This is a genomic window from Luteolibacter sp. LG18, from assembly GCF_036322585.1.
Classification (GTDB): domain Bacteria; phylum Verrucomicrobiota; class Verrucomicrobiia; order Verrucomicrobiales; family Akkermansiaceae; genus Luteolibacter.
Map to the genome: position 1 here is coordinate 1,724,383 of NZ_AP024600.1, position 230,686 is coordinate 1,955,068.

181 protein-coding genes and 3 tRNA genes (2 of these 184 running past the window's edge) are annotated in these 230,686 nt (G+C 63.4%); 127 read left to right on the forward strand and 57 right to left on the reverse strand.

Going from position 1 to position 230,686, the window contains the following annotated elements:
* The 3 genes from llg_RS07230 to llg_RS07240 all read right to left on the reverse strand — a co-directional run.
* Positions 1–545, reverse strand: partial view of a hypothetical protein gene (locus llg_RS07230; RefSeq protein ID WP_338289052.1) — the 5' portion only. It extends 229 nt beyond the left edge of the window; only the first 545 of its 774 coding nucleotides appear in the window; the start codon lies at positions 543–545; the stop codon falls past the left edge of the window.
* Between the two features lie 94 nt (positions 546–639).
* Complete coding sequence (locus tag llg_RS07235; protein ID WP_338289053.1) at positions 640–3,777, reverse strand: choice-of-anchor tandem repeat GloVer-containing protein; 3,138 nt, start codon at positions 3,775–3,777, stop codon at positions 640–642.
* A 139-nt stretch (positions 3,778–3,916) separates the two neighbouring features.
* Positions 3,917–4,279 (reverse strand): hypothetical protein, encoded by a 363-nt coding sequence (locus llg_RS07240; protein WP_338289054.1) that lies wholly within the window; start codon positions 4,277–4,279, stop codon positions 3,917–3,919.
* Between the two features lie 140 nt (positions 4,280–4,419).
* Between llg_RS07240 and llg_RS07245 the strand changes: the two genes are divergently transcribed.
* Both llg_RS07245 and llg_RS07250 read left to right on the forward strand, forming a co-directional pair.
* Positions 4,420–5,037 carry a hypothetical protein gene (locus llg_RS07245; protein ID WP_338289055.1) on the forward strand — a complete coding sequence of 206 codons (618 nt, stop codon included), beginning with the start codon at positions 4,420–4,422 and terminating at the stop codon, positions 5,035–5,037.
* A 66-nt stretch (positions 5,038–5,103) separates the two neighbouring features.
* Positions 5,104–7,245 carry a c-type cytochrome gene (locus llg_RS07250; RefSeq protein ID WP_338289057.1) on the forward strand — a complete coding sequence of 714 codons (2,142 nt, stop codon included), beginning with the start codon at positions 5,104–5,106 and terminating at the stop codon, positions 7,243–7,245.
* 201 nt (positions 7,246–7,446) lie between these two features.
* Here llg_RS07250 and llg_RS07255 read toward each other — a convergent pair whose 3' ends face one another.
* The 3 genes from llg_RS07255 to llg_RS07265 all read right to left on the reverse strand — a co-directional run bounded on the left by llg_RS07255 (position 7,447) and on the right by llg_RS07265 (position 9,718).
* Positions 7,447–7,953: a HEPN domain-containing protein gene (locus llg_RS07255; RefSeq protein ID WP_338289058.1), complete on the reverse strand. Its 507-nt coding sequence runs from the start codon at positions 7,951–7,953 to the stop codon at positions 7,447–7,449.
* A gap of 7 nt (positions 7,954–7,960) precedes the next feature.
* Complete coding sequence (locus tag llg_RS07260; protein ID WP_338289059.1) at positions 7,961–9,034, reverse strand: DUF262 domain-containing protein; 1,074 nt, start codon at positions 9,032–9,034, stop codon at positions 7,961–7,963.
* A gap of 531 nt (positions 9,035–9,565) precedes the next feature.
* A complete protein-coding gene (locus llg_RS07265; RefSeq protein WP_338289060.1) occupies positions 9,566–9,718 on the reverse strand; it encodes a hypothetical protein in 153 nt (50 codons plus the stop codon).
* A 180-nt stretch (positions 9,719–9,898) separates the two neighbouring features.
* On the opposite strand from llg_RS07265, the gene llg_RS07270 reads away from it, so the two are divergent.
* Complete coding sequence (locus llg_RS07270) at positions 9,899–10,522, forward strand: hypothetical protein (protein ID WP_338289061.1); 624 nt, start codon at positions 9,899–9,901, stop codon at positions 10,520–10,522.
* A gap of 72 nt (positions 10,523–10,594) precedes the next feature.
* On the opposite strand, the gene lepA is transcribed toward llg_RS07270, so the two are convergent.
* On the reverse strand, positions 10,595–12,394 hold the full coding sequence (gene lepA, locus llg_RS07275) for a translation elongation factor 4 (protein ID WP_338289062.1): 1,800 nt from the start codon (positions 12,392–12,394) through the stop codon (positions 10,595–10,597).
* Positions 12,395–12,549: 155 nt separating this feature from the next.
* On the opposite strand from lepA, the gene llg_RS07280 reads away from it, so the two are divergent.
* Positions 12,550–14,040 (forward strand): hypothetical protein, encoded by a 1,491-nt coding sequence (locus tag llg_RS07280; protein WP_338289063.1) that lies wholly within the window; start codon positions 12,550–12,552, stop codon positions 14,038–14,040.
* A 164-nt stretch (positions 14,041–14,204) separates the two neighbouring features.
* Here llg_RS07280 and llg_RS07285 read toward each other — a convergent pair whose 3' ends face one another.
* The 6 genes from llg_RS07285 to llg_RS07310 form a co-directional block, all read right to left on the reverse strand.
* Positions 14,205–15,053 (reverse strand): ABC transporter permease, encoded by an 849-nt coding sequence (locus tag llg_RS07285; protein WP_338289064.1) that lies wholly within the window; start codon positions 15,051–15,053, stop codon positions 14,205–14,207.
* A complete protein-coding gene (locus llg_RS07290) occupies positions 15,050–15,982 on the reverse strand; it encodes an ABC transporter ATP-binding protein (RefSeq protein ID WP_338289065.1) in 933 nt (310 codons plus the stop codon). The genes llg_RS07285 and llg_RS07290 overlap by 4 nt, the downstream gene beginning before the upstream one ends.
* 3 nt (positions 15,983–15,985) lie before the next feature.
* The gene (locus llg_RS07295) at positions 15,986–16,501 is read right to left on the reverse strand and encodes a prepilin-type N-terminal cleavage/methylation domain-containing protein (protein WP_338289066.1); all 516 of its coding nucleotides are present in this window, start codon (positions 16,499–16,501) and stop codon (positions 15,986–15,988) included.
* An 8-nt stretch (positions 16,502–16,509) separates the two neighbouring features.
* Complete coding sequence (locus llg_RS07300; protein WP_338289067.1) at positions 16,510–17,121, reverse strand: hypothetical protein; 612 nt, start codon at positions 17,119–17,121, stop codon at positions 16,510–16,512.
* Between the two features lie 50 nt (positions 17,122–17,171).
* Positions 17,172–18,776: a murein biosynthesis integral membrane protein MurJ gene (gene murJ / locus llg_RS07305; RefSeq protein WP_338289068.1), complete on the reverse strand. Its 1,605-nt coding sequence runs from the start codon at positions 18,774–18,776 to the stop codon at positions 17,172–17,174.
* Between the two features lie 105 nt (positions 18,777–18,881).
* On the reverse strand, positions 18,882–19,910 hold the full coding sequence (locus llg_RS07310; RefSeq protein WP_338289069.1) for an L-threonylcarbamoyladenylate synthase: 1,029 nt from the start codon (positions 19,908–19,910) through the stop codon (positions 18,882–18,884).
* A 243-nt stretch (positions 19,911–20,153) separates the two neighbouring features.
* Between llg_RS07310 and llg_RS07315 the strand changes: the two genes are divergently transcribed.
* From llg_RS07315 to llg_RS07325, 3 genes are all read left to right on the forward strand, one after another.
* Entirely contained in the window at positions 20,154–21,026 is an 873-nt protein-coding gene (locus llg_RS07315; RefSeq protein WP_338289070.1) for a hypothetical protein, read from the forward strand.
* Between the two features lie 89 nt (positions 21,027–21,115).
* Positions 21,116–21,727 (forward strand): N-acetylmuramoyl-L-alanine amidase, encoded by a 612-nt coding sequence (locus llg_RS07320; RefSeq protein ID WP_338289071.1) that lies wholly within the window; start codon positions 21,116–21,118, stop codon positions 21,725–21,727.
* Between the two features lie 13 nt (positions 21,728–21,740).
* Positions 21,741–23,249, forward strand: a complete 1,509-nt coding sequence (locus llg_RS07325) for an NAD(P)H-hydrate dehydratase (protein WP_338289072.1) — start codon at positions 21,741–21,743, stop codon at positions 23,247–23,249.
* Between the two features lie 8 nt (positions 23,250–23,257).
* Here llg_RS07325 and llg_RS07330 read toward each other — a convergent pair whose 3' ends face one another.
* Both llg_RS07330 and llg_RS07335 read right to left on the reverse strand, forming a co-directional pair.
* Positions 23,258–24,331, reverse strand: a complete 1,074-nt coding sequence (locus tag llg_RS07330) for a hypothetical protein (protein WP_338289073.1) — start codon at positions 24,329–24,331, stop codon at positions 23,258–23,260.
* 63 nt (positions 24,332–24,394) lie between these two features.
* The gene (locus llg_RS07335; protein ID WP_338289074.1) at positions 24,395–25,150 is read right to left on the reverse strand and encodes an HAD family hydrolase; all 756 of its coding nucleotides are present in this window, start codon (positions 25,148–25,150) and stop codon (positions 24,395–24,397) included.
* A gap of 66 nt (positions 25,151–25,216) precedes the next feature.
* Between llg_RS07335 and llg_RS07340 the strand changes: the two genes are divergently transcribed.
* Positions 25,217–26,500, forward strand: a complete 1,284-nt coding sequence (locus llg_RS07340; protein WP_338289075.1) for a peptidylprolyl isomerase — start codon at positions 25,217–25,219, stop codon at positions 26,498–26,500.
* Positions 26,501–26,579: 79 nt separating this feature from the next.
* On the opposite strand, the gene llg_RS07345 is transcribed toward llg_RS07340, so the two are convergent.
* A complete protein-coding gene (locus llg_RS07345; RefSeq protein ID WP_338289076.1) occupies positions 26,580–27,875 on the reverse strand; it encodes a DUF1501 domain-containing protein in 1,296 nt (431 codons plus the stop codon).
* Positions 27,876–27,915: 40 nt separating this feature from the next.
* Positions 27,916–29,529: a DUF1800 domain-containing protein gene (locus llg_RS07350; RefSeq protein WP_338289077.1), complete on the reverse strand. Its 1,614-nt coding sequence runs from the start codon at positions 29,527–29,529 to the stop codon at positions 27,916–27,918.
* 99 nt (positions 29,530–29,628) lie between these two features.
* Here llg_RS07350 and llg_RS07355 point away from each other — a divergent pair, with 99 nt between their 5' ends.
* Positions 29,629–32,091, forward strand: a complete 2,463-nt coding sequence (locus tag llg_RS07355) for a U32 family peptidase (RefSeq protein ID WP_338289078.1) — start codon at positions 29,629–29,631, stop codon at positions 32,089–32,091.
* A 127-nt stretch (positions 32,092–32,218) separates the two neighbouring features.
* On the opposite strand, the gene llg_RS07360 is transcribed toward llg_RS07355, so the two are convergent.
* The 3 genes from llg_RS07360 to llg_RS07370 all read right to left on the reverse strand — a co-directional run bounded on the left by llg_RS07360 (position 32,219) and on the right by llg_RS07370 (position 35,819).
* Positions 32,219–32,860, reverse strand: coding sequence for an HAD family phosphatase (locus llg_RS07360; RefSeq protein WP_338289079.1), 642 nt, complete (start codon positions 32,858–32,860; stop codon positions 32,219–32,221).
* A gap of 127 nt (positions 32,861–32,987) precedes the next feature.
* On the reverse strand, positions 32,988–34,778 hold the full coding sequence (gene sppA / locus llg_RS07365) for a signal peptide peptidase SppA (protein WP_338289080.1): 1,791 nt from the start codon (positions 34,776–34,778) through the stop codon (positions 32,988–32,990).
* Between the two features lie 138 nt (positions 34,779–34,916).
* Positions 34,917–35,819, reverse strand: coding sequence for a hypothetical protein (locus tag llg_RS07370; RefSeq protein WP_338289081.1), 903 nt, complete (start codon positions 35,817–35,819; stop codon positions 34,917–34,919).
* Positions 35,820–35,932: 113 nt separating this feature from the next.
* Between llg_RS07370 and ispG the strand changes: the two genes are divergently transcribed.
* The 3 genes from ispG to llg_RS07385 are packed head-to-tail and all read left to right on the forward strand — an operon-like array spanning position 35,933 to position 38,471.
* On the forward strand, positions 35,933–37,720 hold the full coding sequence (gene ispG, locus llg_RS07375) for a (E)-4-hydroxy-3-methylbut-2-enyl-diphosphate synthase (protein WP_338289082.1): 1,788 nt from the start codon (positions 35,933–35,935) through the stop codon (positions 37,718–37,720).
* Positions 37,721–37,740: 20 nt separating this feature from the next.
* Positions 37,741–38,019: an ATP-dependent Clp protease adapter ClpS gene (clpS, locus tag llg_RS07380; protein ID WP_338289083.1), complete on the forward strand. Its 279-nt coding sequence runs from the start codon at positions 37,741–37,743 to the stop codon at positions 38,017–38,019.
* Positions 38,016–38,471 carry a DUF2017 family protein gene (locus llg_RS07385; RefSeq protein WP_338289084.1) on the forward strand — a complete coding sequence of 152 codons (456 nt, stop codon included), beginning with the start codon at positions 38,016–38,018 and terminating at the stop codon, positions 38,469–38,471. The genes clpS and llg_RS07385 overlap by 4 nt, the downstream gene beginning before the upstream one ends.
* 106 nt (positions 38,472–38,577) lie before the next feature.
* Here the strand turns inward: llg_RS07385 and llg_RS07390 are convergent, their stop codons facing one another.
* From llg_RS07390 to llg_RS07400, 3 genes are read right to left on the reverse strand one after another with little or no spacing between them, the layout of a single operon-like run.
* Entirely contained in the window at positions 38,578–39,519 is a 942-nt protein-coding gene (locus llg_RS07390; RefSeq protein ID WP_338289085.1) for a glycosyltransferase family 9 protein, read from the reverse strand.
* Entirely contained in the window at positions 39,512–40,501 is a 990-nt protein-coding gene (locus llg_RS07395) for a hypothetical protein (RefSeq protein WP_338289086.1), read from the reverse strand. Before llg_RS07395 ends, llg_RS07390 begins: the two co-directional genes overlap by 8 nt.
* Positions 40,498–41,100 carry a hypothetical protein gene (locus llg_RS07400; RefSeq protein ID WP_338289087.1) on the reverse strand — a complete coding sequence of 201 codons (603 nt, stop codon included), beginning with the start codon at positions 41,098–41,100 and terminating at the stop codon, positions 40,498–40,500. The genes llg_RS07395 and llg_RS07400 overlap by 4 nt, the downstream gene beginning before the upstream one ends.
* A 142-nt stretch (positions 41,101–41,242) precedes the next feature.
* Between llg_RS07400 and llg_RS07405 the strand changes: the two genes are divergently transcribed.
* The 4 genes from llg_RS07405 (at position 41,243) to llg_RS07420 (ending at position 47,113) form a co-directional block, all read left to right on the forward strand.
* Complete coding sequence (locus llg_RS07405) at positions 41,243–42,031, forward strand: DUF1287 domain-containing protein (protein WP_338289088.1); 789 nt, start codon at positions 41,243–41,245, stop codon at positions 42,029–42,031.
* 176 nt (positions 42,032–42,207) lie between these two features.
* Positions 42,208–44,991, forward strand: a complete 2,784-nt coding sequence (gene alaS / locus llg_RS07410) for an alanine--tRNA ligase (RefSeq protein WP_338289089.1) — start codon at positions 42,208–42,210, stop codon at positions 44,989–44,991.
* Positions 44,992–45,141: 150 nt separating this feature from the next.
* Entirely contained in the window at positions 45,142–45,813 is a 672-nt protein-coding gene (locus llg_RS07415) for a transposase (protein WP_338289090.1), read from the forward strand.
* Between the two features lie 220 nt (positions 45,814–46,033).
* Entirely contained in the window at positions 46,034–47,113 is a 1,080-nt protein-coding gene (locus tag llg_RS07420; protein WP_338289091.1) for a sugar kinase, read from the forward strand.
* Between the two features lies 1 nt (position 47,114).
* Here the strand turns inward: llg_RS07420 and llg_RS07425 are convergent, their stop codons facing one another.
* Positions 47,115–49,139, reverse strand: coding sequence for a hypothetical protein (locus llg_RS07425; RefSeq protein WP_338289093.1), 2,025 nt, complete (start codon positions 49,137–49,139; stop codon positions 47,115–47,117).
* Positions 49,140–49,278: 139 nt separating this feature from the next.
* On the opposite strand from llg_RS07425, the gene llg_RS07430 reads away from it, so the two are divergent.
* Positions 49,279–50,250 (forward strand): metallophosphoesterase, encoded by a 972-nt coding sequence (locus llg_RS07430; protein WP_338289094.1) that lies wholly within the window; start codon positions 49,279–49,281, stop codon positions 50,248–50,250.
* A gap of 338 nt (positions 50,251–50,588) precedes the next feature.
* Here llg_RS07430 and llg_RS07435 read toward each other — a convergent pair whose 3' ends face one another.
* A complete protein-coding gene (locus tag llg_RS07435; protein ID WP_338289095.1) occupies positions 50,589–51,350 on the reverse strand; it encodes a hypothetical protein in 762 nt (253 codons plus the stop codon).
* 2 nt (positions 51,351–51,352) lie between these two features.
* A complete protein-coding gene (locus llg_RS07440; RefSeq protein WP_338289096.1) occupies positions 51,353–54,880 on the reverse strand; it encodes a hypothetical protein in 3,528 nt (1,175 codons plus the stop codon).
* Positions 54,881–55,060: 180 nt separating this feature from the next.
* Here llg_RS07440 and llg_RS07445 point away from each other — a divergent pair, with 180 nt between their 5' ends.
* The 6 genes from llg_RS07445 (at position 55,061) to llg_RS07470 (ending at position 64,221) form a co-directional block, all read left to right on the forward strand.
* The gene (locus llg_RS07445; RefSeq protein ID WP_338289097.1) at positions 55,061–56,047 is read left to right on the forward strand and encodes an alkaline phosphatase family protein; all 987 of its coding nucleotides are present in this window, start codon (positions 55,061–55,063) and stop codon (positions 56,045–56,047) included.
* Between the two features lie 75 nt (positions 56,048–56,122).
* Positions 56,123–57,142 (forward strand): alkaline phosphatase family protein, encoded by a 1,020-nt coding sequence (locus llg_RS07450; protein ID WP_338289098.1) that lies wholly within the window; start codon positions 56,123–56,125, stop codon positions 57,140–57,142.
* A 17-nt stretch (positions 57,143–57,159) separates the two neighbouring features.
* Complete coding sequence (locus tag llg_RS07455; RefSeq protein WP_338289099.1) at positions 57,160–58,302, forward strand: TIGR03364 family FAD-dependent oxidoreductase; 1,143 nt, start codon at positions 57,160–57,162, stop codon at positions 58,300–58,302.
* Positions 58,303–58,377: 75 nt separating this feature from the next.
* On the forward strand, positions 58,378–59,268 hold the full coding sequence (locus llg_RS07460) for an endonuclease/exonuclease/phosphatase family protein (RefSeq protein ID WP_338289100.1): 891 nt from the start codon (positions 58,378–58,380) through the stop codon (positions 59,266–59,268).
* Positions 59,269–59,301: 33 nt separating this feature from the next.
* The gene (locus tag llg_RS07465; RefSeq protein WP_338289101.1) at positions 59,302–60,222 is read left to right on the forward strand and encodes an HAD family hydrolase; all 921 of its coding nucleotides are present in this window, start codon (positions 59,302–59,304) and stop codon (positions 60,220–60,222) included.
* 114 nt (positions 60,223–60,336) lie between these two features.
* Positions 60,337–64,221: an autotransporter-associated beta strand repeat-containing protein gene (locus tag llg_RS07470; protein ID WP_338289102.1), complete on the forward strand. Its 3,885-nt coding sequence runs from the start codon at positions 60,337–60,339 to the stop codon at positions 64,219–64,221.
* A gap of 62 nt (positions 64,222–64,283) precedes the next feature.
* Here llg_RS07470 and llg_RS07475 read toward each other — a convergent pair whose 3' ends face one another.
* Both llg_RS07475 and llg_RS07480 read right to left on the reverse strand, forming a co-directional pair.
* A complete protein-coding gene (locus tag llg_RS07475; protein ID WP_338289103.1) occupies positions 64,284–65,636 on the reverse strand; it encodes an ATP-binding protein in 1,353 nt (450 codons plus the stop codon).
* Positions 65,633–66,271 (reverse strand): response regulator transcription factor, encoded by a 639-nt coding sequence (locus tag llg_RS07480; RefSeq protein ID WP_338289104.1) that lies wholly within the window; start codon positions 66,269–66,271, stop codon positions 65,633–65,635. The genes llg_RS07475 and llg_RS07480 overlap by 4 nt, the downstream gene beginning before the upstream one ends.
* A 176-nt stretch (positions 66,272–66,447) precedes the next feature.
* Here llg_RS07480 and llg_RS07485 point away from each other — a divergent pair, with 176 nt between their 5' ends.
* Entirely contained in the window at positions 66,448–67,251 is an 804-nt protein-coding gene (locus tag llg_RS07485) for a phosphatase PAP2 family protein (RefSeq protein ID WP_338289105.1), read from the forward strand.
* On the opposite strand, the gene llg_RS07490 is transcribed toward llg_RS07485, so the two are convergent.
* The gene (locus tag llg_RS07490) at positions 67,252–68,472 is read right to left on the reverse strand and encodes a XylR family transcriptional regulator (protein WP_338289106.1); all 1,221 of its coding nucleotides are present in this window, start codon (positions 68,470–68,472) and stop codon (positions 67,252–67,254) included.
* A gap of 240 nt (positions 68,473–68,712) precedes the next feature.
* On the opposite strand from llg_RS07490, the gene llg_RS07495 reads away from it, so the two are divergent.
* On the forward strand, positions 68,713–73,701 hold the full coding sequence (locus llg_RS07495) for an autotransporter-associated beta strand repeat-containing protein (protein WP_338289107.1): 4,989 nt from the start codon (positions 68,713–68,715) through the stop codon (positions 73,699–73,701).
* A 9-nt stretch (positions 73,702–73,710) separates the two neighbouring features.
* On the opposite strand, the gene llg_RS07500 is transcribed toward llg_RS07495, so the two are convergent.
* Complete coding sequence (locus llg_RS07500) at positions 73,711–74,904, reverse strand: XylR family transcriptional regulator (RefSeq protein ID WP_338289108.1); 1,194 nt, start codon at positions 74,902–74,904, stop codon at positions 73,711–73,713.
* A 190-nt stretch (positions 74,905–75,094) separates the two neighbouring features.
* Between llg_RS07500 and phnA the strand changes: the two genes are divergently transcribed.
* From phnA to llg_RS07520, 4 genes are read left to right on the forward strand one after another with little or no spacing between them, the layout of a single operon-like run.
* The gene (gene phnA / locus llg_RS07505) at positions 75,095–76,327 is read left to right on the forward strand and encodes a phosphonoacetate hydrolase (protein WP_338289109.1); all 1,233 of its coding nucleotides are present in this window, start codon (positions 75,095–75,097) and stop codon (positions 76,325–76,327) included.
* A 6-nt stretch (positions 76,328–76,333) separates the two neighbouring features.
* Positions 76,334–77,809, forward strand: a complete 1,476-nt coding sequence (locus tag llg_RS07510; protein ID WP_338289111.1) for an aldehyde dehydrogenase family protein — start codon at positions 76,334–76,336, stop codon at positions 77,807–77,809.
* Between the two features lie 46 nt (positions 77,810–77,855).
* A complete protein-coding gene (gene phnW, locus llg_RS07515; RefSeq protein ID WP_338289112.1) occupies positions 77,856–78,989 on the forward strand; it encodes a 2-aminoethylphosphonate--pyruvate transaminase in 1,134 nt (377 codons plus the stop codon).
* Positions 78,990–79,017: 28 nt separating this feature from the next.
* Positions 79,018–81,510 carry an FAD-dependent oxidoreductase gene (locus llg_RS07520; RefSeq protein WP_338289113.1) on the forward strand — a complete coding sequence of 831 codons (2,493 nt, stop codon included), beginning with the start codon at positions 79,018–79,020 and terminating at the stop codon, positions 81,508–81,510.
* Between the two features lie 113 nt (positions 81,511–81,623).
* On the opposite strand, the gene llg_RS07525 is transcribed toward llg_RS07520, so the two are convergent.
* The 5 genes from llg_RS07525 to llg_RS07545 form a co-directional block, all read right to left on the reverse strand.
* The gene (locus llg_RS07525) at positions 81,624–83,030 is read right to left on the reverse strand and encodes a M60 family metallopeptidase (RefSeq protein ID WP_338289115.1); all 1,407 of its coding nucleotides are present in this window, start codon (positions 83,028–83,030) and stop codon (positions 81,624–81,626) included.
* Positions 83,031–83,167: 137 nt separating this feature from the next.
* On the reverse strand, positions 83,168–83,890 hold the full coding sequence (locus llg_RS07530) for a DUF6209 family protein (protein WP_338289117.1): 723 nt from the start codon (positions 83,888–83,890) through the stop codon (positions 83,168–83,170).
* Between the two features lie 8 nt (positions 83,891–83,898).
* Complete coding sequence (locus llg_RS07535; protein WP_338289118.1) at positions 83,899–86,739, reverse strand: TIM-barrel domain-containing protein; 2,841 nt, start codon at positions 86,737–86,739, stop codon at positions 83,899–83,901.
* Positions 86,740–86,758: 19 nt separating this feature from the next.
* The gene (locus tag llg_RS07540) at positions 86,759–88,534 is read right to left on the reverse strand and encodes a hypothetical protein (protein ID WP_338289119.1); all 1,776 of its coding nucleotides are present in this window, start codon (positions 88,532–88,534) and stop codon (positions 86,759–86,761) included.
* A 344-nt stretch (positions 88,535–88,878) separates the two neighbouring features.
* Positions 88,879–89,745: a DUF6528 family protein gene (locus llg_RS07545; protein WP_338289120.1), complete on the reverse strand. Its 867-nt coding sequence runs from the start codon at positions 89,743–89,745 to the stop codon at positions 88,879–88,881.
* 176 nt (positions 89,746–89,921) lie between these two features.
* Here llg_RS07545 and llg_RS07550 point away from each other — a divergent pair, with 176 nt between their 5' ends.
* From llg_RS07550 to llg_RS07580, 7 genes are all read left to right on the forward strand, one after another.
* Positions 89,922–90,413 carry a DNA starvation/stationary phase protection protein gene (locus llg_RS07550; RefSeq protein ID WP_338289121.1) on the forward strand — a complete coding sequence of 164 codons (492 nt, stop codon included), beginning with the start codon at positions 89,922–89,924 and terminating at the stop codon, positions 90,411–90,413.
* 190 nt (positions 90,414–90,603) lie between these two features.
* Positions 90,604–91,983 carry a sigma-54 dependent transcriptional regulator gene (locus tag llg_RS07555; protein ID WP_338289122.1) on the forward strand — a complete coding sequence of 460 codons (1,380 nt, stop codon included), beginning with the start codon at positions 90,604–90,606 and terminating at the stop codon, positions 91,981–91,983.
* A 12-nt stretch (positions 91,984–91,995) separates the two neighbouring features.
* Positions 91,996–93,837, forward strand: a complete 1,842-nt coding sequence (locus llg_RS07560; protein WP_338289123.1) for an ATP-binding protein — start codon at positions 91,996–91,998, stop codon at positions 93,835–93,837.
* Complete coding sequence (locus llg_RS07565) at positions 93,830–94,429, forward strand: response regulator (protein WP_338289124.1); 600 nt, start codon at positions 93,830–93,832, stop codon at positions 94,427–94,429. The genes llg_RS07560 and llg_RS07565 overlap by 8 nt, the downstream gene beginning before the upstream one ends.
* 383 nt (positions 94,430–94,812) lie before the next feature.
* A complete protein-coding gene (locus tag llg_RS07570; protein ID WP_338289125.1) occupies positions 94,813–95,007 on the forward strand; it encodes a hypothetical protein in 195 nt (64 codons plus the stop codon).
* Positions 95,008–95,045: 38 nt separating this feature from the next.
* Positions 95,046–95,240, forward strand: a complete 195-nt coding sequence (locus tag llg_RS07575; RefSeq protein ID WP_338289126.1) for a CsbD family protein — start codon at positions 95,046–95,048, stop codon at positions 95,238–95,240.
* 182 nt (positions 95,241–95,422) lie between these two features.
* Entirely contained in the window at positions 95,423–95,779 is a 357-nt protein-coding gene (locus llg_RS07580; RefSeq protein ID WP_338289127.1) for a hypothetical protein, read from the forward strand.
* 9 nt (positions 95,780–95,788) lie between these two features.
* On the opposite strand, the gene llg_RS07585 is transcribed toward llg_RS07580, so the two are convergent.
* From llg_RS07585 to rpsB, 3 genes are all read right to left on the reverse strand, one after another.
* Positions 95,789–96,664 carry a hypothetical protein gene (locus tag llg_RS07585; protein ID WP_338289128.1) on the reverse strand — a complete coding sequence of 292 codons (876 nt, stop codon included), beginning with the start codon at positions 96,662–96,664 and terminating at the stop codon, positions 95,789–95,791.
* A gap of 149 nt (positions 96,665–96,813) precedes the next feature.
* On the reverse strand, positions 96,814–97,680 hold the full coding sequence (tsf, locus tag llg_RS07590) for a translation elongation factor Ts (protein WP_338289129.1): 867 nt from the start codon (positions 97,678–97,680) through the stop codon (positions 96,814–96,816).
* 83 nt (positions 97,681–97,763) lie between these two features.
* Complete coding sequence (gene rpsB / locus llg_RS07595) at positions 97,764–98,447, reverse strand: 30S ribosomal protein S2 (protein WP_338289130.1); 684 nt, start codon at positions 98,445–98,447, stop codon at positions 97,764–97,766.
* A gap of 250 nt (positions 98,448–98,697) precedes the next feature.
* Between rpsB and llg_RS07600 the strand changes: the two genes are divergently transcribed.
* Positions 98,698–99,810 carry a glycoside hydrolase N-terminal domain-containing protein gene (locus llg_RS07600; protein WP_338289131.1) on the forward strand — a complete coding sequence of 371 codons (1,113 nt, stop codon included), beginning with the start codon at positions 98,698–98,700 and terminating at the stop codon, positions 99,808–99,810.
* Position 99,811: 1 nt separating this feature from the next.
* Here the strand turns inward: llg_RS07600 and llg_RS07605 are convergent, their stop codons facing one another.
* Positions 99,812–100,720, reverse strand: a complete 909-nt coding sequence (locus llg_RS07605) for a DUF6786 family protein (protein WP_338289132.1) — start codon at positions 100,718–100,720, stop codon at positions 99,812–99,814.
* Between the two features lie 216 nt (positions 100,721–100,936).
* On the opposite strand from llg_RS07605, the gene llg_RS07610 reads away from it, so the two are divergent.
* A complete protein-coding gene (locus llg_RS07610; RefSeq protein WP_338289133.1) occupies positions 100,937–101,521 on the forward strand; it encodes a hypothetical protein in 585 nt (194 codons plus the stop codon).
* A gap of 65 nt (positions 101,522–101,586) precedes the next feature.
* Positions 101,587–103,389 (forward strand): NPCBM/NEW2 domain-containing protein, encoded by a 1,803-nt coding sequence (locus llg_RS07615; protein ID WP_338289134.1) that lies wholly within the window; start codon positions 101,587–101,589, stop codon positions 103,387–103,389.
* 177 nt (positions 103,390–103,566) lie between these two features.
* Here llg_RS07615 and llg_RS07620 read toward each other — a convergent pair whose 3' ends face one another.
* From llg_RS07620 to llg_RS07630, 3 genes are all read right to left on the reverse strand, one after another.
* Positions 103,567–106,764 (reverse strand): PVC-type heme-binding CxxCH protein, encoded by a 3,198-nt coding sequence (locus llg_RS07620; RefSeq protein WP_338289135.1) that lies wholly within the window; start codon positions 106,762–106,764, stop codon positions 103,567–103,569.
* Positions 106,765–106,864: 100 nt separating this feature from the next.
* Positions 106,865–107,875: a ThuA domain-containing protein gene (locus llg_RS07625; RefSeq protein WP_338289136.1), complete on the reverse strand. Its 1,011-nt coding sequence runs from the start codon at positions 107,873–107,875 to the stop codon at positions 106,865–106,867.
* A gap of 281 nt (positions 107,876–108,156) precedes the next feature.
* Positions 108,157–108,750 (reverse strand): hypothetical protein, encoded by a 594-nt coding sequence (locus llg_RS07630; protein WP_338289137.1) that lies wholly within the window; start codon positions 108,748–108,750, stop codon positions 108,157–108,159.
* Between the two features lie 90 nt (positions 108,751–108,840).
* Between llg_RS07630 and purE the strand changes: the two genes are divergently transcribed.
* A complete protein-coding gene (gene purE, locus llg_RS07635) occupies positions 108,841–109,347 on the forward strand; it encodes a 5-(carboxyamino)imidazole ribonucleotide mutase (protein WP_338289138.1) in 507 nt (168 codons plus the stop codon).
* Entirely contained in the window at positions 109,344–110,510 is a 1,167-nt protein-coding gene (locus tag llg_RS07640; RefSeq protein ID WP_338289139.1) for a 5-(carboxyamino)imidazole ribonucleotide synthase, read from the forward strand. Before purE ends, llg_RS07640 begins: the two co-directional genes overlap by 4 nt.
* Before the next feature lie 17 nt (positions 110,511–110,527).
* Here the strand turns inward: llg_RS07640 and llg_RS07645 are convergent, their stop codons facing one another.
* The 3 genes from llg_RS07645 to llg_RS07655 form a co-directional block, all read right to left on the reverse strand.
* Positions 110,528–110,986 (reverse strand): hypothetical protein, encoded by a 459-nt coding sequence (locus llg_RS07645; RefSeq protein ID WP_338289140.1) that lies wholly within the window; start codon positions 110,984–110,986, stop codon positions 110,528–110,530.
* A gap of 103 nt (positions 110,987–111,089) precedes the next feature.
* Entirely contained in the window at positions 111,090–111,887 is a 798-nt protein-coding gene (locus tag llg_RS07650) for an HAD hydrolase family protein (RefSeq protein WP_338289141.1), read from the reverse strand.
* Between the two features lie 48 nt (positions 111,888–111,935).
* Positions 111,936–113,198: an OmpA family protein gene (locus tag llg_RS07655; RefSeq protein ID WP_338289142.1), complete on the reverse strand. Its 1,263-nt coding sequence runs from the start codon at positions 113,196–113,198 to the stop codon at positions 111,936–111,938.
* Positions 113,199–113,305: 107 nt separating this feature from the next.
* Between llg_RS07655 and llg_RS07660 the strand changes: the two genes are divergently transcribed.
* From llg_RS07660 to llg_RS07675, 4 genes are all read left to right on the forward strand, one after another.
* Positions 113,306–113,584 (forward strand): hypothetical protein, encoded by a 279-nt coding sequence (locus llg_RS07660; RefSeq protein WP_338289144.1) that lies wholly within the window; start codon positions 113,306–113,308, stop codon positions 113,582–113,584.
* 56 nt (positions 113,585–113,640) lie between these two features.
* Positions 113,641–114,960 carry a homoserine dehydrogenase gene (locus tag llg_RS07665; protein WP_338289145.1) on the forward strand — a complete coding sequence of 440 codons (1,320 nt, stop codon included), beginning with the start codon at positions 113,641–113,643 and terminating at the stop codon, positions 114,958–114,960.
* Positions 114,961–115,097: 137 nt separating this feature from the next.
* The gene (locus llg_RS07670) at positions 115,098–117,350 is read left to right on the forward strand and encodes a carboxy terminal-processing peptidase (RefSeq protein WP_338289146.1); all 2,253 of its coding nucleotides are present in this window, start codon (positions 115,098–115,100) and stop codon (positions 117,348–117,350) included.
* A gap of 383 nt (positions 117,351–117,733) precedes the next feature.
* The gene (locus llg_RS07675; RefSeq protein WP_338289147.1) at positions 117,734–118,309 is read left to right on the forward strand and encodes a hypothetical protein; all 576 of its coding nucleotides are present in this window, start codon (positions 117,734–117,736) and stop codon (positions 118,307–118,309) included.
* Positions 118,310–118,374: 65 nt separating this feature from the next.
* Here the strand turns inward: llg_RS07675 and llg_RS07680 are convergent, their stop codons facing one another.
* Positions 118,375–118,584, reverse strand: coding sequence for a hypothetical protein (locus llg_RS07680; protein ID WP_338289148.1), 210 nt, complete (start codon positions 118,582–118,584; stop codon positions 118,375–118,377).
* Positions 118,585–118,592: 8 nt separating this feature from the next.
* Between llg_RS07680 and llg_RS07685 the strand changes: the two genes are divergently transcribed.
* From llg_RS07685 to llg_RS07715, 7 genes are all read left to right on the forward strand, one after another.
* Complete coding sequence (locus llg_RS07685) at positions 118,593–119,180, forward strand: GNAT family N-acetyltransferase (protein WP_338289149.1); 588 nt, start codon at positions 118,593–118,595, stop codon at positions 119,178–119,180.
* Positions 119,177–120,250, forward strand: coding sequence for a winged helix DNA-binding domain-containing protein (locus tag llg_RS07690; RefSeq protein ID WP_338289150.1), 1,074 nt, complete (start codon positions 119,177–119,179; stop codon positions 120,248–120,250). The genes llg_RS07685 and llg_RS07690 overlap by 4 nt, the downstream gene beginning before the upstream one ends.
* 122 nt (positions 120,251–120,372) lie before the next feature.
* On the forward strand, positions 120,373–123,606 hold the full coding sequence (locus llg_RS07695) for a DUF1800 family protein (RefSeq protein ID WP_338289151.1): 3,234 nt from the start codon (positions 120,373–120,375) through the stop codon (positions 123,604–123,606).
* Positions 123,607–123,622: 16 nt separating this feature from the next.
* Positions 123,623–125,191 carry a DUF1501 domain-containing protein gene (locus llg_RS07700; protein WP_338289152.1) on the forward strand — a complete coding sequence of 523 codons (1,569 nt, stop codon included), beginning with the start codon at positions 123,623–123,625 and terminating at the stop codon, positions 125,189–125,191.
* Positions 125,188–125,697, forward strand: coding sequence for a hypothetical protein (locus llg_RS07705; RefSeq protein ID WP_338289153.1), 510 nt, complete (start codon positions 125,188–125,190; stop codon positions 125,695–125,697). Before llg_RS07700 ends, llg_RS07705 begins: the two co-directional genes overlap by 4 nt.
* A gap of 265 nt (positions 125,698–125,962) precedes the next feature.
* Positions 125,963–126,742 carry a dienelactone hydrolase family protein gene (locus llg_RS07710; RefSeq protein WP_338289154.1) on the forward strand — a complete coding sequence of 260 codons (780 nt, stop codon included), beginning with the start codon at positions 125,963–125,965 and terminating at the stop codon, positions 126,740–126,742.
* Positions 126,743–126,868: 126 nt separating this feature from the next.
* A complete protein-coding gene (locus llg_RS07715) occupies positions 126,869–129,592 on the forward strand; it encodes a glycoside hydrolase N-terminal domain-containing protein (protein WP_338289155.1) in 2,724 nt (907 codons plus the stop codon).
* Positions 129,593–129,681: 89 nt separating this feature from the next.
* Here llg_RS07715 and ald read toward each other — a convergent pair whose 3' ends face one another.
* Positions 129,682–130,740 (reverse strand): alanine dehydrogenase, encoded by a 1,059-nt coding sequence (gene ald, locus llg_RS07720; protein ID WP_338289156.1) that lies wholly within the window; start codon positions 130,738–130,740, stop codon positions 129,682–129,684.
* 244 nt (positions 130,741–130,984) lie between these two features.
* On the opposite strand from ald, the gene llg_RS07725 reads away from it, so the two are divergent.
* Positions 130,985–133,537 (forward strand): alpha-N-acetylglucosaminidase, encoded by a 2,553-nt coding sequence (locus tag llg_RS07725; RefSeq protein WP_338289157.1) that lies wholly within the window; start codon positions 130,985–130,987, stop codon positions 133,535–133,537.
* A 189-nt stretch (positions 133,538–133,726) separates the two neighbouring features.
* Here the strand turns inward: llg_RS07725 and llg_RS07730 are convergent, their stop codons facing one another.
* The gene (locus llg_RS07730) at positions 133,727–135,226 is read right to left on the reverse strand and encodes a sulfatase (protein ID WP_338289159.1); all 1,500 of its coding nucleotides are present in this window, start codon (positions 135,224–135,226) and stop codon (positions 133,727–133,729) included.
* 63 nt (positions 135,227–135,289) lie between these two features.
* On the reverse strand, positions 135,290–136,450 hold the full coding sequence (locus llg_RS07735; protein WP_338289161.1) for a substrate-binding domain-containing protein: 1,161 nt from the start codon (positions 136,448–136,450) through the stop codon (positions 135,290–135,292).
* Between the two features lie 109 nt (positions 136,451–136,559).
* Between llg_RS07735 and llg_RS07740 the strand changes: the two genes are divergently transcribed.
* The 26 genes from llg_RS07740 (at position 136,560) to llg_RS07865 (ending at position 163,362) form a co-directional block, all read left to right on the forward strand.
* A complete protein-coding gene (locus llg_RS07740; RefSeq protein WP_338289162.1) occupies positions 136,560–138,038 on the forward strand; it encodes an arylsulfatase in 1,479 nt (492 codons plus the stop codon).
* Positions 138,039–138,127: 89 nt separating this feature from the next.
* On the forward strand, positions 138,128–139,489 hold the full coding sequence (locus llg_RS07745) for a hypothetical protein (RefSeq protein WP_338289163.1): 1,362 nt from the start codon (positions 138,128–138,130) through the stop codon (positions 139,487–139,489).
* Between the two features lie 56 nt (positions 139,490–139,545).
* Positions 139,546–139,622, forward strand: a tRNA-Arg gene (locus llg_RS07750).
* Between the two features lie 21 nt (positions 139,623–139,643).
* Positions 139,644–139,720, forward strand: a tRNA-Pro gene (locus llg_RS07755).
* Between the two features lie 224 nt (positions 139,721–139,944).
* Positions 139,945–141,354 (forward strand): hypothetical protein, encoded by a 1,410-nt coding sequence (locus tag llg_RS07760; protein WP_338289164.1) that lies wholly within the window; start codon positions 139,945–139,947, stop codon positions 141,352–141,354.
* Positions 141,355–141,391: 37 nt separating this feature from the next.
* Positions 141,392–141,898: a hypothetical protein gene (locus llg_RS07765; RefSeq protein WP_338289165.1), complete on the forward strand. Its 507-nt coding sequence runs from the start codon at positions 141,392–141,394 to the stop codon at positions 141,896–141,898.
* Between the two features lie 110 nt (positions 141,899–142,008).
* The gene (locus tag llg_RS07770) at positions 142,009–143,043 is read left to right on the forward strand and encodes a hypothetical protein (RefSeq protein WP_338289166.1); all 1,035 of its coding nucleotides are present in this window, start codon (positions 142,009–142,011) and stop codon (positions 143,041–143,043) included.
* A 311-nt stretch (positions 143,044–143,354) separates the two neighbouring features.
* Entirely contained in the window at positions 143,355–144,923 is a 1,569-nt protein-coding gene (locus tag llg_RS07775; protein ID WP_338289167.1) for a hypothetical protein, read from the forward strand.
* Between the two features lie 978 nt (positions 144,924–145,901).
* Entirely contained in the window at positions 145,902–148,580 is a 2,679-nt protein-coding gene (locus llg_RS07780; RefSeq protein ID WP_338289168.1) for a DNA methyltransferase, read from the forward strand.
* Positions 148,581–148,584: 4 nt separating this feature from the next.
* On the forward strand, positions 148,585–150,525 hold the full coding sequence (locus llg_RS07785) for a DEAD/DEAH box helicase family protein (protein WP_338289170.1): 1,941 nt from the start codon (positions 148,585–148,587) through the stop codon (positions 150,523–150,525).
* Positions 150,526–150,527: 2 nt separating this feature from the next.
* Positions 150,528–151,805 (forward strand): GIY-YIG nuclease family protein, encoded by a 1,278-nt coding sequence (locus llg_RS07790; RefSeq protein ID WP_338289171.1) that lies wholly within the window; start codon positions 150,528–150,530, stop codon positions 151,803–151,805.
* Between the two features lie 109 nt (positions 151,806–151,914).
* Positions 151,915–152,838 (forward strand): hypothetical protein, encoded by a 924-nt coding sequence (locus tag llg_RS07795; RefSeq protein WP_338289172.1) that lies wholly within the window; start codon positions 151,915–151,917, stop codon positions 152,836–152,838.
* Positions 152,839–152,924: 86 nt separating this feature from the next.
* On the forward strand, positions 152,925–153,812 hold the full coding sequence (locus tag llg_RS07800) for a DUF488 domain-containing protein (protein ID WP_338289174.1): 888 nt from the start codon (positions 152,925–152,927) through the stop codon (positions 153,810–153,812).
* Positions 153,813–153,905: 93 nt separating this feature from the next.
* Positions 153,906–154,727, forward strand: coding sequence for a hypothetical protein (locus llg_RS07805; protein WP_338289176.1), 822 nt, complete (start codon positions 153,906–153,908; stop codon positions 154,725–154,727).
* A 152-nt stretch (positions 154,728–154,879) separates the two neighbouring features.
* Positions 154,880–155,233 carry a hypothetical protein gene (locus llg_RS07810; protein ID WP_338289177.1) on the forward strand — a complete coding sequence of 118 codons (354 nt, stop codon included), beginning with the start codon at positions 154,880–154,882 and terminating at the stop codon, positions 155,231–155,233.
* A gap of 397 nt (positions 155,234–155,630) precedes the next feature.
* Complete coding sequence (locus tag llg_RS07815) at positions 155,631–156,155, forward strand: hypothetical protein (RefSeq protein WP_338289178.1); 525 nt, start codon at positions 155,631–155,633, stop codon at positions 156,153–156,155.
* The gene (locus llg_RS07820; RefSeq protein ID WP_338289179.1) at positions 156,152–156,979 is read left to right on the forward strand and encodes a PD-(D/E)XK nuclease family protein; all 828 of its coding nucleotides are present in this window, start codon (positions 156,152–156,154) and stop codon (positions 156,977–156,979) included. The genes llg_RS07815 and llg_RS07820 overlap by 4 nt, the downstream gene beginning before the upstream one ends.
* Positions 156,976–157,110 carry a hypothetical protein gene (locus tag llg_RS07825; RefSeq protein WP_338289180.1) on the forward strand — a complete coding sequence of 45 codons (135 nt, stop codon included), beginning with the start codon at positions 156,976–156,978 and terminating at the stop codon, positions 157,108–157,110. Before llg_RS07820 ends, llg_RS07825 begins: the two co-directional genes overlap by 4 nt.
* Positions 157,111–157,192: 82 nt before the next feature.
* Positions 157,193–157,339, forward strand: coding sequence for a hypothetical protein (locus llg_RS07830; protein ID WP_338289181.1), 147 nt, complete (start codon positions 157,193–157,195; stop codon positions 157,337–157,339).
* 116 nt (positions 157,340–157,455) lie between these two features.
* Entirely contained in the window at positions 157,456–158,235 is a 780-nt protein-coding gene (locus llg_RS07835) for a DUF932 domain-containing protein (protein ID WP_338289182.1), read from the forward strand.
* Positions 158,232–158,690 carry a JAB domain-containing protein gene (locus llg_RS07840; protein WP_338289183.1) on the forward strand — a complete coding sequence of 153 codons (459 nt, stop codon included), beginning with the start codon at positions 158,232–158,234 and terminating at the stop codon, positions 158,688–158,690. The genes llg_RS07835 and llg_RS07840 overlap by 4 nt, the downstream gene beginning before the upstream one ends.
* Positions 158,691–158,782: 92 nt before the next feature.
* On the forward strand, positions 158,783–159,211 hold the full coding sequence (locus llg_RS07845; protein ID WP_338289184.1) for a hypothetical protein: 429 nt from the start codon (positions 158,783–158,785) through the stop codon (positions 159,209–159,211).
* 91 nt (positions 159,212–159,302) lie between these two features.
* Positions 159,303–160,388: a WGR domain-containing protein gene (locus llg_RS07850; RefSeq protein WP_338289185.1), complete on the forward strand. Its 1,086-nt coding sequence runs from the start codon at positions 159,303–159,305 to the stop codon at positions 160,386–160,388.
* Between the two features lie 108 nt (positions 160,389–160,496).
* Positions 160,497–160,718: a hypothetical protein gene (locus llg_RS07855; protein WP_338289186.1), complete on the forward strand. Its 222-nt coding sequence runs from the start codon at positions 160,497–160,499 to the stop codon at positions 160,716–160,718.
* A 791-nt stretch (positions 160,719–161,509) separates the two neighbouring features.
* Positions 161,510–162,595: a DUF5131 family protein gene (locus llg_RS07860; protein ID WP_338289187.1), complete on the forward strand. Its 1,086-nt coding sequence runs from the start codon at positions 161,510–161,512 to the stop codon at positions 162,593–162,595.
* Entirely contained in the window at positions 162,592–163,362 is a 771-nt protein-coding gene (locus llg_RS07865; RefSeq protein WP_338289188.1) for a hypothetical protein, read from the forward strand. The genes llg_RS07860 and llg_RS07865 overlap by 4 nt, the downstream gene beginning before the upstream one ends.
* Positions 163,363–163,447: 85 nt before the next feature.
* Here llg_RS07865 and llg_RS07870 read toward each other — a convergent pair whose 3' ends face one another.
* Complete coding sequence (locus tag llg_RS07870) at positions 163,448–164,056, reverse strand: DUF4339 domain-containing protein (protein WP_338289189.1); 609 nt, start codon at positions 164,054–164,056, stop codon at positions 163,448–163,450.
* A 298-nt stretch (positions 164,057–164,354) separates the two neighbouring features.
* On the opposite strand from llg_RS07870, the gene llg_RS07875 reads away from it, so the two are divergent.
* The 3 genes from llg_RS07875 (at position 164,355) to llg_RS07885 (ending at position 173,870) form a co-directional block, all read left to right on the forward strand.
* On the forward strand, positions 164,355–164,630 hold the full coding sequence (locus llg_RS07875) for a helix-turn-helix transcriptional regulator (protein ID WP_338289191.1): 276 nt from the start codon (positions 164,355–164,357) through the stop codon (positions 164,628–164,630).
* Between the two features lie 206 nt (positions 164,631–164,836).
* On the forward strand, positions 164,837–173,539 hold the full coding sequence (locus tag llg_RS07880; RefSeq protein WP_338289193.1) for an RHS repeat-associated core domain-containing protein: 8,703 nt from the start codon (positions 164,837–164,839) through the stop codon (positions 173,537–173,539).
* A 7-nt stretch (positions 173,540–173,546) separates the two neighbouring features.
* The gene (locus tag llg_RS07885) at positions 173,547–173,870 is read left to right on the forward strand and encodes a hypothetical protein (RefSeq protein ID WP_338289194.1); all 324 of its coding nucleotides are present in this window, start codon (positions 173,547–173,549) and stop codon (positions 173,868–173,870) included.
* 245 nt (positions 173,871–174,115) lie between these two features.
* Here llg_RS07885 and llg_RS07890 read toward each other — a convergent pair whose 3' ends face one another.
* A complete protein-coding gene (locus llg_RS07890; protein WP_338289195.1) occupies positions 174,116–175,507 on the reverse strand; it encodes a hypothetical protein in 1,392 nt (463 codons plus the stop codon).
* 454 nt (positions 175,508–175,961) lie between these two features.
* On the opposite strand from llg_RS07890, the gene llg_RS07895 reads away from it, so the two are divergent.
* Entirely contained in the window at positions 175,962–176,333 is a 372-nt protein-coding gene (locus tag llg_RS07895; RefSeq protein WP_338289196.1) for a metallopeptidase family protein, read from the forward strand.
* A 34-nt stretch (positions 176,334–176,367) separates the two neighbouring features.
* Here llg_RS07895 and llg_RS07900 read toward each other — a convergent pair.
* Positions 176,368–176,442, reverse strand: a tRNA-Met gene (locus tag llg_RS07900).
* A 132-nt stretch (positions 176,443–176,574) separates the two neighbouring features.
* On the opposite strand from llg_RS07900, the gene llg_RS07905 reads away from it, so the two are divergent.
* The 6 genes from llg_RS07905 (at position 176,575) to hflC (ending at position 184,046) form a co-directional block, all read left to right on the forward strand.
* Positions 176,575–177,090 carry a peroxiredoxin gene (locus tag llg_RS07905; RefSeq protein WP_338289197.1) on the forward strand — a complete coding sequence of 172 codons (516 nt, stop codon included), beginning with the start codon at positions 176,575–176,577 and terminating at the stop codon, positions 177,088–177,090.
* A gap of 62 nt (positions 177,091–177,152) precedes the next feature.
* A complete protein-coding gene (locus tag llg_RS07910) occupies positions 177,153–178,520 on the forward strand; it encodes an MBL fold metallo-hydrolase (RefSeq protein ID WP_338289198.1) in 1,368 nt (455 codons plus the stop codon).
* Positions 178,521–178,545: 25 nt separating this feature from the next.
* Positions 178,546–180,015, forward strand: a complete 1,470-nt coding sequence (locus tag llg_RS07915; protein ID WP_338289199.1) for a leucyl aminopeptidase family protein — start codon at positions 178,546–178,548, stop codon at positions 180,013–180,015.
* Positions 180,016–180,077: 62 nt separating this feature from the next.
* Positions 180,078–181,991: a cation-translocating P-type ATPase gene (locus tag llg_RS07920; protein ID WP_338289201.1), complete on the forward strand. Its 1,914-nt coding sequence runs from the start codon at positions 180,078–180,080 to the stop codon at positions 181,989–181,991.
* 58 nt (positions 181,992–182,049) lie between these two features.
* Positions 182,050–183,051: an FtsH protease activity modulator HflK gene (gene hflK / locus llg_RS07925; protein WP_338289202.1), complete on the forward strand. Its 1,002-nt coding sequence runs from the start codon at positions 182,050–182,052 to the stop codon at positions 183,049–183,051.
* Between the two features lie 14 nt (positions 183,052–183,065).
* Complete coding sequence (gene hflC / locus llg_RS07930) at positions 183,066–184,046, forward strand: protease modulator HflC (RefSeq protein WP_338289203.1); 981 nt, start codon at positions 183,066–183,068, stop codon at positions 184,044–184,046.
* A gap of 19 nt (positions 184,047–184,065) precedes the next feature.
* Here hflC and purN read toward each other — a convergent pair whose 3' ends face one another.
* Positions 184,066–184,644 carry a phosphoribosylglycinamide formyltransferase gene (gene purN, locus llg_RS07935; RefSeq protein ID WP_338289204.1) on the reverse strand — a complete coding sequence of 193 codons (579 nt, stop codon included), beginning with the start codon at positions 184,642–184,644 and terminating at the stop codon, positions 184,066–184,068.
* Between the two features lie 353 nt (positions 184,645–184,997).
* Between purN and llg_RS07940 the strand changes: the two genes are divergently transcribed.
* The 4 genes from llg_RS07940 to llg_RS07955 all read left to right on the forward strand — a co-directional run bounded on the left by llg_RS07940 (position 184,998) and on the right by llg_RS07955 (position 190,357).
* Complete coding sequence (locus tag llg_RS07940) at positions 184,998–186,098, forward strand: aminopeptidase (protein ID WP_338289205.1); 1,101 nt, start codon at positions 184,998–185,000, stop codon at positions 186,096–186,098.
* A gap of 90 nt (positions 186,099–186,188) precedes the next feature.
* Positions 186,189–187,490, forward strand: a complete 1,302-nt coding sequence (locus llg_RS07945) for a DUF3142 domain-containing protein (RefSeq protein ID WP_338289206.1) — start codon at positions 186,189–186,191, stop codon at positions 187,488–187,490.
* Complete coding sequence (locus tag llg_RS07950) at positions 187,474–189,735, forward strand: hypothetical protein (RefSeq protein ID WP_338289207.1); 2,262 nt, start codon at positions 187,474–187,476, stop codon at positions 189,733–189,735. The genes llg_RS07945 and llg_RS07950 overlap by 17 nt, the downstream gene beginning before the upstream one ends.
* A gap of 13 nt (positions 189,736–189,748) precedes the next feature.
* On the forward strand, positions 189,749–190,357 hold the full coding sequence (locus tag llg_RS07955) for a DUF2238 domain-containing protein (protein WP_338289208.1): 609 nt from the start codon (positions 189,749–189,751) through the stop codon (positions 190,355–190,357).
* A gap of 4 nt (positions 190,358–190,361) precedes the next feature.
* Here llg_RS07955 and llg_RS07960 read toward each other — a convergent pair whose 3' ends face one another.
* Both llg_RS07960 and llg_RS07965 read right to left on the reverse strand, forming a co-directional pair.
* On the reverse strand, positions 190,362–191,654 hold the full coding sequence (locus llg_RS07960) for a hypothetical protein (RefSeq protein ID WP_338289209.1): 1,293 nt from the start codon (positions 191,652–191,654) through the stop codon (positions 190,362–190,364).
* Positions 191,655–191,742: 88 nt separating this feature from the next.
* On the reverse strand, positions 191,743–192,366 hold the full coding sequence (locus llg_RS07965; RefSeq protein ID WP_338289210.1) for a superoxide dismutase: 624 nt from the start codon (positions 192,364–192,366) through the stop codon (positions 191,743–191,745).
* Positions 192,367–192,475: 109 nt separating this feature from the next.
* Here llg_RS07965 and rmuC point away from each other — a divergent pair, with 109 nt between their 5' ends.
* Together rmuC and tnpA are read left to right on the forward strand one after the other, a co-directional pair.
* Positions 192,476–193,972, forward strand: a complete 1,497-nt coding sequence (gene rmuC, locus llg_RS07970; RefSeq protein WP_338289211.1) for a DNA recombination protein RmuC — start codon at positions 192,476–192,478, stop codon at positions 193,970–193,972.
* 70 nt (positions 193,973–194,042) lie between these two features.
* Positions 194,043–194,651: an IS200/IS605 family transposase gene (gene tnpA / locus llg_RS07975; protein ID WP_338289212.1), complete on the forward strand. Its 609-nt coding sequence runs from the start codon at positions 194,043–194,045 to the stop codon at positions 194,649–194,651.
* A gap of 140 nt (positions 194,652–194,791) precedes the next feature.
* Here tnpA and llg_RS07980 read toward each other — a convergent pair whose 3' ends face one another.
* Together llg_RS07980 and llg_RS07985 are read right to left on the reverse strand one after the other, a co-directional pair.
* Positions 194,792–195,817 (reverse strand): tRNA-dihydrouridine synthase, encoded by a 1,026-nt coding sequence (locus llg_RS07980; protein WP_338289213.1) that lies wholly within the window; start codon positions 195,815–195,817, stop codon positions 194,792–194,794.
* Between the two features lie 20 nt (positions 195,818–195,837).
* The gene (locus tag llg_RS07985; protein WP_338289214.1) at positions 195,838–196,440 is read right to left on the reverse strand and encodes a flavin reductase family protein; all 603 of its coding nucleotides are present in this window, start codon (positions 196,438–196,440) and stop codon (positions 195,838–195,840) included.
* Between the two features lie 108 nt (positions 196,441–196,548).
* Between llg_RS07985 and llg_RS07990 the strand changes: the two genes are divergently transcribed.
* From llg_RS07990 to llg_RS08140, 32 genes are all read left to right on the forward strand, one after another.
* On the forward strand, positions 196,549–197,064 hold the full coding sequence (locus tag llg_RS07990; protein ID WP_338289215.1) for a hypothetical protein: 516 nt from the start codon (positions 196,549–196,551) through the stop codon (positions 197,062–197,064).
* Complete coding sequence (locus tag llg_RS07995; RefSeq protein ID WP_338289217.1) at positions 197,061–197,603, forward strand: transcription termination/antitermination NusG family protein; 543 nt, start codon at positions 197,061–197,063, stop codon at positions 197,601–197,603. The genes llg_RS07990 and llg_RS07995 overlap by 4 nt, the downstream gene beginning before the upstream one ends.
* 250 nt (positions 197,604–197,853) lie before the next feature.
* Positions 197,854–198,825 (forward strand): UDP-glucuronic acid decarboxylase family protein, encoded by a 972-nt coding sequence (locus llg_RS08000; RefSeq protein WP_338289218.1) that lies wholly within the window; start codon positions 197,854–197,856, stop codon positions 198,823–198,825.
* A 7-nt stretch (positions 198,826–198,832) separates the two neighbouring features.
* Entirely contained in the window at positions 198,833–200,011 is a 1,179-nt protein-coding gene (gene glf, locus llg_RS08005; RefSeq protein WP_338289219.1) for a UDP-galactopyranose mutase, read from the forward strand.
* Complete coding sequence (locus llg_RS08010; RefSeq protein ID WP_338289220.1) at positions 200,008–201,324, forward strand: nucleotide sugar dehydrogenase; 1,317 nt, start codon at positions 200,008–200,010, stop codon at positions 201,322–201,324. The genes glf and llg_RS08010 overlap by 4 nt, the downstream gene beginning before the upstream one ends.
* Positions 201,325–201,331: 7 nt before the next feature.
* Positions 201,332–202,438, forward strand: coding sequence for a DegT/DnrJ/EryC1/StrS family aminotransferase (locus tag llg_RS08015; protein WP_338289221.1), 1,107 nt, complete (start codon positions 201,332–201,334; stop codon positions 202,436–202,438).
* Positions 202,439–202,462: 24 nt separating this feature from the next.
* Positions 202,463–203,575, forward strand: a complete 1,113-nt coding sequence (locus tag llg_RS08020) for a glycosyltransferase family 4 protein (protein ID WP_338289222.1) — start codon at positions 202,463–202,465, stop codon at positions 203,573–203,575.
* Between the two features lie 5 nt (positions 203,576–203,580).
* Positions 203,581–204,513 carry a GDP-L-fucose synthase gene (locus llg_RS08025; protein WP_338289223.1) on the forward strand — a complete coding sequence of 311 codons (933 nt, stop codon included), beginning with the start codon at positions 203,581–203,583 and terminating at the stop codon, positions 204,511–204,513.
* Positions 204,514–204,533: 20 nt separating this feature from the next.
* On the forward strand, positions 204,534–205,568 hold the full coding sequence (gene gmd, locus llg_RS08030; RefSeq protein ID WP_338289224.1) for a GDP-mannose 4,6-dehydratase: 1,035 nt from the start codon (positions 204,534–204,536) through the stop codon (positions 205,566–205,568).
* Between the two features lie 33 nt (positions 205,569–205,601).
* Positions 205,602–206,684, forward strand: coding sequence for an adenylyltransferase/cytidyltransferase family protein (locus llg_RS08035; RefSeq protein WP_338289225.1), 1,083 nt, complete (start codon positions 205,602–205,604; stop codon positions 206,682–206,684).
* A gap of 8 nt (positions 206,685–206,692) precedes the next feature.
* Positions 206,693–207,460 carry a WecB/TagA/CpsF family glycosyltransferase gene (locus tag llg_RS08040; RefSeq protein WP_338289226.1) on the forward strand — a complete coding sequence of 256 codons (768 nt, stop codon included), beginning with the start codon at positions 206,693–206,695 and terminating at the stop codon, positions 207,458–207,460.
* 15 nt (positions 207,461–207,475) lie between these two features.
* The gene (gene cysC / locus llg_RS08045) at positions 207,476–208,081 is read left to right on the forward strand and encodes an adenylyl-sulfate kinase (RefSeq protein WP_338289228.1); all 606 of its coding nucleotides are present in this window, start codon (positions 207,476–207,478) and stop codon (positions 208,079–208,081) included.
* 124 nt (positions 208,082–208,205) lie between these two features.
* The gene (cysD, locus tag llg_RS08050) at positions 208,206–209,111 is read left to right on the forward strand and encodes a sulfate adenylyltransferase subunit CysD (RefSeq protein ID WP_338289229.1); all 906 of its coding nucleotides are present in this window, start codon (positions 208,206–208,208) and stop codon (positions 209,109–209,111) included.
* 51 nt (positions 209,112–209,162) lie between these two features.
* Positions 209,163–210,407, forward strand: a complete 1,245-nt coding sequence (gene cysN / locus llg_RS08055) for a sulfate adenylyltransferase subunit CysN (protein WP_338289231.1) — start codon at positions 209,163–209,165, stop codon at positions 210,405–210,407.
* 93 nt (positions 210,408–210,500) lie between these two features.
* The gene (locus llg_RS08060) at positions 210,501–211,187 is read left to right on the forward strand and encodes a putative nucleotide-diphospho-sugar transferase (RefSeq protein ID WP_338289232.1); all 687 of its coding nucleotides are present in this window, start codon (positions 210,501–210,503) and stop codon (positions 211,185–211,187) included.
* Between the two features lie 84 nt (positions 211,188–211,271).
* Positions 211,272–212,039, forward strand: a complete 768-nt coding sequence (rfbF, locus tag llg_RS08065; protein ID WP_338289233.1) for a glucose-1-phosphate cytidylyltransferase — start codon at positions 211,272–211,274, stop codon at positions 212,037–212,039.
* Positions 212,040–212,066: 27 nt separating this feature from the next.
* Positions 212,067–213,179 (forward strand): CDP-glucose 4,6-dehydratase, encoded by a 1,113-nt coding sequence (rfbG, locus tag llg_RS08070; RefSeq protein ID WP_338289235.1) that lies wholly within the window; start codon positions 212,067–212,069, stop codon positions 213,177–213,179.
* A gap of 23 nt (positions 213,180–213,202) precedes the next feature.
* Positions 213,203–214,432, forward strand: a complete 1,230-nt coding sequence (locus llg_RS08075; RefSeq protein WP_338289236.1) for a class I SAM-dependent methyltransferase — start codon at positions 213,203–213,205, stop codon at positions 214,430–214,432.
* Between the two features lie 5 nt (positions 214,433–214,437).
* The gene (rfbC, locus tag llg_RS23020; protein WP_345789193.1) at positions 214,438–214,971 is read left to right on the forward strand and encodes a dTDP-4-dehydrorhamnose 3,5-epimerase; all 534 of its coding nucleotides are present in this window, start codon (positions 214,438–214,440) and stop codon (positions 214,969–214,971) included.
* On the forward strand, positions 214,968–215,852 hold the full coding sequence (locus llg_RS08080; protein ID WP_338289237.1) for an NAD-dependent epimerase/dehydratase family protein: 885 nt from the start codon (positions 214,968–214,970) through the stop codon (positions 215,850–215,852). Before rfbC ends, llg_RS08080 begins: the two co-directional genes overlap by 4 nt.
* A 60-nt stretch (positions 215,853–215,912) precedes the next feature.
* On the forward strand, positions 215,913–216,680 hold the full coding sequence (locus tag llg_RS08085) for a CmcI family methyltransferase (protein WP_338289238.1): 768 nt from the start codon (positions 215,913–215,915) through the stop codon (positions 216,678–216,680).
* Positions 216,662–218,227: a lipopolysaccharide biosynthesis protein gene (locus llg_RS08090; protein WP_338289239.1), complete on the forward strand. Its 1,566-nt coding sequence runs from the start codon at positions 216,662–216,664 to the stop codon at positions 218,225–218,227. Before llg_RS08085 ends, llg_RS08090 begins: the two co-directional genes overlap by 19 nt.
* On the forward strand, positions 218,224–219,207 hold the full coding sequence (locus tag llg_RS08095; protein WP_338289240.1) for a glycosyltransferase family 2 protein: 984 nt from the start codon (positions 218,224–218,226) through the stop codon (positions 219,205–219,207). Before llg_RS08090 ends, llg_RS08095 begins: the two co-directional genes overlap by 4 nt.
* Positions 219,208–219,353: 146 nt before the next feature.
* Positions 219,354–220,034, forward strand: a complete 681-nt coding sequence (locus llg_RS08100) for a class I SAM-dependent methyltransferase (protein ID WP_338289241.1) — start codon at positions 219,354–219,356, stop codon at positions 220,032–220,034.
* A 52-nt stretch (positions 220,035–220,086) separates the two neighbouring features.
* Positions 220,087–221,361: a glycosyltransferase gene (locus llg_RS08105; RefSeq protein WP_338289243.1), complete on the forward strand. Its 1,275-nt coding sequence runs from the start codon at positions 220,087–220,089 to the stop codon at positions 221,359–221,361.
* A gap of 46 nt (positions 221,362–221,407) precedes the next feature.
* Positions 221,408–222,961, forward strand: a complete 1,554-nt coding sequence (locus llg_RS08110) for a hypothetical protein (protein ID WP_338289244.1) — start codon at positions 221,408–221,410, stop codon at positions 222,959–222,961.
* A gap of 39 nt (positions 222,962–223,000) precedes the next feature.
* Positions 223,001–224,089 carry a glycosyltransferase family 4 protein gene (locus llg_RS08115; protein WP_338289245.1) on the forward strand — a complete coding sequence of 363 codons (1,089 nt, stop codon included), beginning with the start codon at positions 223,001–223,003 and terminating at the stop codon, positions 224,087–224,089.
* Between the two features lie 50 nt (positions 224,090–224,139).
* Positions 224,140–225,627 (forward strand): hypothetical protein, encoded by a 1,488-nt coding sequence (locus llg_RS08120; RefSeq protein WP_338289246.1) that lies wholly within the window; start codon positions 224,140–224,142, stop codon positions 225,625–225,627.
* Between the two features lie 58 nt (positions 225,628–225,685).
* Entirely contained in the window at positions 225,686–226,825 is a 1,140-nt protein-coding gene (locus tag llg_RS08125) for an acyltransferase (protein WP_338289247.1), read from the forward strand.
* Between the two features lie 154 nt (positions 226,826–226,979).
* Positions 226,980–229,022 (forward strand): hypothetical protein, encoded by a 2,043-nt coding sequence (locus llg_RS08130; RefSeq protein WP_338289248.1) that lies wholly within the window; start codon positions 226,980–226,982, stop codon positions 229,020–229,022.
* A 49-nt stretch (positions 229,023–229,071) separates the two neighbouring features.
* Entirely contained in the window at positions 229,072–230,613 is a 1,542-nt protein-coding gene (locus tag llg_RS08135) for an MBOAT family O-acyltransferase (protein ID WP_338289249.1), read from the forward strand.
* Between the two features lie 6 nt (positions 230,614–230,619).
* A protein-coding gene (locus llg_RS08140) for a hypothetical protein (RefSeq protein ID WP_338289250.1) crosses the window boundary here: on the forward strand, positions 230,620–230,686 show its 5' end (the start). 791 nt of this gene lie beyond the right edge of the window; 67 of the gene's 858 nt are visible here — the first part of the coding sequence; the start codon lies at positions 230,620–230,622; the stop codon falls past the right edge of the window.

A 230,686-nucleotide genomic window follows, 5' to 3' on the forward strand; every position in this document is an offset into this window, starting at 1 on the left:
GTGATCTCCCAGGTGCCCCAGTTCTTCGTCCCGTCCCGGTGCCGCTGCAGCAGTTCGTCGAGGGCGGCCCGGTTGCCGTTGACCGCGTAATCGTAGGCCAGCAGGAAAGGGGAGAGTTCTTCGTTGTCCCGTAGATCCTTCCGCTCCAGCAGATAGCGGAAGCGTGGGTTCTTTTCCGCCACCGCGCGCCCGAGCAGTCCCGCGAAGACGGAGGGGTTCAGATCCGGTTGTTCGGCATAGCGCACCAGTTCCTCGGGATCGAAGGGCGTCAGGAGCTTCCGGACGAACACATGCTCGTAGGACTCCGGAGCCCGCATCTTGGCCAATAGGGCCTCGTCGATGGCTTCCACCTTCCCGGTCTTCGCCGGGCGTGCCCGCCCGGTGGCAGGGGACTTCGACGGTTCCGTTTGCGGGGTGGGCGGGCGTGGCCCATCCGGGCGGGTGGGCTCTCCGGCGGCCTGCGGTTTCCCCATCACCCACCAGATCCCCAATCCGGCCACCAGCAGGGTGGCGAGCAAGACGGAGGCTCGGGATGAGAGGACCATGCGGACATCCCTATCAGGCTTGGAAGCTCCTGTCAGCCATCGCAAAAAATACGCCCCGTGACCTTGGTGGTCACGGGGCGTTTGGGAAGGGGATTTACCCGGCGGTCGAGTAGATCACCAGCTTCGGCAAGCGCGGGGCTTCCACGAACGCCTCGATGGTCATCGACGCCGGAGAGCTGGCGTCACGCGGGGTCTGGTTGGCCGTGCGCCAGGCCGTGTCGATGGTTTTGACCTTCGTGCCCGCTTTGAACATCCGGGAGAACTCCGCGAATGTGATCACTTCGTCGTGGTCCGTGTCCAATTGCGCGGCGAACGCGAGGCGCGTCTCGCGCAGCTCGGCGGCCTGCGAATAAGTCCGCTCGTTCGGCAGCGTGGCCGCGTGGAGCCACTCCCAGAAGTCGATCGTCGCACCGACCCCGGCACGCGCCATCCAGGTGTCGACCGTCAGCGACGGTGTGCCCGGCTTCCACATCTTCGCCAGCTCGGCCTTGGTGATCTCATTGTCCTCGCTGGCATCCACCGAGAGGAACAAGGCCGTCCGGTCCACCGCGGTGGAGAAGGTGCGGGCCGTGGTGCGGTTGGAGGCCGCGGCGGAGAACTCGCTGAAATCGAGGAATCCATCCACGTTCACATCGAGCAGCGCGAACGCCGTTTCCTTCGCCGGAGCCTTCACGTAGATCGGTTTCCACTCCGCGGCCGTCAGCTTGTCATCGCGGTTGCCATCGAGAGCGCAGAACAGGAACTCCTCCGGTCCCGCGCTGGCGTCGACGCCGCTGGCGACGAACGAGCCGATCTGGCCGTACTGGGCGGCCATGCCGGGGCATGCCGCTTTCACGCGGAAGTAGTAGGTCGTGCCCAGCGTCAGGCCGTCCAGGCGGACGTTCACCGCACCGCCGTCCTGCGTGTCCGGAATCGTGGTGACCGCCGCCTCCGCGGCACCGGCGAGCCCGGCGTCCGTGCCGTATTCGAAGGACACCGTCGTGGTCATCCCGTGCACCGCCACGCTGCCGTGGAGCACGGTGGCCGTGGCCGAAAGCACCTCCGCGTTGCCGGTGGTGGCCTCCGGGGCGAAGTCGAGCTTGTAGACCGTGCCGCCGCCGCCCGTGGACTCACCCTCGTCCACGCCGCCGAGGCGGGTGCTGCCATAGAACTGGCCGTCCGGCCCGATCGTCAGCGCGCCCGCCGGATCACTGCCATTGTAGAAGTCGAAGTCCACCAGCGTGGTCAGCGTGCCATCCAGCCCGCAGCGGAAGACCGTGCCGTTGCCGCCGTCTCCGCCCGCCGAGGTGGTGCCGTAGAGCCTCCCATCCGCGCCCTGGATCAGCTCGGTTTTGGGAGTCGAGCCATTCGTGCCATCGAAGGTGAAGATCGTGCTCAGCACGCCCTCCGGCGTGAGGCGGAAGATCGTGCCATACTGCCCGGGTCCCGTGTAGAGCTCGCCCGAGGTGGTGCCGTAGAAGTTCCCGTCGCTCGCCAGGATCAGACCGGCGGCGGGGTTGGCGCCATTGGAGCCATCGAAGGTCACCACGGTTTCCTGGGTGCCATTCGCCAGCACGCGGCAGATCGAGCCCCGGTAGGAGGGATACCAACCCGGATAGGCGAGATATGTGCTGCCATCAGCGCCGAAGCAGACCCGGCCCACGGACGAGCCAACCAGGGGGCCCGCCACTTTCGAGAGCTGGCCCGCTGTGGTCACGCGGAACAGGGTGCCCGTGAGACCCGTTGATACTCCGTAAAACCCACCATCGGCCCCCACCACGAGTTCGCCGGGGGGCTTGTATCCGGACACCGAGTCCAGGAAGGCCAGATTGGAGATCGAGCCATTCGTGTCCACCCGACAGAAGACTCCGCCGGTATGGTCATTGGAGACGATTCCATAGACCTTCCCATCCGCTCCGGTCGTCAGTCCGTGGCTCGGATTGGTGGAGAGGCCGGAAAGAGCGGTGTAGCCACCCTGCGGGGTGACGCGGAAAGCCAGGCCTCCGGCCTCGGCACCCAGGCCGGTGGTGACCCCGTAGAGATTGCCATCCGGTCCGGTGGCGAGGGAGCCTGCTGGATTCTGGGCCGCATGGAGGAATTTCACCTTCAGGCTCGTTTGGGCTCCGGTCGGGTTGAATTCGAACACCCCTCCGCCGAACCAGCTCACAGAGGTAGAAGTGGTGCCGCCTGCCGCCGTGCCCAGCAGCGTGCCGGACGGGCTCAGGATCATCCCGGAAGGACGGGAACCGGCGGAACCATCGAAGGTGTAGAGGTTTTCCATGCCTCCCGCCACGCTCGCGCGGAACAAGGTGTTCGGTGTCGTCCCCACGTAGGAGGTCACCCCGTAAAGGCTGCCGTTCGCTCCGATTGCGAGTACCGATCCCGGGATGGTTGAGAGGGCAAAAGGGGCGATGACCGACAGGGTTCCGGCTGGCGAGCATTGGTAGACGACGCCTGGAGCGAGACCGCCGCCGTTGGTGGTGCCGTAGAAATTCCCTGCCCCGTCCTGCACCAGCCCGTACTGGGCATAGCCATATTGCTCGATGGGGATCCTCGCGAAAACCGAAATGCCCCCCGCCGTTTCCACGCGGAAGATCGCGCCGAAGCCGCCCTGGGCATCGTTGCCGGTGGACGCCACGCCATACACGTTCCCGTCCGCCGCGGTCATCAGGTCGTCCGCCGGGAAGCGGGGATTGCCGAGCGTCGCGTGTTTGGTCAGCACCAGGTCCGGGCTGACCTTGAAAATGGTTCCCATGCCTTGGGCCGTGGTCCCATAGAGGTTGCCCGCGGCGTCCCGCGCCAGCCGTCCCTGGGGATTGGCCCCCACCGCCTCGGTGATGCTGATGGAGGTCAGCTCGCCGGATGGAGACAGGCGGAACACCGTGCCGAGGTTCGCGCTTCCTCCGGTGCGCGTCGTGCCCCACAGGTTCCCGTCCGGCGTCAGCAGCAGCCTGCCCAGCGGATTGGAGCCATTCGTGCCATTGAAGGAGGCCAGGACCGTCACCGTATTGTCAGCAGCCATCCGGAACACGGTGCCTCTCGCGTAGAGGCCGCCACTGACGGTCGTCCCGAAATAACTGCCGTCACCGGCCGGGATCAAGCCCCCCGCGGGGCCGGCCGGCTCGGAGTCAAAGGCATGCAGGGTTTTGAGGATGGGACCGGCGGCGGACACGGGCAAGGCTCCCGCCGCAAACACGGCACAGGCCGCCGCGACACCTTGGACCCCCCGCGGAAACACGGGTTTGGAGGACAAGATACGGTTCAAATTCGAAATCACGGCGCAATCCATCAGGGGTCATGAAGGCCCGCAAGGAGGATTGTGTGAATACGTATCTCCCGGCATATCCACGTTGCATCTTGCCCGTTGGCCAGGCCCGGTCGCCGCGAGGCTCTTACTTCTCCAACCCCGTTTGATACACGAACCACGAAACCTCCGGGCCGGTGAGCGTGCCACGCATCTTGTCCAGCTCCTCGGCGGGGCCGTGGAGTTCCAGCCGCACCATCGTGGAGAGCTCCAGCGCGCGGGTCAGCGGACCATCGACGTTCACGATGTGCGCCAGCGCGGCATCGCCGTCCACGTAGGCCTCGCGGCAGAACGCCAGGTCGCCGTTCAGCGTGAAGTTGTAATACAGGCAGGTCTCCTCGGTCGCCGTGCGCGCCTTGAAGTCCTCCAGGTTCGCGAGGAACTCGGCGGTCTTCCCGGCGTGGATCTGGAAATACGGATGGATGGTGACGGACTGGGCGTGGCTGCTCATGCGCTGCCTAACATCCGAAGCCCGGGCCGCCCGGCAAGCGGGAAATGCCCGCCCGCTTCTCCACGGCGCGGTCTTGCCACACCCAGGGGCCGCCGTCATCGTGCCGATAACCTCCGTTGAACGCGTCTATTTCCACCACGATGATCTCCAGTCTGCTTCGCCGGTTTGCCATCGTTGCCGGTCTCGCCGGAATGGTCTTTTCCTCCAGTTGTGCCTCCCGCCACGACCTAGGCCGGGTGATTTTCCAAGAGCCCGACTATGTGGTGAGGGAAGTCCGTGTCAGCGGCCGGCCGGTGCTCGCGAAACGCGGGGATGAGGTGACTTTGATGATCGTAGGGTTCAGCGAGCCGGGTGGCGGCACCTACAACATCGATCACCCGGTGGCGGGCAGGGTCTTGCAGCAAAAGCTCGACCGGGCGAAGTCCTACACGTTCCAAGTCTACACCACGGACCAGACCCGTTCGAAGAACGACCATATCCGGCATGCCATCCTGTCGAAGGTCGAGGATCGGGGCACCGTCATCCTCGATGCCTCGGTCTGCGACGTCCACCACTGTCCGATGACCTTCGGCGCGGCCGTCAACGTCGATTGGTGGCTGAAGTCCCGCCGGGAGCAACGCGGGCTCGAAACCTACCACAACCACGGTTACTCCCTTCCGAGTTGCTGCTCCGGCGGCCTGGTCCATGAGTGGACCTGGCACTGCCCGCGGTGCGCGAGGACGGTGGATGGGTTCAAATCGAAGTTCGAGCCGGGATAGGCGCCGCCCGGGTTGCATGAAAGGAACCGGGCGCGGCCGAGGTATTCCCGGCGATCTTTTTAGGTGATGAGACGGTTCAATGTGATGTCGGTGGGGATTCGTGCAGGCGTGGGATTGCTGGCCTGCACCCTGGGCGTGGGAGCTTCCGCCGAACCGCTCAACAGCCCGAACCTCCAAAAGGACGGCACCCTGCGGCCGCTCTCCGCGCAGGAGGGGCTGAAGCTCATCGAGGTGCCCGCGGGCTTCCAACTGGAGCTCGTGGCCTCCGAGCCGATGGTCCAGGAGCCGGTGTGTTTCGCCTTCGATCCGGATGGGGCGCTCTTCGTCTGCGAGTGGAACACCTACATGCAGGACCCGTACGCCACCGGCCAGTTCGAGCCGAAATGCCGCGTGGTGAAGCTGGTGGATACCGATGGCGACGGGAAATTCGACAAGCGCACCGTGTTCGCGGACTCGCTGTTGCTGCCCCGTTCCATCCTCGCCCTCCACGACCGCATCCTGGTGCGGATGTCCAATGACAACACGATCTGGGCCTTCTTCGATGACAACAAGGACGGCGTCGCCGACCGCAAGGAGGTCGCCCTCGCCGGTGGTCCCGTCGGCGGCAACATCGAGCACCAGGACGACAGCCTCGTCTGGAACGTGGATGGCCGGATCTACGAAACCTCGCGCGCGCTGCGCTTCAAGGAGGGCAAGCTCCAGGCCGTGAAAAACATCCCGCGCTACGGCCAGTGGGGCCTCGCGCATGACGATGTCGGCCGCCTCTATGGCAGCGGCAACAGCACGCCGGTCCAGGGTTGGCAGAGCCTCGGCGGCTATCCCAATGTCACGCCGCCGTCCGAGGACGCGGTCAAATACGCCAACTTCATCTGCGAGGTGGATGACGCCACCGATCCCGGCCACGACGTGACCGCCACCGGCGGCCAGACGATGCTGCGCACCGCCCAGTTCGGCCGCTACACCGGTTCCTACGTCATCCCGGATCCCGTGCGCCGCTGCGTGAAGATCGTCGCCTTCGAGGAGCGCAATGGCGTGCGCGTGGCCGTGCCGCATCCGGATTTCAAGGGCACGGAGTTCATCCGCAGCCCGGACACTTACTTCCGCCCGGTTTGGACCGATATCGGGCCGGATGGCGGCCTCTACATCGCGGACATGTCGCGCGGCATCGTCCAGGAGTCCCAGTGGTTCCCCACCGAGCGCACCCAGGACCCGAACCCGCGCTGGATCGCCCGCTACTACCGCGCGAAGGACTGGGGCATGCTCGGCGTCCACCAGCGCGGCCGCATCTACCGCCTCGTGCCGCAGGACAAGAAGCTCCTCGACCCGCGCCCGGCCCTTTCCGGGAAATCCAGCACCGAACTCGTCGGACTCCTCGGCCACCCCAATGGCTGGTGGCGCGATACGGCCCAGAAGCTCATCGTCTGCCGCGGCGACCAGTCCGCCGTGCCCGCGCTCCGCACCGCGCTCCAGGCTGCCAATCCGAACGCACGCTTGCTCGCCATGCGCTGCCTGCAAGGGCTCGACAGCCTCACGCCCGCGGAGGTCGCCACCGCGCTGAAGGACGCGGATGAAAACGTCCGCACCACCGCCATCGCCATCGCGGAAACGCTGGTCGCGCAGGCCCCCGAGCTGGAGGCCGCCCTCGTTCCGCTCACCGCCGATCCCTCCTCCACCGTCCTCGGCCAGCTTTACCTCACCTTGGGAAACATCCACACCCCCGTCGCCGCGAAGGCTCTCAAGGAACTGGTGGAGAAGAACCCGAAGAACGGTTCGCTCGCCCTGCTCCAAAAGGCGGGCCAGAAGCTTCCCAAGGAGCTGGAGCCCTACCGCGCCGGCCACACGATCTTCACCGGCTTCTGCAAGGAGTGCCACGGCGATGGCATCAACGGCCTGAAAACCGGCGACAGCCTCATGGCCCCCGTCTTCGCCAAGAACACCCGTATCAAGGACCCGTCCTATCTGGTCCACGTGCTGTTGAAGGGCCTGCAAGGTCCCCTCGGCACCGGCGAAACCTACGCCGCCGGCATGATGCCGCCCCTGGAAACCATGTACAAGGACGACCAGCTCGCCGCCGTCGCCAACTACATCGGCGTCCAATGGGCCGGCTGGAAAACGCCCGTCACCGCGGAAGACATCGCCAAGTGGCGGGCGGAGACGAAGGACAAGCAGACACCGTATACCTTTGAGGAGTTGAAGGGGCTGAAGTAAGGCGTCTTAAAATAAAAAGATCTGGCCTTAAGCTTTTAATTTGGGATGTCCCTATTCACCAAGTGGGCCAGCGGACCATTCTTTCTTCATCGCGACGTTATGTCATCGCGCAGGATGAATTGTAATAAATTAACTCTTTTTCGTGACGGTTCAGTTGGTGAGATAGAGCCTGCACGCCGATTTCCTTGTGATTTTGGCGGATCAATAGCGCAAAGATTGATCGAGGCAAGCCATTATCTCCTTTCCGCAAAGGTATGCCTTCTTTACCTCTGCATAACTTGCATTTGTGGGGAGCCTGCCTGCATGGGCAAATTCATTTCTCCAAGTTATTAGATTTCCGTAACTCGATATAAAGCTCACCCTGCGAGATGCAAGATTGGCTCTTTCTAATTTTTCAATTTTCTTTTTGAATCTAATAACATATTTATCTCCAAATTTTGCAAGATAATCTTCGCGAATGGTTTTTAAACCGATTTTTCCATTAATTCGGTCAAAAAACGAGGCGCAAAAGCATCCAAGTACTTTGTGTTTTTTGGCCGAGAAATCATTAAATATAGTTTTAATCGACAGCTCGAGAACTGTTACCGCGCTGACAGCAATGAATCCTGTATAACGAGATTGGATGAACGGGTCTCGAATCGCTGCTACCACCGTATCTAGATGGGCGATCAGATCATCGGTAAGTCTGAAATGGTCAGTATACGGCATATTCCAATCACTTGATCAAATGGTTTGAGGTTGCCTCGAAGCGCCTCTTAACAACTGACAAATCACTCGTGCTATAGAACGTGGTCTCACTAAATGTGGGGTCCTTTTTCAGGCGATCATATCTAGCTTGGAGGTCTATTGGGATTTTGCCTTTGAAGGACAAGAGAATTCCGAAAACTGAATCCAAAGCAGAAGAGTTTAGACGGCCTCGGATATGGAATGGTTTTGCACCTAGGCGAGCGACTATTAATTCAGCTATCTTAGGAAAATGCTCTTCAAAAGAAGCCACTTGCTTTGATGTGCCTTTTTTCTCTCGAGCCATAACTCGATTTAGAAATTCCTTCATAGGTTTTTCATAATCTTCAAAGAAATATGACAGGCCAAAGATTCTCAATATCAATTCTACGTCCTTTTGGTGTTTATCTAAATTATTCTTTCCAATGATGGAGCGCCAATTTTTATCAGCATTGAGCTTTCTTAATATCGAGACAAATTTTCCACGGAAAACGCAGTTCCGGATCTCCTGTGGTTTGAGCGGAGTTCCTCCAGTATTCAATCTTTCAAAAATATGATAAATGCTGGTTGGTTCTCCTAATGGGTTCAGTTGACGGATATTGATAGCTCTTAAGACTGCCCCTCGAAGTTTACGTTGACTAGATTCACTCAAATCTTCGAACCGTTTTTTATGAAAAGGACTTGATTCGTCTAAACCTTGCAATCTGAACACTTGTTTTTTCCCGTGGATATTTTCATCTCCGAAGTATCCATTCATGTAATAAACAACGCTTGTTATGCGCTGTTGGCCGTCGATAACTTGACTCTTGTTCTGCTCGTCGACGTAAAAGAATACTTGAGGGATGGGGAGTCCTATCAAAAACGATTCTATCAACAACGAAGACTGCTTAATGTTCCAAACAAAATTTCTTTGGAATTCCGGGATGAGAATTTCATCGTTTGACCACATCTCATATATGACACTCAAAGTGAGATCAGAAGGGTAAGAAGCTATGTCATATTTAATGCTGACTTCAGCGTCTTCTGTTTCTTCAAATACTTCGAGATCTTCATTTTCGTCATCCATATTTAAGTTTGGGAAAAATTGAGATTACCTGGGGAATTTTCGGACTATCTGCAGAATTGCGATATAGGGCATACATCTAGCAAATAGATAAATATATCGCGATTATATGGCGGGATTTTAAATATGGAAGCAAAATTTGACGAGCTTACACCCGGGAAATTTCTAATCTATCAAATACCCTAGGAAAGCGAGAATTCAGCAATGTAAGGTGAGTGCGAATTTCCTGCGCTTGAAGGGTTCAATTTAGACATCCTAGTGATGAGGCGTTCCTTGATTGCGGCTATGAAGTGGCCACCGAGATTGTTGAGCATCTTCCAAAGATCGCCCCAGGATGGCGAAGCAGTCGATCAGCAAGATACATGGGATGAAGAGAGACCGTACCAGCAGATACAGAATGTGTATTGACGGCGGCCGGGAGCAGACCGATGTCGATGAGGCACTTGTGACGGCAGGCACCGCGGATGGTGGCGATGCGGTCGGCGCGGGCGTTGTAGAGGAGATCGGCGGTTGGGCCGGTGACTCCGTTGACTTTCAGGCGGTGGTAGACTTCTTTTTCTTTTCGCCCCACAGAACCATATTCAGCCCCATGGGGTAGAGACGGTGTTCTTCGATTCCAGCATCGGGAATGATGTCGGTTTGGGATGCATCGTCCTGTTGTGCGCCGGGAGAGGTGTAGGGGTCCATGATTGATCCGGTTGGTTGTTAGCCGGGTCGCCGGAAAAATGGCAAATCGGAAAGGAAGGGAAGGACGGGCGGCTTGCTCCGTTTTGTCGTCAGGTGTCCGATCTTGCTTCGCCGGAATGACTGGAAAAGGATTGGCGTGACGCTTCCAGCATTGTTTCGATCTTCACTCATCCCACCACCATGGCTGCTTTCGGCTTCCGCCCGGTTCGTGCCCTTCTCGCCATCGCTATGACCATTGCGGCGACCCTGGCCTGCAGTTGTGCCCGCCACCCGCAATTGGTGCGGGTGATTTCCCAAAAACCGAATTATGAGGTGGAGGAGGTTCGCCTTATCGGACGGCCGATCTTGTCGGGCGAGAATTCACTTCAAGTCGGCGGCTCCAAGGTCTTTCCATACAAACGTGACCTGTCCTCCAACCTGACGACCGAGATTCTTAAACAGAAGCTCGATCCGAAGAAGTCCTACAGCTTTTATGTCTATACGACGGATCAGACCTTTCCCTCCTCGCCGTTCCTGAACAGGAGCGAGGCCCATCTTTCGAAGATCGAGGACGGTGGCAAGATGATCGCCGATGCCTCGATCTGCGAGGTCCACCACTGTCCGATGGAGTTCGTGGCGGAAGATTTCATCACATGGCAACTCCGTTCCAAGAAGGAGGAGCATCTGATGGACCAAGTGTACCGCCATCATGCTCTCACCACACCGGGCGACTGCGGGGTTGGTTACTATGACTGGACCTGGCGCTGCCCGAAATGTGCGGCAGCGGTGAAGGCTTTCAAATCGAAGTACCCAGTCTGGGAGTGAGCCGCTCTTTGATGGCGTGCCGATGAGATGAAGAACGGGACAGGAATGTCCCTACTCCCAGTTAGGGCAGAATCAATCCCCCGACTTCAGCACCTTGATGAAGGCGTCCTGGGGGATGTTGACCTTGCCGAACATCTTCATCTTCTTCTTACCTTCCTTCTGCTTCTCGAGGAGCTTGCGCTTGCGGGTGATGTCGCCGCCGTAGCACTTGGCGGTGACGTTCTTGCGCATGGCGCTGATGCTCTCGCGGGCGACGATCTTGCCGCCGACGGCGGCCTGGATGGCGACGACGAAGAGGTGGGCGGGAATGACTTCCTTGAGCTTGCCGGCGAGGACGCGGCCGTACGACTCGGCCTTGTCGCGGTGGACGATGGTGGAGAAGGCCTCGACCGGATCACCGGCGATGAGCATGTCCATCTTCACCATGTTGGCCGGGCGGTAGCCGGCGTGCTCGTAGTCCATCGAGCCGTAGCCGCGGGTCATGGACTTCAGCTTGTCGTTGAAGTCGACGAGGATTTCGCCGAGCGGGAGGACGCAGGAGAGCATGACGCGCATGTCGTCGATGGTCTCGGTGTTGGTGACCTCGCCGCGCTTTTCGAGGACGAGCTGCATCATGTCACCGATGTAGTCGCCGGGGACCATGATGTAGACGTTCACGACGGGCTCGCGGATCTCCTGGATGACCTGGGTTTCCGGGAAGAAGGTGGGATTGTCCACGATCAGCTCCGAGCCATCCGTGAGCGTGACCTGGTAGATCACGGACGGGTAGGTGGAGATCACGTCCATGTTGAACTCACGGCGCAGGCGCTCCTGGATGATCTCCATGTGGAGCAGGCCGAGGAAGCCGCAGCGGAAGCCGAAGCCGAGGGCGGTGGAGCTTTCCGAGCCGTAGGTGAAGGCGGCGTCGTTGATCTGGAGCTTGGCCATGGCGGCCTTGAGCGCCTCGTAGTCGGAGGATTCCACCGGGTAGATGCCCGAGAAGACCATCGGCTGGATCTCCTTGTAGCCGGGGAGCGGCTCCGGGCAGGGGTGGGTGTTGTCGGTGATGGTATCGCCGATCTTCGCCTCATCGGCGGATTTCATGTTGGCGATCACGTAGCCCACATCCCCGGCGACGAGCTGGGGGCGGGCGCTCATCTTCGGGGTGAAGACGCCCACTTCCTTGACCTCGTAGGTCTTGCCGGTGTGCATCAGCTTGATGCGTTGGCCCTTTTTCACGGAGCCGGAGAAGACGCGGACGTAGGAGACCACGCCGCGGTAGGTGTCGTAGATGGAATCGAAGACCGAGCAGCGCAGCAGCTTGTCCGGGTTCTCGACCGGGGCCGGGACGCGTGCGACGACGGCTTCGAGGATGTCGATGATGCCGATGCCGGCCTTCGCGGAGGCGGGGATGGCGTCCTCGCCGGGGATGGCGAGGATGTCCTCGAGCTGGCGGCGGCACTTCTCGACGTCGGCGGCGGGGAGGTCGATCTTGTTGAGGACCGGGATGATGACGAGGTTCTGGGCGTGGGCGAGGTGGAGGTTCGCCACGGTCTGGGCCTCCACGCCCTGGGCGGCGTCCACCATCAGGATCGCGCCCTCGCAGGCGGCCAGCGAGCGGGCAACCTCGTAGGAGAAGTCGACGTGACCGGGCGTGTCCAACAGGTTGAGCTTGTAGGTCTTGCCGTCCTTGGCCTTGTACTCCATCGCCACCGGGTGGGACTTGATGGTGATGCCCTTCTCGCGCTCCAGGTCCATGGCGTCGAGGAGCTGCTCCTTTTCGTCGCGCTGGGCCACGGTATTGGTCGCGCCCATGAGGCGGTCGGACAGCGTGGTCTTCCCGTGATCGATGTGGGCGATGATCGAGAAATTGCGTGTCAGGCTGGTAGGCATGGTGTTACGGGGACCGGGACAGGGCGGAAAAAGCGTGCGGGAGGGGCGGAAGAGAAGCACGAAATCGCTGAAAGGCACGCAAAATTACAGCCTGTATACCCGGACCGCCACGCCGCAGTGGCGGAATCGTCAAACCTTTGCTAGGAACAACAGAAGTGAGCCAGCGATTCCAGATTGAAGAACTTGTGGCGCAGGACGAGCACGGCGTCGTCTTCCATGCCACGGACAGCGAAACCGGCGGCGAGGTGGCGGTGCGGCGGATTTTCCCGTTCGGCGCGGACGGCGGCGGCCTCAATGAGGAGCAGCGCGCCACCTATGAGGCCAGCATCGGTAAATTCGCTGCCGTGAAGCACGCCGGGCTGCGCACGGTGGTCGGCGGCGGCTGCGATCCGGTCGATGGCATGCCGTTCCTCGCCACCGAGTGGGTCGAGGGGCCCACGCTGGCGCAGGCCATGGAGCGCGGCCCGATCGCCGCGGCGTCCGTGGTGGCGCTCATGGAGCGGGCCCTGGAGGTCTGCGTGGAGCTTTCCAAGGCCCTCCAGGAGGAGGAAACCGTGTGGATCGAAACCTCGCCCTCCGCGATCATCGTCAGCACGGAGGATGCCTCCCGCGGCTTCACCTTCTGGGTCGGGCCGCTGAAATGGCTCAACGAGGCCAATGGCAAGCGCGGCCTGGCCCCGCTGGCGAAGTTGCTGCGCACCGTGCTCGCCCAGCCGCACCCGGATGACGACCCGGGCGTGCTGGAGATCCTCCAGAATTTCAGCCGCTGGCTCGATAAATACTCCGAGCTCGCCGAGATCCCGCAGGCGCAGGAGTCGATGAAGGAATTCTTCGCCCCGCTGAGCGCCGGGGTGCCCCGTTCGGTGCCGCCCGGCCCGCGTCCGGTGATGGCCGCCCGCCCGGGTGCCACCACCCAGCCGGCCGCGCGTCCCGCCGCTCCCACCAATCGCGCCCCGGCCGTCCAGACCGCCGCACCGGTGGTGAAGCCGCCGGGCATGGCCAGCGCCGCCGAGCCCGAGCCGACCCAGATGGGCGGCTACCCGGTCCCGGTGCCGAAGAAAAAGTCGCTGATGCCGCTGGTGACCATCGCCGTGGCCGCCGTCTGCCTTTCCGCCGCGGGCTACCAGGTTTACCGCTTCCAGCAGGCGAAGAAGAGCAAGGCCGCGGCCACCTCGACCGCCGATGATCCCACGAAGGGCCTCTCGGACTCGATCGCCCGCGCCGTTGGCAATCCCGCCACCAAGCCCGCGGAAACCACCCCGCCTCCGGCCCCGAAACCCGAGGCCCAGAAACCGGCCCCGAAGCCCGCTCCGCCCAAACCTTCCCCGAAGCCCGAGGCCCCCAAACCGGCTCCGCCGAAACCGCCCGCCGCGGCGGCGATCCCCGGGAACAGCCCGATCCTCGGCACCTGGAAGTACTTCGATGCCGCCTCCAGCAAGGCCTGCACCCGCACCTTCAGCAATGAGGGCGGCGCTTCCTGGTGCTCCCTGAAGGCCGCCGGCACCGAGGTCTGGAAATGCAAGGTCACCAAGATCGCGGGCGACGACTTCATCGTCACCGATCCCAAGGGCACCGAGCTCCACCACGTCCTCGCCAAGGATGGCAAGACCCTCAAGATCGAGGGCAATTTCCAGGCTTCGAAGTGAGCGGGGCAACCGCTGAAAGGTAGGGCCGCATCGCCGGGGCGACCGGGTGGAACGGTTGCGTCCGCTGCCACGGGCGCGACCCATCCCTTGATCGGTTTGGGTGACCTCCTTTCCGCGAGCGGATCTCCACCGCCCGGTCATCTCGGCGAGATGACCCTACCACCTCACGTCTTGAAGTCCCGCGTCTGGAACGCCAGCCAGCCGATCACGAACAGGGTGGCGTTCAGGCCGAAGAGCAGGGTGTAGGACTCGGCGATCTTCGCCCAGTCGATGTGCTTCTCCAGCAGGAAGACCCACGCGCTCATCCGCCAGGTGATGAACCATTCCTCGTAGGGTTTGAAGAACTCGATGGCCTTCAGGATCATGTCCACGAAGAGGATCGAGAGCGTCACGATCGTCGCCGCCGCCGGCTTGATCTTGAAGCACGAGAACATGAAGGCGATCGAGGACAGGGTGATCATGCTCACGCCCAGGCCCACCGCGCCCAGCGCCAGCCGCGGCGCGCCTTCGTTCCAGGTCGGGAAGGCGGCAAAGACCTTCATGATCTGCTCCATCACCAGCAGCCCGCCCTCGCGGCCCACTGCCGCCACCGCCATCAGGTAACCGGCCAGGCCCACCGCCAGCACGAAGGTGAAGGTGTAGAAGGCCACCGCGAGGTATTTCACCAGCAGCACGCGGAAACGGCTCACCGGCCGGGAGAACACCAGCCGCAGGTTTCCATCCTCGCTTTCCTTCGCCACGATGTCTCCGCCCACCAGCGCGAAGAAGATCGAGCCGAGCGTGAACATGCTCAACAGGATCATCATGAAGGTCATCGAAAGCGAGCTGTAGTAGGTCCCGAAATCGAGCCCGTTGCGGGCGATGATGCGCATGTTCTCCCGCTCCACCTGGTCCAGCTTGTAGACGAGCAGGATCACGGCCTCTAGGAAGATGAAGGCCCCGTAGCCCATCCACGAGCGCGGGCGGCCGAAGAGCTTGCGGAGTTCGCCGCGGAGTTGCTGGAAGAAGATCATCGGTCGATGGCGTGGGGGTCCACGTGGTCGGTGGTGTTGTTCCGGATCTCCATGTAGAGGTCCTCCAGCGAGCGCCGCACCGGCGAAAAGGCGCGCACTTTCACGCCGCCCGCCACCAGACAGGCCACGAAGTCCGCCGGATCGAGCCCCGGCGGCAGCGAGATCCGCCCCGGTTCCAGCACCTCGCCGCCGCGGGTGGCCAGCAGCCCGCAGGCCGTGCCCCACGGGTCGAGGTCCACTTGGAACACCGGGTCTTCGTCCGCCAGGTTCGCCACCGGCCCTTCGTGGACCCGTTTGCCCTGGCGCAGGATCGCCACCCGGTCGCACATCAGCTCGACCTCGGCGAGGAGGTGGGAGTTGAACAGCACCGTCATGCCGCGCTCCTCGCGCAGGCCCAGGATGAACTCGCGGAACCAGCGGATGCCCTCCGGATCCAGGCCGTCGGTGGGCTCATCCAGCAGCAGGATCTCCGGCTCCGGCAGCAGCGCCTGCGCCAGCGCCAGCCGCTGGCGCATGCCGTGGCTGTAGGTGCGGACCTTGGAGTGGACCCGGGAGGTGAGCCCCACGCGTTCCACCACCTCGCGGGCCAGTCCCTCGTCGAAGCCGCCGGAGTAGGCCATCAGTTGCCGCAGGTTTTCCCAGCCGGTCAGGTAATCGTAGAAAGCGGGGGATTCGAAAATCGCGCCCACCTTGCGCAGCGCCTTCGCGCGGTCCTTCGAAACGTCCTGCCCGCCGATCCTCACGCTGCCCTTCCGCGGCGCGATCATGCCGAGGATGATGCCCAGCGTCGTGCTCTTGCCCGCGCCATTGTGGCCCAGCAGGCCGTAGATCTCGCCGCGCTGGACGGTGAAGGACACGTCCTGGAGCGCCGGCTTGCCGCCGAATTCCTTCCACAGCCCGGAGACTTCCAGCATCGGTTCCGCGGCCATGGCTCAGTTGTTGGTTTTGAAGCGCAGCTCGCTGGAGGCGGAGAAATCGGCGTAGAGGATGTTGGTGCCCTTCGGTTCCGGGTGCCAGGCCTCCTTGTCGAAGACCAGCGGGATCTGCGGGCTGCCGTCCTTGCCCAGGAAGGTCAGCTTGGTCTCGAGCTGGCCGCTGACCGCCGAGTTCCACATGTAGCTGCAGCCGGTTTTCGCGAACTGCTTGCCATCCGCCGGGCACTTGAAGGCGTCCTTCGCCGTGAGGTAGGTGGCCAGCTCGGTTTCCAGCACCTTCATGTCGTCGTCCTTCGAGCTGCGCCCGGCGGCGATGTCCGGCATCTTGCGGTTGTGGTCCTGGAGGTAGCTTTCCAGCCCCACGCCGATGCTGCGGAGGTTGGACAGGCAGGTCGATTGCCGGGCCTTGCCAAGCCCGCGCTTCGCCAGGGGCACGGAAATCGCGGCCAGCACGATGATGATCGTGATGGTGACCAGGATCTCGACGAGGGTGAAACCGCGGGCTCGTTTCATGGGATCGCTCAATGTTGTTGGGGGTCGCGCATCAGCTCGGTCATCGCCTCCATCAGCGGGGCCATGTCCAGTTTCGTCTGGGCGCTGGCCTTGGAATAGTAGGCGCGCATGCCCTCGCCGCTGGCCTTTTCCAGCACGTCCTTGCCCATCGCCTGGGTGCGCTCGACGTCCTCCTTGCTGCGGCCGTTCTCGAGGTCCCGCAGCGCCTGTTCCACGAAGCTCTTCCGCTGCTCCGGGGACATCGCGTCGATGGCGGTCACGAAGGTCTCCATGGTCTCGCGGATCGTGAGGTCGAAGAAGAGCTCCTTCTCGCGGCTGTCCAGGCGGTCGTAGAAGCGGTCGCCGGGTTTCTGCTCGCGGGTCTTCTGGCGCTCGCGGAAGTCGAGGCGGTTCACCATTCCGGCGATGTTGCGCAGCTCCTTCTCGCGGCGGGCCGCTTCGGCCGGATCGTGGCTGGCGCCTTCGGCCGACCAATCGTCGAAGTTCGCCTTCTGCACCGCCTTCTCCACCGAGACCATGGTGGTGCGCCGCGATCCCGCCCACGAGCGGATGCCCCAGACGACGATCCAGATCGAGAGGAGAACGATGGCGGCTTTGATCAGAACGGCGCGGTGAGCCATGACGGGGCGAACTTAGATGGGAAACGAAGCCATGCAAGACCGGGCGGTCATCAGGCCTTGGTGCGTCGGAATCGTCGCGTGACCAGGTTCGTCGCCTCGGTGGCCTCCTCCACCCGCATTACCCGGGCCGCGGCGAAATAGGTGACTCCCGCGGCACCCACTGCCACCACCAGCCACGCCGCGCGGGCGATCTGGGTCATGTGGCTGAGATCGTGGAACAGGTAGCGCTGGGCCAGCAGGCACACGCCCGCCATCGCGCCCCCGGCGGCCACCAGTTTCGCGCACAGCACCAGCAGCGAGCGGGTTTCGAGGCCATCGGAGATCCGCAGCATCGCCGCGTAGAGGATCACGAAGTTCACGATCGCCACCAGGCTGGTGGTCATCGCCAGCGCCTCCACGCCCATGTGGCGCACGGTCACGAAATACCAGTTCGAGGTGATGCTCAGCGCGATCGCCACGAAGCTCACCATCATCGGGATCCAGCGGCGGTTCGCGGCGTAGAAGGCCGGTTGCAGCACCTTCAGCCACGAGTAGGCCAGCAGGCCGATGCCGTAGCCGCGCAGCGCGGCGGCGGTTTCCATGCGGCCCACGGCATTGAACGCGCCCCGTTCGAAGATCACGCTGATGATCGGCTCCGCCAGGAAGCACAGGCCCAGTGCGGAGGGCAGCACCAGGAAGGTCACCAACCGCAGCCCGCGCGCCAGCACGCCGCGGAACTCCGGCCCGGTCCCGCCCAGCGCCGCGCGGGACAGCGCCGGCAGCGTTACGGTGGCCACGGCCACGCCGAACACCCCGATCGGGAGCTGCATCAGCCGGAAGGCCCAGTTCAGCGCGCTCACCGCGCCGCCGCCAATGGAGGTGGCGAACTGCGAGTTCACCACCACGTTGATCTGCACCACCGAGGCGGAAATCACCGCCGGCCCCATCAGCGCGAAAATCGTCCGGATCGCCGGGTCCTTCCACTGCCAGTCCGGCCGCCAGTGGAAACCCAGCCGCCGCAGCGACGGGAGCTGGCACACGAGCTGGCCGAAGCCGCCCACCAGCACGCCGATCGACATCCCGATCATCGTCTTCGGCCCGTGGTGCGGATCCAGCCACAGCCCGATGCCGGAGCCCGCGATGATCGAGCCGAGGTTGAAGAAACACGACGACAGTGCCGGGATGCCGAAGACGTTGCGCGCGTTGAGGATGCCCATCACCAGCGCCGCCAGGCTCACCAGCAGCATGAACGGCCACATGATCCGCGTCATCTGGATCGTCAGCGCGATGTCATCCGGCGAGAACGTCCGCGCCTTGCCCGCGGTGCCGTCCAGCGCTGTCAGCAGGTGCACCAGCTGGGGCGAGAACAGGATGCCTACCAGCGAGACGGCGGCCATCGCCATCCCCACCAGCGTCAGCATCTTCGCCGCCAGCGGCCACGCGCTTTCCGGCCCGTCCTCCTTCACCTTCTTCGAGAAGGTCGTCACGAAGGCCTGGGACAGCGCCCCTTCCGCGAACAGGTCCCGCAGCAGGTTCGGGATCCGGAAGGCGATGTTGAAGCAGTCCATCAGCACGCTGTGCCCGAAGAACGCGGCGAAGATCTGGTCGCGGATCAGGCCGAGCACGCGGCTGGCCATCACCGCCGCGCTGACTTTCCAAGTGGATTTGGCGGACATGCGGGTGTGAGGTCGTGCCTCCGTTAGCCGATCCGCGGACAGAGCCAATGGATTTATTCGGAAAGCGGGGATTCTTTTTGGAACGCCGGGGCAAGCCCGGAGGCCTTACTTCGCCGAGGCCCGGCGCAGGCGGTCCATGATCGCCACGCCCAGGCCGGTTTCGCTCACCGGCTCGGCCACGATCGCGTCCAGGCCGGCCTCGTCGAGCTGGCGCATCACGAAGAACAGACGCAGCGCGGCTTCCGCCAGCTTGCCATTGCCCGGGCTCAGGGCTTCCACCCGCTCCCAATCGTGCAGGTCGATGTAGCCGTCCTTCTCCTCCTCGCGGTAGCTCAGCAGGCCGTAGCGCTTGCCCTCCTCGGGAACGAAGTCCTCCGGCTTCTCGAACATCAGCAGCGGCGTGCGCGGAGCGTAGTGGCTGGCGAGCTGGCCGGGCGCGTGGGGCAGTTCACCCGGACGCTCCTTGGCCTTTTCCACCCGGCCATACGGCTGGAGATCCTCCTTGGTCACCGGACCCGCCCGCAGCAGCTTGAACAGCGGCTTCTTGCCCTCGCGGGGCTCGATGGCAATGATCGTGCTCTCCAGGCCCTCGCTGCACGCCCCGCCATCGACGATGAGCGGGATGCGGCCGTCCAGCTCCTTGAGCACGGCGCTGGCGGAGGTCGGGGAAATACGGCCGAAGCGGTTCGCGCTCGGCGCCGCGATCGGGCGGCCCAGTTCGCGGCAGACGGCGCGGAAGATCGGGTGCGCGCTCAGTCGGACCGCCACCGTGGGCAGGCCACTGGTCACCAGGTCCGGCACTTCCGGCTTCTTCGGCAGCACCAGCGTCAGCGGGCCCGGCCAGAAATTCGACGTCAGTTTCTCGACCACGTCGCGGATCGATTCATCCACCTCCGCCACCTGGTGGAGGTCGGACTTGCGGGCCACATGGACGATCAGCGGATCGAAGGACGGCCGTTCCTTGGCCTCGAACACCTTGGCGGCGGCCTCCGGGTTGAAGGCATCCGCGCCGAGGCCGTACACGGTCTCGGTGGGCAGGGCCACGACTTCACCGCGGGCGAGCAAGGCGACTGCCTCGCGCACGGCTTCCTTCATGTCTTCGTCGCTGGCGGAAATGATCCGGGTCTCGGGCACGGGGCAGCCTTAGCAGATGCACCCGCCCCACGGGAAACCGGAATTTTCCGCCGGTGTCCGGTGGCCCGGTTGGGAGGGAAAAGCGCGGACGCTGGATTTTCCCAAACAAGGCCCGCTTCCTGCGTCGTTGTTTTCCCAATCTCCCTCTTCCATGCCGCTTCCTTCCTCCTGTTCCGGCCGCCCTTCTAACGGTGGCCCCCGTGGGTTGACTCCCGCCCCTGTCGTCGCTAAGCCTGCGGAGCCATGAACTTGCGCACCCTTTTCGTCTCCTGCGGCTTCGCGCTTGTGTCCGCTGCGGCGGCGCACGGCCAGATCGCCGCGACCCTCTCGATCGCGAAGACCCAGTACGTCGCCGGGGAGTCGGTTCAGGCCACCGTGACCATCACCAACCACTCCGGGCAGGAAGCCGTTTTCGTCGGTAGCGACCGCCAGCCGTGGCTCGATTTCGTCATCAAGCGCACCGGCAGCGAGCCCGCCATTCCTTACGGCCGCTTCAATTTCGGCGCCATCCGCATTCCCGTGGGCCAGAGCATGGCCCGCCAGGTGAATCTCTCCTCCGCGTTCAACCTCACCGAGATCGGAAACTACAGCGTCTACGCCTTGATCCGCATGCCGGACCAGACCTCCGAAGGCACCGCTTCCAACCGCGTGCTTTTCAATGTCTCCAACGGCCGCGCCTATTGGAGCCAGAAGGTTGGCGTCCGCGGTGATGCCACGAAGGTCCGCGAGTACCGCGTCCTCAACTACTCCGGCGACCAGAAGACCCAGCTCTACGTCCAGGTGGTCAACGACCGCACCGGCACGCCGATCCGCACCTATCCGCTCGGGGATGCGCTCATGTTCCGCAAGCCCCAGATCACCGTCGCCGGCAACCAGAACCTCCACGTCTTCTTCCTCAGCACCCCGACCCTGTGGACCCACTGCGAAATCGATACCGAGGGCAAGCTGGTGAACAGTGAGTTCCATCGCCGTGGCGCGACGGGAGACCCGGTGCTGATGACGCAACCCAACGGTGTGGTCGCGGTTGGAAACAGCATCCCGTACGATCCCAAGGCCGAGGAGATGGAGAAGTCCCGCGCCCGCAAGATCTCGGAGCGGCCCGTTATCACCCAGTGAACGGGAAGGGAAGGAGAATTGTTTAAAAATTCTTTACTTTCCGGTAAATTTTATTAACAATCCTGAACAGTTTCAAAACGCGAGGTATTATGCGAACGATCTTCAAGCGACTTCTGGCCCTGGCGGCCGTCGGTGCGCTTACCTCCGCCACGGCGGAAGCGCGCTATTTCCGGACTGTCGTGATCGATGCGGGTCACGGCGGTTACGACAAGGGAGCCCAGTTCGGCCAGGTCTATGAAAAGCACCTGTGCCTGGACACCGCCACCCGGCTCCAGAATTACCTGCAGAGCATGGGCTTCAAGACGGTGATGACGCGCAACAGCGACTACTTCGTTTCGCTGGCGGAGCGCGTGGCCATCACCCAGCGCTACAAGGATGCGATCTTCGTGGCGGTGCACTACAACTTCACCTACCGGGACAGCGCCTGTGGCCTGGAGACCTACTACGCCAACGGTGCCGAGAGCCAGAACCTCGCCCAGATGGTGCAGCAGAACATCTGCCGCAAGGTGCGCGCCACCGACCGCGGCGCGAAGTTCGCCCGCTACTATGTGATTCGTAACAACACCTGCCCCGCGATCCTCGTGGAGTGCGGTTTCGTTTCGAATCCCACCGAGCGCCAGGGCATGAAAGCCGCCTGGTACCGTGATTCGCTGGCGAAGGCCATCGCCGATGGGGTGATGCGTTTCCGCCGCGACGGCTGAGGATTTTCCGCCTGTGCCCTGCCTGCCCGTGCGCTATGATGGCTGCATGGGCGTGGTGACGGCGGATGAAATGCGGGCATTGGAAGAGGCGGCGTTCCAACGCGGGACGACCGCCTCCGTGTTGATGATCGAGGCCGGCCGTGGCCTTGGCCACGCGGTGGCCCGGTTCTTTCCCGAGCCCGGCACCGCGATTGCGTGCCTTGGCAAGGGCCACAATGCCGGGGATGCCCTGGTGGCGCTCGGGGTCTTGAGGGACGCGGGTTGGAAGATCGCCATCCGTGCGGCCTGGCCCCAATCGGAATGGGCGGAACTCACTCGCGCGATGTTGGCCGCGCTCGGGGAAGTCGAGTGGCTGGACGGACCACCGGATCCGGCGGCAGCACGTCTGCCGCTGATTCTGTTGGATGGCCTGTTGGGCATCGGGGCCCGGGGTGGACCGCGGGGCGGGCTCGCCCCGCTCGCGGAAGAGATGCGCGCGCTCCGTCAGGCGGCGGGGGGCCGGATCGTGGCGGTGGATCTGCCCTCCGGGGTCGATGCCGATACCGGGGAAATCCATCCTGGCGCGGTGGTGGCGGATCTCACCCTCACCATCGGCGTGCCGAAGCGCGGCTTGCTCATGGGACGTGCCGCGGACGCGGTGGGAGCGCTCGGATTGGTGCCAGTGGCGGAGCTGCCCGTCCCGGCCGGTGGCGACATGGCGATGATCTCGCCGTTCACGCTGGCGGGAGCATTGTCTCCGCGGCCATTCGATTTTCACAAGGGCCGGGCTGGCCGGGTCGGCATTCTGGCCGGATCCGCCGCCTACAGCGGGGCTGCTGTATTGGCCGCCACCGGAGCCCTGCGCGGGGGAGCGGGATTGGTGACGCTGCATGTTCCGGAAGAAGCCCATGCCGCGATCGCCGCGAAATGTCCGCCGGAGGTCATGGTCCGGGCGCTCCGTGATCCCAGGGAGCTGTTGGATTTCCGCTACGACAGCCTGGTGGTGGGACCCGGTCTCGGCGGCGTCGAGGCTGGCCTGGTGCGCAGGCTACTGATGGATTCCCCGGTTCCGGTGGTGATCGATGCCGATGCCTTGAACGCCATCGCGGGAGACTTTCCGGAGTTGCCAGCCCATCACGTGCTGACCCCGCATCCCGGCGAGTTCCGCCGTCTCGCACCCGATCTGGCCGATTTGCCACGGGAAGAGGCGGCCCGGGCCTTCGCCGATCGCCATGCGCCGGTGCTGCTGCTGAAGGGAGCCCGCACGCTCGTGACCGCGGCGGGTGAACCGTTGTGGTGCAATTCCACCGGCTCACCCGGCATGGCGTCCGGCGGACAGGGGGATGCGCTCTCGGGAGTCATCGGCGCGTTGCTGGCAGGGGGGCTGGCTCCGCTGGAAGCCGCCGCCTGCGGGGCATGGCTCTGCGGCCGGGGCTCGGAGCGGGCGATTGCCGCGGGAGCGAGCGAGGAGTCCCTGCTCGCCAGCGATACCCTGGCCCATCTCGGCGGCGCGTTCCGCGATTGGCGGGAGCGCGGCCGCTGAAACCGGGTTCAGGCGGCTTCGGCGAAAATCATCGTCCCGGCGCTCGTTTGCAGCGTGCTGATCACCAGCACGTCCACCGAGGAGCCGATCTTCTGCACGGCGTGGTTCACCACGATCATCGTGCCATCGGCCAGATAGCCCACCGCCTGGTGCTCCTCCTTGCCGGGGCGCACCAGGGCGATCCGCAGCCGTTCACCGACGGCGACCACCGGCTTGAGCGCGTCCACCAGTTCCTGGATGTTCAGCGCGGGGACGTTTTGAAGTTTCGCCACTTTGCTCAGCGTGTCGTCGCTCGTCATCAGGCGCGCGCCCAGCAGGCGGGTGGTTTCCAGCAGGCGGCTGTTGAGGGTGGCGTTGGCGGCCGCGCCATTGGACTCATGGATCGTGACCTGGAGATCCTTGGCGGTGCGCATTTGTTCCAGGCTGGCCAGCCCCCGCTCGCCGCGCTGGCGGTGCGCCGCAGAGGGGGAATGTGCCAGTGTTTGCAGCTCCTCCAGCACGAACCGCGGCACGATCAGGCGACCGTGGAGAAAGCCCGCCCGCAGGATCGCCGGAACCCGGCCATCCATCACCGCCTCCGGGTCCAGCACGATCGGCTGGCCGCTGGAGGCATCCTGGCGAAAACGCACGTAGGGGATGATGAAGGCGAAATCGTCCCGGCTGCTGCGCAGTGCCAGCACCACTCCGATGAATCCGAAACTGGCGAACAGGGTCACGTCGAACGCCAGCTTCAGCGTGTTCACCAGCAGGTCGAACTCCGCTTGCTCCAGCGGCGTCCGGTCCTTGTCGCGGAATGCCGGTTCGATCAATGCCGAGAATTGCACCCGGGTCAGCAGCCAGGCGCAGAACAGGCCCACGCACAGGCCGAAGGTGGCGGTGGAAAACCCGCGCAGCGAGAAGCCGCGGATCATCGTTTCCACCAGGATGAAAAAGCCCGCCACCAGCAGCCCGCCCAGCAGGCCCATCCACATCGGCACGCCGCGCTCGACCCCCCGCGTGCTCAGCGCGATCGCGAAGCCCGCGGCTTCACAGACCAACAGATAGGTCAGGCGGGCGACATTGACGGAAGGCTGGGAGGACATGGGGTGCGTCTCCCATCACCATTCGTCAACGCCATTGCTACGGCAAGCCTAACCGTCCGGCCTTCAGGACTCCAGACCGCCCGGGTTCCGGCCGATTCCGGCCACCAGCGCCGCCAAGCGTCGCAGCCGATCCCACTTGGACTTCCATGGGCGGGTGGGCCGGGTGACGTTCCAGCCTCGCTTTCGGCCGATCGCGGTGAGGTGCTCGGATGGATTGATCAACGTGGCGGTTTTGCAGATCGCCAGCAGCGGCAGGTCCGCGGTGCTGTCCGTGTAGCCGTGTGAGTTTCTCAGATGGCCGTCCTTGAAGCGGTCCGGCATCAATTCCCGGAGGCGGTCGACCTTCGCCATGCCCTTGTGGTTTTTCAGGTCCGGGAAAAAAGGCAGCCGGTCTGGGATTTCCACCGGGGTGCCCAGCGTGAGATCGAAACCGAGGCGGCGGCCGATCTCCGTGACATAGAATTCCGGGCTCGCCGAGGTGAGCACCAGCAGGTCGCCTTTTGCACGATGGCGCTCCAGCTCCGCCAGGACCTCGGGGTAAAACCGCAGTTCCCGCGCGAAGGCCCGGGCGTGCGAGACCAGCTCGGAGGATTCCATCCGCCACAGGTAGCACAGGAAAATGCGCTTCATCGTCTCCGCTCCCAGCCATTTGGCGAAAGGCGTGAACGGCAGGAACACCAGCAGGTAGAACCGCCGCCACGGAGCGCGGCGCAGCACCCGATGGCAAAACAGCACCTGGCAATCCCAAGGCAGCAGGGTGCCATCGAGGTCGAAGAGCGCGATGCCGCGCGGGCGGGTGGTATCCGTTGGAAATGGCACGTGGAGAAGGCTTTCCGGGAGAATCCCGACTTGCAAGCTCGCGTTGATGCAGGCAGCTTCCGCGCCATGCGGAAAACCCTCTTCGCTTTGGCCCTCGCCGCTCTGCCGTTGCCCGCCATCGCGCAGGTCTTCGCGGACATCCAGACCTCCCAAGGGACGTTCACCTGCCAGTTGAACCACGCGGAAACCCCGAAGGCCGTTGCCAATTTCGTCACGCTCGCGGAAGGCACGCGCACGTGGTTGGACGAAACCACCGGAGCCGTGTCGACGATCCGCCCCGCCAAGCCCTTCTATGATGGCCTGACCTTCCACCGGGTGGTCGACAACGCGGGTTTCCGGGTCATCCAAGGTGGCTCCCGGGCGGGTGATGGTTCGGATGGTCCGGGTTACAACATTCCGGATGAGTTCCGGGAAGCGGTTCCCGCGAGCTACAAGTTCGACCAGCCCTACGTGCTGGCGATGGCAAACGCGGGCCGCAACAGCGCGGGTGCCCAGTTCTTCGTCACCGGTGGCGCCATTCCGGATCTGGAAGGCCACTACACCGTCTTCGGCAAGGTGGTGTCCGGCCAGGATGTGGTGGAGGCGATCCTGGCGGTCGATACCGATGCCAACGACAAGCCGACCACGCCGGTGACCATCCAGCACGTGGCGATCCGCCGTGTCGGTCAGGATGCCACTCGTTTCGTGGCGACCCGCGTCGCGCTTCCCAAGGTCACCGCTCCCCGTTTCCGGACCAGCACCATCCCGGCACCCGATCCCAACGCGCGGACGTTCATCGCTTTCAACCAGATGGCCAAGAGCACGGCCCGCCTGTTCTACTATGACGCCACCGACGCGAACCCGTCTTGGAAAAGCTCCGGCGGCCGCTACATGGGACCGGGCGAGAAGATGCTGAAGACCATGCTGGCGAATATCCCCCCGGCGAAAGTCACCTATACCCTCCAGCACCGGGCCGCCGTGGCGACCTATCCCGCCGACCTTTTGACTCCCGGCGGCCTTCTGGGTTCGCAGCTCTACGTCGAGAACGAGTCCGGCAGCTACCTGTTCCGTTTCAATGTCACGGGTGACAAGACCTACCTGATCGAGACCGCGTCCAATGAAACCAAGACCGGCGTGATCCAGGGAGTCAGCTATTCCGCCGACGGCTATTGGGGGGATGTCATCGTCGATCTGGGAAATGACGGTGTGTATCGCTTCCATCTGTCGTCCTCGGCCAAGACCAAGGCCGGAGTGATCACCGGGGCTCAGGACGGCTACTTCTACAGCTTCATCCAATACATCATGACCGGCAATCCGTGGGTGGCGTACGAGGACAATACCGAGTTCTCCTGGTCACCGCTGCCGAAGTGAGGCGCGGGATGTGAAACCTTGAAACACGAATGGCGGCCCGCAGGCCGCCATTTTGTTTTCCGGGGGATCGATCGACCGATCAGCCGATGAACCCGAGCTTGTTGAAGCTGCCCTTGAGGATCGGGGCCGAGGGGGTCTTGAGCCAGTCCTCGAGGACGGTGGCGTAGATGCCGCGGAAGTCGGTGTTGAACTTCAGGTCACCCTGCGTCAGGTCGGTGAGGCTGGGATACTTGCCGTAGAGGCCGCCCTTCACCCCCTGGCCGAGGGTGAAGAGGCAGGAACCTTGGCCGTGGTCGGTGCCGCCGCTGGCATTCTCGCCCACGCGGCGTCCGAACTCGGAGAAGGTCATCACCACCACGCGGTCGGCGGCACCCTGTTCCTTGAGGTCGGCCATGAAGGACTTCAGCGCGCTGTCGAGCTGGCCCAGCAGCCGGTCCTGCGTGCCCATCTGGTTGTTGTGGGTGTCGAAGCCGCCGTGGGAGACGTAGAAGACACGGGTCGGCAGCTTGCCGGCGATCATGCGGCCCACCAGGTTCAGGCTGCGGGCGAGGGGCGTGCCGTCGTACTGCACCTTGGTGCGGTGCTTCGAGGCGATCTCGAGGATCTTCGCCGAGCTGACCTGGGCATCGAGCGCCACGCGTTCGAGGAAGGCGAGGTTGCTTTCGCCCCTCACCACGCCGGTCTTGCCGCCCGCGGCCATGGCGATCGAGTTGCCTTCCGCGGGTGTGTCCGGGCGGTTGAGCTCGGAGAAGAATTCCTCGGCGGTCTTCGAGTCGTCGTTGCCGTTGATCCAGCGGTAGAGTTCCGGGCTGGAAAGGCAGATGCCGGGATTCTTCACCGCGCCGAAGGCCTCCGGCTGGGTCTTGCTGAAGCTGATGCCCACGGTCGGATCGCTGCCGGAGCAGGCGTTGTCGAAGTAGCGGCCCAGCCAGCCGGTGTTCGAGCGGTTCGCCGGATCGGCGGTTTCCCAGATCGAGGTCGAGACGAAGTGCGAGCGGTTCGGATTCGGATAGCCCACGCCCTGCAGGATCGCGAGGTCGCCTTCCTTGAACTGCGAGCCCAGCCACGGCATCGCGCTGTTCAGGCCGCAGTAGTCGGAGAGGCGGATGATGTCCTTCTCCTTCTTCGCGAGGCGCGGACGGGCCTTGTGGTAGGCGTCGTCGGCGAAGGGGACGAGGGTGTTCAGGCCGTCGTTGCCGCCGGCGAGCTGGATTACCACCAGGATCGGACCGTCCTTGCCGGTCACGGCCTGGGTCGCCAGGTCCTTGGAGTCGTTGTGGAGCTGGGCGAACGTGTTTTCCACGAACATCGGCACGGTCCAGGTGGCGGAGGCACCGAGCAGCGTGGCGCGGAGGAAATCGCGGCGGGTCTTCATGGCTGTTGAGAGGTGAAAGTTGAGAGTTGGGGGAAAGGGTTCAGACGAGCTGGTACTCCGGCGTGCTGAGCATCAGGTGGACGAGTTCGGCCACCTCGTGGTTGGTGAAGACGACGCCTTCCTTCTCCTCGGCGAAGGCGATGAAGCGCTTGCGGTTCTTGTCCGCCAGCGGGGCTTGGAAGAAGCGCAGGGCCAGCGAGTCCACCAGGTCCTCGTGGCGCTTGCGGAGTTCGCGCGGGACGATCCGGTCGTAATCCGGGCCGCGCCAGTTGCGGGCGGCCACCTCGGTGGCCACGGCCACGCGTTCAGGCGTGGCCTTCTTGCCGAGCGCCTTGCCCGCACCCTTGCCGCCACCGTCCTCGTCCTGCATCTCCATGCTGCCGTCCTTGTCCGCCATCGCCATCGGCTCCTCGCCTGGCAGCGGTCGGTCGGGGGCCTTGTCCGCGCCCTTGGTGATGAAGCCGGCCACGTTGTAGCGGGTGAGCAGGGTGTTGGTGTTGATCCACGCCTTGCCCCAGTCCCAGCCCGCCACGTTCGGCGGATTGAACAGCACCTGCCCGAGCTGCTGCTGGGCGATCATCGTGTAGCCCTGTGGCGTTTGGTTCAGCTCGAGCTGCTTGAGCATGCCGATCAGGAACTGGATCGGGCACTTGATCTGGTTGCGCACCACCTCGTCGGAGTAGAACTGCTTCGAAAGGAAGATCTCGCGCAGCAGCGGGGCGACCTCGTAGTTCGCCTCGCGGAAGGTGGTGGCCAGCGCGTCGACCGCGGAGGCCGGCGGATCCTCGGCGGCGAAGTATTCCCACAGCTTCGCGGCCATGAATTTCGCGGCCTGTGGCTGCTCGAAGATCAGGTTCACGATGTCGTCACCGTCGAACTTGCCGGTCTTGCCGAAGACGGTCTTCTCGCCCTCGTCCCACATGCGCTTGTTGTGGAACACCGTGCCGTTCTGGCGGTTGAGCTGGTAGCCGGTGAAGGCGCGCGCGGCCTCGCGGATGTCCTGCTCGGTGTAGTGGCCTTCACCCAAGGTGAAGAGCTCCATCACCTCGCGGGCGAAGTTTTCGTTCGGTTTGCCCTTCTTCGAGTTCTGGGTGTCGAGGTAGAGCATCATCGCCGGGTTCTTGGCGATCTCGTGGGTGAGCTGGCGGAAGTTCCCGGTGGCGTTGCGGCGGAACAGGGCATTCTGCATCATCAGCAGCACCGGCTGTTTCACCTTCTGGATCGAGGTGGCGAAATGGTCGTGCCAGAACAGGGTCATTTTCTCCCGCAACGGCGCCTTGGTGTGGAGCATGGCGCGGAACCACCAGCCCTGGCCCTCGATGCCGTGTTGGCGGTTTTCCTTCTGCTCGGCCTGGTTGGCGTTCTTCTTCGCCTTTTCGGCCTCCTCGGGCGTCATGTTCTTGGTCGCCTCGCGAACTTGACGGAGCTGGGCGATGCGCTGCTGCATGTCCTCCGCCATTTTCTCCGGCGAGCACCACTCGGGCATCGAGAACTCGTCCGGGCCCACGGCGGGCTTCAGCAGGGAATCCACGGCCTTGGTCCGGCCGAGGGTGTGGAACGCCTTGATGTCGGCCGGGCTCCCGCCGAATCCGGCGCGGTTCAGGAGATGCGCGGCTTCATAGATCGTCCAGGTGTCGGAGGCTTGCGGAAGCATGGTCGGAAGGGGTTGCAAAGAGGATAACCCGGGGCCGGGGTAAAAGTTTCACCTCCCTTTTGCTTGATTCCGGGTCATGGTTTTCCCACCTCCCCGCGCATGCAACCGTCCGATTCCACCCCAGAGCTCCTCAGTCCCGCCGGGAACTGGGACTGTGCCCGTGCCGCCGTGGCCGCCGGGGCGGACGCGATTTTCTTCGGCCTGCCGAAATTCAACGCCCGTCTGCGCGCCGACAATTTCACCGAGGACGACCTGCCGGAGCTGATGAAGTTCCTGCACAAGCACGGCGTGAAGGGCTTCGTGACGATGAACACGCTGGTCTTCAGCGATGAGCTGGAGGCCGCTGAACGGCAGCTCCGCCTGATCGCCGCCGCCGGGGTGGACGCCCTCATCATCCAGGATCTGGGGCTGGCGAAGATGGCGCGGGAAATCGCTCCCGGCGTGGAATTGCATGCCTCCACCCAGATGACCATCACCTCGCCGGAGGGCCTGGCGTTCATCGAATCCCTGTATCCCATGGAGCGGGCGGTGCTGGCGCGGGAACTTTCGCTGAAGGAGATCGAGCGCTTCCAGGCCGCCGCCGAGGGCAATCCCCACGCGCCGCTGGAGGTTTTCGTGCACGGTGCCCTGTGCGTCGCCTACTCCGGCCAGTGCCTCACCAGCGAATCGCTCGGCCAGCGCTCGGCGAACCGCGGCGAATGCGCGCAGGCCTGCCGCATGCCTTACGAAATCGTCGTCGATGGCGAGGTGCGGGAGCTGGGCGAGGTCCGTTACCTGCTCTCGCCGCAGGACCTCGCGGCGGTCGACGTCATCCCCGGACTGGTGAAGGCCGGGGTGAAGTCGTTCAAGATCGAGGGCCGCCTGAAGTCGCCCGAATACGTCGCCGCCGTGACCCGCGTGTACCGGAAGGCGATCGATGACGCCATCGCGGGCGTGGCCTCCAGCGTCACCGCGGAGGACCGCTACGAGCTGGAGATGACCTTTTCCCGCGGCCTCACCAGCGGCTGGCTGGCGGGCACGAACCACCCGTATCTCGTCCACGGCCGCTTCGGGAAGAAGCGCGGCCCCTTGCTCGGGGAAATCGCCCGCTGCGGCCCGGGCTGGGTCGAGCTGAAGGACGATCCGGCGATCCCGCTCGCGGCGGGGGATGGCGTGGTGTTCGACGCCGGCGAGGACCGCAACGAGGAGCAGGGCGCGCGGATCTGGAAGATCGAGAACGGCTGCCTGCTGTTCCATCGCAGCCACAGTGGCCTCGATTTCGACCGCATCCGCCCTGGCCAGACCCTCTACAAGACCTCCGATCCGCGGTTGGAATCCGAAATCCGCCGTTTCTGGCAGAACGCGAAGCTCCAGGAGCAGAAGATCCCGCTGCACCTCGTCGTCACCGGCCAGCCGGGCGAACCGCTGGTGCTGTCCGCGGGCAAGACCTCCGTGTCGTCCACGCCGCTGGAGGCCGCCTCGAAACGCGCGCTTTCCTCCGAGACCCTGCTCGCCCAGCTCTCGCGCCTTGGCGATACCGCCTACGAACTGGCCTCCCTCGACAACCGCCTGGAGGGCGATTGCCACCTCGCCGTGTCCGAGCTCAACCGCCTTCGCCGTGCCTTGGTCGAGCAGCTTGAGCCCCAGGGCGGGGCAGGGGAGGCCATCGTGCCCGCCACCGCGGTGTCGCACCGCGACCTGCTTCCCGTCGTGGAGGGTGGATCCGCCGCGGCCCCGAAGCTCAGTGTCCTCTGCCGCAGCCTCGCGCAGGTGGACGCCGCGCTCGATGTCCGCGTGCCGGTGATCCAATGCGATTTCGAGGACCCGCGCCGTTACAAGGATGCCGTGGCGATGGTTCGCGCCCGCGGGGCCGACACCGGTTCGGAAATCCTGCTCGCCACGCCGCGCATCCTGAAGCCCGGCGAGAACGGCTACCTGAAGCTCATCGAGCGCGCCGAGGCGGATGGCGTGCTGCTGCGGAACCTCGCCTCTCTCCAGCACTTCAAGGATCGCAGCGGCCTGAAAAAGGTCGGGGATTTCTCCCTGAATGTCGCCAACCCGATCACCGCGAAGCTGCTCAAGCAGGCCGCGAACCTCGATCTGCTCACCGTTTCCTACGACTTGAACATTTCGCAGGTGCTCGACCTGCTGCGCGGCGCGCCCGCCGACTGGTTCGAGCTGACGCTCCACCAGCACATGCCGCTCTTCCACATGGAGCACTGCGTGTTCTGCACCTTCCTCAGCAAGGGCACGAGCTACAAGGATTGCGGCCGCCCGTGCGAGGAGCACGTCGTGCACCTGCGCGACCGCGTCGGCCAGCTCCACCGCCTCGTGGCGGACGTGGGTTGCCGGAATACCCTTTTCAACGGCCGCGCCCAGACCGGCGCGCGGTTCTTCGATGACCTGAAGGCCACCGGCCTGTCACGGTTCCGCATCGAGCTGCTTGACGAGGACAAGGACTCCGCCAAGCGCACCATCCGCGCCTACCAGGCCCTGCTCCGCGGCGAAAGCGATTCCGTCACCCTGCTGCGCCACGTGAAGGCGCTGGAGAAACTCGGTGTGACCGAGGGGACGCTGTTGTAGCGTAAGCATTCCTGCTTGCGCGTGGGTGTGCTCCGCTTCGCGACAACGGCACGAATCGGATCGTTCGGGTGGTTTGGGATCTCATCCGGTAACGAACCGCGCCCGCTCACAAGCAGGAATGCTTGTGCTACTGATTCATCGCCTGCCCCACCTCCGCCAGGCTCGGCAGCACGGCATTCGCGAGCGAGAAATCCAGGCAGGCGGTCACGCGGTTCGGGACGGCCCAGACCGGGCAACCGGCGGCGCGGGCGGCTTTCACGCCGTTGAGGGAATCCTCGATCACCAGGCACTCGGCGGGTTCGAACCCGAGACGCCGCGCGCCTTCCAGGAACAGGTCCGGGGCGGGCTTGATTCGCGGTGCATCCCCGCGACAAACCACGGTGTCGAACAGGGGCATCATCCCCAGCCGGTCGAGCCAGCCATCGACCCAGTGGTGGGACGAGCTGGACACCACCGCCCGCGGGATGCCCTTCGCGATCAGGGATTCCAGCAGCGCCACCGCGCCGGGCATCGGGCCTTCGCCCGCGAGATCGCGGACGATTTCCTCCTGCCGCTTCAGGTCGAGCTCGTGCCAATCGAACGAGCTGCCGGTGAGTTCCTCGAGGTGCGTTTTCGGCGACCAGGTGTCGAAGTCCGAACCGATGCAGCGGGTGTAGAGTTCCAGCGGCAGCGGGTGGCCGTGGGCGCGGAAAGTGCGGTGCCAGGCGTCGTAGATCGCCCACTCGGTATCGACCAGCACGCCGTCGAAGTCGAAGAGGACCGCTTTCATTGGGAGCGCCGGGAAGTAGCGCAAGTTTGCAACTTGCGTGCGGGGAGGAGCGGAACCGTCATGGACGGTCGGAACTTTCCGATTCTGGTCCGCCGCACGCAACCACAACTTGAAAAGTTGTGCTACTTCACGGCGCGACTTTCAGATCCGGGCCCAGCAGCAGGACCTCGGTGTGCTGGAAGGCGTCCATGCGGGACATCAGGCGGTCCACGCCCTCGCGGGCCGGGGCTGGCAGCGATCCGAGCAGGCCGCTCTGGATCAGGGTCTGGCGGAGCTGGGCGGAGGGCTTGGGAGTGGCCGTGGCGCGGATCAGTTCGTCCTCATCCTTGTCCTTCTTGTCGTGCTTGTTGGCGAAAAGCCCCTCGAAGGCGCTCTTCGGTTCCGGCACCAGCTTGGCCTCCGGGTTGTCGAGCTTCGCCTGCTTCGCGGCGTAACCGATCGCTTCCACCAGGCCACCTATCTCATCGACCAGTCCGATCTCCAGCGCCTTTTCGCCGCTGTAAACGCGGCCGCCGGCCAGCGGTTCGAGGTCGCCCTTGAGCCGGTCCTTGCGACCGTCCGTCACGCGCTGCTTGAAGGTGCCGTAAACGCGGGTCATCGACTGGCGGATCAGCTCGCCCTCCTCCTTGGTGAAGGCATGGGTCATGCTCATCGCCCCGGCGTTCTTGCCGCGCTGGGTGACGTGGCTGGTGATGCCCAGCTTGTCCATCGCCCCGCCGAGCACGAATTTCATGCCGACCACGCCGATCGAGCCGGTGATGGTGCCGGTTTCCGCGAAGATCCGGTCCGCGCCGCTGGACACGTAGTAGCCGCCGCTGGCCGCCACCCCGCCCATCGAGACCACGAACGGCCGACCGGTGGACTTCCACTGGTGGGTGGCCTCCCACAGCACTTCGCTGGCCAGCGCCGAGCCGCCGGGGGAATTCACCCGCAGCACCAGCGCCTTCGCCTTGTCGTCCTTGCGCAGCTTCAGGATCTCCTCGCGCACCGGGGCGATGGAGTCGTCGGAAATGTCGCCATCGAGCGCCACCACCGCCACGTAGTCCTTGCGGGCCTTGGTCTTCTTGCCGTCGTTGAACATCAGTTTCACGATGTCCATCATGCCGGTGATCTCCGGCCCATCGCGGTCCGGGAGCTGGTAGCCGGTTTCATACTCGGCCTCCGCGCCGTAGGTTTCGCGGACCTTGGCATTGAAGGTGGTGCGGTAGAGCAGGTCATCGGCGAGGCCTTCCTTCTTCGCCTCCTCGGCGGTGAGGGTGCCTCGGTCGATGAGTTCCTTCACCTTGGCCTCGGGGATCTTGCGGCCGGTGGCCACGTCCCGGACGATGGCGTTGTAGATCGAGTCGATCAGCTTTTCCTCCTGCTGCTTGGCCGGGTCGCTCGGGCCGGTGCGGTAGTAGTTCTCGCCGAAGCTCTTGAAGTCGCCGATGTGGATCACGTCCGCCTGGACGCCCAGCTTGTCGAGCAGGCCCTTGAAATACATCGACTCCGCGTGGATGCCGCTGAACTCGCAGTCCGCCTCCGGCATCAGCGCGAAGTGGTTGGCCGCGCTGCCGAGGATGGCGGTGCCGTTGCCGAGCTGTTCGCTGTAGATCCACACGTCCTTGCCCGCGGCGCGGATCGCCAGCAGGCGGCGGCGGAGTTCCTGGATCTGGTCGAGACCCAGCCCGGAGCCGGCCACATCCAGCACCACCGCCTTCACATTCGGGTCGGTGGCGGCTTTCTCCAGGCTGCGGCTGATGTCGAAGGTCGTCAGCGGGCGGCTGGCGTCCATGTTCAGTCCGCCGAAAAGGGATGGCTCCGGCGTTCCGGATTCGGTGACCGGATCGTTCAGGTCGTAGATCGCGACGATCGGCTTCTTCTCCTCGGCCGCGGTGGCGGTCAGGAAACTGGCGGCGAGCAAAGGCAGGACACGCATGATGGCACTGGTAGCAGGTTTGCGCCGGGACTCAACCCGGGACGGATGATCACAAAGGGGTTACCGATGCCTGTCCGGTGCGGACGGAATCGGGACCGCAAAAACGCGGATCTTTGAAAAAACGTCGCGGGGTCCGGTTCAGGCGGCCTTTTTCTTCGGCTCGGCCGGAGGGGCGGCGGGATCCGCCGGGGCGGGGGCCGCGGCCTTTGGCTGCGGCTTCGGGATGTCCCAGGCGGTGACCCATTCGTGGGACACCTTCTGGTAGCCCTTCTCCAGCAGCCGCTTCTCCATGTCCGGAAAATGGGCGGCTCCGTAGAAAATGGCGAGCCGCTTGCGGCCCTTGTCCACCTGGGAATCCAGCACCTTGATGCACTTCGCGTTGCGGTCGCCCACGATCACGCTGTTGCTGCCGGCGAAGGCGGCGATCTGATCGTCGCCGCTGCCCAGGGTGTGGATGATCTCCAGCTTCATCCGGTTCGAGTTTCCGGAAAGCATCGCCTGCATCAGCTTGGCCGCGTCCGGCTCCTTGGCACCCGATTGGTCGGCCTTCGCGATCAGACCCAGCAGCGATTCGCCCTTCTCGGCTTGGAGCTTCTGGAATTCCTCCAGCGTGATGTCGGCGTGGACGAAGTTCTTCCGCGTGTAGTCGATCGACTCCATCTGGCCGGTCAGGCCGAGGAATTTCGCCACCATGCCGTAGAGTTGATGGAGGCCGCCCAGGTCCTTTTTGTCGGCGGCGGGTGCGTCCTTGGCTTCCTTCTTCGGGATCGCCTTGTCGTCGCCGACCATTTCGAAGAGCACGGCTTGGTAGTTGTCGAACTTGCCGCTCAGGTTCTTGTAATAGGCGGCGTCCGCGATGTGGATCGCGCCGATCAGGTCCACCGTCACGCCGTCCTTCTTGTAGCGGGTCACCCCGGTCTGGAGCCGGGCGGCCTGTGCGTCCTCGTCCACCCGGATGAAATCGGAGGCCTTGGGAGCGTCCTCGGCGCGGGCCGGAAGGACCAGCCAGACGGCGGCGAGGGCGGTGAGGAGGGCTTTCATGACGCTGGGGGAGATAGGAATCACCCCGGAAGCGGCACGGAAAGCAGGATTTGTGCCCTCGACCCGCCCGGCCCCGTTGCCCTGCCCGGGCTTTTCGGCTATATCGCCCGCAGATGAACGTGCCGTCGCGCTACTGCCCCTCCCTTTTGAGCTATTCCCGCCGCCCGACCCGCGAGGTCCTGGTGGGCCGCGTCGGCATCGGCGGAACCAACCCCATCCGGGTGCAATCGATGATCACCTCGGACACCCGCGACACCCCGGCCTGCGTGAAGCAGGTGCTGGATCTGGACGCCGCCGGTTGTGAAATCGTCCGCATCACCGCCCAGACCAAGGTCTACGCCGCGAACCTGGAGAACATCGTCCGCGAGGTCCGCGCCGCCGGTTGCCAGGTGCCGATCGTGGCGGACATCCATTTCAAGCCGGACGCCGCCCTTGAGGCCGCCAAGTGGGTCGAAAAGGTCCGCGTGAACCCCGGCAACTACGCGGACAAGAAGAAGTTCGAGGTCCGCGAATACACCGATGCCGAATACGAGGAGGAGCTCGAGCGCATCCGCGAGGAATTCGTGCCGCTGGTGAAGCTGTGCAAGGACCTCGGCCGTGCCATGCGCATCGGCACCAACCACGGCTCGCTGTCCGACCGCATCATGAACCGTTTCGGCGACACGCCGCACGGGATGGTGGAGAGCGCCCTGGAGTTCGCCCGCCTCGCCCGCGAGGAGAACTACCACAACTTCGTGTTCTCGATGAAGGCCTCCAACCCGAAGGTCATGATCGAGGCCTACCGCCTGCTGGTCGCCCGCCTCGATCTGGAAGGCGCGGATTGGAACTACCCGATCCACCTCGGCGTGACCGAGGCCGGTGATGGCGAGGACGGCCGCATCAAGTCCGCCATCGGCATCGGCTCGCTGCTGTCCGATGGCATCGGCGACACCATCCGCGTCTCGCTCACCGAGGATGCCGTTTATGAAATCCCGGTCGCCCAGGCGCTGGCGGAGCCGTTCAATGCAGGCATCCCCACGCGTGGGGATGTGACCACCGAGTACGTCCCGTCCTACGATCCCTTCTCCTACGAGCGTCGGAAGACCGACGTCCTCACCGTGGAAGGCCACGAGCTGGGTGGCGACCGCACCGTGCGCGTCTTCACCACCCAGGAGAACTGGAACGCGCTGGCCCACAAGATCCACAAGCTCGGCGACTTCAAACCCGAGATCGTGGTCGAGAAATCCGGCGTGTTGGAGATCGACCCGCGCGACGAGGCCGCCGTGGCGGCGCTGAACCACTCGCCGGTGGCGCAGCTCGTCACCGTGAAGGATGGCCTCGACCTCGAACCGATCCACGCCTTCCGTCAGCTCGCCTTCGTGATCGATGCCCGCCATCCGATCCTGCTGAAGGACACGCTCACCCCGCCGCAGGGCGACACCGATTTCCTCCAGGCGCTGTTGCCCGCGGCCCGCGTGATCGGCTCGCTGCTGTGCGATGGCATCGGCGATGCGATCCTGGTCCGCGGCGAGACCGCCCCCGGCCAATCGCTGCGCCTCGCCTACAACATCCTCCAGGCCGCCGGGACCCGCATTTTCAAGACCGACTACGTGGCCTGCCCGAGCTGCGGTCGCACGCTCTTCAACCTGCAATCCACCACCCAGAAGATCCGCGCCGCCACCGGCCATCTCAAGGGTGTGCGCATCGCGGTGATGGGCTGCATCGTCAATGGCCCGGGGGAAATGGCGGATGCCGACTTCGGCTACGTCGGCGGCGCGCCCGGCAAGATCAACCTCTACGTCGGCAAGACGCCGGTGAAGTTCAACATCCCCGAGGCCGAGGCCGTCGAGCGCCTGATCGACCTGATCCAGGAGCACGGCAAGTGGATCGACGCCCCCGCCGGGGAGCCCGTGGAAGTCTGATGGAATTGATGGAGGTGGCCATGGCGACGAAGACCGAAACCCGGACCCACGAGGCCGAGGCGCTCGACGTGCCTTGGAACGTGGTCGTCCACGACGATCCGGTGAACCTCATGGGCTATGTCACCTGGGTCTTCCAGAAGGTGTTCGGTTACGATGACGCGCGCGCCAGCAAGCTGATGATGGAGGTTCACGTTGCCGGGCGCTCCATTGTCTGGACCGGCACCCGGGAGAAGGCCGAGTTCTACGTCGCCGAGCTCCAGGCCCACCAGCTCACCACCTCGCTGGAGAAACCGCAATGAGAGTGGCCCCCACGCTGAAGGGCGGTCTGCGGATCGATGCCGAGATTTCCCAGGACTGGGACGTCCTGCGATGCATCCTCGCGGACGCGAAGCCCGGTGGCCTCGCCCGTCGGCTCACCGCCTCGGCCGGTCCGGATGCCGAGGACTGGGAGGAGCTGATGATGCCGGACTTGCTCGATGTGTTCGAAGGCCAGCTCGGCGTCGTCCGTGACACCATCCGCGCCGCCGCCGAGGCCTCCTCCGGAGGACCCGGCGAGATTTTCATCGAAAAGGACGACGCGGAAGCGTGGTTCGGTGCCCTCAACCAGGCCCGCCTCGCCCTCCACGCGCGGCACGATTTCTCCGACGACGATCCGGACGTGATCGGCATGTCCGAGCAACGCCGCTCCGCGTTCTTCCGTTACCAGTTCTACATGGTCATCCAGGACCTGCTGCTGAAGCGGGTGCTGTGAGGTAGCACAAGTTTTCAACTTGTGGCTTCTCGCGGTGGACTAGGGAGGGATGTTCGAATTTCATCCGCTAGGTCGGCCGCGCCCAAGCGCAAGTTGAAAACTTACGCTACTTCACCGCGGCCAGCACTTTCTCCATCTCCAGCTCGTGCTGGCAGCGCAGGTCCAGGGCGCACTTCGGGGCGAAGCACGGTGAGCACTCGACATGACGTCGCAGCACCGTGTGGCGTTTGCCGAGCGGACGTTTCCACGCCGGCTCGTTCGGGCCGAAGAGGACGATGCAGGTCGCTCCGGCATGGGCCGCAAGGTGGGGCAGGGAGCCGTCCGCGGCGATCACGCGCTCGTGCGCGGCCAGCAGCGGCAGCACCTCGCCGGAGGGAAAGAGGTCGGTTGTCCGGACACTGTCGCCGAGCGTCTTCGCCAGTTTCGCGGCCAGGCCGCCGCCGCCCGGAATCCCGGCGAGGGTCAGGCGGGTGCCAGTCTCGAGGAGCGCCCGGGCCACCGTTTCCCAGCGGTCCAACGGCCATTCGTGGCTACGGCCGAAATCGGAATCCGGCACCAGCAGCGCGGTACCCGGGGCAGGCGGGGCCAGTTGATCGATTGGTTCGAAATACGCTGCCACCCGTGTCTCGATCCCCATCGCCTCGATTGGGGCGAGGTAATGGCGGACGCGGTGCTCGATCGGGCCCGGGGTGGGGAGCGGCAGCGGATCGGTGAGGCGTTTGGAGAGGGCCTTGTCTCCGCCCGGGCCGGTGCGGCGTGGGATGCCCGCCTTCGCGCAGGCGTCCGCGGCCACGCCGGGTTCCCAGATGAGGGCGGCGGCGAACTTGCCGGAAAGCGAGCTGGCGACCGTGTTTGCCGAGGCCTTCGCCGGATACGGAAGCACCGAGAGCCCGGGAAGCGTCTGCCAGAAGGTCTCCTGGGCCGCGGGGCACAGCACGCTCACGGGCAAGCCGGAGGCCGCCAGCGCCCGCAGCGCGGGTACGGCGAAACAGGCCTCGTCCCACCGCTCCGGCGCCGTCACCAGCATGCCCTGTCCCGCGTCACTCATCTGGCGGAGTCTGGGGCGTGGATGGGTCGGTGGCAACCGGAGGTTGAGCTGGGACGACTTGGAATTCGAATCGCTCCGGCACCGCCGGTGCCTTGGGGAAATCCAAGGCGCCCATCAACACTGGGGCGAGTTGTGGGTCCAACAGCAGCGCCATCCGCAACTGGGCTGGATGAAGCAGCTTTGCTTGTGTGAGCGGGTTGACTTGAATCGATTCGAGCGGAGCTGGGACGGGGGCCAGCGGGAAGATCCGGGTGGCGTTCGTGATGAGAACCCGATCCGTGATCTGGAGGCCTTCCTGGAGGGCGAGTTCGCGGAGCCGGAGCATGGTGGAATCCCGCGTCACCGGGCTCTCGCGATCGCTCTTGAAGGTGAGTTTTTCCTGTTCTGGAGTGAGATCCGCCAACCGCCACGGGGCATAGGCGCGTTTTGCCAGCCAGACTTCCGGGCCTACGTTCACGCCCAGCGGTAGATTGTCCGGAATCCATTCCCGGCCTCCCGATGGGTCGATCGCGCCCACCCCTGCGATGCCTTTCGCGAAGGCGGCTACGTCTTCCTGGAGGGACTGCTGCATCCGCTCCCGGGCCGCGCGCTTTTGTTCGGGGGTGAGGCTCAGGCCTTCGGCCAGCGCTTCCAGATACCAGTCCTGCTGTTTGGCTCGTCGTGCCGGGGTGAGTGGAAACGTCGGCCCCTCTGGAGGGGTGAGTCCGGCGGTAATGAAATCCTCCAGCATCCACCGCACCTCTGCCTCCGTCATCCCGCGTTTGGCACGGGTGAGGTAGGCTCCCACCGGATCGGCCACGGCTAGTTCCTTGGCCGAGGGTTTCCGCCCGTCCGAGCGCGTTTTTTTCGGCGGCCCTTTCACGACCGCGGCGGCGTGGGTCTTCGTGTCCACGGAAATCCGGGCGGCTTGCCACGCGCCGAGGCCCAGCAGGGTGGCGGCGGCCATCAGCCAGAAGGACGTGCGTGGCGAGGTGGAGCTCACAATTGCGGCAGCGGCTTCGGTTGCAGCACGGGAAACTGGCCGGGCAGGTGGTAGTCCGGTTCGCCGTCGGAGAGTTTGGCGGCGGTGAGGAATTTCTGGTCCGGGGAGTTCAGGATGAAGGTGACATTGCCGCGGGTGTCCGGGCCGTAGTTGATGCGGGCCTTCAGGATGTCCAGCGGGATGGCCAGGGCGGCGGCCCAGGAGCCATCCGCGGCCAGCTCGGCGAAGGCCCCCACCTCGGGCAGCGGGAAGTCCTCCTCGCTGTCCCGCACCCGCGGCGCGGTGAATTCGCAGGACCACCACGCGCCGTTGGGAGACAGGTTGAACTCGAAATAACGGCCGCTCACCGGATCGGCCAGGAACAGCTCGGCCACGTCGTGCCGCCACAGCTCGGCCTGGAATTTCCCCGGCCGCGCCGAGGGGTGGAGCTGCGCCGGTTGGGTGTGGGTGGCGATGAACCACAGCCGCTGGCCGTCCTCCGCCAGCGCGTAGCCGGCGGCGGGGTCGAAGGGCGCTCCATGCCAGTCCTGGCCGATGCCCAGCAGGGGCACGTCGAGGGCTCCCCATTGCAGCGGACGCGGGCTCTTGAAGACGATCATGAACCACCCCGTTAGCCCTGCTTCGGGGGCGGGTCGAGCGGGAACGCGCCCGCTCCCCGGCATTCCGTGAAAAAGATTCCTAACATGGATGGAAAACTATCGCCAATTCGGGCTGTATGTGGTTCATCCGCTTCGCGTTCCAATGCCACGCCGACCCCAGCGCAACAACGGTTTCTTCGATACCATCGAGTATGTGGGCCCGCGTCCCCAGAAGCCGAAGAAAAAGCGCCGGTTTTTCGGTGGCTGGGTCATCATCCTGATCGCCGTCGGCATCCCGTTCCTGTTTTTCCGGAAGCTGGTCCCGACCCTGAAGGCCGAGCAGGAGGGCACGTCCGTCGAGAACGTCGAGCGCAGCATCGCGAAACTCGCGCCGTCCGCCGCCTTCGGCGACCGCCTCGCCGCCGCCACGCTGGCCCAGGCCCGCACCCCGGGTGTCTATGACGACACCTACCGCCAGATCGCCTATCCCGGCGGGGACATCCCGGCGGACCGCGGCAAGGCCGAGGACGTCGTCGTCCGTGCCTACCGCGGCGTGGACATCGACCTCCAGCAGCTCGTCCACGAGGACATGGAGAAGAATTTCCGCGAGTACGAGCAGCTCTACAAGACCAAGGGCCCGGACGCGAACATCGACCACCGCCGCGCCCCGAACCTGAAGCGCTTCTTCGAGCGCCACGGCGAATCCCTCACCACCTCCCGGAACGTCGCCGAGTACAAGGCCGGTGACGTCGTCATCCTCACCCGCCCCGGCAGCAGCGTCCGCGGCGGCGATGCCCACAGCCAGGTGGAGATGCACATCGCCATGGTCGTCCCCGGCCCCGGCGACAGCGCCAGCGAGCCGTGGCTGGTCCACAACCTGGACTCCGGCGTGAAGTGGGAAGACGCCCTGCTGAGCTACCAGATCATCGGCCACTACCGTTACGGGAAGTGATGGCCCTCAGGGAGCAAGGACATTCCTGTCCTTGTTTCAGAGAGCCATCTCGCGGGAGCGGCTTGAGCCATCACGGTCTTCCCAAACAAGGACAGGAATGTCCTTGCTCCTTGGGCCTGTAGGAAAAAAATCCGTGTTCTTTCCCCGGATTCGTGGTTTCTCGTCCCCCCGCGCCCATGACCTCCGCCGAGATCCGCAACAGCTTCCTCGATTTCTTCCGCGAACAGCAGCACACCATCGTGCCTTCGGCCTCCCTGATGCCGCAGAGCCCCGGTTTGCTGTTCACCAACGCGGGGATGAACCAGTTCGTGCCCTACTTCCTCGGCACCGACAAGGCGCCCTACGATCCGCCGCGCGCCGCGGACACCCAGAAGTGCATCCGCGCCGGCGGCAAGCACAACGACCTGGAGGATGTCGGCTACGACACCTACCACCACACGATGTTCGAGATGCTGGGGAACTGGTCCTTCGGCAATTACTTCAAGAAGGAAGCGATCCAGTGGGCGTGGGATCTCGTCGTCGAGCGCTGGGGCCTGCCCGCGCACCGCCTGCACGCGTCCGTCTATGCGCCGAAGGAAGGCGATCCGGGCAACTTCGACCAGGAAGCGTATGACCTCTGGGCGGCGCTGTTCGCTTCCAAGGGTTGCGATCCGGCGGTGCAGATCGTCCACGGCAACGTGAAGGACAACTTCTGGATGATGGGCGAGACCGGCCCCTGCGGCCCGTGCTCCGAGCTGCACGTGAACCTGACTCCCGAGGGAGATCCAAAGACCGGCCGCGAGCTGGTCAACAACGACTCCGACCTCTGCATCGAGATCTGGAACCTCGTCTTCATCCAGTACAACGCGGAGGCCGACGGCACCTTCCGCGAGCTGCCCGCGAAGCACGTCGACACCGGTATGGGCTTCGAGCGCGCGTGCTCGATCATCCAGAACACCAAGGGCTTCACCGATTTCTCGCGCAAGCCGAGCAACTACAACACCGACGTCTTCCGCACGATCTTCGCGAAGATCGAGGAACTCAGCGGCAAGACCTACGTGGACATCTACCCGGACCTGGGCGCGGACCGCACCAAGTTCGACGAGGGGATGAAGGATGCGATCGCCTTCCGCGTGATCGCCGACCACCTGCGCACGCTCTCCTTCTCCATCGCCGATGGCATCCTGCCCGGCAACAACGGCCGGAACTACGTGTTGCGCCGCATCCTGCGCCGCGCGGTGAAGTACGGACGCCAGCTCGGCTTCTCCGGTAACAAGCCGTTGTTCGATGGCCTTGTCTCCACCCTCGTTGCGCAGATGGGTGACGTGTTCCCGGAACTGAAGGCCCGAGAGTCCGCGATCCGCGAGACGCTGAACCGTGAGGAAGAGAGCTTCAACCTGACGCTCGACCGTGGCCTGAAGCGTTTCGAGGACGGCGCGGCTTCCCTTGCAGAAGGTGCGGTGTTTTCCGGCGATCTCGCGTTCGAACTCTACGACACCTTCGGTTTTCCCGTGGACCTGACCGCGCTCCTCTGCACCGAGCGCGGGCTGGGCTTGGACATGAAGCGTTTCGAAGCGCTCATGGAAGAGCAGCAGGTGCGTTCCCGTACCGCGCAGAAGACCACCATTGTCCGTGCGCTCGACATTTCCACCGAGGCGGTGACGGCTTTCAACGGCTTCGACGCCGATGAAACCGAGGCCACCGTGTTGGAGATCCATCCGCAGGAAGACGCGCTCTTTGTCATCACCGACAAGACGCCGTTCTATGCCGAGATGGGTGGCCAGGCCGGGGACACCGGCTCGCTGGCCATCAATGGCAACGAGTATGCCGTTTCCGCCGTCCAGCAGATCGGCAAAGCCCGTGCCGTGGCGGTTCCCGCCGAGGCGGTCGTGGCGGTCGGTGACACCGTGACGCTCAAGCTCGACGCGGCTCGCCGCCGTCCGATCGAGGCGCACCATTCCGCGACCCACTTGCTCCACTGGGCGCTGCACGAGGTCGTGTCGAAGGACGCGGCCCAGCAGGGTTCGTCGGTGGATGAAAACCGCCTGCGTTTCGACTTCAACAGCGGCGCGGTCACGGCCGAGCAACTCGCCGCCATCGAGGACAAGGTGAACGCGAAGATCGCGGAGAACGGCAACGTGTCCTGGACCGAGGTGCCGCACGCCTCGATCAAGGGCCGTACCGACATCATGCAGTTCTTCGGCGACAAATACGGCGACACCGTGCGCGTGGTCCAGATCGGCGGGGGCGCGAACACGCTCGACGGTTACTCGATGGAACTCTGTGGCGGCACCCACGTCCGCAAGACCGGGGAGATCGGCCTGTTCAAGATCAAGAGCGAGGGCGCGATCGCCGCCGGCGTGCGCCGCATCGAAGCCGTTTGCGGCAAGGCCGCGGAAGCCTGGCTGGTCGAGCAGGAAGCCTTGCTCATCGCCGAGGCAGAAGCCGCCACCGCGAAGGCCACCGCCACCCTCGAAAAGCTCAAGCAGCTCGCCATCGAGGCTCCGGTCGCGCTTGCCGCGGCTCCGGCCACCCGCGAGCTGTCCGTGCTCAAGGCTCACCTCGAGCACCTCAAGGAAGTCTCCATCGAAGCCGAGAAGGCGTTCAAGAAGGCCCAGGCCCGTGCCGCCGCCCAGCAGGCGGATGCCGAGCTGGCGGAACTCATTGAAGCCGGTGGCCCGATCGTCCGCACCTTCGAAGCCGATGCCTCGCTGGTGCAGGAGCTGCTCAACGGGCTGAAGAAGAAGAATTTCGGCGAAGCCGCCTTCTTCATCGTCGATGACGGCGAGAAGCTCCAGATCGCGACCTACTGCGGTGACGCGGCCCAGGCCCGCGGCCTCAAGGCCGGTGACCTGCTCCGCGACCTCGCAGCCCTCGCGGGCGGCAAGGGCGGCGGCAAGGCCGACCAGGCCCGCGGCGGTGCTCCCGAGCGCGGCAAGATCGCCGAGCTTGAGGCCGCCGCGAAGGCGAAGCTGGCGTGAGGCCAAGTAGCGCGAGGCTGAGCTTCGCGTGTGGCTGACGGCCCGTATGGATCAGGGGTGCCTCTTTCGGGAGGTGCCGCTTGTCCCTGCCTGCGAAGCCAAGCTTCGCGCTACTTGCTGGCGCGGCTTCGGGCTGTTAGAAAAGGGGTTATGGAAGACCCGCCGGAACCACGTTTCTTCCATCCCGAGCGGCCGATTGAACGTCATCGTCGGAATCTGCCGCATTGGAGCCAGGAATCGGTGGTCGTGTTCGTGACGTTCCGGTTGGCGGATTCGATTCCGAAGGAACGTCTGGCGGAATGGGATGAGGAGCGACGGCGGTGGTTGGTGGCCCGGGGCAAGATCACCCGGCCGGATTTACAGGAGACTTTGGCGGAGCTGACTCCGGAAGAGCGGGTCGAGTATCTGCGGCAATTCGGGCGGAGATTCCACGCGATGTTGGATGAATGCCATGGCACCTGTGCCCTCCGCCTTCCCGCATGCGGCCGAATGATGGAGGAGGTTCTGCTCCATTTCGATGGGGTGCGGTATCTGTTGGGAGAATATGTGGTCATGCCCAACCACGTGCACGTGCTGATGGCTCCGTTGGCCGGGTATGGGGTGAACGGGATTGTCCGTTCATGGAAGGCGCATTCCGCGGTTCGCATCAACCGGTTGATGGGGACGAAGGGGCAGGTTTGGCAGCGGGAGAGCTTTGATCATTTGGTGAGAGACGGCGCGTCGTTGAGGGGGTTCGAGCGATATGTCATCGAGAATCCAGGAAAGGCGGCCCTGAGAAACGGGGAGTTTTGGCAGGGTAGGGGGTCGATGCCGGTCGTGTAGCGCAAAGCTCAGGAAGGCAGCGCTTTTATCGGACGGGGCGCAACTTGCCGGTGCGGGCCGTGAGCCGCACGCGAAGCCAAGCTTCGCGCTACTTGGCGACCCATGAAAAATATGCATGCAATTTTTGGGCTGGGGGCTTTTCAAATGGCTTCGGGCTTTCCAGAGTGCTGGCCGTGCGGTCGAGACCGGACCTTCCGATCCCTCGTCCGTCCGTCCAGCCATGCTCCAGATCAAACCCAAGTCGGAATGCGCCTTTGACCAAGTCTCGCTCGGAGAAGTGATGCTCCGCCTCGATCCGGGTGAGGGTCGGATCCGCACCGCCCGCCGTTTCACCGCTTGGGAGGGCGGCGGCGAATACAACACCTCGCGCGGCCTGCGGAAGGTCTTCGGCTACCGGACGGCGGTGGTCACGGCCTTGGTCGACAACGAGGTGGGCCGCCTGGTGGAGGACTTCATCATCGAGGGCGGCGTGGCCACGCAGTTCATCCGGTGGCGGGAGGACGACGGGATCGGCCGCCAGGTCCGCAACGGGCTGAACTTCACCGAGCGCGGCACCGGCATCCGCGGCGCGCTCGGCATTCCGGACCGAGGCAACACGGCCGTTTCCCAACTGAAGCCGGGGGACATCGATTGGGACCATCTTTTCGGGGACCTCGGCGTGCGCTTGTTCCACACCGGCGGGATTTTCGCCGGGCTTTCCGAATCCACCGCCGCGGTCACGCTGGAGGCGGTGGAGGCCGCCAAGCGGCATGGCACGATCGTGTCCTACGATCTGAACTACCGGCCCTCGCTATGGAAGACCTTCGGCGGCTTGTCGAAAGCGCAGGAGATCAACCGTGAGATCGCGCGGCACGTCGACGTCATCATCGACTTCAGCGCCGCGCTCGGCCTGGAGGTCGAGGGGATGCGGGAGATCGGGCAAATGGATCTCGATGCCTTCAAGCGGCTGATGGAGGCCGCTGTGGAGGAGTTTCCGAACTTCAAGGTCGCGGCCACCACCCTACGCCACGTGGTGACGGCCAGCATCAACGACTGGAGCGCGATCCTCTGGCACGATGGCCGGATCCATGAGAGCCGGAAGTACGACAAGCTGGAGATCCTCGACCGGGTGGGCGGAGGCGACAGCTTCGCGTCCGGCGTGCAATTCGGGTTCCTCGAGTTCAATGACGCGCAGCAGGCGGTCGATTACGGCGCGGCCCACGGCGCGCTGGCGTCGACGACGCCCGGCGACATCTCGATGGCCACTTGGCGGGACGCCGAGCGGCGGATCGCCGGGACGGGCGCGCGGGTGGTGTGCTGAGCTATTTCAGATCGAGAACTTCGAGGAGCTGCCGTTGCGTCGCGAGGGCGGTCCTTTCCTGTTCGTTGGTCACGTTGCCCGCGTGTTCGGGGCGGGCCTTTTCGAACGTGTCGAGGGCGGTCCAGCGGCGGTCTTCCGAGCGGGCGAGCAGGATCAAGGTGGTGAAGATGGCGCAACCGGCGGCGAGGTGGGGCATCATGGCGCGGGTGAGGGCGCAGCGGTGGAGGCGGCGCTCTGGTTTCGGCCCGCGGGCGAACCAGAATTGAAGGAACGGCCAGGCGAGCGCGAGGACCGGCATCGACCACAGGGCGGCATCGATTCGACGGAGGCGCGGGGGAAGGGCACTGAGATCCAGCCAAGCGGCGGCGAAGGAGGCGAGGGCCACGGCCGCGAAGCACCAGCCGGGATTGAAACCGCGGATCACCACGCCAAGGACCGCCCCACGCCGGCCCAGCCGCCAGCGGATGGTTTCGATCACCAGCACGAGGATGGACACGGCAAGCGCGAAGGCGGCGAGCTGGCAGCCCTGGATAGTGGCACCGGCCCATCCACCGGGCCGGTAGAGGATGCTCCGGTCGCCGCCTCGCACCACGAACTGGAACAGGATGAGCGGGAGGCCGCAGGAAACCGCGGCGATCACCGCGTGGTCCACCGGGCGGAGCAGACTGGTGACCCGGGCGGCGAGGGGGCCGGCCACTTTCCGCCAGCGGAGATGGGCGAGCGTGCAGCCGGTGAACGCGATCAGCAGGGTCAGCAATCCGAAGCGAAGAGCCAGTCGTTCCACCATCGCCCGGGCGGCGAGCGCGGAGGGCAGGGTTTCCTCCGGGGTGGCCAGCAGGCTGCGGTCGGTCACCGTCACGGGCTGGGCGAAGCTCCATTGGGCTTGGGAATACAGGAGCGGGCGTTTTCCCGCCATGGGCGGTTGGAGCTGCTTGGATTGCCGGGTGAACCGGTTGGCGGCCTCGGCGGTGGGCTCGATGGTGGCAATTTCCCTGAGGGTCGCTTCGAGTTTGCGTGAGCCGAATCCGAGGGCCATCTGATGGCCGACGGTTTTGGAATCGAGGATGAGTTTCCGGCACAGGGTTTCAAAAAGGCCGGGCACTCCCTCCTTGCTGCTGGAAAGGTGACTGCTGGCCCGTGCGATTTCCGTCAGCGAGTCGATTCCGGAGTCGAGAAGCAGACCTGCGTTTTCCCCGATGATCGCCCGCTGCAGGGCGATCTCCGGGTAGTCCCGGGCGGGAGGCATGGCGGCGATCTGCCGGGACAGGAAGGCATCCCGGTGGCTGTCGAAACGGGGCATGGCCATCGCGGCCCGGAGCCCGCCGAGGGTGGTCCCAATGGCGCGGTCCAGGTCCGGGCGGCCTTTATTGGCGAGCGCGTTCCCGGTGCGCCGCCACCAATCGATGGCGGCGAAATAGCGGTACCAGCCATTGCCGGGATCGATCTGCTCGCCGGTCTCGATAAAATCGGCGGGCAGATCCTGTCCGTTTTGCACCAGGTGCACCACATGACGGCAGTAGAGCACGGGATCGTCCGGGTGGGCTTGCCACAGCGATAGCCAGCGCGTGCCATTGATCGCGCCACGGTCTCCGAACAGCAGCAGGCGGTTTTCCGGTGAGACCCGGTCCCCGAGATAAGAATCGAGGGTCCCGGGGCTACCCGTGCGGAGGACCTGCCACAGGCCGAACTCCGTGGTGTAGGGGCCGTAACCGGGCATGAAGGTCGGAGCACGGCGGGCGGCATTGGCGGCGAGCACCGCGTCACTGCTCAGCACGCCCGGGTACAGGGCGGTGCCGACTGTGAGGACAATCAGGCCGCGGCGGAGCCAGCGCCACCATGGCGATCGGGCAGCGGTTTGCCGCATCCGCTCCGCGGCGACTTCGGTGGAATCCCCTGAGGGTGGATGGATCAGGGTGCGTGCATGGCCGAGCGCCTCCTTCAGAAGGTCGCGGGAACATTCCTGCGCCGCGGTGCCAGGAATCGGTTCGAGGGTGGCGGAGATGAATGGCTCGTCTGCCGGAGTCACGTGATGATGACTTTGGCGGAACGGAGCGGGGCGTCGAGGAAAAGCAGGGGGCCTGGAAGGGCTTGCCGTTTTGCCCGATCGTTCGGCGGTTTTGCCGGTGAGAACGGTGGGCGACGGCGGGTAATGTGGAAGAACCCCGATGAACACCCGCCGCCAATTCCTGAAGACCGCCCTCGTGTTGTCCGCCGCCTATCCCTTGCCGCTGATGGCGGCCGGTGGTTCCGGAAAGAAGATCCGGATCGGGATCATCACGGACATCCACAAGGATCTGGTGCCGGATGCGGATGAACGCTTGAAGGCCTTCATGGCGGCGATGGAGCAGGTGAAACCGGATGCGATCATGCAGCTCGGAGATTTCTGCCAGCCGAAGGAGAAGAACCGCGTCTTCACCGATCTCTTCAATGCCTTCACAGGCCCGAAGTATCACGTGCTGGGCAATCATGACATGGACGGCGGTTTCAAGCGCGAGCAGACGATGGAGTTCTGGGACATGCAGGCGCGCTACTACTCCTTCGACCTCGGTGGTTTCCATTTCATCGTGCTCGATGGCAACGACCGGCCGGAGGGTTGGAAGGGCGGCTACCCGCACTACCTCGCGGATGACCAGGTGGCGTGGTTGAAGGCTGACCTCGCGAGGACGAAGTTGAACACCTTCATCTTCTCCCACCAGAGCCTGGAGCGGCCGACGTGCATCGACAACCAGGAGGCGGTGCGCGCGATCTTGGAGGCGGCGAAGACCGCGGACGGGAAGCGGAAGGTGGCCGCGTGTTTCAACGGCCACTGGCACATCGACCACGAGCGCCTCATCAACGGCATCCCGTACATCCATGTGAACTCCGCGTCCTACTACTACCTCGAGGGGAAGTGGAAGAAGGGCAAGGTGGACGCGGAGATGGCGAAGGTTTCTCCCATTTATGCCGCATCGGCGGGTTACAAGGGACCGTTGTTCACGGTGTTGGAGATCGATCCGGCGGCGGGCGAGTTCACGATGCGCGGGAAGAAGACGGAGTGGGACGGGCCTTCGCCGCAGGAACTCGGTTACAAGTCGGGTGAGGTGGAGAACGATTGGCTCAAGCCTGCGATCAGCGAGGTGAAGGGGAGGATTGGGTGAGGGTGGTTTTTTCGTAGCCGCGCTCGGGAGAGCGTGGGTTGGGTGGATTCACCCCTGTTTGTGCAGTTTCAGTCCTGGGTTTGTGTCCGAACTTGGAAGAGTTCCGGGTTCTTCCAAACCGGTGGAATGGTGGGTCCGCTTGACGAGCGCAGGCAGCGTCGTCCCTGACGGGACTTGGATACTTTCCCGGGCGAAGTCCGGTGGCTGGCGCCACCGGCTAGGATGCGTTGCCCTCTGGGCTTGGAAAGGGGTGACTTCAGAGGCGGAGCGGCATGCGAGGATGAGGGTGGATTCACCCCACCCACGCTCTCCCGAGCGCGGCTACAAGAGGGAAAGCGTCAATTCGCGGCGGTCATCGCGGCGGCCGCAGGCCGCTCGGTGGTGGTGACCGGGCCGCGCAGGACGAGGGCCTTGGCCGGGCGGCGGGCGGTGGGGGTGTCGGCGCGGTAGACGATCACTTCCATGCGCGTGCCGTCCGGGGCGGGTTCGAAGGTGGCGGAGTGGACCGGGATCCACGAGCCATCGGCGGCGCGGAAGACAATTTGCAGCGCCTGCCCGGCGGGCGGCGCGGGGCAGAGCCAGACCTTGCCCGCGGCGAGTTCATGGGTGGTCTCGCCGATCTTGATGGCGGCAGTGGTGGGCAGCAGGTTGACGAAGCGGACCTGTCCGGCGGGAAAGGCCTCGGCGCTGTCATCGAGCAGAAGGTTGCGCGGCGTGTCCCAGGTCTTGCCGGGATCGCGCCAGAACAGGGCGAGCTTCGGTTTCGCGCGGAGGGCCTCCGGGATGTCGAGGGTGGTCCAGGTGGCGGCTTGGTCGAGCAGGCTCACGTGGGGAGCGGGCGGGACGTGGGCGAGGGGCGCGGGCTGGCAGAGCGTCAGCGGCACGGCGGGGTTTTCCGCGATGGCGATCTGGTGGGGCGGCAGCGCGCCCTTCTCGGCTTCGATCTCCACGCGGCGGTCGCCCTTCACCTCCTGGCGAAAAGGCGGCGGCTCGCCGAGCGCGAGCAGCCGCATCGGCGGTCCGGTCTTGGCCGCGGCGGCGGGATCCTCAGCGTGCAGGAGGCCGGTGAGGATGAGCAGGGAGAACAGGGATGCTTTCATGATCAGAGGTCGGAGGAGGTCAGCCAGCGGAAGCCGGTGATGGCGAAGCGGCGGCCGAAGTCGGTGGGGCCGCCCGGCTCGGCGGGATTGAGGCCGGTGGTGTCCGGGGTCATCGGATCGGGCAGGCGCTGGACCACGGCCTCGCACCAGGCGCGGGCCTCGATGGCGCCGGACGAACTACGGGATTCACCGTAGGCTCGGATCAGGAAGGTGTCCGAGCGGGCGGCGAGCTGGGGGCCGAGCGGTTGGAGGATGTCGGCCTGGGTAAGCCAGGCGGGCACGCCCCAGGCCTTGCTGGCGGGCATGAGCTGGGGATCGAGGCGGGTGGCGTCGGCGATGTTGTCCTGGGTGTCCGCGTAGTCCTTCAGCTTGTCGCGCACCAGCGGGTAGGTTTGCTCGAAGGGGCTGTTGAGCCCGGCGTTGCGGATCGCGGCCTCGAGCGCGCCGGCCTTGCCGGTTTCGTCCTTGGCGAGGCGGCGGTTGACGAAGTCGGCGAGCGAGAGGAAGGGTCCGCGCTTTTTCACTTCGGCCACGATGGCCTCGGCCAGGCGGGAAACCTCGGCGTCGTTGAGCACGCGGTTGCCACCCCAGGCTTCCTTGCCATTCGGAGCGGCACCGGTTTTCCATTCGCCCGCCGAGGCGTTCAGCAGTCGCGGGAAGATGGTGCCCTCGGCCGAGGTGCCGGTGCCGCGGGTCCCGGCGAGCACCGCCTTCCAAGCGTCCACGCTCGTTGAGTTCACGTTGAAGGCTCCGTCGATGGCCAGCCGGGACGCGGCGCGGTGGAAGTCGGTGAGGTCGGCGCGCGTCTGTGTCGGCTCGCCCGCGGTGTTCACCAAACGCATGCGGCCGTTCGGCAAGGGTGAACCGCTGGCGGCGAAGGATTGCTTTTGCGCCGGGGTGCCGGTGGAGAGGAAGAAGTCGTCCCACAAGGTACGATTCACCTCGTAGGACAGGTCGTGGACCACGGCATCGGTGGCGGGCAGGTTGCCGATGCACCAGCGGCCGTAGAACGCCCATTGCTCGGTGCCCTGGCCGCCGCTGGTGCGGCCGGAGGCGTAGCCGAGCATCGCCTTGGTCCAGCCGTTCAGCGCCTGCTCGGACGCGCCGCGGGCAACGGGCGCGGTGCGATCGGTGCGGTCCTCCAGACGAGGGTCCGGCAGCGAGTTGCCCACGGCGTAGGAGGGATGCCAGACGAACTCGGAGAGCTTCGCGTGCTGGAACTGGGCCAGCGACACCACCCCGGTTTCCTTGCGCGGGACGTCGAAAAGGACCAGCGAGCCGGGTGATTCGAGGGCCTGCCCGAACGGCCACGTTTGCTGAATGCCATCCTTGGGAACGGGCATCATCTCCGGCCACGACACCGCGCCATCGAACAGGTCGCGCGTGTAGGCTCCGAAGAACTGCGGCGCGAGATCGGTGACATTCTCGAACGGGGAACGGACGGCGTAACACGCGCGTGGGTTCCAGTTGCCGAGCGGGGCGATGTCGAAATGGTTGGTGCCCGCGAGCGAGCCGGAGCCAATCTTGTTGGACGGGGTTTCCGTGAACCAGCGGAGGCGGAAGCCATCGCGGGTGCGGACGTCCGGCGGGGAGGCCACCGGGTAGCTGGTGCCGGTGGCGGATTGGATGGTGACGGGCGAGCTGTTGCTCCATTCCACCGGCAACTCGGTGTCGTCGCCATATTGCATCGAGCAGGACACGAACGCGAGTTGCGGCAGCGTCTGGAACGAACCGGTCGAGGACGCGGCACCGTTTTTCCACAGCATGCGGTAATCCTGCGCCTGCAGGCCGGTGGGAGCCTCGCGGAATCGCACCGGCTGCGAGGCGAAGGTCGAGCCGATCGCGACGGTGAAGCCGCGGTCCTGCGAGGGCGGGGTGCTGGCGGAAAGCGCGTTCGAGGACGGATTCGAGCCGTTGTAGGGCTGCTGCTGCACCGGCGAGAACACGGCGCAGGCCCCGGGCTTGAGGGGCACGCCGCCGAGGCCGAAGTAGAAAGCCCCGTTGAGCGCGCCGCTGGAGGCCCAGCTCAGCGTGCGGTTGGACTTGGTGCCATCGGCCAGCGTGACTTCCACGGTCTTGCCGCCGTTGGTGTGGAGCATCAGCGAGCTGGCGGGGACCTGAAGCGTGAGGTTGTAGGGATTCCAGATCACCACGCGCGGGTAGACATGGGCGCGGAGTTGCCAGGAGGGCGTGGCGGTGCCGGAGGACTCGGCCACGAGCTGGTAGTAGATGGAGCCCTCGACCAGCACCGGCGAGATGGATGGCGTGTCGAACTGGCCGATCGCCGCCGGGGCCTTGTTCGTGCCGTCGTAAGAGTCATCGCTGGAAAGCAGGGGCGATCGCTCCGGCGTGGGCGGGACGGCGGCCACATTGCCCGCATCTATCGCATAGCTGGGCGCGTATTGGGCCCAACGGCGCAGCAGGCTGAAACGGGGCGCGGAGGTCTGGTGGCGGGTGTTGCTCCAGGCGAGATCCTCGCGCTGGGCCGCGGTGGCGTTCGCTGGGCCGACCAGCCGGTCGTCATCGGCGAGGCCGGGCGAGACCACCTTGCCTCCGGCGGTGAGATCGGCGATCGCGCCGCTGCCCGCGAGGTAGGCGGTGAGGTCGCGTTTCAGGCGGGCGTGGGCGACATCGACAGGGAGTCCGAGAGAGGTGGTGGTGAAGTCGTGGAACTTCGCCTTGATCGCCTCCGGGCTGGCGGTCGAGGCCAGCTTCTGGGTGGCGGGGGTGACCACCTTGCCCTTCTTCGCTTCCTCGATGTGGAAAGTCTGGTCCACCACCACCGGTTCGTTTTTCTGGGAGGCGAGCCAGTGGTTGTAGCCGCCGTTGCCCGCGTTCGCGGGATCGGGCTGCCTGCCGGTCCAGGCATCGGGCAGGTTGACTTTCGCCTTTTCGCCCTCGTCGCCGACCCACCAGGCGTAGCGGCCCTTGGTGGTGCTCTCGACCGGCACGGAGGGAGCCCAGACGTCGTCCTTGTCGATGCCGGTGGAAACGAGGCGGATCCAATCGCCGCCGCGGCTGGCGGTGCGGGGATCGAGCGCGGCCATCCCTTCCGGGCGGCTCACCAGCCAATCGAGCGTGGTGGTGCGGGGCCAGCCGCCGGTCGCCCGTTCGTCGCGCAGACCGCCATCGCTGTCGTCGCGCTTGATGGGGGTTTCGGTGCCGCCTTTGCCGTTCGGTTTGGAGGCCAGCCAGACACCGGTCCAATGGGGCTGGGCCACGCCCTCGATCTCGGCGGTGGCGGGGTTGCTGTCGAAGAGTCCGGCGGTGGCGCAGACGCGGCCGTCCGGCCCGAGGTTCTTCTGGAGCGATCCGATCGCGAGCTGGAGCGCCATGCGGGCATTGGCACGGGCGATCGCTTGGGCGATCCCGGCCTGGCTGCGGCGTAGCTCGATGGAGGACAGCGAGAGCAAGCCCAGGGCGATCATCGATAGCAGCACCATCATCAGCAGCACGACCATCAGCGAGAAGCCGCCGGGGCTGCGACGCGGGCGCGGCGGATGCAGGGCCGGCACGGAAAAAGTCATCATGCTTGCAGGTTGCCGGTTCGGAGAAAAGGAGGCGATGGCGACCCTGCTAAAACTATTGGCGAAAAGGCAATGAGGCGGTGACTTTTGAAAGAAGCCGCGATCCCATGCGTGGCGATAATGTCAATCGATTGGGGAACAACGTAAGCAGGGGAGCGACGCCGCTTCCCGTATGCTCGGCCTATGTTGAAACGCGTCGCTCCCATTCTTGCCGTCCTCACTCCCATCGCCTGGGCCAATCCCGGTCCCGGAGACACCAATGACTTTCATGGCAAGCGGGTGCTCATCATCGGCATTGATGGATTGCGCTCGGACGCGTTGCAGGCGGCGAAGGCTCCGGTGATCCAGTCGCTGGCGAAATCCGGCTCGGTCACCTGGACCGCGGTGGCGGGCGGCGGCGAAACTGGACCCACGCGCCAGCCGACGATCAGCGGCCCGGGCTGGAGTTCCATTCTCACCGGCACCTGCATCGACAAGCACGGCGTCTCCGGAAACTCGACCAAGCCCGGCATCTACCACGTGGAGCAGGCTCCGCATTTCGCGAAGCGGCTGAAGGAGAGCGTGCCCACCGCGAACGTGGCCTCGATCGTGAGCTGGGGCTGGATCGAGGACTACCTCGTCGCCGCGCAGCCGGAGGTGGTGGACCACCATGAGAAGGGCACCGGCAAGACCTATCCGGAGCGCGATGCGGACGTGAACGCGAAGGCGGTGTCCTACCTCGCCGCGGAGAATCCGGACGTGCTCTTCGTCCACTTCGACCAGGTCGATGGCGCGGGGCATTCCACCGGCTTCTCCACGGAGAATCCCAAGTACATGGACGCGATCACTTCCGTCGATGGATTGGTGGGCGAACTCATGGCCTCGCTCAAGAAGCGGCCGCAGTATGGGAAGGAAAACTGGCTGGTGATCCTCACCACCGACCACGGCGGGAAGAATACCAACCACGGCGGCCAATCGCCGGAGGAGCGGACCATTCCGATGATCGTGGCCGGGAAGTCGGTGCCGAAGCTGGGCGTCTCGAAGGAAACGCCGGGCCAGTTCGTGGTGCCAGCCACCACGCTGCAATATCTCGGCGTGCCGGTGAAGGCGGAGTGGGGTTGGGAACCGGGCACCTTCGGGCTCCAGAAGCCGGCGGTCGCGTCCTCGGTCAAGGACAAGCCGAAGTCCTGAAGCTTCCCGCCTTTGTCAACCATACCGGGGCTTTTGCCAACGAAGGGTCCGGCGGACATCCGTAGATCTGATCCCATGAAATTCCATCAGGTTCTGTTTCCGCTCTGCGCAGCCCTCTCGACCTTCGCCATGGCGAAGCCAGGTCCGGGCGAGGGCAATGACTTCCACGGCAGGCACGTGCTCATCCTCGGCATCGACGGGCTGCGTTCGGACGGCCTTCAGGCCGCGAAGGCCCCGGTGCTCCAAGGGCTCGCCCGCAGCGGCACCTCCTCGATGAAGGCGGTGGCGGGAGGCAACCTGGAGGATGCCACCAAGCAGCCGACGATCAGCGGGCCGGGATGGGTCACGCTGCTCACCGGCAGCTACGCCAACAAGCACGGCGTGGTCGGCAATGGCACCAATGCCTGCGACCAGCAGCCGGTGCCGAAGGGCGGCTCCTACCAGAGCAAGGTGGCCCCGCATTTCGCGAAGTGGCTGAAGGAAGCCGTGCCGACGGCGAGCATCGCCTCGATCACGAGCTGGCCGTGGATCGAGGACTACCTGGTGGCCGTGCAGCCGCAGTACTTCGATGTCCACACCAAGGGCGCGGGAAAAGACTACTTGGCGGCAGATGACGACGTTTCCCGCCAGGCGGCCGAGCTGCTCAAGACCGGCCATCCGGACGTGATGTTCCTGCACTATTCGCAAGTGGATGGAGCGGGGCATTCCACCGGCTTTTCGACCGGGAATCCGGCCTACCTCTCCGCCATCGAGCATGTCGATGGTCTGGTGGGACAGGTGGTGGAGGCCATGAAGGCGCGACCGCAGATCGCCAAGGAGAACTGGCTGGTGGTCGTGGTCACGGACCACGGCGGCAACGGCCGCTCGCACGGCGGGCAATCGGAGGGCGAGCGCGTCATTCCGATGATCGTGGCGGGCAAGGGCAGCTCGGCCCGTGGCATCGTGGAGGAAACACCGGGCCAGCATGTGGTTCCCGCGACCATCTTCGAATTCCTCGGCGTGCCGGTGAAGGCGGAGTGGGGCTGGGAGCCGGGCACCTTCGGCCTGGGCAAGCCGGCCACGGCGGCGGCCCCGCAGGCGAAGCCCAAATCCTGAGCGGGCATCACGGTTTCATGAAGCGGACCTGGGACCACATCATCGTTGGCGGCGGCATCCTCGGGGCATCGTTCGCCGCGGCCCTGCTGGCACAGGGGAAGCGGGTGGCGTTGTTCGAGCGCTATGCGCGTCCGAACGGGGGCTCGGTCCGCAACTTCGGTCTGGCGTGGCCGTTCATCGCGCCGGACCTGGCGTCGGCGCGGCTCGGATTGCGGACCGCGGAGATCTACCGCGGCCTGGCGGGGGAGTTTGATTTCGGCTGGGATCCCTGTGGAGCGCTGCTGGTGGCGGAGACCGCCGCGGAGGCCGCGGTGATCGAGGACTTCCAGAAGCGGGCGGGGGACCATGGGCTGGAGTGCCGGACATTGGAACCGCGCGATGCGATCCGCCATCATCCCCGGTTGCTGAAGGAGGGCATGCAGGGCGCGCTGGTGTTTCCTGAAGCGGGTTCGCTCGATCCGCGGTTGTTCGTCCTCCGTTGGTTGGAATGGCTGAAGGAGAAGCGGGGGCTGGATTATCGGCCCGCGACCACGGTGGTGGGCATCGAGTCCCGCGGTACCGGATGCGTGGTTCGCACGGCGGCGGGGGAGGAGTTCGTCGCGGACCGGGCGCTGGTGTGCGCGGGCGAGGAATTCCAAACGCTGTTTCCGGAGACCTTCGTCCGCAGCGGGATCCGGCGGTGCAAGCTGGCGATGTTCCAGACCGAGCCGCTGGGGCTGCCGCGCGGGATTCCCGGGTTGGCCTTCGGCCGGTCGCTGAGGCACTACCCGATGTTCGCGGAGTCCCCGGCATTCCAGCGGATGCTGGCAGAGTCGACGGATGCCGCATCGGACCGGCTGGGCATCCATCTGCTGGTGAAGGCGGCGAGCGATGGTTCGTTGGTGATCGGGGACTCCCACGAATACACCGCGCCGGACGCACCGCACGATTTCGACCAGTCCTCGGAGGTGGAGCAGCTCTTGTTCCGCCTCGCGCACCGCCACCTCCGCGGTTGCCCGTTCCCGGTGGCGAAGCGGTGGCTCGGCTACTACGCGAAGCACCCGGACAAGCCGTGGATCGAGGAGCAGCCGTTGCCCGGCGTCACCGTGATCTGCGGGCTCACCATCGGGATGTCCGTCGGTCCGGCGTTCGCGGAACAGCAGGCCCAGCGGTGGGCCTGATTGTCGAAAATGTAAACCATCTGGCGATTTTACCATTATTGCGTCACACAACCAATGTTTCACTTTTGTCGTTCCATGAACCCTTCAATCCTATTGGCAGCGGTGTTCGCTGCTTCCGCCCTTGTCACGCAGGCCGAGCCACTCGGCCGGTTCAGTGACGATCCCTCCAAGCTGCGGGTGATGCAGTGGAACATCCTGCACGGCGGGCGCGATGACGGGAAAGAGGAGGGGCCGAAGCGGGTGGTGGACGTCATCCGTGCGGCGAAACCGGACATCGTCTCGATGCAGGAGACGTATGGTTCGGGCGAGTTCATCAGCAAGGACCTCGGCTTCCAGTTCCACCCGCGCGGCACGAACGTCTCGATCCACAGCCGCTATCCGGTGATCGAGGACATTTCGGTCTACAAGGAGTTTTGCTGCTCCGGGGCGCTGCTGGAGCTGCCGGACAAGAGCAAGCTGGCGTTCTACGCGGTGTGGCTCGGCTACAACAAGTCGATCTCGGATCCGGGGTCGCGCGATGGTTTGGACGAAAGCCAGCTTCTCGCCGCCTGCAAGGCGTCCGGGACGGACATCGCGGGCATCCTGTCCGGGATCGCGGAGCGCTTGAAGGATCCGAAATACAAGGACGTGCCGGTGATGATCTGCGGGGACTTCAACAGCATGTCGCATCTCGACTACACCGCGGAACACAAGGACCAGTTCGGCGTGGTGATCCGCTGGCCCACCAGCGTGGCAATCACGGAGGCGGGGTTCACGGACTCCTACCGCGAGGTGACTCCGCGGGTGGACCGCCGGAAGGACCGGACCTGGTCGCCGCGGTTCCCGGAGCAACTTCCTGACCGGATCGACTACATCTACTACAAAGGCAGTCGTTGGAAGGCGGTGTCGAGCGTGGTGGAGGAATCCCACCCGGTGAAGTTCCCGTCCGACCACGCCGCGCTCATCACGGACTTCCAGCTCCGCTGACGGTCCTGTCTTGGAACCCCCTTCCGATCGACTTTGATCACATCCGTTTCAGTTCAGGAGGACTTCTCCCGCCCGGAGGAGGAAGCCCATGTCGCCGGGATTCTCCAGCGCCTGGAGCAGCTCCGCCGGGGCATCCTTGCCCGCGGAGGCCCGGATGGCACGCTGCTGGAGGAGTCCGGCTGCGTGTTCCTCACTTTCTGGGATTTCGATGGCACGATCCTGAAGGGGGACTGTTGCGAGGGTCTTTCGGACGCGGGCAGGCAGGTATACAGCGGCTTGCTGGAAGAGGTGATCCTCGCGGGACACGCCAAGGCCTATCCGGCCACCGAGCTGGGCGTGGCCCGCGGGCTGGCCGACTACCGGCGGCTCGAGCGCGAGGTCGGCGCATGGGCTGCCTATCCGTTTCTGGCGAAGGCGATGGGCGGCGCGCGCGAGCATGAGGTGGTCGCGCTGGCGGCCCGCCATTTCCGCGAGCGGCAGATCGGGCATGTTTTCGAATCCTCGGCCCGCATCATCGAAACGCTGCGCGCATCCGGCGTGGCGGTGCACGTGGTTTCAGCGAGCCCGGACGTGTTCATCCGCGGGATCGTCGCGGAGCTGGGGCTGGAGATTTCGTGCTGCCGCGGCATCCGCACCGAGATCCACCATGGCTACTTGTCGGATTGTCTCGACCATCCGGTGACCTACGGCGCGGGGAAAACCGCGGCGGTGATCGAGGAGATCGAACGCGCGCGCGGCGCGAATCCTGGCAAGCAGGTGTTCGTGCTGGCGGCTTTCGGCAACAGCTACCACACCGACGGACCCTTTCTTGAACATGTCGCCGCGTTGCCTTTGCCATGCGGCCGACCGCTGGCCGTGATGATCAATGGCGACCTCCGCAGCCATGTGGAGGGGCGCTCGTTCCTGCACGTGAAGCAGGATCTTGTGCGTGGCACCGCAAGGTTCCAAGGCTGACAAAAAAATCCCGGGGCTGTGGTGAAATAGCCAATGGTTTTAGCCAAACGACCATTGTGAGGACCGGAAGGAGAGGAGCACGATGCGAGCCTACCCACAGCTCCTTCGTTCCTCATGAAACCTTCCCGCCTCTTCCTGTGTTTCCTGCTTTCAGCTTCCCCCTCGCTGGCCGCCAGCGTCACGTGGAACGAAGCCGGCCCTTCCAACAACTGGAACACCACTGACGCCAACTGGACCGGCGGGGCTTCCGTTTTCACCACGGGTGACAGCGCGACCTTCGGTGCGGCCACCGGCGAAACGGTCACCGTCGATGCAGCGGGTGTGACTCCCGCTGCCACCAGCATCACCGGAAACGGCAGCTACACCCTCAGCGGCGGCTCCATCCTCGGCGGCACACTGTCGAAGGCGGGGACGGGGACGTTGACCCTGTCCGCGGCGAACTCCTTCTCCGGCGTGACCATTTCCAACGGCACCTTGTCCCAGACGACTGGCGCGATCTCGACCTCGCTGGTGACTTCCGGAAACCACACTGCGCTCGGCACCGGTCCGATTTCCTTCACCTACACCGCGGGCATCACGCCGCTGTTTTTCGGGGCGACCGGCACCCTGTCCAATGCGATCACGCTGCCGTCCGCGAACGTGGAAACCCGCTTTTCCGGCAGCGCGGCCGGCCGCATCACCACCTTCTCGGGGCTCATCTCCGGCGGCAATGCCTCGGCCACCCTGCGGCTCGACAACAACACCAGCGCGGGCGTGGGACGGTTCAAGTTCACCAACGCTTCGAACAGTTTCACGATGAGCCGTTTCCTCATCAACCGCGGCGGCCTCGAGTTCACTAGCGACGGCGCGCTGGGCAATGCCAACAATGACCTCACCCTGGACGTCACATCCAGCAACGACGGCACCGGCCTGATCTTCGGCGCGGACAACATCACGCTCAATACCGCGCGCGCCGTTTCCGTGCTCACCACCACGGTGATCAACACCCAGGCTTTCACCGGCAGCCGGATCGATGGTCCGATGACGGTGACCGGGCAGACCCTTAAAACGGGCACCGGCAACCTGATCCTGAATGGCACCGGTTCGGGCACCGGTGGATTGCAGGTCAACGCTGGCAGCGTGCAGGTCGGCATCGGTGGCACCACCGGCTCGATCACCACGCCGGTGAACCTGAACGGCGCGACCACCTCGCTCACGTTCAAGCGCAGCGACGCGGTGACCTACGCGGCGGTGGTTTCGGGCACGGGCAGCTTCGTCCAGGATGGCACTGGTGCACTCACGCTCTCCGGGGTGAACACCTACACCGGAGCCACCACCGTCAACTCCGGAACGCTGAACCTCACCGGTAGTTCGACCTCCACCGCGATCGCGGTGGCGGGTGGCACGTTGAACGTGACGGGCACCACCGCGGCGGCGGCGACGCTCGGGATCAGCGGCGGAACGTTCAAGTTCGGTGCTGCGGCCGACCCCATCGGCAGCTTCACCACCGCCTCGCTCACCCAATCCGCGGGCAGCCTGTCCCTCGACATCTCGGGCGCCACGAAGGATCTCCTGACGGTGAACGGGAACTACACCACGACCGGTGGCGGCATCACGGTGAATGTGCTGGCGACTCCCAGCATCGGCGTGGCGTATCCGTTGGTGAACTACACCGGGACCCTTTCGGCGCAGCCGCCGGTGAGCTTCACCGGCCTGGGTGGCAGCCGTCTGGCGGGCACCGTGGACTATGGATCGGGCACGAACAGCTCGATCAGCGTGACGTTCAACGGCGTGATCGGAGTGCTGGGGTGGACCGGTGCGAACGGTACGGCCTGGGACACCACCACACAGAACTGGTCGAACGGCGGTAGCCCGGACACGTTCTTTCAGCAGGATATCGTGCTCTTCGATGACAACGCCGCGAACTTCACGCCCGTGTTGTCCGGGACGCTCCAGCCGGGCAGCATCAACTTCAACAACCTCACGCACACCTACACCCTTTCCGGATCCGGTGCCTTGGATGGATCGGGTACCCTGAACGTCGCGGGGGGCGGCACGGTGGTGATCGCGAACAACAACACGTTGACGGGCACGACCACCATTTCGGCGGGCGTTCTCCAGCTTGGTGCCGGCGGAACCTCCGGCAGCCTGGGCACGGGCTCGATCGTCAACCAGGGCAGCCTGGTGCTCAACCGCTCGGACTCGGCCGTTCTCGCGAACGCGGTGACCGGCGTGGGCACCATCACCCAGGCGGGCATCGGCACCACGGTGGTCACCGGCACCCTCGATTCCTCCGGCCTCATCTGGGTGGCAGGGGGCACCCTGCAGATCGGCAACGGCGGCACCACGGGAGCGATCGGGACCAATCCCTCCGGCATCCAGGTGGATACCGCCCTGGTGGTGAACCGCAGCTCGGCGACCTCGATTGCCGCACCGATCAGCGGGATCGGCACCCTGACCAAGCAGGGAGCGGGCGCGCTGACCTTGTCCGGCTCCAACACGTTCAGCGGTGCCACCACCATCACCGGTGGATCGGTGGTGATGGCCAATCCGGACGCGCTGGCCGGCAGCGCGGTGGTGTTCAATGGCGGACAGATCGGATTCAACTTCGGCAACGGCACGACCACCACGGTCAGCCACAACTTCACCCTTCCCGCCACCGGCCAACAGCAGTTCATCGTCACCGCCCCGTCCGCGGTGACCACGGTGCGGCTGACCGGCAAGCTCAGCGGCGGGACCGCGGGCCAGCAATACCGTCTGGTGGACTCCAATGTCGGAGGCAACCACAACAACGTGCTGATCCTCGACAACCCGGCCAACGACTTCAAAGGCCGCATCGAGATCTGGCGCGGATCGCTGGTCTTCACCTCCAACGAGGCGCTGGGCGATCCGGCCAACACCATCCGCCATGAATCGGAGAATCTGAACGGCGCGCTGCGTTTCGGTGCCGACAACATCGTGTTGCCTCCCGCCCGCGCGATTGATCTGGGTGGCAATGACGACCCGATCGACGTGCAATCCTACACCGGCACCATCCAGGGGCCGATCAGCGGCGCGGGCCGTTTCGTGAAGCAGGGCACCGGTCGTCTGATCATGCCCGGGGCAATGACGACCACCGCGGTTTCCTCGGTCGCCGCCGGCACCCTGCAGGTGGATGGCACCTGGTCCACCTCCACCGCGGCGCTCACCGTCGCGGCGGGCACGCTGACCGGCACCGGCACGATCAACCGGCCGGTGACCGTCAATGGCACCGTGGCGCCGGGCAATGGCGTGGGCACCCTGACGGTCGGCAATACCGCCACCTTCGCCGCGGGCTCGACCTTGAATGTCGATCTGGGGGATTGGACCGGCAGCGCTGGCACCGGCTACGACCAGCTTTCCGCAACGGCGGTGGCCATCACCGCCACCGCGGCTTCGAAACTCACAGTGCATGTCGATGCTTCCGCGCTGGCGAACTTCACCGACGTGAACAAGACCTTCGTGATCGCCACCGGCACGCAGAGCGGCCTTGTCGCCGACAACTGGACGGTGACCACCACCGGCTTCTCCGGAGCAGGCACGTGGAAGCTGCAGGTCAATGGCAACCAGCTCGAGCTGGCCTACACGCTGGGCACCGCCTTCGACACCTGGGTCAACAACTACGGCACGCTGCCCGCCAACAAGCGCGGACCGCTGGATGATTACGACAACGATGGCGTGCCGAATCTGATCGAATACGTGCTCGGCGGGGATCCGACGCTCGCGGACAATGGGACCATCGGCTCCACTGTCCAGACCTCTGGAAACAACCTCGTCTTCACCTACCACCGCGGTGACGACACCGAGACGGACACCACCCAGGTGGTTCAATACGGCAGTGACTTCACGGGCTGGACGGATGTGCCGATCGGTGCTTCCAGCGGCGGTCTGGTGACCATCGCGGAGAACGGCGGTGGCGCGGACACCGTGACCGTGACGATTCCGATGGGGTCCAATCCAAAGCTCTTCGCCCGCCTCAAGGTGACGAAGAGCGGGTCCTGAGATTTCATGGATGAGAGACCGGGTCGGTGGCTTGGAGGAGCGCCGGCCCGGTTTTTATCTCGTCAGTCCGCGTCTTCCGGCAGGCTTGGCAGCATCACCGTGAAGGCGGTTTCGTCTCTTTGGCCCGGCTCCTCCAACTGGATTTGCCCACCGTGGGCGCGGACGATCTCCTGGCACAGGCTCAGGCCCAATCCATAGCCGGCTCGCACCCGTGCTTCGTCGGTGCGGTAGAAGCGTTCGAAGATCCGTTCCCTTTCCCCCTCCGGGATTCCTGGCCCGCTGTTGGAAACAGTCAACCGTACCCACGGGCTCTCATGGGCGAGGGTGCAGGTGAGGGAGCCTCCGGCGGGGCTGAACTTGGCGGCGTTGTCGAGCAGGTTCAGAACCACGCGGCGCAGCAGGATTGAATCGCCGGAGACCCGGCAGCCGGGTTCCACGCGGGTGGTCATGGCCAGGCCGCGGCTGGAGGTGAGTAGTTCGACATCTTCGCAGGCTCCGGCGACCAAGGTGCTGAAGTCTACGGTTTGACGACCCGGGGTGTAGGCCCCGGCGTCCAGGCGGGCGAGCAGCAGCAGCCGCTCTGTGATGTGATCCAGCCGCGAGATTTCCTCCTGTTGACTCACCAGTTTTTCTTCGATCCGGACCGGCAGATCGGGGAGGGAGAGCAGGCCTTCGATTTCCCCTTTCATGATCGTGAGCGGGGTTCGCAGCTCATGGGAGGCGTCGGCCGCGAAGCGTTCGGCCTGGCGCAGGCCCTTTTCGAGGCGATCCAGCATGTCGTTGATGACATCCGTCAACTGGCCGATCTCGTCGTTCGCCGAGGTTTTCGGCAGCCGTTTGGTCAAGGCCTGGGCACCGATGCCCCGGGCCGCCTCGGTGGCTTCCCGCACCGGTGCCAGGACCCGTCCGGCCACGATCCATCCGGCGACGGCCGTGAGGATGATCGCCAGTGGCATGGTGACGGAAAACGCGGCGAGGAGTTCGATGAGCTGCTCCTGCACCTCCACCAGTTCGTAGGCGACGACCACCGGCCGGGTGCCGACATTGAATGAATAGGCCCGCCAATAGCCGCCCGGGCTGGAGAAGGTCCTGGGCCTCCGGCTGGCAAGCGCCTTGGCGATGATCTCATGGGGCACCATGGTCGGGCCATTGATCCGGTGGTCCTCCTCCTGGACCAGATAGTAGAGGACCATCGGCTGGCCGGGCGTATCGTGGATTTGCCATCCGCCGCCGAAGGCGTCGGCCTTGTGGGTGTGGCCGATCCGGGCGGATTCCGCGTGGATCGCCAGATCGGCAATCTCGGCCTGCCCGGCATAGAAGCTGAATAAGGAGCCGATCGAGAACACCAGCAGGGAGGCACCGGTGACGGCGGCGGTCCCGGCGGAGATCTTCCAGCGGATCGGCAGGGGCTTCATGGTGCTTTCATCATATAGCCGGTGCCACGGACGGTGTGGATCAGTTTCACCGCATGCTCCTCGTCCACCTTCCGGCGGAGGCGCTGGATTGCCACGTCCACCACGTTCGTGCCGGGGTCGAAATGATAGCCCCAGACGTGCTCGCAGAGCTGGGTGCGGGTGAAGACGCGGCCGGGGCTGCCGAGGAAGAGCAGCAGCAGTTCAAGCTCGCGGGCGGTCAGTTCGATCCGCAGTTCGTCGCGTTTTACCTCGCGGGTCTGGAGATTCACGGTGAGGTCGCCGCAGCGGATCATGGTCACGCTTTCCCCGGAGCGCCGGCGGGCGAGCGCTTTCAGGCGGGCGACGAGCTCGATCATCGAAAACGGCTTGGCAAGGTAGTCATCCGCGCCGTGGTCGAGGCCCTGTACGCGGTCGTCCACGTCACCGCGGGCGGTGAGGATGATCACGGGCACCGGGTTGCTGCTCCTGCGGAGTTCCTTCAAAATTCCAAGGCCGTCGAGGCCGGGTAGCATGAGGTCCAGCACCAGTGCCTCGTAGGAGCCGGCGGTTGCCAGAGCCAAGCCCTCGTTGCCGTCGTGGCAGATTTCGGCCTCCCAGCCCTGTTCGGCGAGACCGCTTTGGATGAAGGCAGCCACCTTTCTTTCATCTTCGACGACAAGTATCCGCATCTCGCGGCACCTTGCCCGTCTGATCCGGGGATCGCGAGGGTAAAAGGGTCCCAGACGGTCATCCCTTATTACCATTTCGTCATTTTCTCGCTCTCGCAGGGGGGCTCTGGCATGAGTTTGACTCACGTTCAGAAGACCGCCCCATGGAGCCTGCCGAACCTGAGATCGCCGCCACCGCCGTGCCGTTTCCCGGCCCGTTCGTTTCTGCACGGCCGGCGGTTCGGAGGAAGCCCCGCCTGCGGTTCTGGCGGGATGTCCGGAGCGAGTTGGGGGGGCTGAAAAGGGCGTGGCGGCGCGGCCACCTGAAGCTGTGGGCACTTGTGGGGTTGATTGTCAGTGCTTTGCTGGTTTGGCAGGTGGACGGTCCTTGGTTGACGGCGATCACGACCCACCTTCGTACGTGCCCGCCGAAGCAGGCACTTGCGGAGATTGGATTTTGCCGGTGGGTGAATGTGGCGGGTGATTTCGGCTTCACAGCCCTGATTTTCGTCGTGCTGGCGGCGATCCACTCGGTGCATCGGACCGCGTTTCTCCGGAAGCTGGTGGTGAGCGTGCTGGTTTCGGCGTTGGTGGTGGGGGCAGTGGGGCGGGTGATCAAGTTCACGGTGGGCCGGGCGCGGCCGCGGGAAATGGTGCGCCAGAATCTCCAGCCGTGGTCCTGCGTGGGGCCTTCCTTCAGCTCGAACTACAACAGCTTTCCTTCCGGGCACTCCTCCTTTGCCGCCGCGGGGACGACCCCGGTGCTGATGGCAGTGCCGTGGGCCGGGGTGCCGCTCACGGTGTGCTCGCTGGTGATCGGGGGCTCACGGGCAGTGGGCACCTACCACTATCCCTCGGATGTGGTGGCGGGCCTGTGGCTCGGAGCCATGGTTGGCGGTGCTTCCGGGCTCCGCCTCCGGCGGATGGCGAAACGTGCGCAACGGATCGCCGCCTTCCGCGTCGGCTGATCAGTGGATCTTGGTGGGCGTTCCGCCGCGGCGGAATTCTCCCGGGGTGGTGCCGGTGGTGCGCTTGAAGAAGCGGCAGAGTTCATCGGCCGCGCCGAATCCGAGATCGCCCGCGATCCGATCGATCGTCCAGTTGGTACGGCGCAGCTTGTCGCAGACGATCTGGGCGCGCTGGCGGTCGATTTCTTCCTTCGGCGTGCGACCGAGCACGGTCTGGAACCGTTGGCGCAGGAGCTCACGGGAAACGCCCGCGGTGCGACAGAGCTCCTCCACGCTCACGCCGCGCTCGGGCACGGTGCCGCGGATGAAGCGCATCGCCTTGGTGACGACCTCGTCCGGCAGTTCCACCAGGCCGGTGGACTCGCGGAGCGTGAGTTGGACCGGTTTCACCAGGGTCCGGGTGCCCTCCGGCACCTGCTCGCCCTGCATCATCCGCATCAGGAGCTGGGTGGCCTGGCTGCCGATCAGGCGGCCGGGGTAGCGCACGCTGCTCAGCGCCGGGCGGGTCACGCTGCAGTGGACCATGTCGTCCGCCACGCCCAGCACCGGCACGTCCTCCGGGCAGCGCAGGCCCAGGGTCGCCAGCGCGCGCACGGCGCAGACGGCGGAGATGTCATCTTTCGCGAAGAGCCCGATGGGGGGCTCCAGTTTTGCCAACAGCCGCCACGCGAGGTCCTCGATCTTCCGGGCACGGTCCGCGTCCGGATAGTGGGAAGCGGGCACCTCCAGCACCTGAACGTCGTAGCCGTTCCGGCCGATCTCGCGGCGGAACGATTCCAAGCGCTCCGTCGAGTAGCGGCGGTGGGGATCGTGCCAGTAGGCGAAGCGCTTCAGGCCCAGCGTGAGCAGGTGGCGGGCGGCCATCGTTCCGGCGGCATCATTGTCGAGGGTGACGCGCGGGAACACCGGGCAATTGAGTGGATGCTCGGCACTGAGGTTCACCACCGAGATGCCCTTGCGCTTCCATGCCACCGCTTCCGCCGCCGTGTAACGGTAAACCAGCAGGCCGTCGCCTTCCCAGGATTCGTCGATGCGTACCGGAGCAAGGTCGCCGCCGCTGGGCTGCTCGAACTCCAGCTCGATGTCGTTGCCGGAGCGCGCCACCTCCAGGATGCCGGGAAAGAGACGGTAGCCGAAACCCTGCGACCAATCGATCAATCGCACCCCCACGCGGTAGCGGCGCTTCAATTCAGGCAGGCTGGCATTCCGTCGTCCTCGCATAACAAATCAATCCACGGGTCTTGTAAATTTGCCAAAGCCATTTGCCAAGTGCTCAGAGCGGAAATGGGGGAGTCGAGTCTCGAGGCGGAGTTTGCTGGTTTGCAGTGTTCAGTTTTCAGGAAGAGAGGACGGGCCCGATTCCCAAGCGCTAGCGATTCTGTCAATCCTTTAGGCGTTCGTGCCACTTCACGGTGACGGAGTTGTGAGGTTGGTTCGTGGCTCGTTCAAAAACCGCCCGCCATGCGCAAGCTTCATTGCCTGATTCCCTTCCTTTGTTCCCTCCAAGCGGTGTGTGCCGCCACGGTCACCTGGGACGACGCCAATGCAAACAACGCGTGGAACACCACGGACGCCAATTGGACCGGCGGTGCCACCTTCGCCAATGGCGATGCGGCGGTGTTTTCCGGCAGCGGCGAGTCCGTTGCCGTGGTGGCCGGTGGGGTGACCCCGGCTTCCACCAGCATCAGCGGCGGGGCTTACACGTTCACCGGCGGGTCGATCGGCGGCTCGCTGACGAAGGCGGGCAGCGGGTTGCTCACGCTGAGCGCTGCGAATGCCTTCAGCGCCACCGCGCTCAATGGCGGCAGCATTTCCCTCGGGGCCAGCGGCACGCTGGGCAGCGGGGCGTTGACGGTGGGCAGCGGCTCGGTGTCCTCCGCATCGGCCCCCGCCAGCGGGGCTTCGGCGTACTTCCTCTACTTCTCCGGCTCCGCCAGCAAGACCTTCGCGAATGACGTCGTGCTGCCGAACGATGCCACCAGCGCGTATCGGAAAATCGTCAACGCCGGATCGTCCGGCAGCGTTTACACCCTGTCGGGGACGATCAGCGGCGGTGGCACGGGTACGGTGTTGTATCTCGACAACACCACCTCCAGCGACACCGCGCGGATCTTCCGCCTCAGTGGCACGAACACCTTCACCGGCAAGGTGCAGGTGAACCGCGGCAGCCTGCAGATCGATTCGGATGCCGCGTTGGGGGCCTCTGGAAATACGCTGGTGTTTGATGCGAACTCGGGCTCGAAACTGATCTTCACCAACCCGACGGCTTACACCCGCGGTACCACGTTCACGACCTCCACCGTCTTTGATACCGGAGCGAACGCCGTGACTGCCAGCGGAGTGCTTGGAGGTGGCAATGCCTTCACCAAGTCCGGCACCGGCACGCTCACGCTTTCCGCGGCGAACACCTACAGCGGCGCCACCACCGTCAGCGCGGGCACGCTCGCGGTCACCGGCTCACTTTCCAGCTCGTCCTCCGCGGTCACCGTCCAGGCCAGCGGTACGCTCGCGGGCACCGGCGCGGTGAACCGCCCGGTGACGCTCAATGGCGCGCTCGCTCCCGGCGTGGCGGGTGTCGGCACGCTGACCACTGGCGCGCTCACGCTGGCTCCGGGATCAGCTTATGATCTCCAGCTCGCGAACTGGGGTGGCAGCGCGGGCAGCGGCTACGACACCGTGACGTCCGGGGCGCTTTCTCTAACAGCGACCTCCGCCTCGAAGTTCACCGTGCGGGTGAATGCCACCGGCATGACCGGCTTCGCCGAAACCGCGAAGACTTTCACCTTGGTTGCCGCCAGTGGCGCGCCGACCGGCCTCGCCGCCGACAACGTCACCGTGACCACTACCGGCTTCAGCGGCACCGGCACGTGGGCGGTCCAGGCATCGGGCAACAACCTGGTGCTCGTTTACACGCCCGCGGCTCCGCCGCTGAATCTCTACGGGGGCAAGCACGTGCTGGTGATCGGCATCGATGGCTGCCGCGCCGATGCGCTCAAGCAGCAGGTGGACACGGGGAACGCGCCGAACATGGCGGCCCTCGTGGCCAATGGCACCGTGACCTGGAACGCGCACGCGGGCGGGGAACTCGGCGGGCCCACCCAGCAGCCGACGATTTCCGGCCCGGGCTGGACGAGCATCCTCACCGGCACCTATACGAACCTCCACCACGTGGTCGACAACTCGTCGCCACCCTACGACCAGCCCGCCACCACCGGTTCCTACATGGTGAGCCAGGCCCCGCATTTCGCCCGCCATCTGGTCGAAACCAAGCCCGGCACCTACGTGAGCTCGATCGCGAGCTGGAACTGGATCGAGGACTACACCGTGGCCGCGCAGCCGAGCTACTTCGGCTATCACGCGAAGGGCAGCGGCTCCAGCTACGCGCTGCGTGACAGCGATGTGGCGGCGAAGGCGGTGGCGAACCTCGCGTCCGCGAATCCGGACGTGATGTTCCTCCACTTCGACCAATGCGATGGCGCGGGCCACTCGCTTGGATTCTCCACCAGTGTTCCCGAATACCTGGCCGCGATCACGAACGTGGACACGCTCGTCGGCAATGTGATGAATGCCGTGGCCGCACGGCCGAACTATGCATCCGAGCAGTGGATGGTCATCATCACCGCGGACCACGGCGGGCAATCGGCGGGTGAGCGGACGATCGCGTTTGTCGTCTCCGGCGGCGGGGTGCCGGTGGGCGTGAGCGCCGCCAGCCCGGGGCATGGCGCGGTGCCTGCCACGCTGATGCGTTATCTCGGGCTCAGCATTCCGGCGGCGTGGAATCTCGCGGAGGATGGCTTCGTCACCGGTCCGGCGTTCACCGCCGTCCGCAGCGGTGGCTCCGCCCAGCTCGCTTGGTCGATGCCGGCGGCGGGCGTTCCCGGCCTGACCGGTTTTGAATTGCGCCGGAATGGAACGCCCATCGGCACCTTCACGCTGGCGCAGACATCCGCCACCGATCTCACGCCGGACCCGGGCACCAATGCCTACGAGCTCGTGCTGCTCGGCACCGCGGAGGCGAACCTGAAGCAGAGCGTTTTCGTGCCCGGGCCGAACCAACGGATCTGGGATGATGCGAACGCCAACAACAATTGGAACACCTCCGATGCGAATTGGATGGATGGCGCGATCTTCGCCACCGGTAACGAAACCTTCTTCACCGGTGCCACTGGCGAAACCGTGGCGGTGGACGTGGGTGGCGTGACGCCCTCGACGGTCACGATCTCCGGCGCGGGCTCCTACACCTTCAGCGGCGGATCGATTCTCGGCGGCAGCCTGGCCAAGACCGGCGCGGGCACGCTCACGCTCTCCAGCGCGAACGGCTTTTCCTCGGCCTCGCTTTCCGCAGGGCCGGACAGCCAGGGCGCGGGGGCGGTGAACGTGGGAGCGTTCGGCGCGCTCGGCAGCGGCACGATCACCCTCTCGAACACGTCGAGCATGACGGCGTTCTACTTCGCGCCCTCGTTGGGCAGCGGCAACTTCGCGAATAACCTGGTGCTTTCATCGCCGCCTTCCGCGGTGACCACCCGCTTGCTCACCGATGAGACGAACGTCACGGTCTCGCTCTCGGGCATCCTCACCGGCGGCAACTCGAACCAGGAGCTGCTCATCGACAACGATTCGTCCTCCAACGATGTCGGCAAGGTCCGGCTCGGCAACGCGGCGAACACCTTCACGGTCTCACGCGTCCGCATCAATCGCGGCGGCCTAGTGTTGACCTCGGATGGCTCGCTCGGCAATGCCGCCAACGGCCTGGCGCTCGATGTCTCCAGCAATCTCGCCAATTCCGGTCTGGTGCTGGAAGGCACGGTGTCACTCGGCGCGGGCCATGCGGTGAATGTGCTCTCCCAGACGGTAATCGATACCCAGGCCACCGCCGATACGCTCAAGGGTGCCATCACCTACGGCGCTCAGGTCGTGAAACGCGGCAGCGCGGCTCTGCGTTTGGAAGGCGCGGGCACCGACACCGGTGGCATCAGTTTGGTGGAGGGCAGCCTTACGCCGGTGGTGGCGAGTGCCTTCGGCACCGGCGCACTGACGGTGGCGACGACCGCCTCGGCGGGCTTCCTTGATGCGACTTCGTTGCCCGCGGTTTCCACGCTGGCGAATCCGATCGTCCTGCCCGCCGACTCCGCCGGAGTACTGCGCACGGTGTTGATGGCGTCCGGCGCGGGCAAGCAGCTCGAGCTTTCCGGTGTGATCTCCGGTGGTGGCGCGAACACCACGCTCTACCTGAATACCTCGACCACCGGTGACATCGCCGCGGTGTTCCTCCTGAGTGGCGCGAACACCTTCACCGGCAAGACCCAGCTTAACCGCGGCAGCGTCTCGATCACCTCGAATGCCTCCTTCGGTGCCGCCGCCAACAGCGTGGTGATCGACGCCAACACGGGCTCGAAGCTCTCGTTCCTCGCGCCGATGACCTTCACCCACCCGGTGACGCTCAGCACCGCGACGACCTTCGACACCGGTGCGAACGCGGTGGACATCACCGCCGCGCTCGCGGGCACCGCCGCCCTCACCAAGAGCGGCACTGGCGCGATGACGCTCTCCACGGCCAATACCCACACCGGCGACGTCACGGTTGCCGCGGGCAAGCTGCAGGTGATCGGCTCGCTGGCCGCGGCTTCCAATGTCGTCGCGGTTTCCTCCGGCGCGACCCTCGGTGGCACGGGCACGATCAACCGCCCGGTTTCGATTTCCGGCACGGTGGCTCCGGGTGTGACGACGGGCACCCTGACGATCGGCAATACGCTCACCCTCGGCGTCGGTTCCGCCATCGCGTTTGATCTCGCCGATTGGAACGGTGCCGCGGGCACGGGCTACGACACGATCGCGGCCAATGCGGTGAACGTCACGGCCACCAGCGGCTCGAAACTCACCGTGAACGTGAATGCCGCGGGCTTGGTGAACTTCACCGAAGGCACGAAGAGCTTCGTGATCGCCTCGGGCAACAGCGCGCCGACCGGTCTGGTGGCGGGGAATTGGTCGGTGGCGGTCAGCGGCTTCTCCGGCAGCGGGGTTTGGTCGCTGCAAACCTCCGGGAACAACCTGCTGCTTGTTTATGGACCTGCGGCCACGGGCTATATCGGCTGGGTTTCCTCGAAACTCACCGGCGGCCAGGACAGCGCGTTCAATGCCGATCCGGATCAGGACGGCGTTTCCAATGGCATCGAGTTCGTGCTCGGCACGGAGCCGGGCATCGCCTCCGCCGGACTGCCGACGGTGCAGGAAAATGGGAGCAATCTCGTGTTCACTTTCCGCCGCACCACCCAGTCGATTTCCATGAACCCGCATGTCGAGACCAGCGAGTCGCTTGCGGGCGGCACTTGGACGGAGGTCACGGATGGCATCGCGGTCCAGCCCGATGGCGTGGATGCGGAGATCGTCACCGTGACCATTCCGAAGAACGGCCGCACGAAACTGTTCGCCCGTCTTGCGGTCACCCAGTGACCCGGCGGCTCAGGTGCTCCGCCAGGTGCCGGGAGTCACGCCTTTGACGCGCTTGAAGAAACGGCAGAACTCATCGCTGCCGTTGAAGCCGCAGTCGGAGGCGATCTTCTGAAGCGTGGCGTTGGTGCGCTTGAGCAGCTCGCAGGCGTGCTCGGCGCGGATGCGGTCGATCTCTTCCTTCGGCGTGCGACCGAGGGCCTCGCGGAAACGCACGCGCAGGGCCTCGCGGGAGGCTCCCACGCGGCGGCCCAGTTCCTCCGCGGTCAGCGGTTCCTTCGGGTCGGATTTTCGGATCAGGTTGAGGGCCGCGCTGACGATCGGGTCGGGCAGTTCGACATGGCCGGTGGACTCCCGCACCACCACGCCGAGCGAGGGAATCTTGATCCGCGTGTCGGAAGGAAACGATTCGCCGCACATCATGCGGTGCAGCAGCTCGGAGGCGGCTTGCCCGATCGCGCGGCCGGGGAAGCGCAGGCTGCTGATCGGCGGGCGGGTGGCGTGGCAGTAGACGATGTCATCGGACACGCCGAGCACCGGGATGTCCTGTGGCACGCGCAGGCCGCACTGGCGGGCGGCGCGGATCGCGCAGACCGCGGTGATGTCATCCTTGGCGAAGAGCCCGCAAGGTGGTTGCAGGCGGCCGATCTGGCGCTTGCCCATTTCCTCGATCTGGCGCGCGCGCAGGTTCTTGGGAAACGTGCTGGAGGGGATCGAGAGGATCTCCACCTCGTGACCTTCCTCCGCGAGCCGCTGGCGGAAGCCCTCGAGGCGTTCATCGGAGTAGACACGGTTGGGATCGTGCCAGAACGCGAAGCGTTTCAGGCCCAGCGTGAGCAGGTGGTCCGCGGCCATCCGTCCGCAGCGCTGGTTGTCCATCGTCACCCGCGGAAAGACGGGGCCTTTCGACGGCTCCTCCGAGCTCAGGTTCACCACGCGGATGCCGCGCGCGCTCCAGGCCTCCGCCTCCTCCTGGGTGTAGCGGAAAACGAGCAGCCCATCGCCATCCCAGTGCTTGTCGAGCTTCACCGGCTCGATGTCGCCGCCGCTCGGTTGCTCGAACTCCAGCTCGAACTGCACGCCCGAGCGGATGAAGTCGAGGATGCCGCCGTAGATGCGGTTGCCGAATCCCTGCGCCCAATCGGTCAGGCGCACGCCGACCCGGAAGGACGTTTTCGCAACGGATTCCTTGGGCTTTGCGGGCATATCCAAGCTCTCTTCCTGGCCTGCATTAATGTCAATGAAATTGGCGGATGGGCTGAGCGCGGCGGCGTGTCGGCTTCGTCAAAGTCGACAGTCAATTTGCCAATCATGTTGGGGTTTCTGTCGTGGACAGGAATTACCGCCGCGCCGACTATGACAAGCGTCCGTTTATCCACGTCATTTGCATTCGATCATGTCCTTTGTTGCCAACAACCGGTCTTACAATCCGCCGTCCCGTCCCATCGCTGTTCTCTGCATCGACGGCTGCGCCGATGAATACATCTCCGTCTCCATCGCGGCGGGCAAGATGCCCCGCACCGAAGCGATGGTGAAGCGAGGTTACCGCGGCATGGTTCGCGGCGCGCTGCCGTCCTTCACCAACGTCAACAACTCGGCGATCGTCACCGGCATGCCACCCGCCGTGACCGGTATCTGCGGCAACTTCTTCCTCAATCCCGAGACCGGCGAGGAAGTCATGATGAACGGACCGGAGTTCCGCCGCTGTGGCACGCTTCTCACCGCCGCCGCCGATGCGGGTCGTAAGGTCGCCTTCATCACCGCGAAGGAGAAACTCCGCACCGTGCTGGGCGATGGCATCGTCGAGCGCGGCGGGATCGTGTTCTCCTCGGAGAAGGTCAATGAGGCGAAGATGGAAACCCACGGCGTGGACAACGCCGAGTCGATCATCGGCAAGCCGCGCCCGGAGATCTATTCCGGCGATGCCTCGGTCTACGTGCTGGAGGCCGGTGCCGCGCTCGTCGAGCAGGGCAAGGCGGACTTCCTCTACCTGTCGCTGACCGACTACATGCAGCACAAGTACGCGCCGGAGGCTCCGGAGAGCCTGGAGTTCCACCGCCGCCTCGATGAGCAGATCGGCCGCCTGCTGGACGCCGGATGCATCGTCGCCGCCACTGCCGACCACGGAATGAACGCGAAGAACAAGGCCGATGGTTCGCCGAACGTGATCTACGTCGAAACGCTGTTGAAGGAGCATTTCGGCAACGGCCTGCGGGTGATCTGTCCGATCACCGATCCGTACGTGGTGCACCATGGCGCGCTCGGCTCGCTGGTGATGGTCCACCTGGATGATGTCTCGAAGGCCGATGAGATCGCTGATTTCCTGATCCGCCAGACCGGCATCACCGAGGTATACAACCGGGAGATGTCCGCGCTGAAGCTGGAGCTCGCGCCGGACCGCATCGGTGACCTCACCGTGCTCTGCGGCCGCGACTACGTGGTCGGCAAGACCCCCGGGCACCACGACCTCGGCGTGCTGAACGGCGGGCTGCGCTCCCACGGCGGCCGTTACGAGGAGATGGTCCCGCTGCTCCTCTCCGAACCGCTCAACGCGGAATACACCCGCAAGGCGCAGGGCGACCCGCGCAATTTCGACGTCTTCGATTTCGCCTGCAACGCGAGCAACTGATTTGTCATGAGCACCACCACTCTTGAAAAGGCTCCCGCCGTGAACGGCGCCGCCGCTTTCGCCCCGGTCCACATGCCCGCCTACATCGCCGGCCGCGCGGTGGAAACGGGACGCACGCTGGAGGTTCGCTATCCCTACGATGGCACGCTGACCGGCACCGCCACCTTGATCGGACGCGAGCACCTCGACGAGGCGATCCAGGCCGCGCTGGAGGGCGGCAAGAAGCCGCTGTCCCGCTTCGAGTGTTCGACCATCCTCCGCAAGGCCGCCGCGCTGCTGGCCGAGCGCCGCGAGGAATTCGCCCGCCTCATCACCCGCGAGACCGGCCTGTGCATGAAGGAGTCCCGCTACGAGACCGGTCGTAGCTCGGACGTTCTGGAATTCGCCGCCATGGAGGCCCTCCGCGATGACGGCCAGGTGTTCTCCTGCGACATCAGCCCGATGGGCAAGCCGCGGAAGATCTTCACCACCCGCTATCCGGTGAACGTGATCGCCGCGATCACGCCCTTCAACCACCCGCTCAACCAGGTGGCGCACAAGCTTGCCCCGGCCATCGCCGCGGGTGCTCCCACCATTCTCAAACCCTCCGAGCGCACGCCGCTCACCGCGCTGAAGTTCGCCGCCCTGCTCTATGAAGCCGGTCTCCCGGGCTGGATGCTCTCGATGTTCCTCGGCACCCTCGATGAAGTCATCAATCCGATGATCGAGGACGAGCGCACCGAGGTGGTGACCTTCACCGGCTCCGTGGAAATCGGCAAGGCGATCTCCAGGCGCGCCGGTTACAAGAAGCTCTGCCTCGAACTCGGCGGCAATTCGCCGCTGATCGTGCTGGAGGATGCCGACCTCGACCTCGCCGCGAAGCTCGCTTGCGAGGGATCGTTCCGGAATTCCGGCCAGCGCTGCACCGCGGTGAAGCGCATCCTCGTTCAGGAAAGCATTCTCGAAGCCTTCACGGAGAAGTTCGTGGCGCTCGCGAAGACCTACAAGTCCGGCGATCCGGAGGCCGAGGATACCGTCGTGGGCACCGTGATCACCGAGGACTCCGCGAAGTTGCTGGAGCGCCGCGTGCACGACGCCGTGAAGATGGGCGCGAAGGTGCTGCTCGGTGGCAACCGCCAGGGGGCGCTGCTGGAGCCGACCGTGATCGCCAACGTCCCCCGCGATGCCGAGATGGTGTTCGAGGAAAGCTTCGGTCCGCTCGGCCCGATCGTCGCCATCAAGGACCTCGACGACGCGATCACCTACTACAACTCCGGCCGCTTCGGCCTGAGCAGCGCGATCGTCACCAACAACCTGGAGGCCGCCATGCGCGCCTCGAAGGAGCTCAAGACCGGCACCACCAATGTCAATGAGGTGCCGGGATACCGTCTCGAACACACCCCCTTCGGCGGCGTCCGCGATTCCGGCCTCGGAATCAAGGAAGGCGTCGTGGAGGCCATGAAGTTCTTCACCCACGTGAAGACCTTCAGCCTGCCGTGGTGAGTGTTCATTTCAAATTTCAGATCTCAAATTTCAAATCGCCCTCCTCATGAACCTCGATCTCGAAAATCCGTACATCCTCCTCACCCCGGGCCCGCTCTCGACCTCGCCCACCGTCCGTGCCGCCATGCTGCGCGACTGGTGCACGTGGGATGACGACTACAACCTCGGCGTGGTCACCCCGATCCGCGAGGGCCTCGTGAAGCTGGCCACCGCGACCAAGCCGGAGGACTACACCGTCGTCCTGATGCAGGGCAGCGGCACCTTCTCGGTCGAGGCCATGATCGGCTCCGCCGTTCCGGCCGATGGCCGCCTGCTGGTGCTGGCGAACGGAGAATACGGCAACCGCCTCGGCCGCATCGCGAAGGTGCTCGGCATCGACACCGTCGTCCACGATTCCGGCGAACTCGCGCCGCCGGACATCGACAAACTCGACGCCGCGCTCGCCGCGGACCAGGCCATCACCCACGTGGTTTGCGTTCACAACGAAACGACCACCGGCATGCTCAATCCGTTGGAGGACATCGCGGGCATCGTGAAGAGCCACGGCCGCGTGTTCCTCGTCGATTCGATGAGCGCCTTCGGCGGCATCCCGCTCGATGTCGCGGAACTCGGCATCGACTTCCTCGTGTCGTCCGCGAACAAGTGCATCCAGGGCGTGCCCGGGTTCGGCTTCGTGATCGCGAAAAAGACCGAGCTCGAAAAGTGCAAGGGCAACGCCCGCTCGGTGTCGCTCGATCTCTACGATCAGTGGCAGGGCATGGAGAAGGGCCATGGCAAGTGGCGCTACACCAGCCCGACGCACGTCGTCCGCGCGTTCCACCAGGCGATGCAGGAGCTGGTGGAGGAAGGCGGCGTCGCTGCCCGCTTCGCCCGCTACTCGGAGAACCAGCGTCGGCTCGTCACGGGCATGGAGCAGCTCGGCTTCAAGTGCGTGCTGCCGCATGAACTCCACAGCCCGATCATCACCGGCTTCTACAATCCGGAGGAACCGGAGTACGAGTTCATGAAGTTCTACGAGCTTCTCAAGGAGAAGGGATTCGTCATCTACCCGGGCAAGGTCACCGGCATCAACTCGTTCCGCATCGGCACCATCGGCCATGTCTTCCCGGACGACATCACCCGCCTCATCACCGCCATCGAGGCATCGATGTACTGGGTGAAGGAAGCGGCGGCGGTTTGACACTATTTCGCCTTTGTTTTCTCCGCCGATGCCCGTCCAAACCCTCCACGGCAACACCCCGGTCCGCGCGACTTTCGAAGTCCCCCATAACGATCTCCCGAAATCCGCGCGCGTGGTGATCGTGGGGGGCGGCATCGCCGGCACCGCCGCGGCCTACCATTTCGCCCGCGCGGGATGGCAGGACGTCCATCTGCTCGAACAATCGAAACTCGCCTCCGGCACCACTTGGCATTCGGCCGGGCAGGTCGGTCAACTCCGCGCCAGCTCCGCACAGACGAAGGTGAACAAGGCCTCGGCCGAGTTGTTCGCGCGGCTGAAGGAAGAAACCGGCCACGATCCCGGCTGGCTCCAGTGCGGCGGTCTCCAGCTCGCATCGTGTCAGGAACGGTTGCTCCAGCTTCAGCGGAATGCCGCCATGGCCGAGGTCTTCGGCGTCGAAGCACGGGTGATCTCCGCGGAGGAATGCCGCTCGTTCTACCCGATGCTCCACACCGCCGACCTCACTGGCGGCGTCTATCTCCCCGGCGATGGCCGCGTGCTGCCCGGTGAATGCACCGTGGCGCTCGCCACCGGTGCGATGCAGGGCGGCGTGAAGATTCACGAGGGCGTTCGCATCACCGGGCTGATTCATTCCACCGACCGCCGCGGCATCAAGCGCATCAGCGGCGTCACCACCGACCAAGGCGATATCACCGCCGAGTGGGTGGTGCTGGCGGGGAACATGTGGATGCGCCAGATCGGTCTCGCCGCGGGCATCGACATCCTTGTCTATCCCTGCGAGCACCACTACGTCATCACCCGTCCGATCGAGGGCGTGACGCGGAATTCACCGTGTACCCGCGATCCGAATGCTGGCCTCTACTTCCGCGCGCTCGACGATGGCGGGATGAAGCTCGGTGCCTTCAAGAAGCGTTCGAAACCGTGGCAGATCGGCGACGCCGTGCCGTATCCCTTCGCCTTCGATCTGCTGGAGCCGGATTGGGAAGACTTCGAGGAACCGCTCGCCGCGCACTTCCACCGCCTGCGCGGAATCACCCGCGACGACATCGTGAAATTCGTCAACGGCCCCGAGGCATTCACGCCGGACAACAACTTCATCATGGGCCAGCCCCACGCCACCGAGGGTCTGTTCGTGCTCGGCGGCTGGAACTCGGCGGGCATCGCTTGCTCCGGCGGTGCGGCGAAGTATGCGGTCGAGTGGATCGAAAACGGCGGCATGACGCTCGACCTCGCCTCGGTGGACATCCGGCGGTTCCTGCCGTTCCAGAACGGCCGCAAGTATCTCCAGGAACGCGTCAGCGAGGTGCTCGGCCTGCACTACCAGATGGCGTGGCCGAACCGGCAGATGGAAACCTCGCGTGGCATCCGCGCCTCCGGACTCTACGACAAGCACGTCACCGCCAATGCCTTGTTCGGCGAAACCGCCGGTTGGGAGCGCCCCCTGGCGTACGCGCCGCAGGGTGTGAAGCCGGAGATGGGTTACTCCTTCCTGCGCCAGAACTGGCAGCCATGGGCCGCGGAGGAGGTGACAGCTTGCCGCACCGGCGTCGCGCTGTTGGATCAATCGACCTTCGCGAAATTCGAAGTCACCGGACCCGGGGCGCGGCCATTGCTTCAGTACCTGTGTGGCGGCAATGTCGACGTCGCCATCGGCAAGACCGTCTACACCGGACTCTTCAACGGGAAGGGGACTTTCGAAAGCGATCTCACCGTTATTCGCACTGGAGACGAATCCTTCTACCTCGTCACCGCCACCGCGCAGCAGAGCCGCGATGCGGATTGGCTGCTGCGCCATTTTCCGGGGGATGGCTCGGTTGCGTTACGGGACATCACCGAGGAGGTGAACGTGGTTTCCGTGATGGGCCCGAAGGCGTTCGAGGTGCTCGGTGCTCTCACCGACCTGTCATTCGCCGAGGCCGATTTCCCGTTCGGCACTTCCCGCGAAATGGAGCTGAATGGCATCCCGCTACGCGCGGTGCGGATCAGTTACGTCGGTGAGCCCGGCTTGGAACTCCATGTCGCGAAGGAATCCGCGGGCGCGCTGTGGGACCTGCTCCTCGACGCCGGAAAGCCGCACCGCATCCGACCGGCAGGAACCCAGGCGATCAACACGATGCGGATCGAAAAGGCGTTTCGCGCCTATGGTCACGAACTCTCGCCCGCCGAAACCCCGCTGGAAGCCGGACTTGGTTTCGCGATTGATTGGTCGAAGGCCTTCCTCGGCAAGGAAGCGTTGTCGAAACAGAAGACGGAGGGAGTTCGCCAGCGCCTCGTCTGCCTGGTCCTTGACGAGTCCGAACCGAACCTCTGGGGCGGTGAACCGATCTTCTGGGACGGCGAGCCCGCGGGCTACACCACCAGCGCCGCGTGGAGCCCGACCATCGGCCGCAGCATCGCGCTCGGCTATGTGAAACGCCCGGACAAGCGCGTGCTATCTCCCTCGGCCATCAAGGAAGGCACGTTCGAGATCGGCCTCTTCGACAAGCGCCACCCCGCCCGCGTCGTGACCCGGGCGGTGTGAAAAGTAGCGCCAAGCTTGGCTTGGCGTGCTTCTGGCGGCTGTTTTCCCAATCGGGGTGGCTGCATCTCAAACGCTGCCTTCCTCCACACGCGAAGCTCAGCTTCGCGCTACCTTCAAATCGACCCCGTGTCCTCCGTCGCTTTCGGCTGTCCCGGCGCGTCATCCGGCAGCCACACGGGCAGGTGCAGCTTCTTCACCGCCTCTTCCCCCGCGGGTGAAAACTCCGCGCCCCAGGCCTTGAAGAACTGCGTGAGATCCTTCCGGCTGTGCTTCGAAAGCGTCAACATCAGGCGGTCCCAGATCGGCTCGGCTCCCTTCGGGGCTTCCGGCGCGTCCTTCGCGTGATACTCGTGGATCGTCTTCTTCACCGGCTCCCAGCCGATGCCGTTGATGAGCTGGATCCAGAACGCGATCGAGATCGCGTGGTTGCCATTGAGGTTGCTCCCGATCGCGCCGCGCTCCAGCGGCTTCGCCAGCACGGTGCGGTCGAACTTCCACGGATGCTTCGGCTTCTTGCCCTGCACCTGGCTCATCACGTAGAGCGGGAAGAGATTGCAGGTGGTCTCGCCCTGGCCTGGAGGGCTCCAGCCACCCCATTGCTGGTTGTGGCCGATCTCGTGGAAAAATCCCCACAGACCGTTCTCCAGCGCGGTTAGGTCGCTTGCCTCCTTCCGCTTCGAGCCCGCCATCACCGGATAGCCGGAGTGCATGGAGCCAGCGGAAATGCTCACGTCATACACGATCCGCTCCACCACTGGCACCGGTGGCCCGGACAGGTCCTGCACGCAGGCCATGCCCTTCTTGTAGAAAGTCATCAGCGCGGTCGGGTCGTCCAGCTTGCGCACGTCCGCGGACGGCACGGAAAGGGTGAGAGGGCCACAGCTCATCTCGGCAAAGGGTCCCGGGTAGTTCCGGACTTTCTCCCGCCACTCGGTCGGGCTGGTCTTTCCGAGCACGAACCACGGCTGCTGCACCACCCCGCTGAACCGCACCGGAATGGTCTTGCCGGTGACCTCCTTCGGCACTTCCAGATACACCGTGCCGCCGAACGGCGAGGCCACCTTCGTCACCGCGGCATTGAGCGGCCACGCCTTCGAAATCGAATAGGGAAACCGCTTTGCCACCGACTTCTTGTTCGCGTTGTCGCTGTGGCAGCCGATGCGCACCTGCACGCCCAGCTTCGCGAAACTCTCGGGAACCTCCACCGTCACCACCTCACCCGCTGGAGCGTAATAACCGGTGGTCACGCGGTCGGTCTTGCCACGCCAGCGCGGGAAATCGGTGTTGAGGTCGAAGCGCTGGTCCTTCAGCCGCGCTGCCTCCGCGGGCACGGCTCCCGGCCAATCGACGGCGCTGGAGTCGGCGTGGATCTGGTCCGGCGGCAGGGCATTCCAATCCGCCACCACCTTCTTCGCGGCCTCCAGCTTCTGCTGGTATTCGGGCGAATCCACTCCGGCGCCGGAAAGAAGGCCGGGAGTGGCGAGCAGCAGCGCGACGAGGGAAAGACGGAGGCGGTTCATGGGAGCCACCTTTCGTAGCTTCCCGCAGGCAAGCTGCCAAAACTCCGGCCACCTCCAAAACTGACGAAACCCGTTCGGCAGGTACAAAAAAAACGCCGGTCACCCCACCACGGGCGACCGGCGTTTCGGTTCAATTCTCAGTCCGCCAGATACCAGCGGCCCTGGTTGTCATCCGTGAACTTGCGGTCTCCGATGGTGTAGACGAGGTCGAAGGCCACCGCCGCGCCCACCGGCACCGGAATGCCTTCCGGCGGTGCCACCCAGCGCTTGCCGTCCGGGCCATCGGCGGAGACGAGAGGCGTTTCCACCCGCGGCCGTTCCTGGAAGGCCGGCAGCCGGTGTCGCGCCGTCACCGAGGTGACCTGGGGAATGGTGGTCACGTCGAAGTCCACCTTCGACTGCGCCGGGTTCTGCTGGTCTGGAGCCTTCACCACGGCTTTCACCTCGGTCACGTCGTGCAGCGAGAACCGCAGCCAGTGGTTCTGGTTGTTCTCGCTGTCCCAGTGGGTGTAGCCGTCGTCGTGGGTGCAGGAGAACCAGGCTTCGAGCTCGTCGGTGCCGGCGGGCAGCTCGAATTTGGTCTCCAGCATGTAGCCCTGGCCGGCGGGATCCGCCAGCTCGGCGAGCGGCGCATCCTCGGGAACGGTCAGCGTGCCCTCCCAGGTCTGGCCGGAAGGATGGAAGCGGATGTGGGCGTGGATCTCGTGGGCACCGTGCTCCGTGTCCTCGTCGGTGAGGAGGCGCAGCGGATCGTAGCGCAGCACGCAGGGTCCGGGGATGAGGTCGCCCTGAACCAACTCGTGTTCATCCTGGGTGAACGTGATCTGGGGCCGGCGGCCCTTGCTTTGGCGTGGTTTCATGGCGGGATTCAGTAAGAGGCGACGACGGTGGTGTCGGACTTGTTGTCGAAGATCTTCACGAAGACGATGTCGATGGATTCATTCCAATACCATGCATCGGCGGCGGCGTTTTCCAGCGATTGCGCGTCGCCCACGTTGGTGAGCACGGTGCCGTCGCGGGTGACTTGGCTGGCGCTGGTGATGCTGCCGAGGATGGCCAGATAGATGAACTTCGCGCCCGGCGTGTAGGGGCCCTCGACCCGGGCGACGCGCACCTGGCGCTGCACCGAGCCGTTCACGTTCACCGTCTGCTGGTAGACGCGGGACAGGCGGTAGTCGCCGGCCTGGGCCTGCGTCGTGATGCCATCGTCCTGGTAGAGTTCGTACGCCGCCTCGTCCGTCCAGCGGTCCGGGCCGGGGTAGAAGTTGATCGTCAGCGGGTTCTCCGGGAGCTGGCCGACCCACTGCTCCAGGTTGGAGAAGGGGAGGATCGCACCGGCGCGGATGTAGATCGGCACCAGGGTCAGGTCCGCGTAGTAGTTGCTGATGTAAGTGCCGCCCGGCACCGCCGCCACGAGCGGGGCGGTGTTGTCCATGAAGGCATACCAGTCGCTGCCCGCGGGTAGGTAGACGCCGCGCACCGGCGAGGTCGGCGGGTTCGCCGTCTCGTGCTGGGTGAGGATCGGAGCCACGAGGAAGTCGCCGCCCACGAAGAACTGGTCGTTCAGGTGGCCGTAGACCCCGGCGTCCTGCGGGTCGTTCAGGAACAGCGGGCGCGCCACCGGCAGGCCGGACTTCGTCCACTGGTACATCGCGTCATACTGCACCTGCATCATGCGGTAGCGCAGCTCCACGTACTTGCGGCAATTCGTCGGTACAGGCTCGCCGTAGGCGAAGGGCTCCTGGAACTGCTTGTTGTAGCCGTCGTAGTGGTTGCGGTACCACGGCAGGAACGCGCCGAGCTGCATCCAGCGGGTGAGCAGCTCGTAGTTCGTGATGCCGCCGACGATCGAGCCGCCGACCACGCTCGACTGCGTGGTGGTGCCCGCCCCGGTGGCGAAACCGCCGATGTCGCAGCCGCTGATCGGCACACCGGACATGCCCAGGTTCAGCACCTCCGGCAGGTTGATGCTGAGGAAATCCCAGCTCGAGGCCGAGTCACCCGTCCACAGGCCGGCGTAGCGCTGCATGCCGGCGTAGCCGCCGCGGGCGATGATGAAGTTGCGGGTGTCCGGGCGCAGCGTGTTGATGCCGTTCCAGGTGCCGTTGAGCAGGTTGTTGACGTAGGAGTTGTGGAGCTGCGCGTTCGGCAGGTAGTTCACCGTCACCGTGCCGTCCGCGGCCGTCGCTTCCTGCGCCATCATCAGGTTCTGCGGAAACGTCTTGTAGTACTGGTTCTCCGGCGGAAGGTTCGGGTCGATCGCCGGGCAGGTCATGTCCTGCCAGATCATGTCGAGCCCGAGGTCGTCGATCAGGTGGCTGTACTGCTCGCCCCACGATTTCCGCACGGAAGCGAGGCCGAAGTCCGGGTAGTTTCCCGGCGCGGCCAGCGGCATCAGGCCGTTGCGGTTGAACTGGAGCGGCGGCGAGGGATACGGGTTGTTGCCACGGTTGTTGCCGTAGTTCACGCCACCGTCGTAGTAGTCCTGGGACTCGCCGTCCTGGTAGCGGGTGTCGTAGATGAGCGCGTTCGCGGCGATCAGGTTGTCGCGCTGGTCGTAGGGGGCTTTCACACCCTCCTGGTTCAGCGGGTTGTCCGTGATGATCGGCGTGATGTTCGTGCTCATCTTGAAGCCGATCCCGTGCAGGTCGCTGAACAGCTCCTGCGCGTTCGGGAACTTCATCTCGCTGTGGGTGAACGTCCGGTAGTTGTCCTGGAAGTCCACGTCGATGTGCAGGCCGTCGCAGGGAATGCGCGCTGCGCGGTACGAGTTCGCCGCGGCCGAGAGCTTGTAGCGGTCATAGTAACCGTACGCGCCCTGGTGCAGGCCGAAGACATAGCGCGGCGGCATCGGGCTGCGGCCGGTGAGCGTGGTGTACTGCTGGAGGATGTCCGGCACCGCGGCACCCGCGAAGAAGTAGTAGTCGAGCTCGTTGTAGAGCGCGCCCATGTAATACTTCCCGGTCATGTCCGAGTAGTCGTTCGAGGCGATGTTCGCGTAGGTCTGCGCCGGGTTGTCCAGGAACACGCCGGTGGCGAAGCCCGCGCCGCTGAAGGCACCGGACGGGAACGGGTTGAACTCCACCAGTACCGGGATCGAGCAATACAGCGGCTCGGTCGGGTTCAGCGGGCCCGGATCGCCGAGCGAGGGGCCGTTGTAGGTGAAGTTGTCGAAGTTGAAGAACGTGTAGGTGAAGTTGTTCTTCGTGATCTGGCTGCCCGCCTTCTCACCGAGGCCGTAGTAGCCCGCGCCCGGAGGCGTGGTCTTCATCACGGCGATCACCTGCTGGTTCGGAATGTAGAGCACGCCCTGGCCGGGCGCGTCCTGGTGGATCAACTGGCCGTTGCGGAACACCTGCACCGCGAACGGCGCGAGGGCGATCTGGATGCTCAGCGAGCCGGTCTCGATCACCAGCAGCCCGGGGTTCGCCAGGCTGTGGGTGACGTTGAGGCCGGTCAGGCCGAGATCGCGGCTGACCACCGCGGTCGAGGTCTCGGTGGCGTAGGTCGCGCCGGTGGCCGGGTTGAACCGGAGCCGGTAGGCCGTGGGCCCGAGGATCTGGATCACCAGCGAGCGCGAGCCGAAGACGAACGTGAAGTTCTGTCCGCTCGCGTCTGCGGACCAGCTGTCGATGTTGCCGACGCTGCTCCAGCCGGAGTTGTTCGGCGTGAACCCGTTGACGGGGACGAATGGAAAACTACTGCTCATGGATAAGGGGGATTCGGGATCAGTTGGCGGGGCACACCTTCTGGGAATTGGGAATGATGTAGTCGCTGAGCTGGGTCACATCCGTGCCCTCGTAGGGAGCGGACTGGGCGCGCAGCTGCAGCAGCCAGCTGTAGTCGGCGTTGCCGGTCACACCGCGGCTCGCGTTCTTGCCGAACATCGGCACGCGGTAGTTCTTCCCGTCGATGGTCTGGACGAGGTACTTGCCATTGTTGTCCTTCTTGAAGCCGATGCAGGCACCAGCGGAGAAGTGGCAGCCTGCGCAGCTCTCGGTGGCGAACACGGTGGCCGGGTCGGCCAGCAGGCCCGGGGGCAGGCGGTCATCCTCGGCCAGCGGTCCAGCCGGCTGGTTCCCGTTCTGGAAGAAGGTCTCCATCGTGGTGTTCACCAGATGGACCGGCGTCACCTTGCCCGGGATCTTGAAGAGGATGGACTCCGGCGAGGACGGCAGCAGGCGGCCGTCCGGCTGGGCGGCCACGCCGTTCGGGAAGGCCGGGAACGGCGGATCCACCGGCCACTGGGTGCCGATGAGCTCATAGTACTGGAACACCGAGCCCATGCTCTTCAGCAGGCCGCGCACCTGGTCGTTCAGGTTGTTGGTGGCCTTCGGGATCTGGAGCACCATCAGCGTCTGGGTCGGATCGGTGGTCTTCGATTCATCCCAGGTGGTGTAGAGCGTCTTGCCATCGTCCTGGCCGGTGGCCGGATTATACTGCTTCACCGGGCCGGCGTTCTTCGGCGCGAGGACGTTCACCGGTTTGACGAAGTTCTCGACGTTGAAGAAGTTCGGGCGCAGCGGCTTGCCTCTGCTGTTCCGCTCCAGGTCGTTGACGGTGGTGTTGTCCACCTGCTCGAAGGTCGCCCACGTCCACGTCGGCGAGGATTCGGTGCGCACCGAGATGTGCATGCCCACCAGGCCGAAGTCGGCCTCGAACGGCTTGCCGCTGAGCGGAATCACCCGCGCGTGGCGGATGAAGAAGCGCGAGCGGTCGTCCTTGTCGCTCATCTGCTTCCACGCCATCTTGATCTCCGTCGCGCCGCGCTTGGTCGTGCCCTGGTTGGACGGGAACTCGATCTTGTTCTTGGCGGTGAAGGCCGCCTGGCCCTCGAGGTTGTAGAGCTTGTTCTGGACGAGGTAGTCGAACTCGACCTGGTTCAGCGCCACCTGGTAGCGCACCCACTTGCCTTCCTGGTCGATCATCGGGCCGGTGAAGGCCTGGAGGCTCTCATCGAGCAGCGGCTGGTGGAGGCCGCCGGGCTTGTTCGGCTCGTCCGGGGGCATGCCCACTCCCATGCCGCTCATCCAGAAGGCACGGTTCTTCCAGCTCGCCTCCACGGCGTCCTTCCAGGTTTTCGGCGCGGCGCCGTCCTCGCGGAAAACCTCGCTGATTTCCACGAAGCGCTCCCACACGCGGGGCGCGGCGTTGTCGGCGGGGGTCTTCGCCTTGTCCGGAGCACCGTCCGGCAGCGCCGGCCAGTTCAGGGCGATGAAGGACTGCCAGGCGAAGATGTCGAACAGGCGCTGCGCCGTCGGCACGTTGTCGTCCGGGATCGTGAACGGCGGGTTCGGCTTGGCCGGGGTGTCGGAAAGCGCGCGCAGCTTCGGAATGTCCACGTCGTACGGCAGCTCCGGGCTCAGCGGCGTCGGATAGGCGGCCACCGCCGGGGTGTTTCCGGCGGCCGGGGCGTGGTATTCTTCCGGAGACGCCGCGTGAACGGCGGACAGCAACGGAGCCAGCGCGAGCAACCACGCGCGGCGTGGAATCTGGAATGTCATGATAAGGGGTAGGGTGTGTTTTCCTAGGGAGGTCGTTGGATAAAGCGGGCGGCATGCCACGGCGAGAAAATCGGCATATCTTTTGCTTATGTTGGATGGCCGATTTTGAGGCTTTGTGATGTCCCCACGCGTTTATCCATTGAGCCGCATCCTGTTGGAAAATCGTGGCTCCGCGAGGGCGGACGTGAAACACTAACGACACATGAGCGGCATTGTTAGATAAGTCGTTTTATCCGCCGGAGGTTTCATGCTCCTCTTCACCACGATGGCGCATTGCATGTCATTTCCGCCACGCGGGCAGGAACCCCCGTTCCTCCCCGATCACACCCGCGCGCGCCGCCGTCTCACGGCTCCACCAGCCAGCGGCCCTTGTAGAGCTTCTCGCTCTCCATCCGGATCTTCCGGTCGGGACGCAGCAGCTCGAAGGAGTCGTTCCACCAGTTGCCTCCGGCGGCCTGGTTCAGGAAAACCCGACCGCTCTTCGGATGCACGTCGATGCATTTCACCTGCGCCCGGTCCTTCCACTCGGGATGCGGGCGGATTGCGCCTTGGTCCCGGTCGAAGAGCCAGACATGGCCGTGAGTGGTCACCACCAGATCCGCGCTCCCCGGCACCGGCCGCAGGTCGTGCCCGTCCTCGTCCGGCAGGGGAGTGCTCTTCTCCTGCACCAGCGACGGGGTCTCCGTCTCCCAGTCCTTCAGTGAGTAGGTCCGCAGCTCGGTGAACCCGAGCGCATACAGCTTCTTCCGACCCTCGTCCCACGCCAAGCCGTGGGCGGAAGGCAGCGACGTTTCCCACAGCACCTTGTCACCGCGCTTCAGGTCGAACAGCACCAGCCTGTCGCCGCCCACCGACGACGCCACCACGATGCGTCCACCCGGCAGCCCCTCGATCGAATGGGCGTTCTTGACCCGGGCCGACCACAGCGGCTTCCCGGACGGCAGCTCCAGCAGCGCGCAACCGCCCGCCGAGGACGAAACGAGCAGCCGCCTGCCGCCGTCCTGCGGCTTGCAGTCGTCGGTCGACCCGAAGGCCTTCACCAGCTCCGCCGGGATCTCCGGGTGATCCTTTGCTTTCCACGACCACGTCTTGGCGGGCTTCTCCGCCGCAGGATCAATCATGAACACCTCGTCCCACCCGCAGAGCACGAGCTTGTCCGCGGCGAGCGCGGTCCACGGCAGGGTCAGCAGGGTGAGAAGCAGGCGTTTCATCAGGAACCGCACGGATACGCACCGGTCTTCGCCATTCGTGCAGAACGAAACGACGGCGTGCAGCCTGCACGGATGTCGGCTTTTGCCTTCGGGGCATTCCCTTGGAATCAAAGGCTTTTGGGCCTTCTTGCCGTTGGAATGTCCGGTGCTGGGGAATCCCCCAACCGTCCAGCACCATGAGTACCATCCTGAAGGAAACCGTGAAGATCGGCCTCTCCAAGGACGCCCGCCAGAAGGCCGCCGACGTCCTCGCCGCGATCCTCGCCAACCAGCACGTGCTCTATCTCAAGACGCGCAATTTCCACTGGAACCTCACCGGCTTCCGCTTCCGCACCCTTCACGCCTTCTTCGAGGAGCAATACGAAGCCCTCGCCAAGGCCATCGACGAAACCGCCGAGCGCCTCCGCAGCCTGGGTGCCGTGTCGCCTGGCTCGATGGCCGAGATGCTCAAGGCCGCCACCCTCACCGAGCGCCCGGGAGCCTTGGTCGATGGCGAGGAGGCCCTCAAGGCCCTCCACACCGACCACGAAACCGTGATCCGCGACCTCCGGGAGGCCATCGATGTCCTTCAGGACCAGTGCAACGACGTGGGCACCGCCGATTTCGTCACCGACCTCCTCCGCGCCCACGAGAAACTGGCGTGGATGCTACGAAGTTTCATGGAGTGAATTCTTGGGGGAATGAACTCCGCGCCGCCGGCTTCAATATGGGTGCAAATTGCATCAATATTGAAGCCGGTTTGCATTTTGCACTAGATGAATGGCCGTTTATGTTCTCCCGTCTTGAATCAACCCGTTGATTCCTAAGCACTCCTTAGGAAAAGGGGGCGCTGGCATGGAGGCTGATAAAGCAACAGCAATGGACATTCTTATCGTAGATGACGAACGCTCCGTGCGCCAGGCGATCACCTTCGCCTTGGAGGCCGACGATCACTACGTCGAAACGGCGGAGGATGGAGCCGCGGCGTTGAAGCGGGTGAAGGAGGCTTCCTTCCACCTGGTGTTCCTCGATCTCCGGCTCGGAGCCGAGGACGGCATGGACGTCCTGAAGAAGATCCTGGAGATCAAGCCGGACCAGTTGGTCGTGATGTTCACCGCCCACGCCTCCATCCAGACCGCGGTGAAGGCCACCCAGCTCGGGGCTTTCGACTTCCTCGAGAAGCCCTTCCTGCCCGAGCAGGTTCGCGCCATCCTCGTGAAGGCGGACAAGGCCCTCCGCACCCAGGGCGAGGTCCGGGAGCTGAAGCAGACCGTCGTCGCCCTGAAGAGCGAGGTGAAATCCGACCGCGTGCCGCTCACCTTCGATTCCGAGGACGAGGTCACCCGTGATGCCATCGACATCCTGTTCCGCGCCGCCGGCACGCCCGCCTCGGTGTTGATCCTCGGAGAAAGCGGCACTGGCAAGAGCGTGATCGCCCGCGAGGTCCACGAGCGCAGCCTGCTGCGTGACAAGCCGCTGGTCACGATCAGTTGCCCCAGCCTTTCGAAGGAGCTGCTGGAAAGCGAGCTCTTCGGCCACGTTCGCGGCGCCTTCACCGGCGCGGTGAAGGACAAGACCGGCAAGGTCGCCACCGCTGATGGCGGCACCCTCTTCCTCGATGAGATCGGCGAGCTACCGATGGAGATCCAGTCGAAGCTGCTGCGCCTCCTCCAGGAGCGCGAGTACGAGCGGGTGGGGGACAACAAGACCTACAAGGCCAACGTCCGCGTCATCGCCGCCACCAACCGCGACCTCAAGCAGTGCGTCGCCGACGGCACCTTCCGCGAGGATCTCTACTACCGCCTCAACGTCATCGCGGTGACCATCCCGCCGCTGCGCGAGCGCAAGCGCGACCTCAAGCAGTTCACGAAACGCTACCTCGATCACTTCGCCAGCCAGATCGGCCGCGCCTTCGATGGCATCGATGGCTCCGGCTGGGACGCGATCCTGCGCCACGGTTGGCCGGGCAACCTCCGCGAACTCCGCAATGCCATCGAGCGCGCCGTCATCCTGGCGCGCGGCAAGACCATCACCGCCGCCGACCTGCCGGCTCCGACCCTCGTCACCGGGGCCAACGGCTCCGCCAATGGGGCGGGCGAGGGCGTGAAGGTCGGCGACCAGGTGAAGCTCGACGAGCTCGAGGCCGCCCACATCCGCAGCGTGCTGACTTGGGCCCCCAGCCTCCAGGAAGCGGCCGAGATCCTCGGCATTGACAAGGCCACCCTCTACCGCAAACGCAAGCGGCTGGATCTCGATTGATTTCCGCTCCTGATGTTACGCAAACGTCTGCTCCTCGCTCTCAGTGCCCTGGTCATCCTGCTCCTCGGAGTGGGAACGGCCGGGCTGCTGTTGTTGCGGTCGGCCTCCACCGAGTTCGACTCGAAGCTCAAGCAGTCCACCATGCTGCTCAATGCCGAGAAGCGCCTGCGCGTGGTCACGTCCAACGTCAACACCCGCTACGTCGCCCCGCTCGGTTTTCCGTTTCCGGAGGGCGGCCGTGTGCCGGACCGCAGGCCCTTTGACGACCAGGCGAAGGACATGCGCGAGGCCGTCCAGATGCTGAGCCGGTCGAGCTCCGGGCCGCGCGCGGAGGAGACGGTCGAACACCTGTCCGCCGCCTGCGAGGACTACATCTCGCTCTACGACGACTTCTTCTCCCACTACCCGAAGGAGCAGCCCGAGCGCGCGGCGATGATCCAGAACGTCTCCCGCCTCACCGGCAAGATCACCGATTACTCGGAAACCGCCGGCTTGTTGTATGAGGAACAGCTCGCCGGAACCACCAGCAACCTGAAGGCCCGCTCGCTGGACAGCACCCTGTTCGTGTTCTCGCTGATGGTGCTCGGGGTGGTCATCGCGGTGCTGATCTACTTCCACCTTGCCCGCGCCATCGTCGATCCGGTCGTCAGCCTCGCCCACTCCATCCAGGAGGTGAAACGCGGGAACTTCGAGCTCAGTCTGCCCGAGCCGGTGGTGCACAACGAGCTCTCCTCCCTCATCCCCGCGTTCAATGAAATGGCGCTCGAGCTGCGCCAGCGCCGCCGCGAGATGGACGAGCGGCTGATGCACACCAATCTCCAGAACCGGGCCGTGCTCACCGCCATCCCCGCGCCCGTGTTCGTGTTGAACGAGGATGCCTCCATCGACCAACTCAACCCCGCGGCCGAGGTCTTCCAGGCCCGCCTCGGTGTGTCCGGCCGCCTGCCGGCCACCCTCATGCCCGTCCTGGAGGACTGCATCCGCCACAAGCGGAACTTCCTGCCCGATGACATCCGGGAGGCCGCCCTGTTCCGCATCGATGAGGAGGAGCACTACTACCTGCCCCGCATCTTCCGCTTCTCCGCCGAAAAGGGCGAGGGGGTGTGGTGGGCCGTCCTCCTCATGGACGTCACCCGCTTCCGCTGGCTGGACGAGATGAAGACCAATCTCCTCGCCACCGTCAGCCACGAGATCAAGACCCCGCTCACCGGCATCCGCATGGTACTGCACCTCCTGTTGGAGGGGCGCACCGGCGGTCTCACGCCGATCCAGCAGAACATGGTCGGCTCCGCCCGCGACGATTGCGAACGGCTGCTCGTCACCTTGAAGCGCCTGCTCGACCTCGTCCGCGTGGAGAGCGGTGCCAGCCAGCTCCAGCTCCGCCCGGTCGATCTCACGGAATCCGCCGAGCGCGCCCGCCAACTCTTCGCCACCGTCGCGGAACAACGCGGTTGCGAGATCAAAATCGAGTCCGAGGAACGCCTGCCCCCTGTGAGCGGAGACTCCGTCCGCCTCGATGAAGTGATCCAGAACCTGCTTTCGAACGCGCTCAAGCACGGCCCCGCCGACCAGCCCGTGGTCATCCGCCTCGTCGCCCGTCCGGACGGCCGCTTCGTGCGCCTGTCCGTCATCGATCGCGGATCCGGTGTGCCAGAGGAACTGCGCGGCCGCATTTTCGACAAGTTCTTCCGCGGTCCCGATCCCAAGACGGATGGCGTCGGGCTCGGGCTCTCGATTTCACGTGAAATCGTGCTCGCGCATGAAGGCCGCATTGGGTTGCTGGACAACCAGGACGGCCTGACCGAATTTCACGTCGATCTCCCGATCGCACGAAATCTCGAAACGTATGAGTGAACCGGGTCAGCGCGTTTCCATCCTGGTCGTCGATGATGAGCCGACCTTGCGCATGGCATTCGCGTTTGCCTTGAAGGAAGAGGGGGTTGAGGTCGAGGAAGCTCCCAATGGAGCGGAAGCCTTGGCGAAACACGCCGAGCGCCCCTTCGATCTCATCCTGATGGACCTGCGCATGCCCGCGCTCAATGGCTTGGAAACCCTCGCCCGCCTCCGCGAGCAGGGCGATCGATGTCCGGTCGTGCTCTGCAGCGCCCATCTCACGGCGGAGGACGTGCTGCTGGCCCTCCGCCACGGCGTCGTCGATTTCCTCTCGAAGCCCGTCGATCTCGAACGCCTGCGCCAAGCCAAGGCAGACGTGCTGGAGCAGCCCGCCACCCCGTGGGCCAGCGCCCTTTCCCACGCCCGCCGGATGGAGTTCCAGCAGGCGGTGGAGGACCTTCCGGAGGAAACGGAGGAGGGAGAGGACCGCCAGATCTGGAAGGACACCTTCCGCACGCTGGCTTCTCCAGACCTCCAGCCCGCCGGCTTCTTCGACCCCGAGTCCGGTCGCCTCCACCTTGAGCGGCTGGTGCTGGAAAGCGACGTGATGTGAGCGGATACGCTCTTCTGGTCGTTTGGAGGATTATCGAAACCTTATGGAAGGGCTCCTTCATCCCAACGGGATGACCCATACCAGCCCGGGGTCCACGACCCCGGGTAAGTGCCAGTAACGGGATGCACCCTGAATGGGTGCCCCATGTGGAGCACGGCCTCGCAATCGGGGGCCTGCTTTTCCTTCGCCATGCAGCGTGCAACCGGTGGTGGACAGGCGTTGCAGCCTGCTTGGCCATGATCGCCGACGGAGCGTGCGGATTTTTTCGCAACTATCTCACCATTAGTGGAATGAGGTGCTGTTCGCCCGCTGGCATCCCCCCTGCGATAGGGAATCATGACGGGTCCACCGCTTCCGGCACCCGCGCACCCAACCGACTACCCATGAGAATCAAACTCCTGCTGGCCTTCTGTATCTTCCCTTTTTTCGTGCCCCTCGTCTCCTGTGAGAAAAAAGGCCCCGCCGAGAGAAGCGGCGAGCAAATCGACAAGGCCGTCGAGAGCGTCAAGGACGCCGTCGATCCGAAGGGCCCCGCCGAAAAGACCGGCGAGAAGATCGACAAGGCCCTCGGCAAGTAACCCTCTCCCTCCTCTTCAAACACCAACCCTGAAACGCCATGAACAAGCAGCAGCTCAAAGGAAACTGGAACGTGATCAAGGGCCGCCTGAAAAAGGCCTACGCCGATCTCACCGATGACGATCTCAAGCACGCCGAGGGCAACCTCGATGAACTCGTCGGCATCATCCAGAAGCGCGTCGGCCGCCAGCAGGACGAGATCCGGCGCGAGGTGGAGGACATGCTTCGCCACTAACCGCTAACCATTCCGCGGAATGGAATCACGGCACGGGCCCCGCGCCCGCGCCGTTTTTTTGCGGGATTCCCGCCGTTTCCGGAAAACTGGGGACTTGTGAATGCCGCCCGGCGCGGCTAGAGTGGCACGCTTGGTCTCCAGGCGATGTTTTGGGGGCCTTTCCATTTCAACCCACCATCGACATGAGATTCCCGATCAACCAACGCACCGGCTCCCTCGCCCAGCGGGTCAGGGATGACGTCCGGCTCCTCTCCTCGGACACGAAGAGCCTCCTGCGCCAAGCGCTCAATGACGAGCTGCCCGCCGCCAAACAGCGCTTCGTGAAGACCGCCACCGATGGCATCGACCGCAGCCGTGCCTGGCTCATCACGGGCTCCCGCACCCTCCGCCGTGACCAACGCACGCCCTACGTGCTCGGTGCCGTCGGGGTCGCCGCTCTGGCCGGAGTCGCCTGGCTCGCGTGGCAGAAGTTCAGCGGCGGTTTTGGAGCCAATGGCTCGCGGACCGTCTTCGGTGACATTCCCGTGGAGGAAGATTGAACGCCCGCTCTAGCGGAGCGGCTCCATCGGGCCGTTCCGCTCGTCGTGCAGCACGGCGGTGTCCAAACCGTCCAGGACGAGCACGCCCTGAAGCGAGGAAATGCGCGTCGCGTCGCTCCACTGCCACACGATCCGGCCCGCGGCATCGAACTCCAGCAGTTGGATCCCGGACTCGCCGAAGCCCTCGCCATGGCCCTGCCAGTTCGCGAGCACGATATGGTCGTTGGCCAGCAGTTGGAAGGTGGCGTAGAAGAACGGATTCACCGCCTCCGGCACCTCGTCCTTGCCGCCGAATTGCCGGATCACCGTGCCATCCGCCGCCAGTTCCACCAGGAACGCGCCGTAGCCCGCGGAGACGAGCAGATGCCCGTCCGGCCGCTGCACCGACTTCCACGCGTGGTAGAAGCCCTCCACCGGATAGTCCCGCAGGTAGGTGCCATCCGGCGAGCCCTCGCGGATCCGGTCGTTGCAGGACATCAGGTAGGTGCCGCGCGCCGTCTGGCGGATCAGGCGCACGTAGTCGCCTTCGAACGTGGTCTTGCGCACGATCTCGTGGGAGGCGTCCAGTTCCAGCACCACCACGCCGGTGGTGCCATCCAGATCCACTCCCGCCAGCAGCGTGTGGCCGTCCGGCTGGCGTCGCGCTGCCGTCACCCCTTCCAGTTCCGAAAACTCCGCGAGCACCGCACCGGTGGCGATATCGAACTCGCTGAACCCGTGGTGGTGCCCCACCAGCAGCCGGTTGCTCCCGATCAATTGCAAATCCCGCGCCTGCGGATGCCCGATCGGCACCGTCCAATCGCGCTCCGGATGCACCTCATCCACATGCAGCAGGGCAGCGTGGCCTTCGTCGATCGCCAGGAAACGGTGTTGGATGCGGCTCATTCGGTGTATCCGGCCATCCACCCGGCCTGCGGCCGTTCTGGCAAGGATCGGGTTGCTAACCATGGTAAGCCGCGCGCTGCCGAAAAAAAAGCCCGCTTCCTTCCGGAAGCGGGCTTTTCAAATTCAGCGGATCGATCCGCGGCCGTGGCTTATTCGCCGAGGCCGAAGCGGACGAAGCGGCGCACGGTGAGCGTGTCGCCGAGCTCCTTGCCCTTGGCTTCGAGCAGCTTGTTGATGCTGGTGTCCGGGTCCTTCACGAAACCCTGCTCCAGGAAGCAGCTCTCGGCGAAGAACTTGCCGATCTTGCCGGTGATGATGTTCTCGATGATGTTGGCCGGCTTGCCGGAGTCGGCGAGCTGGGCGCGGAAGATTTCCTTCTCGGCTTCCACCACGTCGGCCGGGATGTCCTCGCGGGACAGACCGCGCGGGGCGGCGGCGGCGATGTGGAGGGTCAGGTCCTTCACCAGCTCGCGGAAGCCAGCGGTGGAGGCGGTTTCGGCATTGCCGGCACCGACCTCGATGAGCACGCCGACCTTGCCACCCATGTGGATGTAGGAGGACACCGCGCCTTCGCCGGTGGCGTCGAAGCGGACGTACTTGCGGAACTGGAGGTTCTCGCCGACTTCGGCGATCTTCGCCTTCACGGTCTCCTCGACCGGGGAGCCCTGGAAAGAAACCTGCTGGGCGGCCTCGAGGTCGGCGGCCGAGCTGGCGATGAGGGTGTCGGCGAGGCCGTTGACGAAGCCCTGGAAGTTGTCGTTGCGGGACACGAAGTCGGTCTCGCAGTTCACTTCGAGCAGGATGCCGGACTTGCCGTTCTCGGAGAGGCGGGCGGTGATGATGCCTTCGTTGGCGGCGCGGTCGGCCTTCGAGGAGGCCTTCACGATGCCCTTCTCGCGCAGCAGCTTCGCGGCGGCTTCAAGGTCACCCTGGGTCTCTTCGAGGGCGCGCTTGCAGTCCATCATGCCGGCGTTGGTCTTCTTGCGGAGGTCGTTGACGAGGGAAGCGGTGATCATAGCGGTTCGTTGGAAAGCGTTTGGTGGGAAAACAAAACGGGCGGCCTATGGTGGTTGCCAAGGCCGCCCGCGTGACAAAGCGGTCAGGCCTTGGCGGAGACGACGATGGCGTCCACCAGGTTCTGGAGCACGATGCGGATCGAGCGGATCGCGTCGTCGTTGGCCGGGATCGGGTACTGCACCACGGACGGGTCGGCGTTGGTGTCCACGATCGCGACGATCGGGATTTCCAGACGGCGGGCCTCGGCCACGGCGATGGACTCACGGGCGGAGTCCACGATCACCACGGCGTCCGGCTTCTGCTCCATGCCACGCACGCCCTTGAGGTTGCGCAGGAGCTTCTCGCGCTCACGGCCGAGGGCGGCGAGCTCCTTCTTGGACATGGACTTGAATTCCGGCTGCTTCTCGAGGTTCTCGAGGTAGTTGAGGCGCTCCACCGACTTGCGCACGGTGGCGCTGTTGGTGAGCATGCCACCGAGCCAGCGGTGGTTCACGTAGAACTGGCCGGTCGCCTCGGCGGCTTCACGGACGGCGTCCTGAGCCTGGCGCTTGCAGCCCACGAAAAGGATCTTCTTGCCCTTGCCGGCAAGCTCCGAGAGGAAGTCCGAAGCCTTGTCGAGCTGCTGGACGGTCTTCTCGAGGTTGATGATGTAGATGCCACCCTTGTCCTTCATGAGGAAGGGCTTCATCTTCGGGTTCCACTTCTTGGTCTGGTGACCGTAGTGGACGCCGGCGTCCACCATCTCGGAGATAAGTTCGTTGATCATTGGTATTTCAGGTGTCCCGCCTTGATTCAGGCCGGGCGATTCTCGGAAAATCCGCCGCTTTGAGGTCCCTCCGATCTTCCATTGGTGAATTGGCGGCGCGAGGAGGGACGCGCGGGGTACGGGATAGGGGACCCCTTGGCAAGGCAAAACCGCGCAAAACGAACAGGTTGCCTGTCCGGCCGATGGCTTTCACACCCCTCCTTCGGGCTGGCAAGCGGCGGGGCGACTCGCCATTCTGCCCGCCGAATTGATGGTTTCCCCGGTCCGCCTTCTGGTCTTCCTCTCCCTCGCGGCAACCGCCGCCGCGGCCCCGCCGATGGAGCTGTGGTTCCAAGCTCCCGCCCGGGAGGCGAAGGACGCCCTGCCGGTGGGAAATGGCAAAACCGCGGTCCTCGTGTCCGGGGACCCGAAGGTGGAGCGCCTCGTGTCTTCCGCCGGGGACTTTACGCTGCGGATCGATTGGTTGGATGGCGACCGGCCCACCACCGACTACCGGCGTTCGCTCGACCTCCGCGACGGTCTGGCGGTCACGACCTGGAAACGCGGCGGCAGTTTGATCACCACCACCGTCCTCGCCAGCCGCGCCGATGACGTGGTCCTCGTCCACCTGCTGGCGGGCATGCCGGGAGCCCTCGGGTTCCGCGCCACACTGGAAGGAAAAGGGATCGCTTCCATCGGCGACCGCGCCGAGCTGCTCTTGAAAGACCCTTCCACTCCCTCCGCCCCCGTGACCCGGGCCTGGGTGCTGCCGTTCGAATCCGAGGTGGAGCCGGACGGCAACTCGATGGTGATCCGTGGGGAAGGGGAGGCCATGATCGTGCTGGCCCGTGCTCCGGAGCCCGCTGCTGGGGAGGCTTGGAAGCGGTTGGCCACCCGTTACGGCGGCCCGGACGAGCATCCGGACCTCTCGAAGGTCTGGGCCGGAGCCCTCGCCGCCCATCAGGTGAAGCACCGCTCCCTGATGGACCGCTGCACGCTCGATCTCGGAGGCCACGAAGCTGCCGCCAAACCTACCGACGAGCGCGTGAAGGCCGCCGCGGGTACCCGTTCCGATCAGGATCTCGCTGCCCTTTTGTTCCACGACTATCTCTACCGGGCCCAAACGTTGCAGGGTGATCCTCCCGCCCGGCCCGACACCGCGGACCTGCTGGTTTCCTCCCGGAATGACGTGATTCACCTGCTCCCGGCCCTCCCGGCGGCCTGGAAGACCGGCACCGCCAAGGGTCTTCCGGTCGCCGGAGGCCTGACCGTCGATCTGGAATGGCAGGATGGAACGCTCGTCCGCCGGGCGGTTCACGCCCCCGCCCCGCTCAAAGTGCGGGTGAATGAAGGCGGGCGGGAAAGCGAGATCCTCGCCGAGTAGCTTACTTTTTCGCTGCCGCGGCCACGTCCCGGAGCGAGCATCCGAGCAAGTTGCGGACGATGGCGTCGAGATCCGCTGCCGAACCTTGCAGGTGGATCGTGGTGCGGTTGCGCAGGGGGCCTGCTTCCTGCGGCACGGGCACCACCGGATCCTGCGGCGACGGATCGGCTCCGGCGCGCGGGCCGTTCATCACGAGTGTCAGGGTGTTCCGCTCCGGATCGTGGACACACAGCAGGTCGTCCGCCGATTTTCCGGGCCATATCGGCTCGTTCAGGTGGCCATCGAATCCCCGGACCAAGGCCTTGCCACAGGGTTGCCAGCGGTTGCCTGGGGGAAATCCAGAGTTGGCCGGTGCCGGAATGACCAGAAGGGCACGCGGACTGCAATGCAGGGAGCCCTGGTGGCGCACTTTCATTTCACTCTCCGGCCATCCCTGGCCGTCCGGGCTCCGGATCACATGGGTGCTGCGATAGCCCACGGCCTTGAGCGTGCTGGCCATGGGAATGCCCAGCAGGCGGGCCATCTCGCCCTTGTTCAGGATCTGGATCACGCGCTCGAACCGGAAGGGACGCGGCTCCTTGCCCGGGGTGGCCAGGGAGCCATCCGCCTCGCACTGGATCAGCAGGTCCGTGGCGGCGGTGACCCGGAACGGCCCGGTCTCAAAGCTGGCCACGCCCGCATCCCCGCCCGCCACCAGCAGCGGGACCTCCTCGCCGCCGAAATCACGGGTGGAATCCCCTTCGAGCCGCGCCACCACCCCAGTACCATGCTCCGCTCCTTCCCATGTGGCCGTCATCACCCGCGCCTGCCAAACCGGGGCCACCGCCACCTTGCTGCCGGATTCGGGGTCCTTCAGCACATGGATCTCGGTGCGGTCTTCCAGCGTTCGGAGATCATCCGCGAAAGGCACGGCCTGTTTCTCTTCAGGTTTCGGACGATGACAAGACAGTGTCATCATGCCCGCGAATACCGCGAGGAAGAGACATGCCCGGTTCATCGTGCGAAGGTCTGCAACCGCTGTGACCCCACGACAAGGCAAATAAGATAGACTAGCAGTAAATTATCATTTGCTTAAACATATTCAGTTACTAAACGATTATCGCAGCGGAGATGCGCCATAGCGCTCATGCCAAAAACCCTCACCAATACCCCGAACGCTTCCCAGCAGGCCCCGGCCCGCCCGGCAGGGTCGTGGAGTATGAAGGCGGGCGCGTGGGTGTGGGGGATTGCCTGCCTGATCGTACTCGTGACTTCCGGCTGCGGCTGGTTGATCCGGGTTCCGGCGGTCCTGCTGTTCGTTCCGGCAGGTCTGTTTGCCCTCGGCGCGGGTTCTTTTTGCATCGGTCGTCCCGGCATGGCCACGCCCGGCCGCGCCATGGCCTGCGCGTTCGCCGCGCTGATGGCCCTCCTTTCCGCCGGCCACCTGCCGTTGCGGGCGGTGTTCGCCGGTTCCCGGAATGCGATGGACCTCGCCGCATCGGAGGCCGCGGGCGGACGCCTGGAGCGGGGCACTTGGATCGGGCTCTACCGGATCGAATCCTCCCAGGTGGATGCGGACGGGAACGTGTTCCTGTGGACCTGCGACGGCGGAAACGGGCGCTGCGGCTTCGTGAAGGCGAAGTCCCCGAAGATCCCGGGCACGATCAACGAGGTCGATCTCGGCGATGGCTGGCGCTGCCTGTATTTCCGCGACGACGAGCAAGCCTCCTGAACCGTACTCCCGGGTGCTGCGGCAATTGGGAGACAAAAGCCCCGTCCGGTGGCGTATTTGGCGTGATGATTCGCATTTTACCCATCGTGCTGCTTGCTCTTCCAGCCTCTGCGCTCACGCCGAAAGAGGAAATTGCAGCCCAGGTTGCCGCCGCCCGCCCGATTCTGGATGGCTGGCAGAACCAGAATCCCGAACGGGCCCAGCGGAAGCTCCACATCGTGTATTGGTCCCCATCCGACCGCGAGCCCGCCCCGCGCTACCGTGAGCGCCTCTCCACCATCATGGAGGACATCCGGAAATTCTACGCCGAGGAGATGGAGAAGATGGGCTTCGGCCCCCGCACCTTCGCCCTCGACCATGCCGCGGACGGCCTGATCAACATCCACGTCATCAAGGGACGGCAGCCCTACGCCCACTACGATGTCCCGAGCGGCGATGAGATCCGCAATGAGTGCAAGGACCAGCTCGCGAAGGAAGGCGTCGATCTGGAGAACGAGACCATCGTGCTCTTCTGCAACATGTCGAACTGGGACCCGGAAAAGCGCACCATTTCCCAGAACAGCCCGTACTACGCCTCCGGCACGAACCGCCGGGGCTGCGCCTGGCAGGTGGATTCACCGATCCTCGAACTCTCCCAACTCGCGAACAAGGGCGACAAGGTCCAGGACGGCCAATACGGCAATATCTCGCTCGGCCGCTACAATTCCATCTTCATCGGCGGCATCGCCCACGAGCTCGGCCACGCGCTCAGTCTACCCCACAACCAAGAGCGCCACGACCAGCACGAAAACTGCGGCATCGCCCTGATGGGCTCCGGCAACCGCGAATACCGCGCCGCCCAGCGCGGCGAGGGTCTTGGCAGCTTCATCACCCTGGCCCACGGCCTGCGCCTGGCCTCGCACCCGCTGTTCTGCGGCTCGGTGAAGGGCATGAAGGATCAGCCCACCGCCGCGCCCTCCGATCTTTCGATCAAGGCGGACGGGAAGGCCCTCGTCGTTTCCGGCAAGGTCACCTCGAAGGTGCCGGTCTACGGCGTCGTCGCCTACTTCGATCCCGCCGGTGGCGGCGATTACGATGCCCCCACCGCCACCGCCGTGCCGGACAAGGATGGCCGCTTCACCCTCACCGGCAACGACCTGGTCGCCGGGAAGTCCGGTGAACTGCGCCTGTTTTTCCTGGAGGCGAATGGCATTCCCAGCGGCTTCCTTAGCCAGACTCCCTACGCTTGGTCCTACCTCGTGAAGCCGGACGGCACCGCCGATGTCAGTGCCATCGAGGCCGCCATGACCCTCAAGCCGCTCTTCGATGTCGCCTCCCAGGGCGGGGCCGCCGCCACCGCGGCCTTCGGGAAAATCGATTTCTCGAAGAGCGACCCGGTGGTGAAACAGGCAGCGACCTCGCTCGTCCGCGCTGCTTCGAAAACCGCGCCGCTCCCGGTCCCCGCCGATGAGAAAGGGGCGTTCTGCGCCCTCACCACCGCCCGCTGGACCTCCGCGAAGACCGGCTACGGTGCAGCCAGCTCCGGCATGCTGCCGGAGGCCCCATGGGTGTTTGCCGCCGGTGGCCGCCTGTTCCCGGACGGCCTCTACGCTCATGCGCCCGCCACCTACACCTGGCAGCTTGGAGGCACGTGGAAAACCCTCTCGGGAAGCTGCGGCCTCATCGACGGCCGCGACGGCTCGGTCGGCTTCCGCATCACCGGCGATGGCAAGGAGCTCTTCAAGGCCGCCAAGGTGAAGGACGGCAAGGTCCACGACTTCAAAATCGACGTCACCGGCGTGAAGGAGCTCCAGCTCCTCACCGATGACGGCGGCGACGACGTCCGCAGCGACTGGGGTGCCTGGCTCGCCCCCGTGCTGACCCGCTAACTGGGAGTAGGGACATTCTTGTCCCGTTCTTTTCTGAAACGCAACAGGCGGTCCCATGGAAATAGGACCGCCTGTTGTCGTTGGGATCAGAAGATCAAGAACGGGACAAGAATGTTTGCCAGCGGATGGATAGGCCAAGGGCTGGCCATGTCCGCTTCGCTCCCATTCTACTCCCAGTTAGAACGGATGCTGCTTCAGCAGTTCCTCCACGGTGTAGAACCCCGTCTTCGACTTCGCCTCCTCGCGCACCCGCTTCACCGTCTCCGGCTTCACCGCCGGGGCGGAGTTGCCGAAGCTGTTGCGGACGTAGGTCAGCACCCCGGCCAGTTCATCGTCCTTCAGCAGGAACTCGAAGGGCGTCATCGGCGGCACGCCGTTCTTCGGATCGAAGGTCTTGCCGTTCACCGTGATCGGACCCCAGATGCCCTTGAGCGCCACCTTGATCAGGCGCGTCTCGTCGCCGTTCACCCACGGGCTGTTCGCCAGCGGCGGGTAGGTCGCGTCACCCAGGCCGGTCGGCTGGTGGCAGGTCGCGCAGTGGACGTCGCGCTGGTAGACCTCGCGGCCCAGGCGGTAGAGCGCCAGTTCGGCGGGCGGCAGCTTCGGTTCCGGCTGCGGTGCGTCCTCGGATTTGCCTGCTTCCAGCTTCAGTTTCCCGGCCAGGAAGTCGCGGGTTTTCGGTTTCTGGGAGACGTCGAACTTGCCGCCCTTCGCGAGCGAGTCGAAGGCGTCCTTCAGCGTCACCAGCGCGGCCGTGTAGGCCTTCGGCATCCACGAATCCAGCGGGCGCTCCAGCGCTTCCGAAGCGATGCGGGCCCCGTCCTCGTTGTCCATCCAGGAGGCGGCCATCATTGCCGCCAGGCGCACCCGGGCATGCTCGTCGGCCGCGGCCTTCAGCAGCAGCGCCGTGTGGTCCGGGATGTCCCGCCAGGCGAAACGGATCACGTCCACCGCCGCGGCGCGGGCCTGGTGGGACTTCGCTCCCAGGCATTGCACCAGCAGATCGTGGTCGATCTTTTCAAAGCCCGCGGTCGTCCACAGCGCCTCGCACAGCAGGTGGTCGTAGTCCGGCGAGTTCTTGTCGGCGGCCGCCACCCATTGTTTCACGGCGGCCAGCACCTCGTCCGCCTTGCGGCCGCGCAGTTCGCGGCGCGCCCGGTAGCGCGTGCGGTACTCCGGTTCCTCCAGCGCCTTCAGCAACTGCGGGATCGTCGCGCCGGCGATCGGCACCGGCTTCACCAGCGGGCGGGACGGATAGGTCACGCGGTAGATGCGACCGTGGTCGCGGTCGCGCTTCGGATCGCGCGCCGAGTGCTGCATGTGGCCGATCAGCGCGTTGTGCCAGTCGAGGATGTAGAGCGAGCCATCCGGCGCGAACTCCATGTCGCACGGGCGGAAGTTCGGATCGGTCGAGGAGATCAGGTCCATCCGCTGCTTTCCGGCGAAGCCCGAGCCATCCTCCTTGATGTCCCACACGCTGGTGCCCAGGAAACCGATCACGTTGTTCACCATGTAGCAGCCTTGCAGGTCATCCGGGAAATGGCGGGACGAGATGAACTCCGCGCCGGACGTCGGCCGCGACCGCTTCGGGGCGAACTCCGCCGTTTTCCCGGTCTCATACTCGTAGGGGACCTTCGGCGAAAGCGGCAGCCCCCACCAGTTCTGGCCCGGCGAGGCATCGGCGATGTAGCACTGGTCCCACTTGTCGAACGCGATGCCCCACGGGTTCGCGAAGTTCGACTGGCTGTAGCGGTCCAGCCGTTTGGTGCGCGGGTTGAACCGCCACACCCCGGCCTGCAGGCCGCGCTCCGGACCGTAGGACGTTTCCACGTTGGTGTGCAGGAAGGTGCCCTCCGGCATGTAGATCGAGCCCGTCGCATCGGCGCTGAAGGCATTGATCGAATGGTGGGAGTCGTGGGAATCGAAGCCCTCCAGCACGATTTCGCGCTTGTCCGCCTTGCCGTCGCCATCGGTGTCCCGCAGCAGCATGAAATTCGGCTCCTGGGCCACGTAGACGCCCTCGGGCGCGAACTCGAACCCGATCGGCAGGTGCAGGTGATCGGCGAAGACCGTCTCCTTGTCCGCCTTGCCGTCGCCGTCCGTGTCCTCGTAGACGAGCAGCTTGTCGTCCGGCAGCGCGTCGCCCGGGCGGTAGCCGGGATAGGACGGCATCGTCGCGATCCACAGGCGGCCCTTGTTGTCGAAGCTCATCTGCATCGGCTTGCTGAGGTTCGGGAACCGTTCCTCGGAGGCGAAGAGCTCGATCTTGAATCCCGGAGCCACCTTGAAGTCCGCCAGCGCGTCGTTGCCCGTTTTGTAGACGACCTTGCCGGGGAAGTTCGAGGTCACCGGGTCCAGCGGGCGGGTGCCGGCGTCCGCGGTCTTCAGGTCGTACTTCTTGCCCTGCGCCGCCGCCCACACCGCCTGGTCGCGGTTCGCGGTCATCTGGCGGATCTTTTCGATCTCCTGCGGGTAGTTGAAGGTGCCGTAGGGCGCGCGGCGGCGGCCGTAGATGTGCACGCCGTTGACGATGCGGTTGTCGTTCCTCCAGAACCATGCCTTGTCGATCACCGCCTGGCGCAGCTCCTCGGCCTTGGCTTTTGAAGCCACCGGCGCGGGGCCGTAGAGACCGTCCGCCAGCAGCGGAGCCAGGAACCGGTCGCCGTCATCGGTCGGCAGGAAACCGTTGGTCGTCAGCGTGGTGCCTGCTGCGAGCTTCGGGCTGCGGGTCGGCGTGAAGAGATCGATGAAGCCGGTCTTGTTCTTGTCCGCCACCTTGCGCATCGCTTCCACGTAGAGCGCCAGGTTGGTATTCTCCACCTTGCCGTCCGGCAGCAGCGTGGTCCCCGAGAGGTTCTCGTAGGCGATCGGGGACACCAGCACGATCGCCGGGGCTTCCTTGCCATTGTACTTCTGCGTCCGGGTGTAGGCGATGAAGGCCTCCAGCTCGGCGGCGAAATTGTCCACTCCGGCCGGGCCTTCGAACGATTCGTTGTAGCCGAAGAACGCCACGATCGTGTCCGCCTTGCACAGCGTCAGCCAGTCGTCCGGACTCGGCTCGATGCCCTCGCCCTTGTGCGCCTTGTTCGCGGGGTGGAACTTCTCCGCTCCCGGGAATGCCCACTGGGTCTTGCGTCCGGCGCGCGGCCGGAAGCCCGCGGTGTCTCCCGGCACGCAGATGTTGCGCACCGTCAGTTCCTTGTCGGGGTAGCGCAGGTGCAGCAGCGTTTCGAAGTAGCTGTCGTACTGGGTGCGTTCCCCCAGCCCGTTGCCGAGCAGGACGATGTGGGACCCCTTCGCCGGAGCGGGCAGGGCGGCGGCGTGCGCGGGAGCGACCAGCGCGGCGCAGGCAAGGATGGGAATGGCGGATTTCATGCGAGCAATGGGCGGTGGACAAACAAACGGAAAGACACAGGGAGCCGGTCGGCGGGGCAGGGGAGCACCGCCGTGAGGTCCGGAAACAGGGAAAGCTGGATCAGTGGGAGGCTGGCAGCGCGTGGGTGGCGGGAGCCACGCCCTTGCGGAATCCATTGAAACCGTAGGCCAGCGGTTCGTAGGCGCCCACCGGGGTGACGTCCGCCTTGGCGGGCACCGGCAGGTTCAGGCCCCAGAACACGCCGTTCACCACCAGGCGGCGCAGGCCCTCGCTGCGGAGGTCGGTGCCGGCACCCATCGTGGTGCACAGGATGCGGTTGGTCTTGCCGGCGTCGTTCTTGACCTCGCGGGTCCACGCCACGGGCATCATCGGCTCGTTGACCTTCTGCTCGCCACCATCGGCGCGCTTCTTGGAATAGTCGGCCGGGGCGTCGGTCGGGTTCATGCCTTTCAGCACCTGGCCGCGCAGCAGGATCGTGGCGTCGGCGGGCGGTGCGGCCTCGTAGACGTCGCTGTCACCGAAAACATCGGTCACGCCGCTGAGCACAGGGTTCTTGGCGTTGGCGGCTTCGATCACGCCGCGGGTGGCCTCGGACTTGTGCTTGCCCCAGTGGGACACCCACTTCTCGCCCAGCACGTTCTTGCCGAAGTTGTTGTAGGCCTCGTAGGTGCTGCCCTTCGGAAATTGGAAGGAATGCGTGGAGGTGCGCAGGCCGATCACCGGCACGCCGCGCTTCACCGCGGAGTCGAAGTGCTTCATCGCCTCGTCCGGCCATTTCCGGAAGCGGATCAGCATCACGATCGCGTCCGCGGAATCCAGCGCTTCCGGATTGCCCAGGCTCGCGCCCGCGTTCGGCTCGATCATGCCATCGGCCCCGGTGGAAAACAGCACGGTGCACTGGAAGCCATGGCGCTCGGACAGGATCTTCGCGAACATCGGCATCGAATCCTCCGAGCGGTATTCCTCATCCCCCGCGATCAGCACCACCTTCTTGCCCGCTCCCGGGCCCTTGCCTCCCGGGTAGCTCACCGAGCCGGTGTCGGCCGCGGTGGCGGGAACGATGGTGGCCAGCGCCAGGACGGGAGCAGCAAACAGCGAAAGCGTTTTCATTGTGGGTTTGTGAGGGTTCTTGTGGAAAAGTGTGTTTTTCTTGGAATGATCGCCACTACCTCGTCGAGCCTGAAGTTCTTTCACGACAAACTTGGACCGCTTTGGGGAAAATGCGAAAAGCGGCTGCTTTCAGAGGGTGGTTGAGGTCAAATAACGTCATGCTCGATGATGTTGTTTCATGAAAATTGCGAGTTCATTGTGTTTTTGGAGGTCAATTTTGTGTGGGATGTGCTGGTTCTTGCGTGGACCAGAGTGGTGCCGGTTTCCCTGCCCGGAAATTTTCAAGGGGCCTTCAGCGGTAGTTTTGCGGCACATGCCGGGCAGGGCTTTCCGGCTTCGCCGTCCACCGTCGCGATTTTCCCGCCCGCATCCTGCATGAAGCAGCCCGCCACCGGGCAGTGGTCGAGCCCGAAGGTGTGGCCCAGCTCATGCACCACCACCTTCGAGAGCCGGCTTTCAAACAGTGGCTCCGAGGCCCTCCCGGCATGCAAGCGGTAGGTGGACACCACGCACGCGCGTCCGCCGAGCTGGCCGAGTCCGAAGATGCCCCAGTCCGGGATCTCGTCCTTGCGGGTGGAGATGTCGCGGGCGGTCAGGCCCACCACCTTGGTGAAGTCCGCGGGCGTCTCTGCCGCCAGGATGTCGAGCAGCTTGTCCGCCTTGTAGCGGTCCCGCGGTGGATAATAGGCGGCCTGCGGCAGCGGCTTGGCGGGCAGCACCTCGACCCGCACCCCGTAGAGCGCGCGGATCCCGGCCTTCACTTTTTCCACCTGCGCCGCGGGCACCTTCCCCAGCGGCTGGATCGCCACCGCAGGTTCCGCGGCGGACACCCGCACGGCCAGCGTGAGCACGAGGCACGAAAGGATTTTCACCATGCCACCATGGACCCACGCCGCCCCCTCACCGTCAAGTGCCCGCTGCCTCCGCCATTGACGATCCGGCGGTTTCCTCCCCACGCTGCCCGCATGAGCGACACCCCGCAGGTCGGAATCATCATGGGAAGCACGTCGGACTGGCCGACGATGGAGAATGCCGCGCGCACGCTGGAGGAATTCGGCGTGAAGTGGGAAGCGGAGGTCGTCAGCGCCCACCGCACTCCCGGGAAGCTCTATTCCTATGCCGAATCCGCCCGTGGCCGCGGCATCAAGACCATCATCGCCGGTGCCGGCGGTGCCGCCCACCTGCCGGGCATGACCGCCGCCATCACCGACCTGCCGGTGCTCGGCGTGCCGGTGGAATCGAAGACGCTCAAGGGCGTCGACTCGCTGCTTTCCATCGTCCAGATGCCCGCGGGCATCCCCACCGCCACCTTCGCCATCGGCAAGGCCGGGGCCGTGAACGCCGCCCTCTTCGCCGTGGCCATGCTCGCCAACGAGTCCGAGGAGCTGGCCGCCAAGCTCGCCGAATTCCGCGCCCGCCAGACCTCCCAGGTCCAGGCCGCGAAACTCCCGCCCCTCGCCCTCGACGCATGAGCGCCGCCCTTCCGTCCCCCACCAGCCCGGAGTTCACCCTTGGCATCCTCGGCGCGGGCCAGCTCGGCCGGATGCTCGCCATCGCCGCGCGACGGATGAACGTCCGCACCGTGGTCTGGACCGGTGGCCTCGAGGCCCCCGCGGTGGAGCTGGCGAACCACGTCATCGACCTGCCCTTCGATTCGCTGGAGGGTCGCGAGCAGTTCTGCGCGCTCGCCACGCTGGCGACCGTCGAGTTCGAGAATATCCCGCGCGGCACCCTCGATGCCGTCGCCGGCTGCATGCCGCTGTTCCCGTCGCCGGACGCGATCGCGATCTGCCAGAACCGCGAGCGCGAGAAGGGTTTCCTGCGTGAAAGCGGCATCCCCTGCACCTGGTTCGCCGTCGTCTCCTCGGTGGAGGAACTCGCCGCCGCGATGAAGGAGCTCAACGGTCCCGGCGTGCTCAAGACCGCCGCCTTCGGCTACGATGGCAAGGGCCAGCTCAAGCTCAATGGCACCGAGGACGCCGCCGCCGTGTGGGCGGATTTCGGTTCCGACCGCGCCATCCTGGAGGCCTGGGTGCCCTTCGAACTGGAACTTTCCGTGATGGTCGCCCGCGGCGCCGATGGCTCGATGGTGACCTACGATCCGGCGGAGAACCGCCACCGCCACCACATCCTCGATGTCTCCATCGTCCCGGCCCGCATTTCCGCGGAGATCGCCGCCCGCGCCCAGGAGATCGCCCGCAACGTGGCGGATGCCCTCGATTACCGCGGCATCCTCGGCGTGGAGTTCTTTCTCCTGCCCGATGGTTCGCTGCTGGTGAACGAGATGGCCCCGCGCCCGCACAACTCCGGCCACCACACGATCGACGCCTGCGCCACCAGCCAGTTCGAGCAGCAGCTCCGCGCCGTCTGCGGTCTTGCGCTCGGTTCCACCCGCCTGCTTTCGCCGGTGGTGATGCTGAACCTGCTCGGCGACTTCTGGCCGGACGAAACCGTCCAGCCGGATTGGTCCCCGCTCTTCGAGGATGGCGAGGCCTTCCTGCACCTCTACGGCAAGCGCCGCGCCATCGGCCGCCGCAAGATGGGTCATGCGAATCTCCTCGGTGCCACCGCGGAAGACGCCCTCGCCCGCGCCGAAGCGCTCAAGGCGAAGTGGTTGCTGGTGTCGGGGAAGTGAGCACGAAGTGCGGGCGGCTATTGCGCGAATGTCTTCGGTGATAACGCGATTCTCGCGAGGATCGCGGAAACCGTCGTCATTTCCACCACATCGCCCCGTTGGTCGGCCCAGATAATGGGGTCCTTCTGTTTGCCAACCTCAGTGACCAGATCATCCAGCTCCTTGGGCACGGTGTGATCCAGCTTTTGAAGCATCACGCACTGCGCGGCCATGATCCTCACGGCCGCGTTCTTGTCTTTCAGCATGAGCTTGAGGTCGGCGTTCCCGGCCGAGAGTTGGAACTGGGGGAGGAGGCGGCGATATGTGCCAGGCCGACCGTCTTCTCCGATCGCCTTGCCGCTTGCCAGCCACGCTACGCCGTTCATCTCGACGGACGTTAGTTGCTTCACCAGCGGCTTCGCGCTGCCGGAGTATTCCACCGCACGAGACATGCAGGATGCCGCGAGAAAGGCGACGAATACGGGGATTCTCATCATGGGGAATATGAACCGTGATTCATTCGCCGCGAGCCGAAACCGCGCTCCATCTCCGGGACCCCTGCGGGGTCCGATGTGCCGGATGACGGCAGTGGGGGCGGACTCACACCCCGAAGAAATGCCCCAGCGCCTCCACGGCCCCGTCTCCATGGCTGGTCTTGCACACGTAGCCGCCGAGCGCGCGGACGTGGCCGCGGAGTTCTTCCACCGAGTTCGACGGACAGGCGATCATGCCGGTGTTCGCCGGATCGAGCATCTCGAAGTCGTTGTGGCTGTCGCCGATGGCGAAGCGCCCCTCGACGGGCACGCCGTAGCGCGACGCCACCTCGGCCAAGCTACTGCCTTTCTGGTAGTTCTTGTGGCCGAAGCGCAGGTAGATCGAGTTCCGCTGCCAGCCGAGGTCCGGAACGTCTCCCGCCAGCTCGATCACGCGCGGCATGATCCACTCCATGTCCTCCTCGCGGCGGGCAATCAGGCCGGCGGGCTCGCCCTCCATCTCCAGCCACTCCGCGCCGGTGTGGGCCAGCACTTCCTCGCGGATGCGGGCCAGCAGCTTGCGGTGCTTCTTGAACAGCGTGTGGATGTCCTTCGCACAGCGCTTGTTCCAGGCTTCATCCGGCACCCAGCGGCCGAACTGGTTCGGGAAATAGATCTCACGCTCGCGGGCCACCAGGTAGTCCGGCGCCACCGGACAGCGGGCATCCACCAGTCCTTCCAGCGCGTAGGGCATCGAGCGACCGGTATTCAAGCCCCACACCGCGCCGTGGCTTTCGCGCAGGCGCTGGACCGTTTCGAAAAACCGCACCGGCACCGTCGGCACCGCTGAGGGGTCGTGCAGCGTGCCATCGAAATCGAACGACAGCACGACGGAGACCTTCGCGAGCGGAGCGGGCAACTGCATGCCCGTCCCTAACCGCCCCAAGGCACGGCCGCAACCCCCGGCAGGTGGCTATTCCTCCACCGGCTCGGCCCGCGGCACGGTAGCGCGCGGCGGCGGGGTTTCCTCGACGGGCTGGGCCCGCAGCGGTTTGTCCGGCACCGGCTGCGCGCGGGGCGGCGGCGGGGGTTGGAGTTCCTCCACCGGCAGCGCCCGGGCGGGTTTCACGAGAATGGCTTTCGGCGGGGTAGCTTCGGGTCTCGGCGGTGCCGGTGGCATTTCCACCGGCGCGTGGCTCACCTGCGGCGCATCCGGCGGCAGGGTTTTGCGCATCTTGATCTCCACGCGGCGGTTCGGGGCCTGCTCCTCCTTGGTGCCGCCCGTCACGCGCGGCATCTGCTTGCCGAAGCCACGGGTGAGGATGCGCTTCGGATCGAGCCGCAGCGATTTCACCAGATACTCCTTCACCGCCTCGGCGCGGCGCTGGGACAGCGAATAGTTGAACTCATCGCCGCCGATCAGGTCGGTGTAACCCTCGATCCAGCAGTAGAGGCCGGGGTTCATGTCGATCAGGGTGCCCAGCTTCAGCAGGCCCACGCGCGCGCTCTGGCGGAGTTCGGAGCTGTTGTATTCGAACAGCAGGTCGCCCGGCAGCACGGTGGTTTTGCCCACCAGCACGTTGGCGGGCAGGCCGAGCGCCTCTTCCAGCGAACCTTCCAGGGTGCCCTGCGGGGTCTTGCCGCCCGCGCCCTTTTTCAAAAGGTCGTCCACCACGCTGGTGTCGAGTTCGTCGCCCTTCAGGCTGCCGCGGTCGATGGTGACCTGGCCCGGCGCGGGGGCCGGCATCAGGTCGGAGCGGCCGATTTCCGGCAGGTCGAGCTTCAGGTCCGGGGCCTTGATCGGTTCGGTCGTGCTGCCGGAGGGATCCCCGGAGGCGGCGGGGGTGCCGCCGGTCTTGAGGTTCACGGCCAGCTCCTTCACATCCGCCCGCATCTCCATCTCGAGATTCCTCGGCAGCTTGTCGAGGACCTCGATGTCATCGAGGAGCTTGGCGGTATCCTTCGGCGGGGTGACCACGGTTTCCGCCGGGGTCATGTCGGGCATGTCCAGCGGGGTGGTTTCCACCGGGTTGAGCTTCACCCGCTCGGTGCGCATTTCCATCGGCGGATCGAGCGCCAGATTGAACTTCAGGTGATTCAGCGTGAGGAACGCGATCAGGTGCAGGACCAGCGAAAGCGCGATCCCCGCCGTGGCCCAGCGGCCAAGCCGGTCCTTGCCCGGCAACCGCCAGGTCGCCGGCTCGGGGGTGTTCTGCCATGTCGGTCCAGCGGGCACGGCGGGACTATACGTCACGGATTTGTCATGACAATCACCGCTCGCGGGGTTTGCGATTGGCATTTTTCGTGCTATCACCGCATACGTAATTCCCGAGTCCCTTACCCATGCCCGCCAAGAAAGCTACAAAGAAGGTCGCCAAAACCGCGGCGACGAAAACCGCGAAGAAAGCGGCCAAAAAGGCCGCCGAAGCTCCCGAGGTTGCGCCGAAACCCGCGAAGAAGGCAGCCAAAAAGGTCACCCGCGCGAAGGTTGGTCCGAGCACCGATGAGATCGCGGAAGCCGCTTATCTCAACTACCGCCGCCGTGTGGAGCAGGGCCTCGAGGGCAACCACGAGGAGGATTGGCTGAAGGCCGAGACCGCCCTCGCGAAGGCGAAGAAGTAACGCTTCTCCGGTTCTCCAGCCTTGGCGGATGGCGGGATGTATCCCAAAGTCCGCCCGTGACTTGCTCCACACTCGGCATTGGCCTCGCGGGTTTCGGAACCGTTGGTTCCGGCGTTTGGAACACCCTTCAGCGGAATGGCGTCCTGATTACCGACCGCACCGGCGGCTCGGTGGAACTCGCCGTGACCGGCATCCTGGTCCGTGACCCGGCCAAGGCCCGCGCCACCGCCGGGGACGTGCCGCAGGAGCTTTTCACCACCGATTGGCGCGCGCTGGTCGCGAATCCCGCCGTCGACATCGTCGTCGAGCTGATCGGCGGCACCACCGATGCCTTCGAGCTGGTCGCCGCCGCGCTGCGGGCGAAAAAGCCGGTCGTCACCGGCAACAAGGCCCTGCTCGCCGAGCGCGGCACCGAGTTGTTCGCGCTGTCCCGCGAGATGGCCACCCCGATCCACTTCGAGGCCGCCGTCGCCGGTGGCATCCCGATCATCCGCTCGGTGCAGGACTCCTTCGTCGGCAACCGCTTGCACTCGCTGGTCGGTATCATCAACGGCACCTCGAACTACATCCTCCAGCGCATGACCGAGGCCGGGCTCGATTACCCGCCCGCCCTCGGCGAAGCGCAGGCCCTCGGCTACGCCGAGGCCGATCCGGCGCTCGACGTCAACGGCTGGGACGCCGCCCACAAGGCGATCCTGCTCGCCACCCTGGCCTACGGCTTCTCCATCGACCCGGAAAAGGTCCACGTCGCCGGCATCGAGCAGGTCCGTCCGATCGACATCGCCTTCGCCAAGCAGCTCGGCTACGTCGTGAAACTCCTCGCCGTGATCCGCGAGCACGAGGACGGCGCGATCGAGCTGCGCGTGCAGCCCTCCTTCATCGCCAAGAACCACATCCTGGCCTCCGTGAACGGCGTTTTCAACGCCATCTCGGTGGTCGGCGATGCCGTCGGCGAGGCCCTGTTCTACGGTCGCGGTGCCGGCCAGGACCCCACCGCCTCCTCGGTGGTGGCGGACCTCGTCGAGGCCGCCCGCGCGCTGCGCCACACCGCCGGTCACCGCGGATTCCTGCCATACCGGGATTCCGGCACCCTGCTGCCGGTGGAGGAGACCGAAACCGCCTATTATGTCCGCTTCGACGTGACCGACCGCCCCGGCGTGATCGCCGAGGTCGCGAAGCTGCTCGCGGATGCCGGGATCGGCATTTCCGGCACCCATTCCCCGGTCAATCCGGAGGCGCCGGACGCCGAGTTCGTGGACATGGTGTTCCTGCTCCACACCTGCAAGTTCGGGAAACTCCAGGCCGCGCTGGCCCAGGTGGAGGCCCTCGATTGCATCAACAGCGCGCCGGTCGTCTTCCGCATCGAGAAGCTCTGATCCGGCCCTCGGAAGGGGAGAAAGCGGCCCGTAAGCTGCTTTCTCCCAACCGTTAGCATTTTTTTAGAGATTCCGGCGGCCCGATAACGCTAGTTTCCGCGTTGGCCCACGGGCCGAAATCCTACATTTACGGAACCATGAGCCTCCTTCGCTTCCGCCTCGCGGCCCTCGCCGCCACGGCCTGTGTTCTCTCCGGCAGCGCCAGCGCCGCCCAAGCGGATTTCAACGAGGTCGGCCGCCAGGTCGCCATCATGCTTCAGAACTCGCACTACGCGAGCCTGCCGTTCAATGCCGAGACCGGCCAGCGGTTCCTGGACGACTATCTGAAGCAGCTCGATCCGGCGAAGGTCTACTTCACCGCCGCGGACGTGGAGCGCTTCAAGGCCACCTATGGCGACGAGCTGTTCAAGATGCTCGTCCAGAGCAAGGGGCTCGACGCCGCCAACGACATCTACGGCACCTTCCGCAAGCGCGTGGAAGCCCGCGGCGAGATGGCCAAGAAGTTCCTCAAGGACGATCCGCTCGATTTCACCGGCCACGACACCATTGCCCGCACCCGCAAGGATGCCGCCTGGCCGAAGGACGACGCCGAGGCGGACGGCTTGCTGCGCCAGCAGCTCAAGGAGGCCGTGCTTTCGGAAACGGTGGTGCGTGAACTTCAGGCGAAGATGGCGAAGGACCAGGGCAAGCCCGATCCCACCCAGTCCGAGGTTTCGCCGCGCGAGAAAGTCGCGCTGCGTTACGAGCGCTATCTCCACACCATCAAGGACGCCGCCACCGATGACATCGCGGATGGCCTGCTCGGTGCCGTGGCCCGCTCCTACGACCCGCACACCGATTACATGATCGACCGCGAGGCGAGCCGTTTCAACGACTCGATGCGCAACGAACTGGTCGGCATCGGTGCCGAGCTGAAGCCCGAGGACGACGGCACCACCCGCATCATGGGCATCATGATCAACGGCCCGGCGGACCGCGAGGGCTCGCTCCAGCTCCGCGACCGGATCCTGGCCGTGGACACCGACAACTCCGGCACTTTCACCGACATCAAGTTCATGGAGCAGAACAAGGTGGTCGACCTGATCCGCGGCAAGGCGGGCACGTCCGTCCGCCTCCAGGTCCAGCCCGCCACCGCCGCTGCCGGTGAAACCAAGATCGTCACCGTCGCCCGTGGCAAGGTGGAGATCAAGGGAGCCCAGGCCAGCGCCGGCATCATCGACACCAAGTCTCCGGAGGGGACCCCGCGCCGTCTCGGCTGGATCACCCTTCCGTCCTTTTACTCCGATTTCTCCGCGGGCAAGACCCGCTGCTCGGTGGACGTCGAGCAGTTCGTCCAGCGCCTCACCGCGGAAAAGATCGACGGCCTCATCTTCGACCTCCGTAACAACGGTGGCGGCTCGCTCGAGGAGGTCCGCCGCATGACCGGCTTCTTCACCGGCAGTGGTCCGGTGGTGCAGGAAAAGAACACCCGCGGCCTGGTGAAGGCCTCGGACACCGATGACCGCAAGGCGATCTACGACGGCCCGATGGTGGTGCTGATCAACAAGGCCAGCGCCTCCGCCAGCGAGATTCTCGCCGGAGCCCTCCAGGACTACGGCCGTGCCGTGATCGTGGGGGATTCCTCCACCTTCGGGAAAGGCACCGTGCAGGAGCCGCTGGATGTTTCGAAGATGCTGCCGTTCTTCTCGAACCGGGATGGCGCGGGCATGCTGAAGCTCACCATCCGCAAGTTTTACCGCCCGTCCGGCTCGTCCACCCAGCTCGATGGCGTGGCCTCGGACGTGATCCTGCCCGGCCCCGCGGATTCGATGGAGATCGGCGAGAAGTTCCTCGACCACGCGTTCCCGCACGACCGCATCAAGCCAGCACCGGGGTTCAACCCGCCTGCCAAGGACAGCTTGTTCCTGTCCCGCCTCCAGGAGGCCAGCGCCAAGCGCGTGAAGGCGGACAAGGATTTCGGCTATTACCTCGACGATGCGAAGCGCAGCGTGGAACTGCGTGACAAGAACTCGGTGTCGCTCAACCTGGAGGATCGCCGGAAGGAGCTCTTCGACCTCGATGCCCGCCAGGAGCAGCGCAATGCCGAGCGCCGCGAGCGCTTCAAGACGCTTGAGCAGGAGGACGCGAAGAGCCTGAAACTCACCAAGCTCACGCTCGATGATCTGGCGAAGGGGGCGGCCTTCCACCCCTACGATCCTGCCAAGGAAAACGAGGAGTACATCCGCCGTGCCAAGGATCCTGTGGCCGAGCTCAATGACGCGCCGGACTGGCCCAGCGGCCTCGATCCGATCAAGCGCGAGGGCATCAAGGTGCTCGGCGACCTCATCGAGGCCACCGAGAACGCGAAGATCGCGGAAGTGACGCCCAAGAAGGAGGCGGAGATCCGCTGAGAGGGTCCCGATTCGGGTTTCAAAAGGCGGCTGCCGGAGGGTGGCCGCCTTTTTCGTGTCCTACGCGAACGCGTGAGGGGTTTCGGGGGCTTGCCTCCGTGATGGCGTAATGGTGCGAAACGCACGATTTGTTAGGGTTTGTGAACAATGATGTGAGTCAAAGCATCCTTGTTCCTCCCTTCTCCCACCCCCTTGCCATGACCACCCAGGAACGAATCAACGAGTTGACGCGTGCCGCCCTCCGAGCCGCACCGCCCGAGCCGTCTCTTCCCAAACCGGCGGTTTTCACTCCCTCCTACGAACGGGACCTCCACGCGAGTGTCGCACAGCCTGCTCCCGTTGCTGCTCCTCCCACCCAAGCGGCTCCCGCCTTGGTGGCTCCCATGCCTGCCGCCGCTCCGGCGGTGGCGGAAACTCCCGCCGCGGAGCCCGCCTTCCAGGACCAGCCGAACGCGGAGTTCCAGGCAATGATCGACGCCCGCGATTCCAAGATGCGGAAGAAGCGCTCCCGCCAGAGCCTCTTCATCACCGCGATGGTGCTGGCCTGTCTCGGCAGCGCCGGCGGCTGGCTCACGCTGACCGATGCGGGCAAGCAGAAGATTGCCGCGCTGAAGACTTCCATGCAGGAAAGCGGCCGCGACCTGAAGACCATCGGCACGATCACCAAGCAGTACGACAAGCAGCTCGAGAAGATCGCCGTCCACGGTGACCAGATCACCGACGCCACCAAGGCGATGGGCATCGATCCCTCCAAGGTGGACAACACCAAGGACCCGGGCATGGAAGAGGAAATGCGCCAGCTCTCCGGCGAGGGCGCTCGCAGCACCGGCGACCGCAATCGCGATCTCCAGTCCAAGTTCGGCATGGTCCAGAAGCTGGCTCAGAAGAACGGCGTCGGACCGTCCCCCAACCTCGGAGACAAGAAGGCCGATGGCGAGGCGAAGCCCGCTGCCCAGTGATCGGAGTGATCTCCGATCCAGACTCCGCTTTCTTCCAGTGCCCGTGGGAAACCGCGGGCGCTTTTTTATTCCGCGCTCCGGCCTTTCGGCGGCAGCAGCACCGCGCCTTTCAGGAGACGGCAGAATTCCTTCTTCGTCAGCACGTGGCGTTCGCCTTGCTTGGTTTCCAGGTCGGCCATGTCCTTGTACTCCACCGCCAGCCGCTCCAGCGTGGTGATCTGGAGAAAGCGACCGTCCTTTTGCCAAATCTGATCCTGTTGTAGCCGGAGACCCATGCCGGAGAATGGCGGTGATTGCCTGCGATGGCCAGCCCGCATCCGATTGGGATTGTCGGCGGCAGGCGCGGACGGCGACCATCGCCGTGATGAACCCCGTCTTGGAAACCGAGCGCACGATCCTGCGGCCGTTCCGCGCCTCCGATGCCGTGGCCTCGTTCGCGTGGTTCAGCGATCCGGAGGTGATGCGCTTCATCCCGAACGGCCGCGATGAAACCGTGGAGCAAACGGCCGCGCGGGTCGCCCGCTACAGGGCCCATCAGGAGCGCCACGGCTTCAGCAAGTGGATCGTGCTCGACCGCGCCACCGGTGAGCCGATCGGCGACGCGGGCTTCGTGATGCTGCCGGATGGCGTGCGCCCGGAACTCGGCTACCGCTTTGCCCGCCCGTGGTGGGGCAGGGGGCTTGCCACCGAGGTTGCCCGGGCCTGGATCGGGGTGGCGGCTCCGTGGTTCGGCTTCACCCGCATCCATGCCTTCGCGTTGCCGGAGAACCAGGCGTCCCGCCAGGTGATCGAAAAGGTCGGCTTCACCCTCACCGCGGAAGAGGAGCTCTATGGCGTGAAGGTGCCGCTCTACACCCTCGATCTGGCATGAAGGCGGTGGAGTTGCGGAGGTTGCGGTTGAGCGCGCAGGGGATCGGCTTTCCGCGGCAGAGTGCCGGGGCCGTGGTTCGGCGGCTCGGCGCGATGCAGGCACAAGATTACCTCGGCGCGCTGTTGGCGATCGGCCTGCGGGTGTCCGGTGCCACCGAGGCCTTCATCGAGCAGGCGGTCCGGGATCGCGAGATTGTCCGCACTTGGCCGATGCGCGGCACGCTGCATTTCGTGGCTCCGGAGGATGTGCGCTGGATGCTGGCCCTGCTTTCACCCCGGATCGTGGCGGGTGCGGCCACCCGCCACCGGCAGCTTGAACTGGATGACGCCGTGTTCCGCCGCAGCCGCACGCTGTTGGAAAAGGCGTTGCAGGGAGGCAAGGAGCTCACCCGCGATGCCGCCTACGGACTGCTCGAAGACGCGGGCATTTCCTGCAATGGCCAGCGCGGCTATCACATCCTGTGGAAGCTCTCGCAGGACGCGGTGCTGTGCGGCGGCCCCCGTGAGGGCAAGCAGCCGACCTTCGTCTTGCTCGATGAGTGGGTGCCGGAGTCGCGAACGCTGGAGCCCGATGAAGCGCTGGCCGAAATCGCCCGCCGCTATTTCACCAGCCACGGCCCGGCGACGCTCGCCGACTTCGTCTGGTGGACCGGCCTGAAGGTGACGGACGCGAAGCGCGGGCTCGGGCTTGTTTCGCCCGAGCTGGAGAAAACCGTGGCGGATGGCGAAACCTACTGGATGTCCCGTAGCTTGGCCGCGGACGCGCCGCGGAAACAGGGCGTCCACCTGCTCCCGGGCTTCGATGAATTCCTCCTCGGCTACAAGGACCGCAGCGCCATGCTGGCGGCCGAGCACGCCGGGCGCATCGTTCCGGGGAACAATGGCATGTTCCTGCCGATGCTGGTCGTGGACGGCGAGGTGAAGGGCACCTGGAAACGGACGCTGCGAAAGAAATCGGTGGCGGTGGATTTCGAGGCATTCGGTGAGCTTCCCGGCCGCGTGGCCACGGACGCCCGCAAGGCGGCGGAACGTTACGCGGAGTTCCTGGGGTTGACGTTGGAGTTGTCGTGAGACGATGGCTCAAGCGGATCATGCAAAGCGCACGTTCGCAATTTCACGCAGAGAGGGCTCCATTTTGGGCAAGACGGGGCGGATGAATCGCGCTACATCGGGGATGGCTTGAAAAACCCGCCATGCCCTTGCTGTCCCATTCCTTGCGAGCGTTGCCGTTCGTCGTGACCACCTTGCCTTTGCTGGCATTGGATCTCGATGGAAACGGCTTGGATGATGTCTGGGAGGCGCGTTATGCCGCCTCCGGATTGGTGCCGTCCGCGGATGCGGATGGCGATGGCCAGAGCAATCTGGCCGAATCCCAGGCGGGCACCGATCCCTTCGATGCTGCGTCCCGTTTCAACGCCGATGTCCAGGTGTCGCCGGGACAGGTGAAGGTGACCCTGCCCGCGCAGCCGGGGAAACAATACCAGCTCACCACCTCGGCCACGCTTGCCGGGTCATGGACCCCGGTGGGGTCGCCGGTGCTGGCGACGACCGCCACCGTCGAGTTCACGGTGAGCGCCGCCAGCAAGGGGTTTTTTCAGGCCACCGCCGTCGATGTGGACAGCGATGGCGACGGCCTCAACGACTGGTCGGAGCTCCAGCTCTCCGGCTTCGACCGCCTGAGCGGCCAGAGTTTCAGCGGGACCGGCAATGATCTCGCGGTGGCCACCGAGATGATCCAGATGCTCCGCAACGGGGACATCGCGCTCACCACCACCGCCGCCGCGGCCTACGAGAAAGAAAACACCCCGGCGGTGCTCACCTTCGATCGCCCGCTGGCGAAGAGCTACCCTTTCACGCTGTTCCTGAAGACGAGCGGCTCCACCGATCCGACGAAATCGAGTGCGTCCGCCACCGATTACACGCTCGCGGACGGGACGAACGCTGCGGTTGCCGCCCGCTTGGTGATCCCCGCCAGACAAACCACCGCTATTCTCAACATCAAGCCGGTGGTCGATACCAAGGCGGAGGTGCCGGAGCGCCTGCATGTCGCCCTCGGCGGATCGAGCCGGGCCGGGGACGTGACCGTCTGCGATGCCGCGAACACCGCCGCGAACCAGAAGCTCCTCATCGCCTACCTGCGCGCCGTGCCGGGTGTCACCTCGCTGGGCACCGGTCTCGCCACCGTCCGCCTGCAGGGGGACAACGACCTCGGCACCGTCGCGGTTTCGTTCTCGAACCTCAATTCGGCGGTGAATTCCACCCAGGTGTTGAACGCCGGCAACGCGATCCTCCAATCGGTCCCGCCCGCGAACTACGGCGGCCAGACGTGGATGATCCGCGCCAGCCAGAGTTTCACCACCGATCAGGCCGTGCTCGATGCCTTGCTCGCGGGCGGCGTGAAACTCGGCGTCTTCACCCAGGCGAATGTCACCGGCGAAATCGAGGGCCAGTTCCAGCCGACCAACGCCTCCAGCGAATTCCAGCCGCCACCGAATCCGGACCCGATCGCCACGCTCACCGGGACCGCGCTGGATCGCGACATCAGCCGGTTCCTGCTCCAGGCCACCTTCGGCCCCACGCCCGAGGCCATCGCCGACATGCAGGCCCGCGTGGCGGCGAAGAGCGGAGACCGCATCGCCGCCTACGGCGAGTGGATCGATGAACAGCTCCGCCTGCCCCCGGTATCTCCGGCCACCACGCCGGTGGGCACGCCCTCGCCATCGCTGGAACTCTACACCATCGCCGCGAACCAGCAGGATATCCAGATCCGCGCGGCCCTGCCGACGGACGATCCGAACTACAATGCCGCCTACGACCCGAACAACAACAACCGCCGCCGCGGCTGGTGGTTGTTCGCCCTCAGCGGCAAGGACCAACTCCGCCAGCGGATGGGTTTCGCGCTCGGAGAAATCTTCGTCATTTCGGACACGGACAGCCTGATCCAGGACCGCAGCTACGGCTCCGCGAACTACCACGACATGCTGTGTTCGCGCGGGACCACCACTTACCGGAACCTGCTGGAGGGGGTGGCCACCCATCCCATGATGGGCTGGTACCTCTCGCACCTGCGGAACCAGAAGGCCGTGGTCACCAATGGCGTGGTGGTCGTGTCGCCGGACGAGAACTTCGCCCGCGAGATCATGCAGCTCTTCTCGATCGGGTTGGTGAAACTGCATCCCGACGGCTCGTTGAAGCTGGGTTCGGATGGCCTGCCGATTCCCACCTACGGCCAGACGGACATCACGGAGATGGCCCGCGTGTTCACCGGCTGGTCGTTCAGCCGCTACAACAATCCATCGACTTCGGACACCGTCGTCACCAACACCAGCTTCAACCGCGGCAACGGCAGCGAGCGCTACGAATCGCAGTGGACGGCACCGATGGCGATGTTCTCCGCCTACCATGACGTCGCCGCGAAATCGATGATCGGCCTGTCGCTGCCCGCGAACCAGACCGGTGAGAAGGACCTCGCGGAGGTGCTCGATTACCTCGCCGCCAACACCAACACGCCGCCGTTCATCTGCCGCCGCCTCATCCAGCGTTTCACCACCGCGAATCCCTCGTCCGGCTACCTCTACCGCGTGTCGGAAAAATTCCGCACCACCGGCGGCGACCTGAAGGAGACGGTGAAGGCGATCCTGCTCGATCCCGAAGTCCGTTCCCCGGACCAGCCGCTCGCCCTCGCCAGTGCGGGCAAGATCCGCGAGCCGCTGCTGCGCGCCACCGCGTTGCTGCGCGCCTTCGGGGGCAAGTCGGCTGTGCCGATCGCCGACCTGATCAACTACACCTACCCCCAGACGGAGATCGACAAGTTCCCGGCCGGCACCATGCAGGCGCGGATCAGCTCGACCACCGGCGCGCTGCTGCAGAACCCGATGTCCGCGCCGACCGTGTTCAACTTCTTCCTCCCGGACTACACGCCCGCCGGGACGCTCGCCGCCAACGGCCTCGTTTCGCCCGAGATGCAGATCGCGAACGAGAACACCGTCATCCAGGCGCACAATTACCTCTACAGCCCGATCTACGGCTCACTGAGTGCCTCGAACCTGCCGAACCAGACCACCGCGAACCTGAACATCGACGTCACCCCGCTCAACGCGCTCTACATGGCCGTGGTCGACAAGAACGGCGACGGCCAGTTCACCAACCTGGACACCGGGGCCTTCAACAACGCCGCCACCATCAAGCTGGCCTGCGCCTCCGTGCTGGACCGGGTGGATTATCTCCTCTGCGCGGGCGCGTTGAAAGCCAGCTACGGCGACACCCCGGGCAAGACCCGCATGCTCATCCTGGATGGCGCCGCGTCGATCCAGTCCCAGAACAACAATTCGAACAGCGCGAGCAACCAGGCCACCTACATGCGCGACCGCATCCGCGCGATCCTGTGGCTGGTGTCCACCTCGCCGGAATGCGTGACCCTCAAATGAACCGCCCTCCCTCGCCATGAAACAGCACAAGAAGGACGAGCTCCGCACGCGTCGTGATTTCATCCGCCAGTCCGCCTGCGCCTCGCTGGGCGTCACCGGCCTCGTCAACGCGCTCGCCCAGATGCGCCTCATGACCGCCGCCATGGCCCAGGGCACCGGCGGCACCGGCTACAAGGCGCTGGTCTGCCTGTTCCTCAACGGCGGCCACGATTCGAACAACCTGCTTGTGCCCGCGGGTGATCCGGCCAGCGACAGCGTCCGCAGCGATTACGAGACCGGCCGCGGCGTGCTCGCCCTGCCGCGCGCCACCCTCCAGCCGCTCAGCGTGCCCGCCACCACCAAGGCGTTCACGAAATACTACGGCTCCGCGCTTCCACCGATGGGTCTGCATCCGAACCTCGCGGACCTGGCCACCTTGTTCAACGACGACAAGCTCGCCGTGCTCTGCAACGTCGGCACGCTCGCCTATCCCGTCGCCAGCCGCACGGCCTACTCCAGCGGCCAGGTGCCGCTGCCGACCCAGCTTTACTCCCACTCGGACCAGCAGACGCAGTGGCAGTCCTCCGTTTCGGATAAACCTTTCACCTCCGGGTGGGGTGGCCGTGCCGCGGATCTACTGAATGCCTCGTACAATGCGACGAACTCGAAGGTCTCGATGTCGGTCTCGCTGGCGGGCATCAACTCGTTCCAGGTCGGCACCTCCGGGCAGGTCACGCAGTATGTCGTCCAGTCCACCGGCACCGTGCCGTTGTCCGGTTTCAGCAGTGTCAGCGACACCACCGACAACGATCCCTACGATGGCGCGATCAATGCCAGCGGCTACCGCCTCGATCGTGACCAAGGCCGGCGCTTGAAAGCCTTCGAGGACATCATGCGCCTCACCCACGCCAATCTGCACGAAGAGGAATACAACCGCGTCGTCGCCCGCGCTCGCGCCACCGAGGGCACCATCGGCGCGGCCCTCACCGCGGCGGCCGCCAGCGGGGTGAACTTCGACACGATGTTCACCAACGCCACCACCTCGCTCGGACAGCAGCTCAAGATGATCGCGAAGCTCATCGCCGGCCGCACCGCGCTGGGGAACGACCGTCAGATCTTCTTCTGCCAGGTCGGCGGCTACGACACCCACCAGACGCTGCTCGCGTCCCACGGCAACCTGATGTCCGAGCTGAACAACTCGCTGAAAGCCTTCCACGACACGCTGGTGGCGCTCGGGGTCTGGGACAATGTCGTCACCTTCACCGCGTCCGACTTCAACCGCACCTTCACGGCCAACAACACCGACTCGACCAAGGCCGGGTCCGACCACGCCTGGGGCGGCCACGCGCTGGTAATGGGCGGGGCCGTCCATGGCGGCGATCTCTACGGCCACTTCCCGTCGTTGAAGACCGGCACGGCCACCGGTTCGATCGATGCCGGGTCCACCCGCGGGCGCTGGATTCCCAGCACCTCGGTGGACCAGTATTCGTCCGTGCTGGCGTCCTGGATGGGCGCGGGGTCCAGCGAACTCGCGGCGATTTTCCCGAACCTCGGACGTTTCGACGATCCCTTCGCCGTGTCCTCGGCGAACCTCGCGTTCCTGTGAGCAAGACGAAGGTCATCGTCGGCCTCGCCGCCGCGATTCTGTTAGGGCTGGTTGTCTGGCAATGGCCGCGCGGGCACCAGCCGGAAACGCCGCCGCTTTCCACCGCCGCGCCGCGGGCATCCATGATGCCAGCGGCCGTGGTGCCGCCCCCGGTCATCACCGTGCTGCCCATCGCCGCGGACATGGCGCGGCTGAATGCCCCGGATGCCCTGCCGCAGGACGACCTCTCCATGCTCTCGATGCTGCTTACCACCTACGGCAGGAACCAGGGCGGTCATCCCACCGGCGAGAACGAAGAGATCACCGCCGCGCTGCTGGGCAGGAATCCGAAACACCTCGCCTACCTGCCCGCAAACGCCCCATTCGTAAATGTCGCTGGCCAGCTCATCGATCGCTGGGGCACCCCCTACTTCTTCCACTCGATGACGGCGGACCGCACCGACATCCGCTCGGCCGGCCCCGACCGCGAGTTGTGGACCGCCGATGACATCGAGTCGTCGCATTGAGGAGTTGAGGCTTTAGCCGAGGAGGGTCTTTGGAGGGAGGCGGAGGCTCTGGAGAAGTTTGCTAGTTGGCAGTGTTCAGTTTTCAGGAAGAGAAGACGAGGCTTCCGCGAACTCATTCCGCAGTCTCCGTTCTCTTCCCTTGTGCGATTTTTGCGCCTCTTTGCGGCTAACAATCTCTTGAGGCCTCCGCCTCCCTCTAAAGACCTTCCTCGGCTGAAGCCTCAACTCCATTTGACAACCCAACAGCCCGGTGCCTTCGTGCCGGATGACCCGCCACCTCCTCTCCGTCCTCGCCGCGACCGCGTCGCTTGTTTCCGCCGAACTCGTTGAGAAACCCGTCATGTATGAGCAGGGCGGCGTGAAGCTGGAAGGCTTCCACGTCTACGACGATGCCATTACCGGCCCGCGCCCGGGCATCCTCGTCATCCACCAGTGGACCGGCCTCAGCGACCATGAGAAGGAGCAGAGCCGGAAACTCGCCAAGCTCGGCTACAACGTGCTCGCCGCTGACGTCTACGGCCAGGGCATCCGCCCGAAACCGCCGGAGGCGGGCAAGGAAGCGGGCAAGTACAAGGCCGATCGCCAGCTCCTGCGCGAGCGCCTCTACGCGGGTCTCGAAACCCTGAAGAAGGACGAGCGCACCGATTCCTCCCGTTTGGGAGCCATCGGCTACTGCTTCGGCGGTCTCGGCGTATTGGAACTCGCCCGGGCCGAGGTCGACCTGAAGGGCGTGGTGTCGTTCCACGGTTCGCTGGACGCCGCCGAGGGCCTGGCCGCCAAGAAAGGCACCGTGAAGGCGAAGGTCCTCGTGCTCCACGGTGCGGATGATCCGCACGCCCCGGCCGCGCAGGTGGAGGCTCTGAAAAAGGAAATGGCGGACGCCGGGGCCGATTGCCGGGTGGTCCTCTATCCGGGGGCGGTCCATTCCTTTACCCAGAAAAGTGCAGGCAACGATCCGTCGAAAGGATCCGCCTACAACGAGGCCGCCGACACTGGTTCGTGGAAGGAAATGACCGAATTCTTCGCCGGGCTCTTCAAGAAGTAGGCTCCGGCGCGAAAGATCCCGGCGGGGGGAGCGGTAGAGGAGCGATCTTTGGAAAAGTGGTATTCCCTTCGTTTGGTGGGAATCCGCTTCCAAGGCTTCGTTCATTCCTGTTCTATTGCTCACGTCATGCGTTCTTTGCTTCTTGCCACCGCGTTGGTCCTCCCGGCCTTGGCCGGGCAGCCGCTCGAAATCCGTTTCAACAAGCCACCCGCCGCGAAAGGGGGAGGCGGCTCCGGTCCCGCCGGTTCCTTCGGCAGTGCGGACAAGTATCCGTCGTCGAACTGGGAGAGCCAGGCCCAGCCGGTCGGCAACGGCCGCATCGGCGCGATGGTCTTCGGCAATCCGCTGAAGGAGCGTATCCAGTTCAATGACATCAGCCTCTGGACCGGCACCGACAATCCGTCCGGCGGCTACGATCTGGTGAAATTCGGTGCCTACCAGGCTTTCGGAGACCTATTCCTGGAATCCGCTGGCTCGAGCGGGGACTCGGGGCCGTCCGACCCGGTCAGCCCCAGCGGCCAGGCCGCGTCCGGGGATCAGACCATCGACAAGGCGGGCGACGGCAAGGCCGACACCAAGTGGTGCCTGGAGCACCAGGACAAGGACATCGTCTGGCAGGTCGACCTCGGCACGCCGCAGTCCGTCCCCGGCTATTCGTTCACTTCGGCCGGCGATGTGCCCGCCCGCGACCCACGGACGTGGAAGCTGGAAGGCTCCGCCGATGGCAAGGCCTGGCGCACGCTCGATGAGCACAAGGACGAGGCCCCATACGCCCAGCGCGGCGAAACCAAGCACTACGGAGTGTCCTCGGACAAGAGCTTCAAGTTCCGCCACTACCGCTTCGTCTTCGCCCCGGCGAAGGACAACAACCATTTCCAGGTCGCCGAAATCGCGCTCGATGGCCAGCAGGCGAAGACCGCGGGCGGTCCGGCGATCACCGATTTCTCCCGCACCCTCGATCTGGCCACCGCCATCCACACCACCACGTGGAAAATGGACGGCACGACGTTCACCCGCGAGGTGTTCGCCAGCCATGTCGACAACGTGATCGTGGTCCGCATCACCGCGGACAAGCCCGGCAAGGTCGCGGGCAGCCTCAGCCTGTCCGATTCCCACGGCGCGAAGCCCGCCGCCGCGGGTGCGGACGACGCTTTCGCGGGCAAGCTCTCGAACGACCTGCGCTACGCCGCGCGCGTGAAGGTGCTCTGCGACGGCGGCAAGGTCACCTCCACTGCCGACAAGGTCTCGTGGTCCGGCAATGCCGCCACCCTGATCCTTGGGGCCGCCACCGATTACGCCCTCGATCCGAACAAGAACTTCCGCAACGGCCTGGATCCGGACGCTGTGATCCAGAAGCAGATCGCCGCCGCCGCCGCCAAACCCTACGCCGCCCTGCGCTCCGCCCACATCGCGGATTTCCAGAAGCTGATGGGCCGCGTGGACCTCGACCTCGGCGCGCCCCCGGCGGGCAAATCCATCGACGAGCGCCTGGAGGACTACAAGAAGGGCGGGGCTGACCCGCACCTCGAGGCCCTGATGTTCCACTACGGCCGCTACCTCCTCATCTCCAGCTCGCGCGGTTTCCTGCCCGCGAACCTGCAGGGCCTCTGGAACGATAGCAACAAGCCCGCCTGGAACTCGGATTACCACATCAACATCAACATCCAGATGAACTACTGGCTCGCGGAACCCGCGAACCTGTCCGACTGCGCGATGCCGTTGTTCGATTGGACCACCGCCATGATCCCGGGCAGCGTGGAGGCCACCAAGAAGGCCTTCGGCGCGGACACCCCCGGCTGGACGATGCGCACCTCGGTGAACATCTTCGGCGGCAATGGCTGGGACTGGAACACCCCCGGCTCCGCCTGGCTGGCCCAGCATTTCTGGGACCACTACGCTTTCACCGGCGACAAGGCGTTCTTGGAGAAGACGGCGTGGCCGGTGCTTCACGATGTCTCCGAATACTGGCTCGCCCACCTCGTCGAGAAGGATGGCAAGCTCGTCGCGCCGAAGGGCTGGTCGCCCGAGCACGGCCCGCGCGAGGACGGCGTGGCGCACGACCAGCAGATCGTTTGGGACCTTTTCACCAACACCCTCGCCGCGTCGAAGGCGCTTGGGAAAAAGGACGCCTTCACCGACAAGGTGGCGGCCGCCCGCGACAAGCTGCTGGGGCCGAAGATCGGCTCCTGGGGCCAGCTCATGGAGTGGACCACCGAGCGCCCGAACGAGGAGAAGAGCGGCCACCGCCACACCTCGCACCTCTTCGCCGTCTACCCCGGCAAGCAGATCAGCACCAGCGGCACCCCGGACTTCGCGAAAGCCGCCGCCGTCTCGCTGGAAGCCCGCGGCACCTCCGGCGACTCCCGCCGTTCCTGGACCTGGCCGTGGCGCACCGCGCTGTGGGCCCGCCTCGGCCGCCCGGACAAGGCCGGTGAAATGATCCGCGGCCTGTTGACCTACAACACGATGCCGAACCTGTTCACGACCCACCCGCCGTTCCAGATCGACGGCAACTTCGGCATCACCGCGGGTATTTGCGAGACGCTGCTGCAATCGCACGCCGATGAGCTTTCGATCCTGCCCGCGCTTCCGCCGGGTTGGAAGGACGGCTCGGTGAAGGGCTTGCGCGGCCGCGGCGGCTTTGAAGTCGATGTCGCGTGGAAGGACGGCAAGCTCACCGGCACCAAGATCCGCTCGGGGCTCGGCCAACCGGCCGTGGTGCGTTTGCCGGGGAATCCCTCCACCGTCACGGTGAAGGAAACCGGCGGCCGCAGCGCCCAGCTCACCGCGAAGAACGGAGTCTTCACCTTCCCGACCAAGGCGGGCACCGAATACAGCATCGGGCTCTGATCCGTGGCGGCGCTTTCCAAGCGCCAACCCTCTGAAACCAAAAAAGGCAGAAGCCCGCGAGGGCTTCTGCCTTTGGTGTTTTCAAAGGGTCACAGCACCAGATCCTTGGGGCAGGTGTATTCGATCTCGTGCGCCAGCGCCACCGGCTCGCAGGCCAGCTTGCCACCGGCGGTGTTGATGCCCTTGAGCAGGTCCGGGCGGATGCGGCAGGCTTCCTTGAGGCCCTTGTCGGCGATGAGCTGCGTCCACGGGTGGGTCACGTTGTTCAGCGCCTGGGTGGCGGTGCGGGAGTAGGCCCCCGGCATGTTCGCCACGCAGTAGTGGAGCACGCCTTCCTCCTCGTAGGTCGGATCGTCGTGGGTGGTCGGGCGGGTCGTTTCCGAGCAGCCGCCCTGGTCCACCGCGATGTCCACGAACACGCTGCCCTTCGGCATCATGCGCAGCATCTCGCGGGTGATCAGCTTCGGGGCCTTCGCGCCGGGGACCAGCACCGCGCCGATCACGAGGTCCACCCGCGGCAGCAGCTCGGTGAGGTTCGCCTCGTTCGAGTAAACCGTGTGTGCGCCGTCCATGGTGATGTCCAGGAACCGCATGCGCTCGAAATCGACTTCGAGGATCGTCACGTCCGCGCCGATGCCGGTGGCCACGCGTGCCGCGTTCACGCCCGCGGTGCCGCCGCCGAGCACCACCACGCGGCCCGGAGCCACGCCCGGCACCCCGCCGAGCAGCGTGCCGCGGCCGCCGCGGTGCTTCGCCAGGTGGTAGGAGCCCACGATCGCGGACATGCGCCCGGCGATCTCGCTCATCGGCTCCAGCAGCGGCAGTCGACGGTTCACCTCGATGGTTTCGTAGGCGATCGCCGTGCAGCCGGTGGCCAGCAGGCCCTCCGTCAGCGGCTTGCTCGCCGCGAGGTGGAGGTAGGTGAAAAGGAGGTGGTGCGGCTTGAGCATCGCGATCTCGGAGGCCTGCGGCTCCTTCACCTTCACGATCATCTCCGCCTGCGCGAAGACGTCGGCCGCGGTGTCCACCAGCGTGGCGCCCACGGCCTCATACTGGGTGTCGTGGTAGCTGGCGCCTTCGCCCGCTCCGCGTTGCACGATCACCTTGTGACCGCGTTTGACGAGTTCCGCGACCGATCCGGGGATCATGCTGACGCGGTTTTCCTGCGCTTTGATTTCCTTGGGTACACCGATGACCATGGGCGCGAACTATTCGACCAGTTCGGCGGTGGCCAGAGGATTCGCCCGTCTTGGTAAAAAGTGGGAGTATCTTTCGCAATTTTGACAACAGGCATGAGAATCCATCGCGATTGAAAGAATCGGGGATGAATGGGATTAATTGCCTGCGATTATGGTTTTTCGTGCGTTTGTCTGTCTTTTGTTGGTTTCCGGGTTGCGTGCCGCCACTCCGGCGGAAACGGCCGCGACGGCGCTGGTGCAGCGGGTGGTACCCGGCCACGCCGCCGCGTTCACCGTTCAGGAGATTCCGGCGGCGGAGGGCAAGGACGTCTTCGAGATCGAGGACAGCCCCGGCGGCAAGATCGTGCTGCGCGGGAACAACGGCGTTTCGATCGCCTCCGCGCTCGGCCACTACCTGAAGACCCGCGCGCGGTGCCACCTTTCGTTCTGCGGTGACCAGATGAACCTTCCCGCCACCTTGCCGCAGGTCGGCGCGAAGGAGCGGGTGGTGAATGCCTACCAGCACCGCGTGTTCTTCAACTGGTGCACCCTCAGCTACACCGGCGCGTGGTGGGATTGGAATGACTGGCAGCGCGTCCTCGATTTCCTCGCCCTCAATGGCATCAACCGTCCGCTCGATGTCACCGGGCTGGAGTGCGTGTGGTATGATACGCTGTTGAAACACGGCTTCAGCGACGAGGAGGCGCGCCAGTTCCTCGTCGGCCCGGCGTTCTTCGCGTGGCAGTGGATGACGAACATCCAGAGCCACTGCGGCCCGCTGCCGAAGTCGTGGCTCGACCAGCGCCGCGAGCTTTCCCGTCACATCGGCGAGCGCGAGCGCGAGCTCGGCATGGAGCCGATCTACCAGGGATTCTCCGGCTTCGTCCCGCGGGAGCTGAAGCAGAAGTTCCCGGACGCGGCGGTGGCGAACCAGCCTTCCTGGTGCTCTTTTCCCGGCAGCGCCCAGCTCGATCCGCTCGATCCCCTGTTCGGGAAGATCGCGGCCACGTGGTACGAGGAGCTTCGTAAGTTCTACGGCCCGCTCCATTACATCGCGGCCGATCCCTTCCACGAAAGCTCGCCGCCGAAGCCGGGTGACGACTACCTGGCCAATGTCGGCAAGGCCATCTTCGCGAACATGGAGAAGGCCGCCGACAAGCCGGTGTGGGTGATGCAGTCCTGGTCGATCCGCAAGCCGATTGCCACCGCCGTGCCCGCGGAGAGCCTGCTCGTGCTCGATCTCAACGGCTCGCGGGCGAACTCGACGGAGAAATTCTGGGGCCGCCCCTTCGTCACCGGCCTGCTCCACAACTTCGGTGGCCGCATCAACCTGCACGGCGACCTGCGCTCGCTCGCGGCGAACCCGTTCCACAAGGCCCAGGAAAGCGCGCCGAACGCCACCGGGATGGGCTTGTTCATGGAAGCCATCGTCCAGAATCCGGTGATCTACGATCTGGCCTTCGACAGCGTCTGGCGGAACGGGCCGGTGGACGTGGATGTCTGGCTGAAGGACTACGCGCGCCGCCGCTATGGCGCGGAATCCGCCGCCGCGGCGGAGGCCTGGAGCATCCTGTTGGCCGGACCGTACAAGCCCGGCACCATGGGCACGGAAAACTCGTCGATGCCCGCCGCGCGCCCGGCGCTCGATCCGAAAAAGTCGGGCCCCAATGCCGGGTTCTCGATCCCCTACGCGAACACCGACCTGCTCCGCGCCTGGGAGCTGCTGCTCCGGGACGCGCCCGCGCTTTCGAAGTCCGATGCCTGGCGCTTCGATGTCGCCGATGTCGGCCGTCAGGTCCTCTCGAATCTCTGCCAGCCGTTGCAGCGCGAGATTGCCGAGGCCTTCCGGAACAAGGACGCCGCCCGTTTTGACGCGCTCACCAAGGAATTCGACGGCGTGCTTGCCGACATCGACCGCCTGCTCGCGACCCGCGGCGAATACTCGCTCGGCAAGTGGATCGCGGATGCACGGCGCTTTGGAAAGACCGATGAAGAACGCGCCCTCTACGAGCGGAACGCGGTGATGCTGGTCACGTGGTGGGGACCGGAGAAGGGTGGCAATGATCCATCCATTTTCGACTACGCCTGGCGCGAATGGTCCGGCCTGGTCGGCGGCTACTACCGGATGCGTTGGAACGATTTCCACCAGCATCTCGCCGGCATCCTGAAATCCGGTGGCGCCTGGAGCGAGGAGGGTCTCAAACAGGCCTACGGCCGCCCGTCGCTCCGGGCCAACGATTACTTCAACGCCTTGGCCGACAAGGAGTGGTCATGGATCACCGCCGCTCACCAGCTCCCCGCCAAACCCTCCGGCGATGCCGCAGCCATCGCCGCCGAGCTGCTGGCGAAATACCGGCCCGTCATCGAACGCCAGAAAGCCGCCGCTGTCGCCCCGACCACCAACGCGCTTCCGCAAGGTGCCGTGCAGGTCGGTTCATGGAAGGCCGATCAATACCGGACCGAGTGGCAGAAGATCCGCATCGACATCACCAAGCGCCTCGATGCCGGTGGGCCATGGACCTTCGGCGCGCTCTATCAGGGTGGCGGCAGCCGCCTCCATGTCCGCAATGTCACCTTGGTGTTCGGCAGCGAATCCGTCGCCAAGGATCTCCACGAAGGCCGCACTGGAAACGAGCATGTCGCCAACACCTGGAAGCTCGATGTGCCCGAGATCCCGCTGAACACGCCGATGGTCCTGGAGGCCGAGATCCGCACCGATGGCGGCACCAACTCGAGCGGCCTCTATTACCTGAAGCAGGGGAAGTGACCGCGGGTGGAAACCGGAGCCGGGTTTCCCATGTCGGTCCTTGCCAAGGAGTGGCTCCTTTCGAGGAGCCATGTGGGAAGAGTGATCCAGTCGCTTTGTGATAACCGGAACCTCGCGACGATTCGAGCGACGGCGAACGATGGCCGTCGCTCGAAGCATGGCGGATCGAAATCCGCCACTCCTTGAAGTTCACTCGTCGTCGGGTGCCGGAGCCGCCTTGCCGTTGGCCTTGGCCTTCGGGTCGGGCTTTGGCAGCGGGCCCCAGAAGGAACCTTCCTTGTCCGCGGCGGCCACATAGTCGGCCAGCAGCTTCTTGAGCTCCGCCACTTCCTTCGGCTGTTCGGCGGCGCGGTCGAAGCGCTCGCCGGGATCCTGCTCGACGTTGAAGAGCAGCGGCTTCTCCGGCGTGGGCTTGAAGCCGTAATTGTTGTTGGTCTGCGACGAGATCTTCACGTGGAGTTTCCACGGACCCTTGCGGATCGCGCCGATCGAGTTGTCGCCGAAGCCGGAGAAGGCGAAGGTGAAGCCGGGCACCGTGCCCGGGAACTTGTCGGCGTTGAAATACGGCCGCACGTCGCGGCCATCGATCGTGCGGCCGGTCGGCAGCGGCTCGCCAGCGAGCGCGAACACCGTCGGCAGCACGTCCATCGCGCTGGCCGGGGCCTGCACCACCGTGCCGGGGCGGATCGTGCCCGGCCACCAGAAGACGCCCGGCACGCGCTGGCCGCCTTCCCAGGTCGAGCCCTTGCCGTCGCGGAAGGGCAGGGCGGAACCGATCAAGGTACGGGCCTCGCCGTATTTCGGATCCTTCGCGGTGTCCTGGTACTTGATCCACGGGCCGTTGTCCGAGGCGAAGATCACCAGCGTGTTCTGGGCCACCCCGGCCTGCTCCAGTGCCGCGCGCAGGCGGCCGAGGTTGCTGTCGATCTCCTCGATGCAGTCGCCGTAGAGGCCGCGCAGCGAGGTGCCTTGGAATTCCTTCGAGGCGTGCACCGGCAGGTGCGGGTAGTTCGGCGTGAAGTAGATGAAGAACGGCGCGTCCTTCTTCGCCTTGATGAAGTCGATGGCCGCGTCGGTGTAGCGCTTGGTCAGGCTCTCCAGCACCGGTACCTTGTCGAGCACATCGGTTTCCAGGGTCTCGTAGCCCTGCACCGGCGAGTTCCCCTGCGGGTTGCTGCGGATCAGGTTGGTGCCCTTGGCGTAGTCGTGGGAAACGTTGGTGCCCAGCCATTGGTCGAAACCATGCGCCAGCGGCAGCGCGTCCGCGGTCATCTGGTTGGCCGGGTTCGGCGTGCCGAGGTGCCACTTGCCGAACATGCCGGTGACGTAGCCCTGGTGCTTCAGGCCCTCCGCGATCGTCACCTCGCTGGGGTGCATGTAGCGCTGGGATTCCGGTCCCAGCACCCACGAGCCGAAGCCGGAGCGCACCGGGTTGCGGCCGGTGAGCATCGAGTAGCGGGACGCCGTGCAGGCCGAGGAGCCGCAGTAGAACTGAGGGAAATTCAAGCCCTCGCTGACCATCCGCGACAGGTTCGGGGTGTTGATGGTCGGATTCCCGGTGTGGGAGAAATCGCCATACCCGGCGTCATCCAGCAGGATCACGATGACGTTCGGCTTCTCAAGGGCCGGGCGGGCGGTGGCGATGGCGGGCACCAGCAGGGCCAGCGCGGCGAAGAGGGATCGGATCATGGCGGGGAGTCGGGCCGTGGTGGCTGCGACGTTACGTTCCCCGCCCGGGTTGTCGAGCAGCAGTCAGCGTGCAAAATTTCTGCGGAAATCCGTTGGGCTGACCCCGGTGTTCCGGCGGAAGAAATTGAAGAAGTTGGAAGGGGAGGGGAACCCGCATTTCCTCCCGATCTCCGCCACCGGCACCTCGGTTTCCACCAGCAGCCGCTTGGCCTCCTCGCAGCGCCGCCGACGGATCTCCGCCGCGGGATCGATGCCGAAGCGGCTCTCGAACCGCTTCACCAGTGTCTTCGTGGAAACCCCGGCCGCGGCGGCCAGCTCCTGCACCGTGACGCCTCCCAAGGCCTGACGTTCGAACAAGCGCCACGCCCGGTCGAGCGCCGGATCGGATTCCACTGTTCGCGTGCTGCCGCGCACCAGCAGGTCGGTGCAGGGCAGCAGCCACAGGCCTCCCGGCGGCAGGGTTCCGGCCATCCGGCCCGCAATCACCCCGGCAGCCTGCCGCCCGATTTCCTCGCCCGGCGGCACCACGGTGGTGAGCGCGGGTTGGCCGGTGCGTCCGATCAGGCGGTTGCCCTGTCCTACCACCGCCAGATCCGCGGGCACCCGCAGGCCGTTTGCCGCCGCGATTTCCAGGACCCGCACCGCCGCCGGATCATCCTCGCATAGCACCCCGCAGGGTTTCGGGAGGGCGCGGAGAAGCGCCGCCACCTCGTGCTCATCGGCCGCCGGTGCGGTGCCCGGCCACGCGTGGGCCTGTAGCTCGTGGCCATGGCAGGCGATGCCCGCCTCATGGGTGATCGCCCGCAGTTCCTTCAACCGGTGATGGCGGGCGGAACCTTTGGCAATCCGGCGCTCGAGGTAGGCGATGTGGTTCAACCCGAGCTCGCGGAAATGAGCCACTACCAGCCGCGCCAGCGACGGCCAGTCCGTGGCCACCCGCGAGATGCCCGGGGAGGGCGGCGGATCGTCCATGCAGTTCACCACCGGCAGCCCGCGCTCGTCCAAATCCTTCAGCCAACTGGTATGCCCGGCGGTCCAGGTGATCACGGCGTCCACGCCGGTGAGCACTTCCGGCCGGGTGGCCGCCTGATCGAGATCGCACTCCACCAGCCGCCAGCCGCCATGCCGGTCCACATGCGCCATCACGCCCTCCCGGATACGCCGCGCCTGCCCGTAGAACAACGGCAGCGCGAGCATCACGGTGGGAATCCTGGCGGCAGCCATGCCGGTGCACTTTCCCGGAAGTTCCCAAAAAGTGAAGTCGTTTCCATGAAATGATCATGGCCCGTTCCCTCCGCGGGGTGTTGGATCGTGGCTCATCATCCTTTTGTTCATGAAGTTGTTACCCCTGTTCACCGCGCTCGGTTTGCTCCAGTCCGCCTCCGCCGCTCCCTCGAAACCCAACGTCGTTTTCATCTACGCCGATGACCTCGGCTACGGCGACATCGGCTGCAACGGGGCGAAAAACGTCCCCACCCCGAACGTCGACAAGCTCTCGTCCGAAGGCATCAACTTCAGCGACGGCCACGCCGCCTCGTCCACCTGCACGCCCTCGCGCTTCGCCATTCTCACCGGCCAGTATCCCCACCGCCAGAAGGGCACCGGTATCCTGCCCGGCGACGCCGAAATGATCATCAAACCGGGCACCACCACCCTGCCCGCCATCTTCAAGAAGGCCGGCTATGCCACCGGCGCGGTCGGCAAGTGGCACCTCGGTCTCGGCTCCGGCGAGGTCGATTGGAACGGCGAGATCAAGCCCAGCCCGAACGACATCGGCTTCGACGAATCCTTCATCATGGCCGCCACCGGCGACCGCGTCCCCACCGTCTACATCCGCAACCACCGGGTGGAGAACCTCGATCCCGCCGACCCCATCGAGGTGAACTACAAGAAACCCTTCCCCGGCCTGCCCGATGGCAAGAAGGACCGCGCCACCCTCAAGATGGACTGGAGCGCCGGCCACAACATGGCCGTTATCAACGGCGTCGGCCGCATCGGCTACATGAAGGGCGGCACCAAGGCGATCTGGAAGGACGACCAGATGTCCCAGGACTTCACCCGCGAGGCCCTCGGCTTCATCGAGCGCCACAAGGACCAGCCCTTCTTCCTCTACTTCGCCACCCACAACATCCACGTCCCGCGCGTGCCGAACGCCATGTTCCTCGACAAGGGCAGCATGGGCCTGCGCGGTGCCTCCATCGCCGAGTTCGATTGGCAGGTCGGCCAGGTCATGCAGACGCTCGACAAGCTCGGCCTCGCCGAAAACACGATGGTCATCGTCAGCAGCGACAACGGCCCGGTGGTCGACGATGGCTACAAGGACGGGGCCCAGGAAAAGCTCGGCGACCACAAGCCCGCCGGCCCCTACAACGGCGGCAAATACAGCCTCTTCGAAGGCGGCACCCGCGTGCCCTTCATCGTCCGTTGGAAGGGCAAGGTGAAGCCTGGTACCAGCACCGCCATCGTCAGCCAGATCGACTTCGCCTCCAGCTTCGCCGCCATGACCGGTGTCCCGCTCGCTAACGGAGAGGCCCCGGACAGCCTCGATGTCCTGCCCGCGCTATTGGGCGAATCCCAGCAAGGCCGCGCGTGGCTCATCGAGGACAGCATCCCCGGCAACCGCCTCGCCCTCCGCGAAGGCGATTGGAAGCTCCTCGAAGCCGGCGGGCGGTTCCCGCTCCAGCTTTTCAACCTCAAGGACGACATCGGCGAGAAGCACAACCTCGCTGCGGACAAGCCAGAGATCGTCGAGCGCCTCGGCAAGCGCCTGGGAGAACTCCGTCATGCCGCCGCCACCCGTCCCCAGTCCTGACATCCCCCTGCCTCACGCCCCGGCCACCTCCGCGGTCCGGGGCGTTTTTGTTTTCCCGCGGAACAGGGATCTGCCGAAGTAGCGCGCGAATGGCCGACGACCCGCCGAACCCCTATGCGCCGCCCTCCACCCCATCCGCCCCCGATCTTCAACGGGGACTGTGGAAATGCGATGGCTGCGACCTGTGGGTGCGGACCGGCGTGCTCATTCCCGACGTGGACCTGCTGACCGGCGAAGTCCAGCCGCCGGACGCGCCGCTTCGACAGATTTCCCTCATGCCCTGGAACGTGCGATTCCTAGTCCTCATGGGAGTGGGAGTTGGAGGGATCATCGGCCTTGAGATGGGAGGATCGCACCTCGGATTTCGGATTCCCCTTCTGGCATCCGTCGCCATGCTGTGGATCGTTTCCACCGTGGTGGGACGCTGGGCCAAGGTCCCGGTATGGCTGATCCGCTACCGCCAGTCGCGCCACTCCCCGTGCCGCCGCGCGCGTCCGGTTATGATCTGGCTGGCCTGCCTGTTGGGAGCCTTCGCAGTTAGCGCAATCGCCGCCGCGTTCCTTCACTCGATGCCGGTCGGGGACCGGATTTCCCCCATTGTGACGGGTGGCCTCCTGACGTTGCCCGCGTTTCTGACGCTCGTCGCCGGCGGATGGTTGCTGAGGAACAAGGGCGCGTTGGGGCACGGAGGCCGCTCCGGCGATTGGCTGCTGCTGCGCGGCGTCCACCCTGCGGCCCTCGCCTATCTGGCGGGACTGCCCGTCTTCGTGCCGCCACCTGTCCATCCCGAGGCCCGGACCTATGTGATGCATCTGGCGAAGTGTCCGCTCCGTGAATGGTTCCCCATCGTGGGACGGAAGTTCCGGCCTTGCCTGAACATCCTGCTGGCCAAGCTGCTTAACCGCCATGCGCTCGACAGCCAGGCCGTGATCCATCTGAAACCGATCCTGCTGGGCCCGCAGGCCATCTCTCCCGAATTCGTCGCCCAAGTCCGCGAACGGGAATCGGCCCTGCTCGCGGAGGGCTGGCAGGAAGTTGGCTGGAACCTGATTCCCATCCCGGACCGTTTCAACAGCCGCATGGAGAGCGCCTGCTTCTTCCATCCCGACCACCGCCATCTGCTGCACCTCTCCCTCACGCGGGGAGACTCCTACACCGGGATACTGAAAACCGCCATTCGCTCCTGGCTGCCGGACGGCACCTTGCTCGTCACCACCGACGAACTGTGCTTCACCAGCGTCCTGCCACCGGAGTGCGAGTGGGAAGCACTGCCCGGCATTCCCCACGCCGAACTCATCCACAAGCACATGCGGAAATCCGCGGCGCGCGGTGCGGTGGCACTCCCGGATGCCCGCGATGGCCTCGACCGCTTGGTCCGGATGAACCTTGCCAACCACGCCCGGATGCACGCGAAAAAAATCTGTGGGCCGCTCGAAGATATTTCGCCTTAAAATGTTGACACCCGGGGTCGGTTGAGGTCTTCTCTGCGCCCCGCCGCAAGGCAAACGCACTCGTAGCTCAATTGGATAGAGCGTCTGACTACGGATCAGAAGGTTTGGGGTTCGAGTCCCTACGAGTGCGCCACTCAATTTTTACCACTGGTTTCGGGGCGTAGCGCAGTCTGGTAGCGCGCTTCGTTCGGGACGAAGAGGCCGTGGGTTCGAATCCCGCCGCCCCGACCATGGTAGAACCTCGTAAAACCCCTTGTTTCAAGGGGTTTTGTCGTTTTGAGCTGTAAAGCCAAACTCCGCCAGCGTCCGGCGTGATCCGCCGAAATCCGGAAAAACGGTGCAATTTTGGCAACTGAAATGGCAACTATTTTGATTTCGTTAACCATCGCCGCCTGGAGACGAGAACGTCAGTTCGTCACCCTTGATCGCCGTCCGCGGTTGGCTTGAATGATTCCATGCTCCACTCTGCCGATATCGCAGTTTGCAGTCAGGAACAGCAGGACCAACTTCTCCAGTTCGTCCGGCTTGGTCAGCTGTTCGAACTCATGGATTGGGTTGAGGCAGGGAGCCCTACCCTGTGCCCGGATTACGAAAAGCCCCGGGTGAAGCCTTCGGCCATCCACGAAGCTGTTAGGCGGGGCAACCACAGCATGTTTCGCTTTCTGTGGGAGAAATGCTGGCAACGTGCGTGGGAACTCGACGGGTTGCTCTCCTCGGTTCTGGATCACGGGGGTAATGCGGCCTGTGAAATCGCCAGATTTCTCATTCACGAAGGATTCTCGCTCGAACGATTGCGTGCCTCTGCCGTTTTTAGGACTCACGACGATGGGCTGATTCGGTTGGCGCTTGAACGCGGGCTGAGCGTCAGATCTCCCAACGGTTTCGCCTGCGCCTTGGCGCTCACCGGATATTCCAAGCACCTCATTCGCCTCTACCGGGAACTTCGCGAAGATTATCCCGACCTCGTGACGGAAGGGCTGCTTGCACTCCGTGATGCGGTCGAGGATCGCAAAATCCGAGCCGCGGCTTTGCTCACTTGGGCGGGGGTGGATGCTTTGAAGCGGATACCAAGCGAGCCGTATGAGGAAGAGTCGATCAAGGCATCCGAAGAAGAGCCCGATTTGATTTCGGCTCTCGACGGGGTCCGCCTGGACGAAAAGACCCGCGACCTTCTAAAGGCGTTGAAGGTGGAGGTCACCGAGGACGTGTGGTTCAAGTTTCTCGACCAAGCCGGCTGGCTCGACATCAACTTCTTTGCCGACGTTTATCATTGGGTTCCGAAGCCGGAGGAAATGCTCTCCACGAACCCAGAGCGAGCCGCCAAGGTGGCAACGTCCCTCGTGAGGCACCTTGAAGGCTGGGACTGGATTCCGGGAAGTGCCTCCAAGCAGTGGCGCAGGCTGGAAGTCTGTGAGTATCTCACATGGCTAGGCACGCCGATGCTGGTCGCTGAATCGGATTCCGATGTGCGCCAATTCCGCCGCAGCCTGAGCAAAGTCTCGGACTCCAAGGCCGCCGTGCGTATTCTGTGGTTGATTCACGAGAAAGGCGACGAGGCACAGCGCTCTCGCCTCCGGGAGGTCATCAGGACGCCCGCGATGCAGGTGTTGGTGCGTCAGCATGATCGGTTCCTTCTTGGTGACCTCGGTTTGGGGCCCAAGGCTCTGGCGAAGGTAAAGCCGGGCAAAAGGGACCGGCCATGGCGGTTGGAAACATACAAACCGCCAACACCCTGCCAGAAACCGCCCAAGGTGAGGGAGGAGCCTAGGCCGCCAGCCGGGCCAACCTACTACGTTTCGCCGGAGCCTGCTCCTGCCCGGAAAGGTTATTGGAATCGCTACAGCCACTTTCACCGCAACGGATAAAATCCTAACGGCCGCCGGGATTGCAGCGGTCGCCGACATGCTCCACATTCTTGGCGACATGGCGTCCCCCCGTTCAAACAAGCCGTCCGGCTTCCCGGAGTTCGCGGTGCGCCGGGAAACCATTTCCGGCTACTTCCATCCTCCGTTGCCACGCAGCACGTTTCACGACTTCGTGAAAAAGGGGAAGATCGTGCCGTTCAAGGACCTGAGAGGCTTCTACAAGCTCAACGACTCGCTCCGGCGTCTGGGGCTGAGGGAAGTGGCTTCTTTACCCGTCGAGGTGCCAAAGCGATCCATGGAGGATATCCTCCGGTTGGCATTCAGCCTCATTGATCCATTGCTGTTCCCAGAGCCTCCTTGGCTTTCGGCTGTGGATGCCTTGGACGTCCGGGAGATCGACCATGCAACGCTTCAAGCGAGGCTTCATTTCGAGCAGCTCAGTGAATTTACCACCGCAGAGGAAAAGCTGGCCTATTTCAATGGGATCCTACACGCGCAAGTGATGCTGGAGGCAAGTGCATCGAGGGACGGTATGAACGATTAGATCCATCGGGTGGAAGCGTGGGGTCGGGCGTTGCAGACCGGAAATTATGGCCTAATAGTGGACCAGTTAACGAAGGAAATCCTTCATCCTTACCCCTCCCATCCCCACTCATGATCGATACCATCCACTTCTTATCCGCTTGGAAGGTGACACGGGACCATCCCGATTGGGAAATTCGTGAGAATAAAGTTGTGACCGCAACCGGAGAACCGGTCGACGAAGGCTCGTTGCTCGTGAGGCATCGCAAACTGAAGATTCGTGCTAAGGGAAGCCTCACTAGCCGGAAGCTCACCTTCTTCTCGGTTCCCAGTCTCTCCCAACTGCTGTTCGGCCAGAATGGCGTTCCTCTCAATGGGCAGCCGGATATCGATGCGGCGTTGGAGGTTCTGGATCGCCTGTTTGCTCAGGTTGCCGAACCGGAGAACGGGGCGAAGCGCAGATACAAGCGTGTGGACATGTCGTTGAATTTGGTCAATGCGCCCTTCGAACGAATCGAACCGGTGATCCAGCGTGCCGCCCTTCCCGGCAGCAGGCTGGCTGTGCGGCATTACGTGGGAGAGTCACTCACGTTTTACCGCAACCAAACGGAACTTCAGATCTACAACAAGACCAAGAAGGCTGGTGCGGATGGTCTGTTGGATCCCACCAAGCACGAGCAGGTCACGCGCATGGAACTCCGCCTCCACAACGATGACTTGGATAGGGAGTTGGCTCGCAGCCCCGGCAAAGGGGTGCAAGAACTGGACATCATGGATTGCTACCGGGTTTTCCGGAAGCATGTGATGAGCCTCACAGATGGAAATCAGGAGGGGATCAGGGTCGTCCCGGAGATCACAGGCATCGATTCGTATCTGGCCTATGTGAGCACCCGTGATGCCGGGCTATTCGACGCCTACGTTTCCACCAAATCGTCGGATTGGCAGCGTCAACTGAAGCGGAAGGTCGCGAAGCTGGCCCCGGCAATGGCGGAAGTCCCCGTAAATTGGGATCTGGTGCTTCCTGAGGGGCATCCTCCGGCACAGACACAGATCATCGTTCCGGGATCCATGCCCGGCTATCTTCGCCCCATCGTGGAGGAAGTGCTTTCGAGCCGTGGCATGGGGAGAGGAGCGCACCTGCTTCACGACAGACATTTGGAACGATAGATCCTGGGACGTTGACGCAAAGAGGGTGTAGGTCACGCCGCTAGGCGTGACCGGAGCCTGGGAGGCGCTCCAGTCTCGATATATGAGCGCGGAGGGCAGAGACGGGCGAAGCTTGCGTAGCACGTCGATCGGCCGACGTGCGAAGGAGCCCGAAGGGGACCGCGCGGAGCGCGGGATCGAGAATGTGAGAGCGCTCCTAGCGAGCGGGAAGAGTGTCCGGGATGCCGGTGCCAATTGGCGTCGATCTCAATTCCTGCCTCCCTATCCAAGATCGCGCTGGTACTCCCGGATGAAGCTGTGATACTTCTTCCATGTACACGACACTCGATTCGTCAGCGGAATGCGATGGAGAAGTTGACGCCGCCGATTATCCGTCTCTTCAGGTTGCCGACTGTGAGGTGCTGACTGACGCATGGCCGCCGTTGCTCTCCGACCTTGTGGCCCTCTGGGGGCTTTCTGTTGGGGTTGACCCTCTTACCGCCGCCGCCCTTATCCTCGACGTTGCCGGTGGCATCGCCGGAAATACGGTAAGATTGAACGTGCCGTATGTTGGGGAGATCGGGTGCAACCTCCAGCTCGCTGTTGTCCGCGATCAGGTGCCGGCATTGCGCAGGGGCCTTCTACGGCTCACTGCCGCCTTTGAAGATCGGATCATCGCGTTGCTCCAAGTCTACGAGCATCTCACGGACCTTCGTTCCCAGCGCAACGAACTTGCGGCACTGGAAACGCGCTACAATCCCATGCTGGCCCGTTGGAAGGAGCTGCAAACGACCTTGAACAATGAAAGGGCGATGGTGAACGCCTTTTGCCAGCAGGAGGAGGCACAAATCCTCAACGAGCATGAGCGTCTGTGCGCATCCATCCAGGTGCTTGGAGGGAAGCTTCGCGCTCTGAGATTCCAGATGAAGCCGATGGTGATGGTTCCAGAGTTGAGCGCTTCGACCCTTGATGAACTGGACCGCCACGGGTTCGATCGGGCCATTCTTGAGGTGGCGACATCTCCCGGATATTTCCACCGCCAGACATGGTTGAACGAAAAGGCTCTGGAGCGCCTCTCCGCATTCCGCCGGAATGCCGAATGGGCAAGCCGCCTCGATTACGTAGGCGGTCGCTATCAACCCCGCTCCGCGATTTCCACGGTGCTCCTTGTCGAACAACAAGAGTTTGGCGATGCGATGAGCGATCCCTTGCTGGCGAGGAGTGGCATTTTTGACGAAATGCTTGTTAGGCTCCCTACGGAGCAGCATTTCAGAATTGAAGGTCGCCCTGATCCGGCCGGTAAATGGTCGGAACTGGTGAGCAAGTTGATGGGAGCCAGATTGGACCGGATCGGCCGAACCTACAGCCTTGATGATTCAGCCCGGGAGGAGTTTCTTAAAGTTCGAGCCGCGCAGCTGGAACGTGGGATGAAGGCGGATGGTGCGATGATCCGCCTGTGGCGGGAAGGGGGGCCAGCGCTCGTGGGGAAGCTCGCCCTTGCCGTGGCGCTGTTCCGAGAAGGCAGCGAGAAGGCGGTCAGAGGAAATGACGTTCGGATTGCCGCTTGGATTGCCAACGGGCTGTTGGAATCGACGTCACAGCACTGGGCCGCCAGCCGGGGAGCGAGTCCCATTGCCGAATTGACGTCGGTCAAGGGGGCAAAGACCCCGGACGACGATCCCGTGGCGGCTATGGTGCGGAAAGTCCGGAAGCTTCAGCCCTGCAGTATCCGAACCTTGTTTCGGACCTACAGCTCCCAAGATTACGCCCAACTTGCTCCCGTTCTTGAGCGCGCCATTGAGCTTGGGCTGATTGAGCGGGACGGGAAGGTGTTGAAAGCCCCTTCACTGGCTCATGAAACCGTCAGCGTCAGTCCGTCAGCTTGTCAGCAGAAGAACTAATCAAATGAAACGGCCATTGTCAGCCTTCCCATTCGCGCACTCCCAACGCAGCGCCCGGTGGCCGACTGACATTCCGCCCTTCATGCGGAGGGTTTGGAGTAGGGACAAGAAGGCGTTCACCACCTTGTGGAGTGTTCCACCCGGCACTGGGTTCGAGGCATTACGAGTCAGACTGGTGGGGCGATTTGCGGTCCTTCTGGTAAGGCGGGGAGCTATTCACTTGTGGCACGGAGGTCATCACGTCCGCGCAGAAGATGGGCAGGCAGTGGCGGTATCGACCACGGAGTTCCACGTTGAAGTTCCGGATTGCGTCACAGGTGACGCTTTATTTGAAGTCCACGTCTTTCGCCGTATGCCGAACGGCAACGAGGTGCCGGCCCGGCTGTCATACCTCCTTTCACTCCACGGCTACCAAGCGCCTGGACTATTTTGGTTCAAGGACGCGAGCATATTGGCGGCTCCCGAGTTGCCAGGTGGCGGCCCTGTCGACAGCCCCAGAGCTGTGCTGTGCAGGCTGATGGCAGGCAGCATCGCTCAGACGGTTGCCTTCTTTGCCTCAGGTCAGCCTCAAAGCCGTGCAATCATCAACCGGGTCTCATCCCAGTACCGTTCCGCATGGAGTACCGGAGAGCCACTCCCGGACGAGTTGTTTGGAATCCCAATGCGTCCGGTACGCAGCGTCTACGATTGGGTGCAATATCAACCAGACTCATTGACTAAGTTGCTTCAAGCTTGAGCGGCCGTAGCATCACCCACAATTACCTGCATGGCCGATATGGTGACGCCCAGCAGTATCGGAAAGGGCGCGATCTGCGAAGGGAATAGGCCTCGCAGTACAGGTGGTCTCAAGAACCGGAAAATTCGCGGTAGGGTCGTCGTCCGTCGATTTTCACTTGATGGACGGCTAAAAACCTCTTGGGGCGGGGTGAGGTTCCGGCATACGTTTTCGGTGAACAGTGCCGGAAATGGCCCTTGAATATGACTACTGAGGAAATCTCCAAAAAAATCGCCGATATTCCCTCCGACCTCACCGGGGTGGGGTGGGGATTTGCGTTCCTCAAGTGCTTCCAGGGAAAAGACTCGAAACTCCCTAAATCCACGTTCGACCGAGTCAGGGACGGCTCGACAAACTACGCTGACGACCACGCCACTGAGATCCTCTGGAAGAAGCGGATCTACTTCCGTTGGGTCGCCAAGGACATCCGGACCGCGTTCGATGAGGCGAAGGCTTCCGTGGCGCTGCGCCGACCGGCGAACAAGCCGATGTTCATTGTCATCGCCTCGCCAGACGAAATCGCCGCGCATGATCTCGACGAGGGATCGGATCTCGTCATCCCCGGCTACGAACTGCCGTCCCACGCTTACTTCTTCCTCCCCTTCGTCGGGAAAAAGAAGATCGCCGTCACCAACGAGGCCCTGGAGGTGGACGTCAAGGCCACCCGAAAGATGGCCGTCCTCTACGACGAAATTCGCAAGGACAATCCCGGCTTCGACGCTCACGACCTTAATGTCTTCCTCGCCCGGCTGCTTTTCTGCTTCTTCGCCGAGGACACCGGCATCTTCGAGGACGACCTATTTACCAATTCCCTCGCCTCCCACACCTCGCAAGAGGGAGACGACCTGACGGATTACCTCACGAACGTCTTCCGCCGTTTCGCCACCGCCGACGCCTCCAAGCTTCGCAAAGAATTCCGCAATTTCCCCTACGTCAACGGCGGCCTCTTCGAACGCGAGCATCCAGTGCCCGCCTTTACCGGCAAGAGCCGCAAGACCTTGCTCGAAAATGGCAAGATGGACTGGAAGTCCATCAACCCCGATATCTTCGGCTCGATGTTCCAGTCGATCATCGACCCCGAGAAGCGCCACGAACTGGGCATGCACTACACCTCTCGGGAGAACATCATGAAGGTGGTTTCCCCGCTCTTCCTTGATGCCCTCCGTGAGGACTTCGAGAAGGCGAAGGGCAGCCCGAAAAAGCTCGAAGCCTTCCACCAGAGGCTCGCCGAGATCCACATCTTCGACCCTGCCTGCGGATCGGGGAACTTCCTAATCCTCGCCTATGAGAAGCTCCGCGAGCTGGAAATGGACGTGCTGGAAGCCAAGGGGCAATACGCCGAACTGTTCCCCCGCATCCGCATCAACCAGTTCCACGGCATCGAGATCGATGATTTCGCCCATGAGCTGGCGATGCTCGCCCTTTGGATCAAGGAGCATCAGATGAACCTCGTCTTCCACGAGCGCTTCCGCACCCGCCCCGATGCCCTGCCACTCCGGGAGGGGGCGCGAATCGTTCGCGACAACGCGACCCGCTGCGATTGGAATACCGTCTGCCCGCGAATCGAACGAGGCCCGGATGGAAAAGCTAAGCAGCGGGAAACCTATGTGCTAGGAAATCCGCCATACCTTGGCGCTCGAAATCAAAGCGTGGATCAGAAAAGGGACATGGCCGCCGCAGTGGGAGACGTGGACGGGTTGAATGAACTGGACTACGTCGCCTGTTGGTTCTTCAAGGCATCACGCTACATCCGCAACCAAACTGCTGCGGCTGCTTTCGTGGCCACGAATTCCATTTGCCAAGGAGAACAAGCTGCGCTCATTTGGCATCCGATTGTTGGGGGAGGCTCAGGAATTGAGATCGGATTCGCTCACACGTCCTTCAAGTGGACGAACCAAGCTAAGGGGAACGCCGGCGTCACCTGTGTTGTCGTCGGAATCTCGAATCTTGCGACGGACACGAAGCGGCTTTTCTCTGGAAATCAGGAGGTTCGTGTGGAAATGATCAATGAGTTCCTCCGTCCTTTGCCCTATGTTTGGGTTTGGTCGCGTGAGGACTCGCTTTCCGGATTGCCGAAACTCACCTTCGGCAGCATGCCGAATGACGGCGGATTCCTGTTGATGAGTGGCGAGGAGAAGAACGATTTGATTTCCTCGCACCCTACGGCCGAAAAGTTTCTAAAAGTATTCGTTGGCGCTGACGAGTTCCTCTACAAGGAGCCTCGCTACTGCCTTTGGATCTGTGATGAGGATCTAGCCGAGGCACGAAAAATAGGGGCAGTTCAACAGCGGATTGCTAGTTGTCGGAAAAAGCGGGCCGATAGCCCTCGTGAAGCTACCCGGCGGTTAGCTGAGAAGCCGCACCAATTCGGCGAGGTGAGGCACCGCGACACCGAGTCTATCATTTTTCCTCGTCACACTTCGGAAAAGCGGGAATATATTCCACTGGGCTTCTTGGACGACTCCACCGTGATTGGTGATGCGGCGCAGGCCATATACGACGCGCAACCATGGGCATTTGGCGTCCTATCTTCAAAGATGCACATGGAATGGACAAAGCTAGTTGCGGGACGTCTGAAGACCGATCCTCGGTATTCGGGCTTCGTCCTAAACAATTTCCCGCTCTCTCCTCTCTCGGGCGAAACCAAGGAATCCCTTGAGAAAGCCGTTTTCGAAATCATCGACATCCGCGAAGAGTTTCACGAAATGACCTACGCGGACATGTATGATCCGGCCAAGATGCCTGAAAAGCTGCTCAAGGCTCACCGCGCTCTCGATATCGTCGTTGACCGCTGCTACCGCAAGACGCCCTTCAAGGACGTGAACGACCGGCTGGAGCACCTGATCGCCCTCTACCACGAAATGACCGGCCAGACCGCCTGAGACCATGCCCAACCTCATCGAAATCGAATACGAGCAGACCGGAGCCAGCGCTTCGACGAATGAGCTTGGCATGCGCGAGATGCAGGCCCGCGCCTACGACGCCCGCTCCCACCAATACCTCCTCCTCAAATCCCCGCCAGCCTCCGGCAAGAGCCGCGCCATGATGTACCTAGCGCTCGACAAGCTGGAGAACCAAGGGCTTAAGAAGGTCGTCATCGCGGTACCGGAGCAATCTATCGGCGCATCCTTCCGCAACACCGCCCTGGCCAAGCACGGATTCTGGAAGAACTGGACGCTCGATGTGGACTTGTGCCTACCCCAGGGCAATCAGGCAAAGGTGAAGGCTTTCGAAGATTTCATGGGCGATCCCATGGCCAAAGTCCTTGTCTGCACTCATTCCACCTTCCGCTTTGCAGTCGAGAAGCTGGGTGTGGACGCTTTCGAGGACACGCTCATCGGCATCGATGAGTTCCACCATGTTTCCACCGAAGGCGAGAACGTGCTGGGCGATTGCCTCGACCGGATCATGAGCCAAACGAACGCCCACGTGGTCGCCATGACCGGCTCCTATTTTCGGGGCGACAACATCGCCATACTTTCAGCCGAGAACGAGGCGAAGTTCGAGGACGTCATTTACAACTACTACGAGCAGCTCAACGGCTATCACTACCTGAAGTCCCTCGGCATCGGCTACCACTTTTACCAGGGCCGCTTTATCGACGCCCTCGGCGAGGTGTTGGATGTGACAAAGAAAACCATCATCCACATTCCCAGCGTGAACGCCCGCGAGGCGTATTCGGACAAATACACGATGCTGGGTGACATCCTCGACCTCATCGGCACGAACGCCAAAACCGACGACGAGACCGGCATCATCACGATGACTACAGTGGACGGGAAGCAGATCCGGATTGCAGACCTTGTCACCGACGACGACGACAAGCGAGCACAGGTGAAGAAGTTCCTCGCCGATGTAGAACACGAGCACGAGGTGGACATCATCATCGCCCTAGGCATGGCCAAGGAGGGCTTCGATTGGAAATACTGCGAGCATTCTCTGACGATCGGCTATCGCGGCTCCCTCACCGAGGTCGTTCAGATCATCGGGCGCTGTACCCGCGACTCCCCGAACAAGATTCACGCCCAATTCACCAACCTCGTCGCTGAACCCCGCGCCGACAGTGAGGAGGTGGCGGACGCGGTGAATGACATGCTCAAGGCAATCACCTGCTCCCTGCTGATGGAACAGGTCATGGCCCCGGTGTTCAAATTCAAGCCGAAGATCGATCCAAACGAACCCGGCAAGAAGGGCAACACCATCGCGATCAAAGGACTCAAAGATCCATCAACGGAAGCGGTGCGGAAAATCGTCGATACCAAATTGCGCGAGCTGAAGGCGGCGATACTCAGTTCACCGGACATTCAGAAAGCCATTGTCAATCAGGCTGATGCTGCTGTGGTCAACAAACAGCTCATTCCGAAGATCATCATGGAGACTTTTCCGGATCTCACGCAAAAAGAGGTCTCCGAAGTCACTGATCACGTCTTGGCCGACACTCTTTTTTCCCACGGCAAGCAGACGCAGGAGGGCGACAAACGGTTCATCAGCTTCGCCAAGCAGTTCATCAACATCGATGAACTTCACATCGACATGATCTACAAGATCAACCCCTTCCAGCACGCCTATGAGGTGCTCTCCAAGTCGCTCGACAAGGAAGTGCTCGCAGCGGTGCAAGGCGTGCTTGCTACGCAAAAGGCGAAGATTACCGAGGAGGAGATCAACGCGAACTGGCACCTTGTCGAAGCTTTCGAGGAAGCGAATGGCTGCTTGCCGAACTACAAGTCCAAGGACGAGTTCGAGGCCCGCCTCGGACTGATGGTCGAGAAGGCGCGCCAGATCTTCCTGGCGGCAAACCAGAAGGAAGACCTCGAACTCACGCCCTGACCATGCCACTTAAACCCGACATCCTCGGGCAGGTGGAGGCGCTTCTCCGGAGGCACAACCGCCACGAGCCCGATCCCGAAAAGAAGGAGAATCCGGAAGCATCCGCCTTCATGTCCGGGTTTCGGGAAATCGAGGACTTCATCAAGACGAATGGACGGCTTCCCGAAAAGGGGAGTTCCATCTCCGAGCGCAAGCTCGCGGTCCGACTCAAGAGCATCGTGGAAGACGATGGGAAGCGTTCCTATCTTGCCGCGCACGACCGCGAGGGCATCATTGCGATGTATTGCGAAGCGACGGGCTTCATCGTGTCCGAACCAACGGAGGAACCCGAAGAGCCTGCGGAAAGCGTGCGGGGAAAGGGGCTACCAAAAACCGCGGAGCCAGTTGTTCCCGCCTCCCTCAAGGGCTTGGCCGGGAGCAGCGCCTTCGCCCGGATTATGGGTGGCGCGCAAAAGGAAAGCTCCTTGTTCGGCGGTCGTTTCGCCAACAAGCCGAAGAAGGAGCAGGCGATGCCCGACTACGTTGCCCAGCGGAAGGACTGCGCCGACTTCGAGAAGTATCGGCCGTTTTTCGACCAGTGCCTCGCCGAGCTGAAATCCGGTGCTCGAAAGGCAATCCCTTTCAAGAACGAGCAGCATATCGAAGAGGGAAAATTCTACGTCCTAGGCGGGCTGCTCTGCTACGTGGCCGAGAAGGGCAAGCCGTACAGCCACAAGGGAAAGACCAACACCCGGTTGCGCTTGATTTTCGTCAACGAACGCGAGTCGGACATGCTGCTGCGCTCCCTATCAACCGAACTCTACAAAGGCGGCCTGATGATTACTGAGAACGAATCGGAGCTTTTCGAAACCGGAAAGATCACCCCTGACGACATTGAAACCGGATGGATCTACGTCCTCAGTTCGCTTTCCAAATCTTCCCAGGTCCAAGCCATCGGGGATTTGTACAAAATTGGATTTACCACAGGCACGGTGGAAGAGCGCATTGCTAATGCTGAGAAGTTCGTCACCTACCTCTGCGCGCCCGTGAAAGTCGTGGCGAAGGCCAGGACCGCGAACTTGTCGACTCACACGCTGGAGCAGATCATTCACGCGGTGTTCGGAAAGGCCCGGCTCGATATCGAGGTGATCGATCGCGATGGGCAGATCAGAAAGGCAACCGAGTGGTTTTCCGCTCCTTGGCCCGCGATTCAGCACGCCCTCCAATTGATCGCGAACGGACAGATTGAGTATTACGATTACAATCCCGAAACTCGGGAGATGGAGTTTCGAAAATCTTGATGGACTGCAATTCAGTGGAATTATTCGAACGAGCGCCTCGCGGTAACGTCGTAGTGGCAAGGCTCGTGAACGGGATAGTCCTTCCAAGAATCACATCTCTCGAAATTCGATGAGCAGGAAAGAGTGGAAGGAGGCGGTCGAAGCGGGCCTCGCGGAAATCTGCAAGCTCTCCGGGTTTACGCTGGCTTGGAAGACCAATTCACCTGTCGCGGTGTTGATGAAGAACGGGCTCAAGGTAGAGGTGACGGCAAATGGTGTTTGGTTCATGGGAACCGAAAAGAGGCAACTGGACACTGTGATGGAAGATTTGAGATCTCCGGATGGTGCTTTTCGCGGCGACCCATGTAACCTGGGACTTCTCGAACCTTATAGGCAGCCAAGCGGTCGATTGGCGGTTATTTGTGAAGTCCCAACGGAAGCAAAGCGGCTCGGAGGGTTTGTAAATGCCCTCGATGGGATTCTCGTGGAAATTGCCAGTGCCGGGTCCTTGCACGCGACAGCCGCAGCGCCGAGTTTCACTAGACGGAGAACAGGAATTACTTTTCATCTGCGGTGCGAGCTTGCCGTCGTTGTTTCGGAGGCAATCGTCCGTCACGGGATGCAGGGGCAATCGAATCCTCAGCTCACGGGCAGAGTTTTTGGCATCGCTGACTTTGCACCCATCGTGGGCGAATCAGGACTCTACCGGAGCGAACTCAAAACACGGTCGGACTCCAAGAGTCGGGGCGAGCATATTGTCCCTTGCAAGGTGGTATCGGAAATTCTCCTCAGCTCCACCTTCCACGACAGCCTCTCCGTTGACGCGAGGGTGGAGGAACTGAAACGGCTTCTGAAGATCGTTTACATTTCGGGCAGCGAACAGGCCACGCTGGATCGGAAGTTCGGATTGAAGGATCGTATGCCGGGAGGGCCACCTTGGCCGACGGGCTGCATTTATTCACGGCTGACTGCCGCTGGGGTTTCCAAGGTGTTCATGCTCCCTATTGCATCGAACCCGCCTCCACCGTGCGGCTGCGGCGGCTGTGGGATGTGAGCGTTGGTGACGATCTTTTGATCATGCGCCGCCGGGCGAGTTGGTTTCCGCTTGGGTCGGCCAGAGCCCTAGGGTAGGTTCCGCGCGTGCTTTTCCACCGCCAGAAAGTCCTGCTCGGCCTTCTTTCCGCCCTCGGCGGAGAGGCGGCAGCGGTCGATTTCCAGAAATTGCTGTTCTTGTTTTGCCAAGAGGAGGAAGTGCAGCCGAGCTACGAATTTGTGCCGCATCGCTTCGGCTGCTATTCCTTCACTTCCGTTGCCGACCGTCGGAAGCTGGAAGAAAAGGGCTGGCTGGAGACCTGCGACAAAACGTGGCGGCTGGCAAAAAAGGTAAGCGGCCTACCGCATGACCTAAATATCAGACTTCACAGATTCGTAAAACGAACCGCAGGACTGCGCGGGGACGACTTGGTGCGCGACAGCTACACCCGCTATCCACGCACGGCATGGCGCAGCGAGATTCGGGAAAGGCTGCTAGCAGGACAGCCGGAAGTGCTGAAGCAGATCGAATCCATCCGACCGGTATCACATGGCGCAGGCCTGGCCACGATTGGCTACGAGGGCAAATCCCTTGAAGCTTACCTCAATTCCCTCCTTGAAAGCGCCGTAACCATTCTTTGTGATGTTCGTCGGAATCCCCTCAGCCGGAAGTATGGGTTCTCCAAAAATTCGCTGAAGGCCGCAGTAGAGGCCATTGGAGTCCGCTACGAGCACTTGCCGGAACTCGGAATCGATTCCGAAGAGCGGCAGGAACTCAAGACGCAGGCGGACTACGATGCACTCTTCGACCGATACGAAGCGCGTGATCTACCGAAGCAAAGCGATGCCGTCGCGCGGATCGTCGGATGGATTCGGGATGGTGAACGGGTGGCGCTGACCTGCTACGAGCTGCATCCTCACCAGTGCCATCGGCATTGTGTGGCAGAAGCTGTGGAGCAGAACTTGGGGGCGGCGTTTTCACCGCAGCATCTCTGAAGCACTGGGCCACCGCGTTGTGGATGGATCTGCATTTGAAGCTGGCCGGGGATAAGATAGGAGTTTAGGAAAGGTTGTTCCTGTACTCTGCGGATGCCACGAGAGCGAATCTTGATCACGGTAAAGACTTATCCCACGCTTTCCAAAAAGTATGGGGAAACGGTATGTACGGCCGGCGTTCGGGAAGACGGATCCTGGGTGAGGATTTACCCGGTTCCATTCCGCCGTTTAGAAGACGAAGAGCAGTACCGGAAATATGATTGGATCGAATGTGATCTGATCCCAAGCCGCAAGGATGTGAGGCCGGAGACGCATCATCCAGCGGACGTCAAATCGATGCTTCCAGCTGGGCGCATGGACACACGTGACCAGTGGCGGGAGCGGCGCGCGTTGCTTCTGGGCAAATGCCGGGTTTTTCGCAATCTTGCTGAGGTAATAAGTGGGGCGAAGGCAAATAAAATGTCCCTGTCCGTTTTCAAGCCTTCAAAGGTGGTGGATTTCGTATGGGAACAGGAGGATCAAGATTGGGATCCGGCCAAGGTCGAGGAAATGCGGCAGCTCGCTGCTCAAGGAGAGCTGTTTGAGGAGGAGCAGTGGCGGAGGAACTTCAAGGTCATTCCGAAGCTTCCTTTCAGCTTCAGCTATCGTTTTGAGGACGACACCGGTAAGTCCAGCGAACTTCAAGTGCTGGATTGGGAGGTTGGAGCCCTGTTTTGGAACTGCCTACGGAGCTGTAACGGAGATCACGCCGCGGCATTAGCGAAGGTGAGACAGAAGTATTTCGATGAATTCGCAGCTACCGATCTCCATTTCTACCTAGGCACAACCCAACAGTGGCACTCGGTGGGAGTAAATCCATGGGTGATTATTGGGGTGCTGCCGATTCCTCACGAGACCCAGCGACAGCTATTCTGAGGTTGCAGGGGGACTTATTCTAAGACAGCGATTTCACCGTGCTTTTTGTAAGCACTCCGCTGCCTCATAGACTGCCCGTAAGCACTCCACCGTAAGCGCTCCATGCGACACCCGTAGCTTACAGGCTGGTAGAGGTCGTAGATTGCCCGTCTATGACCTTTGCCAATTTTGAGGAGACCTCCGCCGGAGTCATCCGGGCGGATCGACGGGGCCGCCTGTTGATTCGGGCCGAACAACGCGCCGCCATTCTCAAGGCCTTTGACGACAGCTCGCTTTCGGCGATGGCCTTCTGCCGCCAGCATGGTCTGGCTTACTCCACTTTTGCCACTTGGATCCAGAAGTGTTGGAGATTGACAGGAACCGGAATCGATCAGTGCTCCTTTGCCGAAGTCGTGGTGGACGCTTCCATGGATTCTTCGGTCCAGGCACCCGCCGCCGAGTCCCCGCGCGTCAATTTTGCCGATGGAACCCGCATCGAGGTAGCCAGCCGCAGGCACCTCATCTAGGCGGCGGAGCCGCTCCGCCATCTTGCCTCCACTGCCTCTTTCCGGCAACTTCCACGCCCTCGTCGCCGGCCAGCTCGGCGATCCGCATGCCCACCTGCGAGATGTTCTCGAACGCCGGTCAGGAATGAAGGTCTCGGAAACCGATGTCTTATTCCGCAGAAACTGGCAACCCGGTCACTTTTAGCTTCTTGGAAGCGATAAGCAGTTCTCCCGCAATCACAAACCTCGTAATGGAGTCTTCGTGATCGGATTTATTAGTATTTTGCGTGTATCGATGATGCGAAATTTCATCCCTCAGAATGCTATATAATCATGAGGAATCATTGGCTTCTTCCCAGATCCGGCTATCCTGGTGATGGTCGGGTTTTCTTTGTTCCATCCACAACCGTTTGACCCCATGGCCATCAAAATCATAGCTAACTACAGCAAGCGACTTGGTTTGCCCGGCTTCTCCTCCCATCAGTTCAGCGTTTCCGTCGAAACTGAATTGGTCACCACCGACGACCTCGAAGGCGAATCCCAACGGCTCTACCAGCGGCTTCAGGCAGCCGTGGACGAGCAGATCCAAACCACCGGCTTCGTGCCTCCGCCTGATTACGGCATGGCCGACGCCCCCGCTGCCAGCAGCAGCGACCGGCGGTCTCCTCCTCGCAATGGCAGCCCTCGAAGGGCGTCGCCTGCGTGGAGGTGTTCCGACAAGCAACGCGAACTCATTACTTCGTTCGTGGACGAGCATCAGCTCGACCGCAACGAGGTGGAGCGGCTCGCCACCGAGCGCTTCGGGAAGGGCGTGCGCCAGCTCACCAAGCTGGAGGCGTCCGGTCTCATCGACGAACTCCTCGAAACCTACGGTGGCAGACAAGGCGGATTACCTCCCAATAGCGGGCGATCCGCTTATACCGGAAGAGGAGGCCGACGGTGATCCAGATCGCACGCCCGGTGGCACCCGTGGCTCCGATGGTGACCAACTGCTACCCGGCCCACATCAGCCCAACCTCCGCGAAGAACTACCTTGGGTGCTCCCTGAGGTTCTACTTCGAGAAGGTGGCCGGCATTCGCAAACCGACCTCTCCAGCGCTGCACAATGGCAAAGCCATCCATGCAGCCTTGCAGGCGTTCCACCTCGCGCGCTGGAGGGGAGGGGACGACAGCCCGGATGCCATCGCCCAAGCGTTCGAGGATGCCTACAGCAGGCTCGAACGCGAGGAAGGCCCGGTGAGCTACCCCGATGCCAACAGGCGCGAGGTGGAACGCCTGGCTGGCCTCCGTGTGGTCGCCGCCTATCTGGACTCTCCAGAAGCTCTCAACGACCGCCCCAAGGGCGTCGAGGTGAAGCTGACGGAGACACTGCCGGGCCTGTCGTGTCCGCTCACGGGCGCGATGGACCTGGTTCGGGGCAACCTGGTGCCGGTGGACTTCAAATCCGCTTCCACCAAGCCTGATCCCGGCCACGCCGCCTTCGATCACGAGCTACAGCTCGTCAGCTATCAGCTTCTGATCGAAGCAGCGACGGGCGAATCCCCACCTTCGCTGGAACTCGTGTTCCTGGTGAAGACGAAGATGCCGCAGGTGATCCGGGTGTCGTCTCTGAAAGCCAGCCGCACGCGCAAGGCACGGGTCGTCTCCATGCTGGAGACCGCCGTGCAGGGCATCGCGGAAGGTCGCTTCCATCCCCAGCCCGGGATGCATTGTTCGTGGTGCCAATACCGCCGTGAATGTCTGCGTTGGCAGGGAGGCTCCCGGTGAACCGCGTTGCCATCCTTGCCGGGCTTATACTCGGTTTGTGGTGCCTCGCTCCGCTGCTGCCGTCCCTGCTGGAACTCGTGGCATCCGTTGTCTTCATCGGCCTCTTCGCCCATGTGGTCCTTCCTGACTGAACCCAAACCCAACCCGTAGCAAACGCCCGCCCGGTTCCTGGTGAACCCCGCGGGCGTTGTTGTTTTCACATCATGCACCCCTATGAACCCCTATGACGTCATCTGGTCGGTCGGCATCGCACTGGTCGGTCTGCTGGTCGCATATCTGATTTTGGGCCCATTTTTATTTGGGCTGATTCTCATCATTATCGTCGCCGTGGCGGCGGCCAATCTGGTCACGCCACGTTAGTGCGACATCCATCGCTGTCCCCTCGATCCGCGCCCGCCCGGTCCCCTGCGACCCGGCGGGCGCGGTCGTTTCCACCCCCAACCTCCCAACCCACCTGAACTCCAACCCATCCATCCATGAACCTGATCCTTCCCCGCGAAAACCCCGTCCCGGCCCCCACGGTCCCGGGCATGCTGCTTCACACCGGCGCCTCCACCGCCACCCGCGAACAAGTCTTCGCCGTGCGGACCCCGCCCGGCACGGACACCTGGTATCCCCTCAGCCACCGCTCGCTGGTCCATGAGGTCCAGTCCGAGCTGAAGGCCTGCGGCTTCCACCTTGATGGCGAACGCCACGCATTGTCCCACGAGGGAGCACGCTACTTCGGCGTGTTCTCCATCAGCCTGCCGGAACGCACCCAGCGTGATGTCGGCTGGGTGGTCGGCCTGCGCAACTCGCACGACAAGACCTACCCCGCCGGCCTCGTCGCCGGCACCCGGGTCTTCGTCTGCGACAACCTCGCCTTCTCGGGCGAGGTCCGGTTGTCGCGCAAGCACACCCGCCACGCCTTCCGCGATTTGCGTCAGCTCATGGCGCGAGCCGTCGGCCAGCTCGGCGAGAAGTTCCGCAAGCTCGACGAGCGGGTGCTCGCCTACCAGGGGCGGCCGTTCGCCGACATGGAGGCCCACGACTTCGTGGTGCGCTCCATCGACAGCCGGGTGATCACGCCCACCCAGGTACCGGACGTGTTGCGGGAATGGCGCGAGCCGTCCCACGATGCGTTCCAGCCGCGCACCCTGTGGTCGCTCTTCAACGCCTACACCGAGGTGTTCAAGGGCGGGAACCCGCACACCGCCGTCCAGCGCGGGCAGGCCCTCCACGGGCTCTGCGACGCGCTGGTCGGCCTCGCGTCATGAGGCCCGGCGGCACCCTCGGCCAGTTCCGGGTCGCCCGGGTGAGGGAGGAAGCTCCCTTGCCCGGACGGCTGCTGGATGGCCCGGAAGCCGTCCGGCAGTGCTGGCAGGAGGAAGTGGCGACGTGCCCTTGGTTCGACCCGGCCAAGGAACACATCGTCGTCTTCGTCCTCGACACCCGCATGCGCCTAATCGGCTGGAATCTGGTGACCATCGGATTACTCAATGAGTCATTGTTCCACCCGCGCGAGGTACTGCGCCCGGTGATCGTGGCGGCGGGCCATGGCTTCATTCTGGCCCACAACCACCCGTCGGGCGACCCGACACCGAGCCGGGCGGACCTGGATGCCACCTGGCGCATGCGGGAAGCAGCGGAGCTGCTCGGACTCCGCTTCCACGACCACGTCATCCTCGGACGGAACTGTCACCACTCGTTCCGTGAAGCGGGCGAGCTGTGACCGGCTCCCTCCGAATCCCTCATCCCAACCTCCCCACAGGGCCGTCCGGCAATCCCGCCGGGCGGCCTGTTTCATTCCAACCCATCCACTCCATGTCCAACTACTACGCCACAGCGCGGAGCAACTACTTCGCCGTGACAGACGAGACGGCTTTCCGCCAGTGGGCGGAGGCCGCCGGTTTGAAAGTCCTCACGCCTACGGCCATCGCCAAGGTCTCCCAGGACATCCCTCGTTTCGGCATCACCCCCGACGAGGATTCGGACTGGGGTGGCTGGCCGACCACCTTCCTCAATCCCGACACCGGGAACGAGGAGGACATTGATGTCCACCAGCAACTCGCGGCCCATCTGGCCGAGGGCGAGGTGGCGGTGCTGATGGAGATCGGCAGCGAGAAGCTCCGCTACCTCACGGGCACCGCCATCGCCATCAACCACCAAGGCGAAACCGTCAACGTGGATCTCGAATCGATCTACGCGGCGGCCGCGCATCTCGGCTGGACCGTCACCCCGGCCGAGTTCTGACCATCCCCCCAACCACCCCCACCCAGCAAGGCCGTCCGGATCCGTTCCGGGCGGCCTTGTTGCGTTTCCACCCCCACCCACAGAAATCCCCATGAATTCGATTGAATCCATTTCCCTCGCTTTCCGCGAAGGCAGCTCCGACAAAGTTTATCAGGCAGCCATCGAAGAACGCGACGACGCCTACGTCGTCACCTTCGCCTATGGTCGGCGTGGCACCACCCTCCAGAACGGGCGGAAGACCGTCCACCCGGTTGGCTACGAGGAAGCAAAGTCGATCTTTGACAAGCTGGTGAAAGAAAAGAAGGCCAAGGGTTACCATTCCGAGAGTGCCCTCCCTTCCTATACCGCGGCTATCGAAGCCAACGACGACACGGGCATCCGTCCCCAGCTCCTCAACCCGGTCGATGAGACTGGAGCCGGGGAACTGGTCCGGCACTCCGGCTGGTGCGCCCAGGAGAAGTTCGATGGTCGGCGCATGATGTTGCTTCGCGACGGCAACGTGGTCAAAGCGATCAACCGGAAGGGACTGCGCGTCGGTGCTCCATCCGCGCTGATCCTGGCAGCTCTCGCGATCCAGGCGGAGTTCCTGCTGGACGGCGAGGCGGTCGGCGAGACCTTCCACGCCTTCGACCTGCTCGAACTCGACGGCATGGACCTGCGTTTGCTGCCGTTGCGCGAGCGGCTGAATACGCTGGTGCAACTGCTGCACGGGCGCGACCGCTGGGCGATCAAGCTCGTTCCCACCGCCCGGTTGCGCTGGGAAAAGGAGACGATGCTCGAAACCCTGCGCGGTGAGCGCCGTGAAGGCATCGTGTTCAAGCACCTCGGCGAACCTTACATTCCCGGCCGTCCCGCCTCCGGTGGCAGCCAGCGGAAGTTCAAGTTCGTGGAAACGGCATCCTGCATCGTCGCCGCCCACAACGACAGACGCTCGGTGTCACTGTCGCTGCTGAACGAGGAAGGCCGCCGCGTCCCGGCGGGCAATGTCACCATTCCGCAGCAGCACTCCGTGCCGCCATGCGGGTCGGTGGTGGAGGTTCGCTACCTGTATGCCTACCGGGAAAGCGGCTGCCTCTACCAGCCGGTCTACCTCGGCCACCGGGACGACATCGACCCGGCGGAATGCGTGACGTCACAGCTCAAATACAAGGCGGCGCCAATTGGCACCGCCGCCTGATCCATTTGATCCGGCAATGACCAGGAAAGCCCGGCACGGACGCGTGGCGGGGAAACAAGGCCGGTCTGTTCATGTCCCCGGATGGATCGGCCTACTCTCTTAAAAATCATGTTACAGCCTATTCCAGCCAACAGCGATGTGCCGTTGAAAGTCGGCGACCGGATTCGGATCGTGCCCGAGTTCCAGGAGCCGGGCGACGATCAGTTTGAATCCGTAGTCATCGAGACGGCGGAGGATTGCACCCGCGTTCTAATCAGGACGTTCATCCCCGGCTTCGTCATTCAGCAGGTCGAGCGCATCGAGGCCCGCATGCTCGAAGTTCTCGGATGACTCACATTCCTCTCTCTGATTCCGCGTTCATGGGACTCTCCCGTGAAGCTCTCCACAATTCAATCTCGCTGAGGCCTGCCAGGCAGTGGCTGAGGCAGTCGACCCTGGTTGAGGCAGGGGCCCGTTGAAGAAGCACGACGGAATTGCCGTGCTTCTTTTTAGCTGACGAGAAGCCATGGTATTTCCTAACGAGTCTCCAGTCATCGACCTGGTAACCGGGGCGTCTCGGGCCGTGCTGAAAAATTCCTTGCGGATTTACGCTCCGCACGTAGTTCTCTTGCAAGCCTGCAACGCAGGCCTTCACACCATCAGATGCCGCCTTTGCGCGGTGAAATCCTTCCGGGGCAACCCGGTGGAAGTGGCCGATCCGAGGATCGGCTGCAGAGCCCGCGAAAGCGAGGTTCGTAAAAAGCATTCAACGAATGCCCCGGCTGCGGTTCCATGATTCACCCATGGACGAGCGGCTGGCGAAGCCAGTCAATGACCACGAACAGCTGTTCTCCGATTCGGAGCGGCTGGAGCTTCGTGACATCGTTGTCTGATGGAAGGAGGGGGCCTTTGCACCTCATTTCCGATGAAGCGGTCCTACGCCGCTAACGGCTGCTTTTGTGTGAGCCCGCTGCACCGCAGCGGATGCTCACCATCTGCGCTGTGTTCCCGTGTCCTTTCGTGGCGCGGTTGTTCCGGTCCCGCTTGGCGCGGCTAGCCGGAATGGACTCCGGAAATGGAGCACTCATCGCCCTGAAACAGGGCGGCCTCACAGAATTCCAAACATCAGAAAACACATACCAATGTCTGAAAAGACAAACATCCAATGGTGCGACAGCACCGTGAACCCGGTAATGGGATGTGACGGTTGCCCGTTGCTTCCCGCACCCAAGCACGTCGCCAATATGATCGCCCATAAGCTGGTCGATTATGGATACGCGTTCGAGCAGTCGCTTCGCCTTCTAAAGGAAAAGTTCGAAAAAATGCCGCTCACAGAAATCTATATGCGGCGCATGAAGATCGCGGCATTGACGGCGCTTACGCTGGAAAATGCAGGATCCATGTCGCCCCGCGAGGCGGCCAGCTTCATTAGTCGGGAGATTGATGCCGCGTTGAAATGCTACGCTGCAAGGCTCCACGTTCACCGGGGAGCCGATCCCACGATTTCGGACAGAAAGCCCGTCAATGGCTATGCGGCCGTTTTCGAGAAGGTCACCCTTTTCCCCGACAGGATGAAAAAAGCGGCCAAGCTTCCGAATTTGAGCGGGCATGCCCGCCCGGAACGTCGCTGGCTTGACGGCTTGCCACGGCTGATTTTCGTCTCCGACATGGGCGACGCGTTGTCCAATGGGGTGAAATTCAAATACCTCAAAGAGGAGATCATCGACAACGTGGTGTCTGATCGCGGTAAGCAGCACGTGTGGCTGTGGCTGACCAAACGCCCTGAGCGGATGGCCGGTTTCGATCGTTGGTTGGCAAAGCATGGCATCGAATGGCCGGACAATCTGATTCCGATGACGACCATCATCGACCAGGACATGGTGAACAAGGCCCGCAAGCTGTTGCAGGTTCGTGCCCGCGCACACGGTCTCAGCATCGAGCCCTTGTGGGAGCGGTTGGACATCGAACTGTCTGGTTGGTCTTGGGTGATCGTTGGCGGCGAGTCAGGCGAGCACTCCGAGCCGTTTCATCTAGAATGGGCGCGCGAGCTCCTCCAGCAATGCCGGCAGAAGGACGTCGCATTCTTCATGAAGCAGATCGGGGAGAATCCGTATGAGGGCGGTGTTTCCTTTCCAGCCACTCACCACAAGCATGGTGGAAATTGGAATGAATGGCCGGAAGATCTCCGAGTCCGCGAGTTCCCAAAATCATTCCGGACAATGCCATGAAGCCTAACACGCAAAGCACGGACGCCTCCGGCTCCTCCGATACCCGGAAGGCCTTTAACCTCCACCACGCCGTGGTGGTTGAGAAGCGCGGCGATTTCGTTGCCCTGGGTGAAGCGTTGGCTTCCATTCGAAGGGACGACTTGTGGAAGGCTGGCCCTTACCGGTCCTGGGAAGCGTATTGTGCTTTGGAGCTTGGTTGCTCCAAGGCGTATGCCAACCGCCTCATCAAATCCTCCGAGATCATGAAGGAGCTGAATCCGATTCTCAAAGCGAAAGAATTGGTGCCTCCCATGAACGAGGCGCAGGTGCGTCCCCTCGCGAAATTGAGCACTCCGAAAGCACAAGCGGACGCGTGGAAAAAGGCCGTTGGGATTGCGGACGGGCGGGCACCCACTGCGGACATCGTCTCCCACGTTGTGCGAGGGCTTGTTCTGGTGGGCGACCACCCGAAAGCGCCGACAGGAAAGGAACAGAAGCTGACCGAGATATTCGGCCAATTGGAGGAGGGAATTCGCTCCAGCGGATCACCCGACGAACTCCTTAAGCTTCTCCTCGAACTCCGCCTTTTCGTGATCCCAGCCCCTCGCCAATCCGAGTCCTCGACGGCGGCACAAAAAGCGGTCGTGGCTCGGAATGAGAACGGGAAGCCAGAGGGTGAGACCACAATCAAGAAAGAGTCCAAGCACCAGACACGGGAAGCTTCCTCCCCGCGATCGGGAAAGCCGGTCACCACAACTCCGAGGAAGCCCCGGAAAAAGGCTGCCTGACGCTGTCGGTCCGACGGCAAACAATGCGCCCGCCATGTTCGCAAGCATGGCGGGCTGCACGGCACGGGAAGCTACCTCGCCACCTTCATTTGGACCTTTTGCGCTTTTTGGAATCAGCGGAGGCTTTGATCGCATAGACAAGACCTGCCCCTAGACCGACCAGCGGATGGATGAAGACGGTTCCCAAGGTTCCAACAATCACAATCAGGAGGATGAAGCCGATCAGCCCGAGGGTCTCACCTGCCGTCATTGGCTTTGGCTGAATTCGCTGTTTCGTTCGGCTCTCCGGTTCGATGCTCCGCAGTGGCTCGGGAGGATAGATTTCAGGGATCGAGGAAACGCTTTGCCAGTCGCTCATTCCCTCCTGCCACACGAGATCTTTGGACGATATTTCCAAGCGTCGGATTTTTTCTTTCACGTCCGCCGACGAGTAAACGCCTACCAGTTGGCCGTTCCTTGATACGTGGAATGGCGAGGAGGGGTTGGCCGACTTCTCAGGCGGTGGCGACTGCGATGATTCGAAGTTGGAGTCGAAAGTTGAGAGGGACTGCCAAATGGAATCGTTTTCCGGCCGCACCTTGTAGGAGGGCTGGATGACTCCGGCTGACACAAGTTGCCGTAGAGCGGAGGTGTCGAATGGGCCGAAAGACGAGGAGCCATCCGAATAGTACCAGCGGACTGGAGAGTCAGACATAGCCTGTTAGGAGAAAAGTTAGAGCGGAGTGGCACTGACCGCCCTGCTTCCCGGTGCCATGGCAAACCGGGCACCGGTTGACGCCTTGCCAGCCAGAGCCTCGGCAGTAGGGGCAGACGCCATAGGCGGCTTGAGGAGAGGAGCGGGCGTCAAGGGCGCTGACGGCGAATCTCTTGAGAGCCGGGATTGATGAAGTGGGTCGTTTCATGGCGGCGGTCTTCTTTAGAACACGATTGTGCCCGAATGGGCACAATATGAAAATCCCGACTAGGTAGGGTCAAGTTCCGATTCTGGAACAATGGCCGGTTCGCCCAAAAACTTGGTAGGAGCTCAGGTGCAGCGATTGCGCCTGGCGTCCGGCATTTCTCAAGAACGGCTCGCGGCGGACTGCCAGCGGATCGGCTGGGACCTTGCCCGGACCTCTCTTGCCAAGATCGAATTGGGCAGTCGTCGGGTGAATGACGCGGAGGTGAAGCTACTCGCCAAAGTATTGAAAGTATCAGTAGGTGAGCTCTTGGAGGGTGGCTCGACTTCTGAAGCGCTCGCGATTGCCAGACATGGTCACGCGGATTAAGTAAGAAACGTGTGATTGGGAGGAAACTCTTGTGCAGATGGGTAACTAATGGGTTTCCTAATCGGGCGTCGAGTTTTATGAAATTTTGATGAAGGCCGATTTTGCTACCCTAACAGGGTTGCCAAGATACGGGAGAACTGTCTCGCTCCGCCGCGTTTCTCGCCCGCGTTGAGGGCACTATTCCTTTTCCCCTCCCTCCTTTTTGCATGAAGTTCAATTACGCTTCGAAGTGGTTCACGGTGTTCACGCTGCAGCTTGCGCTGAGTGTCAACGCTTTTGCTTTGGCATTCATCCAGCCGTTCGAGAGCGTGACGGGAGCGAGCTGGAGTGTGGAGAATGGCTCGGCCTCGGTGGTGCCGGGACAGGTCGGGGCGACGGGCAACTCGTTGGAATTGGCGAAGGGGACGACCTACGGCACAGAGACGAAGGTGGTTCAGCCGGTGACGTGGGACGCGCAGAAGAAGATCGCGTTCATCGATGTGCTTGTGAAACCTGCTGCCAATCCGAACGGGAGCATGGCGTCGATCTATGCTAACGGGGCGCAGGTGGCATTTCAGGGAGGCAAGGTGTGGGCGCGGAACGGTAACGACAACGCGCTGGATGGCCAACTGCCGGATTGGATCGAAACCTCCGGCACCTATACGGTGCCGACTGGGGGAACCGAGGCGTCGTCGTTCGTGCGGGTGATGCTGCGTGAGGACTACGAGCATCTGGTGTGGGATCTTTATATCGACGGTCAGATGGTGGCGGCCAACTTGGATTTCGAGGGTCGTGGCAGCAACCTGACCGAGATCGAGTTCTACGGGAGCCTTGCGGGGAACGTGCACTTGGACCAGTTGCAAGCGGACCCGGACAACATGTTGTTCACGGACACGGACCGCGACGGCTTGCCGGACGCGTGGGAAGCCGCGAACGGAGGAACGGTGGGCACTTACGATCGTGACGTTCTGGATTCAAATGGTAAATCTCTGATCCAGAAGTACATGGAATCCCTGTGGGCGGCGGGCTCGAAGATTCCGAACGGCAAGGTGGCGGACACGCTTTCGGCAAGCGGCGGCAACCGGATCGAACCGCTGAGCGTAATCGACCGCCACCAGATGGTGGGAGCGGTGAACGGATCGCTTTCCGTGGGTGGCGACGGTTCCGCAGTGTATTCGGTTCCGATCGATCTTCCGAAGGGGACAGCAGGGATGGAACCGAAGCTGGCGTTGGGTTATTCAAGCAACGGCGGGAATGGCTTGTACGGGGTGGGTTGGAGCCTCAGCGGTTTACAGAAGATCACTCGCGGGGCGGGATCGGCGATGAAGGATGGCTTTTATCACCCCGTGGGTTTCAATGAATACGACCGCTTTTTCCTGGATGGCGAACGGCTGGTCTGTGTGGACGGTACGTATGGGACGGCGGGTTCGAAGTATCGGACGGAAACCGATTCGTTCGCGCGGGTGACGCTCAACGGGACCGGTGCTTCTCAGTGGTGGAAAGTTGAAACGAAGGCCGGTTTGATCGTCGAACTGGGCCATACCACCGACTCGGTGGAAGCGATGGCATCGGGTGTGCTGAGCTGGAATGTCAACAGGGTCTCCGACACGGTCGGCAACTATTACAAGGTGGCCTATACACGCGACACGGTGTCGGGAATTGACGTGACGAACCTTCGGCTGGACCGGATTGATTATACGGGCAATGACGCGGCGGGGCTCGGGACCTATTGTACGGTGTTCTTCGACTATGAATCCCGTGACGACGTGTCCCGAGCATACAGCGCTCAGCTGAGCCACTTGGTTTCTAAGAGGCTCTCCCGGATCCGGGTAGTGACCGATGGTTCGTATGACAACCACAGCTACGTGCTGGGCTACACGAACTCCTATCAGACCGGCCGGTCGTTCCTGACATCGGTGGAGAAGAGGGCTCGCAACGACGCGAATCTGACGATCCCGGCGACCCGGTTCACTTATGACGGGTTGACCTCGGGAAGCCCGTGGGGTGACGCGCCGGTGAACAACCAGTGGCCGGTTTACAACGCCTCGTGGGATGCGACCGGCAACGTCAACTCGATGGTAAGCACGGGAGACGGCGGCACCTCGATCCGTTTGGACGGGGACGTGGCGCGTGTGGCCCAGATCCCCGGTGGTGGGGTGACGCTTTCGTCAGATTCGATCCTGACGTTCAAAGTGCATGCTGAGTCGTTTGTTTCGGGAGCCTACATCGGCCTTGATGACAATCCGACGTATTCGGCGAGCCCGAACCGCCTGACGCTCATCAAAGGCAGTGGCGCGGCTCCCGCGGGCATCGCCAAGCGGGGCACGATTCCTTATGTCGAGGAATCGGACGGATGGATGCCGGTGAGCATCCCGGTGGGAACGATCGCGACAGGGGCCCATCCCTATCTGGTGCTCATCAACGTCGATGACAACCCCAACGACGGGGTTTCGAGCATCGTGTTCAAGGACTTGCGGGTGTACCGTCCGATCGATGGTGTCCCGGCGTCCGCCATGACCTTTTCGAGCCAATGGGAAGTTCCGCACTTCAGCGATGTCTACGGCAAGGATCTGGGCATCCGGTTCATGGATTTGAACGGCGACGGCTTGCCTGACATGTGCGACTGGCGTGCGGCGGACTACGGCTTGTCGGCGGGAGTCTTGAAGCCTAACACAGTGGGGCAGGTCTACCGCAATACGGGGTCCGGCTTTGTGCTGGATACAACCCTGAGGCCTCTGGTGGATTTGCCGCTATCATCGCGGAAGGATGACCTGGAATCCTACAACTACAACCGGAAGCACCACCTGTTCGCGCAGCAGATGGACATCAACGGGGATGGCAAGCCGGACTTCTTGGGCTCGACTTCGATCAAGTATGTGTCCGGTTCGCTTTCCAACGATCTGACGTTCTGGACGAATTTGAATGGAGCGTGGCAGGAGCTTCCGGCTTACAAGCTGCCGTTCCGGGTGAAAAATATCGGCTCGACGGCTCCTTATGGCGGCACCCCGCGGGACCAGCATTGCGAATGGGTCGACATCGATTCGGACGGATACACCGACCTGGTGTTCTACACGACGACGCAAGGCAAACTGGTGGACCCTAGCAATGAGAACGCGACGGCGGAAGATCCCAATAATCCATATCGGCTTCCCGTAGTGGGGGATCGCACCACCTGCTGGCTGAACAAGGTGCATCTTGGTAAGGGCTGGGTGCGTGCCGACAATCTGGGTTTGCCGGAAATGCTGCAGCGGACCTATCCCGCGGAAAACCAGCTTGGGCGAAGGCTGCTGGACATCACCGGGGACGGGCGCCCGGAGATCGTCGAGGCCCTGTCGATGACTCCCGAACAGCGCTATACGTATAAGATGGCGTTCGCCGCCAACGGTGAGGCGCTGGGCTGGGAAACTGTGAAGGATGCCGGTCAGGCGGCGCCCTCGCCGTGGGACCTTCCCAAAGCGGCTGGAACATACAACAACGCGGCGCTGGCCAACGTGTCGGGGGATCCGATCGGCGGCGAGATGATGGATTTGAATGGCGACGGCCTTCCCGACTATGTGCGTAAAATCCAGATCAATGGAGTGATCGCCGGCTGTGTGTATATGAACCGGGGCGGAGCGAGTTCGCCGATCTGGAATCTTGAGCCTGGAGCCTCCAGTGCCACGGCCCAGAGGTCGACGTTCGACGTGCCGAGACCACTTTATTTCGCGCTGAACAACGCTTACAATCAAACCGGTTACGAGGTTGCCGACCTCAATGGGGACGGGCTTCCCGACATCTTGGTGAGCCAGAACACTGGTGACGATAATTTCGTTTACGGCGGGACCAACAACTCCAACCACAACGTGGCGTTGCTCAACACCGGTAATGGCTGGGACGGACGCACGTTGTGGGGGCTTCCATCCGGAAACCGAATCTATAATACTTCGGGGGATTCACAGAACAGCAAGCGCCGCTCGCGGTTGCAGGACCTCAATGGCGACGGCTTCCCCGATCTCATCACCGGGCTGGTCGACCAGAGCCCACAGGTCTGGATCAACCAGTGCAAGCCTGAGGTGTTGATCGCGGTGAAGGACGGGTTCGATTCTACGTTGAAGGTGGAATACCGGCGCTTGAACGATCCGACGCCGATGGCCGGGGATTCGGCCGGCCGGGCGGTTTACACGGCGAATGAAGGTGGCATGCTCGCTGGTCAGATCGCGGTGCGCGACACCCGGCTGGTGGTCTCCCGGCTGAAGGAGCCGGATGGCCAGAACGGCTGGCGTTGCACCCGCCGCCATTACGGCGACCTGCGCTTCGACCGTCTGAACGAGGCATCCATCGGGTTCAACTGGGTGGAGGTTCACAATGAGCTGATGGACGCCAACGGCGTGATCGTGGAGAAGGGCTACACAAAAACCACGTCATCCTCGATTTATCCGAATGCCGGTAGGCCGGTGAAAACCGAGACCTACGTCAACGTGATCCTAGATCAGGGTATGCAGGATCCGCATCTTCCCGGGGTGACGGCCGGGTTCAAGCTGGTGGCCGAAGACACGTCGACCTATGGCGAATTACCCTACGTGGAAGGCGCGGGTGGCTGGGTCCGGCGGCCGGTACAACTGGAGTCGTGGGAGAAGAAATTCGACTTGGCGGACTCGGCCAATCCGATCTCGGTCGCCCATACGGTCCAGAACTACCAGGAGGATGCCTTACCGCCGATTACCTGGGTCTGGAACGAATCGAGGAAGAAGATGGTGCCATCGGGAACTCCCGATGCCTCTTGGAACAACCTGAATGTCTATGGGTTTGCGAAGAACACGCTGGTGACGGCGCTGGACGGTTCTTCAGTCTACACCGAGAACACCTACTACCCTCCTGATCTAACGAACTGGTATCTTGGCCGCCTTTCGAAGGCCACTGTGACCAAAACGCCTGTAGGTGGGGGGCCGTCGGTGAAGACCTCGCAGTTCGAATACTCGTCCGCCACGGGATTGATCACCTCGGAGACGGTCGAGGCGACTGGAGTTACGACGGTCAAAACCACTTATGACAGTCGCGATGCGTGCGGCAACGTGATCTCAACCACGGTCACGGCCGGCCAAGCCCGCACGAAAACCACCACTTATGACGGTCGCCATCGCTTCGTGGTTTCGGAAACCGATCCGATGGGCAATACCCTCAGCTACGGGTATGATTATTCTGCGGCCTTGAGGACGAGCTCGACGGATTTTGGCGGATTGGAGACCCGTTATGAGTATGATGCCTTCGGCACCAAGCTGGTCACACGCAATCCGGACGGCACGGCGGCGGCGGAAATTACCCGCTATGCCACTAACGCGGAGCTGCCTGCACAAGTATTGGGGAAACTCAACAAATCGGAATCCGATGACGGTGCACCGGAGGACGGCAGTAACTATACGGAGATTCACTGGGCGCGTTCGGCGCAAGCGTCCGGCACGCCGTGGGCGACGGCTTACTTTGACGTGTTGGGGCGCGAGGTGGTGACCGAGAAAACCGCGATGACCTCGGTGAACGGCTATGGAGAGCCCTCCTTCCAGCGGCAGTTCACGATCACCAAGTATGACAACCGCGGCCGCAAGCTGCGCGTTTCGGACCCGTTCCTGTTGGGCGATGCTGTGCTTTGGACGACCTTCACCTACGATGCCATCGACCGGGTGATGGAAACCAAGCATCCGGACGGCACACTCGACGGCATCACCTTGATCCAGAAGGTGACGCTCGACGGCCAGCCATGCCTCCATTCAATCGTTCACAACCGCAAGAACAACTTGGTCGAGCGCTGGGATGATCAGCACAGTCGTCTCATTCAATCCTCCGATCCCTCGGGCCAGACGACAAGGTTCGATCATGATGCAGAAAACCGTGTAATCTCCGTAAAGGTGGGCGGTGTGGAGGTTGTTGCAACGAGCTACGATGCACTGGGTCGGAAGACATACGAATGGGATATTGACGCGGGTGCATCATGGTCCTCGTTCAATGGGTTTGGGCAGGTGACTTCCGTTACCAATGGCCGGGGCGATACGACATCTTCAGAATTGGATGCCTGCGGCCGGGTTACGAAGCTGACAACGCCGGAGGGCATATGGAATCGTAGTTATCTAGCATCCGGGCCAGCGCGGGGGAAAATATGGAAGATCACCGGTCCGGCGGGTTATCTGGAGGAGACTACTTACGATTCGTTGGGACGTCCCACGCTGTTGGCCAAGACTCAGTTCGGGGAAACCACTGTAACGAAAACCTGCTACAACGCGCTTGGGGAGATGAAGGAGACGACGGACGCGGGCGGAGTGACCACCTGCAACCGCTACGATCCGGTGTTTGGCAGCTTCAAGACTGGGGTGATCCTGCGCAGCGCTTCGACGGGGCCGATCGGCACACTGCTGTGGGCCTTCGGCTCGCAGGTTCAGCACCAGCAGGGCAGCGGCGCGAACTCAGTGGTCACCTTCGAAAGCACGGAGGTGCTCTCCGGGATGGTGACCCGTGTCACCACCACCAACGCCCGCACCGGACACACGACGGCCATCCAATCGACACACACCAAGGGCGGGAACAAGCTTCTCCAGAACTTGGAATACCAGTGGGATGCCAACGGGAACCTCACATCCCGGAATGATAAGCTCATCAACAAGACCGAGATCTTCACCTACGACACCCTGGACCGTCTGACCTCGTCCACGGTCGGAGGTGAATCGAGCGTGCCCTACACATATGACGTGAAGGGAAATCTGACGGGTAAGGGGGCCGATACCCTCACTTACGGAGGCAGCCGCCCCCACGCGGTCAGTTCGGCCAAAATCAAGAACCCGGGAAGCGGGGACAACCGCGCCTATAGTTACGATGCAGACGGGAACGCGACCTCGGACGGTCTGCGCACCTTCGGCTGGGCTTCCTTCGGGCAGCTTTCATGGGTGATGCAGACCAGTTGCCCGCTGCTGAAAACCTTCACCGGCACCGGCCTCTACGATGCTTCGGTTCCGGGGCACGAGGATACGAACAAGATCGTCGGCATCGACGCGGCGGTCCAATACCTGCCATCGTCGGCCACCGGCACCTTCTCCTTCGACGCGGCCGGAGCCCGGGCCAAGCAGGAAGTTACGCGGACGTTTGTGGACACCTCCACGGCCACCACCACGAAACTGTACTTCGGCGCATATGAGCGGGAGATCCACAGTTCAAAGCCGGCGGGAGGAACCGAGATTGTCACCCAGACCCTCCATCGCCACAGCTTCGGGGGAGCAGTCTACACGGTGGACGACACCGCCGGCGCGCCAGGGGGCCCATCTGCCACGCTCTCGATCATCCTCACCGACCCGTTGGGATCGACCGACGTGGTGCTGGTGAGCACGTGGGTGCAGAACAGCTGGTCGATCGGAAAGGCAGAGCGCCAGAGCTTCAACGCTTGGGGAGAGCGGCGCGATGCATCGAGCTGGGGACCGTTACGGACTGCCTCCAGCGATGACTACCAGACCTCGGCGACGAGCTATCGCCGTGGCTACACCGGGCATGAAATGCTCGACGACTTCGGTCTGGTGCACATGAACGGCCGCATCTACGACGCGGAGATCGGCCGCTTCCTCTCTCCGGATCCCTATGTTCAGGTGCCGGAATGGAGCCAGAACTTCAACCGCTATAGTTACGTGCTCAACAACCCATTGAGCAAGACCGACCCGACTGGCCACAAGATCAGCGGCATTGGGGCGCTTATCGCGACGGTGGTGATCTCGATTATCGCCTTCTACGCGGTGGCATTCTGCTTCACTTGGGCGGCGGGATTAGCCTTCGATTTGGCCCACCCTCTTTTGGCGTTCGCGACCTTGGGGAAAGCGACCGTCTGCGCAATCGCGGGAGCCATATCAAGCGCGGGTAACTGCGCGGTCAACGGCGGCAGCGGTAACGACATGGCTAAGGGAATTCTCGTGGGAGCTATCTCAGGAGCTATCTGCGGTGGCATCCTCGGGCCGCTCGATCACGGCGAGGGTTGGGCGACGAACTTCGTCAAAAACCATGCCGAAGCCGCCGTAGTGCTACATACCGCAGGCCACGGAGTGGTGGGTGGTGCTAGCAATGCGGCCATGGGCGGCAAGTTTCAAGATGGGTTCATCTCAGGTATGGCAGGAGCTGTCGCTGACCGTATCGGTGAAAAATTTGGAATGGACAAACTTGGAGAGGGTGGTCCCGCTGGCAAAGCAATTCGCACGGCATTTGCCGGGGTCGTTGGCGGAACAGCGTCGGCAATTGGAGGGGGCAAATTTGCGAACGGAGCTTTTACCGCTGCATTCCAACATCTTTTCAACGAGGAAACTGCCGATCAAAGCGATAGCTCTGACCCTTGGGGGCTGAAAGCAGCTGGCAAAGCCCAACTAGGACACCTAGATGCGGCGTGCGCCTTTATCAGCGATGGCGTCATCAATTTCGGAGCGTCAACTATGAAGGGCGGCATGTGGTTGGGTGACCAAGCTCGTTATATCGCAGGGGGGCAGTTTTCGATGCTTGGTACTTCTGCCGTCGACATGGATATGTCGCCTCCGAATCCATATGGTAAGGCGGGACACTATAATTACAAATCGCCAGCCTCGGATCTAAGGGATTCTGCTATTTTGGCATGGTCGCTATGCGAGGGGAATGCTTCGGTATTGTGCAAAGCACCAGCCGCGACCCCAAAGATAGTAATTGTCACCTCTTGGGCGAGCAAGGGAGTAGTGCCGGATCTTGCAGCTGGGAGGTGGGTAATGGTGGGTGGACCAACCAGATGGAATTTCATAAAAACTGGCTTGTGGGGGCCAAAGGTAACAGTCGCACCATTGACCTATGAGCGAGCTGCGGTACCTTTAGCCAATTCCATTACCGAAGCTGTCCCAGCATCACGTTTGGCTTGGCCGCCAGGTTGGGAAAAATTTAAGGGAGCGCTTGGCCAGCGTGTATTAAAATAAAAACGCCATGACCAAGCTGCTTCTAAACATCCTCTTAGCCCTTCTCCTCATGAAGGGCATTTGGAACGCCTTGACCCCGATAGTCGCGCTTAAAAGGCGAGTTTCCGATAAAAGGACTTCCACAACTAGCAGCGGAATATCCTTGAATCCAGGTTTCGAAATTTTTATCGCCTTTTGTGTATTTATGATATCATTGTTTTCCGATGATAAATGGGTTATGGGGGTCAATGTTAATGTTTTGGCGCTGTGTATTTTTCTCGGATCTTATGTAATGATGATGGTGGTGCTGGGAATTGCGCGGGTAATTGCAAAATTTTTCGATCTTAGTTAGAACGTATTTGCATGCGTGGTGTAGAAATAGAGCTGTAGAACTGAATGTCGAATGGATTGTCGGACACGCCACAATACTGAAAGGAAGGTATTTTTACTTCCACAAGGCTGACATGATCTCAGCTGATCCGCCTCATGTTGAAATTTTTGTTGGAAATTGGCCAAGTGAACTGTGGATGGCAGTTCGAGGCTTGATACGCAGACACCGCTAGGGAGCTGAAATTCGGTCTTCTTGAAGAGTCGTATTCAGGAGCCGCTCCGGGCCAGCCAATGCCCACGCGATGGTAATACAATACCAAGAGCCAGGCAGTGCTTTTTTAGAGTCACGTCGGAAACACCGATGTCCTTGGCGGCGTGAATGAGTGGCTTCTCCCACACGAGCGCCTTGAGAGCCTTCTTGTCGGGCCAATCGATCCGGAACTTCACGGGTAGCTCGACGGAGAGTGATGCCTTGAGAAGCGCTTCCGGAGTTAAGTTCCAGAATTCCCGGATGGTTTCTTCTTCGTCGATCACGTTCCGGTAGTGGCGGTCCATCATTTCCTTCGAGGTGCCGTTGTTGTACGCCGTGAGCGCCTCGTTCTTGTCGCGCTCGGCTTGGAAGGTGATCGAGGTGTGGCGGATGATGTCGGCCACCCACTTCTTGGCCTTGGTCGCTTTCTTGAGCGTCTTCAGTTTCGAAGACCAACCCTTCGGAACCCCTTCGAAGGGAAACTTCTCCAGCCAAGCAGCTAGGACCGGGGGAATCGGGGCCGACCGCTTGATCTTGCGGCGCAGCTTCCCACCCACCACGCGAATCCTCTCCTTCTGGATGCTCTCCTTTTCGAGGTCTTGAAGCTCGCTGGGGCGAAGGCCGGCGAACAGCCCGATGGCGACACAGGCCGCCGCCTTGCCCCCTTGGTAGGTCACGGCGGCGTAGAGCAGGCGTTTGCACTCGTTCAGCGAGAGTGCTGCGATCTGGCTCATGTTCTTCGGTAGCTTGTCGAAGCGTTCGCAAGGGTTCTCCAAGCAGTAGTGGTGGCGCACCGCCCAGCCAAAGAATACGGAAAAGATGGTCCGGAAGGATCGTTGCGACTGCACGTTCGTGTAACCCTTGAGGATCTTTTCCAGATCGCCAACGGTGAACGAGTGGACGAAGGCGTTCGGGTCCTTCTTCAGGAGGAGACCCAGCCCGATGTCATAGTTGGACCGAGTACTGGCCCGAATCCCTCTGCGGGTTTCGAGAAACTCTTGCTTGGCATTGAGGATCGTGATCTCCCGGATCTCCGGGCGATAGCGGGCTTCAAAAAAGGCAATGGCCTGATCGAGGCTGACGCCTTTCTCCTCGGCCTTCGCTCGGAGGTTCAAGTAGTGGCTAATGGCTTTGGAGAGGCCCGAGCCTCCAAGCTGACCGAAGGCGGTCTCGGCGTCAGCGACCTGCTCCGGGGATAACGCGGTTTTGAGGGTTCGGCGGGAGTCGCCCTTGCCGACAATCTCCTGCTCCAGATCCGCGACGCGCTGAAGAGCGTCAGCCTTGTCCTGGAAGTTCTGCCGGATGCGAGTACCGTCGGGAGTGGTGCCTGTCACTTGCCACGACTGGCTTCCGGCCGCATTCTTGTGGGGCTTGAGCTTGAAGTGGTGGACCTTCTTCGGGCGAGCCATATGGTGCAAAATTGGCAACTAATTTGGCAACTGCAAGGCATTCCTTAATCACTAGATTCTCAATCGACTTAAAATGAATGTTTTGAATAAAAAAATTCAATCATTCGGGACGAAGAGGTCGTGGGTTCGAATCCCGCCGCCCCGACCATGGTTGATTAAGCCTCCTCCAGTAGGAGGCTTTTTTCGTTTCCATCCGTCCGATCGCCAAACGACGTCGGGGTGGTAGGTGAGAACTTTCGAGCGCAGCGAGAGTTCGAATGCGGCGGAAGCTTCGCGACCTTCCTTTTGCTGCGCGGAGCGCGCTCATTGGCATGGCCGGAGGCAATCCCGCCGCTCCTCGGAGGCCTGCGCGCTTTCTTTCCGGTCCTAACAGGGAGACCGCGCGAAACCCGTTAGGCTGAGCCTCCCCCACGAACCTCTCGCCTCGCCGCCTGTCATCCGCTAGAAACCCGCCATGGATTTCGAAACGCTTTCCAAGTGGGCCGATGAAGAAGTGAAGGCCGTGCTCGGCACCTTGCCGCCGGAGCTGAAGAAGCCCGCGCAGGCGTGCTCGATCTCGTTCGAGGAGCGCCCCGGCCGCAGCCTGCACGACGAACAGCTCGAAGGCGACGAACTCGGCCTGTTCGAAGGCCCCTCACTGTTGGAGGAGTCATCGTCCCCGGGCGGTGAGATGCCGCGCGTCCGCCTCTTCCTCGCCAACCTGTGGGAATGGGTCGAGCAGGACGAACAGGACTACCGTGACGAGGTGGGCATCACTTTCCTCCACGAACTCGGCCACTACTTCGGCTGGGAGGAGCAGGATCTCGAGGATCGCGGCTTGGAGTGATCCGTTGCCGGGTGGGGCGGGAAAAGGGGAAACGTGGTAGCAGAGGGCGGATTTGAACCGCCGACCAAAGGCTTATGAGTCCTCTGCTCTACCCCTGAGCTACTCTGCCACGTCGTTTCCCAAGCGATGGAAACCACCGCGCGGGGCGCGCTCTGTACCGCCGCCCGGCGCGGATGTCCATTGGAAAATCATTCCACTTCGACAGGTTGCAAGTTCCGCGTTCCCTTGGCACCTCTTTTCCATGGCCACGGACTCTCCCGTTTCCCGCTTTCTGGATGGCATCGGCCGCTGGTTCGCCCCCGCCGGGGAATCGCTGGCCCCTGGTGCCCGGATCCCGGATCTCACGCTGCCCGATGACTCCGGTGCCCCGGTGAACCTGGCCGCCGCCGGGGCCACCGGCTGGCTGCTGGTTTACTTCTACCCTCGCGCCGATACCCCGGGCTGCACGAAGCAGGCGTGCAGCCTCCGCGATTCCTACGCCGAGCTGCTCGACCTCGGGGCGCGGGTCTTCGGCGTCAGCCTCGATAGCGTCGAGCGCCAGCGCGAGTTCCGCGCCAAGCACCACCTGCCCTTCGCCCTGCTCGCGGACACCAAGGCCGAGCTCGCCGGGGCCTTCGGCGTCCCCCATTCCTTCGGCTTCACCCGCCGCCAGGCCTTCCTGTTCCGGGACGGCCTGCTGGTGTGGAAGGACCTCTCCGCCGCCACCGACCAGCAGGCTGCCGACGCGCTCGCCGCGATCCGCGCCACAAATCCTTGAAATTCGGTCCGGTTGACACAATTGCCGCCGTCCCCCATGGTCGCCGGACTTAGCCGGACCGAATGATTTTCAAAAGTCTCTGCCGCCACGCCGGAATCGGCGCCAATTCCTATCTCCTGGAAGCTTCCGGCGCCCGCGTCGTGCTCGACTCCGGCATGCACCCCGAGCTGGAGGGCATGGACGCCTGTCCGCGCTTCGAGCTGGTGGAACCGGGCAGCGTCGATGCCACCATCATCACGCACTCGCACCTCGATCACGTCGGCACCATGCCGGTGTTGATGGACAAGCAGCCGCAGTCGAAGGTTTTCCTGACACCGGAAACCGCGGACCTCGCCACCGCGATGCTGCACAATTCGGTCAACGTGATGCAGGCGAAGCGCATCGAGCTCGGCCTCACCGAGTATCCGCTCTTCGAGCACCGCGACATCGACATCATCGCCGAGAAGTTCGAGCTCCGCGGCATCGAGCGGCCCTTCGATGTCGACCCGGATGGCAAGATCCGGGCCACGTTCCATGATGCCGGTCATATCCTCGGCTCGGTGGGCGTGACGCTGAAGGCCGATGGCAAGACGCTGCTCTACACCGGCGACGTGAATTTCGAGGACGCCACCATCCAGAAGGGGGCGATCCTGCCGCATGAGCCGGTGGACGCGCTGGTGATCGAGACCACCCGTGGCGATTACGCCCGCCGCCCGGACTACACCCGCCTTTCGGAGGAAAACTCGCTCGGCGAGGCGATCTCCCGCGTGATCGCCCGCAAGGGCTCGGTGCTGCTGCCGGTCTTCGCCATGGGCAAGACCCAGGAGGTGCTGGCGATGATCCACCGCTTCAAGCGCGAGGGCCTGATCCCGTACAAGACCCCGGTCTACATCGGCGGCCTGAGCACGAAGATGACCCTCATCTACGACCGCCACAGCGACACCTCCCGCCGCAAGCTCCCCGGTTTCCGGATCCTCGCGGACATGGAGCTGGAAGCGGGTAGCCGCGACCGCCGGAAGCCGCGCCAGATCCCGCTGGTCCAGGGCGCGATCTACGCCCTTTCCAGCGGCATGATGACGGAGAACACCGTTTCGAACCTCTTCGCCCGCACCGGCATCCTGGAGAACAAGAAGAACGGCCTGTTCTTCGTCGGCTACGCCGATCCCGCCTCCCCGGGTGGCAAGATCCGCGCCGCCGCCCAGGGTGACCATGTCGTCATCGACCCGAAGCACGGCGCGGTGCCGATCAACTGCGATGTCCGCGTCTACGACTTCAGCGGCCACGCCACCCGCGAATCGCTCCTCGAGTACATCCTCAAGGTGAACCCGCCGAAGACCTTCCTCGTCCACGGCGATGAGCCGGCGGTCGAGTGGTTCAAGCAGCAGCTCGCGGAAAAACTGCCCTCCACCCAGGTGATCGTGCCGCAGCCGGGCGAGGAGCATGTGATCTGATTTTTTGTCACGTTGCTCATTGGCCATGTCCACCATCACGCTCCGCCGCTCCAAGTCCTCCGCCACCCAGCCGCTCGCCATCCTCCTGCCTGCCTCCGATGAGGCGGGGAAGGGGCTGCCCGCGCCGCTGGCCAAAGCCCTCAAGGGCATCCCGGTCGGGGCGAAGGACACCCGCACGGTGGTCGATGCCGCGGGCCGGATCACGGTGATCGTCGGGATCGCGGAGCAGGCGGGCACCGCCGCGCTGCGTCTCGCCGCCGTCCGCACCGTGAAGGCGATGCGGGATCTCGGCGTGAGTGATTTCAGCTTCGACCTCACCGCGCTTCCGGCCGGTGGCGACGATGAGGCGACCGGCCGCGCGCTGGCGGAAGGTCTGACCATCGCCACCTTCGACAGCAAGCCGTTCGCCGGTGCCGCCTCCGCGGCCAAGCCGACGGCCGCGTTCAAGGTTTCCCTGGACCCGCGTTTCCACGCCGGCTTTAAGACCGGCCTGCTCCTCGGCCAGGCGGTCAATACCTCCCGCACCCTCGCGGCCACCCCGCCCAACATCGCCACCCCGGAGTGGATGACGGTGCGCGCCCGGGAAATCGCGAAGACCCACGGCATGGCGTTCCGCGTCATCGGGGCGGCCGAGGCGAAGAAGCTCCAGATGGGCGGTCTGCTGGCTGTCGGCGCCGGTTCCGCGATCCCGCCACGGCTGGCCGTGATGGAGTGGAATCCCTCCGGGAAGAAAACCGCGCCGGTGCTGCTGGTCGGGAAGACCATGACCTACGATTCCGGCGGCCTTTCCATCAAGCCGGACGGCGGCAAGGGCATGAAGGCGGACAAGGCGGGCGGTTGCACCATGCTCGCCACCATGGAGGCCCTCGCGCTGCTGAAGGTGAAGACCCGCGTGGTCTGCATCCTCGCCATCGCGGAAAACATGATCGATTCCGCCTGCTACCGTCTCGATGACGTGATCACCCATGCCAATGGCGTGACCAGCGAGATCACCAACACCGATGCCGAGGGCCGCCTGGTGCTTGCGGATGCGCTGGCCTGGGGCACGAAGACCTACAAGCCTTCCGCCGTGATCGATGCCGCCACCCTCACCGGCGGCGTGCTGGTCGCGCTGGGCCGCACCATCACCGGCGTTTTCAGCAATAACGACGATCTCGTGAAGGTGCTGGAGGAGGCTTCCCAGCAAGCTGACGAGCGCGTCTGGCGCTTGCCGCTCGATGAATCGCTGCGCGACCAGATGCGCGCCAGCGTCGCCGACCTGCACAACTCGTCGCCCTACCGGTTCTCCCACGCCGGCACCGGCGCGGCCTACCTTTCCTTCTTCGTTGGCGAGGATGCGCCGAAGGCAATGCCCACCACGCCTTGGCTGCACCTCGATGTCGCCGGCACCGCCGTCAGCGATGGCGACCACGATTGGCAGGGGCTCTACCCGAAGGGCCCGACCGGCTGGGGCGTGAGAACGCTCGCTGCCCTGCTCGCGGGGTGGGGGAAGTAGCCGCGCGCTACTCCAAACACCCACCTTGCGATCTAACAAAAGGTGGGCGATGATGGCGGGCGATGCACGATCACGCCCACGGCCATGACCACGCGGAAGGCCCGTCCTGGCAATTGCTGCTGGCCTCCGCCGCGGGCTGCGGGATCTTCACCCTGGCCGGCGTGATCCTCCAGCGCACCGGCGCACCGCCGAACCTCGCTTATGCCGCCTACGCCGCGGCCTATCTGTCCGGCGGTTGGGATGCCGCGCTCGACACCTATGACCGGCTGAAAAGCTTCCGCCTCGACATCCATTTCCTGATGCTCGCCGTGGCCATCGGCGCGGCGGCGATCGGCGCGTGGTGGGAGGGCGCGGCGCTGCTGTTTCTGTTCTCCCTCAGCAACGCGCTCGAGGCCATGGCGATGGCCCGCACCGAACGCGAGATCAAGAGCCTGTTCCGGGATGCGCCGAAGACCGCCACCCTCATCACGGCGGATGGGGCCGAAAAGGAAATCCAGGTCGAGTCCTTGCAAGCGGGCGACCAGGTCCGTGTCCTGCCCGGCTCGCAGTTCCCCGCCGATGGCCGCGTGATCCACGGCGAGTCCGCGGCCGACGAGGCCTCGCTCACCGGCGAATCCGAGCCCGTCGACAAGGCGCCCGGCGACACCGTCTTTGGCGGCACGCTCAATACCTGGGGCGCGGTCGATGTGGTCGTCACCCGGCCTCCGCACGACAGCGCGCAGGCCCGCATCATCCACCTGATCCGGGATGCGCAGGCCAGCAAGGCCCCCTCGCAGCGGTTCACCGACCGCTTCGGCACCGGTTACACCCTCGGCGTGCTCGGCCTCTCGCTGGTGATGTTCCTGGTCTGGCGCTTTGGTTTCGGTCTGCCCGCTTTCGTGTCAGAGCCCGGGAAGTCCTCCGCGCTTTACCGCGCCATGACCCTGCTGGTCGTGTGCTCGCCCTGTGCGCTGGTGATCTCCATTCCCAGCGCCATCCTCACCGGCATCGCCGCCGGGGCCCGGCGCGGCATCCTGTTCCGCGGCGGTATCGCGGTGGAAAGCCTCGCGACCATCCAGCGGCTCGCGGTCGACAAGACCGGCACGCTCACCAAGGGCGAGCTCGAGCTCGTCTCGGTGGAAGCCGCCACGCCCGGCACCGAGGACGAGGTGCTGCGCCTCTCCGCCGGGCTTTCCCGCCGTTCCACCCACCCGCTGTCCCGCGCCATCGCCGCCACCTGGCAGAAGCGCCATGGCTCCGAGGCTCCCGCCGCGGACAAGGTGGAATCCATTGCGGGCCAAGGACTGCGTGGCGAAATCGGCGGCGCGGTCGTGGCCCAGGGCCGCCGCGGCCTGTTCCCGGGAAACGCGTGGGTCGCATCGTTGCCCGATCCGGAGCCCGGCCTCACCGAGGTGCTGGTCGGTTCCGGCACCACCGTCGGCCGCATCCTCCTCCGCGATGGGCTCCGTCCGGAATCGAAGGGCCTCATCGCCCGGCTCCATCAGGAGGGGCTGAAGGTCACCATGCTCACCGGCGATCGTCCGCAGGCCGCGGAACTGGTGGCGAAGGAGCTGGGTCTCGATGAAGCCCGCTCCGGTCTCACGCCGGAGGACAAGGTCGCTGCGATCAAGGCTTGGCGTTCCGCCGGGGAGCGCGTGGCGATGGTGGGGGATGGCGTGAACGACGCTCCCTCGCTGGCCGCCGCGGATGTTTCCATCGGCATGGGCCTGCGCGGTTCGGATGCCGTGCTAGAGCAGGCGGACATCGTCCTCACCCGCGACAAACTCGAAAAGGTGATCACCGCGCTCGCGATCAGCCGCCGCGCCACCCGCATCATCCGCCAGAACCTCGCCATCTCGCTCGGCGTGGTGATCGTCCTCGCCCTTTCGGCGCTCGGTGCGTGGATCCCGCTGCCGATCGGCGTCCTCGGCCACGAGGGTTCCACCGTCATCGTCGTGCTGAACAGTCTGCGTCTCCTCTTCACGGAGCGGGATTGAAAAATCGCCCCGAGGTTCCACTTGTGGGAAGGGCCGGGAATTTCGTTAGGTTCCTGGCATGGCAGCCAGAGTGTTTGAAAAGCCGGTGGTGGAGGTCGGGCGCGCGCCGGTCAGGTTCCGGTTCCGATATCTCCTGTATTTGCCGGCGCTGATCGTCCTGCTGATCGGCTTCTTCTCCTCCTACTACACCGTCTCGCCCGAGTCGGTGGCGGTGGTGAAACGCTTCGGCAAGCTCAAGGAGATCGCCGATCCCGGACTGCATTTCAAGATCCCCTTCGGCGTGGACACGGCCATCATCGTGCCCATCCGCCGCCAGCTGAAGCTCGAGTTCGGCTTCTCGTCCCCGAATGCCACCAATCCCTACCAGGCCAGCCGCGAACCGGATTTCGAGCGCGACATGGTCACCGGCGACCTCAATGCCGCCCAGGTCGAGTGGATCGTCCAATACGTGATCGCCTCGCCGAAGGACTACCTCTTCCATGTCCGCAACACCGAGGCCACTCTCCGCGACCTCACCGAAAGCGTGATGTGCGAGATCATCGGCGACCGCACCGTGGACGAGGTCCTCACGATCGGCCGCGCCGAGATCGAGGCGAAGGCCCTCGAGCGCCTCGTCGGCCTCCTCAAGGAGTTCAACATGGGCCTGCGCGTCGAGCAGATCCAGCTCAAGAACGTCCATCCGCCCGCGCTGGTGCAGCGTTCCTTCGACGAGGTGAACCGCGCCCAGCAGGAACGCGAGCAGATGATCAACGAGGCCAACGGCGAATACAACCGCGTGATCCCGAAGGCCAAGGGCACCGCCGACCAGCGCGTGTCCGCCGCCCAGGGCTACGCCGTCCAGCGCGTCAACGAGGCGCAGGGCGATGTCGTCCGCTTCAAGGAACTGCTCGCCCAGTATGACAAGGCCCCGGCCATCACCAAACGACGCCTCTATCTGGAAACGATGAACGAGGTCCTGCCCCAGCTCGGCAGCAAGGTGATCCTCGATGAGGACGCGAAGCAGTTCCTCCCGCTCATGAACCTCGACAAGGCCGTGGCCATCCCGGCCCAGAAACGCTGACCCTTTTCCTCCCCATGAAACACATCCTCTCCGCGCTGATCGCGCTCGGCCTGTTCGTGGCCCTGATCGTGTTCGCGAGCTGCACCTACACCGTGGACGAGACCGAGCAGGTCTTCATCACCGAGTTCGGCAAGGTCGTGGGCGAACCCGTCAACGCCGATCCGGCCCGCAACGAGGCGGGCCTGCACTTCAAGAAGCCCTTCGTCCAGGACGTCAACCGCATCGAGAAACGCATCCTCGCCTGGGACGGCCCGGCCACCGAGATGCCCACCCGCGACAAGCTCTACATCTCGGTCGACAACTTCGCCCGCTGGCGCATCGCCGATCCGCGGAAATACTTCGAGCAGCTCCGCGACGAACGCACCGCCCTCTCCCGTCTCGATGACATCATCGGCAGCGAGACCCGCAGCATCATCGCCGGCCACGACCTGATCGAGGTGATCCGCAGCGAGAAAGACCGCATCCCCGCCCGCGATGAATCGCTCGCGGGCGGTAACCCGAACCTCGGTGCCCTGCCCGCCATCCGCTACGGCCGCAGCGTGCTCTCCCAGCAGATCCTGGACGCCGCCGCGCCGAAGGTCCGCTCCTGGGGCATCGAACTCATCGACGTCCGCTTCAAGCGCATCAACTACAAGTCCGGCGTGATCGAGAAGATCTACACCCGTATGGCCTCGGAACGCCAGCAGATCGCCAACCGCTTCCGCTCGGAAGGCGAGGGCGAGGCCGCCAAGATCATCGGCCGCAAGGAGCGCGACCTTCTCTCGATCCAGTCCGAAGCCTACCGCAAGGAGCAGGAGATCAAGGGCAAGGCCGACGCCGAGGCCACCGGCATCTACGCCGCCGCCTACAGTTCCAGCCCCGGTGCCGCGGACTTCTACCAGTTCGTGAAAACGCTGGAGACCTACGAGCGCTCGCTTTCGAAGGACACCACCGTGGTCTTTACCACGAACAGCGAGCTCTTCCACCTGCTCAAGCAGATCGAGCCCGCGAAGTAACCCTCGCCGGGCTCCGGGCTCACACGCCCAGTTTCGCCGCCACCACCCGGATGGCCTCCGGGTAGAGCCGGTGCTCCTCCACCTGGATGCGCGCGTGCAGCGTCTCCGCCGTGTCGTCCGGCAGCACCGGCACCGCGGCCTGGAGGACCGCCGGGCCGGTGTCCATCCCGGCATCCACGTAGTGGACCGTGCAGCCGCTTTCGGTGGCACCGGCCGCCAGCGCCTGCTTCCAGGCATCGACGCCCGGGAAGGCGGGCAGCAGCGCGGGGTGGATGTTCAGAATGCGGTCCGGGAAGGCCTCCAGCAGCGGCTGCTTCACCAGCCGCATGAAGCCCGCCAGGCACACGATGTCGACGCCCGCCGCGTGCAGTTGCTCCGCCGTCGTGGCCTGCACCTCGTCGGGGAACTTCGTCTTGAACCCCAGGCAATCGATCACCCCGGTCGGAATCCCGCGCTTCGCCGCGCGTTCCAGGATGAAGGCCCCCGGGTTGTCCGAAAGCACCAGCGCGATCTCCGCGTCGAGCGTGCCCGCGTCGATCGCGTCGAGGATCGCTTGCATGTTGGAACCGGAACCGGAGCCGAGGATACCGAGGCGCATGCCCGGGTGTAGGACGCCGGGCCGGGGTTTTCAACCGCCAAGGCATTGCTTTCCAAAGCATCCTACTGGAAGTAGTCTGCCCCAGTGAAGCGAAGCCGTTCCAAAGCCTCGGGAAAGCCTAGGAATCACGGTGATGATGCCGCTCGATCCGCTGCATCAAACGCTGGAGCTCGAGTGCTTTGCACGCTGACTGGCGCGCGGGTGTTTGCAGGTTTGCCAGACGATGAGCCCCTGACTTTGGAACGAACGCGCCAGATGCTTTCGAATTTCCCCTGATGGGCGCTCGGCTCCGACCGGACCACGCCGTCACGCATTGGAACTTGGCAGTTCCCGGGGAGTTGACAGCATGGCGCATGCACGATGCCCGTATCGACGCCCTCGCCCGCCAGTTGGTCCGCTACTCCACCTCGCTGAAAAAGGGCGAGAAGGTCCTCATCGATCTCTACGACGTGCCGGATGCCATCGGCATCGCCCTGATCCGCGAGGCCCGCGCGAAGGGCGCGCTGCCGGTCGTCCGCATCCACGATTCCCGCATCACCCGCGAGATGCTGTTCGGCGCGGAGGACGCCCAGTACTCCATCATCGCGAAGCACCTGCTGGCCGAGATGAAGGACATGGACGCCTACCTCGCGATCCGCGGCAGCCACAACATCGCCGAGTCCTCCGACGTCCCCGCCGAGCGCATGAAGCTCGCCATGAAGCACCTCCGCCCGGTCATCGACCACCGAGTGAAGAAGACCAAGTGGTGCGTCCTGCGCTGGCCCACCCCGGCCATGGCCCAGCAGGCCGGCATGAGCACCCAGGCCTTCGAGGACTTCTACTTCGACGTCTGCCTCCTCGACTACAAGGCGCTGATCCCCGCCATGAACGCGCTGAAGAAGCTCATGGACAAGACCGACCGCGTCGAGATCACCGGCCCCGGCACCCACCTGAAATTCTCCATCAAGGACATCCCCGCCATCGTCTGCGGCGGCACCCACAACATCCCGGACGGCGAGGTCTTCACCGCCCCGGTGCGCGATTCCGTGGAGGGCGTGATCACCTACAACACCCCGACAATCTACCAGGGTATCCCCTTCGACAACGTGCGGCTCGAGTTCTCCCAGGGCAAGGTGGTCAAGGCCGAGGCCGGCGCGAAGACCAAGCAGCTCAACAAGATTCTCGATAGCGACCCGGGCGCCCGCTACATCGGCGAGTTCGCCATCGGCTTCCACCCCGTGATCCGCGAACCGATGCGGGACATCCTCTTCGACGAGAAGATCGCCGGTTCCTTCCACTTCACCCCCGGCCAGGCCTACGAGGAAGCGGACAACGGCAACCGCTCGCAGGTCCACTGGGACCTCGTCAACATCCAGCGCAAGGACTACGGCGGCGGCGAGATCAAGTTCGATGGCAAGGTCATCCGCAAGGACGGCAAGTTCATCCCCGCCGCCCTCGCGAAACTGAACGGCTGAACGTCCATCAAGGAGTAGGGACATTTCTGTCCCGTTCTTCCTCCCTCGTGAGGGCATGAAATCGGCTGCAGCACGGAGTTCCTCTGAATTTTGAAATCTCCCATTTCAAATTTCAAATCGGCCCTCCTGCTCGGCTGCGTCGCCGCCCTTGCCTCCTGCGACAAGCCCAAGCCCTCCGCCTCCGCTCCTGCTACCACCTCCGGCCCGTTGGTCCAGCGGGCCTATCTCTGGCAGCGCGATTGGACCCGCCAGGTCTCCCAATCCACTGTGGCCCATGCCGGCGCCTTCGACACGCTGGACCTGCTCGCCGCCCAGATCGAATGGCGGGAATCCGCCTCTGAGCCCTCCCTCGTCCGGCCCGCGATCGATTGGCCTGCCCTCCGCGCCACCGGCAAACCCGTCGGCTTCGTCGTGCGCGTCCAGCGGGCAGGCGAGGGGGCGGCGGTGGCGGAAACGGTGACCCGCCTCCTGCTCGATCGCCTCGCCGAAGCGAAGGCGGAGTCCGTTTCCGTCGCGGAGTTCCAGATCGACTACGACTGCCCGCAGAAGCGCCTCGCGGACTATCAAGGGTGGCTCGTTCCCATCCGCGAAGGATTGCGCGCCACCGGCCTGCCGCTGCGCATCACCACCCTCCCGAGCTGGCTGGGGGAACCGGCCTTCGCACCACTCGTGGATACCACCGATGGCTACGTCCTCCAGGTGCACTCCTTCGATCTCACCACCCTGGGGAAAACGCCCACCGTCTGTGATCCCGCCATGGCCCGTGATTGGGTCGCCCGCGCCGCGAAACTCGGTCGACCGTTCCACGTCGCCCTGCCCACCTACCGCTGCCTCGCTGGCTATGCCCCGGACGGCCATTGCCTCGGCATGGCTGCGGACGCCGGCTCGCCGCCGTGGCCACCCGGCACCCGTGTCCTCGAATTCACCTCGGATGCCACCGCCCTCGCCAACCTGGTGATCGAATGGACCAAAGAACGCCCCGCCGCCATGCAGGGCCTCTACTGGTACCGCCTGCCCATCGAGGGCGAGTCGCGGAACTGGCGCTGGCCCACCCTTGCCGCCGTGATGGCGGGACGCGTGCCGGTTTCGAAATGGGAAGTCCGCTCCACTCCCGGAAACCCCACCGACTTCGTCCTCTGGAACACCGGCGAAAACGACGACCCGCTTCCGTCCGCGATCCGGGTCACCTGGTCGGGCTCGGGACAGGTCGCCGTCGCCGATGCCCTCGGTGGCTGGTCCTGTCAGACCTCCACGGACCACGTCGAATTTCATGCTGCTTCCCGTGGTATGCCCGTCAGGCTCGCCCCTGGAAATTCGGTTCCGCTCGGATGGATTCGCTATCACGAGGCACCACCCTCTGATAGGATGATGTCTTATGAAATCGTCCGCTAGGTGGTTGCGCGGTCTGCCGCTGCTCGCGTTGTTCACCGCGTTTCCGGACCATGCCTTCGCCACCGGCGGCTGGGTGCCGGAGCGTTTCCTGGATGAGGGCGGCCAGAGCCTGAAGGGCGCGCCGCAGTTCTACTGGGACATCGAGGTCACCCGCCTCGCGAAGCAGTATGCGGAGAAGGATCTGCCAAAGCTCAAGGCGGATGTGCCCGAGGATCCGGAGCAGGACAGCGGGTCCGCTTCCACTGCCAAGGCAGACCACGACGACTTCGAGGCCGCCCTCAAGTCCGGCAAACTGAAACCCGCCAACGCCGATGCTGCCCGTGCCGCCCATGCGGAGATGCGCACCTGGCTCGATCTGGATGGCCCGGATGAGGAACGCCCCAAGCTGACCGAGGCGGATTCCGAGTTCGCGGATTATCACAAGGGCGCCGCGATGGTCGCGGACGACAAGCCCGCGGAGGCCAAGGCCGCGTGGGAAAAACTCCTGCGGCGTCCCGCGGAGGAGCGCCACTACCGCACCGTGTGGGCCGCCTACATGCTCGGCAAGGTGTGCCTGGAGGACGCGAAGACCCGCGCCGACGCCATCGCCTGGTTTGTGAAATGCCGCCAGTATGCCCGCGAGGGCTTCGCGGACTCGCTCAACCTCGCCGCCGATAGCTATGGCTGGCAGGCCCGCGCCGAATACGATTCCGGCGACCGCCCCGCCTCCGCCCGCCACTACCTCCAGCAGCTCGCCCTCGGCGATACTTCGGCCGTCGCTTCCCTGAAGCTGCTGGTGCCGGACCGGGAACTCGTGGACGGGCTCGGCGTGCTGTCTTTTGCCACCCTTTCCGAACCCGCCGGGGAAGATCCGAATGCCCCCGCCGCCCCCGATGACCCGCAGGTCGAGGCCAAGGTGAAGGCCGCCCGCGAGGCCGCGCTCACCGCGCTGGCCGCCGCCGCCAAGGATGAAGTCCTCCGCCAGCTCGTCACCGCGCACATCCTCGCCGCGGGATCGTCCTACACCTATCAGGACGGCCACGCCCGGGCCGCCCGCTGGCTGGACACCATCAACAAGCTGAAGCTCGATCGCGTCGAAGGCGCGGCCTCGCTCGGTTGGGCGGCCTACGAGGCCGGACGTTTCGACGAAGCCGCGAAATTGCTGGCGCTGGACAAGCCCGCCTCCTCCCTCGGTCAGTGGCTTCAGGCGAAGCTCGCGTTGCGGAAGGGCGACTTCGCCGGAGCCTCCGGCCTCATGACCGGGGTGGTGCCCCAGCTCCCCGAGGACGCCGCCACCCGCTACGAGAGTTTCAGCTATCTCCCGAAAGCCTCGGCCTCCGCGGACCTCGGGGCCTCCCTGTTGGCGCAAGGCAAGTTCCAGGAAGCCCTCTCCGCCTTCTGGAGCGGCGGTTGTTGGGCGGATGCCGCCTACGTGGCGGAGCGCCTGCTCACCACCGATGAACTGGTCGCCTTCGTGAAGGCGAACGCCACGCTTCCCGATGACGCGAGGGGAAAAGACGATGAAGAGGAAACCCCGGCGAGATTGCACCACCGGATGAAGGACAAGCTCATGAATCTCGCCGGCCGCCGTCTGATTCGGGAGGACCGCAATGCCGAGGGCCGTGCCCTGCTCGATCCGGAAGCCCGCGGGCTCTTCGATCAATTCCGCGAGCTGGGTGCCGTGGGCAAGGACGAGAAGAAGCCGAAGAAGGAACGGGCCAAGGCGCTCTTCGATGCCGCCTGCATCCTCGAGGATGGTTCCTCCTGGTGCGGCACCGAGGACGATGTCGTGCGCGCGAACTGGGGCGGCTATGCGCCGGAGCACCCGGATGTGATCGTCCAGTCACGCCTCACCGGGAAATCGAAGTTGGTCGGAGACGATGGAGACGAAGACAAGGCCAAGCTGGTCGCCAACTTCGTTCCCTCCTCCGAGGCCGAACGCAAGCGCCTCCAATCTCCCGCCGGCCAGCAGCGCATGAAACAATACGTCCGCCAGGCCTCCGCCCTCGCCGTGAAGGCCGCGGGCCTGCTCCCGGACAACACCGAGGAAACCGCCGACGTCCTCAACCAGGCCGGCCGTTGGATCCAGGACCTCGACAATCCCGGTGCCGACAAGATCTACTTCCAGATCGAAAAGCGTTGCCCGAAGACCGAGATCGGCAAGGCGGTGATCGCGAAGCACTGGTTCATCGAGCCCGACGGCCCGTGGACCGGCAGCTCACAGGAATCCAACGAGCAGCTTCCGGCGAAGAAAGACGATCCGTGACATGCCGGGAAAAATGAAATCCCGCGGCCTCATCCCTCTCCTCGCCTGCGTCCTGCCCGTCCTCGCGTGGTCGATGTGGCGACCGTATGACTGGCCCACGTGGGCCATGGAAACCGCGCCGGTGTTCCTCGGGTTCGGCGGACTCATCATCGCCGCGCGGAAAGGCTGGGCGTTCTCGAATTTCGCCCTCGTCTGCATCGCCCTCCACATGATCCTCCTCATCGTCGGCGGACACTACACCTACGCGCGCGTGCCGCTGGGCGAGTGGGCGAAGGACTGGTTCCATTTCCAGCGCAACCACTACGACCGTCTCGGCCACTTCGCCCAAGGCTTCGTCCCCGCGGTGCTGTTCCGCGAGGTGATGATCCGGAACCGCGTCATCGCCCGCCGCGGCTGGCGGGAGTTTCTCACCGTCTCCTTCTGCATGGCCGTCAGCGCCGTCTACGAACTCCTCGAATGGTGCGCCGCGCTGGTGTCCGCCCAGGCTTCCGAGGCTTTCCTCGGCACCCAGGGCGATCCGTGGGACACGCAGGAGGACATGTTCACCTGCCTGATCGGCTCCCTCGTTGCCGTCGTGCTCACCCGTTTCTTCCAGGACCGCTCGATCCGGAAAAGGAGTTGAGGCTTCAGCCGAGGAGGGGCTTCCCGGAGGCGGAGTCTCCTGAGTGCGAATGACCGGTGGGTGCGTATCGTTTCCGCCACCACTTCCTCGCAAACGCCACCACCACCGCCGCCAGCGCGAGCCCCGCGCCATCCGCCAGCAGATCCCCGAGATCCCCCCGGTCCCACGCTTGGTGGAGCTGGTAATTCGGCAGCGCTTCGGAGGCGAAGGCGATCACCGCCGCGATCGGCCACACCCGCGGCCGTGCGAACCCGAACAAGGCGACTCCAAAGGCCCCGAAAGCCACCACATGCAGGAAATTGAACCGGTCGCGCAAACGCCGGATCCCCTCGTCCACGGCCCGTTCCTCGCGTTTCTCCGGAGCGGGTGGGGGAGGCGGCGACTGCAGCACCACCGGAGGTACCGGAGCCACCACGGGAGGCGGCTCGGCCACGGGCGGAGGAATCACGGGCACCACCGCCACTGGAGGTTCCACCGGTGCCGGTGCGACCGGCGCGGGAGGCTCCGGCGGCTTGGGCACCACCGGCGGAGGCGGAATCGGCGACCCGAGCTGGAACTGCCCCGCCAGCGTCCGCGCGCAGAACCGCGGCTGCGGAAACACCAGGAACCACGTTGCGCCCACCAACGCGCACCCCGCCAGCACTGCCCGCGGCCATTTCCACCGCCCCAGCGCGGGCACCACCCACCACGCTGCCCATGCCACCCACAGCACCACCAAGCCGCTGGCGACCGGGCGGAACCACGCCCGCTGCCGCACCATCGAGATTTCCACGTTCCGCACCGCCATCGAGCCGTGCGAACCCCAGTGCTCCAGCGCGAACCGCAGCTCGCCGCTGCCCGGCACCAGGTCGAACACCGCCTCCTCGTGGTGCCACGGTGCGCTGCCATAGGCGCTGATGATCCCATGGTCATGGGGAAAGACCGCGCTGCCATCCTTCTGCCTGCCATAGACGATCGCCCGCGCCGTCGCCCAGCGGACCTCGCCATCCTGCACCACCTCGTCCCACTTCGCGTCCAGCTCCACGTGCAGAAACCGCACGTCGTTCAGCGTGCCCAGCACCCGCTCGACCTGCGCCGCCGGGTCGCCCGCCTTCAGGTTCCGCGCGATCGTCACCGCCCCGCTGACATCCGGATTGGCCTCGCGGCCCTTGCCTCCCTTCCACTCCCATCCCGGCAGCCCCGGCTCGAACGGTCGGGAAAGCGGCGGTCCCGCGTGCTCGAAGCGGAATTGCCACGCGGCCACCGTCAGCGCCGCCAGCACCAGCGCGGCCAGGAGTTTGGAAAGAAGCCGTTTCATGGGCACGAAAAAGGCGGGAGCATCGCTGCTCCCGCCCGAAGGAAATCACGGTTTCCGGTGGAGGGACAGGAATCCCTCCGCCGTTGGATCACGCGCCGTAGTTGGCGGCCACCACGTCCCAGTTCACCACGTTCCAGAACGCGGCGATGTAGTCCGGACGGCGGTTCTGGTAGTTGAGGTAGTAGGCGTGTTCCCACACGTCCAGGCCGAGCAGCGGGGTTTCGCCGTTGCCGCCGAAATCCTTGCCCATGATCGGGCTGTCCTGGTTGGCGGAGGAGCTCACGGAGAGCTTGCCCTCGGCGTTCTTGGTGAGCCAGGCCCAGCCGGAGCCGAAACGGGTGGCACCGGCCTTCGCGAAGGCTTCCTTGAACGCGTCGAAGGAACCGAAGGCGTCGTCGATCGCCTTGGCCAGCGCGCCGGACGGAGCCTTCGCGCCGCCGGGGGCGATCACCTTCCAGAAGAAGGAGTGGTTCACGTGGCCGCCGCCGTTGTTGCGCACCGCGCCGCGGATGTCTTCCGGCACCGCCGCGAGGTTGCGGACGATGTCCTCGACGCTCTTCGCCTCGAGGTCGGCCTTGCCGGCGATCGCGTTGTTCAGGTTGGTCACGTAGGCGTTGTGGTGCTTGCTGTGATGGATCTCCATCGTGCGCGCGTCGATGTGGGGCTCGAGCGCGTCGTAAGCGTAGCCAAGTTCGGGAAGCGTGAAGGCCATGGGAGTCGGGAGTTTGGTTTGCGTTCCACCGCGGCGGCGGATAGGCCGGTTGTCGCGTGGACAGCCTAACCAAAGCGCAGCCCCAAATCCCCGCAAGGTAAAATCCGCCATGCCACCCGAACTCCAACAGCATCTGCCCGTTATCCTCGCCGCCGTTGCAGGCCTTTTCCTCGGCTGGCTGCTCACCAGACTGGTCGCCGGAGCCCGCCATGCCGCCGCCGCCGAGCGCCTGAAGGCCGAGGAACGCCGCGCCGCCGAGATCGAGGCCCGTCTCGCCCGCCTCAGCGAGGAATCCACCCTCGCCGAAACCGAGTCCGCCGCCACCCGCACCCATCTCGCCGAGCTGAAGACCCGCCTCGAGGAGGAGCAGAAGTCCGCCAAGGCCAAGCAGGAGCTCCTCGACCGCGCCGAACAGCGCCTGTCCGACACCTTCAAGGCCCTCTCCGCCGATGCCCTGAAGTCCTCCGCCGAGCAGTTCCTCCAGCTCGCGAAAACCTCCCTCCGAGCCCAGACCGAGGAGGCGAAGGGCGAGATCGAGCAGCGCAAGACCGCCATCGAGAATCTCGTCAAACCCGTCGCCGAGTCCCTCGGGAAGTTCGAACTCCACGTCGGCGAGATCGAAAAGGCCCGCATCGCCGCCTACGCCGAGCTCCAGCAGCAGGTGAAAACCCTCGGCGAAGGCCAGAGCGGCCTCCAGCGCGAGACCGCGAACCTCGTCAAGGCCCTGCGCCAGCCCACCGGCCGCGGCCAGTGGGGGGAAATCCAGCTCCGCCGCGTCGTCGAACTCGCCGGCATGCAGGAGCACTGCGATTTCGAAACCCAGCACACCGCCACCACCGACGAGGGCAAGCGCCTCCGCCCCGACCTCATCGTGAAGCTCCCCGGCGGCAAAACCCTCGTCGTCGACTCGAAGACGCCGATGGACGCCTACCTCGATGCGCTCGAAGCCGCGGACGACGCCACCCGCGAGGATGCCCTGCGCCGCCACACCCGCCAGGTCCGCACCCACATCGACCAGCTCTCGTCGAAGAACTACACCGCCCAATTCGACCACGCTCCGGAGTTCACGGTCCTCTTCCTCCCCAGCGAGTCGTTCTTCTCCGCCGCCCTCCAGAACGATCCCGGCCTGATCGAGCGCGGCGTGGACAATGGCGTCATCCTCGCCACCCCCACCACCCTGATCGCCCTGCTCCGCGCCGTCGCCTACGGCTGGCGCCAGGAAGCCCTCGCCGAAAACGCCCGCGAGATCTCCGCCATGGGGCGCACCCTTTACGAGCGCCTCGGCACCCTCTCCGGCCACTTCGCCAAGGTCGGCAAGTCCCTCGATGGCGCGGTGCAGAACTACAACAACGCCGTCGCCTCCTTCGAAAGCCGCGTCCTTCCCGCCGCCCGCAAGTTCGAGGACCTCAAGGCCGCCCCGGAAAACGCCGTCCTCCCCGAGCCCGAGCCGGTCGAGAAACTCGCCCGTCTCCCCCGTGACGTCACCCCCGAGCCGCCCGCCGCCCTGCCGACCATCGCCGTCGTCGAGCCCGAGGACGATTTCACCTTCGTCCCCGACGCCGGCGCCCGTAGCGCCGCGAGCGATCTACGGTCGGCGTTGGAGTAAATTCCACTTCCCGTTGTCGCCTCACGGGCAATCTTTTTGCCCCAACGGGGCTATGTCCCAAAGCCCAGGGTTGCGGCTGCGCCGCTACCCTGGGTGCGCGATGATCGATGAATGCTACGCCGAAGGCGTTGCGTCCCGAGGAGAGCCCGATTCGTATTGGGTATCGAAGACCCTTCATCCCGTTCTTGCGATTTCCGCAAAGGACGACGCATGGTTGGAATCAATGGCCCAATCGCTGTCCGCGGTATATCTCCACCTCGTCTTTTCCACGAAAGACCGTCATCCCTATTTGGGTCATCGGGAAACCCGCGAGGAAATGCACGCGTTCCTTGGTGGCATTTCCCGGCAATTGGACTGCCCTCCTATCATTGTCGGCGGAGTCGAGGATCACGTCCACCTCCTCGCCCGTCAGGCCCGGACGATCTCACAAGCGGATTGGGTGAAGGAGCTCAAACGGGCCTCCAGCCTCTGGATCAAGGATCGTGATCCATCCTTGAAGCGTTTTGCCTGGCAAGCGGGGTATGGAGCATTCTCCGTCAGCGTTTCGAATTTGGAGACGGTCGCGGAGTATGTGGATCGACAGGAGGAGCATCACCGCAAGTCGACGTTCCAAGAGGAATTGCGGATCCTTTTGAAAAAGCACCGCATGGAATGGGACGAGCGGTACGTGTGGGACTAGCCAAACCGTTTTTCCGGACGCAACGCCTTCGGCGTGGCAATCCTCCATCGCCGAGCACCCAGGGTAGTGGCTGCGCCACAACCCTGGGCTTTGGGAAGCAGCCCCGTTGGGACAAAGAGGAATCGACGGAGTCGCGGGCGCTACTTCACCAATTCCCCGAATCCGCAGAACAAACGCGTGTCATCCGGCGGTGTGTCGGGCAGCGCCTCGTCCCGGTCCAGGTGGTCCCGGCACGCCGATTCGAAATCGTCCGGCGTCTTCGCCCGGCAGATCCGGTGATGGAAATCCTGGTCCAGCCCCTGGGTGATGTAGACCATCGTCTTCTTCATCCGTTGCACGTGGGCCAGCTCGTTGAAGCGCTTCGTCTCCTTCGCCAGCTCCGCGTAGAGCTCCATCGCATACTCCAGCAGATCCCGCCGCGTCGGTGCCGGAGGTGTTTCCCCGGCAAACGCGGCCTTCAATTGCGCGAAGATCCACGGATTCCGGATCGCCCCGCGCCCCACCATCAGCCCGGCTGCCCCCGTCTTCTGGATATACGACAGACCAGTCGGTATGTTCACCACGTTTCCATTTGCGATCACCGGGCAAGGCAGGGTTTCCACCGCCAGCTTCACGCAGTCCGGATGCACCGGCGTTTGGTAACGCTCCTCCACCGTCCGGCCATGGATGGTCAGGAGGTCGATCGCATGCTTGCTGAAAACCTCCAGCAGCCGCGGAAACTCCGATTCATCGTGGTAGCCGATCCGGGTCTTCACCGTGAACCGCCCCGGGATGACTTCCCGCAGCGCCCCCAGGATCGCATCCACCGTCTCCGGGCTCCGCAGCAGTCCGCCGCCCGCGTCCTTCCGGCATACCACCGGGGCCGGGCAGCCCAGGTTCAGATCGATCCCCGCCACCGGATGGCGCTGGAGCTCGATCGCCGTCTTCACCAGCGCCGGAATGTCCCGCCCGATCATCTGGGCGAATACCGGTCGGTCGGTTTGGTTTTCGGTGATCGAGCGCAGGATGTAGGGATCGGGCCGGGAATCCGGATAGACGCGGAAGTATTCGGTCACGAACCAGTCCGGCGCGCCTCTCCGCGCGATCACCCGCATGAACGGGAGGTCGGTCACATCCTGCATCGGCGCGAGCACGAGCGAGGGCCGGTCTGGGGCGAGGAAGTCCAAGGTTGCAGAGGGCAGGGGATTCAGGCCGGGCGGATCATTTCGAACTGGTCGCGGGTCGTGCAATACCAGTTAGGCGAGGCCATCCGCCCCACCGGGTGGTAGACGTCGGTGCGGATGCGCTCCTTTTCCGGGTCGAAGAGGTCGTCCCGCACGTGCACCCGTTGGATCAGGCCGAGGATCAGGCGGTTTTCGCCGATCAACTGCACCGAGTGGACCTTGCACTCCAGCGCCGCGGGAGCCGCGGCCAGCCGCGGTGTGGCGATGGTGGAGGAGGGCACCAGTTCCAGTCCCTCCTGGCTCACTTCGCTTGCCCCATGCGGTAGTGCGGCGGCGGAGCGGTTCATCGCCTCGCCCAGTGGTTCGTCCACCAGATGCACCACGAACTCACCCCGCTCCTTGGCATTGAGCGCGGTGTCCTTCGGCGTGCCGTCCGGGCGGTCGCCGGGGCAGACCATCAACAGCGGCGGCTCCGTTCCCACCAGGTTGAAAAACGAGAACGGCGCGAGGTTCACCGAGCCATCCGGGTTCAGGGTGGTCACCCACGCGATCGGCCGCGGGCACACCAGCGAGGCGAGGATCGGGTAGGCGCGGTCCGCCTGCGCGCCGAGGATGTCGAGTTCCATGCCGCGGACCACACCCCATACCGGGCTTCCGGGAAAGGCTCTTCTCATGCCGCGGGCCATTGTTCAAAAAAGTTTGAACAATGGCCCGGTGTCCGCTAATTGGCCCCCATGCCGCAGTCGTCGGAACGGGAGCAAGACGCCACCACGGGATCGCTCGATCCCTTGGAGCGCTTGGTCGTGGATGTCTTCGTCGATGGCGTGAAGGTCCTCGGCCTTCCCCGGTCGATCGGGGAAATCTACGGACTCCTGTTCATTTCGCCCGCTCCCTTGGCCTTGGATGATCTCGTCGAGCGCCTGGGCATCAGCAAGGGCTCCGCCAGCCAGGGCCTCCGCGCCCTCAAGGGCCTCGGTGCCGTCCGCGAGGTCGAGCTCAACGGCGGCCGCCGCACCTACTTCGAGCCCGCCGTTGAACTGAAGCGCCTCGTCGGCGGATTCATCCGCGAGCAGGTCCGGCCTCACATCGACAGCGGCAAGCAGAAGATCGGGAAACTAGCCGAAGCGGCCGCGCTCGAGGTAGACCCCGCCCGCCGGGAGTTTTTGGAAGAGCGTGTCGAGCGCCTGGAGAATTGGCTGAAGCGTGGCGGCATGGTCCTGCCCTTGATCCAGAAAATGCTCGGCCAATGAGTGTCGAGGAGCACAGCGCCTGGTACTGCCTGCGCACCCAGACCAAACGGGAGCACATTGCGGCCGGCCACCTCCGGGAGCTGGAGGGCATCGAGGTCTTTTGCCCGCGCCTGCGCTACCGGAAGGCCACCCGCCGTGGCAAAATCTGGTGGGTTGAACCACTCTTTCCCGGCTACGTCCTCGCCAGGTTCGACCTCGACCAGCTCGAGCGTGCCGTGACCTTCTGCCAGGGAGTCAGGGGGCTCGTCCGCTTCGGTGGCCAGGTGCCCACGGTTCCCCAATCGTTCGTCAATGTCCTCCATGCCGAGATTTCCGAGCGGGAGGCTTCGGAGGGCGATGTCCTCACCGTGGCTCCCGTGATCGACCAGGGTGAGGAAGTCGAGGTCGCCACCGGCCCGTTCCGGGGCATGAAAGGCACCGTCGTCTCCATCGCTCCCGCGGCCGAGCGGGTGAAGGTGTTGCTTGAATTCCTCGGCCAGGAACAGGCCGTGGACCTCGATCTGTTCTCGATTCTCATGCCCCGGAGGCCGCGACCCTGAGCGCGCCCGGGCCTTTGAAATTTCAAATCCCAAATTTCAAATACCCCGGCCTCCGACCCCACCCCCGATCACGTGCTCCGGTTTGTTCATTTTTAGTTGAACAAACAGCCGATTTCACCGTGGATGTCGGTGACCAAAGCCTTTCCGGATGGAGCGGCAGATGGCCATTTCCTGAATCCTGCCCTAGGTTTCTTTTGCGAAAGCAAAGGATCGACCAAGGGCGGCAGCGTGTCAGGCTCCCCGCGCTTCCATGAGTGTCAAAGATCCAGCATCCCTGCGCGGCCAGACCGCCGTCATCACCGGCGGCGCCGGTTTCGTTCCGTCCCACCTGATCGAGCGCCTGCTCGCCGATGGCCTGAAGGTGATCGCGCTGGATAACTTCGTGACCGGCCACCACCGCAATATCGAGCACCTCGTCGGCAACCCGGATTTCCGCTTCATCGAGCACGACGTCTCCGAGCCCTTCGAAATCGACGGCCCGGTGCACTTCGTCTTCCACATGGCCTCCCCGGCCAGCCCGATCGACTACGTCAAGATTCCGGTCGAGACCCTCAAGGCCGGTTCCTACGCCTCCCACAACGCCCTCGAACTCGCCCGGGTGAAGGGCGCGGTCTACCTGGTGGCCTCCACCTCCGAGGTCTACGGCGATCCGGAGATCCACCCCCAGCCGGAAAGCTACTGGGGCAATGTGAACTCGATCGGCGTCCGCAGTTGCTACGACGAGGCCAAGCGCTACGCCGAGGCCGCCACCATGGCCTACCACCGCGCCCATGGTGTGGACACCAAGATCGTCCGCATCTTCAACACCTACGGCCCGCGCATGCGCCTCGACGACGGCCGCGTGGTGCCCGCCTTCATCGGCCAGGCCCTCCGCGGCGAGCCGATGACCATGTTCGGCGGCGGCGGCCAGACCCGTTCCTTCTGCTACGTCTCCGACCTGGTCGAGGGCATCTGGAGACTCGCTCGGAGCAACACCAACGAGCCGGTCAACATCGGCAACCCGCACGAGATGACGATCTACCAGTTCGGCGAGGCCATCGCGCGCCACTTCGGGATCGAGCTGACCGTCGAGAACCGCCCGATGCCGCCGGACGACCCGAAGGTCCGCAAGCCGGATATCACCCGTGCCAAGGAAGTCCTGCATTGGGAACCGGTGGTGGAATTCGACGACGGCATCGCCCGCACGATCGAATACTTCCGCAATCTCATGGTTCCCGCCTGAGCGCCGCGTGCCGGATCAGCCGAACATCGACTTCCTCATCGTCGGGGCCGGGTTTTCCGGCCTCGTGATGGCCGAGCAGCTCTCGAACGCGGGTTGGAAATGCGTGGTCGTCGACAAGCGCGATCACCTCGGCGGCAACGCCCACGACCGTTACGACGAGGCGGGCGTCCTGATCCATCCCTACGGGCCGCACTATTTCCGGACCAATTCGCCGCGGATCGTCGGCTACCTCAGCCGCTTCACCGACTGGCATCCGGTCGATTACACGATCAAAAGCCACGCCGCCGGCCGCTACTGGAGCTTTCCGATCAACCTCAACACCTTCGAGGAGTGGGCTGGCCGCCCCGCCACCACCACCGAATTCGAGGCCTGGCTGGAGGAGCACCGCGAGAAGATCGACCACCCCGCCAATTCCGAGGAGGTGATCATCTCCCAGGTCGGCCGCGATCTCTACGAGCTGTTCTTCGAGGGCTACACGCTCAAGCAGTGGCAACGCCACCCGCGCGATCTCGATCCCTCCGTCTGCGGCCGGATCCCGATCCGCACCAACCGTGACGACCGCTACCTGCGCGAGGAATTCCAGGCCCTGCCGCGCGACGGCTACACCGCCATGTTCCAGCGCATGCTGGCCGCCTCTCCCGGCGCGGAACTCCACCTCGGCGTGGATTTCGAGACCGCGAAGACCCGCTGGAACTACCGCCACCTGGTCTACACCGGGCCGATCGACGAGTACTTCGACCGCTGCTACGGTCCGCTGCCCTATCGCTCTCTGAGTTTCGAGCACGAGAGTTTCACCGCGGAACAGCTTGTGGAACGCGAGCCGGTTTCGAAAAAGCCGGGATTCTGGCAGCCCGCCATGCAGGTGAACTACCCGGACGCCGGGGTGCCTTTCACCCGCATCGTGGAGATCAAGCACGCCACCGGCCAGCAGACCGACGCCACCACCATCGTCCGCGAATACCCAAAAGCGTGGACTCCGGGGGACGAACCGTTCTATCCCGTCCCCGCCGCCGACGCGAAGGCCCTCTACCAGCGCTACGCGGAACTCGCCGCCCGTGAGGAGCACACCACCTTCACCGGACGGCTCGCCACCTACCGCTATTACAACATGGATCAGGTCACGGGCATGGCCCTGACCGAGGCTTCCAAGCTCCTCGAACGCTTCGGCGTTCGCGAACGCGCATGAATCTCCAGCAGAAACTCTCCGCCAAAACCGCCGTCGTCGGCGTCGTCGGCCTCGGCTACGTCGGCCTGCCGCTCGTTCTCGCCTACGCCCGCGCCGGATTCCGCGGCATCGGCTTCGACATCGACCCGAAGAAGCCGGAAGCCCTCCACCGCGGCGAGAGCTACATCAAGCACATCCCCGCCGCCCACGTCGCCGAGGCCCGCGCCGCCGGGACCCTGGACGCGACCACCGACTTCCGTCGCGTTTCGGAGTGCGATGCCATCATCCTCTGCGTGCCGACCCCGCTCGACCACCACTTCGAGCCGGACCTGAGCTACGTCACCGACACCCTGGAGTCCGTGGTGCCGCACCTCCGCGAGGGCCAGACAATCAGCCTGGAGAGCACCACCTACCCGGGCACCACCGACGAGGAGGTCGTCACCCGCGTCGAGGCCGCCGGGTTCAAGGTCGGCACCAATCTCTTCGTCGTCTATTCCCCGGAGCGCGAGGACCCCGGTAATCCCAAGTTCTCCGCCACCAACATCCCGAAGGTGGTCGGTGGCATCACCCCTGCCTGCCTTGAGGCTGGCACCGCGCTCTACGCCGCCGCCTTCGAACAGGTCGTGCCGGTCAGCTCCTGCAAGGTCGCGGAGCTGACCAAGCTGCTGGAAAACATCTTCCGCGCCGTGAACATCGGCCTGGTCAACGAGCTGAAGGTCGCCGCCGATGCGATGGACATCGACATCTGGGAGGTGATCCGCGCCGCCTCCACCAAGCCCTTCGGCTTCACCCCCTTCTACCCAGGCCCCGGCCTCGGCGGCCACTGCATCCCGATCGACCCGTTCTACCTGACGTGGAAAGCCCGTGAATTCGGTGTGCACACCCGGTTCATCGAGCTCGCCGGCGAGATCAACCGCTCGATGCCGAAGTACGTCGTCCACCGCGCCATGGAGGCCCTCAATTCCCGCGGAAAAGCGGTGAAAAGCAGTAAAATCCTGCTCCTCGGCCTCGCCTACAAGGCGAACGTCGACGACATGCGCGAGTCCCCGACCTTCGAGCTGATGGACCGCTTCCGCGACCTCGGCGCCCACGTCGATTTCCATGACCCCCACGTGCCCGTCGTCGGTCCGACCCGCGAGCACATGAACTGGGCGGGCAAGGAGTCCGTCGCTTGGTCGCCGGAAACCCTCGCCTCCTACGATTGCGTGGTGATCTCGACCCACCACGCCGCCTTCGACCTCGCCCAGCTCGCGGCCAGCGCCGACCTGATCGTCGACACCCGCAACGCCATGGCCGCCATCGCTTCCCGCGAAGGCCAGGTCATCAAAGCCTGACTTCCCCATGCCCGTCCCTCTTCTCGACGTCAACGCCCAGAACCGTCCGCTCGAAGCCGAGCTGAAGGACGTGTTCGCCAAGGTTCTCGCCACCGGCCGTTTCATCCTCGGCGAGGAAGTGGAAGCCTTCGAACGCGAGTGCGCCCAATCCATCGGCGCGAAACACGCGATCTCGATCTCCTCCGGTACCGATGCGATCCTGGTGGCCCTGATGGCGCTGGAGATCGGGGCCGGCGATGAGGTGCTGTGCCCGTCGTTCACCTTCTTCGCCACCGCCGGGTGCATTTCCCGCAGTGGCGCCACGCCGGTGTTCTGCGACGTGCGCGAGGACGACTTCACCATCGATCTGGCCACCGCCGCCAAGCGCATCACCCCGCGCACCAAGGCGATCATGCCGGTGCACCTGTTCGGACAGTGCTGCGACATGGACGCGATCCGCGCCTTCGCCGAAGAGCACAAGCTGATCGTGATCGAGGACGCCGCTCAGTCGATCGGTGCGACCTTCAAGGGCGTGCAGTGCGGCAACTTCGGCGAGGTCGGCTGCTTCAGTTTCTTTCCGTCGAAGAACCTCGGCGGCTTCGGCGATGGTGGACTCGTCACCACCAACGACGACGCGCTTGCGGAAAAGATCCTCAAGCTCCGCAACCACGGCATGCACCCGCGTTACTACCACCAGATGGTCGGCGGGAATTTCCGTATGGACGCCCTCCAGTGTGCCCTGCTGCGGGTGAAGCTGCGGCAACTCGATTCCTACGCCGACGGCCGTGCGCGCAATGCCGCGTGGTATGCCGCGAACCTGCCGCTGCCGGCGGATTGCAAGGCACCCGCCGCCTTGGAACATCGCGGCCACGTTTGGAACCAGTTCACGCTGCGTATCGCCGGTGAAGGCCGCCGCGACGCCTTCAAACAGCACCTCGCCGATCGTGGCATCGGCTGCGAGATCTACTACCCGGTGCCGCTGCACCGCCAGGAGTGCTTCGCCAACCTGCCCGCCAGCGACTGCCCGGTTTCCGACGCGCTGGCCAAGGAGGTGCTCAGCATCCCGGTCTATCCGGAGCTGGTCCAAGCCCAGCTCGACGAGGTGGCGCTGGCGGTTGCGGCGTTTCAGGCCTGAGGTTCCCGAATCAATGGAATCCGCATGAGCGGTCCGGCACCCATACGGCACGTCCTACTCCTCGCGCAGGTTGAGCCGCCCATCCACGGTCAGGCCATCATGGCCTCGCTCCTTGCCCGGGAAGCGGCCCGTTGGGAGGATTGCCGGTTCACCGTGGTCAATGCCGCCTATGCGACCGATCGTGCCGGGCTTGGCGGGTTTTCCTTCGGCAAGGTTTTGCGCTGGTTTGGATATCTCGTCCGCGTGACGAAGGAGATCGTTTTCCAAGGGGTGGATACCGTCGTCATGACGCATGCCTTTTTCAAAGGTCCTTTCTTGAAGGACAGCGCGTTTGTGTGGCTGGTGAAAGGCTTGCTCAGGAAGCGCTTGTTCGCGTGGGTCCACATGGATCCTTCCCGGCTGGGCTTCGGTTCGCTGCCCGGGTGGCTGGCCCGCCACGCGGAAGCCACGCTGCAATTGCCGGACCGCTGGGTGGCTTGCTCGCCGGCTTTGACCTACGGATGGCCGCGGGAGATCCCGGCCGACAAGGCCACCGCGGTTTGCAATGGCATTCCCGATCCTGCCGGAGACAAGCTGGCGACCCCAGCGGATTCGAAGCGCGTCGTCTTCCTCTCCGCCATGACGGAGGAGAAAGGCTGGCGTGAATTGTTCGAGGTAGGCCGGCGCTTGTGCGCGGAATCTGTCGACTTGGAAATCGCTTTCTACGGCGGCGCAGGGGCAGGTGAGACCGAGGAGTCGCTCCAGCGATTCTTCGTCAACGGGCCGTTCCCCGATCGGATGACTTGGTACGGGGCCACCTGGGGAGAGGACAAGGCAGCGGCCTTGCGTGCGGGAGCGGTATTCTGCCTGCCGTCGTGGACCGAGGCATTTCCTCTCGCGGTGCTGGATGCCATGGCTTTCGGGTTACCGGTCATCGCCACGCGGGTGGGCGGAGTCGCTGATGCCGTTGTTCCCGGGAATGGCGGCTGGTTGGTTCCGGCCCGGGACGAGGCGGCGCTGGAAGCGGCGCTGCGGGAAGCCTTGGGTTCTTCCGCGCAAAGGCGGACGATGGGTGAATTCAACCGCGCCCGCTTTCTCGAAAATTTCAGCGTGGAGGCGTTCGGCCGCGCTTGGCACCGTTTGATTCAGGCCGCATGATTTCCATGAGTAGGAAACTCTTCATCGCTGGCGACCGCGGTATGGTCGGTTCCGCCTTGGTTCGCGCGGCCTGCGGGTATGACGTCCTCACCGCCTCCCGCGCGGAGCTCGATCTGCTCGACCAGCGCGCGGTCTTCGATTGGCTGGCGGAGAAAAAGCCCGATGTCGTGGTGATCGCCGCGGCCAAGGTCGGCGGCATCCACGCCAATGCGACCTACCCGGCGGATTTCATCTACGAGAACCTCGCGATCGAGATGAATCTCATCGAAGGCAGCCGCCGCGCCGGGGTGCCGCGCGTGCTTTTCCTCGGCAGCTCCTGCATCTACCCGAAGCAAGCACCGCAGCCGATGACGGAGGACTGCCTGCTGACCTCGCCGCTCGAGCCGACCAACGAGGCCTACGCCATCGCCAAGATCGCAGGGCTGAAGCTCTGCCAGCACTACCGCGCCCAGCACGGCCTGCTCTACCACAGCGCGATGCCGACGAACCTCTACGGGCCCGGCGACAACTACCACGCCGAGAATTCCCACGTCATCCCCGCGCTGATCCGCCGCTTCCACGAGGCGAAGGAGCGCGGCGACGCCTCGGTCACCATCTGGGGCACCGGCACACCCTGCCGCGAGTTCCTTCACGTGGATGATCTCGCCGCCGCGTGCCTGCACCTGCTGGAGCAGGACAATCCGCCGGATTGGGTGAACGTCGGCACCGGCGAGGACCTCACCATTCTCGACCTCGCCATCCTCGTCGCGGAAACCACCGGTTTCGCCGGCGAAATCCTCACCGATCCCACCAAGCCGGACGGCACGCCGCGCAAGCTGCTCGACATCTCGAAAATCCGGGCCACCGGCTGGTGTCCGACCATCGGTCTGCGTGAAGGCCTTGCCGCGGCCTACCAGGATTTCCTCGCCTCGCTCGGCACCGCGGCGGCCCGTCTCTAACTGCCATTGCACCCACCCCCATGAAACGCGCGCTCATCACCGGCATCACCGGTCAGGACGGCTCCTATCTCGCGGAACTGCTGCTTGAGAAGGGCTACGAGGTCCACGGCATCATCCGCCGCTCCTCGACCTTCAACACCGACCGCATCGACCACATCTACCAGGACCCGCACCGCAGCGACAAACGACTGCTCCTGCATTACGGTGATCTCGCGGACGGCACCAATCTCGCGAAGCTGCTTTGCGAGATCCGGCCGGATGAAGTTTACAACCTCGCGGCCCAGTCCCACGTCCGCGTGTCCTTCGATGCGCCGGAATACACCGGCGATGTCACCGGCCTCGGCACCCAGCGCTTGCTGGAGGCGATCCGCCAGACCGGCCTGATCGAGCACGTCCGCTACTACCAGGCCTCGTCCTCCGAGATGTACGGCAAGGTGCAGGAGGTGCCGCAGACCGAGACCACCCCGTTCTGGCCGCGCTCGCCGTATGGCTGCGCGAAGATGTATGCCTACTGGCTTACCATCAACTACCGCGAGGGCTACGGCCTTCACGGCAGCAACGGCATCCTCTTCAACCACGAGTCCCCGCGTCGCGGCGAGACCTTCGTGACCCGCAAGATCACCCGCGCCGCCGGCCGCATCAAGATGGGCCTGCAGGACAAGCTCTTCCTCGGCAACCTGGACGCGAAGCGCGACTGGGGCTACGCAAAGGAATACGTCGAGATGATGTGGCTGATGCTCCAGCAGGACACACCCGACGATTACGTGGTCGCCACCAACGAGACCCACTCGGTGAAGGAGTTCGTGCAGGAAACCTTCGGCCAGCTCGGTCTCGATTGGGAACAGTACGTCGATTACGACAAACGCTACGAGCGCCCCGCGGAAGTCGACCTGCTCATCGGTGACCCGGCGAAGGCCAAGCGCCAGCTCGGCTGGGAGCCGAAGGTGCTGTTCAAGGACCTCGTGAAGATCATGACCGAGGCTGATCTCGAACTCGCGCGCAACGAGCGCGCCATCGCCCTCGCCACCGGCAAGCCGGTGGGGGCCGAACGCTGAATTCCTCCCGGTTTCCGGGAAACCCCTCGCTGCGTGAAGAAGGTCTTCGTTTCCGGCTGCTACGACATCGTGCATGCCGGGCATCTCCAGTTCTTCGAGGAGGCCCGTGCCCTCGGCGACCACCTGACGGTGTCGTTCGCGTCCGAGGAGGTGCTGTGGATCCACAAGCGCCGCCGCCCCTCGATCCCGGACGAGCACAAGAAGGCGCTGTTGGAGGGGCTGCGGACGGTGGACGAGGTGGTCATCGGCAACGGTCATGACGAGGGCATCGATTTCCGCGAGGACTTCCTGCGCATCCGGCCCGATTTCCTGGTGGTCACTGAGGATGACAAATATGCCCCGCTCAAGCGCGCCATCTGCGCCGAGGTTGGTGCCGAATACATCGTCCTGCCGAAGACCCCGCCGAAATTCACACCGGTCTCCACCTCCTCGATCGTGCGCTGGGTGCAGGCTCCGACCGAGGCCCCGCTGCGGGTCGACTTCGCGGGCGGCTGGCTGGATGTGCCGCGGTTCTCGCGTCCGGACGGCTACGTGGTGAACTGCTCGATTTCGCCGCTGGTGTCGCTCCGTGAGTGGCCCTACGAAAAGCAGGCCGGTCTCGGCGGCTCCGGAGCCTGGGCGCTGCTCAATGGCAAGGATGGCGTCGATGCCGAGCTCGACCTCGGCGTGGGCTGGCAGGATCCCGCCGTGATCCGTGAAACCGGCCTCTGCGTCTGGCGCTCCGGCCAGCGTCCAGTGCTCGATTTCAAGCGCAACGGCGACTTCCTCACCGGCTGCCTGGCGATCCTCTGGACCGGTGGCGATCACGACACGCCGGGCGTGGTCGAGCGGGCCCGCGATTACGACACCATCGCCGCGTCCGGCCGCATCGCGCGGGACGGCGTGCTCCATGCCGATGCCGCCCGTCTGGCCGAGGGCATTTCGCTCTATCACCGTGCGCAGTTGGAGGAGGGGATGATCCCGCTCCCGGCCATCGAGGGCAGCCTCGCCGCGAAATACTGTGGCGGCGGCTACGGTGGCTATGCCGTCTATCTCTTCCCGGATCCGATAGTCCGCGCCGCGGCGCTTTCCCGCCATGCCGACCTCCGCGCGGTCGAGCCGTTCTGCAAAGTCTGAGTCCCACCGTGTCGATCGAGACCGTCCATGTCCTGGGAACTCCCGTCGCGGTGACCAACCGCGCCGAGGCGGCCACGACCGCCATCGGCTGGGCCCGGCTCGGTGACCGCGCCCGCGCGGTGGAGGCGGCGGACACCCATGTGATCACCCGCGCCCGCCACGAGCCGGAATTTCGAGCCGCCCTAAGGAACTTCGATCTGGTGTGTCCGGATGGCATGCCGCTGGTGTGGGCCATCAATGGCGAGGTCGATGAAGCCCGGCGCCTGACCGAGCGTGTCAGCGGAGCCGAGCTGATGGGCGAGATCTTCCGCCAGTCCGCCTCGGATCCGGCGCTGAAACACTTCCTGCTGGGAGGCAGCGACACACTCCTCGAAACCCTCCAATCGAAGCTGGGCGATGCCTTTCCCGGCGCGACCATCGCGGACGTTTACTCGCCGCCATTCGGTCCGTGGCCGGAGGATGAATTCGAGCGGATCTGTGATCGCATCCGCGCGTCCGGCGCGAACTTCGTGTGGGTCGGCCTCGGTTGCCCGAAGCAGGAGCGCTGGATCGGCGACCATTTGACGCAGCTTCCTCCCGCGGTCTATTTCGGCATCGGCGCGGCGTTCGCATTCCACGCCGGCACCGTCGAGCGGGCTCCCGCGCTCTGCCAAAAGCTCGGGCTCGAGTGGGCCTACCGGGTCTACCGCGAGCCGAAGCGCCTCTTCCGCCGCTATTTCACCTACAATTCGCTCTTCCTCTGGTACTCGCTCCGCGACCGCATGCTCGCGGAGTGAACCGATCCCTTTCCCATGGCCGCCACCAACATCCACACCGAGTTCCACCGCTTCCTCAACCGCCAGGACAAGGAAGCCCTGCTCGGCCAGCGCGGTCTCGTGATCTGGATGTACGGCCTCTCCGGCTCCGGCAAGTCCACCATCGCGAACGCCGCCGAGCGCCTGCTCCATGAGCAGGGCCGTTTCACCGTGATCCTCGATGGCGACAACCTCCGCTCCGGCCTGAACGCCAATCTCGGCTTCTCCGATGAGGACCGCCTCGAAAACGTCCGCCGCGTCGCCGAAACCGCCAAGGTCTTCGCCGCGAACGGCATTGTCACCTTCGTCTCGGTGATCACCCCCCGCGCCGCACTGCGCGATCTCGCACGTGGCATCGTCGGCGATGATTTCTTCGAAGTCTACGTTCAGGCCAGCTTCGAAGCCTGCGCCCAACGCGACGTGAAAGGCCTCTACGCCAAGGCGGCCAAGGGCGAGATCCCGAACTTCACCGGCCGGGACAGCTCCTTCGAGGCTCCGGAGCGCCCCGATCTTCTCCTTGATACTGAGGGCACCACGGTGACCGAGGCTGCCGCTTCCTTGCTGGACGCCATCCGGGACCGGATTTCCGACGGGAATTCCTGACTGAAATAGTAAACTTGGTAATTATTGCTTGCGGTGGAGCTGCTGCCTCATTACCTCCGCCCCGCGCCTGCGCGTGAGTCCGGTCGTTGAGTCCAGGCTCCCACCCATCGAAGTCCTTCTTCCCGTGCCCAACTACCAACTCTCCCACCTCGACCAGATCGAAGCCGAGGCGATTTTCGTGCTCCGCGAGACCGCGGCGCAGTTCCAGAACCCGGCGCTTCTCTTCTCCGGCGGCAAGGACTCGATCGTGATGGCGTGGCTCGCCCGCAAGGCCTTCTGGCCCGCCCGCATGCCGTTCCCGCTGGTCCACATCGATACCGGCCACAATTTCCCGGAAACGATGGTCTACCGCGATGAGTTCGTGGAAATGCTGGGTGCCCGCCTCGTGGTCGGCTCCGTGCAGGAGTCCATCGACACCGGCCGCGTCGTCGAGGAAAAGGGCCCGAACGCCTCCCGCAACGCGCTCCAGACCGTGACCCTGCTCGACACCATCGAGCACCACCAGTTCGACGCCTGCCTCGGTGGTGGCCGCCGCGACGAGGAAAAGGCCCGCGCCAAGGAGCGCTTCTTCTCCCACCGCGACGACTTCGGCCAGTGGGACCCGAAGAACCAGCGCCCCGAGCTCTGGAACCTTTTCAATGGCCGCAAGAACTCCGGCGAGCACTTCCGCGTCTTCCCGCTGTCCAACTTCACCGAGATGGACATCTGGATGTACATCAAGCGCGAGAACATCCCGCTGCCATCCCTCTACTTCGCCCACAAGCGCGACACCCTCGTCCGCAACGGCGCGATCCTCGCGATCTCCGAGTTCGTCCAGCCGCGCGAGGGAGAAACCGTCGAGCACAAGCAGATCCGCTTCCGCACGATGGGCGACGCCACCATCACCGGCGCGATCGAATCCGACGCCGTGACGCTCGACCACATCATCGATGAGGTCGCCGCCGCCCGCCAGACCGAGCGCGGCAACCGCGCCGACGACAAGCGCTCCGAAACCTCCATGGAAGACCGCAAGAAGGAAGGCTATTTCTAACCGACCTCCTCCTTCTTTCCGCACTTCGAAATCCGCACTCCGAAATTTTCCATGGACCTTCTCCGCTTCACCACCGCCGGCTCCGTCGACGACGGCAAATCCACCCTCATCGGCCGCCTCCTCTACGATTCCAAGTCGATCTTCGAGGACCAGCTCGAGGCCGTCGAGGAATCCTCGCGCCGCCGCGGTGACGAGCACGTCAACCTCGCCCTGCTGACCGACGGCCTCAAGGCCGAGCGCGAACAGGGCATCACCATCGACGTGGCCTACCGCTACTTCGCCACGCCGAAGCGCAAGTTCATCATCGCCGACACCCCGGGGCACATCCAGTACACCCGCAACATGGTGACCGGCGCCTCCACCGCGAACCTCGCCATCATCCTGGTGGACGCGCGCAAGGGCGTGATCGAGCAGACCAAGCGCCACAGCTTCATCGCGAACCTGCTTCGCATCCAGCACGTGGTTGTGTGCGTCAACAAGATGGACCTCGTCGACTACTCGGAAGAGGTCTACAACCAGATCGTGAAGGACTACGAGGCCTTCGCCTCCCGCCTCGACAACATCGTCGACATCACCACCATCCCGATCTCCGCGCTCAACGGCGACAACGTCGTCGACAAATCGGACAAGATGTCGTGGTTCCAAGGCCCATCGCTGCTCTACCACCTTGAGCACGTCTACATCGGCGGCGAGGAAAACCACGTCGACGCGCGTTTCCCGGTGCAGTGGGTGATCCGCCCGATGAGCGACGAATGGCACGACTTCCGCGGCTACGCCGGCCGCGTGGCGGGTGGCGTCTTCAAGCCCGGCGATGAGGTCACCGTGCTGCCCTCCGGCTTCAAGACCCACGTCAAGGCCATCCACACCCCGGAAGGCGAGATCTCCGAGGCCTTTGCTCCCCAATCCGTCTGCCTCACCCTGCGCGATGAGATCGACATCTCCCGCGGCGACATGCTGGTGAAGAGCAACAACCCGCCGAAGGTCGCCCAGGACATCGAGGCGATGATCTGCTGGTTCTCGAACAAGCCGATGCCGCCGCGCGCCAAACTCGTGCTGCGCCACACCACTCGCGAGACCAAAGCGGTCGTGCAGGAGATCAAGTACCATGTCGACATCAACACCCTTCACAAGGTCGAGGATGTCGAAGGCTTTAACATGAACGACATCGGCCGCATCACCCTGCGCACCGCGGTGCCGCTGCTGCACGATTCCTACCGCCGCAACCGCCACACCGGCTCGTTCATCCTCATCGATCCCGGCACCAATGAAACGGTCGCCGCAGGGATGATTCTCTGACACAGGGAGCAAGGACATTCCTGTCCTTGTTTCTTAAACTCTCCGGAAGTCTGTAGCCATTCTGCTTCAGGCTTCCGCTTCACCTCGCCGCCGATGAAAGTCTTCTGCTGCTTCACTCCGGCGCACGAGATCTTATTCTCGGGCTACTTCCAGCCCTCGCTGCCCTCCGATTTCGAGGTTTGCTCCACGCTCCTCGATCTCAAGGGCGCGGGCGACTTCTACAGCAAGGAATTCCTGGAGTGCATCCGCCGGAAGATCGACCTGATCGTCCGCAGCATGGAGGAGAACGCCGGCCAGGTGATCCTGTGGAGCGACGTCGACATCATCTTCCTAGATGGCACCGCGGCGGATCTCGAATCGATATACGGGGCATCCGGCAAAGAAGTCCTCTTCCAAGCCGAGGGCCCGAAGACCACCGAGGTGAACACCGGCTTCATCGTCTGTCGTGCCACTCCCGCGATGGCGGATTTCTTCCGCGAAGTGGGTGCCCGCCTCGCGGCTGATCCCGGTAAGAATGAACAGGCGGTGGTCAACGACATGCTCCGCGAGGGGGCCAAGGTCTCCTGGAGCACGCTGCCGCTCGAATACTACGCCCGCACCCACGGCTGGCCCGCCCCGGCCAACATCCGGATCTACCACGCGAACTACACCGCCGGAAAGGACGGCATCGGCCAGAAGATCCAGCAGTTCCGCGAGATGCGCGCCATCCGGCGTTACGGATTGGTTGCCAAATTGTGGTATGGCTTTGGCAAGGCGTTGCGCAAGTTGCGCGTCGCCTAGCGGTCGGCTCTTCTTTTATTCTCCCTTTTGGGGAAGAACTCGTCATGGGGACGGGCGCTATCCTCCTTGGGCATCATCATCGACATGAAAGCAGTCATCCTCGCCGGGGGGCTCGGCACACGTCTTTCGGAAGAAACCTCGCTCAAGCCGAAGCCCATGATCGAGATTGGCGGTCGGCCGATCCTGTGGCACATCCTCAAAATTTACAGTTCCCACGGCATCAACGATTTCGTGATCTGTGCTGGCTACAAGGGGTATGTGATTAAGGAATACTTCGCGAACTACTTTCTGCACATGTCGGACGTCACCTTTGACATGGTCGGAAACACGATGGAGGTTCATCAAAAGAAGGCCGAACCTTGGAAGGTTACGGTCGTCGATACGGGGGATGAAACCATGACCGGGGGACGGATCAAAAGAATCCGACCCTATGTGGAAGGAGAGACATTTTGCTGCACCTATGGAGACGGTGTCGGCGACATCGACATGACGGCTCTGGTCGCGAACCATCGGGCTTCGGGACGGGAAGCCACATTGACCGGAGTTCAGCCTCCGGGTCGCTTCGGGGCACTCAGCATCGAGGATAACGCGATCACCGCCTTCCAAGAGAAGCCGGAAGGAGATGGATCGTGGATCAACGGTGGATTTTTCGTTCTTGAACCATCGGTATTCGATCGCATCGCTGGAGACTCCACCGTTTGGGAACGGGAACCACTTGAGGGCCTCGCGAGCGAGCGCCAGCTCGGTATCTACCGCCACCACGGATTCTGGCGACCTATGGATACCTTGCGGGACAAGCTAGAACTCGAACGCCTTTGGGATACGCGCTGCGCGCCGTGGAAATCCTGGTGACCGACCGCCGCCTTTGCATCGATCGCCATGAACGTTTTCGGCAACGTCTACAGTGATGCCAGTGTCCTGCTCACCGGCCATACGGGATTCAAGGGTTCTTGGATGGCCCAGTGGTTGCTACGCTGCGGGGCGCGGCTCACCGGCTACGCGCTGGATCCACAGCCGCATGAGACGCTTTATCGTGACCTCGGCTTGGAGGACAGACTGGCGGCGGATCATCGGGGAAATCTTTCCGATCTCGAACGGCTCACGGCCCTCGTTTCCTCGGTGAAGCCTCGCTTCGTCTTCCACTTTGCCGCTCAGCCTTTGGTTCGTTTGTCCTACGACATCCCGGTGGAAACTTTCGCGACCAATGTCATGGGGACCGTTCATTTGCTGGAGGCCGTTCGGCGTAGCGGCCACGCATGCACTGTCGTCGTGATCACCACGGATAAGTGTTACGAGAACCGGGAATGGCTTCACAGCTACCGGGAGGAAGACCCGATGGGGGGGCACGATCCTTACAGCGCCTCCAAAGGAGCCGCAGAGATTGCCGTCGCTTCCTATCGGCGCTCCTTCTTCGATCCGGGCGGCAAGGTTGCCGTGGCTACCGCCCGGGCTGGCAATGTCATCGGTGGCGGGGATTGGGCAATCGACCGGATCGTGCCGGATTGTATCCGCGCCCTTCGTGCCGGTGAATCCATTCCTGTGCGTAACCGCGTCGCCACCCGCCCTTGGCAGCATGTCTTGGAACCGCTCTCCGGCTATCTTTGGCTCGGTGCCGTCTTGGATGATCCGGGCTTGGCGGCCTATCCCAGTAATACGCAGTTTCGCTCCGCATTCAATTTCGGCCCCCGCCTCACCAGCAACCGCCCCGTCTCCAGTCTGGTGGAAGAACTGCTCCGCCATACCGGTGGCCATTGGATCGATTGCTCCGATCCTGCCGCTCCCCACGAGGCCTCCAAACTCAATCTCGCCATCGATAAGACGCACCACCTTCTCCAGTGGCAGCCCGTATGGGATTTCCCCGAGACCATCGCCCGTACCGCGGAATGGTACCTGGCCGAACAACGTGGAGAAGTTCCCTCCATTCTTTGTGACAAGCAGATCGAGTCCTACCAGACCGCGGCCGCCGAGGCTGGCTTGTGCTGGGCTGTCTGAGATTCCTTTCATTCCTCCAACCCGTGAATAAATCCCACTCGTGCCGCAGTTGCGGCTCATCCCATCTGAGAAGGTTCCTGGACTTGGGCAACCAACCGCTTGCGAACAATCTGCCGCGTCCTGATGACGCGTTGGATCGCGAACCCCGCTTCCCTCTTCGGGTTGCCGTTTGCGAGAGCTGCCGATTGGTTCAGATCGAGGATACAGTGCCCCCCGTCACCTTGTTTGGTGAATACCTTTACTTTTCCTCCTTTTCGGACGCGATGGTCAGGCATGCGGCCGAAGCGGTTGTCGTCCATACCGGCAGCTGCAATCTTGGTGTGGATAGCTTCGTCGTCGAGATCGCCAGCAACGATGGATATCTCCTGAAAAATTTTGTCTCCGCGGGCATTCCCTGCCTGGGCGTGGAACCTGCTGCGAATATCGCGGAAGTCGCGGTGGCCTCAGGGGTTCCAACCTTGTGCGAATTCTTCGGCGTTGCCACGTCGGCCAAGGTGGTCGCGGAATACGGGCAGGCGGATCTGATTCTGGGCAACAATGTCTTTGCCCATGCTCCCGACATCAACGACTTCATCGGAGGAATGGCCGGCCTGTTGAAATCCGGTGGCCGGATCGTGTTGGAGTTTCCTTATTTGGGGAACTTCATCGACAATATCGAGTTCGACACCGTTTATCACGAGCATGTGTTTTATTTCTCGGTTCTTGCGCTCGCTCCCGCTTTCGCGCGCCATGGGCTCGAGATCTTCGATGTCACGCTTCTGGACATTCACGGTGGTTCGCTCCGCCTTTCGGTCGGCCATGCTGGCGTGCATGAGAAGACCGTGGCGCTTCAGGAACTGGTTGGACAAGAGAAGGCGGCGGGCATGGATGCTGACTACTACTACGATAGTTTCTCCAAGCAGGTCGAACACCTGAGAACCCAACTCGTGGAGCTTGTCGGGGAACTCAAGGAGGCGGGGCATAGCCTCGCGGCCTACGGGGCTTCAGCAAAGGGCAGCACGCTCCTGAACTTCTTCGGGATTGGGCAAGGCACGCTCGATTTCGTGGCGGACCGCAGCACCTACAAGCAAGGTCGGCTCACGCCCGGCACTCATCTCCCCATCGTTCCACCGGAAGCCCTGTTGGAGCGCATGCCGGATTACACGCTTCTGTTGACTTGGAATTTCGCGAAGGAAATCCTTCTTCAACAGGACGCTTATCGGAAGGCTGGTGGCAAGTTCATCATCCCGCTTCCCGAACCCACGATCGTTTGATCTCCATGGAGATTGTAGCGGGCAAACTCCCGGGCGTTCACGTCATCGACGCTCCCAAAAGGGGAGATGAACGGGGTTATCTTGTGCGCACCTACTGCGAGGATCATTTCCGGAATGCCGGGCTGAACACCCATTGGGTCCAATGCAGCCTCACTCATACTGCCCGCGAGGGCACTCTCAGGGGCATGCATTTCCAGACCTCTCCATTCGGGGAAATCAAATTAATCCGCTGTGTCAGCGGTAGTGTCTGGGATTGCGTGGTGGACCTCCGCCCGACATCGCCCTGCTTCGGACAGTGGGAAGCATACGAGCTCAGCGAGGCAAACGAGCGGTCACTGTATGTTCCGGAAGGAGTCGCGCACGGGTTCTATTCACTCACGGATGATGTCCGGATGCTCTATCAGATGTCAGCTCCTTATTCGCCGGAGCATGCCAGTGGAGTGAGGTGGGACGATGCGGAGCTTTCGATAGATTGGCCGCGGCCACCGCGCCTTGTTTCCGAAAAAGACCTGGCCCTGCCTTGGTTCCAAAAGCGGTGAAAATTCTTCTTACAGGCGCGAGCGGGTTTATTGGTCGTGAGTTGGCTCCACTGTTGATGGCAGCCGGTCATGAACTCACCATCCTGGCGAGGGAAGGAGGCCGGGAGGTGCCCTCGGATGTAGAGCGCCTCGCGGCTCCCGTTGGCGAATGGGTGTCCGCAGTCGGAAGCCGCTCCTACGACGTCTGCATCCATCTTGCTTGGATCGCCACGCCGGGGGTCTATTTACACTCGGAAGAAAATGAGATCTTCGCAGATGTTACCTTGGCCCTGGCCGAAGTTCTCTTTCGGAACGGGCTCAGGTATTTCGTTGGAACCGGGACTTGCATCGAGTACTCACCCGACCAAAGCGAGATCTGCGTGGAGGATGTGACTCCCACAGAGCCGATCCACCCTTATTCCCTCGCCAAGGACCGAACCCGGCGCGGATTGGAACAGCTCTCCGTCGACGCGGAGGCGGAGTTCACCTGGGCACGGGTTTTCTATCCTTATGGCCCTGGGGAGCACCCAGCGCGCACTATCAGTAGCTTTCTCCGCGAATTGCGCTCCCACCGAACCGTGACTCTCCGGAATCCGGGTTCCGTGAAAGACTTCATCCACGTCCGCGATGTCGCGACGGCTTTTTTGAAGGTCGCGGAAGGGAGCGCTCCACGGGGAGTCGTCAATATCGGCACCGGTAGGGGAATCTCCATCCGTGAAATCGCATTGCGTGCTGCCGCGGCCACTGGCGCTGATGCTTCTTTGATCACTGCCGTTGGCGATCCGCCATACGATCCCTACGGCTGGCATGTTGCGGATATCCGAAAGTTGTCGGCCACCGGATGGCGGCCCGAAATCGATATCGACACCGGCATCCGGCAAATTCTCGAAGTCCTTCGCTGAGTCGGTGTCATCGTCCGGCCTCTCTAATTATACAAGTCATCCATCGTCCCTAGCATCATCGTGAAATACACACTCGATACTGAAAGCAAACTCTTGGCCATTGAAAGCGATGGCGAGGAACGTTCGATCGATCTCTATAGCAAGGAGGCTTTCGATCTGATCTCGGAGATCTGGCTGAAAGTCGGCTGGAATCAGAAGTATCCCTATTCGTTCTCCTGGATGGGCCGGCCGATCATCCAGAATCCGGAGGAAATCGTCCGAACCCAGGAAGTCATCTACCGAATCAAGCCGACTGTGATTGTCGAGACAGGCGTCGCTCACGGCGGTTCCTTGATCTACTACGCTTCCTTGTTCAAAGCCATGGGCACGGAGGGGCGCGTGATCGGTGTGGATATCGAAATCCGCCCGCACAACCGCACCGCGATCGAAGCTCATGAATTGTTTCCTTCGATCACGCTGATCGAAGGAAGCTCCACGGACCCCGACATCGTGAGCCAGGTGGCAACCCTGCTGAAGCCGGACGATCGAGTGCTGGTTATCCTGGACAGCAATCACACCAAGGCCCATGTCGCCGCAGAGCTTGCCGCCTATCACGGGTTCGTCACCCCGGGATCCTATATCGTGGCGACGGACGGCAGTATGGAAATTCTGCATGACGTTCCGCGTGGCAATCCCGAATGGCTTCACGACAATCCTTCCGAAGCAGCCCGCGAGTTCGCTGCCGCTCATCCTGAATTCATCCTCGAGCAACCGGAGTGGCCGTTCAATGAAAGCCAGCTCGATAAGAACATCACGCACTGGCCCGATGCGTGGTTGAAGAAGCTCTGAATTCCCGCTCGCGGGTTGCGGGCGGTAAACGAGTTCTGGCGATGACCGGAAGAAACATTGTGGCAAATGCCTTCGGGGGCCTCGTCGGCCCCTTGGCATACTTGGTGATGACGCCGTTTTACTACCGCGTCCTCGGTTTGGAGGCGGTCGGTCTGATCGGCCTCTTTGCCATGACAGTGAGCGTCCTCCAGGTGTTCTCCGCGGGGGTGGGGATCTCCTACCAGCGCAACATAGCAGCTTCGGATGAAAGCCATCCGGGAGATCTTCCGGCCTTGCTCTCGGGAGGCTTGCTGGTTTTTGCGACACTCGGATTGATCCTCGGGCTGATCCTGGTTGGCTTGGGAAGTTATCAATTCGACGCGTTGCTCCACAAGAGTTCCTTCCACGAACAAACCCTGAGACGTTCACTGCTGACGGTCTGCTTCATGCTCTCGCTCGGGATGGCGACGAATGGAGCCAGCACGACGATCAGCGCCCTCCGCGACCAACTCTGGCAGAACATCGCCCAGAGCTGTGTCACGATTGGCGTGGCGTTGGGGTGTTGGTTGTTGCTGAGTTGGTCTCCACGTATTGAATACTACTACTACTGCCAGGCTGTGGGTACAGTTGTCACCGCTCTCTTGTATGGATGGCGCTGTGTATGGCTGGTCTCGAGGCGGGCAGCAGGACATCAACGCCGCACTTTCCGCGAAGTCTGGAGGGAGCGCTACGGCAAGGACGGGGTGCTTGCCCTTGCCCTGATGGTCCACGAGGGCATGGGGGTCGTAATCGGCCAACTTGATCGCATACTGATTTCCGGCCTGCTTCCTTTGGCGAGTTTGGGAACGTATACGCTGGTGACCGGGCCGGCGAAGATGGCCCAGATGGTGACCTTGCCCTTCGGTACCGCGGTCTTCCCCGAAATCTGTGCGCTTGCCGGTGGACGGGAGGATCGTCAGGGCTTGGGCGAATATCTCGGTCGGATGGCTTACATGATGGGCTCGGCTTCCATCTGCCTTTTGCTGGTGGTTTTCGCCTGCGGCGAAAGCATCCTCACGCTCTGGCTCCGCGGCGCGGAGGTAGGAAAGGACATGGGCACTTGCTTGAGGTTGCTTTGCCTGGCCAATTGCGTGCTCGCGGGGGCGGGGCTCTTTTACGGCACCAGTGTTGCATTTGGGAAAGTTCGCTTCGCGATCGTGAAAAACGCGGGTGCTCTTTTGATTCTACCTGGCATAGGCTGGCTGGCGGTCAAGAACTGGGGCATTGTAGGCGCGGCTTCCTGCTGGCTGCTTTATTGCGTGGCGACCTTGTCGATCTGTGTGCTCGTGGTGTTTCGTCGACACGCGGATCTGAATGCGGCCGGCCGCTGGTTTGGACGCCTCGGACTTCTTGCCGCACTCGCCATCATTCTGTCGTGGCTTGCCAGTTTACCTGAGTGGAATTCAGTCGCCCGTATCCTGTTGGCCACAGGGATTTCCTCCATCACTGGCTGTCTGGCGATGTCTCTTCCCTTTGGCTTCTCGCCCCGCAACTGGATGAAGGCCTGTGAACTTGGATTTTCGAAATGACTCAGCTTGGTAACCCCGGGGAATTCCTCGTCACCGTTGCGATTCCCACCTACAACCGGAGGGAATGGCTCGAACGTGCCATTGATAGCGTGTTGTCCCAGGGACACCCCGAAGTATTGGTGCACGTCTTCGACAACGCGTCCGCCGATGGAACCGAGGAATTCATGCGGGGATTGGTCTCGTCGAACCCGCGTGTGCGATATACCCGGAGGCCAGAGAACATCGGCTGGCTGCTCAACTACAGCGGTGCGATGCGCGCGGTCGATACCCCGTGGCTGATCGGCATGGGTGACGATGATTGGCAACTCCCGGAAGGAATCGCCGCCCTGTTAAAACCTCTCGCGGACAACCCCGACGTTGGCATGGTGATAGGACGCACCCAGCGACTTGCGGAGGGAGTGAAAGTCGAGGTGTATCCAGACGACACCTGGAAGTCGGGACGAAATGAGCTCCACGAAGCGATTCCATCTTGGGCCGAACACGGAATCGTCGAATGGCAATCGATTTTGATCTCCCGGAAAGCATTCGAGGAAGTCGGGGGGCTCGACCATACGGTTGGCATCGCCACCGACATCAATCTGGAGCTGAAGTTGCTTCTGAAATACCCGGTGTTCGTGGTTCCTCAGGCGGTGTCCGTCTACAACTATCATCCGGGCCAGGAGAGCGCCAAGTTGAACGTCGACACCATCGACCAGTTCCTAAGCATCGTTCATTTGTTTCGGCGTGCCGCACGGGAGTCGGGGAATCCGTCGCTCAAACGGGCTTCCAAGACTTTCAATCGGCGCTGGACCAAGGTGTTCGTCAATCGCCTTCCCAAGGTGGCACGGCTTCCGGGCCTCCTTCGCGCGGTGAAGGCATTGGCGATTGATTTCCGTTGCCCCGGTGCTGCCGCGAAGTGCGCGGCTCGGTGGGTGCTGTATAAACCGTGGTGCGCGTGGAAGCGGCTTTCCTCCCCTCGTCCCGCTCCGGTCCAATCCTAAACGCGACATCTGATTCTACTATGCCCAGCATCGAACAAAATTACGGAAAATGGAACGATCCGGAGCACTGGAGCCACGCGGGTGACGAGTGGTCGGTCTTCTGGGGGTCTACAGAGGCCCAATGGACCCATTCCATCCTACCCCGCATGAGACAATGGCTGCCCGCGAAGACGATCGTGGAAATCGCCCCGGGTCATGGGCGTTGGACCCAGTTCCTGCAACCGCAGGCGGAGACCCTGCATATCGTTGACTTGTCGGACGACTGTATCGCCCGCTGCAAGGAGCGCTTTGCCGCCGCGGATAATATCCACTATCATGTGAACGATGGCAAAACCTTGCCCGCTACGATCGCCGATGGATCGGTCGATTTCGTGTACAGCTTCGATTCGCTCGTGCATTGTGAGATAGCCGTGATCGAGGCCTACTTCATGGAAATCGGGAAAAAGCTGGCTCCTGGTGGAACAGCCTTCATTCACCACTCCAATCTCGGCCACTATCCGCTCTATTTTAAACTGGCCAAGATGATCCCTGCCGGACGCCAGACCCTAGGCAAAATGAGGATCGTGGACTACGATTGTTGGCGCGGCGTGACGGTGTCTCCGGAAACGGTCGCAGCCGCCGCGGCCAAGGCTGGCCTGGAAATCCACTGCCAGGAACTGGTGAACTGGTGGGCTGAGACTCGGCGCTGCATCGACGGCATCACGACCCTGCGCAAGCCGTTGGCGGGAGCAACGCCCTCCGCACCGCCAGCTCCCTGGTTCAATGCCTCGTTCATGACCGAGGCACGGGTCATACGCGAGCGTGAGGAGCACTATCCGGCTGGATGAATCCCATCGCAGTTTCGATGCCGGCGAGCGAGCGCGCTATCATCCTTTCCTTATGAAGGTCGTCCATCTTTGCAAGAGCACGGACAATGGCGGATTCATCGCCGCATGGAGATTACACCAGGCGTTGGTGGCCGCGGGCATCGACTCGAGAATGGTGGTCAGGGAACGCAACGGAAATGATGCTCCGGGATTGGTGGCATTCGACGACAGCCGGATGTGGTGGTTCTGGTTCCGGGTAAGGGGAGCATTGAGCCGTTTTCTGCACCGGATACTGTTGGGAAAGGGAGCCATCCGGGAATTTTACCTGCAATGGATTCCGACATTTATTCCGCAGGCGGTACGCCGCCGTCTGGCTCCCGACATCCTGCACGTACACGCGGCGGATGACGGACTTTGGTCGCTGTGGGAGCTGTCGAAGTGGCCGGACCCCATCGTTTGGACGTTCCACGCCTATCGGGATTTCTCGCAAGGGTACATCTACCTAGCGCATCGGCTCGATGAATGGGTGGAGGCTGGTCGGCAGGGATCCCTGCACGACCGGGACAAGCGACTGGTGGCCGGGATGAATCTTTCCCTGAAAAAGAAACTCATGTCCGGTCGGAAAGACATTTGCATCGCTCCCTCGGCGCATGTCCACCGGGCGGGTCGAATCTCGGGCGTTTTCGATGGCTCCCAGCACCAGGTGGTTCGCAATTGCGTGCCTCTCGATTATTTTCGCGCCATTGGACGGGAAGAATGGAGGGTTGCCCGAGGGATCGAGGAATCGGCATTCGTGGTCCTGGCAGGGGCCCATTCGTTGGAGTATTTGATCAAAGGGTTCGATCTTTTGGTTGCCGCTATCCTTGGCGATGCGGAGGAATTCCGGTCAGCATCCGTCACCGTGGTTTTGTTTGGGGGGGGGCGTGTTCCTGACGAACTGCAAGCCGCCGTCCGGGTCATTGAACTTGGGTACTTGGACGAGGAAGGACTGCGCGCGGCTTACAGCGGCGCCGATCTATTGGTGATCCCTTCCCGAGAGGATAATTTTCCAAACGTCATCGTGGAGGCCCTTGCCTGCGGCCTTCCATACGTCGGATTCGATGCTGGCGGAGTGGGGGAGATGGCCGCTGAAGATCACATGGTAGGGGAGACGGTTCCAGCTTACGACACAGCCCGGCTTGCAAAGGCAATTCTCGACAGGGCCGTCGGCTCGCTCGAAAAGCGGTTGCAATCGCGTGAAGCCGCACGTGCTGTGGCGGAGGCCAATTGTGACCCCGTCAAGGTGGCTGCCCAGCATATTTCCCTATACGAAAGTCTCCTCGCACGCCGGTCTACTCCATCTTCCTAACCAGTCTTTTCAGCGGCCCCATTTTTCCCGACCCTGAGTTTTCTCCATGAACCAAAACGCGATCCAAAAGCTCCTTCTTCTTATACTGATGATCGGCGGGGCCCTCTGGTTGGTCGTCGAAATCTTAACCGGGGGTGGGAACACGCTTGGAAAGTTCTACCTCTTCAGTGCGATTGGCGCATTTGTGACCGGGCTGGTTGCTCCTCGCTTCGCAGTCGTTGTTAGCTTGTTCTGCACGACCTACATCGACCTCCTGAAGAGATTGATGATATTCGATAGCTATCTAAGCTACATCGATTTATATTATGTTCTTGGCATTCCGCCTTTGCTGATAGCGGGAGCGGTTTTGTCCGTAATTTTGGGGGTCATTGTCAGAAAAATTAACCTCGATCGATACCTGGTAGCTAATTTCTTTTTGTCTTGCGGTTTGTTTGGGTTAGGTATTTTCGCGATTGGCGACAGCACTGGATATCGATCGCTGGGTGATATCGTAAACCAAGGAGCCTATGCATTCTTTTTCTTTTTGCTTCCTGTGCTGTTCAAAACCGTGGACGATCGCAGGAAACTACTGAACTGGATGCTGTTTCTCTTCTTGGGAGTGGCGATTTATATGTTCCGGCACCGCTATTTCGGATTGGCTGAATTCGAGTATCGATATCTCCTGTCAGGCTTGACCATCGAAAAGCGAATTCTGACAGATCAAGAAGCTTTGCGTGGATTTTCAACTATGAACGGTGCCGCCGTGGTGTCGGTATTCACCTCAATGATGATTTTGGTGAGCCTTGTGCCACTAAAAAAGGATAATCAAAAGCCCGAGCTTTTGCAGTGGATCGGCAGAATTATCATGGCGATTATTTTCCTCTTGGCTTCCTACTACACGGTCTCTCGTGGTGGGTGGTTCTGTGGGATTGGTGCGATTCTAACCTATGTTCTTCTTTCATCCCGCAAGTTGTCGGTGGTTGGAGCGGGAGCGGCAGTGGCTGGTGTCGGGTTGCTGATAGGATTTGCCCCCTTTATCCAAAAGGACCGGACGCTTGAAAAAGGTGAGAAGATTCTCAAAGACATGTTTTTGAGTAATCAGCACGATGCTTTCGCAGAGCGTGCGGTTGTTTTGGGTACGGCGAACGACCGGTTGCAGGGTTGGGTGAATCTCACCCAAAATCCGCAGATTTGGCAGCCATTTGGGTTTAAGGCGGCTGGCATGGAAGACAATATCCACGATTTGGTGTGGGGGCATGACTTGATTATCGATACCCTCATCACGGTTGGTTGGGTGCCGCCACTTATTTTGGGGATGTTCGCTTTTTGGGGAGTAATGAGGGCACAGAGATGGTTCTTCCAGTTGCCCTCTCGCTCGCTGGAGCGGAAGCTAGTTCGGCTGAGTTTTGCCTTGGCGATCGGTATTCTGGTGGGTGGATTAGGTAATGGTCAACAGTTGCGGGTTTATCCCCAGAACTTCTATTTCTATTTGTTTCTGGGGATCATCTATACCTCGTATCGAAATTCTATCCGGGAAAAGCGTTCCTCCCAAGTATCTCAAGATCTTGTAAGGCGGCAAGATGTTGCGGACAATCGGAGAGCTATTGAAGCCTCCATCTGACGGCAGGACTGTTGGCGGGCACTGTGCAATCTGGAACACATGAAGATTCTTCTTCCAATAAATATCGACAGATGGCGAAGTTCTATAGCTACCCAATTGAGGGCAGTTGTCGAGGCCAATCCCGATCTTGAATTCACCAGTTTTTCCAGTCCTACCTCCGAGGAGGATCGGCAAAGGGGCGAAGTGTTCTGGAATCTTCCTCAAGTCACGAAAGCGAGTCAGGCAATGGCGTTGACGCGGCGATATGATATAGTCCAACTCGCCGCGATCAGTCGCAAGAACATGCTCGCTGCGCGCATAGCCCGATTGCGTGGGTGCGGAAGCACGAAGATTGTCAGCATCCTATGCCTTGAAATTGTCAAAGAGGATGTCTGTTCCTGGCGGAATTACCATCGACTGCTTCCTCTTCCGGATTATTTCCTAGCTGTCAGCCATGCGGCGGGAGTGTTGCCAATGATGGATGCGCCCGAGCGCTACAAAGGTGTCATTCCCAATGGATTCGACGAAGTATTCTTTGATCCCGCGGTAGCGGATGGCACGGATTTGCCGGAAGAGGTTCGGAGGATAGGGGGACGTCCGTTTCTTCTGTATGTGTCTTCCGTCGAACCTCGGAAGCGCACGGATTTTTTGCTTCGGATGGCAGATCGGATGCCGGATGTGATGTTTGTGGCCGCAGGTTTCGTGGTTCCGGGAATGGGCGAACCTTATTTGAAAGAACTTTGCAGAAAGCCGAATATTATCTGGCTCGGCTTGATTGAAAAGAGAGTGCTTCGGGAACTGTATCGGGTGGCGAGCGCATTATTTTTTCCATCGGAACGGGAGGGCATGCCTCTTGCCATTATCGAAGCTTTTGGCATGGGGTTACCTGTGATTGCTCAGCCCAAAAGTTCGATGCCTGACTTGGTAAAGCCGGGGGTAAATGGTGAATTAATTGATTGCTCGGAAGAAGACACATGGGAGAGCGTGTGCCGTAAGTACTTGGCACAGCCGATTTCCGAGCGGGAACAGTTTCGAAAGACGATCCGGCGTTGGGCGATCGAGAACCACTCCTGGTCCAAGGTGGGCCGTTTGTATGGACGGTTCTACAAGGCGATCCGGGACGGAAAGGTTGATTCGTGGCAGCAGTAGCAAGAGATCACATGTCGGAGGGGAGGGAATCGGTGTGTGTGCTAGTCGGGTTGATCTGGGCGCTCGCCACGTTCTGGCTGCTCGACCGTACGGCATGCCCGATTGTCGATGGTTTTCAGAGTTTGGGCGCGGCGGTCCAGCCGGGCCATCCGGGGCAGTTATCGTGGCCGTTTGTCGGAAGTTTTATGGGATATGATCGGGCCTGGGGATTCCACTGGTTCGGCTGGCCTTGGTTGAGATCGATATTGGGAATGGCTTTCCCTTGGTCGTCGTGTGGCGACACGCTTCTCCTGACGGCAGTATGGGCGATCACAGCGATTTGGACGGGGGATTTCGCGCGCAAAGTCTTCGCGTGGCGCGGTGCAGGACTCTGGACGACCGTTACGCTGCTTTTGCAACCGTTGTTTCTGGTATCCGTCCAGAGCTACCGTCCCGAGATCCCCACAGCGCTGGTGCTTTGGTTAATATCCTTGGCGTGGGGCGCGAGGGAACGCTGGAAAGTAGCCTTCCGGTTCGCGGGGTTGGTTATTCTGCCATTATTCCATCCTCTTGGAGTTGTAGTGCCTGGATTGTGGCTCGTGGTTGATATCTTCCGGTGTCGCACATGGCGTGACCGGTATCGGTCGGCATTTCGAATGGACAGTGTGGCGATGCTGATAGGGCTGGCATTGTTTGCTGGCTGGTACGTCGGCGGATTGGCGGGAGAGCAGTTCCTAGCCAATATTTCCGCGCAACGCGCCCTAACCCAGGCGATGAATGCTGGCTACGGGGCCCTGTTTCATTTCGGCTTCTCTTCCAACGCTGCGAAACTGGCGCTTTCATTTGGGATCGTTGCGACATGGGAGGCTATCCGGATCGTCTGGAAAGCAACAATGGGTGGAGACGCATATGTCCGCTTGGGGCCAGCGCTGGCGTGGCTTGGAGCCTTAGCTTTTTCGATAGTCTCAAAAAACCCCAATCCGTTGCACTTGTTGGCTGTTTTTCCCTTCATGGCTTGGCTTGTGGCTGGAGCGATCAATGATCTGATCGAGCGGAGTGGAAATTCCATTCGGTTGGGGGTGATCGCGACCGCATGGATTCTGTCGGCCTCTTTGTGTCTCACCGCGGTCAAGCGGACGGTTCTGGTCTTGAGTCAGGGCGGTGCAGGTTACAGGGCGACATTACAGGAGATTTTGAACTCGGTTCCCCAAGCAGATCGCATTTACCTGCCGGTTTGCTTTTGGGAGGCTGCGGTCGAATCCGGGAGGTGGGGTTCATATCGCTTTTCAACCTTTCCCAATATCCTTTCCAAGGCTATGAGGAAGGATTATGAAGAGCTGGTTTTCAGGGATTCCCGCGCGGGTGACATCTTCATCCTCGATCCTCACCAGGAAGTGGCTGGAGTGTTCAACGAGTATGATGAGACTGCCATGAAGCAGGTGGCGGTCAAGCCTTGGGAGCAAGCTGAATGGACAGAACTGAAGCGCGTCAGACTCGGTTTTTCTTATTCGTTTGGTCAATCCGAGGAGTTTGTCATTTTCCAGAAGAATCACGATTGACGTGGACGACGCGCCAGATTGGTAGTTGTCTTCGAGGAAAACTGGGCCGACCCGCCAAATGATGGGTGGAAAAGAACTGCTGGAAATCGCTCATATGGCGGGTCAGGAGAAAGTCCAAAAAATGGAAGGGGGGCTCGCAATCAGCCCACAAGAGGTTTCCAGCAAGGACGAGCTGGAGGAGCAGAATGACTCACCGCGCTTCGGATGGGTGGACGGGTTTGACTACCTCCGCGTGTTTTTCATGATATCGGTGATTCTCAATCACTGTAATTTCGTCACCGATCTAGCCGCAAGGAGCAGCAGCGGGCCCAATCTGTGGGACTTTTTTCATCTGCATGTTCAATCATGCGCAGTGCCGGTGTTCGTGTTGGTGTCGATGCTGTTGTTTGTCAGAAAGCCTCCCTCGTGGGATCGCTTGACTGAAAGGCTGCGAAAATTGGGCTATCTTTATGTATTCTGGGTAGGCGCCTGGATGCTCTATACAAGGGCTTTTCCTATTCTCGAAGTCGGTTCCATAGTGGAATTTCTTTTGCGCGGGGGGGGCTGGGTGTTCTATTTCATCGCAAGCCTGATCCTTTGCTCGCCCTTGGCATGGTTCGCGTCCAGGCTACCTCTTTGGGGACAATGGGTCGGCTTCTTTACTGCAATGGGCGTGATTGCGGGAACCTTCGCCTATCTCGCTCCGGACCACCTCTGGACCGTTCGGCAGTACTATTGGCTCCCCACGTGCTTTATGATGATGCCTTTTGCGGCAGTGCTGATTACGCCCCATTCCAAGCAATTGAGCGCGAGTCGGGAATTGCGGTTCAAATGGATTGCCGGAATGATGGTCATCGCGATTCTGTTTGCGGTGATCGAGTGGCACTTCGCTGCGCCCCTAAGTACGGTCGGCAGACTTCGGAGTTGGTTGCCCAAGCATGCCCGTTTGTCTATTCAGTTCGGTGCCATCGCATTCGTATTTGTCGGCTTCGGCATCCGAAGGCACCCACATGGATTGATCTCGTTTCTTGCTAGGAATTCCCTCGGCATCTATTGCATGCACCCTTTTGTGCTGGGCGGGTTCATCAAGGCGGCTCAAAAACTTGTATCGCCCCATGTCGCGTGGTTGGCGATGCCTGTTGCCACGGCTACGGTCGTATTTTGCTGCGGGATGGCTTCTGAATTCCTGCGCAGGGCATTCCGGCATCGGTTGGTCTGACTGGGGAGCCCTGTCTACGCGATTCGTTTCAATTTGGTTCTTGCGCGGGCTTTTGTTGAGACGATCATGCGTTGTTAAACCTCCCCCCTGTAGCGTGCGCGGAAGCAAAATCCTTTCAAAGGTAGTGGCTTTAGCGGTCGGACTTTCGCTTCCGATGGCTTACAGTCAGGTTCTGACGACCTACGTCGATTTCGGAGCCGCTGATCTCCCGACGTCCGGGCCTGACGCCAATGGCAACCTTTGGAACAACGTCACAGAAAGCATTTCAAATTTGGCTAATTTAATTTCAAGTGATGGAAAATATACGGGTGTCGCCCTTTCCATCACTGGCTTCGGAGCCTCACAGGGTGCCAATAAGAATGGAACGAGAGTTCCGGACGTCACCGCCCTCGGAAATCTCGGCATTGTCTCGGCGACGTCCGACAGCTTGTATGTTTCGGGTTCCGACGTGATCACCGTGAAGCTTTCCAATCTGGCCCCCGATGGGATTTACCGCCTGTCCTTGTTCGCTTCACGGGAAATCGATCAGAGACGGGTAACCCGGTACGATGTGAACGGCTGCGGAGCCCCCCTGAGTCAGACACTTCAGACGAGTGGCACCGGGTTGAACTCATCCACTCAGCCGACCGCGAACCGCTCTGGGCTGGCGGTTTTTGAGAACCTGAACTCCGTGGGCGGAATAATCACCATTTCCGTATCGAGGGACGTCGGTGATTACGCTTACCTAGGAGCCCTGCGTTTGGAATTAATGAACCAGCCAAACAGTCCGCCCTCCGCCGGATTGGTTATATCGAGTGGATCTCCGCGTGTAGGATCCCGGCTGGTCGGCAGCTACGTATACAGTGATCCGGAAGAGGATGCGGAAGCGACTCCGGGATTCGTTTGGGAAAGGGCATCCTCTCCGGGCAGCGAGGCGGTCCGCGTTTCCGGGGAGTTGCCAGGCACGACTACCTATGACGTCCAGACAGCCGATCAAGGTTGCTACTTGCGGTTCGGGGTCATTCCATCGGCCTCCACGGGGCGGCAGCAGGGAGGCGTCTCCTATTCGGGGTGGTATGGTCCAGTGCATGCGTCGGGCACTTTAGCCACCTTTCATATTGGCAACAGTTTTACGCGGTGGAGCAATATTCCGCTCCAACTGGGAGTGCTTACGAAATCCGCGAGTTCAGATATCGCGACAGGATTTCAACTCCATGACGGACAGGCTCTGCGTTTTGACTGGGATCATGGAGTGCCGGGCGCGGCATTGATGTCCGGCACGCCTTCCCGAGTGGAGCTGGCCACCGGCACATGGGACGCCGTGGTTCTCCAACCCATGAGCCGTGAATGGCTGGCCATGGATGATTTCAAAAACTACGCCAAACTATTTTACGACCTGGCCGACGCCAATGGAACGCAGGTTTACCTGTTCGATTACTGGCCGTATGTCGGCGAAGCCGTGGAGACGCAGACGTCGATCAACTCAGCCTTCGAGCAGGTCAGGGCCTCCATCAGTGTGGGAGGGCGGAAGCCTGCGCTGGTTATTCCGGTTGGGGAGGTCTTCAGGGCGGTTGCAGCCGCCTCTGGATCGGGGGGGCTAGCGGGTATCGATCGTTCCGCCCTTTATCTGGATGATCGCCATCCCAGCAATCTCGGGGGCTACATTTCGGCGCTTACCCATTACGCCACGATATTCAAACGGAGTCCGGTGGGGCTGACTAATGTGACGGTCAACGCGGGCTACGAGAATGACATGCCCATGTCTATTTCACCGGACGTTTGCCTGCGTCTACAACAGATTGTCTGGAGTGTGGTGTCGTCCTATCCCAATTCCGGGGTTTCGGCGTTTTCAGGTTCCGTTTTGCCACCAATTACGCCGGTGTATGTGCATCATGACCCCGCGACATTCGATCCCTCACTGCTGGTCTATGCATTTGGTCCGGCAGGCGCCGACGGCAAGGTTCCGGCGGAAAATTTGCCCCGCAGTCGGCCGGACGGAGCCGGTGGAGAACTTTTCGAATACCGCTTGAATACAGAGGCGGAGCAATCCGGGGTCACCTATTCGTTGGAATGGTCCAGCGATCTTGTGAATTGGTCGAACGTGCCGCCGTCGGGGAGCGCTGTGGTTAGGGTTGGCGCACAGGTGAAGGTCACCATGACCGGTTCGGCGGCAGGCCAGAGAAGGTTCATGCGGGTCTTTGTGCGGGCACCCAATTGAGGGGGGCTTCTGACAGGGCGGTCCCAGGGCGCGATCTTATTTTTATTCGATGTTGTTCAATTCTTGGGAGTTTCTTGTCCTGCTTTTGGTCACGTTCGTGGTGTATTACGTTCCGTGGTTGCGTGGGCGTCATGGTAAGGCGTGGCAGGTGACCGTGGCGCTGGTGGCCAGCGTGGTGTTCTACGGCTGGGAGGATCCGCGGCTGTTGCTGCTGCTGGCGGTTTCCTGCGTGGGAAACAGCGTCGCGACCGGCAGGATCATCCAGCACAAGCTGGCCGGGGACGAGGGCCGGGTGAAACGCTGGGTACGGATGGCGGTGGCGTTGAACCTCGGGTTGCTCGGGGTTTTCAAGTATGCCCCGTTCATCGCGGGGATGCTGCCGTTCCTACCGGTGCAGTGGGTGCAGGCGTTGCGGAGCATTCCGCTGCCGATCGGCATTTCCTTCTACACATTCCATGGCATCAGCATGATCGTTGATGTTGCCCGCGGCGAGGTGACCCGGGAGAGCGATGTGCTCATGTCCGGTGAATCGGGTGCGGTGGAAGCAGCGGTGGAGGAGACGCGAGGGGATGGCGCGGCGGCGCATGGCGGGCTCCGTGCCTTTTTGTCCCATGGACAGCGGTTTGCGAAGGGAGTGCGGGACATCGGATTTTACCTGTTGTTCTTCCCGCAGTTGGTCGCGGGGCCGATCGTCAAGGCGAAGCAGTTCTGGCCGCAGATCGCGGCGAAGCGATTCGGAGACATCGCCTGGGGAACGGTGTGGCGGTCGTTGATCGCCGGCTACTTCCTGAAGATGGTGGTGGCGGACAATCTCTCCGAGCAGACCGTGACCCTTACCAAGCCGTGGATGGCCCAGCTGAGTCCTCCGGATTTGATGGCGCTGCTGTATGGATACAGCCTGCAGATTTTCGCGGACTTCGCCGGGTATTCGCTGATCGCCATCGGACTGGCGGCCATGTTCGGCTACCGGTTCCCGATGAACTTCAATTTCCCCTACCTCTCGACGAGCGTGACGGAGTTCTGGCGGCGCTGGCACATGTCGCTCTCCGGTTGGCTGAGGGACTATCTGTACATTCCGTTGGGCGGGAACCGGAAGGGGGAGCGACGGACTTACCTCAATCTTTTCATGGTCATGTTCCTCGGGGGATTGTGGCATGGCGCGGAGTGGAAGTTCGCGCTCTGGGGCAGCCTCCACGGCCTGCTGCTCGCGGTGGAGCGGCTGGTCTGGCGCAGGCGCGACCGGCAGGGGCCGCGGCCCGGGTGGCTGGCCTGCGCCGGGTGGTGTTACGCGTTTCACGCGGTGACCTTCCTGTGGCTGACGTTCCTGATGCCGGACATGAGGCAGATCGGCTTGTTTTTCCACCAGCTCGCCATTCCCGGGAAAGCGCACGGGCCTGCGGTGTTCGTGCCCGCGGTGTTCGGGACGGCGGTGGTGATCTACCATGCCGCGGGCTGGGTCCGCGAGCACGCCCCGCCTTGGGCCACGCGGTTCCGCGGATCGCTGGCGGAGGGCCTGGTCTATGGGGGCATGTTGTTCCTGCTCCTGACGAACGCCGGGTCCCCGCAGGGTTTCATTTACTTCCAATTCTGACCGCCGGTGACCTCCACGCCACCCAACCGCCCTTTGTCGTTCACCGGTGTTGTCGCCGGGCTGGTGCTCTGTT

Coding starts and splice junctions, on each gene's coding strand:
- llg_RS07240 (WP_338289054.1), bottom strand. CDS start 4,279: ATGAGCAGCCACGCCCAGTCCGTCACCATCCATCCGTATTTCCAGATC.
- llg_RS07245 (WP_338289055.1), top strand. CDS start 4,420: ATGATCTCCAGTCTGCTTCGCCGGTTTGCCATCGTTGCCGGTCTCGCC.
- llg_RS07250 (WP_338289057.1), top strand. CDS start 5,104: ATGAGACGGTTCAATGTGATGTCGGTGGGGATTCGTGCAGGCGTGGGA.
- llg_RS07255 (WP_338289058.1), bottom strand. CDS start 7,953: ATGCCGTATACTGACCATTTCAGACTTACCGATGATCTGATCGCCCAT.
- llg_RS07260 (WP_338289059.1), bottom strand. CDS start 9,034: ATGGATGACGAAAATGAAGATCTCGAAGTATTTGAAGAAACAGAAGAC.
- llg_RS07265 (WP_338289060.1), bottom strand. CDS start 9,718: ATGGACCCCTACACCTCTCCCGGCGCACAACAGGACGATGCATCCCAA.
- llg_RS07270 (WP_338289061.1), top strand. CDS start 9,899: ATGGCTGCTTTCGGCTTCCGCCCGGTTCGTGCCCTTCTCGCCATCGCT.
- lepA (WP_338289062.1), bottom strand. CDS start 12,394: ATGCCTACCAGCCTGACACGCAATTTCTCGATCATCGCCCACATCGAT.
- llg_RS07285 (WP_338289064.1), bottom strand. CDS start 15,053: ATGATCTTCTTCCAGCAACTCCGCGGCGAACTCCGCAAGCTCTTCGGC.
- llg_RS07290 (WP_338289065.1), bottom strand. CDS start 15,982: ATGGCCGCGGAACCGATGCTGGAAGTCTCCGGGCTGTGGAAGGAATTC.
- llg_RS07295 (WP_338289066.1), bottom strand. CDS start 16,501: ATGAAACGAGCCCGCGGTTTCACCCTCGTCGAGATCCTGGTCACCATC.
- llg_RS07300 (WP_338289067.1), bottom strand. CDS start 17,121: ATGGCTCACCGCGCCGTTCTGATCAAAGCCGCCATCGTTCTCCTCTCG.
- murJ (WP_338289068.1), bottom strand. CDS start 18,776: ATGTCCGCCAAATCCACTTGGAAAGTCAGCGCGGCGGTGATGGCCAGC.
- llg_RS07315 (WP_338289070.1), top strand. CDS start 20,154: ATGAACTTGCGCACCCTTTTCGTCTCCTGCGGCTTCGCGCTTGTGTCC.
- llg_RS07320 (WP_338289071.1), top strand. CDS start 21,116: ATGCGAACGATCTTCAAGCGACTTCTGGCCCTGGCGGCCGTCGGTGCG.
- llg_RS07330 (WP_338289073.1), bottom strand. CDS start 24,331: ATGTCCTCCCAGCCTTCCGTCAATGTCGCCCGCCTGACCTATCTGTTG.
- llg_RS07340 (WP_338289075.1), top strand. CDS start 25,217: ATGCGGAAAACCCTCTTCGCTTTGGCCCTCGCCGCTCTGCCGTTGCCC.
- llg_RS07345 (WP_338289076.1), bottom strand. CDS start 27,875: ATGAAGACCCGCCGCGATTTCCTCCGCGCCACGCTGCTCGGTGCCTCC.
- llg_RS07350 (WP_338289077.1), bottom strand. CDS start 29,529: ATGCTTCCGCAAGCCTCCGACACCTGGACGATCTATGAAGCCGCGCAT.
- llg_RS07355 (WP_338289078.1), top strand. CDS start 29,629: ATGCAACCGTCCGATTCCACCCCAGAGCTCCTCAGTCCCGCCGGGAAC.
- llg_RS07360 (WP_338289079.1), bottom strand. CDS start 32,860: ATGAAAGCGGTCCTCTTCGACTTCGACGGCGTGCTGGTCGATACCGAG.
- sppA (WP_338289080.1), bottom strand. CDS start 34,778: ATGCGTGTCCTGCCTTTGCTCGCCGCCAGTTTCCTGACCGCCACCGCG.
- llg_RS07370 (WP_338289081.1), bottom strand. CDS start 35,819: ATGAAAGCCCTCCTCACCGCCCTCGCCGCCGTCTGGCTGGTCCTTCCG.
- ispG (WP_338289082.1), top strand. CDS start 35,933: ATGAACGTGCCGTCGCGCTACTGCCCCTCCCTTTTGAGCTATTCCCGC.
- clpS (WP_338289083.1), top strand. CDS start 37,741: ATGGCGACGAAGACCGAAACCCGGACCCACGAGGCCGAGGCGCTCGAC.
- llg_RS07385 (WP_338289084.1), top strand. CDS start 38,016: ATGAGAGTGGCCCCCACGCTGAAGGGCGGTCTGCGGATCGATGCCGAG.
- llg_RS07390 (WP_338289085.1), bottom strand. CDS start 39,519: ATGAGTGACGCGGGACAGGGCATGCTGGTGACGGCGCCGGAGCGGTGG.
- llg_RS07400 (WP_338289087.1), bottom strand. CDS start 41,100: ATGATCGTCTTCAAGAGCCCGCGTCCGCTGCAATGGGGAGCCCTCGAC.
- llg_RS07405 (WP_338289088.1), top strand. CDS start 41,243: ATGCCACGCCGACCCCAGCGCAACAACGGTTTCTTCGATACCATCGAG.
- alaS (WP_338289089.1), top strand. CDS start 42,208: ATGACCTCCGCCGAGATCCGCAACAGCTTCCTCGATTTCTTCCGCGAA.
- llg_RS07415 (WP_338289090.1), top strand. CDS start 45,142: ATGGAAGACCCGCCGGAACCACGTTTCTTCCATCCCGAGCGGCCGATT.
- llg_RS07420 (WP_338289091.1), top strand. CDS start 46,034: ATGCTCCAGATCAAACCCAAGTCGGAATGCGCCTTTGACCAAGTCTCG.
- llg_RS07430 (WP_338289094.1), top strand. CDS start 49,279: ATGAACACCCGCCGCCAATTCCTGAAGACCGCCCTCGTGTTGTCCGCC.
- llg_RS07435 (WP_338289095.1), bottom strand. CDS start 51,350: ATGAAAGCATCCCTGTTCTCCCTGCTCATCCTCACCGGCCTCCTGCAC.
- llg_RS07440 (WP_338289096.1), bottom strand. CDS start 54,880: ATGATGACTTTTTCCGTGCCGGCCCTGCATCCGCCGCGCCCGCGTCGC.
- llg_RS07445 (WP_338289097.1), top strand. CDS start 55,061: ATGTTGAAACGCGTCGCTCCCATTCTTGCCGTCCTCACTCCCATCGCC.
- llg_RS07450 (WP_338289098.1), top strand. CDS start 56,123: ATGAAATTCCATCAGGTTCTGTTTCCGCTCTGCGCAGCCCTCTCGACC.
- llg_RS07455 (WP_338289099.1), top strand. CDS start 57,160: ATGAAGCGGACCTGGGACCACATCATCGTTGGCGGCGGCATCCTCGGG.
- llg_RS07460 (WP_338289100.1), top strand. CDS start 58,378: ATGAACCCTTCAATCCTATTGGCAGCGGTGTTCGCTGCTTCCGCCCTT.
- llg_RS07470 (WP_338289102.1), top strand. CDS start 60,337: ATGAAACCTTCCCGCCTCTTCCTGTGTTTCCTGCTTTCAGCTTCCCCC.
- llg_RS07475 (WP_338289103.1), bottom strand. CDS start 65,636: ATGAAGCCCCTGCCGATCCGCTGGAAGATCTCCGCCGGGACCGCCGCC.
- llg_RS07485 (WP_338289105.1), top strand. CDS start 66,448: ATGGAGCCTGCCGAACCTGAGATCGCCGCCACCGCCGTGCCGTTTCCC.
- llg_RS07490 (WP_338289106.1), bottom strand. CDS start 68,472: ATGCGAGGACGACGGAATGCCAGCCTGCCTGAATTGAAGCGCCGCTAC.
- llg_RS07495 (WP_338289107.1), top strand. CDS start 68,713: ATGCGCAAGCTTCATTGCCTGATTCCCTTCCTTTGTTCCCTCCAAGCG.
- llg_RS07500 (WP_338289108.1), bottom strand. CDS start 74,904: ATGCCCGCAAAGCCCAAGGAATCCGTTGCGAAAACGTCCTTCCGGGTC.
- phnA (WP_338289109.1), top strand. CDS start 75,095: ATGTCCTTTGTTGCCAACAACCGGTCTTACAATCCGCCGTCCCGTCCC.
- llg_RS07510 (WP_338289111.1), top strand. CDS start 76,334: ATGAGCACCACCACTCTTGAAAAGGCTCCCGCCGTGAACGGCGCCGCC.
- phnW (WP_338289112.1), top strand. CDS start 77,856: ATGAACCTCGATCTCGAAAATCCGTACATCCTCCTCACCCCGGGCCCG.
- llg_RS07520 (WP_338289113.1), top strand. CDS start 79,018: ATGCCCGTCCAAACCCTCCACGGCAACACCCCGGTCCGCGCGACTTTC.
- llg_RS07525 (WP_338289115.1), bottom strand. CDS start 83,030: ATGAACCGCCTCCGTCTTTCCCTCGTCGCGCTGCTGCTCGCCACTCCC.
- llg_RS07530 (WP_338289117.1), bottom strand. CDS start 83,890: ATGAAACCACGCCAAAGCAAGGGCCGCCGGCCCCAGATCACGTTCACC.
- llg_RS07535 (WP_338289118.1), bottom strand. CDS start 86,739: ATGAGCAGTAGTTTTCCATTCGTCCCCGTCAACGGGTTCACGCCGAAC.
- llg_RS07540 (WP_338289119.1), bottom strand. CDS start 88,534: ATGACATTCCAGATTCCACGCCGCGCGTGGTTGCTCGCGCTGGCTCCG.
- llg_RS07545 (WP_338289120.1), bottom strand. CDS start 89,745: ATGAAACGCCTGCTTCTCACCCTGCTGACCCTGCCGTGGACCGCGCTC.
- llg_RS07550 (WP_338289121.1), top strand. CDS start 89,922: ATGAGTACCATCCTGAAGGAAACCGTGAAGATCGGCCTCTCCAAGGAC.
- llg_RS07555 (WP_338289122.1), top strand. CDS start 90,604: ATGGACATTCTTATCGTAGATGACGAACGCTCCGTGCGCCAGGCGATC.
- llg_RS07560 (WP_338289123.1), top strand. CDS start 91,996: ATGTTACGCAAACGTCTGCTCCTCGCTCTCAGTGCCCTGGTCATCCTG.
- llg_RS07565 (WP_338289124.1), top strand. CDS start 93,830: ATGAGTGAACCGGGTCAGCGCGTTTCCATCCTGGTCGTCGATGATGAG.
- llg_RS07570 (WP_338289125.1), top strand. CDS start 94,813: ATGAGAATCAAACTCCTGCTGGCCTTCTGTATCTTCCCTTTTTTCGTG.
- llg_RS07575 (WP_338289126.1), top strand. CDS start 95,046: ATGAACAAGCAGCAGCTCAAAGGAAACTGGAACGTGATCAAGGGCCGC.
- llg_RS07580 (WP_338289127.1), top strand. CDS start 95,423: ATGAGATTCCCGATCAACCAACGCACCGGCTCCCTCGCCCAGCGGGTC.
- llg_RS07585 (WP_338289128.1), bottom strand. CDS start 96,664: ATGAGCCGCATCCAACACCGTTTCCTGGCGATCGACGAAGGCCACGCT.
- tsf (WP_338289129.1), bottom strand. CDS start 97,680: ATGATCACCGCTTCCCTCGTCAACGACCTCCGCAAGAAGACCAACGCC.
- rpsB (WP_338289130.1), bottom strand. CDS start 98,447: ATGATCAACGAACTTATCTCCGAGATGGTGGACGCCGGCGTCCACTAC.
- llg_RS07600 (WP_338289131.1), top strand. CDS start 98,698: ATGGTTTCCCCGGTCCGCCTTCTGGTCTTCCTCTCCCTCGCGGCAACC.
- llg_RS07610 (WP_338289133.1), top strand. CDS start 100,937: ATGCCAAAAACCCTCACCAATACCCCGAACGCTTCCCAGCAGGCCCCG.
- llg_RS07615 (WP_338289134.1), top strand. CDS start 101,587: ATGATTCGCATTTTACCCATCGTGCTGCTTGCTCTTCCAGCCTCTGCG.
- llg_RS07620 (WP_338289135.1), bottom strand. CDS start 106,764: ATGAAATCCGCCATTCCCATCCTTGCCTGCGCCGCGCTGGTCGCTCCC.
- llg_RS07625 (WP_338289136.1), bottom strand. CDS start 107,875: ATGAAAACGCTTTCGCTGTTTGCTGCTCCCGTCCTGGCGCTGGCCACC.
- llg_RS07630 (WP_338289137.1), bottom strand. CDS start 108,750: ATGGTGAAAATCCTTTCGTGCCTCGTGCTCACGCTGGCCGTGCGGGTG.
- purE (WP_338289138.1), top strand. CDS start 108,841: ATGAGCGACACCCCGCAGGTCGGAATCATCATGGGAAGCACGTCGGAC.
- llg_RS07640 (WP_338289139.1), top strand. CDS start 109,344: ATGAGCGCCGCCCTTCCGTCCCCCACCAGCCCGGAGTTCACCCTTGGC.
- llg_RS07645 (WP_338289140.1), bottom strand. CDS start 110,986: ATGATGAGAATCCCCGTATTCGTCGCCTTTCTCGCGGCATCCTGCATG.
- llg_RS07650 (WP_338289141.1), bottom strand. CDS start 111,887: ATGCAGTTGCCCGCTCCGCTCGCGAAGGTCTCCGTCGTGCTGTCGTTC.
- llg_RS07660 (WP_338289144.1), top strand. CDS start 113,306: ATGCCCGCCAAGAAAGCTACAAAGAAGGTCGCCAAAACCGCGGCGACG.
- llg_RS07670 (WP_338289146.1), top strand. CDS start 115,098: ATGAGCCTCCTTCGCTTCCGCCTCGCGGCCCTCGCCGCCACGGCCTGT.
- llg_RS07675 (WP_338289147.1), top strand. CDS start 117,734: ATGCCTGCCGCCGCTCCGGCGGTGGCGGAAACTCCCGCCGCGGAGCCC.
- llg_RS07680 (WP_338289148.1), bottom strand. CDS start 118,584: ATGGGTCTCCGGCTACAACAGGATCAGATTTGGCAAAAGGACGGTCGC.
- llg_RS07685 (WP_338289149.1), top strand. CDS start 118,593: ATGGCGGTGATTGCCTGCGATGGCCAGCCCGCATCCGATTGGGATTGT.
- llg_RS07690 (WP_338289150.1), top strand. CDS start 119,177: ATGAAGGCGGTGGAGTTGCGGAGGTTGCGGTTGAGCGCGCAGGGGATC.
- llg_RS07695 (WP_338289151.1), top strand. CDS start 120,373: ATGCCCTTGCTGTCCCATTCCTTGCGAGCGTTGCCGTTCGTCGTGACC.
- llg_RS07700 (WP_338289152.1), top strand. CDS start 123,623: ATGAAACAGCACAAGAAGGACGAGCTCCGCACGCGTCGTGATTTCATC.
- llg_RS07710 (WP_338289154.1), top strand. CDS start 125,963: ATGACCCGCCACCTCCTCTCCGTCCTCGCCGCGACCGCGTCGCTTGTT.
- llg_RS07715 (WP_338289155.1), top strand. CDS start 126,869: ATGCGTTCTTTGCTTCTTGCCACCGCGTTGGTCCTCCCGGCCTTGGCC.
- ald (WP_338289156.1), bottom strand. CDS start 130,740: ATGATCCCCGGATCGGTCGCGGAACTCGTCAAACGCGGTCACAAGGTG.
- llg_RS07730 (WP_338289159.1), bottom strand. CDS start 135,226: ATGATCCGATCCCTCTTCGCCGCGCTGGCCCTGCTGGTGCCCGCCATC.
- llg_RS07735 (WP_338289161.1), bottom strand. CDS start 136,450: ATGGCTGCCGCCAGGATTCCCACCGTGATGCTCGCGCTGCCGTTGTTC.
- llg_RS07740 (WP_338289162.1), top strand. CDS start 136,560: ATGAAGTTGTTACCCCTGTTCACCGCGCTCGGTTTGCTCCAGTCCGCC.
- llg_RS07745 (WP_338289163.1), top strand. CDS start 138,128: ATGGCCGACGACCCGCCGAACCCCTATGCGCCGCCCTCCACCCCATCC.
- llg_RS07760 (WP_338289164.1), top strand. CDS start 139,945: ATGCTCCACTCTGCCGATATCGCAGTTTGCAGTCAGGAACAGCAGGAC.
- llg_RS07765 (WP_338289165.1), top strand. CDS start 141,392: ATGCTCCACATTCTTGGCGACATGGCGTCCCCCCGTTCAAACAAGCCG.
- llg_RS07770 (WP_338289166.1), top strand. CDS start 142,009: ATGATCGATACCATCCACTTCTTATCCGCTTGGAAGGTGACACGGGAC.
- llg_RS07775 (WP_338289167.1), top strand. CDS start 143,355: ATGTACACGACACTCGATTCGTCAGCGGAATGCGATGGAGAAGTTGAC.
- llg_RS07780 (WP_338289168.1), top strand. CDS start 145,902: ATGACTACTGAGGAAATCTCCAAAAAAATCGCCGATATTCCCTCCGAC.
- llg_RS07785 (WP_338289170.1), top strand. CDS start 148,585: ATGCCCAACCTCATCGAAATCGAATACGAGCAGACCGGAGCCAGCGCT.
- llg_RS07790 (WP_338289171.1), top strand. CDS start 150,528: ATGCCACTTAAACCCGACATCCTCGGGCAGGTGGAGGCGCTTCTCCGG.
- llg_RS07795 (WP_338289172.1), top strand. CDS start 151,915: ATGAGCAGGAAAGAGTGGAAGGAGGCGGTCGAAGCGGGCCTCGCGGAA.
- llg_RS07805 (WP_338289176.1), top strand. CDS start 153,906: ATGCCACGAGAGCGAATCTTGATCACGGTAAAGACTTATCCCACGCTT.
- llg_RS07810 (WP_338289177.1), top strand. CDS start 154,880: ATGACCTTTGCCAATTTTGAGGAGACCTCCGCCGGAGTCATCCGGGCG.
- llg_RS07815 (WP_338289178.1), top strand. CDS start 155,631: ATGGCCATCAAAATCATAGCTAACTACAGCAAGCGACTTGGTTTGCCC.
- llg_RS07830 (WP_338289181.1), top strand. CDS start 157,193: ATGAACCCCTATGACGTCATCTGGTCGGTCGGCATCGCACTGGTCGGT.
- llg_RS07835 (WP_338289182.1), top strand. CDS start 157,456: ATGAACCTGATCCTTCCCCGCGAAAACCCCGTCCCGGCCCCCACGGTC.
- llg_RS07840 (WP_338289183.1), top strand. CDS start 158,232: ATGAGGCCCGGCGGCACCCTCGGCCAGTTCCGGGTCGCCCGGGTGAGG.
- llg_RS07845 (WP_338289184.1), top strand. CDS start 158,783: ATGTCCAACTACTACGCCACAGCGCGGAGCAACTACTTCGCCGTGACA.
- llg_RS07850 (WP_338289185.1), top strand. CDS start 159,303: ATGAATTCGATTGAATCCATTTCCCTCGCTTTCCGCGAAGGCAGCTCC.
- llg_RS07855 (WP_338289186.1), top strand. CDS start 160,497: ATGTTACAGCCTATTCCAGCCAACAGCGATGTGCCGTTGAAAGTCGGC.
- llg_RS07860 (WP_338289187.1), top strand. CDS start 161,510: ATGTCTGAAAAGACAAACATCCAATGGTGCGACAGCACCGTGAACCCG.
- llg_RS07865 (WP_338289188.1), top strand. CDS start 162,592: ATGAAGCCTAACACGCAAAGCACGGACGCCTCCGGCTCCTCCGATACC.
- llg_RS07870 (WP_338289189.1), bottom strand. CDS start 164,056: ATGTCTGACTCTCCAGTCCGCTGGTACTATTCGGATGGCTCCTCGTCT.
- llg_RS07875 (WP_338289191.1), top strand. CDS start 164,355: ATGGCCGGTTCGCCCAAAAACTTGGTAGGAGCTCAGGTGCAGCGATTG.
- llg_RS07880 (WP_338289193.1), top strand. CDS start 164,837: ATGAAGTTCAATTACGCTTCGAAGTGGTTCACGGTGTTCACGCTGCAG.
- llg_RS07885 (WP_338289194.1), top strand. CDS start 173,547: ATGACCAAGCTGCTTCTAAACATCCTCTTAGCCCTTCTCCTCATGAAG.
- llg_RS07890 (WP_338289195.1), bottom strand. CDS start 175,507: ATGGCTCGCCCGAAGAAGGTCCACCACTTCAAGCTCAAGCCCCACAAG.
- llg_RS07895 (WP_338289196.1), top strand. CDS start 175,962: ATGGATTTCGAAACGCTTTCCAAGTGGGCCGATGAAGAAGTGAAGGCC.
- llg_RS07905 (WP_338289197.1), top strand. CDS start 176,575: ATGGCCACGGACTCTCCCGTTTCCCGCTTTCTGGATGGCATCGGCCGC.
- llg_RS07910 (WP_338289198.1), top strand. CDS start 177,153: ATGATTTTCAAAAGTCTCTGCCGCCACGCCGGAATCGGCGCCAATTCC.
- llg_RS07915 (WP_338289199.1), top strand. CDS start 178,546: ATGTCCACCATCACGCTCCGCCGCTCCAAGTCCTCCGCCACCCAGCCG.
- llg_RS07920 (WP_338289201.1), top strand. CDS start 180,078: ATGCACGATCACGCCCACGGCCATGACCACGCGGAAGGCCCGTCCTGG.
- hflK (WP_338289202.1), top strand. CDS start 182,050: ATGGCAGCCAGAGTGTTTGAAAAGCCGGTGGTGGAGGTCGGGCGCGCG.
- hflC (WP_338289203.1), top strand. CDS start 183,066: ATGAAACACATCCTCTCCGCGCTGATCGCGCTCGGCCTGTTCGTGGCC.
- purN (WP_338289204.1), bottom strand. CDS start 184,644: ATGCGCCTCGGTATCCTCGGCTCCGGTTCCGGTTCCAACATGCAAGCG.
- llg_RS07940 (WP_338289205.1), top strand. CDS start 184,998: ATGCACGATGCCCGTATCGACGCCCTCGCCCGCCAGTTGGTCCGCTAC.
- llg_RS07950 (WP_338289207.1), top strand. CDS start 187,474: ATGAAATCGTCCGCTAGGTGGTTGCGCGGTCTGCCGCTGCTCGCGTTG.
- llg_RS07955 (WP_338289208.1), top strand. CDS start 189,749: ATGAAATCCCGCGGCCTCATCCCTCTCCTCGCCTGCGTCCTGCCCGTC.
- llg_RS07960 (WP_338289209.1), bottom strand. CDS start 191,654: ATGAAACGGCTTCTTTCCAAACTCCTGGCCGCGCTGGTGCTGGCGGCG.
- llg_RS07965 (WP_338289210.1), bottom strand. CDS start 192,366: ATGGCCTTCACGCTTCCCGAACTTGGCTACGCTTACGACGCGCTCGAG.
- rmuC (WP_338289211.1), top strand. CDS start 192,476: ATGCCACCCGAACTCCAACAGCATCTGCCCGTTATCCTCGCCGCCGTT.
- llg_RS07985 (WP_338289214.1), bottom strand. CDS start 196,440: ATGGAACTCGACATCCTCGGCGCGCAGGCGGACCGCGCCTACCCGATC.
- llg_RS07990 (WP_338289215.1), top strand. CDS start 196,549: ATGCCGCAGTCGTCGGAACGGGAGCAAGACGCCACCACGGGATCGCTC.
- llg_RS07995 (WP_338289217.1), top strand. CDS start 197,061: ATGAGTGTCGAGGAGCACAGCGCCTGGTACTGCCTGCGCACCCAGACC.
- llg_RS08000 (WP_338289218.1), top strand. CDS start 197,854: ATGAGTGTCAAAGATCCAGCATCCCTGCGCGGCCAGACCGCCGTCATC.
- llg_RS08010 (WP_338289220.1), top strand. CDS start 200,008: ATGAATCTCCAGCAGAAACTCTCCGCCAAAACCGCCGTCGTCGGCGTC.
- llg_RS08015 (WP_338289221.1), top strand. CDS start 201,332: ATGCCCGTCCCTCTTCTCGACGTCAACGCCCAGAACCGTCCGCTCGAA.
- llg_RS08020 (WP_338289222.1), top strand. CDS start 202,463: ATGAGCGGTCCGGCACCCATACGGCACGTCCTACTCCTCGCGCAGGTT.
- llg_RS08025 (WP_338289223.1), top strand. CDS start 203,581: ATGAGTAGGAAACTCTTCATCGCTGGCGACCGCGGTATGGTCGGTTCC.
- gmd (WP_338289224.1), top strand. CDS start 204,534: ATGAAACGCGCGCTCATCACCGGCATCACCGGTCAGGACGGCTCCTAT.
- cysC (WP_338289228.1), top strand. CDS start 207,476: ATGGCCGCCACCAACATCCACACCGAGTTCCACCGCTTCCTCAACCGC.
- cysN (WP_338289231.1), top strand. CDS start 209,163: ATGGACCTTCTCCGCTTCACCACCGCCGGCTCCGTCGACGACGGCAAA.
- llg_RS08060 (WP_338289232.1), top strand. CDS start 210,501: ATGAAAGTCTTCTGCTGCTTCACTCCGGCGCACGAGATCTTATTCTCG.
- rfbF (WP_338289233.1), top strand. CDS start 211,272: ATGAAAGCAGTCATCCTCGCCGGGGGGCTCGGCACACGTCTTTCGGAA.
- rfbG (WP_338289235.1), top strand. CDS start 212,067: ATGAACGTTTTCGGCAACGTCTACAGTGATGCCAGTGTCCTGCTCACC.
- rfbC (WP_345789193.1), top strand. CDS start 214,438: ATGGAGATTGTAGCGGGCAAACTCCCGGGCGTTCACGTCATCGACGCT.
- llg_RS08095 (WP_338289240.1), top strand. CDS start 218,224: ATGACTCAGCTTGGTAACCCCGGGGAATTCCTCGTCACCGTTGCGATT.
- llg_RS08100 (WP_338289241.1), top strand. CDS start 219,354: ATGAGACAATGGCTGCCCGCGAAGACGATCGTGGAAATCGCCCCGGGT.
- llg_RS08105 (WP_338289243.1), top strand. CDS start 220,087: ATGAAGGTCGTCCATCTTTGCAAGAGCACGGACAATGGCGGATTCATC.
- llg_RS08110 (WP_338289244.1), top strand. CDS start 221,408: ATGAACCAAAACGCGATCCAAAAGCTCCTTCTTCTTATACTGATGATC.
- llg_RS08115 (WP_338289245.1), top strand. CDS start 223,001: ATGAAGATTCTTCTTCCAATAAATATCGACAGATGGCGAAGTTCTATA.
- llg_RS08125 (WP_338289247.1), top strand. CDS start 225,686: ATGATGGGTGGAAAAGAACTGCTGGAAATCGCTCATATGGCGGGTCAG.
- llg_RS08130 (WP_338289248.1), top strand. CDS start 226,980: ATGGCTTACAGTCAGGTTCTGACGACCTACGTCGATTTCGGAGCCGCT.
- llg_RS08135 (WP_338289249.1), top strand. CDS start 229,072: ATGTTGTTCAATTCTTGGGAGTTTCTTGTCCTGCTTTTGGTCACGTTC.